The sequence below is a fragment of the Pseudomonas sp. GL-RE-26 genome, from assembly GCF_019956275.1.
In the GTDB taxonomy this organism is placed as follows: Bacteria; Pseudomonadota; Gammaproteobacteria; order Pseudomonadales; family Pseudomonadaceae; genus Aquipseudomonas; species Aquipseudomonas grandcourensis.
This window is the reverse complement of sequence record NZ_JAHBDI010000066.1, coordinates 1-230,686: the sequence shown is the minus strand read 5'-3', so window position 1 is coordinate 230,686 and position 230,686 is coordinate 1. Positions and strand designations below refer to the sequence as shown.

The window sequence follows — 230,686 nt, the reverse complement described above, 5'->3', positions numbered from 1 at the left end:
CCATGGTACTCAGCATTATTGCTGGATAAGTCGAAGACACCATTGACCTGCAAGATGACATCCTGCAGTTGCTTGTAGATCGCCAGGGAGCGATTGCTGCGGCCCTGAGAGGCCACCAGGAAGATCGGGATATCGAAGCCGGTGCGCTTGATGGCATCCAGCACTCCGGCGGCCAAGTCATCAACGCAGAGCACGGCGACAGCGACATCGGTAAAGTCCGTCTGATCGAATCGGACGATTTCGCGGGTATTACGAAAACACTCCCGGACCGCATCGCTGGCAGCGATTTTCAAAGCGTTCATATCCAGAGTCTCTCGGTCTGCTTGACGTTGAAGTTCCTGGGACGAGCACCTTCAGTGGCATCATGTCCCGGAGTCCGGAGCGATTGCCCTATTGGGTATAGTTCATTTTTACAATCTGTTACCCCTTGTCGAAATTTTATCGGTGAATGAAACACCCCATCGGTTGCCTCCAACCTTTGGGGTGCTGCTCATCCAGCCATCAGCTGCGCCCGACGGAACCTGTCACGGGCAGGTTCCCGAGCAGCTTGAGCCCGGTGCTCTTCACGAACGTCTCATAGTCCATCGGCTTCTCGATCCGGGTTTCTGCGTTAGGCAGCACGTAGGCCCAGGCACGTTGGGACGATGCGTCGTACACCAGTTTGAACAGCCGGGTCGGCACCCAGACCTGGTTGTCGCCGATGGTGGAGTGGCCCGGGTCAAAGAGCGGACCGGTAAAGACAAACACGTTGCCATCGGCGCGCTTGGCAAACTTGCGGACGTCAGACTCGACCTTGCTCCAGATCTTCCGGTTGTTGGTCGGGTCTTGCGGCACCATGTTCGACAGCGCAAAGGATTGGGCCATCGCATTGGGGCTCGGGGCATCGGCTGCCGGGGATTGATGGCCACGGTCCACCGCCGGGTGCTGGCTGCGGTAGTCGCTCAACTCGGCGCGCCCACTCTTGGGAATGCGTGGGTCCGGGTAGAACTGGTTGGTGCGCTCCTCCCCTTTGGCATCCTGCAACTGGGCCGCGTTCAGGCGTTCGACCACCACCAGCGGGGTCCTGCTGGTTTGCGAGTACAGCACCGCGAAGTTGTCGGAACACAGCGCCAGGGGTTTCATGGAGGCAGGTACTGTGGCCGTGTTGATCGGTTTCGCTGCCGGGAACAGGTCTGCGCAGCCGTCAAACGATGCCTGTTTCTGTTTGCTTGAATAAAGGTCCAGGGCCGCGTTCTGGCTGATCGAGCCCGAGCGGGACGCTTGTTCATGTTGCGCGGTGGGCGGCTTGAGGAGGTCCAGTAGACTACGGGCTTGTGCCCCGGTCGAGAGCAAAACAAGGGCCAACAGCCCAACTGCAATTTTGCGTAGGTACATGGGTTAAATCTTCGAATGGGATTGAGGGGTAAACGTACGGCGAGGCCCGATTCACGGAACCGGGTGGGGGGCGTTGCCTGTTATGTGGCGGCGATCATGCTTTCGCTGTCCTTGATCAAGTTACCGATCCGGGGCCGGTCGGTTCGACCGCTGAGGGTCGTGCGGGGTGTATGGACCACGACAAGATCGGTTAGTGCAATGCCGTACTCAGCAGCCATATTATTGTGACGCTGTGGTGGATGACTTATCCAGCACCGCTCGATACCCTTTCGCACCCTGGTGCCTGACGGCCGTTCAGGCCAAACCACACTTCATCCAGACGAACCAAAAATGAAATCCTCCGCAGGTTTGCTGTTGTCAGGTATCGAGCTGGACCGTGCCAGTTCCATCCCCTTGTACCGCCAACTCTACTTGCAGATTCGCAAACAGATTCTCAGTGGCAGAATTCAGGGAGGCGTGCGCCTGCCGTCCACCCGGACCCTGAGCAAGGAACTGCAGCTGTCGCGAATCAGCATTCTCAATGCGTTCGATCAACTGATTGCCGAAGGTTTTCTGACGTCGCGGACCGGGGCCGGAACCTTTGTCGGCCATGAGTGGGAAAGCCGCGGTATCGATGACGATGAGCACAAGCGCCAGCCCCCTCGCCTGTCCGACCTGAGCCAGTCCATGCTGTCGTTGCGCAGCGATCATTTCCGCGGTGTTTCCTATGCCGACTGGGCGACCGGGAGCCCGACCTCGTTCCTGCCCAGCCACAGCGCCTACGATGCATTCCCGCAATCGGTCTGGAAGCGCCTGTTGAACCGTCACCTGCACAAGCCGACCAAGGCCATGCTCGGCTATGGCGAACTACAGGGATTGCTGGCCCTGCGCGAGGCGATTGCCGAGTACGTCTTCGATGCCCGTGGCATTGATTGCAGTGCCGAGCAGGTGGTCATCGTGTCCGGCGCCCAGCAAGCCTTCAACCTGCTGGGCATGCTGCTGCTCAATCCGCAGGACAGTTTCTGGATGGAGGATCCGGGGCATATCGCGGCACGCATTGCGCTCCAGGCCCAAGGTGGTCAGGTCGTGCCGTTGCGTATCGACGAACAGGGGATCGATGTCCAGCAAGGCCTGACCCTGTGTCCTGACGCCCGCCTGGTGTTTACCACACCTTCCCGCCAGCACCCCCTGGGCGTCACCATGAGTTATGGGCGACGCCAGGAACTCATCGACTGGGCCGCCCAGAATCAAAGCTGGATCATCGAGGACGACTGCGACAGTGAGTTTCGCTACAACGGCCGCCCCCTGCCGGCACTCTATGCCATGGACCAATGGGCCCGGGTCATCTACGCCGGCACCTTCAGCAAAGTGCTGTTCCCCTCGCTACGACTGGGTTACGTGATACTGCCGAACGCCTTGATCGAACCCTTCTGCACCCTGCGGGCGGTCATGGATCGCAGCCCGCCCACACTGCTGCAGGCCGTCACGGCGGACTTCATGCGCGAGGGCCACTTTCTCGGCCATATTCGTCGAATGCGCGCGCTGTACCAGGTTCGCCAGCAGGCACTGGTCGAACACCTGCAGAAACGGCTGGGGACTTTCTTCAGGATCACGCCGGTGGAAGCCGGCATGCACCTGATCGCCTGGCTACCCGCGCATCTCGATGACGACGCCCTGGCCAGAGAACTCGGCCAGCATGGCATTCATACCTATCCCCTAAGCGACTACTGCGTCGAACATGTGTTGCCGCCGGCGCTGTTGATCGGCTTTGCCAGCACCCCTGAGGACCAGGCCGAAGCGCGCGTCGAAGCGCTGGCCCAGGCCCTGGACAAGATGGGCTATCTGCAGCCGGCCACTTGACGCAAGGCAAGTGGTCTTATGATTTAACTGATAATGGATCTATCGAGAGTTCCTGACTGGCGCGATAAAGGCTGCGCCGGTAGACCCGGTGTCTGAACCAGGAACGACTCGAATGAACAATAAGATCCAGGAACGATTCAACGCCCTGCTCAGCCATAAGGCTGTCGAGGCCGAGGCTCCCCCCCTACTGACCGAGGCATTGGCCCGCCAGTTGCTCGACCGACTGGCGCAACTGCGCCTGTTTGCCCATGCCTACCCCTTGCTGACCAACCTGACCCACGGCCGTGTCACACCTGCCGACCTGCTGGACTTCGCCTATCGCCACGAACTGCAGGGCCTGAGCCTGCACTTGCTCGACGGTGAGGAAAACAGCCTGAGCCAAATGACAGCCGCGCAGCTTCAGGCGTTCGCTGCCAAGGCCAATGCCTTGGGGCTCGATGTGCATCTGGAAATCAGCAGCACCCTGAAAAAGGATGTCGATCAAGTGATCGCCATAGCCAGGGCGCTGGGCACCCGCAACATCCGTGTCTACTCACGCTACGAAGGGGCGCTGTCCCAGGTCATGGACGTGATCGAGTCAGACCTGCACTACCTCGCGCAACAGGCAGACGAGCACGACCTGTTCTTCGACTTCGAGCAACATGAAGAACTCAAGAGCGGCGAGATCGCGCAACTGCTGAGCCGGCTGAACCACCCTCGCCTGCACGCCCTGTTCGATTTCGGCAACATGATCAATGCCTGCGAACAGCCCCTGGCGGCACTGCGCGCCCTGGCCCCGCACATACGCCAGACCCACCTCAAGGGTGTGCGCATCGTGCCTGAGCAAAACGGCTTCGGGCATTACGGCGTGCTGCAAGGCAGTGACGAAGACGACCTGCCCAGCGCACGCATGTTGTTCGAACTGCTGATGCTCGGCCAATCAACCCCGCAAGTGATCGCCTTCATTCTCGAGCAGGAAAACCACTACGTCGCCCCGGCGTTCCGCCAGGTCGACGAAGCCGCCGACCCGTTCATTGCATACCGGGAAATGAGTGAAACAGCGCTGCCGGAGGGCTTCTCGCTGGAGCGAATGCTGGCCGATGAGCACCGCTGGGCAAACAACCAGGTCGCCTACGTACGCGGTCTGCTGGCCGAGTTCCGCACCCTGGCCGAGTTGACCCTGGCCCATTGCGCTAACGCCTGAACCTGACGTGCCCATCGGCACTGCCTACCCAATCAAGCCTGGAGAACAATAATGACATCCCACGACAAGGCCAAATGGCTCAGATTCCTGATTCTCATCCTCGGTGGCGGCACCATCTACAAGCTGGCGAATCTCAAAGACGCCTTCTATATCCCCATGCAAGAGTTCATGGGGCTGTCCCACACTGAAATCGGCGTGCTGCTGAGCGCCAACGCCATCATCGCCACCGCGCTGTTCGTGGTGGGCGGCATGCTCGCCGACCGGTACGACACGCGCAAGCTGATCCCCCTCGGCCTGATCGGTACCGGCGGCCTCGGGCTCTACCTTGCGACCTTTCCGCCCTTCAGCAATCTGCTGGTTGTGTTCTGCCTGCTGGCCGTGTGTGCCGACTGCCTCTTTTGGCCTTCGCTGCTCAAAGCCATCCGCAACCTGGGTGACGACAAAGAACAGGGGCGCCTGTTCGGCTTGCTCGAAGGTGGGCGTGGCGTCATCGATACCCTGGTCGCCTTCTCTGCGCTGGGCGTCTTCGTCGCCATGGGCTCCGGTGAAAACGGCCTGAAATCGGCGATCTTCTTCTACTCGGTCATCGACATTCTTGCCGGCACCCTGACCTGGCTGCTGCTCAAGAGCGGCAAAACCCAGTCGACCGTCAAGCCGAAGAACGGGTTGTCCAACCTGCTCGAAGCCATCAAGGTGCCGGGCATCTGGCTGGTCAGCCTCAACGTGTTCATGGTCTACATCGTGTACTGCGGCCTGACCTATTTCATTCCCTACCTCAAGGAAATGTACGAACTGCCCGTGGCCCTGGTAGGCGCCTACGGCATCATCAACCAGTACTTCCTCAAAATCCTGGGCGGCCCTGCCGGTGGCTTCATTGCCGACAAACAGTTCAAGAGTTCCAGCCGCTATCTGAAGTGGGCATTCCTGGCGTTGCTGCCGCTGATGGGCGCCATCATGCTCATCCCGAAAAGCCCGGATTACATCTACGCAGGCATGGCGGCCACCCTCTCCTTCGCGCTGATTGTCTTTTCCATGCGCGGCGTGTTCTGGGCCCCCATGGGTGAAGTCGGCATTCCCCAGCACATCACCGGTTCAGCCTTCGGCATCGGTTGCCTGATCGGCTATGCGCCGGGCATGTTCGCCTACGTCATCTATGGCGCAATCCTTGACCACTTCCCGGGTCAACAGGGCTACAACTACGTGTTCTCGTTGATGAGCGTATTGGCCATTGTCGGGTTCATGGTGTCCAGCCTGCTGTATCAAGCGGTCCGCAAGAATGCCACGATCACTGGCAAGGTCAGCGCCGCGCAAGCCTGAACATAGGCCGGGTGTATACGCTGCGGCGGTAACCGAATCCCCTCGGTTACCGCCGCACGGTGCCGCCATCAAAAGGCGAAATCGGCCTCGTCCATGGCCATCAGGCAATGGGCTCCGCCTCGCAGGCTTTCGCGGTGGCCACTGGCACGGGGCAGCACCCGGCGCCAGTAAAAATCCGCCGCTTGCAGCTTGGCCCGGTAGAACCCAGGTTCGTCGGTGCCTGCATCCAGTGCGGCTTGGGCACGCACAGCCGCCTGCAACCACAGCCCGCCCACCAGCACGTAAGCGCTGTACGCCAGGAAGTCCACCGACATGGCGCCGATTTCCTGCACATCACGTCGACACGCCTCGACCACTTCGTTACCCAGTTCACGCCACTCGGCGAGACGCTGCTGCATTGCCTCGGCCATTTCCCTCAGCGCTGCTTGCGAGCCGGCCGCATCGACATGCACGGTCAGTTCATCGATCAAGGCACCCAACTCGGTGGCGCCATCGCCCAGCACCTTGCGCCGAAGCAGATCCAGCGCCTGGATACCGTTCGTCCCCTCGTATAGCTGGGTGATGCGGCTGTCGCGCATCAGCTGCTCCATGCCCCACTCGCGGATGTAACCGTGGCCACCGTACAACTGAACGCCCAGGCTGGCGACTTCCTGGCCGACGTCGGTGAAGAAGGCCTTGACGATCGGAATCAGCAGCGCCGCCCGACGACTCGCCTTCTGGCGAGCCTCAGGTTGCGGGTCGCCGTGTTCGAGGTCCAGTTGCAGGGCGGTGTAGGCCGCGAGCAAGCGGCAGCCTTCGCTCAAGGTTTTTTGCGTCAGCAGCATGCGCCGGACATCGGGGTGCACGATGATCGGGTCGGCACTCTTGTCCGGCGCCACCGGACCGCTGATGGCCCGCGATTGCAGACGCTCGCGGGCATAAGCGAGGCCACCCTGGAAGGCGGCCTCGGCGATGCCCAGTCCCTGCAGGCCAACCTGGAAGCGTGCATCGTTCATCATGGTGAACATGCACGCCAGCCCCTGATTCGCTTCACCGATCAACCAGCCTTGTGCGCCGTCGAAGTTCATCACACAGGTGGAAGCACCCTTGATGCCCATCTTGTGTTCCAGTGCGCCACAGCTCAGCGAATTGCGCGGCCCCGGTGTTCCATCGGCCGCGGCAATGAACTTGGGCACCAGGAACAGACTGATGCCCTTCACCCCAGCCGGAGCATCCGGCAAACGGGCAAGGACCAGGTGAATGATGTTGGCGGTCAGGTCCTGTTCGCCGCCGCTGATGAAGATCTTGCTGCCGCTGACCTGATAACTGCCATCGGCTTGAGGCTGGGCGCGGGTGCGCAGCAGGGCAAGGTCGGTACCGGCCTGGGGCTCGGTGAGGCACATGGTGCCGGACCATTCACCACTGACCATTTTTTCCAGATAAGCCTGTTTGAGCGACTCGCTGCCATGACGATGCAGAGCGAGCACCGCGCCTTCGGTGAGGCCGGAATAAATGCGAAAGGACAATGAGGCGGCCATCAGCATCTCGTGAAAGCTGGCCGAAACCAGCTGCGGGAAACCCTGGCCGGCGAACTCCTGCGGCCCGGTCATGCTGGCCCAGCCGTTATCGACGTACTGCCGGTAGGCGTCGCGAAATCCCTGGGACGTGGTGACATGGCCGTCGATCAGCTGACAACCCTGCTCGTCACTGTTGCGGTTCAGCGGTGCGACCACTTCGCCGGCGAAGCGGGCGGCTTCTTCGAGGACGCCGTCGATGGTTTCCCGGTCCAGGCCGTTGTTCAAGCGCTCACAATGCCCGCTGACATCGAACAGTTCGTGCAGCACAAATCGCATGTCGCGCAGGGGAGCTTGATACTTCATGGCAGGCCTCGTGGGTTGGCAGAGTGGAAAAGATTGCCGTCACCCTAAGCAGGCGCCTACTATTTTTGAAATTTCATTTTCATATGCCTGGTATTTGTAATTTGAATTTAAAAAGCTTCGATCTGAATTTGCTCCGGGTGCTCGATATGTTGCTGCGCGAACAGAACGTGTCGCGAGCGGCCGAGCGCCTGGCCCTCAGCCAGCCCACCGTCAGCAATGCCCTCGCCCGCCTGCGCTCACTGTTCGACGATCCCTTGCTGGTGCGGGTTGGCCGTCACATGCAGCCCACTTCCCGGGCGCTGGCGCTGGAGGGGCCGATTCGCGCGGCCTTGCAACAGATCGAACAGACACTCAATGCCGGGGAAACCTTCGACCCACGCCTGAGCCAACAGCAGGTGCGCATCGCCCTGACCGACTTTGTCGAACAGCTGTGCATGCCGCCCTTGTTGGCGCGCCTGGGAGAACTGGCGCCAAACCTGCGAATCGACGTTGCTCACCTCGCCCCCAGCCTTCCTGCCGAGCTGCTGGACCGGGGTGAACTGGACATGGTTCTGGGACGCTTCGAAGAAGTGCCGGCGCGTTTCACCCGCCGGGCCTGGCACAGCGAAACCCTGCGGCTGGCGGTGCGCAAGCAGCATCCGCTGGCACATCACACACTCACACTGGATGACTTCCTGGGGCTGCGCCATCTCTGGGTGAGTGGCGGCCAGTCGCGCGGCATGGTCGATCAATGGCTGGGCAAGCAAGGCCTGTCGAGGAAAATCGTCTACACCACACCCAACTACCTGCAGGCGGCGCACCTGGTCGCCCATTCAGACTTGAGCGTCGTCCTGCCGACCCAGTTGGCCAATCAATTCGCGCAGCTGTTACCGCTGCAGGTGTTCGAATTGCCGTTCGACGTCGGCTCGTTCCACCTCGAACTGGTGTATCTGGCGCAACGCCAACATGAGCCGGCGCTGGCGTGGCTGATCGAGCAAATCCTGGCAGTGCGGCCGACTTGAACGGACGATGGTCTGGCTGATCATCGGTGGTGTCTGGTACACCCGTGAAACTGTCGGATCGCTATGCAGTGAACTACTGTCAGTCATGGGCGTGGCGCCCACAGCCAATCTCCAGATATCCGTTTAGTTGCAGGGTTTCCAACCGACTTATCACGATGATCACGGAACCAGGCCGATGGAAAAAGATGCAAGAGTCGAATCAAAAAACCAGACGTTTACCCCGCCGGAAACTGAGGCCCCGGGCGAGCCAGCCCCTGTTCCCGGTGTGGCTGGCAATGGCATCTGGCGCATACGCCTGGGGGGCCAGGCGCGCAACCTGAGCCACTCGACCCAGTTTGTCATTGCCGCCGCGGTGATCCTGGGGCTGACCATGTTCTTCGTCGGCAATCTGGTGAGCGAACGGATAGAAAACGCCGCCGTACATAGCGCAGCAGAAGCAGCCGCCCAGTACATGGATACGTTTCTGGAGCCCTATGTGCAGGAGATGAGCCGGGACAACGCCCTCTCGGCTGCAAGTGTCCAGTCCCTGGACCGTCTCGCGGAAAACCGTTCGCTCAAACAGCACATTGTCTCGATCAAGATCTGGCGAGCGGATGGCACGGTGATCTACGGCACGAACAAAGCCATCACCGACCGAAAATTCCCACTCGATGAGATCACCGAGGCACTCAAGGGCAATGTGGTTACCGACCTCAAAGACCTGGACGAGGATGAAAACGAGTTCGAGCGCAAGCTCAACGTGCCGCTCTATGAGATCTACGCACCCCTGCGGGACTCACGTACCGGAGAGATCATCGCGGTGGGCGAATTTTATGAAAAGGCCGACAGCCTCAAGCGCGAGATCGATCGCGTCCGGCAGCAGGTATGGGTGGACGTAGGCACCGCGACACTGGCGATGCTGACGCTGCTCTTCTTCATCGTGCGACGCAGTGACAAGATTATCCAGCGACAGCAAGTGGCATTGCGCTTGCGGCTGCAGGAGCAAACCCGCTTGCACATCAGCAATGCCGAACTCCAGCACAAGATGGCGACGGCTACCCAGGAGTTTTCCCGGGTCAACGAACTCACCTTGCGGCGCATTGGTGCAGACCTGCACGATGGGCCTGCGCAGTTGTTGACCTTGATTCTGATCCGCCTCGACGACCTGGCCGAAAACTGCTCCACTGTCGATCAGGAGTCTCTGGAAACCATTCGTGGCGCCGCCACCGACGCATTGAGTGAGGTCCGCGATTTATCACGAGGCCTGGCACTTCCGGAAATCAACGACTTGAGTCTGGAGGAAGAGTTGCAACTGGTCGCGCAACGGCACGAGCAACGCACTGGCACCAGGGTCACATTAACCATGGATCAGCTACCGGAGGCCGCGCCACTGCCGCTCAAACTCTGTTTGTACCGTTTTGTGCAAGAAACCCTCAACAACGCTTACCGTCATGCCAACGGCGAGGGTCAGGTCATCCGGGCGCAATACGTTGATGAGGTACTGAACATCAGCGTCAGGGACGGTGGTCCGGGCATGACGGAGGACGCCATGCTGCTCGAGACATCCGGCAGAACCCGATTGGGGCTCGCCGGCTTGCGTTATCGCGTTGAATCCCTTGGCGGGTTGTTCAGCATCGACTCCAGCGCCTCGGGTACGTCGGTCAATGCACAGTTCAAACTCTAGTCAGAGCCGCTGCGGGCATCCATTTGTGTTTTCCCTTCGCCGTTGTGAAGGCGCCCGACGGCTTCGCGCTCCCAATGACGCCGTAGAGCCGTGACCGCTTCGACGCGATTTCGGGCGTGCAGTTTGTGCATCACGCAGCCCATGTGGTGCTTGACGGTTTTTTCGCTGATCAACAGCCTTGTCGCGACTTCCCTGTTGGTCAGTCCCTTTGAAACTTCTCGAATGACCTCCTCCTCGCGGTGGGTCAGATCAAAATTGGGTGTTTGCGCTTCGTGCTTCTTGCTGTTACTCAGCAGTTTGTCTGCAAACTCGGGGGTGATATAGGTCTCACCCTTGGCAACCGCCCTGATTGCCAGGATCAGTTCCGGTCCGCTGACGCCTTTCAACACATACCCGCGCGCGCCGGCATCCAGTGCCAGAAGGGCGTCATCTTCGGATTCCGAAACCGTCAGCATCAGCACCTTCACATCCGACAGTTCAGAGGAAATGAACCGTACCGCGGCAAAAACATCCCCCGGCATATTGACGTCCATCAGCATCACGTCCGGGCGCACCCTCTGGGCAATATCCCTGGCATCCTGCGCATTGGCGCCCTGCTCCACGACTTGAAGATCCGCCCGTTTCCTCAACGTATTGGCAACGCCCTCACGCAACATCGGATGATCGTCGGCTATGCCGATGCGAATGGATGGACTCATGACCCGCTCCCGAAAGGATAAGCACTCGAACATTAATTGATTAATAGCAGGGAACCGGGGGTCACGCCGCTCACCAATCGTATGTCCCAGGTGCCAGGCGTTCGAAAGTCAGACTTAGGTCGGATGAAACCGGATCTTCATCCAGCAATTAACCTTACAAAACACTTTACCTTTAGAGTTCAACTATTTGTTTTAAAAGGTTATTAAACAGATAAACAAACAAAGGGCTTGATAAAGCCCGGATCTGCCTTTCATCCGACCAACAGTCGCTCTTCTGCCCTCAGGCACAGCCCTGGATCGCCACTGTTTTACAAAACCGGTGGCGCGGACGTTCCGCTAATCCTCGAGGAGCCAATAATAGATCCGCCCCTTTATGCCCCTTCAAGTTGATCGCGCAAAAACTCGATGAACCGCTGGGTTTTCGCCGGCAACAGACGCGTCTCGGTCAGCGCATACACTGAAACCGCAGTGGCGTGCCATTCAGGCAAGACCTTGAGCAGCTTTCCATTGATCAGGTCTTGTTCAGCGATGCCTTCAGGCAGCAAAACGATACCCAGGTCCAGTGATGCCAGGCGTCTGAGCATACCGACGCTGTTGAGTTCGAATCGTCCGCCCACATCGACCTCCACGCGCCCTGCGTCGCCGGACAACGTCCAGCGGTCTGCACCTGGACCGCGCAATCGCAAACACTCGTGGCGGCTCAAATCCAGAGGCTGCTGCGGGGCACCGGACATTTCCAGATACTTGGGCGAGGCATACAGGCCGCGCCGCAAGCTGGCGAGTTTGCGGGCAATCAGATTTGAGTTCGGCGGTTCTCCCATTCGGATCACCACGTCCACCGGATCACTGATCAGATCCACCTGGCGCGGGCTCAGATCGAACTCAAAACTGATACCGGGATAAAGCCGGGCAAACTCCGCGATCAATGGCGCCAGGTAGACAGTGGCGAAGTCCACCGGCAACGAAGCCCGGAGCAACCCGCTTGGCCGGGCCAGCATCTCCCCCAACTGTTCGTGCGCCAAACGGGCTTCATCGACGATCCGTTTGCAGCGCTCAAAGTACAACTGGCCAGCCTCGGTCGGTTCGATCTTGCGTGTGGTGCGGTGCAACAGCCGCAAGCCGATGCCTTTCTCCAGCTCGCTTATACGCCGGGACAGGGTCGAGTTGGGGATCCCCAGGGTTTCTGCCGCACGACTGAAACTGCGCGCCTTTACCACCTCGACAAACAGCGCCATATCGTTGAGATATTCCACGGCATTATCCCATTAGTGGATTAGTCATTTCGTTTTTCGCGGATTTATCCCGAATTCGAATTGATCAATCATAAACACATCACCTAACTTGCTGTCAGGAGAGTCATCATGAGCTACGAAAAATTCAGTGCAGACAATGCCGCCCTGCTGTTGATCGATCACCATGTGGGGACAATGGGCTGGGTCAAATCCATTCCGTTCCAAGAGTTGAAACGCAATGCCCTGATGCTCGCCAAAGCGGCCAGTATCCTGAAACTGCCGGTGGTGCTGACCTCCAGCATGGAGGAGTACGCACAAGGCCCGCTACTCAGTGAACTGGAGCAGATCCTGCCTGCCGAGTTCGCTACGCGAGTCAAACGCCTGGGTATCGTCAATGCCATGGACGATGAAAACTTCGCCGCCGCCGTCAAGGCTACCGGGCGCAAAAAACTGATCATTGCCGGTGTCACCAATGACGTCTGCACCGTTTACCCGGCCCTTAGCCTGGTACGTGACGGCTTCGACGTTCAGGTAGTCGCTGATGGCGGTGGTTCACCCAGCGTCATGGCCGATGACATCGCCCTGCGCCGGATGGACAAGGGCGGCGTGACATTGACCACCACCAACCAACTGATTGCCGAACTGGCTGGCAGCTGGGCGACTCCAGAAGGTGGGCAGTTGGTACAAGTGCTGATGGAAGCGCTTCAAGGTTAAGACGTTTACGCGGTGTACCCGCAACAGTTACATCTGTCAGCCCGTGTGCGCAGCCTGATCGATTTCCTGGTTGAGCGTTTCAGGCACATTGACCACCTGGATGAAACGGCAGGCCTGCACGACTGAACAGCCTGGCCCGCAGTCACTTCGGCCAACCGCGGGCAGCGATGAAGCCGGGGTGAATGACAGCATTCGGCCATCGATACATTCAGAAAGCGGCCACTTCTTTTGGCCCGGACACCCCGCACAATCGCACCCTGTATTGGGGGATATTCCCCGCCATCGGGGGCCTTCACCCTGGCTGCCCATACGCCAGTTTAAAGCCGGCAGGCAAGGGAGCGAGGCGTAGAGCCATTAGTCACTTGCTGTCACTTTTGGCGGGAAATATGCATCACTCCCATCCCGGCTCGACATCAGACATTTCGCCAGCCGGGCTGGAGGCAGTGGCTCGATGCCCATGCATTGCCACGCTCCGAGGAACCCGTCAGAGGTGTTTGCGATGAAACTAGATACCGGAAGGTCGAAACCTAGTGCATTGTCCAAAACCAGACTGGCGCTGAGCATCTCTGCTGCCGTGATCATGTTGGGGCTGGGCTTGTCCCAGACCCAGGCAGTCCCCCTCGACAACACCGATCCACCGCCTCCTACCGACCCATCGGCGTTCACCAACCCGCCCGCCGACCCCGATGCCGCATCGCGGGACTTGCTCAAGCTGCCTCCCGCAAACGTCGGCGCCTTCGACTTACCCAATGGTGTGACCGGTAACCGCAAGACCCCCTTGGTCGACAATGTGCTACCACCCGATCAGCAAACCAGCTTCAATATCCCCACTAACGGTAATCCCAGCCCGGTGTTCGGGGTTCAACCGTTCACACAGAAGCTTGAACTGTTCGAGGAATTCGGCTCGAACAAACTGGATGCGACCGACCCGCCATCACCTGTTCCATTTCCGGTTCCGACGGTGGGCCCCGCACCGGCGCAAGATCCATTGAAGGTGGCGCGTAGCGGCCCGTCGCCGGATGCGCTGGACGCTTTTCTCAGGCAGCCGGCATTGACGCCCTTCCCGACAGAGTTCTCCAATGTACTGGACCGCAATCCCTGGAAGGCGCAGATCGAGGATTTCCTCAATCGCCGAGTCGATTCGCCCGCAGAGGGCCGGCCGCCGGGAAAAGGCTGGTCGCACCAGCGTTTCAATGAGTTTTTCCCGCGCGACGCCTTCAAGACGGTGCAAGCAGGCGCGCACGTCAACAGCGGCTTGCGTGATCGTATGCAACGGCATAACTACGCCGTGGGGGAATTTGCGCCAGGCGGGCTCTATCACAACACCAACGGCAACCCGGCCAACGAGGGCACGACCAAGGGCATTCAAGTGCAGTTTCACGAAAACTTTCCTGTCCAGGACCATAATGCGGTGTGGACATTCGATGGCACCTTTCCGCCCAAACTGCTTCTAGTACGCTATGGCCAAGCGATGCTGATGCGTCATTACGATGCCTTGCCCATTGACCCATCGGCCAACCGGGGCTTTGGCCTGCACACCCTCACCACCCATGAACACAACGGCCACTCGCCCGCCGAAAGCGACGGCTTTACCAACGCGTTCTTCTTCCCGGGCCAGTACTACGACTATCGCTGGCCGATCCAGTTGGCCGGTTACGACACCATCAATACCAGCGCTGAGGATCCGCGTGCGGCATTCCCCTGCGACCCCGGTGAAATCCTGTTCGTCAACGACGCCAGCCCCGGCTTCAAGACCTGCAACAACGGCACCATCAAGATCCGTGGCGACTGGCGCGAAACCATGAGCACCCACTGGTTCCACGACCACATGCTCGATTTCACCGCGCAGAATGTCTACAAGGGCAATGCGACGATGATGAACTACTACAGCGCCGTGGACCGTGGCAACGAGTCGGTCGACGACGGGGTCAACCTGCGCCTGGCCAGCGGTTCGGGGCTGGGGTGGGGTAACCGCGACTATGACGTCAACTTGACGATCGCCGACAAGGCCTGGGACCAGGCCGGCCAGTTGTGGTTCAACCCCTTCAACACCGACGGTTTTCTCGGTGACCAGGTGCTGACCAACTGGGAGTACAAACCCTTCCTGGACGTACGTGCCCGCCGCTACCGTTTGCGCATTCTCGACGGATCGGTTTCTCGCTACTTCAAGCTGGCGCTGGTGCGTCAGGTCAATGGTAATGGTGGCGAGTTTCCTGGCCCGAACAACTCCGGGATTTCCTATAACCGGGTGCCGTTCCACATGATTGCCAACGACGGCAATATCATGGAGCACGCGGTGCCGTTCGATGGCAGCCTGGACCTCGATGGCGACGGCGACACACAGGACAACAATGCCATTCTGCCGATGCTGGGCGTTGCCGAACGCTATGACATCGTCGTCGACTTCGCGAAAAACGGCATCAACCCGGGCGACAAGATTTTCTTCGTCAACATTGAGGAGCATGAAGACGGCAAGCGTCCAAAACGTGACATTCCATTGGCGGATGTACTCTCCGAGAAGTACCTGCCCGTTGTCAGGCAAACCAGCAACGGGCCACAGTGGGTCAACGGTGACCCGGGCGTGGGCCTGTTCCTGCAACTCAACGTCCAGCCTTACACCGGCCAGGATGTCAGCATGAATCCGGTCGACTTCGAGCCCGCCAAGCCTGGCAAGCCCGAGGGCAGGTTCATGATCCCCTTGCCCTTGCATCGTGATGACCCTGCCGATATCGCCCGGCTTGCCCAGGCGCGGCACCGCACCTTTATCTTTGGCCGCTCCAACGGCACGGACTTCAAGCCCTGGACGATCAAGACCGATGGCGGCAGAGGCTTCGGCATGGACCCGCGCCGGATTTCAGCCGCGCCACAACTGGCCACTGGCCCGACACCGGCAGGGTTCAAGGGTGAAGGCACGCTGGAAATCTGGAAGATCCAGAACGGCGGCAATGGCTGGACTCACCCGGTGCATGTGCACTTCGAGGAAGGGGTCATTCTCACTCGAGGTGGCAAACCGCCGCCAGAATGGGAAAAAGGCGCGCGCAAGGATATCTACCGTGTAGGCCGCGATTCCGACAGCCTCGACGATGTCGAAATGGCCATACACATCCGTGAGTTTGCCGGTACCTACATGGAGCACTGCCACAACACACAGCATGAGGACACGTCGATGCTGCTGCGCTGGGACTCTGAGCACCCGGGCCAGTTCCAATTGATGCCCACACCCTTGCCTAGCTGGGACGGCGTGAAATTCGTGGCCTCGGTTGCGTTACCGACATTCCGTACGGGAGATGGCGTCGGGCCACAGGCCGGGGTCAACAATGACCAGGAAGATAGCAGTGGTAGTGGTAGTGGCAGCAGCAGCGGCAGCGGCAGCAGCAGCAGCAGCGGCAGCGGCAGCGGCAGCGGCAGCAGCAGCAGCAGCGGCAGCAGCAGCAGCGGCAGCGGCAGCGGCAGCAGCAGCAGCAGCGGCAGCGGCAGCAGCAGCAGCAGCAGCAGCAGCAGCAGCGGCAGCGGCAGCAGCGGCAGCGGCAGCAGCAGCAGCAGCAGCAGCAGCGGCAGCAGCAGCGGCAGCGGCAGCGGCAGCGGAGGTAGCGGCAGTGGCCGTGTCAGCGGAGGCAAAGGCTAGCATCGTCTATCAAACGGCTGATTATGTCGTCAGTGAACTGCCGCAGTTATTTATTCAAGCAATAACCAAAGGTTCACAAATGCTGACTTAATGAACATTCAAGCGTGGGAATATCTGGAGCCATGAATTCGCTCCCGCGCTTGATCCGTCACCAGTTGCACCCTTCCCTCCCGAAGGTGCGGGCCCGTCCGTTGCCGCGCCTACCCACTTGAGGGCAGCGGCAGCGATTCTCGCCAGCATTCATCACGGGATCAGTGAAAACGTCGATCCGGGCGACCCGGTTGAAGGCAACGGCGACGTCCCAATATGCGAAGAAACTGTCCCGCTGCGCCCATGGCAACGCGCCCGCGATACCTACTATAGGACCGGCCTCTCTGCCCAATCGGCAGGGTCGGTTACCTATAACCGGATGCACATATTGCGCACCGCCGTACAAGCACGGACTGGAGACAACAATGACAAAAGTCGCCGCAACCCAAGACACTCCTACACCCCTCACCCCCTCGGCACCTGCCATTATCCGGTCGTCAGTGCGCCAGCATTCGATCAAGGTGCAGATTTGCTCCCCCGCCATCGGTGCCGAACTCAGCAACATCAACCTGGCCGATGCGGCCCAGGACCCCGAACTGATCGCGCAAATCCGGGCACTGTGGTTGAAGCACAAAGTGCTGTTCTTCCGCGACCAGGACATCACCCCCCTGGAGCAACAGCACTTCGCCGCACAATTCGGCGAACTGGAAGGTCATCCCCTGGCGCCGAGCCATCCGGAGGCGGACAAACTGCTGATGCTGTACCGCAACCTTGACCCGGGCAAGCCCAAGAGCTTTGTCGAAAAGGCCAGCCGCGAAAACCTCTGGCACACGGATGTCACCTTCAAGCAGGCACCGCCTCGCGGAGCGATATTGCGCTGCGAACAGGGTCCTGAATCCGGCGGCGATACCCTGTGGTCCAACATGGTGATGGCTTACGCGAACCTGCCCGAAAGCATCAAGCAAAGGATCGAAGGTCTGTACGCAAAGCACAGTGCTGATCAGACCTTTGGCGCCCAGTTGCCCCGTGAACAGCGTCACGCCATGGCCGCGAAGAATCCCGCCGCTGAACATCCTGTGGTGCTTGTTCATCCCGAAACCGGCGAAAAGGTGCTGTTCGTCAACTCCGCGTTCACCACCCATTTCTCGAACTTCTTCAACTTCGAGGACATCCGCTACGGCCAGGACTTCATGCCGGAGGCTCATCACCTGATGAACTACCTGACCTCTCAGGCCGCAATTCCGGAGTACCAGGTACGCCTGAAGTGGCGAACCAACACGATTGCCATGTGGGACAACCTGCAAGTCCAGCACTACGCCGTGGCCGACTACGGCAATGCGCCAAGAAAGATGCTGCGCGCCACCCTCGCAGGTACCGCGCTCAGCTGATTCGAACAGTCTCCCCAGATCCACCAGAGCACCCGACCATCAGCGATTGTCGGGTGGCCCTGGCTGCCGATGAATACTCGATCTGAACCGCATCAATGGAGATAGACATGCTCTACGAACACGTCGACACCGCCGTCATCGATGGTCAATCGCTGCCGTGGGTACCCTTTACGCCCTATGCGCAAAACGTCCTGCTGAAGTACTTCAAGCTCGACCCGATCCGTGGTGAATGGATCGTCATGATGAAGGCGCCACTGGACATGCAACTGCCCAGGCACCATCACACGGGGACTGTCATGGTCTACACGATCGAAGGCCAGTGGAAATACAAGGAGCATGACTGGGTCGCAGGCCCCGGCAGCATCGTCTACGAGACGGCGGCATCGGCTCACACGCCTGAAGTCGTCAGCACGGGTAGCACTGACGGATACGTGCTCACGCTGGTTCATGTGACGGGCGATCTCGCGTTCCTGGACGGCAACGACAACATCGTCGCGCTCGAAAACTGGAAGTCTGGATTGCATCGCTATCTTGCTTATTGCGAGCAGCATGACATCGCACCGAAAGACCTGACGGCATTCAACTGAGTAACAGTCATTGCTGCGAAAGGAGCGAATGGGGGGGCGAGCACTCAAGCGCGCCCCCATCGTCAGAACTGCTCGAGAAACGTCAGGAGCAGTTCATTGACATGATCGGCGCTTTCTTCCGCGGCGCTATGACCTACGCCGGGTAGCAGTACCTTCTTCTGTAACCCGGGTAGATAGGTGTCGAGTTGTTCGTAGAGCGCGCGGATTTCGACCGGCTCCAGTGACGGGTCGGCGGCACCACCAATGAACAGGCTCGGCTGGCGTACCACCGCACCGTCGAGAAACGCGGTGATCTCCCAGTTCCGGTCGCGACAGCGGTAGTAGTTCAGGGCACCGGTAAACCCTGTGCGCGTGTACTCAGCGACGTAGTAGTCGAGCGCCCGTGCGCTCAACCACGACGGGAACTCGCCCTTCGGTTCAGTGAAGGCGTTGAGAATCGGCTCACCAGGCTCGACGAACAATCGCCAGCGTTCAGCGCCGACAGCGCTGCCGGAAATCGAGTAGAAGACGCTGCGCAAAGTCTTGCGCGGATCGCTGGCCAACTCGCGGTCCGGCTTGTCGAGCTGCTGGAAATACAGGTGGTGATACACCCTGCCCTTTGCCATTGCCTGCAAACCTGTGGTCGGCTTGACCTTGCCGCGCGGAGGCACCGGCGTATTGAGCATCACCAGGCCACGGAACAGATCCGGTCGCAACATGGCCGCCGCCTGGGCCACCCAGGCGCCCAGGTCGTGCCCGATGATCACCGCGCACGTTTCGCCCAGAGTCGCCATCAAGCCCACCATGTCGCCGACGGCCTGACTCATGTCATAGGCTTCAATGGCATCGGGTCGATCGGTTTGGCCAAAACCCCGTTGATCGGGGACCACCACCCGATAACCGGCCTCGGCCAACGCCACGATCTGGCGCCGCCACATGTACCAAAGGTAGGGAAATCCGTGCAGCAGGATGACGAGCGGGCCCTGTCCCTCGTCGATGTAATGCATGTGTATGCCGTTGAGTTCGGCAAAGCGGTGGTTGAATGCATCAGGGTCGTCGGCATCCACCTGCTCCATTGCAGCGAGCGGCTGACCGACGCGCATTGCAGTGTGCGTATCCATTATCTACCTCCGTCGTTTTGTAGTTGTCGACTTGAAGGTAGCCCTGGGAGGCTGTCATGCACTAAGCTCCTCAGGACACAATCTTGTGAAATTGGGACACGGGGACGCATGTATACCCTGACGCGAAGTGCCAGCCTTACCGCCTATGAGCAGGTTGCCCGCTCAGTGGGGCTCGATCCATTTCGCATGCTGCGGCTGGCCAGGTTGCCGGCCAGTGTCCTCGACGATCCGAACATCATGATCAGCATCGATTCGGTGGGTTGGCTGCTGGAGGAGTCAGCCCGCCTGTCCGGGCAAGAATCCTTCGGATTGTTGCTCGCGCAAACGCGGCAACTGTCCAACTTCGGCATGCTCGCGCTGCTCATCCGCGAAGAACCGACACTTCGCGCCGCCTTGCAATCCTGCGCGCGCTACATGCGGTTGCATAACGCCGGAGTGGAGTTGCGACTTGAAGATGCAGGCGACCTGGTGCTGCTGCATGTGGGTGTGAATATGCAGGGTGGTCACGGTGTCTGGCGCCAGGCCATCGAACAGTCGACGGGCATTGGATTGCGGACCTTGAGCGTGCTCACGGGCAATACGTTCCGCCCGGTAAGGGTCAGTTTTACCCACGAACGTCCTTCCAGCCTTGAAGTGCACCACCGCGTGTTGGGAACAGCGATCGAGTTTTCCCAGGAATTCAATGCCATCGTTTGTCGGGCCCGCGATCTGGACATGCCAATCCCTGCGGCTGACCCTGCGTTGCATCGTGAGGTGAAGCGATCGCTGGACCTGCAGTTGGCTAACCTGCGCGACGAACCGACGCAGCGGGTACGCCAGATCGTCAAGATGCTGCTGCCAGGCGGACTGTGTTCTGTCGATGGGGTGGCCCAGCATCTTGGCATGCATCGACGCACCCTTAACCGACACCTGGCGGCCGAGGGAGAGAGTGTCACAACGATCATCAATGCTGTTCGTGCTGAACTCGCCGAAGAGTATCTGGCCAACAGCAAACGCCGACTGTATGAGGTGGCCGAACTCCTTGGCTTTTCCTCGGCCGGTGACTTTTCACGCTGGTTCCGCAGCCAGTTTGGCAAGACACCCTCGGCTTGGGCCGCCTCCTGCCGGGAGAGCAAGGCGACACCTGCGCATTAACCCACCTGCCATGCTCCAATCCGAGACGCGTTACCTGTTCGACGATGGCAATGACGTGTTCATTCTTTGTAGTAAGCGCTAGCGTCGTCGAGTTTCAACTTCGCGGGTACCGCCTGCTTCGCCGTTTCGGATCCGGTCGACAGGGGTACGCTCTGCGTGACGTTGGACATCCGGGTGATTTCCACCTGCACTTTATCCTTGCCGAGCAGGTAGTCGGCCAGTTTCTGGGAAAACGGCCAGTAGTTCAGATCGGCTGTCAGGGTCAGCGGCCCGACGGCGTCGGCCGGCACCAGGAAGGAGAACTCCCCGATATCGTAGCCCTTGGGCAGAATGCGGTTGTCCGAGAGAATCTGCGTGGCGTTCCAGACCTCGACGTCCAGCGGATTGCCGTCCTTGTCGCCTATGTGCACCTTGAAATTTCGTGTGTTGACCTCGGTCTTGCCGTCCTTGATCGAACCCAGGCGATAGATCTCGCGACCACTGGCATCCTGCACCCGAAAATCGATCCACATCTCCCGACCCTCTGGAAAGCCGGTCGGCAGCTTGTGCCCGGCGCCGACGTTGGTCACTTTGACGGCTACCGAGGTGTATTGCCCGGGCGTCATGGCTGTCGGCACTTGCTCGAACTTTATGTCCCCGGCGCGCGTGAGCATGTCGCGTGCGCGTTGCGCGCCCTCCTCCTGACCGAGATGCTTGAGCATCATCGCGTTGGCCCCGCTGAACCAATGCGAGGCGACCTCCTCGCGGTCAGGCCCCATGATCGCGGCCTTGCCCGCAAACCCCGGCATGTGGCAACTCTGGCAAGTCACATTGTTCAGGCTGTAGGTGCTCTCCTGCCATTCATCGTAGGTGCGCTCCACCGCCACGCTGCTGAAGGGGTGCGTGACGTTGTGGCAGGTGCCGCAAAAGTCCGAGCGGGTGTGCAGAGCGGAATACACGGTGTCGTGATAAGGCGAAACGGCATCCCGGCGCGGGCCGAACTTGGTCGGTTTGCCGTGTGCTCGCGGGCTCAGGACATAGGCGCCGTTGTCGAGGCCCGTGCGGGCACTGATGTTGTGGCAGGTCTCGCAATCGACCCCGGGCATCGGATGGTTCTTCGCACTGTCTTCAATCGAGGAGCGGTTGACTTGCGAAGTGATCTGCCCGGTCGTGAGACCGATCGGGGTATGGCAGCCGGTGCAGAAGTTATCGACCTTGCCCTCGGTGGCTGAACTCGCACGTTTGAGCAAGGCCCGATAGATGGGTTCATCCCAGGCCTGGGACATCATCGACGAGCGCCACTGCTTGTAGATCTCCGTGTGACAAGCACCACAGACCTGGGCATTGTCAAAGTCCTTCACATTCAAGATCAGGTTGCCGGTGGTGTTGGCCCGATGGGGAAAGAACGGCATCCCGCCAATCACATGCATGAGCCTGGAGCGTGCCGGCTCCACCCACTTATCGTTACTTTGATTGTCATTGCCCTGAGGTTCGTCGGCCGCCACCAGCGTTACCGTGAGCAGGCAAACCATCGTCCATGGAATGATCAAGGCCGAAAACGGGTGCAGCGCTGGCTTGGAGTGCTTCATAACAACTTCCCCTGGACAGTTGCAGAGGATGACTGCGGCACTTCCATTGAGTAGCCAGGGGTATTTCGTGATGCAACCCAACGGTTACATCAATCACTCAATGGGGGGTACTTACAGCTCCACGGCGTCCCGACACCTTTCATGAACGGGATACCCTCGCTCAGCAATTACCCTGCCATCGATGTAACAATACTTGTCGGCACGCCTGAACGCCCCGCAAACATTGCTCGAAATTAGAAATTCCCGAGCTGATGGAGACGCGAATCCTGCTGGGGAATCGCGCCCATTAGCGGGGGGAATTCACGCCGAAATCGGGGGGATTCAGATCAATGGCCAGTCCTGCGGTACAACCGCCGCACAACATCCGATAGCCGTATTACCCTGCGCAAAGGGTTTCTGCGCACAGTGCACCTCGCAAATCCGGGGCCACTCACTTTACTGGATACGACTTACTCTCTGTCCTTGGTCGACCGGATGAGACTGCCCCGTAACTTCACAATCGCCTTCTGCATCTGCACGAAGTCGTCGGGGTCAAGTCCGGTTTGCGGGAAGCCGTCTTCGGTGAGGCCTTCACGTAGTTTTCGCCCCTCTTTGGTGAGACTGATCCGCACCTGGCGTTCGTCTTCCGGGTCGCGCTGGCGCAGCAGATAACCCATCGCTTCCAGCTTCTTCAGGATCGGCGTGAGGGTATTGGATTCGAGAAACAGCTTTTCGCCGAGGCTGCCAACGGTCTGGTTGTCTTCCTCCCACAGCGCAACCAGGGTGATGTATTGCGTATAGGTCAGGCCGAGCCGTTCGAGCATCGGCTTGTAGGCCTTGCCGAAGGCCAGGTTGGTGGAATAGACCGCAAAACACAGGAACTCGGAGAGTTTGAGATCCAGGGCGGATGTCTTGTCGGTGTTTTTCATGGGCGTTCTCTTGGTTCAATCTGGCGAGGCTGAAACTATACGTCGTACGCGATGGTATCGGTAGTGCGTATAAACACCGACGGCCGGCTCACCGGGAAGATCCCCGGTGAGCCGGCCGTGCAGTGGGTTATGCCGTCAGGACGTTGATGTCGACATCAATGTTGCCGCGTGTGGCCTTGGAGTAAGGGCAGATGGAATCGGCGTTGTGGGCCAGTTCAGTCGCCACCCCTTGGTCAAGCCCCGGCACTCGCAGGGTCAGTCGGGCCTGGAGGAAGTAAGCCGCGCCGGTCTGGCCCAGATCGACTTCAATGTCGACGGCGGTGTCGGTCGGCAGTGTCACTTTCATCTGCTGGGCGGCCAGCCCCACCGCTGCGATATAGCAGGCCGACCACGCTCCGGCGAACAGTTGCTCGGCTTTCGGGTGTGGCTGGACGGCAGTGAGCACATGTGCCGGTGTGTCGCTGCCGGGGGACGACAGCACGATGTCGAGGTTGCCGTTATGGCCGCGCGAGGTGTTGCCTGCGCTGTTTCGAGTGGTGTGGGTTTTGCCGCTGGCCAGTACTTTTTCGATCTTGCTCATGGGGACTTCCTCAGGGCTTTATATTTCGTGCGATTATATCGCATGCGTCGTTTGTGATAATTAAAAGACAACGTTCATCAATTGGCGTGTGCAATGATCCAGTTGTTGCCGTTTTGGCCATGGGAAGCGTGAGCGGTCGAGATAAACATTGTGCGGCTGCTTCCGGTGTTCATGGCTGAATCTCCAAACGGTCAGGGTTGTCGTTATCTTTTATCGCTTTCGATCAGATCGCATGCGATGCATTAATACTCAACCAAAGCCCCAATGATGTCAAAGCCTATTTTATGCCTTGGCGATGAGCGGTAGACGCGAGACCAACCCCGCTGCCCTCCTCCTTGTCGAAAGGATGAGGGGCTTCTCAGCGTTTGGGCCGTTGGTTAAGCGCTTCGGATCGCTTTCACGCGCGACGATCAACGCGTTGGCGCTGAAATGAAATGGACGTATTTCACACGAAAAAAACCGGCCATTCGAGCCGGTTTTCTTTGAACTCTGATATCCACACGCACAAAAAACCCCTCACGAGGAGGGGGTCTGATGTTTGAGCGGTTCAGACGGTTTCACCCGCCTCTTCCCGGAATTTCGTCAGCTCAGCGCAGCGCAGGAATACCCGCAAACAGCCACGAAGACTCTTGAACCGGAGTCGCTTCGTTGCGTTTACGCGCCCACTCGGTCAGCGCCACCATCATCGCAAAGCCGAGCACGATCAACACCGGATAGGCCATCAGCAACTCGGTGAGCGAATACTTCCAGGCCAGCGGTCGACCGACACCGAGCATGGCGGCATACAACCAGGACACGCCCGACAGTGCGCCAGAGAACAGGGCAAACATTCGTACATTGACCTTAAGATCAAGCAACGAACTGGCCTTCAACATTGCAGGCAATACGTAGCGGTGCAACAACATGCCGTTGAACGTCAGCAACAATACAATAATAACTTTGGCTTGAAGTTTCGGATTGGCAAAATAGGTCATGCCTTTATCAAGGTAATCAATGCCTATAATCGCAGCTCCGGTGACCCACAAGAATATCAACGCATTGGCAACAGACTTCTGAAGACTGGCCATATGTTCATTATCGTGCCCCGACGACACACGACCTTTCAGTAAGTCCTTGACCATTGCGGCATCGCTGGCGAACACCAGGCCAATCGCTACGCAGCAAGCCAACAGATGAACGTACACAACGCCTAAACGCAAAAACTCCATGGATTCTTTCTGGCCGATCAGGCCGATCATTGTATTAATATCCAAGACTACATCTCCACTTATAGCAGCAGTGCAAATTGACCATGCCCCAGGCATGCGGATTATTGATTCGCACCTGCAAGGTCAAGTTGGCAAAGATTGAAGCAACTAAATAATTTGGTATTACAAGAGAGAGCGACTCGCCCAGCGAGTCAGTGATGACGGCATACTATCACTCCAGGTCTCAGGTAAAAAAAATCCCCATGTGCATTCCATTCAATGCAGATGAGGTATACGTCCATTTTTCTAGTGAGTGCAGCGGGAACCTAAGGATCCGCCTGCTGGGAAATCAGAGCCCAGCATATCCCGATCGTTCATTTTTTGAGCAAAAACATCGACAAACGGTACTGTTTCCAGCACCTGGGAACGCCTGCCTCTTCGGCTGAAACCCGCGTCGCTACGCAGCTGAATCGTTTCCTGTTCCATGCGGGAAAAAAAACCGCTATTGCGCTGAACTTTCGTCGCCAGACCCGACCAGTGGCTCAATTTCCTACCGGTTACCGGCAAGTTCGAGTCGCCTGCAGTCATCCGCAAACCACTTCGAATTGAGCGCTCATTCAGTACTGGCAATACAGCATCCAGAATCGGAGCTGCTACGCTTGAAAAACAGCTTCGACACTTTCCAGGATGCCAGTGCACGCGCGCCCTGGGGGCTGATGGAACAGTCGCATTACCAGATCCTGTGCCCGAGCGAGTCAGACTTCGTTGAGCAAAGGAGTGGACATGCCCCCCCGCAAAAGCAAATCTGCCGACGGCCTGGCCAAGCCATCGGACGACACCGGTGACGATTCGGTCTTTCTCTCGCGCAAGGAGCGTCTGTTCGCAGGCGAGCAACTACGCGAACGCCTGCCGCATTCGGTTCACGCCGAATGGAAACCACCCGGCAAGCGCCGCGACCCTATCGAACTGCTCGAAGAGTCCAACCGCTTTCGACTGCCCAACCTGGTGCCACTGCGCTACGGGCGTATGCTGCGCAGTCCATTCACCTTTTTACGCGGCTCCGCGGGGTTGATGGCGCATGACCTGGCCACGACCCCAACCACTGGCGTAAAGGTGCAAGCCTGCGGGGATTGCCACCTGATGAATTTCGGGTTGTTCGCGACACCTGAGCGCAACCTGATATTTGACATCAACGATTTCGACGAAACGCTCCCGGCCCCCTGGGAATGGGATGTCAAACGCCTGGCGATCAGTTTTACCGTGGCCGCGCGCGATAACCGACTCAACGATAAAGACGCACGGGACATTGCCGTCAAATGCGCTTGCGCTTACCGCGAGGGCCTGCGCAAATTTTCGAAAATGGGCCCGCTGGATATCTGGTATGACCGCCTGGATGCCCAAACGATCATCGATATGGCGCCCAATGCCGAGATCAAGAAAATTCGCGAGCAAGTGATCGCAAAGGCCAGGTTGCGTCTGGGTGATTACCTCTACCCCAAGATCAGCAGCGAAGTTGGCGGGCGGCGGCGACTGATCGATCAGCCGCCTTTGCTTTTTCATGTGTATGAAAAGGGCTTCAAGCAGCGAGTCCGTAGCGCATTGCATGATTATCGCTTGTCGCTGCCCCATGAACGACGCGTGCTCTTTGATCGTTACCGTCTCGAAGACATTGCCGTCAAAGCGGTCGGGATCGGGAGCGTGGGGACCTATTGTTTCGTCGGGCTGTTCTTTTCCGCGGAAAACCACCCCTTGCTCCTGCAATTCAAGGAGGCCTGTCCCTCGGTATTGGCACCCTATGCAGGCAACAGCGACTACGAAAACCAGGGGCAGCGCGTTGTCACGGGGCAGCGGCTGATGCAGTCCTCCAGCGACATCTTTCTGGGCTGGACACGCGGACAAAATGGCCGGCATTTCTTTGTACGCCAGCTGCGGGACATGAAAATGTCAGCGCCCATCGAAGGCGTTTCCGCCGCACGGATGAAGATGTACGCCGAGTGGTGTGGTCATACCCTCGCCCGTGCCCATGCCAAATCCGGGGATGCGGCGCTCATCAGTGGTTACTTGGGCAAGCTGGACTCTTTCGACCAGGCCATCGGCAAATTTTCCATCGCTTATGCCAATCAAAATGCGAAAGATCATGCTGCGTTGATAGCTGCAGAAAAATCAGGGCGGATCCATGCGCTCAGGGAAGAAGAGTAATGAGGCCGACCCAAGAGCCTATCCATGGCCCTGCGAGCAGCAGAGCCATGGATGGGCCGGATCAGCCGCGAATGAACTTCAGCAGATCCTGTGCGGGTACTCCCCTGTCTGGTCATGTCCAAGGTCAGCGCCCTTCCAGCTTTTTCACGACCTCATCGGTCGTCATCAGGCCGTTGGCGATGTAGCGGAAATTGACCAGCGCGCTCCCGTATCCATCGCCGTCAGGCAGCTTCGGGCCGGCGACGGCGTCACGTACGACAACCACCTCGAAACCGCGCTCCAGAAACTCGCGAAGGTGCGATTCGACGCACAGGTTGGAGGCCATGCCCGCCAGGATGATTTTGTCGACCCGCTGCTTGCGCAGCTGCAGCATCAGGTCGTTGCTTTGCGGGCCATACAACTTGTGCGGTGAGGCGACGAGGGTCTTGCCGTCTTCGATGAAGGGTTTGAACTCCTTCATGAAGTCGGCACCCGAATTGCGGAATCCATCGAGCGTCAGAGCGCCCTTGCGGTCGAACATACCCAGCTTGTGCTGAACGGTCTCCGCTGGCGCCTCAAACTTCCACTGATGATCTTGGGGATAGTAGTAGTGTGGCGAGATGGCGACGGTCGCTCCGGCCTGCTTGAACGCCGTGAAAAGCCGGGTCAGATTTGGCACCAGATTCTGCTCGGTAACGCTCTGGCCGAAGACCGACCAGCCCGCTCCCTCAGGGCTCATGAAGTCGATCTGCGGGTCGATCACGACCAGCGCAGTTCGACTGGAATCCCATTGAAAAGTGGAAGCTGGCAGCGCCGGTTTGGCTGGATCGGCGTAGGGGTTCTCGGCGGCGAAACCGATGCCGGGCGCCATCAGGATCGCCCCCAGCAAGGTGGCGCAGGAGATGAGTCTGGCAGGATGAATTCGGTTGAAGGTCATGTTGCACGTCCGCAATGTGGGGGTGGTGCAATTACGGTACGGCGAGAAGACGGCACGAAATGGACATATATCCCTGGATTTCGGCCGACAAGCCCAGGCACCTTGCATGAGGCGGTTGGGTTCAATGCCCCCCCGTGACCTTCCCGACAGCAAGCGCGTACCATGACCCCATTCAGACTGTGGATGTTCCGTGCATGCAGCGTCACATATGTTTCCTGGTCTATCCGGGCTTCGTATTGCTCGATCTGAGTGGCCCGCTCGAAGCCTTCTCCAACGCCAATCGCGCACGCCCTCCCGGCTATCGATTCACTGTCGCGTCCCTTGAGGGCGGATTGATCAGCGCTTCGAGTGGACTGCAAGTCGCGACCGAGGCCTTGCAGGTGGTCGACCAACTGGAGCGCCTGCGTATCGAGTCGGCGCGGCCACTGGTCGAGGACGGCCTGCAGACATTCGAAGAGATCGCCAGGTGCTTCGGATTCGGCGATGCCGACCACATGCTTCGCAGCTTCGTGCGAGTCGTGGGGCGCACGCCACAGGAACTGCGGCGCAGCGCCCGTCAGGCCAAAGGCAATGGTTCCGGGAAAAACGCCGATCCATCGCCCGCGTAATCGAAGACGTTTACAAGTCCCGGACCTGGCTCAAGCCAGCAACTCTGTGATCCACCGGGCCTGCCGCGCGATGTCCTGCACCGTTTCCTCGGGCACGGCCTGCTGCGCCCGGGCAACGTGGCTCAGGGTCTTCTGTTTCTGGCGTAACTTGCGCTGCCACTTGAGCAGGAACGCCGGAGTACGGGCCTGCATCTGCAACGGACCGAAGTACAGCTCTTGGGCGGTGTAGATCACCGGTCCGGAGTGCTCGGCGACGATGATTTCATAGTCGAAACGATTTTCTCGCAGCACTTCCTCGCAGAGGATGCGGTAACCATTGTCCATCAGCCACTGGCGCAGTGGCTGCTCGCCACCGTTGGGTTGCAGGATCAGGCGCTCCTGACCGCTCAGGTACGCCTTGCCGCTGTCGAGGATGTCGCGGATGGTTTCGCCGCCCATGCCGCAGAGGCTGACCGCCGTAATCCCGTCTTCCGGCTCGATTGCCGCCAGGCCATTGGCCAGGCGCACTGTAACTTGCAAATCCAGGCCGTTCTCGCGCACGGTGCGGTTGGCCGCGTGGAACGGCGTCAACGCCACTTCGCCGGCCACCGCCGCCGCGATGGCGCCACGGCGCATCAATGCCACCGGCAGGTAACCGTGATCCGAGCCGATATCGGCCAGGCGCGCACCGGCTGGCACATATGCCGCCACGCGCTCCAGGCGCATGGACAATGTCTGTTCGTTCAACTGCGGCCCCTATTCACCACGAACGTCCGGCGCCTTTGGCCGGATCGGGGCGTGATTCTGCGGAGCAATGCCGTGCATTTCAAATTTATGTGACAAGGGCCATGGCCCCTTTCACGCAATCACTCGTGCATACACCGATCTGTCGACGTTGCCACCGGACAGAATCACCCCCACCCTTCTTCCCGACATGGCTTCACGTTCCGAGATCAGCGCTGCCAGCGCTGACGCACCGGCTCCTTCGGCAAGGTTATGGGTATCGGTGTAATACACGCGCATGGCTTCGGCGATCTGGTCATCGCTGACCGATACGATCCGCGCCGCACCTGCCGCGTAGACGGCAAAGGCTTCGGGAATCGGCTTGCGCACGGCCAGGCCGTCGGCAAAGGTATTGGCCGAGGCGGTTTCGCGAATCGCGCCAGCGTCAAACGACAACTGTGCGGCCGCCGCCTCCGTGGAAACCACGCCAACCACCTCTGTTTCCAGTCCCAGCGCATCTCGGGCGGCGATCACCCCGCAAATCCCCGATCCACAACCAATCGGCACATAAACGGTGTCCAGGTCCGGCGCTGCGGTGAACAGCTCCAGCGCATAAGTGGCGACGCCTTTGACCAATTCGGTGTGAAACGGCGGAACCAGGAACAGGTCATGCGCTTGCGCCAGGCGGGCAGCCTCCTCACGGGCATCATCGAAATCGCGGCCATACTCGACCACTTCAGCACCAAAACCGCGCATGGCGTTGTTCTTTTCTACCGAGTTACCTTGCGGCACGACGATCAACGCCTGCAACCCCAGTGTGCGAGCCGCCAGTGCCAGGCTCTGCCCATGGTTGCCGCGGGTAGCGCTGACAATGCCCTTCGCGCCCGGGTGCTCGCGTTTGAGCCAGTGCATGAACGTGATACCGCCGCGCACTTTGAAAGCACCGGTAGGCGTGTGATTTTCGTGTTTGACCCACACCGTGCAACCCAACCGCTGAGCCAGCAAGGGCCAAGGGTACTGGGCGGTGGCGGGCATGACCTGGTAAACCTGGCGAGCGGCCTGTTCGATATCGTCGCGAGTCAGTCTGTGCATGAGGGGTCCCCCTGAGATTTTGCCCAGTTTGAACAACGGCGCCGTATACCGGCTTTCAAAAAACTGACCTGACTTTTGTCCCCTCTCTTCACTACTATGGTGTCCATGAGTCATCGAAATCGCCCGCCGCCGCCACTGCTGTCCGAACCGGTCCGTCGTATCGAGGCCGGCCCATGGGCGATCGAATTGCTCCCCGGTAGCGCCTACGCGACCCGCTATGTCGCGACCCAGGCGGGAATCGGCTTCGCCTTCGACAGCCAGCGAGGCCTGCACGCCATCGGCAGTGACCGAATACGCCCCTTCGATGCCGTACCCAACGGCCTGGCGTTCGTTCCCGCCGGGTGTGACGTGTTGTCCGAATCCCCCCAGGGCGGTGAATATCTGCGGGTGATACGCACCGACGGTATGGCGTTGGTCGGGGATCGTGCCTTCAACAATCGCATCGACCGGCAGGCCTCTGCCCTCGCGTGGCGAATGCGCGCCGCGCTGTTGCTGGCCTCTGTGGAGGACGATTGGGAAGCCTGGGCACTGGCGTTGTCCGAGCGGGCGACGGGTAGCGAAGCGGTGGCGACAGCACCCCATGGCGCGATAACCGGTAGCCGGATGCGCTTGCTCGATGAGTTCATAGATACAGGCCTCGATGGCCCGTTGAGCGTACCGGCGATGGCGGGCCTGCTCGAATTGTCCGAAGGATATTTCATGCGGGCCTTCAAAAACGCCACCGGCAAAAGCCCGCACAGTTACCTGATCGACCGACGCCTAGCCAAGGCCCGCGCCCTGATGCGCGATTCCACCGCCACCCTGACGGAGATCGCCTACGCCTGTGGTTTCAACTCCCAGGCGCACATGGCGACCACCTTCAAGCAACGCCTTGGAGTGAGTCCGGCGCAGTTGCGTCAGTCTTTGGGGTTACGTTAGCGCCAGGTTATCAGCCGGTTTTTACCGATTGGCGACTCAACCGTGCTGCTTTCGGCCAGGCAGGGCCTTACAGGCATTGAGGGAAACGCCCAAAAGAAACTGTGGAACCCAGGGAATCGAACAGTGTCGCAGCGGTCCAACACGCGGCAGGACAATGGGTGCAAGATGCCCAACGTATCGCCTGCCGACCGCCATTGCCCATGGGAGAACCCATTGTCAGCTGTATTTTTGCGTCAAGTTTTCCGGTTAGCGATCGTGCTCTTTTGCGCAGGCACCTCGTCCTCGGTTTTCGCCTGCCCGGCCGGGCAGTCCCAGGTCTGCATGGTCGCTTGTTTTTGTGCTCCAGGTTCCGAAGAGGAAGCGGGATCAATCTTCGACGACATGAACCAGATGGCGGCCTCTGGGTTGCAGAGCTGGATTGTGCAATCGCGCGACTCTGCGGCAACGGGCGATATCCGGCCAATTCCGCTGAATATTCGGGCCCAGCTCGAACCCTGGTACGACATTCAAGTGCTCGATTCGGCGCGCTACAAGGTCGGCGATGATGTGGAACTGAACGCCGCAAACACCATGCTGCAGAATCCCGATATCCGTGCGGTCACCCTTATCGACATCATCGTCTTTAGACGTGCCGAAGATGCACTGAACGATGTCGCGCTGTGGGCGCATGAATTGAAGCACGTGCAGCAGTATCAGCAATGGGGTAATCGCGAGTTTGCCACTCGCTATACCCGTGATTACGAAGCCGTCGAGGCGCCTGCCTACGAGATCCAAGCCCAGGTCTCCAAAACGCTGCGAGCCAGCCAGGCTCGGGCAGAATCGCCTCGGCTTCCTTGAGTTCAAAGGGTCAAGCCTGGCCAGGTAACCATGCAGAGCTGGCACCGGCCCCACTCATGCGGATTGTCTGCGCCAGGTGCCGGGGGATGTGCCGAACTGACGTTTGAATGCGCGACTGAACGCGGCTTCGGAATCGTAGCCAACGGCAAAGCCGATTTGCGCCACATTGCCGCGACCTTCGCGCAGCTGTTGAGCCGCCACGTGCATGCGCCACAGCGTCAGGTATTGCATCGGCGGCTGTCCGACCAATGCCGTGAAGCGCTCGGCGAACACCGAGCGCGACATGCCCACCTCGAGCGCCAGTGCTTCTGCGGTCCAGCCTTCGGTTGGGCGAGCATGCAGTAGCGCCAGGGCGCGCCCGATATGCGGATCGCGCAAACCCGCCAGCCACCCGCGCCGCTCAGCGGGAAGGCTGGCGACATACTGGCCGACAGCCTCGACGAATAGCAGTTCGGATAGTTTGGCGATGACCGTTGTCGAGCCAACGCGTCCCGCCGCGATTTCACTGACAGCAAAACGGAAGGAGCTTTCGATCCAGGTGCCTGAAGCCGTCGCCCGCAGGTCCAGCTTCAATAAGGAAGGCAGCGACGAAAGCAGCGGGCTGAAGGGAGTTTCCGAACCGAGGAACCCGCACAACAACTGCGTGGCCTCGCCGCCCCCGCCGTACTTGATCCTCGAAATGCCGCCGACTTCTGGCGGCTGGATGACTTCTCTGGCCGGCATGGGCGCAATGCCCAGGTCACTGCCAAAGGAATGAGCGTCGTTGCGAGGAAGCAGAACGAGTTCGCCAGCTCTTACCTCGATGGCGGCACCACCGTCGATTTGAATTTGCATGCACCCCGCGGCGACAAAGTGCGACGCAATGATGTGTCGAGGTGCCGCCAGGAACGGTTTGCAATCATCCGCCGAGATTCTGCCGTTGATGCACCAGGGCGCAGTGAGTTCCGCCTCGAGGAAGACCCCTCCAGACAACCGAATCACGCGCAAGACATCAGAAAGCGCATCCAACACTTGACCGCCCTCCTTTCCGGAGTCCGGAGCAGGTATTCAGGCGCACCGGTCATTCACCGCCTGAACTGCGACGCCTAGATTAGCACCAACGCGGACTCAGCGATCGAGATTGTCCCCAGAGGTTTCACCTGAGGTCATTGGCTCCGACGTCACCCGAAATTGCCCCATTCCAACTCAACCAGGGCAGCAGGAGATCCATATGAACAGCGTCGTTACCCTAGCCGGCTCAGCGTCAGGCACCACCGCCCGTTATGCGCAAATTGTCAGGTCTTCGAAAAAGTCCGAATGGCAGATCGATCGCGATCTGCTCCAGGACCGGAGCTTCGACTTCTCGCGCAAATTCCTCCCCGACGGTCTGTCGCAGGTCGACCGCCTGACCTTTCTCGATGGGGCCGAGGCGCGCCTGCTCGGCCAGATTCAGGGCCGGACCTATGCGTACATCTTTGGCCTGGTCGAGCGCTTCATCAGTGCCAAGATGATCGATCAGGGTCGGGCCCATGTATTTGACAATCAACTGGCGCTTGAAGCGCTGGTGCGTTTTTCCAACGACGAGATCAAGCATCAGGAACTGTTCCGGCGCATGGAGACGATGATGAGTTCGCATTTGCCAGCAGGATATCGTCAGGTTGCCGATCCAAACGAGGTGGCGCGCGCGGTACTGGCGGCCAGCACCTGGTCGGTGCTGGCGCTGACCTGTCATATCGAGCTGTTCGTTCAGGCGCACTACGTGCAAAGCATCGCCCCGCGCGAGGAGTTGTGCCCGCTGTTCAAGGATGTCTTCAAATTCCACTGGAAGGATGAAAGCCGCCACGTCGTACTCGATGAACTGGAGTGGCGGGACGAACACGCGAAACTCTCGCCCGCCGAGCGCGACCTGGCAGTGACTGATCTGATTGCGCTGGTGGCGGCCGTGGACGCAATCCTGCAGGCACAATCGGCAACCGATGCCGACTATTTCATCAGCAATGTTTCACGATCGTTCAGTGTCGATGAGACGGCGCAAATCAAAGCCTGCGTGCTGAGCGCCTACCGCTGGCAATACATTATCTCGGGCGTACGGCATCCACACTTCGGCCGACTGCTGACGCAGATGACAACGCCCGCACAGATGTCCCGGATTCAGACTGCACTGGCACCCATCATGAGCAATTGACCGACAGCGTGCGACCGACTGCGAGTCGGTCGCGCTGCGGGATGACGTGCTGATAATGATTGATTGAGGATGGCGGCCATGACGATACCGATGTGGATGCTGCTCGGGTTTGCGACCTGGACCTTGCTGCTGTTGATGGCAACCGTCGGGGTCTATCGCTGGGTCGGGATCCTGTTCTCCAGTGTTCCGATCGCCTCTTTCCGCAGCGATCGGCTCGAAGGCGAGGATTGGTATCGGCGCGGGACCAGGGCACACGCCAACTGTGTGGAAAACCTGCCTGTCTTTGGCGTCATCGTATTCGTGATTACAGCCCTTGATGTCAATGGCTCAGCAGTGAACTACTTGTCCACGCTCGTCCTGATCGCTCGCGTGTGCCAGTCACTGGTTCACGTATCCCATGAGCAAACCAATGCGTTCGTGGCGGTTCGGTTTACCTTCTTCAGCGTTCAACTGGTGTGTTTTCTTGCGCTCATTGTCATAGCCGCTTGTTATGGAATATGAGTATCTGCCCGCTAGTCCTCAAAACGCCCCGTACTGTCTCGATCGCGTTCGTAATGTCGAGTGAGCGCAAACGCCGGCAACCAAGCCTCGCGCCGTACAGTCCAGCTCTCGTAGGTTGGCGTCAACTGGTCAGGGGCATCCAGGGATCCCAGGTTCACTTCGATTTCGTCTGCGCTGCGCGAGAACACCGACGAACCGCACTGCGGACAGAAATGCCACCCGGCGTAGTCACGGGTTTCGCCCTCGATCGTCACAGCATCCTGATGAAATATCGCGGACGCGTGGAACAGCGCCCCATGATGCTTGCGGCAGTCGAGACAGTGACAAACGCCAACCCGGAACGGACGCCCCGACGCAACAAGGCGCACCTTGCCGCACAAACAACCGCCGGTGAATCGGTCCATGGGGTGTCTCCTCCAGGCCGTCCGAAACGGCGTATCAGCGTGGAAACAGGAGCGTCACGGCGGCGCGAAAGCCCCAGCCTTGCGGGCCGTCTTCCGGGCTGTCGAGCCAGTAGCGCGGGCCGGCCTGCACCGTCAATGGTTGACCGCCGATCTTCAACAGTTGGGTGACTGTGAGGTTGACCGGTACCGACCATTCGCGCGATTGCCAATTGTAGGTCGACTCGGTGTTCACCCCGTAGGTTGTGAGCGTATGGGTGGTGTACGAGAGGAAGGGTTGCAGGAAGGTCTGGTTGACCTTTTCCTTGTTGTCCGGCGGGCTGTCGTCCAGGCCCCAGATATGGTTGGCCAGAATGCCTCGGGTCCAGCCATTGGACTGCTTCAACGCCACCGCCGTCGGGCCGAGGCCCCATTGCTCGCTGCCGAGCAATTCATCACTGCCGGTCGGTATCAATAACGCCGGGCCACCACCGAGTATCCAGCCACTTTCCGTGGGCTTGGTTGGTGAAAAGAAAAAACTCTGGGTGATATCGCCGCTGCCGGATTTGTCCGCCGCGCCATTGGGGGCCAGGCCGTGCTGGTCGATGATCGGCAGAATGGTCCGGGAAATGAGGTTCCAGTCTTCGTTCAAGGCAAACGGCAGCACAGGCTGGATATTGGTGACGCTGTGCATGCCCTCCCCGGTCAGCCCCATCTTCTGGTCCCAGTTGTACTGCACCGGCAGGCTGTACATCGCGGCGACCGGGTTAAGGGCTTTCTTGGCCAACTCTGCCGAATCTTCGGCCTGAGCCATCGGGATGAAGCCCAACGCAACGACGAGTGTCGACGCGGTACACATCCATCCTTCTTTCAAATCCATCTCACTCACCTGTAGACGCCAAAACCGGCGTTGCAAAGGGTTAGCGTAGGCGACTGTGATCGATGTGCAATTTTTCCCGGCTCCGTGTTTAACAGTTTTTGAGAGTTATTGATTCGGATTATCCCGCCGCTACGGGCAGCATTCGGCCCGCATTGACCGGCGTGCAAGCACCTGCTTTGCGTAACCGACCGGCGAGTATCAGTGCCTGAATACAAGGCACCCGGACCAATGCCCGGGGCCAGGCCGGAACACGAATGACAACTTTTATCACTTGAGAACCAAACACATGGGCATGTCGAACAAATGGATTGCGGGTATTGCTTTGAGCTGTGTATTTCAGGTCGGCTGTGTCTCGAAAGTCGCGCAGCAAGAGCAATACTCGGGCTTCCTGGGCAATTACCAGGGCCTGGAGGAGCAAACTACGCCGAGTGAGCAGAAAGTATTGCGCTGGGTATCGCCCGGGTTCGATCCTCGTGCGTACTCCACTGTGGTGTTCAGGCAGATGGAACTGTACCCATCGCCGCAGCCGACCGCGCGCGTCAGCCTGAAGACCCTGCAAGACCTGCAATTGATGGCCAGCGACAGCGTCAAGCTCGCCTTTGCCCGCCGCTATACGATCGTCCCTTATCCGCAGCTGGCGCCGACCGATTCGCGGTCGCTGATCCTGCAAGCGGCGATCACTCACGTCAGCGCCAATAATGAAGGCATGCACTGGTATGAGGCTGTTCCGATCGGCGCCATTGTCGGGGCGACACAAGCAGCCACCGGACATCGGGACCAGACCGCCGAGATGTACATCGAAGCCAACCTGATCGACGCCAAAACCGGTATGCCGGTCGCGAAGATCGTGCGCAAGGTATTCGGCGAGACCGTCAAGAATGCCGAGCAGCCGATTGTTGCCAATGACTTCAAGGTTGCACTCAAAGGCATGACAGACGATATGCAGGCCCTCCTCCTCAAGCGTTGACGCTCAGGCAGACCCCATCGCAAGCAGACCGGCATGGGGTTTCAATGTGATACCCCGCCGCGTTTTCCCTCTGACAAACCGTTAGCCGTGCCAACGCCTGACGCGAGACTCATGATGAAAATACCGGCCCATACCCTGGCGATCCTGATGCTGTTGCTGAGCACCAGCGCCCTGGCGGCGACAGTGATTCCCCTCAAAGGTCAGACCTCCCAGACCATCCAGCAGGACACCAGTGCCTGCCAGTCCCAGGCCAACGCGCAACATCCGGTGCAAAGCACCGTGCCCTCCGGTGGCCGGGTCAAGGGCGCCGCAACCGCAGCGGTAGCCGGTGCGACGGCGGCAGAAGTTCGCGGTCGTCAACATGAAAACCTCTATGACCAGATCGACGACGATACCAAGCAAGACTATCGCCAGAACCGGGCACACAGTGCCGCAGTTGCCGGCGCCGTCGTGGGGGGCTCCAGGCAACGCCAGGAGCGCCGGCAGAATCTGAGTGAGAGCGAACAAAGCGTTACCGCCAACAACTCCGTCTACAGCAGCTGCCTGCAACAACGTGGCTACGATGTCTTGCCTTGATCGGCGACGACAATGGCGTGAAGCGTTTGTCTCCCTGTAGTCATGCTCTCTTCCTGGTTTCTGGCCGCCTGCGCCTTCTTAAAAAAAAACCCCGGGCCCTTTATGAAAGGACCCGGGGCAAAGCCGTAGAACGAGAGGTGAGGATCGTTTACGCCGCGACAAACAAACCAAGACCGCGATGTGCGTCAACGCTCCTCGAGATCCATTTAAATCGGTAACGTCCCTGGTTCAAAGCTAATAAGAATCAAAAATAATCCTTAACAAGCCACGCACACAAAAACACAATCATTTATTTGTATCCTGATAGTTCAGGCTGCAATTGAAGCCTGTCGAAACAGCCAAGTTAGTTCATTCAGGCGTGGCTGCGCGCAAACCCACCTGCCCCAGCTTGCAGTTTTCGGATAGCGCAGTTAATCCATTCCAAGCATTATTCGCGGTGTCCAAATCGAAAACCATGGGTCAACCAGCAATGCTTTTCCTTTGTATGATTGAACTGATACCTCTGACAGGCAGGGCTGTTTGCCGAACCGCACGCCTCTGAAACGAGACATTCCAGCATTGTAAATGCAACACACAGTGCTCCTTCCGCCTGGCCCTCATCTTCGTTCACTTCCCAGACCAGAATGTACCGAGCCAAATCCGGCCCCTATACTCAGGCCAGCACCGCCTGAACGGAAGATTTCTATGAGCTACACCTTCAAGTTGAAAAATGGCGCCGTGGCGGTATTCGACCCCGACAACGCCATGCTTTCCATTACAACACCCCATGGAGATGTACAGAATTCCACGCTAGGTAGAGCTGAGTCGCGTCTGTTGGACCTGCTGCTCATGGAGCCAGGTGTCACCAAAAGCCGCGATGAAATCATCGACTACACCTGGAATGACCGCGTGGTTGCCTCCGGCAGTTTGAACCAAACGGTTTTCTCACTACGCAATATTCTCAATGACAGTCGGGATCACGAGATCTTGATGACTGTTCCTCGACGAGGATATTGCTTCAACCGGCAGTGTGTCGTCGATGCACAAGCAGATGTACCAGCACCCGGAGCGGAAACAGCGCAGCCACCCGCGCCCATCACTGAGCAACTACCGCCACCGGGTGGTGATGAAATACTGGCACCTTCAGGTAAAATCAGTAAATCCACCCGCATTACAAAGGCCCAACTGATCGCTTATGTCGTTACGTTGGCAGTCGTTGCCTTTACTATTTTTCAATTCGACTTCGACGCGCCAAAAATTGAAATTTCCAGTATCGACAAGAATGGACTGGTCATACACGCCGTGGGCAGCGATCTTGCCGAGGCTCAAACGCTGATGGATCTGTCGGTCAAACAAACTGAACAGCTACCGCCAAACCTGAAGGGCCAGGTCTGGATCAACCTGTATAAAGCCAATTATTCCGTTTCGTGCATCCGCCAGGATCAAAGCACTGCAAATCTGCAATTGAACAGCAGTGAAAGAGACCTCGCCTTGATGATTCGTCAATGTTTGGAAGTCACCTTATGAAGTTTGAATTTCCGCAAGCCGTTCACTGGCCTCTTATAGGCTTGATCAATGCGATCTGCATTTTTTTTCTTGTCTACTCTCCTTCGCACTACATGGAAAATATCAGCTACCAGACAAAATCCCGACAATGGCTGGAGGATCTCAACCAACTCAACACCGAAGAGTACCTCACTATCGGGCATGGCCGGCTCACTGGAACCACGCTGGAAAGCCTGAATGGAAAAATCCGCAATGCGACCATCTCGGCCAATATAATCGGAGAAAGCAATACACACGTCGAGATCAAAGTCAGCAATATCAAACTCAGCCAGGACAATGAACTTTTTGCCATTGAAAAGACCCCCGACCTGTTCTTCAGGCGTCAATACGTCTTGCAGGAAGGCGCCATTCTAAACTACGAATTGATCCCGACCCAGGATAAAAGCGCCGTGTGTTTTTACATCCATGAACTTGGCCGCTTGCGCTGCATGAACCATTAATTGGCCTCCCGAACCGACTCGACACCCGCCTGGCACAGGTTCTCATCAAAGATTCTTCAAACAAAAATAATACTTATTGATTTGAATCAAACGTCTCTCCTGCCAAAAATCCCTCGCCGATAATCCTTGGAATCGAGCCTGCTTGACTCTCGCCCGGGACAATGCCCTATACAGGAGAATCAAGTGAAAACCATGCATTTCCTGCGTACCCGCAAATCGACGACTTTCGGATTCCTGGCGGTCTTTTTTCTGTCTGCCATGCCACTTTATTCGTTGGCACACGACGAGCGTTCCGTCGAAAGCACGACCATTGAATATTATGAAATTGAAACAAGCCCGGATGACAGCCAGAAACTGTCGCATCTGAAAATCCACAGTGATAATGAGTATCAAACGGACGAACAGAACAGTGATTCTGCTCTCCCTGCCCCGCCACAAAGTGATGCCGGCATGAGCTACGCCAACAGGCTCATACTACTCTGAGCAGCGTTGTATTCGCAGGGGCAAGCAGTGACTGACCTCTTCCGGCGACCTGGCAAATATGAGTTATTGACTTTGGCAGGCACCATCGAAGTGAGATTATTTGCAGCCCAAGTCGTGGCAGAGATGCAGCTGACATTCTGCTCTGCCTGAATCAACTGTTAATAAGGAATCGCCTCGATGCTACTGAAAAATTTCGTCACCGTATCGTTTGGTTTATTGCTTTCCCTCAAGGCCATGGCCGACGACAAGGGCGTCTACAGTGCCAAATTGACGAGTGTCGAAACCAACAAGAAGGCCCCAAGTACCGTGAAAACTGGCTATCAGGTAAAAACCGGTTATCGTATTGACGACTTTTACTCCTTTACCGTTGCAGCCATTGACCCGATGAAACCCCAATCGCAGATCTTCAGTTCGAAAATCGATCCGCGCAACGTTCAACACATGGACGACTCACCGTTGGACTGCAAGTACGCATTTTCGGCGGAGCTGGAACTGATCCGGGGACTCTGACAACCCGATCAAAGCCGATGGAAACGGGGTCGAACTTACCGACAGAAAGAACGCCCAATCGCGTATCTTCTCCATGACTGCCCGTCAGGCTTGACCCTAATCATTTAACAGATGAGCCTTAAAATTCATGAGTATCGCACCGCCCGACGAGATATTTCATTTGTCTTCTGCCTTGCCGAGCCAACTGAATAGAACAATAGGCAATTGGGAAATGAGCCTTATCCCGATTGAGCATGAGGCGCGCATTCGGCAACACAAACTCTTTCACAGCCCCGAACTGCAGTGCAGTCGCCTTGAGTTCGACTCATCCGTGACCCTGGTCAGTTCTGTTCCTGCCGGATTCGTGACATTCGCCATCTCCCAGGCCCCGATTGGTCGCCCCGTCGTAAACGATCACAAACTACGGCCTGACGAAGTCATCGTATTGCACAGCGATGAATCAGTGCATTACACCTGCGAACCGAATGAAACACTTTTCACCATCACCACGACACTGGGGCACTATGACCGATGCCGCCAAGATCACTCTGTCATAGATATCCTTGCAAACCGGACAAACCACAGCTATCAGGCTGAAAACTTTCAATTCATTCAATCGGCCATTCAAGCCATCAGTGCTTGCTGTGTCGATATCAACGACACGGCTTCAGCAGAACGCGATGAAGCACAATGCTCTGCGATTGGAAGTGCGGTGCTTGCTTCACTATTGCAATCGTTGACACCCGCAGGCGGTGTCAGGCGCAAAGTCCCGACAAGAAGAAAGGTGGCGATAGAAGCCATACAGTACATTCATGAAAACACAAAAAAAACGCTCACTATAAAGTCGCTCGTAAGGCAACTTGAAACCACCACACGCACTCTGCATTTTGGCTTCATTGAAACGTTCGGGATGTCGCCAATCGCATACATCAGAAACTTGAGACTCGCCAGTGCCCGTCGCGACCTGATCAATAAAACCTGGCCCACCGTGACAGAAACCGCGATGTTCTGGAACTTTCACCATCTTGGCCGGTTTTCCAAGGCGTATCAGATCGCTTACGGAGAGACGCCGTCGGAAACGGCCAGGCGCAACACCGCCAGGCCCAGGAACACGACCTCACCCGTTTACAATCAGGTCGCCGGGGTTAGAAATTATCGTTAACAGGCATTTATCAAATGCTCCGCAAATGATGATTAATGATTTTCCTTGATTAACCGCAGGTATCCAGAATTGCTTATTTGCCTATTCAAGGAGATAAGCATGCAACATCGAATAAACACGCTGCCACTCAAGCAGAAAATCGCACTGTGCATTACCGTCTATGCAGGTGGCATCTTATTGGCCTGGGTCATTGACTGGTACTGAAGTCGTTTAATCCGCGACTACAGGATGCACAGTGAAATAATGATACCTCGGGGTTTTTCGATGGTTGCCGCATATAAAGCGTTACTTGGAAGGCACGCAGTCACTGTCTGTCTGATTGCTGCAGCAGGCTGGGCCGCATGGTTCTGTGCTGGAGGGCTCGCGGAACAATTCATTTCACGGAAGTTGAATAACGTTTATGCCGATCTACGTGCTGCTCAAGTGGAGCCCAATGCGCAGATCGACAAAGTACTGGAAACCCTCGACGATCTTGATCGCTCGGGTCAGGAATGCTCCGCCGAGCAATACTCGCAACTGGCTGACCTGGTCAAAAACCTGCGATTTGTTGATCAAGCGGCAATCCAGTTGCCCAATGGCAAGATCTGTTCCTCCTACGGACAAGAACTCCCGTCGATACTGGCCGGTAGCGAGAAACGCAAGTTCTCCGTTGGAAAGCGAACCTACTGGGTGGACTCTGCTCACACGGATTCTGCGGACACCGACTTTATCATTGTGTCGGAACAGTCAACCTACGTCTGGGCAAACAAGAAGATCCTGCTCGACAATTTGAAGTTTCCCGAGGACCTGCAACTGGACCTCATAGGCCCCGGCGGTGCAGTGCCCATTGCCTCTACGGGCCCCAGGCCGCTGACGGTGCAGAAGCCATTCCACCTGGAAGAACTGGTTACCTCGGCAGACAAGGTCCTCATCGCCTTTGCGGGCAACCGAAATGAACTGATCGCTGTCATTTCTCTTCCGCTGAGCTACCTGACGGTCCTCAAATTCAAATTATTCATTGGTCTTGCGTGCGTGTTCGTAGCGCTGCTCTTGCTCGCAAGGTGTGCCCAACGGCATTACACCTCGACCGCCGTACGGCTTCGCAATGCCCTGAAAGCCAACACGCTGGGTGTTCACTACCAGCCAATCGTCAACTTGAAGACGGGCTATCTGGTGGGCGCCGAATCACTTTCCCACTGGAACGACAACGGCACCCAAGTGCCTGCGGATGTTTTCATTGCGGTGGCGGAGAAGTCTGACCTGATCCGCAAACTTACGCGTTCGGTGATTCGACAAGTGGCCGAGGATTACAGCACCTACCTTTGGGCCTGCAAGGACTTTTACATTACGGTCAATCTTTGCGCCCAGGATATTCAGGACCCGAGCTTCCCCGACTATGTGGCCAGCGTGCTCGCAACCTACAACATGCCCGCGTCCGCCATGACGTTTGAAATCACCGAAAGGACCTTGCTCGATCAGAAGCCTGCCGCCATGCAATTGCGACGGCTTCGTGCGTGTGGACATCGCATTGCCGTGGACGACTTCGGTATCGGCTATTCCAACCTCTCGCTTCTGGATTCGGTGCCTTTCGACATTCTGAAAATAGATCGCTCGTTCATCGCAGACGACAAGATCGCGGCCAAGGATGCCCTGTGGCGCCACATTGCCCATCTGGCCAAGTCGCTGAGACTCAAGGTCGTAGCCGAAGGTGTAGAGACTCAGGAGCAACTGCCGCATCTGGTTTCGGAGGGGGTTCTACTGGCGCAAGGCTGGTTGTTCTCCAAAGCGCTGCCAATCCAGGCGTTGGCAAGACGCTACTTTCAATGCCCGGCAAACATCCCGCCCTACGACCCCAAAATATCAATCAATGACTTCTATTAACCCCTGATGGCCCCTCAAATGCTCGCCGAACCCTAACACCAGACAACCCTGTACAAGGACTCCACCACACATGCTACTTCGAAACCTTGGCTTCGCTTCACTGCTATCGCTGCTGTCTTTTCAGGCGCTCGCTGATGACAAAGGTTTATACCTTGGAGCGGGCGTAAGCAGCATACAGACCGACGAATCCAGACTGGACGACGACGACACCAGCTACAAGGTTTATGCCGGGTATCGCGTCAATAGCTACCTGGCCTTCGAGGGCGCCTACGTCGATCTCGGTCAATTCAAGGACAAGAATGTCGATTTCGAAGGCAAATCGGCTCAGGCTGCCGCCCATGTCGGCTTTCCGCTGGGTGATCGGATGCGGGTGTTCGGCAGTGTCGGTGCTCACGCCTGGGACGCCGACGGCAATGCCACCGACGACGATACCGGGGTTGATCTGACCTACGGTGTCGGCCTGGAGGTCGATGTCTTTCGTAACATCGGCCTGCGCGCTGAATACGAAGTCCTGGAGGTCGGAGAGATCGACCTGAACCAGACGACCGCATCCGCCTACATGCTTTTCTGACACCGCTACAACTGAGCGGCCTTGCCGGTCGCTCAACGCACTTTGCGCAACATCCCCCCGCCCTGGAACCGGGCCCGATAACCGGTACTCAAGTAAGCCTCCCCTCCCGCAATACGCCCTCCCTCGCCACAACAGTCACTACGGTTGCAAAATCGCTACCCCGCCACCACAAACACAATGATCGGCCCACATACCGCCAGCAATACATTGGAAATCGCATAACACACGGTAAAACCAATCACCGGGGTGTTGCTGCCGGACTGTTCGATGATCTTGTTCATCGACGCGGCTTCGGTCTGCGCACCGGCCAGGGCGCCGAACAGGATCATCGGGTGCAGGCGCAGCACATAGCGGCCGAAGTACAGCGCCACCAACGGCGGCACTATGGTGACCACGGCGCCGGACAGCAGCAATGCCAGGCCTTGTTCCTTCATCGCGGCAAATGCTGCCGGGCCCGCCAGCAGGCCGACCACCGCGCCGAACGCGGTCAAGCCGAATTCGGAAAACGCCCATTGCGCGGCGGGCGGCAACGCGCCGATTTCCGGGTGGCGCGAGTTGTACCAGCCGATCACCAGCGCGGCGACCAACACCCCGCCACCGATGCCCAGCTCCACGGGGATCATCCCGACATGGGTCGACAACAGCCCCAGCAACGAGCCCAGCACCATGCCAAGGGTGTGCACGGCGATGTCACTCTTGTAGTTGTTCTCGCGAATCCGCCCTAACCGCTTGGCCACCGCCTCGACACTGGCGGTGCGGCCGGTCAGGGTGATCACGTCGCCTCGACGCAGCACGGTGTTGGGCAGCAAGGGCAACTCGTAGCCCTGGCGGGTGATGGTATTGATGAAGCAGCCCAGACGCCTGGCGCTTTCCAGGCGGCTTTTTGCCTGATGGATTGTCTTGCCGGCGAACTCAGGCGAAGTCACGACAATGTCCACCTCGCGGGTGGGGAAAGACAAGGATTCGGCATGGTCGATTTCCGGCCCGATCCACTGGGTGAGCGTGCCCACGGCTTCGCGCAAGGCGTAGACCCCGACGATATCCCCGGCCATCAGCGTGAAAGCCTCGTCACGCTCGAAGACTTTGCCTGCACGCACCACGCGCTCGACAGTCAGCGACTCGTACTGTTTCTCCACATCGGCAATGCGCTGCCCATTCGCCGAACCGTTGGCGGCCACCTGATGGGCACGCACGACAATGCGGGTGTAAGGCACGGTGATCGCGTCTTCTTCCTTGGCGATACCCAGCTCCAGTTCCAGCTCCCGTGCCGACGCCTTGAGGTCCACACCCAGCAGCTTCGGAGCAATGCTGCCGACGAAGACGATCAGGCCGATGGTGCCGAACAGGTACGTGATCGCGTAGGCAATCGCCATGTGGCTGTTGAGTTGGGCCCTGGCCGCGGTGTCGATCGACAGTTGATTGATGGCGCTGGTGGCGGTACCCATGATCGCCGTATCGGTCAGTGCGCCGGCGCCGAGCCCGGCGGTGAAACCGGCGTCGAAATCGAACACCGCATTCATCAGCAGGATTGCCGCCAGCGCCGTCCCGCACAGCACCACGCTCAACACCACCAGTTTCAGCGTCCCGCGATTGAGGCTGCCGAAAAACTCCGGCCCGCTCTTGAAGCCGACCGCGTAGATGAACATCACGAAAAACACCGACTTCAATCCGGTCGGCACTTCCAGCCCGATCTGGCCGATCAGCAGCCCCATCAGCAGCGCACCGGCCACGGAACCGAGGTGAAAACTGCCGATGTGGATGCTCCCGATGAACACGCCCAGGGCAATGGCCAGGAACACCGCGATTTCCGGGTCGGTCCGCAGGGCGTGGAGAATGAACTCAAGCATGGTGCGAACTCCCTTTCAGGCGAAATCAGGATTCCTTCGGTTCTTGTGCCGGGGCCGGGTACCACTTGTCCCTGGGCACCCATTTCTCTTGTTGCGGATCGCCCAGGTAGTGCGGCGACATGATCTGCACGCCGTACTCGTTGAACACATCCTGGATGTTAGCGTGCAGCATGCTCAGCAGCACGGCGCGCGGCCGAGGCTGACTGGGAATGGCCTGGGCCACCAGCCGGTATTCCGGGTAGAAGTCCGACAATGCCGTCTGGAACACCTGGGCCGGCGGTACTTCGAGAATCCCCGGCGTGCGTTTCGCGGCCTCCAGCAACATCGCCTCCACCTGCCGCCACGGCGTGTCGTAGCCGATGGTCACGATGGTGTCGACCACGTAGCCGGGGCCTTGTACCACCCGCGAGTAGTTCTTGGTGACGGTGCCGGTGATCATCGAGTTGGGCAGGGTCAGCACCTCGCCCAGGCCGGTGCGAATGCTGGTGGTGAACATGCCCAGTTCGGTCACCGTGCCTTCGTAGTCGCCGATGCGCACAAATTCGCCGGGGCGCAGGGTTCGGGTGTAGGTCAGGATCAACCCCGCCGCCGCCTGGCCCACCACGCTGGTGGCGCCCAGGGAAATCATCAGGCCGATCAACACCGACAAGCCTTTGAAGGCATCGGTGCCGGCGCCCGGCAGGTACGGATAGGCCATGGCCAGGGCAAACAGCCAGATCGCCAGGGACGTCAGGCGCTGGGTCGGTTGCAGAGTTTCATGGTTGAGCCAGCTGAGGGTTCCCGGTGCCGTCATGCGCCGCAGTATCCGCCGCATGAACGCGGTTGCGCCGCGGGCGATGAAGAAGATCGCCAGCGCCACGCCCAGCCCGGGTATGGCACCGACGATGCCTTGCAGCAGATAGTCGCCGAGCTCCAGCAGATAGTTGTTGAGGCTCTCGCCCCAGGGACGGGTATAGGGAAAGCGCGACAGGACGAAGCCCAGCCATTCGTACGTCAGCAGCAACACGACGATCCAGCGCACCAGTTCCAGCAGGCGGCTGGCCAGCGGATACAGGTAATTGGCGTCGACCAGCGGCACCCGTCCGACTTTCAGGGCCTGGGTGTGCCGATGCATCAGCTCGGGCAGTTTCTTCAGCACTCTGCGCCGCAGGTACGACATGCCGAACAGCAGCGCGATGTAAATGCCGGTGGCGATCAACGCGGCGACTACGGAGCGTAGGATCAACTGCAGGCTACGGGCCTCCCGGGTTTCGGCCACAACCTGGCGCAGCCGGTCGGCCGCGGCTTCGGCGGCCTGCTGTACCGTGTCGTACTCGGTCTCGTCGAAATCCTTGGGCGAAACGATAAAAGCGCGCCGGCTACCCAGCAGCACCATGTAGCTTTTCATGATCGGGTCGATGGTGACATTGAGGTCGTCGGCGTCGTCCAGCTCTTCACCGATCACCGCTTTCGCCCGTTTGACCCGGGAGGCCGGGGCCTCACCGAGGATGGTCGCGCGAAACACCATGATGCTGCGGTTGGCCACTTTCAATTCAACGGGAGCATCAACCACTTTCGGCGCGTCTTCGGCCCACAGCTGCACCGACCAAAACATCCCGAAAACAGTAAACATTACAGCGAGCAGCCTGCTCCGCATGTGTCGGATCCTTACTTCACAAAATTCAAATCGAGGGTACGTACCGCAGCGTAGTTCACCGATGAACGGTTGTCAGATTTGAGCTACAGGCAGTTTCCCCATGGGTCTTTTCCCTTGAAACAATGCCCCGACACCCGCCCATGAAAGTGGCTCAAGCAGCAGAAAGTGCGTTCCTGGCTCGATCCCGAAAACACTGAAGATCCCTGCGGGAGCGAGCTTGCTCGCGATAGCTGTGGGTCAGGCACCGGGATGTCGAATGTGCCGACGCCATCGCGAGCAAGCTCGCTCCCACAGTGTGTTTCGTACCTGACTCAAGGATTGACCTGATAACCCTTGCCCTGCAAACAACTGCTGTAGGCCGAAGCGGTATTCGCCTGGGTGGTTTTCTCGTCCGCCCGGCGCTCCTGACGCTGGCGCGAACCACCGACAACCATACCGGCCGCGGCGGTTTCCTTGGCGCGGTCCTGGCGGACGTTCTGTTTCACGTCACTGTCGACACGATCATCATACGCATCGTGCTGATTACTGCGCACACCAGACGCCACGGCGCCGGCTGCAGCCCCCACCGCCGCCCCTTTGACCCGCCCGCCGGATGGCTGCGAAGACGTCGATGAGGCCTGACTGTTGGCAATGCTGTTGCATTCGTTGATGTCGGCCTGGGTTTGTTGCGAACTTTGCCCTTTCATCGGCACTACCGATTGTGCCCATCCCGGGCTACTCAAAACCGACAATGCGATGCACAGGCTGACCGGTGAAAACCTATTCATGATGACCTCCGACAGGCTTGCCACAACGGGCAAGCCTTGGGGCGACTGGCGGATGGCAAGCGACGTCATGCGTCGCCCTGCTGATCGGGTGGAACAACTGAAAAGTGTAGTTCAACGGTCCCGCCGAGAAGGACTTCCGAACAAGCGGTGGGTGTTGTGTGGGAGCGAGCCTGCTCGCGAAGGCGGTCGACCAGCCAGCATCTATGTCGGGAGTACTGGCGCCTTCGCGAGCAGGCTCGCTCCTACAGGCTTACTGGTGATCTGCGGATATGCGGTTACTCAGGCGGATCAAGCTGATCCAGCGCCCGGTTCACCGCCAGTTCGCCGAGCATGATCACTTGCGCAATGCCCAGTAGCGCATTGCGACTGGTGCCTTGCAGATGATCCACCAGATCGTTGGCCATGACATGGGCCGACGCCAGCGATTCACAGGCATGCACCAGTAAGGTCTCGACATTGAGTTCGGGATTGACGATGAACATGGAACTGGGTTTACGCGGCGTGGCCATGATGCCGGGACCGGGGTTGAGGTAATGATCGAGGGCGCGCTCGGCGGCTTCGTGGAGCTTTTGGGAGTCGAGGCTTTCGTACGGGGAAGTGGGATCGGTGTCCGGCGGGTTGGGTGTGACTTTGAACATAGTGAAACTCCTTATGCGAAGAACAAAGGAGCCATCACCATCGCTACCAAACGAAGGGTGGTGGCCATACGAAGGTTGGTAGACCGGTCGCACAAGAACCCGGCGCTCCCGAAGGAGCCCTGCGCATGGCCACCATAAATAAAGTCCAATGAAAGCGACTGAATAAGGCGGCGCTACGCTTGTTCGAGACGGGCTACCAAACCCGATCGCTGCTGTTTTGCAGCGACCGGCCAACGATAAATCCCACCCCCAAGACGCACAAGCCGGCGGATTCTGGCGTAGCTGTAGGCAATGACGCAAGCCGTCGTAGCTTGCGGGAAGTAACGCTGACAGCCGCTAAACAGCCCCTTAAACACACACCAATAGGACAGCCAATACAAAGAACTGTAGGAGCGAGCCTGCTCGCGATGAGGGTATCAGCTTCAACATCCATGTTGGCTGAGCCACCATCGCGAGCAGGCTCGCTCCTACAGGGTATGTGGTGTTAGTCAGGCATTGGTGGTCAGTGGATACAGCTGCTCATCAAACTGCGACAGCTTCGGAAATACCAGTGGTTGGTCGTCGCTCAAGTGCTGCAAACGCTGGCTGTAATCAACCAGAAATTGCTGGCGCGCCTCTTCACTGATGTACGGCACATGCCAAGCCACGAAGGGTTCCAGCACATCGAACCCGACATAGGCCAACGTGCCACGCAGGATCGGCCGCAGCATGTCCTCCAATGGCCCATGAATCGCACCGTCGCCAAACATGTGTTCACGACCGCCGAGGGTCACGGTCACCAGCGCCTTCTTCCCGGCCAGACCACCCTGATCATAGAAGCGCTTGCCGCCATAGCAAATGCCGGACACCAGCACCCGGTCGATCCAGCCCTTGAGCATGGCCGGGGCGGAGAACCAGAAGATCGGGAAGTTGAGGATCAGCAGGTCGGCCCACAGCAGTTTGTCCAGTTCCGCCTGGATGTCCGGTGCCAGCGACTGGCTCTTCACGCCCAGGCGTTGTTCCAGGGCATAGACCAGGTACTCGGGGTCTTCCCTATTGGAGAAGTCCGCGTCGCTGGCCACCGGGTTCCAGTTCATTTTGTACAGGTCGCTGACCTGCACTTCATGGCCCTGGGCTTCGAGGGTGGCGACAGCCTGGTCACGCAGGGCGGCGGTGAAGGATTGCGGCTCCGGGTGAGCGTGGACGATCAGTACTTTCATGGTGGTTCCTTAGACTTGTTCCAGCGTATCGGTTGAAGGTGTGGAGTAGCAAAATCGTGGGTGATATACAGTTTGAGTCGCCAACCGTCACACCTGGATCGCCTTCACTTCGACGAACTCGTTCAGTCCCTCCTCACCCCATTCGCGACCGTTACCCGATTGTTTGTAGCCACCGAACGGCGCCTGATAATTGAACGCCGCGCCATTGAGAAAGCACTGACCGGCGCGCATCTGCCGCCCCAGGTGCAAGGCACGCTCGGCACTGCCGGCCCAGACGCCGCTGGACAGGCCGAACGGCGAGTCGTTGGCGATCTGGATCGCTTGCGCCTCATCGGCATAGGGAATCAGGCACAGCACCGGGCCGAAGATTTCTTCCTGGGCGATGCGCATGCGGTTGTCGACATCGGCGAACAGCGTCGGGCTGACATAGAAGCCGCGTTCGAAAGTCGACGGCGTGTCACCGCCGCATAGCAGTCGTGCGCCTTCCTGTTGACCGACCTTGATGTAGTCGAGCACGGTGCGTTTTTGCCCGGCCGAACACATCGGACCGAGGAAGCTTTGCGGGTCGAGGGGATCGCCCATGCGCAGGCTCAGGGTTTCCGCCAGAGCCAGTTCCACGGCCTCGGCGTAGCGGCTGGCCGGCAGCAGCATGCGGGTCAGCGCGGTGCAGGTCTGGCCGGAGTTGATCATCACGTCCTGCACGCCGTAGCGCACGGCTGCGGCCAGGTCGGCATCCTCGGCGATCAGCAACGGTGACTTGCCGCCCAGTTCCAGGCACACGCGCTTGACCGATGGCGCCGCCGCCTGCGTGACGCGAACGCCGGCGCCGGTGGAGCCGGTGAACGACACCATGTCCACGTCCGGGTGTTTAGCGAGAGCTTCACCGACTTTCGAACCCGGCCCGCTGACCAGGTTGAACACCCCGGCCGGCAGACCGATGTCCTCGATCATTTGCGCCAGCAGGAAGGCATGCAGCGGGGTTTCCTGACTCGGCTTGACCACCACCGTGCAACCGGCGGCCAGTGCTGGAGCGAGTTTGCCGATCAGCTGGTGCAGCGGGTAATTCCACGGGTTGATGAACGCGCAGACACCCACGGCCTCGCGGATCACCAGCGAGTTGCCGACTTCGCGCACCTCGTCCATGAGATGAGCCAGTTCGACGTACTGCTCAAGGCCAGTGATCGGCCCATCGACCTGCACCGAGCGGCACCATTGCACCGGCATGCCCAGTTCCGTGGTGATGACCGCGGCCATTTCATCGGCACGATTGCGCAGTTGATCGGCCAGTGCGCGGATGTAGCCGGCACGCACGCTGGACGGTGTGCGCGACCATGAAGAGAAGGCCCTGCGTGCAGCCGCCACGACGTTTTCGACATCGAGTTCATCACCCAGCGGAACGCTGCCGCAGACTTCTTCGGTGGCCGGGTTGATCACCTCGGCGATGCCCTGCCCCGACGGAGTTTGCCAGCGACCATCAATAAACAGTGTCTTGTGATTAAGCATGAACCTGGGCCTCCATCAATTCTTGAGCACAACGAGCAATGCGCTGGCAGGCATCGCGCAGCGGTTCGGCGCCGACCACCAGACCGACGCGAATATGCCCCGCCGCGCTCGGACCAAAGGCCTCGCCCGCCAGGACCGACACGCCGTGGCGATCCAGCAACCGGTCGGCAAACGCCTGGGCGCTGAGCCCGGTCCGGCGGATATCGAGCATCACGAACATCCCGCCATCAGGTTTCAACGCCCGCACGCCGGGGCAATCGGCCAGGCTGTCGCACACCAGATCGCGACGCTGGCGATAGGCTTCGCGCATGGCTTCGAGTTCCGGCAGGTTGCTTTCCAGGGCGACCACGGCAGCGTCCTGAATGAAATCCGGCGAGCCGTAGAGCATGCACAACGCGAGGTTTTCCAGGTGCGCGGCCAAGGATGGCGGCGCCACCACCCAGCCGACGCGCCAGCCGGTCATGGCGTGGGATTTCGACAGGCTGTTGAGGGTCGCGGTGCGCTCGGCCATGCCCGGCAGGCTCGCCGGGCTGACGTGCTCGCCTTCGAACAGCAATTCGCTGTAGACCTCATCGGAAATCAGCCAAAGGTCGTGGGCGATGCACAGTTCAGCCAAGGCAGTCCAGGTGCTGCGCGGCAGACTCGCGCCCGACGGGTTGTGAGGGCTGTTCAGTGCCAGCGCCCGGGTGCGCGGGGTGATGCGCGCGGCAACGTCTTCGGGCAGCACACGGAAGCCGTTTTCCGAGCGCACAGGCACCGGCACCACCACGGCACCACAAGCACCGAACACCGCTTCATAGGTGACGTACATCGGTTCGGCGACGATCACTTCGTCACCCGGATTGAGCACGCATTGGGCCACGCTGAACAGCGCACATTGCGCCCCGGCCAGCACGGTGACTTGATCCGCCGAAACGGATTGGCCGCTGCGCTGCTGATGACGCCTGGCGATGGCTTCACGCAGGGCACGCTTGCCGCGCACCTCGGCATAGTGAGTGTTGCCGCTCAGCAGGCTGTCGATGGCGCCCTGCACGATAGGCTGTGGCGTGTCGAAATCCGGATCGCCCACGGACAACAGCAGAATGTCTTCACCCTGCTCGCGCAGTGCCAGGGCGCGGTAGTGGATGTCCCACGCGGCGGCGCCGTCACCGGAGATACGTTGAGTCAGATCGGAAAAGCGCATGGCTTCATCCCCTTGAAATGCAGATCAATGTGCACAGGCATGTTTGAGTTCGATCAAAGTCACGCCGTTACGCTTGAAGCCTTGGCGCAGGTCGGTCTGCAACTCGGCCAGGCTTTGCGGCTGAGTCACGGTGCAGCCAAAGGCACGAGCGAGGGCGGCGAAATCCGGGTTGCGCGGCAGCACGCCGATGGGTTCGATATCCAGGCCGATCATGTCGTCGCGAATCTGCCCCAGGGCGTCGTTGTTCCACAGCAGCACCACCAGCGGGCTGTCCAGTTCCTCGACAGCCGTGGCCAGTTCCTGGGCGGTGTAGAGGAAACCACCATCGCCCACCAGCACCAGGCCCGGCCGCTGTGGCGCGCCGAACTTGGCGCCGATGCCAGCCGGCAGGCCATAACCCAAAGTGCCGTAGCCGGTGGGATGCAGCCAGCTGCGGATGGCCAGGCTGTCGAAGGCGTAGTTGCCGGTGTAGGCCAGTTGGGTCATGTCGGTGCTGATGAAGGCGTTGTCCGGAAGCTCCGCAGCGATACGGTCGAGAATCGATTGATGGATCGACTGCAACGGGCCATGGCTGGCCTTGACCGCTTCACGCAGGGCGGCGACCGAGGCAATCGCAGCGCCGGCGTCGCGCACATCAGACGGCAGACGCTCAAGCAAACCACTGAGGGTTTGTTGTGCATCGCCATGCAACGCCACGGCGCATGGGTAGAAGTCGTTGAACTTGCGCGGGTCGATGTCGACGCGCAGCAGTTCGCCATTGAGCGGCAGGCGTTCGCGCCAGAAGTCGGTATCGGCCATTTCGGTGCCGACCGCCAGTACCACGTCGGCCTCGGCGATCAGCTTCCAGCCCGGCTCCACACACAGGGATGAGCCAGCGTTGAGCGGCGCATCCGGCGGCAGCAAGCCCTTGCCGGCGACGCTGGTGAACAGCGGCGCAGCGAGCCGGGTGCTGATCTCTTGCAGCTGCGAAACGGCATTGAGCGCACCACCACCGGCGATGATCATCGGTCGCTTGGCAGCCTTGAGCCTGGCCACGGCTTGACCGATGACGATGGCGGATGCCGGGCCACGACCCGGACGACGCACCACCTCATTGCTCCAGTCACGGGCAATCGGTGCCGATAGCACGTCCAGCGGCACCGAGATGTGCACCGGACGCGGGCGCTCGCTGTCGAACACCGCGTAGGCGCGGGCGATCAGTTCCGGCAGGTCTTCAGCAGTCAACGCCACTGCGGAGAACGCCGTGATCGGCGCGGTCATCGCCCGCTGATCCTGGCACTCGTGCAGGCTGCCCCAGCCCTTGCCGAGGCTGGCGCTGTGGTTGACGCTGGAAATCACCAGCATCGGAATCGAGTCGGCGTAGGCCTGGCCGATGCCGGTGGCGGCGTTGGTCACGCCGGGGCCGGTGATGACGAAGCACACGCCGGGTTTGCCGCTGACCCGGGCATAACCGTCGGCCATGAAACTGGCGCCCTGCTCATGGCGGGTCAGCACGTGGCGGATGCCGCTGCCGGGCAGGCCGCGATACAGCTCCAGGGTATGTACGCCGGGGATGCCGAACACAGTATCGACGCCGTAGTTGGCCAACAGGCGCACCAGGGCCTGGCCACCGGTCAATGTTTTGCTTTGCATTTTCATGTCCTCACTCCTGACCGAGGCGAATCAACGCATCGACCGCCGTCGTGCCATGGGCACCAACCAACAATGGGTTCACATCGAGTTCCAGCAGGTGTGCGGCGCTCTCGCAGGCGTAGTCGGCCACGGCGCGGATGGCGATCACCAAGGCGTCCAGGTCCGCAGACTCGCGACCACGGAAACCTTGCAGCAACGGCGCGCTGCGCAGGCTGAGCAAGGCATTGCGGATCGCGCCGTCGGTGGTCGGCAGCAACAGGCTGCGACTGTCCTTGAGCAACTCCACCAGAATGCCGCCGGCACCGATCACCAGCGCGAGGCCGAAATCGTTTTCGCGCTTGATGCCGACAATCAGCTCAGCCAGTGGCGGTTTGGCCATGGGTTCGAGCAGCAGTTGATCGAAGGGTACGCCCGGGGCGTAAGCGGCGATGCTGCTGCGCATCTTCTCCAACGCAGCGCTCAATGCCGCGCCGTCCTTGAGGTTCAGCGCCACGGCGCCAGCCTCGGTCTTGTGTGGCAGTTGAGCGCTGACCGCTTTGAGTACCAGCGGATAGCCCAACGCTTCGGCGTCCTTCAGGGCCTTGTCCGGGGTGCTCAATACGCCGTTGGGCGTCGGCAAGCCAAAGGCTTTTAACGCCTGTTTGGAATCCCACTCATTGAGCAAACGCCCCTCGCCTTCCAGCGCATGCGGGCACAACGGCACCAGCGCCGATTCCCCCAGCGCCAGCAAGGCATGGCGGTTGCGCTGATAACCGGCGATGCGCCCCCACGCGGCCAACCCGTCTTCAACGCCCTGCAAGGCCGCGACGCCTTGGGCGTGCAGACGCTCACGGGCATGGGCCGGCAGCAGCTCAGGGAAGGCCGAGGTGACAAAACCGGTCTTGCCGTGACGTTGCAGTGCCGCGCAGTACAACTCCAGCAGCAGGTCGCATTCCTTGCGCTCGCCGGTGAACTCCGACGGGTAGTCGAGCACCAGCATCGCCGCGTCGGCTTCGGTGCGTAGCGCGCTGTCGAGCATGCGGTTCAAGGCTTCGCCGTCGCCCCAGATCGCCGTGGTGAAATCCAGCGGGTTGACCAGGTTGGCGTAGGTCGGCAGCACTTGCGCGAGTTCGCCGACCTGCCCTTGATCGAGTTTCGGCAGGCCCAGGTCGTTGCGTTCGGCGTAGTCGGCAATCAGCCCGGCATCGCCACCGGAACAGGCCAGCGCGATCAGGCTGTTGCCCGCCGGCAGGTTGCCGCAGGCGGCGGCCTTGAGGGTTTCGACAAAACTCACCGGGCCGCTGACGCGAATCACCCCGAGACGGTCGAACAATGCGTCATACAGCGCATCGGAGCCGGACAGCGAACTGGTGTGACTCAAGGCCAGTTCGGCACCGATCTGCGACACACCGGTTTTCAGGGCGATGATCGGGATGCCCTTCTCCAGCGCCTTGTGCGCGGCGCGGGCAAAACCCGGCACGTTCTTCAGGCCTTCCAGGTGCAGGCCGATGGCTGTGACGCGCGGCTCGTCGAGCAACACGTCCATCAGTTCAGCCACGCCCAGTTGCGCCTGATTGCCCACCGACGCCATGTAGGCCACCGGCAGCGAGCGGTCGCTCATGGACAGGTTGTAGGCGAAGTTGCCGCTCTGGGTCAGCACCGCCACGCCCTTCTCCACCGCTTTGCCGCCATGGGCCACCGGCCACAGCGCGGAACTGTGCAGGTAGTCGAGCAGGCCGTAGCAGTTGGGGCCGAGCAAGGCCATGTCGCCAGCGGCCTTGAGCAGTTGCTGTTGCAGGGCCTGGCCTTCGGCGCCGGTCTCGGCGAAGCCGGAGGCGTAGCAGATGGCCCCGCCCGCGCCGATGGCGGCCAGTTCGGCGACGCAGGTCAGCGTCAGTTCGCGGTTGGTGGCGATGAATACCGCGTCCGGGCCGCAAGGCAGCTCGGCAACGCTGCGCACGCACGGCACGCCCTCAAGGCTGTCGTGCTGCGGATTGACCAGCCACATTTGCCCTTGGTAGCCGCCTTCGGCACAGCGCTTGAGGGCGCGGGCCATGCTGCGGCCGCCGACGAACGCCACATGTTGCGGCGCGAGCATGCGTTTGAGGTTGTCACGAATGGTTTGGGACATGGGAATTCTCCGGGCCGATCAGCGCAGCAGCGGCCGCAGCAGCTCGCGGGAAATGATGTGGCGCTGGATTTCCGAAGTACCTTCCCAGATCCGTTCGATCCGCGCGTTGCGCCAGATGCGCTCCACCGGACCTTCGTCCATCAGGCCCATGCCGCCGAAGATCTGTACCGCCTCATCGGCAGTACGCCCGAGCACTTCACTGGCGAACAGCTTGGCCATGCCGGCCTCGCCATCGGTCATGGTGCCCTGGTCCATTTTCCAGGCGGTGTGCAGGGTCAGCAGTTCAGCTGCACGAATCTGTGTGGCCATGTCGGCCAATTTGAACGACACGCCCTGGTAGGTGCCGATCGGCTGGCCGAACTGCTTGCGATCCGCCGCCCATTGCAGCGACACGTCCAGTGCGCGCTGGGCCTGACCGACGCAGTTGGCCGCGACCATCACCCGGCCGGCGGTCAGCCAGGCGTTGGCCACCTCCCAACCCTTGCCGACTTCGCCCAGCACTTTGCTGGCCGGCACACGGCAGTCGTCGAAGAACATTTCAAAGGTGTGGTAACCACGGTTGCTCACGCACTTCGGTCCACGGCGAATGGTCATGCCCGGGGTGTTGCGGTCGACCAGGAACGAGGTCACGGCGTTACGCTTTTTGCCGTTGTGTTCATAGGTGTCGGTCACGGCGAAGACAATGGCGAAATCGGCATGGCCAGCGTGGCTGATGAAATGCTTGCTGCCGTTGAGAATGAAGTCGTCGCCTTCACGCACGGCGCGGGTCTTGATCGCATTGGCGTCGGAGCCGGCACCCGGCTCGGTCAGGGCGAAGCAATCGATTTTTTCGCCCTGGATGCTCGGCAACAGGTAGTCGTTGATCTGGTCGCCGGTGCAGGCCATGAGGATCTTCGACGGCCGCGCGACGAACACGTGCAGCGCCCAGGACACCTTGGACAGCTCACGTTCGATCAGCGCCTGGGACAGGTAGTCCAGGCCGCCACCGCCCACTTCTTCGGGCATGTTGAAGGCGTAGAAGCCGGCGGCAATCGCCTTGCCGCGAATCTGCGCCGCCAGTTCCGGGGAGACCTCGTCGGCGCGGTCGACTTGCTCTTCATAGGGCAGCAGTTCCTTCTCGACGAAGCTGCGTACCGAGTCCACCAACATTTCTTGTTCTTGGGTCAGTTGGAAATTCATGCTGCTACCTGTTGTTCGTGTTCTGGGAGATGGAGAGGAATCAACGACCGATGTAGCGTGCCGGGCGTTTTTCCATGGCGGCGCGCAGGGCTTCGGTGCCGTCTTCGCTGCGACCGCAGAGCAGGCCGGCGGCGAGTTCGGCTTGCAGTTGTTCGGCCAAGCTGCGCTCGGCGCCTTCGCGCATGAGTTTTTTGGTCTGGGCGAAGGCGAAGGTCGGGCCCGCGGCCAGGCGTGCGGCCAATTCGCTGGTGACCGTCAGCAGTTGATCGTCGGCGCAGACATCGCCAACCAGACCGGCGTCGAGGGCACGGTCAGCGCCCCACAATTCATCGAGGAACAGCAGGCGCTTGGCCTGTTCGCTGCCGATCAGACGCGGCAGGTGCCAACTGGCGCCGGCATCCGGCGAGTACGCCATGCTGGTGTAGCCGGCCTTGAAGCGTGCCGATTGCCCGGCGATGCGCAGGTCGCAGCACAGGGTCAGGTCCATCCCGGCGCCGACGGCGGTGCCGTTGATGGCGGCGATGGTGGGTTTTTCCAGGCTGTGCAGACGGGTCATCAAGGCGTGGGCGGTTTCGGTCCAGCCGTAGGTTTCCAGCGCGCCACGGGCTTCGGCGTCGGCCCATTCATCGAGGTCAGCGCCGGCGCAGAAGCTGCGGCCGCTGCCGGTAAGCACCACCACGCGCACCGCTGGATCGGCGTTGAAAGCGTCGAGCAAGCCGTGCAGGTTTTTCAGCGTCGGAATGTCCAGCGCATTGCGCTGGGCAGTGCGATTGAGGGTGATCCAGGCAACGCCTGCTTCGACCTGGCTGAGCAGCGACGATTGAGTGGTCATGGGAATCCTCGAATTATTGTGATTGGTCTGAGGTGATGCGATTTGAGGCCATACTAAACGAGTGTTCAGCAAGGCGGCAATCGGCTTGGAAATTGGCTGTAACAAGCCAAAAAACTTCGCAACACATTGGTTTTATTGAATTATTTCAAGAATGGCGAGCAACGGCTGTTGGCGCTGTTACAACTTCGAACAACTGCCTACGCCCAGCACAAAACAACTGTAGGAGCGAGCCTGCTCGCGATGAGGGAATCACATTCAACATTTCTGTTGACTGATCCACCGCTATCGCGAGCAGGCTCGCTCCTACAGGGGAAACGGTTAGCTGGAGGTGTTATGCAGTCGGCAAGCTCGGCGCCAACACGCCCTGGCGCTTGCGATGAATCAGGAAGTACGCGCCATAGCACAGCGCAATGAATCCAAAACCCCAATACAGCGACGGACGCTGGGTTTCATCCAGGGCCAGGAATACGAACAGCGAGCAGCACAGCGCGATGCACATCAGCGGCAATACCGGAAACCACGGCGCGCGGTATTTCAGGTCGCTGAGTTTGCCGCCGTCACGCAAGTACGCCTTGCGGAACTTGTACTGAGCCAGCGCGATGACAATCCAGGTCACGGTGCCGGACATGCCGCTCACCGCCATCAGCACCATGAACAAGGTGTCGGCGGCGACGAAGCTGGTCATCAGCGACACCAGGGCGAAGCACAGGGTGATGCTCAAGGCGCGCAATGGCACGCCACGCTTGCTCAATGGCGACAGGCTTTTCGGCGCCATGCCGGTTTTCGACATCGCCCACAGGATGCGCGTCGAGGCATACAGGCCGGAGTTGCCCACCGACAGGATCGCGGTAAGGATCACGAAGTTCATAAGGTCAGCGGCGTAGGGAATGCCGACCATGTCGAACACCTGCACGAACGGGCTTTCCATCAGGCCGGCCTGCTGCCACGGCACGATCGCCGACAGCACGATGATCGCCAGCACGTAGAAGATCAGCACGCGGAACACCACGTTGCGTACGGCGCGGGGAATGCTTTTTTCCGGCTGATCGGTTTCACCGGCGGCCACGCCCATGATCTCGCAACCCTGGAACGCGTAGACCACGGTCATCATCACCGCGAACACCGCCGACAGGCCGTTGGGGAACAACGAATCGCCGATCAGGTTGGTTGCCATCGGTGCCGGTGCGCCGCTGCTCAGGGGCATCACGCCGAAGATCACCAGTACGCCGACCACGATGAAACCGAGAATCGCCGCGACCTTGATCCCCGAGAACCAGTACTCGGCTTCACCAAAGGCGCGGGTCGCCATGGCATTGATACCGAACAGCACCACCACGAACAGCGCCGACCAGTACCAGATTGGCACAGCCGGGAACCAGCGGGTCATCAGCATGCCGGCGGCGGTGAACTCCAGGCCCACGGTGGTGGCCCAGCTCATCCAATACACCCAGCCGATCATGAACCCGGTGGCCGGGCCAATGAATTTGGTGGCGTGGGTCTGGAACGAACCGGACACCGGCATCTGCACTGACAGTTCACCCAGGCAGACCATCACCAGGTACATCAGGAAACCGGCGAACAGGTAAGCCAGGATCGCCCCCACCGGGCCACCTTGATTGATGGTCACGCCGGAGCCCATGAACAGCCCGGTGCCGATGACGCCGCCCAGGGACAGCATGAAAATGTGCCGGCTCTTCAGGGCGCGGGTCAGCTGTATGCCTTTACGATCAGTATTTTCGTTCATGTCGACACCTCAGCAGTCAGTGAGGTGTGCAGCGCGCGACAGGACGTCACGGCGCAGGGAGGGATCAGCTTTACGGCAATTCATTATTATTATCTCCAATAAGCTTCGAAGACCGCGCTGCGGCGGTTGCGTCGATTATTGGAAAGCCATGTAAGTTCGCGTTGACCGTAAAGATCGAAGTTGTACAAAGTCGTAACAAACTTGTACGTCAGCTCTGCAACAGGCCTTCGAGGGTATCGAGCGAGTGCTGCAATTGCTCATCCAGCACCGGCCCCATGCGCTGGATCGCCGATTCATCGTTTGCCAGCGCCAAGGTCTCCAGCGCCCTCAACGTGCTGGCCAAGGCCCGAAAACCCAGGGAATCACAGCTACCGGCCAGGCGGTGAGCCAGTTGCGCGACCTCTGTGCAGTCGTCGGCGGCCATGGCTTCATGCAGCGCGTCGCGGTGTTGAAGGATCGAGTCACGCAGCACCGCCAGCAGGCCCTGGACCTTTTGCACGCCGAGCAGGCTGCGATGGGTCTGCAACAGCGGCCAGTCCATTGCCTCATCGCTCGGCAGCGACTCGGCCACAGGTGCATGCCCTTCCAGCACCTGGCGCAGGTTTTCCAGCTTCAAGGGCTTGGCCAGGACACCGTCCATCCCGGCCTCCAGATAACCGCGCAACAGTGCCGGTTGCACGCTGGCGGTCAGGGCGAAAATGCGCGTATGGCGGTTCGGCCCGTCGCTGTGGCGGATCTGCCGGCACAGCTCGACACCGCTGATGCCCGGCAGATGCACGTCCAGCAGCATCAGGTCGAACACCTGCGCCGCGCATTGTTGCAGCGCCTGATCCGCTTCTTCGGCCAGCCACACCCGGTGGCCGTCCCGTTGCAGCAATCCTTTGGCCACTTCGCGATTGAGCTCCACGTCTTCGACCACCAGGATGTTCAGTGCCGGCCCCGCCGTGCGAACCGGCGGGGCCTCAGCCACGCCGCTGGCCGGCTGAAGGCAAAGCTCGAACCAGAAGCAACTGCCGCGCCCCTCTTCACTGTCCACGCCGATGCAACCGCCCATCTGCTCCACCAGATGTTTGCAGATCGCCAACCCCAACCCCGTACCGCCAAAACGTTGCGCGACTTCTTCGCTGGCCTGGGTGAACCGCTCGAAAATCTTCGCCTGCATCAAAGGGGCAATGCCGATGCCGTCGTCCGTGACACTGACCCGCAGGCGCTGCCCGGTCTGTTCTCCGGTTTCGCTGAGCAGCGCCACCTCGACGCTGACTTCGCCGCCTTCAGTGAACTTGATCGCGTTGGCCAGCAGGTTGCTCAGCACCTGACGCAGGAACTGCTCGGCGCCGTGGTGATGCTCGGCAATCCGCTGATCGATGCGGCAACTGAGGATCGTGTCGTTGTTCAGCGCTCTCGGTTCCAACAGTGTCAGCACCTCATCGAGCAACTGGCGCAGCGAGAAATCCACCGGTTCGGGATGACTGACGCCCTCCTCCAGCTTGGCGAAATACAGCACTTCGTTGAGGATCGTCAGCAAGCCTTCGCCAGCCTTGTGCAAAGCATCCAGGCGTTTACCGTCCTGGGCATCCAGACGCGCGCCGCGCAGCAATTCGGCCATGCCGAGGATGCCATTGAGGGGCGTGCGCAGTTCGTGGCTCATGGTCGCCAGGAAGCGCGACTTGGCAAGGTTGGCCGCTTCCGCCTCGTCTTTGGCGCGCATCAGGCTGGCGGTGCGGCGCTCAACCATTTTCAGCAGCTCGTCACGGTTGTCCTGCAAGGCCAGGCGATCGGTTTCCCGGCGCTCGATGTCCCGCAGGATCGCCCGGCGCATGTCGTCCAGCGCATGGGCCACGGTGTCGATTTCGTCGCTGCCACGACGCTTGTCCAGATGCAGGGGCTCGTGCCATTCACCGGCGGCGATGCGCCGGGCAAACTCGGCCATGACCTTCAAATGCCGGGTTACCAGTCGATAAAACAAGCCCGACAAGGCAACGGCCAGACCGCAGAGGAACACCGCCATCCACAACAGGCTGGTCAAACCGGTGGCGTAGAGACGCTGGTACACCGCCCCCAGATCCGTACTGACCTCCAGCTCGCCAAGGTTGCGCAAAGGGCCGGACGGCGGCTGATAGTCCAGGGCAAAGCGCTCGATGCGCAGCGGTCCCGCGGGGTGCGGATTGCCCTGGACCAAATCGAAATCGGCGCTGGCCAAGTGCACCCGCGCGACGTCGGAGAAGTCCACCAGCCCGCGCAACTGCACGTTCAACTGTTCCTGGTTCAAGTCCCAGAGGCTGCGTTCCAGGCTGGCCAGGTAGCCGGCGCGGATCAGTTCCATGCGCGACTCGATGTCGCGCATTTCCCGTCGATATTCGATGTACAGTTGCACGCTGCTGGCCAGCACGGTGAAGCACAGGCTGAACAACAGGATGAACAGCAACAAGCGCCGTAACAGTCCACCGGGACGGGCGCCAATCATTGCGCATCCGCCGGCAGGTTGATCATGTCGCGGTAGGTCACTTCGCTTTCGTTGAGCCAGCGCTCAATGTCACCGGCATCGACCATGCGCTGCAACTGCGCATTGATCTCGGGCATGCGAGCGGCCAAGGGCGAGCGCCGCGATACGGCAACCCGCAGATAATCCACGCTCAAGGCTTTGGGCAAGGCAACAATGTCCTGGCCGCCGGGCAGGTTTTCCACGTACAGCTGGCCGGTGCGTCGCTCCTGGGTGATGAAATCGATGCGCCCGCGAATCAGCTTGCCGAAGTTCTGGTGGCTGTCGGAAACCCATTCGATATTGTTATTGCGCGCGACCATGCGATCGAACTCCACGCCGTAGCTCTCGCCGAACAACAGGCCGCCACGGTAACGGGCCAAGTCGTCCAGCTGTTCGAATTTCACCGGATGTTGGCGGTTGATGAACAACGCCACCTCTTCACGCAAGACCGGCACCGTCGAGAACAGCATGCTTTGCTCCCGCTGCGCAGTGCTGTAGGCCAGCACCACATCGACCCGGCCTTCGGCGGCGTCCAGCAGGCAGCGTTTCCAGTTGCCCAGCACCACCATCTCGACCTCGTAACCCAACTGGCCAAACAGGTTTTTCACCACGTTCGGCGCCAGGCCGCGCACCTGCTTGCCATCGCTCCAGGACACCGGCGGATACACCGGGTAATCGCAATAGCGAACCTTGTCCGCCGCGACGGCATGGCCGGCCACCAGCAGCGCCAGCAGGCAAAGCCATCGCGCCATCAGTTTCAGGCCGCCACGCTGGCGGTGAACAGGTAACCGGCGCCGTGAATGGTGATGATCAACTGCGGTTCGGCCGGATCGTCATGCAACTTGCGGCGCAGGCGCCCGACCAGCACGTCGATGGAGCGGTCGTTGGGCACCCATTCGCGGTTGCGGATCTGGTCCATCAACTGGTCGCGGCTGAGGGTGTGGCCGCTGTTGCGCAGGAATACGCTGAGCAACTGGTATTCGCCGTGGGTCAGCAGGGTTTCGCTGCCGGACGGATCGATCAGGCGACGACGGTCGGTGTCCAGTGACCAGTCGGCGAACTGCTTGACCGGCTTGGCCACCGCGACCGCAGGCGCTGGCGTTTGCGCATGACGTACCCGGCGAATCAGGTTTTTCGCCCGGGACACCAGTTCCCGTGGATTGAGGGGTTTGATCACGTAGTCATCGGCGCCGCATTCGAGGCCGACGATGCGGTCGATTTCGTCGTTGCGCCCGGTGATCAGGATGATCCCGACTTCCGAACGCACCCGCAGCTCGCGGGTCAGGGTCAGGCCGTCCTTGCCCGGCAGGCGGATGTCGAGCATCACCAGGTCGACGCTCCGGCTGGCCAGGAAGGTTTCCGCCAGTTCCGCCGTGGCGGCGCAATGGACGTCGTAGCCTTCCTGGGACAGGTAGGCGTGCAGCAGATCGCGAATCAGCGGATCGTCATCGACGATCAATACCCGAGGAGTCATCGCTTGGTGTCCGGCATAGGCCCGAAGGCCAGTTTCTTATTAGAGTGTTTTCCTGCATCGGCGCCAGAGAGTATCGATTGCTGAACGACTGATCAACAGTCGCTCGTCTGCACGCAGAAACGCCGTCTTCCGCCGGCCTGCAAACCGTCGACCCAGGCCTCGCAAATCTGGATGCCCTGCTCCGGGGTGAAGGTGCCGGGGTTCAGCCCGGACTCCAGCCACAAGCCGTCGAGCAAGGCGCTGAGGCTGATGGCGGCCAGGTCGGCGTCGAAGTTTTCCCAGCCTTCCTCCCGGGCCAGTTCCGCCAGCACCTTGCGCAGGATGCCGCGATACTCGCCATAGGAATGATCGTGGGCCTGGTTGATGGCCTCGGCGGTTTTCACCGCGCCCCAGAACGCCAGCCACGCATCGATCAGTTGCGGATCGAGCAGTTCGGCGGAAAACGATCCGCGGAAAAACGCCGACAAACGCTCCCGGGCATTCGGCGCGGCTTGCTCCATGGCGTCGCGCAGCAAGGTCATGACCCGCCCGGTGATCGCCATGTAGGCCTCGGCCACCAGTTCGTCCTTGCCGGAATAGTGATGGCTGATCAGCCCCACCGAGACTCCGGCCTCGGCGGAAATCTTGCGGATTGACGCGCCCTGAAAGCCGTGACGTTTGAGGCACACCAGCGTCGCCTCGATCAGGTTGGCTTTGCGCAACTCCGGTTCCATGCGGGAAAAACGGGCTTCCTGATTCATGGGCGACACGCTCCTTGGTTCAAACGTTTAGACCTGCGCGGGTTGGCGGCGGGCTGAACGACTGTACAGCAAGAGCGGGCCAAGTCTCTAGTCACTCGCCGGTCTGATAGACCGCGGCGGGCCCATCGCGAGCAGGCTCACTCCTACAGTATTTGGGTAGTTCACAGATTTTGCGTACACCCTCTTCTCCTGTAGGAGTGAGCCTGCTCGCGATGACGGTAGCCCAAACAACCGAGAGCCTGGATCAGTCCCGATACCCCGGCGCCACTCGATCCAGCATTCGCAACAACGCCGCCCAGGCCAGTTGCATGGCATCCGGGTCACTCAGTTCCCCCTCCTCCAACGGTCGCCCCGGATCATTGAATTGCCGTTCGGTGTGCGCGCAGACCTCGTGCGACGGCAGCACAACTTCACCGGCGGCTTGGGCGGCCAACTGGATTTCACAGGCCTTTTCCAGGTAGTACATGCGCAGGAACGCCTGGCTCACCGTCTCGCCCACCGTCAGCAGGCCATGGTTGCGCAGCATCAGTACCGATTTGTCGCCCAGGTCCGCCACCAAGCGTTGTTGCTCGCTCAGGTCCAGCGCCACGCCCTCGTAGTCGTGGTACGCGACCCGGCCATAAAATTCCATGGAAATTTGGTTCACTGGCAACAACCCGCACCTCAACGCCGCCACCGCGCACCCGGATTTGGTATGGGTATGCAGCACGCATTGCGCATCTTCACGGGCGCCGTGGATGGCGCTGTGGATCACGAAACCGGCCGGGTTGACCGGGTACGGCGACGGCTCCACGGCATGGCCATCGAGGTCGATCTTCACCAGATTGGACGCTGTGATTTCATCGAACATCAACCCGTAAGGGTTGATCAGAAAGTGATGCTCCGGCCCCGGAATGCGCACCGAGATGTGGGTGAAGATCAGATCGGTCATGCGAAAGTGCGCAATCAAGCGGTAGCAGGCCGCCAATTCCTCACGCAGGCGCTGCTCGGTGGCGCTGCGTTCGGGTGCCAGGTGGCAGGCGATGTTGTTCATTCTTGTGGTTCTCCAGGCTGATCGGCTGGGGCAGACAGTAAGGCTGGTCGCTGCGAACGTCCAGCCGCCCGTTGCTTTAAAGTAAAATTATCTGTTGATTTTTTACTGAAGGTAAATTTCTATAGCACAATAATAACAACGCCAAAACTCGGCCTTTCGGCCTCAGCCTGCCAGGAGTACCCGCCCCATGCCGACCTCGACACCCGCCTTCGCGCACCTGTTCGAGCCTCTGGAGATCCGTGGCAAGCGCCTGAAGAATCGCATCATGTCCAGCGGACACGACACCTCGATGCCCACCGACAACCTGGTCAATGAACAATTGATCGCCTATCACCGAGCGCGTGCCGAAGGCGGTGCCGGACTGATCGTGCTGCAAGTGGCCGGCGTGCACGACAGTGCGCGCTACACCTCCCACGTGCTGATGGCCACCGACGATGCTTGCATCGAGGGCTACCGCAAACTGGCGCAAACCTGCCATGCCCACGGCACCGTGGTGTTGTCCCAGGTGTTCCATCCGGGGCGGGAAATCATGGAGTCCAGCGATGGCCTGCTGGCGGTGGCCTACTCCGCATCCTCGGTGCCCAACGAACGCTTCCGGGTGATGCCCCGCGCGCTGGACCAGGCCATGATCGACGAAATCGTCGCCGGTTACGCCGCTGCCGCCCGCCGCCTGCACCAGGCAGGCATCGACGGCGTTGAGGTCGTGGCCAGCCATGGTTACTTGCCGGCGCAATTCATCAATCCGCGGGTCAACCGGCGTACCGATGGCTACAACGGTGAGCTGGAACAGCGTTTGCGTTTTCTACGCGAAGTCATTGCCGCCGTGCGCGCGGCGACCGACGAGCAGTTCATCGTCGGCCTGCGCATCTCCGCCGACGAGCGCGACCCGGAAGGCCTGACCGAGGACGAATCCCTGGCCGCCGTGCAGTCACTGCAAGCGCAGCTCGATTACGTGCATATCGTCGCCGGCACTTCGGCGTCCCTGGGTGGCGCGGTGCATATCGTGCCGCCCATGGCGATCGAAGCGGCGTACCTGGCCAAAGAAGCCGGAACGTTCAAAGCCGGTTTGAACATTCCGCTGTTCGTCACCGGGCGCATCAACCAGCCTCAGGAAGCCGAGCTGATCCTGGCTCGCGGCCAGGCCGATGTGTGCGGCATGACCCGGGCACTGATCTGCGATCCGCAAATGCCCAACAAGACCGACACCGGCCGCGTCGAAGATGTGCGGGCATGCATTGCCTGCAATCAGGCGTGCATTGGCCACTTCCACAAGGGCTTGCCGATTTCCTGCATCCAGCACCCGGAAACCGGGCGCGAACTGATCTTCGGCGAACGCCGACAAGCGCCACAGCGCAAACGCATCATGATCGCCGGCGGTGGTCCGGCCGGGATGAAAGCCGCCACCGTCGCGGCCCAACGCGGGCATGAGGTGACGTTGTACGAAGCCAGTTCGCAACTGGGCGGTCAGGTGTTGCTCGCGCAACTGCTGCCACGACGCAGCGAATTCGGCGGTGCGAGCACCAACCTGCAGCGGGAAATGGAACTGGCTGGCGTGCGCGTGGTGCGCAATACCCGAGTCGACCGGGCACTGGTGGAGCAGGAAAAACCGCACATGGTGATCGTCGCTACCGGTGCCGAGCCGTACTGGCCGGCCTTCGAGCGTGGCGGTGAGTTGCAGGTGGTGGACGCCTGGCAAGTGCTGCGCGATGAAGTACAGGTCGGCCGTTCGGTGGTGGTGGTCGACTGGCGTTGCGACTGGATCGGCCCCGGCATCGCCGAACGTCTGGTCCGTGCCGGGCACCAGGTGCAACTGGCGGTCAACGGCACCCATTGCGGGGAAAACCTGCCGCTGTACGTGCGCGATCAACTGGCCGGCGAACTGCATAAGCTGGGCGTGCCGATCACGCCGTATGCGCGGCTGTATGGCTGCGATGACAACACGGTGTACCTGCAGCACACCGCCAGTGGCGAACCGATGCTGATGGAAAACATCGATACGCTGGTGCTGTGCCAGGGCCATCAACCGGTGGATACCCTGGGTGCCGAGCTGCAAGGGCTGGTGGAGTTTCGCAGGATCGGTGACTGCCTGGCGCCGCGCACCGCCGAAGAAGCGATTTATGAAGGCCTGAAAGTCGCGTGGGAGCTTTAAGGCTGTTTATACTCCGGGGCTTTAACGGCTCACACCGCCCCTGTAGGAGTGAGCCTGCTCGCGATAGCGTCACATTCAACATCAATGTTGGCTGACCCACCGCATCGCGAGCAGGCTCGCTCCTACAGGGGATGCGATCCTCTTCCCGGTTCGGAATTTTCCATGAGCAACAACAGCAAGACCCCGCCCGCATCAGGCAGCGCCGAACCGCATTTTCTCGGCACGCGCATTCGCGGCCTGCGCAAGCGCCGGGGCATGACCCTGGCGGAACTGGCGCAACAGAGCGAACTCACCGCCGGCTACATCAGCCAGCTGGAACGCAACCTCGCCTACCCGTCGATTCCGGCGCTGTTCAACATTGCCCGCAGCCTCGGCGTCACCATCCAGTGGTTCTTCGCCAGTGAAGCGGTCACCGCGCCCGAAGACGATGGTGTCGTGGTGCGCAAGAACAGCCGCCTGAACGTGCATTACGAAGACGGCATCGTCGACCAGTTGCTGACGCCGCAGGCCAACCGCCAACTGGAAATGCTCCACTCGCGTTTCCCGCCCGGCACCTACAGCCAGCAGAGCTACAGCCACGACGGTGAAGAAGCCGGCTACTTGCTCTCGGGGAGTTTCGAGTTGTGGGTCGGCGAACGCCATTTCCAGCTCAATGAAGGCGACAGCTTCAGTTTTTCCAGCCAGGAACCGCACCGCTACGGCAACCCCGGCGATGTCGATGCAGTGGTGATCTGGGTGATTACACCGCCGACGTTCTAACGTCGGCGGCGACCGCTTGCCTGACTGGTACTCGCACGCTTGAGCGTGTCACTCGGCAGCTCGTTGAACAACGCGCGGTAGCTGCTGGAAAACCGCCCCAGATGCCAGAACGACCAATGCATCGCCACCTCGGCCACGGTGGTTTGAGTGGGCGTGCGGCTGAGCAGTTCGCGTCGGGCGCTATTAAGGCGGCGCAGGCGCAGCCACTGGGTTGGCGACATGCCGGTGTAGGTCTTGAACGCATGCTGCAACTGGCGCAGTGAAACCCCCGCGACCTGGGACAACTCCAGCAGATTGAGGTGTTCTTCCGGGGTGTCCGCGGCCCATTCCCCTACCCGCTTCATGATCGACCGCTCCCCGGCCCGACGCTGCAGGGACCCCTGGTCGAGGCCGACACAGGCGTTGTCGAGGATGAACAGGCAATCTTCCAGCAGTTGCTGGGTCAGCGCTTCGCGGCTCGGTGGATCGAAGGTCTGCGACAGCCGCGTCAGGGTCCCGCTGAGCCAACGGCAGAACAGCGCGTTCTGCTGGGAGTTGAGCGGTGCCATGAACAGCCCTTCGAGCCTGGCGATGTCGAGGCTGTGGCGCTTTACAAACTCCGGCCCGAACACCACGGCGATTTCCTGATAGTTCTCCGGGGTGATCCAGATGTTGCGGCTTTCGCCATTCAACACGTACAGCGCGTTGTCGCCGCGATCGAAACAGAACGACAACGAACCCTGGGGCGCGCTGAAATTCTGCTCGACCCGGGTGTTCATCGACTCTTCGTAAATCTCCACGCCCTGCAGATCCAGATAGCGCACCAAGCCCGCGAAATGCCCCGGCGACATCTGCTGGTATTGCTGCACCCAGCCCGGCGTGGCGCGGATTTGCTCGGCGACATCGGCGGTGTTGAACGCTTGGACCTGGAGGGAATTGGAACCTGTCATGGGGCGACCTTACGCACTCTTTTGGTGCGCTTTGTGCTGCTTAAAGTGGATAGATGGAACTGCAAGGCTCGCACAAGATAGTCGTCAACGCGCTACAGGGGAAGTGTCCGGCGGATGAAACCGGTCTCTCCTGGCGTTAATAAAACCAATAACGAGGTCTTTATGAATGTCCCTTTCGATCAGCTGTTCACTTGGCTGAAAGATCACAAGATTACCGAAGTCGAGTGCGTCGTCAGCGATCTGACCGGCATTGCACGCGGCAAAATTGCACCGACCAACAAGTTCCTGCATGAGCGAGGCATGCGCCTGCCGGAAAGTGTCCTTCTGCAAACGGTAACCGGGGACTTTGTCGACGACGACATCTACTACGACCTGCTCGACCCGGCCGATATCGACATGGTCTGCAAGCCGGACGCCGACGCCGTCTACGTGGTGCCATGGGCCATCGAGCCGACCGCCATCGTGATCCACGACACCTTCGACAAGTTCGGCAACCCGATCGAACTGTCGCCGCGCAACGTGCTGAAGAAAGTGCTGCAGTTGTACACCGACAAAGGCTGGCGGCCGATTGTCGCGCCGGAAATGGAGTTCTACCTGACCCAGCGCTGCGAAGACCCGGACCTGCCACTCAAGGCGCCGATGGGCCGTTCGGGCCGCGCCGAAAGCGGTCGTCAGTCGTTCTCCATCGACGCGGCCAACGAATTCGACCCGCTGTTCGAAGACGTCTACGACTGGTGCGAACTGCAAGGTCTGGACCTCGACACGCTGATCCACGAAGACGGCCCGGCGCAGATGGAAATCAACTTCCGTCACGGCAACGCCCTGGACCTGGCCGACCAGATCACCGTGTTCAAACGCACCATGCGTGAAGCGGCGCTCAAGCACAACGTGGCAGCAACCTTCATGGCCAAGCCGGTCGGCGACGAGCCTGGCAGCGCCATGCACATTCACCAGAGCGTGGTGGACATCGCCACCGGCCAGCCGATCTTTGCCGATGCCGATGGCAACATGAGCGAGTTGTTCCTGCACCACATTGGCGGCCTGCAGAAGTACATCCCGAAAGTGCTGCCGATGTTCGCGCCGAACGTCAACTCGTTCCGCCGCTTCCTGCCGGACACCTCGGCACCGGTGAACGTCGAATGGGGCGAAGAAAACCGCACCGTCGGTCTGCGCGTGCCGACCTCCAGCCCCGACGCCATGCGCGTCGAGAACCGTCTGCCGGGCGCCGACGCCAACCCGTACCTGGCCATCGCCGCCAGCCTGCTGTGTGGTTACCTGGGCATGGTCGAGCGTACCGAGCCGAGCGCTGCGGTACAGGGCCGCGCCTATGAGCGTCGCAACCTTCGCCTGCCGATCACCATCGAGGACGCCCTGACCCAGATGGAAGAGTGCGACACCATCAGCCGCTACCTGGGCAGCAAGTTCGTGCGGGGCTATGTCGCGGTCAAACGCGCCGAGCACGAGAACTTCAAACGGGTGATCAGTTCGTGGGAGCGTGAGTTCCTGATGCTCAGCGTCTGAAATCTTCGCTGCCCATAACGACCTCATCGCGAGCAGGCTCGCTCCTACAGGGGAATGCATGTAGGAGTGAGCCTGCTCGCGATGACGGCCGCCAGAACACCAAAGAAACATCGGTATAACCCAATAATTCCAAGAGGTATCGACATGCGTCTTTTGAAATCCGTGGTCCCGGCCGCACTGGCGGTTCTGTTCAGTGCCGTTGCCCAGGCTCAGCCACAGGTCAGTGTCTACAACTGGACTGACTACATCGGCGAAACCACCCTCGTCGACTTCCAGGCCAAAACCGGGATCAAGGTGATCTACGACGTATTCGATTCCAACGAAACCCTGGAAGGCAAACTGCTTGCCGGTCGTACCGGGTATGACGTGGTGGTGCCGTCCAACCACTTCCTCGCCCGCCAGGTAAAGGCCGGCGCGTTCCTCAAGCTCGATCGCGAGCAACTGCCGAACTTCAAGAACCTCGACCCGAAACTGCTGGCGCTACTGGAGAAAAACGATCCGGGCAACTCGCACTCGGTGCCGTACCTGTGGGGAACCAACGGCATCGGCTATAACGTCGACAAGGTCAAGCAAGTGCTGGGCATCGATCACATCGACTCCTGGGCCGTGCTGTTCGAACCGGAAAACATCAAGAAGCTCAGCGCCTGCGGCGTGTCGATGATGGACTCGGCGGACGAAGTGTTCCCGGCGATGCTCAATTACATGGGCATGGACCCGCGCAGCGAAAGTGTCGAGGACTACAAAAAGGCCGAAGCCAAGCTGCTGCAGATCCGCCCCTACATCACTTACTTCCACTCCTCCAAGTACGTCTCGGACCTGGCCAACGGCGACATCTGCGTGGCGTTCGGTTACTCGGGCGACGTGTTTCAGGCCGCCAACCGCGCCAAGGAAGCCAAGAACGGCGTGAACATCGCCTACGCCATTCCCAAGGAAGGCGCCAACCTGTGGTTCGACCTGCTGGCCATCCCCGCCGACGCCAGCAACCCGAAAGAAGCCCACGCCTTCGTCAACTACCTGTTGGACCCGCAAGTGATTGCCAAGGTCAGCGCTTCGGTCGGCTACGCCAACCCGAACCCGGCCGCCAAGCAGTACATGGACCCTGAGCTGGTCAGCAACCCCGAGGTTTATCCGTCCCAGGAAGTCCTCGACAAACTCTACATCTCCACCACGCCGCCGCAGTCGATCATGCGCCTGATGACCCGTTCGTGGAGCAAAGTGAAGTCCAACAAATGAATCAGTACACCAAGGAACACACCCACTCCTATTACGCGGCGTCCGCCAAGGGCATGAGGCAGCGTCCCGCGCTGGCCTCGGACCTTACGGCCGATGTCTGCGTGGTCGGCGCGGGTTTCACCGGCATCAACACCGCCATCGAGCTGGCCCAGCGTGGGCTCTCGGTGGTCCTGCTGGAAGCCCGGCGAATTGGCTGGGGCGCCAGCGGGCGCAACGGTGGCCAGTTGATTCGTGGTATCGGCCATGACGTCAGTGGGTTCGCCAAGCACATCGGCGCCGATGGCGTGCAATACCTGGAACACGCCGGGAACGAGTCGGTGCAAGTCGTGGCCAATCGCATCCGCGAGCACGGCATCGATTGCGACCTGAGCTGGGGCTTTTGCGAACTGGCCAATACCCCGGCCCAGTTCAAAGCGTTCAAGGCCGAGCAGGCGGAACTGATCGACTCCGGTTATGCCTTTGAAACCCGACTGGTCGCGCCGCAGCAAATCCGCGAACAGGTGGTGAACTCCGGTGTGTATGCCGGTGGCCTGGTGGACATGGGCTCGGGGCATTTGCATCCGCTGAACCTGGTCCTTGGCGAGGCGCAAGTTGCCGAGTCCCTAGGGGTGCAAATTTTCGAGCAGAGCCCGGTGCTGGAGTTGATCCATGGCAGTACGGTGCAAGTGCGCTGTGCCGGTGGCACTGTGAATGCAGGCACGCTGGTGCTGGCTTGCAATGCCCATCTGGAAGAGCTCGAACCGAAGCTCAGTGGCAAGGTGCTCCCGGCAGGCAGCTACATCATCGCCACCGAACCGTTGTCGGAAGACGCCGCTGCAAAACTGATCCCGCACAACGTCGCGCTGTGCGACCAGAAGGTCGGCCTGGATTACTACCGGCTCTCGGCTGACCGGCGTTTGCTGTTCGGCGGTGCCTGCCATTACTCCGGGCGCGATCCTTCGGACATCAGCGCCTACATGCGTCCGCAAATGCTCAAGGTGTTCCCGCAACTGGCCGATGTGCGCATCGACTATCAGTGGGGCGGCAAGATCGGCATTTCGGCCAACCGCTTCCCCCAGGTCGGGCGCCTGAGCCAGCACCCGAACGTGTTCTACGCCCAGGGCTATTCCGGCCATGGCCTGAACGTGACCCACTGGTGCGCGAAGTTGTTGGGCGAAGCGATCCATGCTGGCCACAGCAAAGGCTTCGACGTGTTCAGTGCCGTGCCGCACATGACCTTCCCCGGCGGACGCGCCCTGCGTTCACCGTTGCTGGCCCTTGGCATGTTCTGGTATCGGATGCGGGAAGTGCTGGGTTGACCATCGGGCGCCTGAGACGAGTTGTCTCTCGATTCAGGCATCCCGGCAGGTCAGGTGGGGTGGCGGCGACCTCAAGAGATCGCCGCGGCACCTCTATTGAGGCATCTGAATGTTAATGCCTTCCTTCTGCAGATCCTCCCGTACCGACTGGAATTTCTGGTACTTGGACAACTCGATCGGCCCGTCATAGCCCATGCTTTGCAGCTTGCGTGGCGGGTATTTGATGTAGGTCTGCATCAGCTTGTTGATCGCCTGGCTGATCGGCACCATGGTCCAGGTGCGCTCGGTGACGTTACTCATGAAGATGTCGTAGCGCTCCTGTGGATCTTGCAGCAAGTCAAAGACTTGCGGTACGACCGCCACGTACTTCGACTCCCCTTTCCAGCCCAGGTTGGTGTCCACGGCCAGGCCGCCGGTCGGCACACCGTTGTCGCCACGCAGGTTGAACACGGCCTTGTAGTTGCCTACGCGGGCGGCCCCCGGCGACAACTCGTTTTCGGTGAAGTAGAACCACTCTTTACGTGGGTCGGGACCAGTGCCGGTTATCACCGGGGTCATGTCGTAGCTGTCGAAATAGATCGGCTGACCTTCGCGATCCTTCTCCGGCAACTTGATACCGGCCACCGAGGCGAAGGTCGCCATCAGGTCGAGCCCGCCGAGAATGTCGTGGTTCTTGGCATTGGGCTTGATTTTGCCGGGCCAGGTCATGATCGCAGGGACCCGGTTACCGCCCTCGCGCACGGTGCCCTTGGTGCCACGAAATGGCGTATAGCCGGCGTCCGGGTAAACGTCCTGCCAGGCGCCGTTGTCGGTGGTGTAGACCACCAGCGTGTTCTTATCCAGGCCCAGCGCCTTGAGCTTGTCCATGATATGGCCGATGCGCGTATCCAGTTCGACCACCGAGTCGGCGTACTTGGACTTGGAGATCGACTTGTGAACGAACTCCGGTGCCGGCAGGTTCGGCTGGTGCACTTTCATGAAGTTGACGTTGATGAAGAACGGCTTGTCGGATTTGGCGGCAGTGTCGAGGAATTCCAGTGCGGCTTTTTCCACATAACCGTCAAAGTAGGGAATTCCGACTACACCGGGTTTGCCATCGATGACCGGCGTATCAACATACTGGCCGTTGATCTTGAACTCTTCGACGGCCTTTTCTCCCGCCTTGCCCGAGAGTGCGCCCTTGGTCACCTGGGCAAACATCGCCCGGGTTTCCGGGTCCATGTCGGGGAACCATGTCGGGTCAGCGTAGGTGTAGGCATTGAGGTGATAGAGGCCGACGTATTTCATCACGTCATAACCCTGGGCATTGGGCAGCGCATAGTCGGCTTCACCCAGGTGCCACTTGCCGGTGAAGTAGGTCTCGTAACCGCCGGTCTTGAGCACCGAGGCCAGCGTCCACTCGGCGGCGGGCAAACCACCGCCCTGGCCCTGGAAGGCCACAGTGGTCATGCCGCTGCGATTGGGGATGCGCCCGGTCTGCATGGCGGCTCGCCCGGGCGTGCAGCTCGGTTGCGCGTAGAACGAGTAAAAAGTTGTGCCCTCAGCGGCCAGTTCGTCGATGCTGGGTGTCGGCATGCCGCGGCCGACGCCGCCACCATACGGACCCAGATCGCCGTATCCGGTATCGTCGGACACGATGAACAGAATATTGGGCTTTTCTGTTTGTGCAGCCTGGGCCATACCGTTAAGCGCTATCAGTAATGAACCTGCAATGTAGAACCTTGAGCGATGCGAGAGTCTTTTCATGGCGACCTTCCTTTTTCGGGACGGATCCTTGTGGCCGGCACTTGTTTTCAAGTAATCCGTGACCGGACCCTGGTGAGTTACCCCCAAACCATGCCCTCTTGTTAGTTCCAGGTGTTCAACTGACCAGGCAATTGAATTCCTGTAGCTACTCAAGGCACCCGAGTCAGCCTAGTACGGTTATTTTAAAAACGCGCATTACAGGAAGTGGAATTCGAAGTCGTTCGTCGCTTGCTTCCCGTGAAATACCTGGGTCGAGTCATCCCCCGGCGGCGGATAGTGTTCAGGTTGCGACTTTCGATTTGCTCAATTGCGAGTCACTTCTATATTGAGGGGGTGCTCTGAACTTCCTGCCTTCTGTTGAGCTTGACCCATGGCAACTACTGATCAGCTGATCATCTGCGAGCACTGCGACAGCGTGTACCAAAAAGTAACGCTCGCCAAACATCAAAAAACCCTGTGTACGCGCTGTGGCGGCGTGCTTCAGCGCTATAACGGCCTCACGGTGGAACAGCGTCTTGCGTTGACCTTCACCGCGTTGATGCTCTGGATATTCGCCAATTTCTATCCGGTGATGAGCATCAGCCTCAAAGGCGTGAAGAACAGCGCAACGCTCTGGGACTCGGTGCTGGCCCTGAGCCTTGGGCCTATCACCTTCATCGCCATGGTGGCGGCAATCGCCATGATCATCGCGCCGATTTTCCAGTTAATGCTGCTGATCTGGGTACTGGGCTTCGCCCTCAGCGGGCGACGCTCGCCCGGATTCAAATTCTGCATGCGCTGGCTGGAAACCCTGAGGCCCTGGAGCATGCTCGAAGTCTGCCTGCTGGGTGCCATGGTCGCGGTGATCAAGCTCGCCGGACTGCTCGATGTGCTGCCCGGCATCGGGTTGTTCGCCCTGGCTGCGCTGAGCCTGATGATGATCCGCATCGCCGGGCGCGACATCCGCGAACTATGGGACCTTGTATGAGCACGCCTCCTTACGCCGACGAGCTCAACCTGTGCCTGTGCCACACCTGCGGGCTGGCCTGCGACATGACCTTCAAGCCCCACGAATGCGAGCGTTGCGGTGCGCCGCTGCACCGGCGCAAAACCAATTCGCTGACCCGCACCTGGGCCTTCATGATCGCGTCCCTGGTGTTCTACATCCCGGCCAACCTGTTGCCGGTAATGAACACCGAAATGGTCGGCCATGGCGCCGACAGCACGATCATGAGCGGCGTGCTGGAGTTCTGGGAAGCCGGGGCCTGGGACATCGCCCTGATCATTTTCATTGCCAGTATCGCGGTGCCGGGCATCAAGTTCGTGGCCATCACATTGCTGCTGGTCACCGTGCAACGCGACAGCGAGTGGGCACGTAAAGAACGGTCGACGCTGTACCGCTTCGTCGAGGTCATCGGTTACTGGTCGATGCTCGATGTGATCGTGGTCGCCCTGGTGGCCTCGCTGGTCAAGTTCCAGGCCCTGGCCGATATCGAACCGCGCCCGGGCATTCTGTTTTTTGGACTGGTGGTGGTGTTCACCATGCTGTCGGCAATGAGTTTCGATCCACGCATGATCTGGGATAAAGAACGGGAAAACCCACACAATGAGGAGGTCACGGATGAAGTCACAAGCCACTGACGGGCCGCAAGCCCCCGGGCCGGCGCCGATCAAGACCCGCCGCTTCAGCGTTTCGCTGGTCTGGATCGTCCCGATCGTAGCGGTGCTGGTGGGTATTTCGCTGGTGGTTCACAGCATTCTGCAGCAAGGTCCGACCATCATTATCACGTTCAAGACCGGGGACGGCCTGACCGCGAACAAGACCGAGGTCAAATACCGCAATGTCGTGATTGGCCATGTCTCCGATGTGGAGCTGGCCAATGACCAGAAGAGCGTCAACGCCACCATCAAGCTGGCCAAGCAGGCCGAAAGCTTTACCCGCGAAGATTCGCAGTTCTGGGTCGTGCGGCCGCGCATTGGCGCGGGCGGTGTATCCGGTATCGATACGTTGCTGTCGGGCGATTACATCGGTGCCGATATCGGCCAGGCCAACGGCCGGGCAAAGCACTTCACGGGGCTGGAGAACCCGCCGCCCATCACCTACGGCGAGCCGGGCAAGCGTTTCACCCTGTTCACCCAGGACCTGGGATCGCTGGATATCGGCTCGCCCGTCTACTACCGCAAGATCCCCGTAGGCCAGGTAGTGGCCTACGCGCTGGACCCGGATGGCAAGGGCGTGAACATAGAACTGTTCATCCATGCCCCCAATGACAAGTACGTCACCGAAAACACCCGTTTCTGGAACGCCAGCGGCATTGACGTGAACGTCGGCGCCAATGGTTTTGCGGTCAAGACCGAATCCTTGTCTGCTTTGCTCGTGGGCGGCATTGCCTTCCGTGCGCCCGACTACAGCCCCAACGATAAGCCTGCTGCCGCGGAGTACGCCTACGAACTGTTCGAAGACCAACAAACCGCCCTCGCCCCGCCAAACGGCAAGCCGCAGTACCTGGCCATGCGCTTCGACCAGGCACTGCGCGGGCTCAAGGTCGACGCCCCGGTGGAATTCCTCGGTGTTGAAATCGGCAAGGTGGTGGCGGTCAATCTGGATTACGACGAGAAAAAACGCTCCTTTCCAATCAACGTCGGTATCGTGATTTACCCGCAGCGCCTGGGCCAGGCCCACATCAAAATGCTCAAGGCGCTCAATCATGACCCTAATAACGAAGCCGCTGGCGTACGCTTGATCGGCACCTTCATCGAAAACGGCCTGCGTGCCCAGGCCCGCACCGGCAACTTCCTGACCGGCCAGTTGTACATTGCCCTGGACTTCTACCCCAAGGCCGACAAAGTCGCCTTCGATGCAAACGCACGCCCGGTCGTGATTCCGACCATTCCCGGCAGCCTCGAGCAATTGCAGGAAAAACTCGAATCCATGGTCGACAAGATCAACAAGCTGCCGATCGAGCGTATCGCCGGCAATCTCGATGGCAACCTCGTCGAACTGCGCAAAGGCATGATGCAATTCAACGGCAAGATCCTGCCTGGCGTGCAAACCACCCTGTCGGATGTCAGCAAGACCCTGGAAACCGCCAATTCGACCCTGCAATCGGCCAGTTCGACCTTGGCCGAGGATTCGCCGCAACGGGAAAAACTGGGGCAAACCCTGGATGAACTGGGACGCACGTCGAGATCCTTGCGTGATCTTTCGGATTACCTGGGACGGCATCCGGAATCGCTGCTTCGCGGTCGTCCGAACAATGCCGCGCCCGTGGATCTGCAAGGGCCACCGCGCAATTGAACACAGGAGCAACACCCATGGCTTTACCGCTGAAGTTCACCCTGGTCACCGCGATGTTGCTGCTCGCCGCCTGCCGCAGCGATCCGATTCAATTCCATACCCTGACCCCGACCCAGCAGGGCAATCACTCAAGGACCACCATCGGGGTGATCCAGATCGAGACGATCAGTGTGCCGCCCCAGGTCGATCGTGCGCAGATCGTCATTCGCGAAGGCAACAGTGGCCTGGCGATCCTGGAAACCCAATGGTGGGGCGCCACCCTCGTGGACGAATTGCGCAGTGCGCTGGTCGATCAACTGAGCAACAGTCCTGTACAAGGCCGACATTCGGTGCGTATCGATGTGCAGCGTTTTGACTCGGTGCCCGGCCAGTACGCCTTGATGGACGTGGAATGGCGCCTGCGCAGTGCCAGCAGCGGCGACACAGCACGGTTGATTTGCCGCAGCACCTTGCAAACGCCCTCTGGCGCGAGCATCGATGACCTGGTGCTTGCCCAGCAAAACAACGTCAAACGCCTGGCCGCGCTGATCAGCCAGGCTGCCGTCAGACCACAGGCGAGTTGCCCTGCGCCTTGAAGGCTTTCCCCCGGATTAACGGCGACAAGTTCGCCGTTAATCCGGCCCTTCTGTTTTTCGCTGTAATTCTCAGCAACAGAAAAGGATAACAATTCCCAGTTACCGACTAATGACCAGGGGTACCCTCTCCTGCAATTTTTTCACATTCCTTTCACTGCTCTGACACTTGCAGAGATGTAGCTTTCGCTGCAGTTAATTCGCCGCACTTAGTCTCGGTGGATTTTTTTGTGCTGTTTCCGGCTTTGTCGACAGCACTTCCCTGGCGCTCCAATGGTGGAAAAACTTGGTCAACTCTGTCTCGCGTAAACCGTCTTCGCGCCTGTCCAGATCGGTCGTGGCCATTGGTGCACTGACCATCGCCGTGCTGGCCACAGGTTTTTTCCTGTGGCCCAAATCCCCGACCAACCTGGCCCAGGAGGACGCACAAGCCCGGGCTCGATTGCTGCAACACTGGAGTGCCGGCGAGATCGCGGTGCTGGTTCGTCATGCCGAACGTTGCGACCGTTCCAGCAACCCATGCCTGGGCCCGGCTGACGGCATTACCCGTGTCGGCAGTGAAGCGGCGGCCGGTGTTGGCCAGGGCCTGGCGCGCCTGGGCCTGGCACAGACCGATATCCTGACCAGCCCCGTTACACGCACGGTACAAACCGCGCATTACATGTTCAATAGCGACCCACGGACCCAGGAGTGGCTGGCGACCTGCGGCACGACTCTGCGTAACGATGTCGTGGCACACAAGGTGGCCCATCGCAACCTGGTGCTGGTGACCCACAGCGGTTGCATCGCTGACTTTGAAAAGCAGACCGGCCTCAAGCATTCGGCGAAGGACGCCGAGTACGGCAGCGCGTTGTTTGTCCAAATCGATGGCAATGGTCAATTGCAAGTACTCGGCATTGTGAATGCCGAAGACTGGAACACTCTGTTACAAGAAAAAAACTGAAGTCACTACCGATCGAGAACTTTGGTTCTAAGGTATTTCAAGCCGGACTGAATGAAACCTGAACAGAACAGCGAGAAGTCTGTTTGAACTTCTCGCCGTTCAATATCATTCCGGTTTTCTCTCTGACAAGTTGCATACCACTCTTCAAGCAGCCTTTCTCAGCGCAAGGTCGAGTCATGACGTCAAATCAGCCATTGCCAGATTTTGTTGGCCATTCTTCCCGCCTGCACGCCCCAACGGCGCCTGCCAACGAGCGCTGGATGCTGTTCGCCCTGGTACTGGCGTTCATCGTGTTCTACTTGCTGCCGCTGATGAGCCACGGCCTGTGGATTCCCGATGAAACCCGTTATGCCCAGATCAGCCAGGAAATGCTGCAGGGCGGGAACTGGGTCTCGCCGCACTTCATGGGCCTTCGTTACTTCGAGAAACCGATTGCCGGGTACTGGATGATTGCCATCGGCCAAGCGGTGTTTGGTGACAATCTGTTCGGGGTGCGCATCGCGTCAGCGCTGAGTACCGGGCTGAGCGTGTGGCTGACCTACCTGATTGCCCGCCGGTTCTGGGGCGACCCACGTAAAAGCTTCGCCTGCGCGCTGCTCTACATGAGCTTCGGGTTGATTGCCGGTCAGGCCGGGTACGCCAACCTCGATCCGCAGTTCACCCTCTGGGTCAACCTGAGCCTGGTTTCCCTGTGGTTTGCCATCGACAGCCGCACCACGCGTGCCCGCCTCGGTGCCTGGGCGGTCCTGGGCATCGCCTGCGGCATGGGCTTCATGACCAAGGGCTTTCTGGCCTGGCTGCTGCCGGCGGTGATCGCCCTGCCCTACATGGTCTGGCAGCGCCGCATTGGCGAGCTGTTGCGTTACGGGCCATTGGCTGTTGTGGTCGCCGCGGCCGTCTGCCTGCCCTGGGCGCTGGCCATCCATCATCAGGAACCGGATTTCTGGAATTTCTTCTTCTGGAACGAGCACGTACGCCGCTTTGCCGCCGACAATGCGCAACACGCCCGTCCGTGGTGGTTCTACTTGCCGATGCTGGTGGTTTGCGCCCTGCCCTGGACTGTGTTGTTGCCGACGACGTTCATCCAGGCCTGGAAAAACAAGCGCCAACCCGTCAGCGGTTTTCTCCTGCTCTGGTTGTTGCTGCCGCTGGCGATTTTCAGCATGAGCAGCGGCAAGCTGCCGACCTACATCATGCCTTGCCTGTTGCCCCTGGCGCTGCTGATGGGTCACGCGCTGACCGGTCTTTTGGAACAATCCAAATCACGGACAATTCGTTTCAACGGTTGGCTCAACGTCATCATTGCCACGACGACCATGATTGCGTTGCTTTACCTGCAATTGAGCAAAGAGATTTTCGAAAATACCGAGATGTTCAGCCTGTCCCTGGCGTTCATCGTGCTGCTGGGCTGGATCATCGCCAACGCCCTGCAAATCCTGCGGCCATTGACGTTATGGGCGATGCCGGCCCTCGGCATCTGGCTGCTGGTGGCGCTGCTTCCTGCCGCTATGCCGGGCCAGATCGTCGACAGCAAGATGCCCGACCGGTTTATCTCCGAACACCTGGACAGCCTGAACCAGACCACCACGCTGCTGAGCAACGACCTGGGGGCGGCCTCGGCCCTGTCGTGGCTGACCAGGCGACCGGAAGTAACGCTCTACAACGTCATCGGCGAGATGAAGTACGGCCTTTCGGATCCGGCTGCGGCCTCGCGCAAAGTGACACAGCACGATGTCGGCCAATGGATGACCGAGGCGCGTAAGAAGGGCTCGGTCGGGGTGGTGATGAGGGTCAACAGCGTCGCCGAGATTCAGGAAGTCGAGGCGCTGCCCACCGACGGCAAACGCTATCAGCGCGGCGATATGCAGGTCCTGATCTTCCCGCCAATCCAGCCCTGACTGGCAGGACACAAAAAATCGCCGGCAAGGCATCCGCTATATCTCCCCCGGTTGGGCCGTTGACGACGAGCTGAACTGGGTGGACCAGTTCCTCCGCGCACCGGCAATCGCCGAGTTGTCCTTTCGCAACCCTGGTGAACCCAGCGGGGGCCAGCAGCAACTGGCACCGTCAGGTGCGTCGAAGACACGACAAAAGGCAGCCGGGGCAGCGCCATATTCAGATCGACGACATCGTTTTATGGACGAGTCGATCCACTGTGGGCACAGTGCTGCTAATCTGAATGAAAATTACATGTATTAACGGTTTTTTTGACGTTATTTTCTCATTTGGATCTCTACATTCCCTGCCATTCAAAACATGCAAATGATTCGCATTGGTTTACAAGCGTTTCAATGCGTATGACTTTCAAAAAAATGCACCAGGAGCAGCCCGCAGAATGATTCCCCACATCCCTTCGTTCTTGAAAAAAGCCCTGCTGGCCACCGCTTTGCTGAGCGCTGGTCAGATCTATGCCGCTGACTCCGTCGGCATCGTGGTGTACAACGCGCAACACGAAGGCCTGACCAAGGCCTGGGTCGAGGGTTTTACCCAGGAGACCGGTATTCCTGTCACCCTGCGCAACGGTGATGACACCGAGATGGGCAACCAGATCGTGCAGGAAGGCGCGGCTTCTCCGGCGGACGTGTTCCTGACCGAAAACTCCCCGGCCATGGTCCTGGTCGACAACGCCGGGCTGTTTACGCCAGTCGACAAAAACACTCTGGAACAGATTGACTCCGCCTACCGCCCGGCCCACGGCAAATGGGTCGGGATTGCCGCGCGCTCCACGGTATTTGTTTACAACCCAAGCAAACTGTCGGAAGCCAATCTGCCGAAATCGATCATGGACCTGGCCGATCCAAGCTGGAAAGGACGCTGGGCCGCGTCGCCAGGCGGTGCTGACTTCCAGGCCATCGTCGCTGCCATCCTGGAACAAAAGGGTGAAGCCGCCACGCTGGAATGGCTGAAAGCGATGAAAACCAATTACGCCAACTACCGTGGCAACAGTTCGGTACTCAAAGCGGTGAATGCCGGGCAGATCGACAGCGGCGTGATCTACCACTATTACAGCCTGGTCGATCAGTCCAAGACCGGCGAAAACAGCAAGAACACTGCCCTGTACTATTTCAAGCACAAAGACCCGGGCGCTTTTGTTAGCATCTCCGGCGGCGGCGTCCTCGCTTCCAGCAAACACAAAGAACAAGCCCAGGCGTTCCTCAAATACATTACCGGCAAGGATGGCCAGGCTGTCCTGAAGAACGGCAAGTCGTTTGAGTACGCCGTGGGCAAGAACGCTGAATCCAACCCTAAACTGGTGCCTCTGAATCAACTCGATGCGCCGACTGTCGATGCTTCCAAGCTCGACAGCAAAAAAGCCGTAGAGCTGATGACACAGGCCGGACTGCTCTAAATTGATGCCAGAAACCCTGCCTGCGGAGGTCGCTGAGGCGACACCCGCACATTTGCGTCGACGATCCCGCGGAGTCTTTGCGGGACGTGGCGGTGTATGGGTGATCGGTTTGTCGGTGCTGGTTTCATTACTGGCACTGCTACCGATCGCTTACGTTATTGGCGTGTCCCTGCAGACAGGCTGGTCAACCGTTGTGGCCCTGGTGTTCCGCCCTCGTGTCGGTGAACTGCTGGTCAACACCGTGTTGCTGGTGCTGCTGACGATTCCCTTGTGCGTCGCACTGGGGGTGACGCTGGCGTGGCTCACGGAACGCACGAATCTGCCGGGGCGGCGCTGGTGGTCGTTGCTGGCCACCGCGCCGCTGGCGGTGCCTGCGTTCGTTCACAGCTACGCCTGGGTCAGCCTGGTGCCACCGATTCACGGCTTGTTTGCCGGTGTCCTGGTCTCGGTCATCGCCTACTTCCCCTTCCTGTATTTGCCGGTGGCGGCCACTTTGCGTCGGCTCGATCCGGCCATCGAAGACGTCGCCGAATCCATGGGGCTCAAGCCCTGGAAAGTGTTTTTCCGTGTGGTATTGCCGCAATTGCGCCTGGCGATCTGCGGCGGCGCCTTGCTGGTCGGCCTGCACCTGCTGGCCGAATATGGCCTGTACGCGATGATCCGCTTTGACACCTTTACCACCGCGATCTTCGATCAGTTCAAATCGACCTTCAACGGTGCGGCTGCACACATGCTGGCCAGTGTGCTGGCGCTGTGTTGCCTCGCAATGCTGACGGCCGAATCCGCCGCACGGGGCTCCGCGCGTTACGCTCGGGTCGGTTCCGGAAGCGCCCGGGAGCAACGGGTCGTGTACCTGAAACCGGTATCCACCCTGTTCTCGCTGACGCTGCAAATCGTGACCTGCGCCCTGGCCCTGGGCGTACCCTTGATCACTCTGGGTAAATGGCTCATTGCCGGCGGTGTGGAAGTCTGGGACATGGCCGAATTGTTGCCCGCGCTGGAGCAAACCCTGTTGCTCGGCATCGCGGGCGCGGCGCTGACCACCTGCGCGGCGATCCCGATTGCCTGGCTGTCGATCCGTTACCCGGGCCGAATGCAACGGGTACTGGAAAGCTGCAACTACATCACCAGTTCCTTGCCGGGCATTATCGTGGCGCTGGCACTGGTGACCGTCACGATCCATTTTGCCCGGCCAATCTACCAGACCACCTTCACCGTCCTGCTGGCGTACCTGTTGATGTTCCTGCCCCGCGCCCTGGTGAGCCTGCGCGCAGGCATTGCCCAGGCCCCGGTGGAACTGGAAAACATTGCCCGCAGCCTTGGCCGCTCGCCGGCCCGGGCACTGTGGCTGATCACCTTGCGCCTGGCCGCACCGGGGGCAGCCGCCGGCGCGGCGCTGGTGTTCCTGGCGATCACCAACGAATTGACTGCCACCCTGCTACTGGCCCCGAATGGTACGCGCACCCTGGCGACCGGATTCTGGGCCATGACCAGCGAAATCGATTACGCGGCCGCTGCGCCATACGCCGTATTGATGGTTGTGCTGTCGCTGCCGTTGACCGGACTTCTTTATCACCAATCGAAAAAAACGGCTGGCCGATGAACACTCTTGAATTGAATGCCCTCTACAAGTCCTATGGCGCCCATTGCGCCCTGGACAACGTCAGCCTGTCGGTGCCCAGTGGCAGTCGCACGGTCATTGTCGGCCCCTCAGGCTCGGGCAAGACCACATTGCTGCGGATGATCGCCGGCTTCGAGTTCCCCGATGCCGGGCGTCTTTCGCTCAATGGCCAGACCCTGGTCGACAGCACCCACGAAGTGCCGGCCCATCAACGCCTGATCGGCTACGTGCCACAGGACGGCGCACTGTTCCCGCACATGACCGTGGCGGCGAACATCGGCTTCGGCCTGGCGACCAAGGGCACTGAAAAACAGCAACGCGTCGCCGAACTGATGGACAGCGTGGCCCTGGACGCGAAGATGGCCGGGCGCTGGCCCCATGAATTGTCCGGCGGCCAGCAACAGCGCGTGGCCCTGGCCCGGGCGTTGGCGCAACAGCCACGACTGATGCTGCTGGACGAACCTTTTTCGGCGCTCGATACCGGATTGCGTGCGGCGATGCGCAAGATGGTTGCGCGACTGCTGGAAGACGCGGGCGTCACCACCATCCTGGTCACCCATGACCAGAGTGAAGCCCTGTCGTTCGCCGACCAGCTGGCGGTGATGCGTCATGGCCGACTGGTACAGTCTGGACATCCGCTGGACCTTTACCGTTATCCAGAAGACGAACAGACTGCGCTGTTCCTGGGGGATGCCGTGGTCATGCCCGCACGCATCGAGGCCGGTTGGGCCCATTGCGACCTGGGGCGGATCCCGGTCAACAACCACCGCAACAACCGCTCGGCGCAGATCATGCTGCGACCCGAACAGCTGCAACTGGCAAGCGTCCACCCCAGCGACCCGGAAGCCAGCGGTTGCCGGGCCCTGGTCACCGATCGGGATTTCAGCGGCAACACCTGCACGCTGACGGTGGAGCTCCAGCCGTTGGCCCATAGCGAGCAACCGGGTCGATCCATGCTGGTGCGCAGTTCAGGCATGTATGCGCCACCGGCCGGTAGCTCGGTTCAGGTCTCGACCATCGGCCATGCCCATGTACTGAGCGAAATGTGATCGTTCACAGGTCGAATCGATCCACTGCCCGACGCCGCTCGTTGTCATCGCGTACATCGTAGTTGGCCGTGGTCTGGATGTTGCTGTGGTGCGCCAGCTTCTGCGCAATCGACAAGTCATGCTCTTCGATTACCCGGGTGATAAATGAACGCCGGAAGTCGTGGGGCATGATTTTCACCCCGACCTGCGCGCCCCGTTGCCGGGCGATGTAGTAAATCGCGTGTTTGGTGATGCGCTCACGGGTGATATGGCTGCCGCGGCGGATGCGGTTGAACAGGAACGTGTCGTCCGACTCCCCTTCCTTGAGCAGCGAGCGGCGCAGCTCAAGCCAGGCTTCAAGCTTGGCGAAGGCCCAGGCCGGGGCATACTTGATCAACTGCTTGTTGCCCTTGGCCGTCACCCGCAGGCTGCGCTCGGTGAAATCGACCTGGTTCAGCTCCAGGTTCACCGATTCGGACTTGCGCATTCCCGAACCGTACAAAATCCCGATGATCGCCGCATCCCGCAGACCTTGCGGCCGTGGATCGGCGGCGCAGACCGCCATCAGCTCCTGGATCAGCGTGCGCCTGAGATTGCGCCCCTGGGACAGCCGTGTACCGGCCATGCCCTTCACCGAACGCATCTTCAACAGGTGATCCTGAGAGATCAGGCTCATGCGCCACGCTTCGTTCATCACCCCGCGCACCGCGTTGACATAGAGCGAAGACGTGTTCGGCGCATAGCCGTCCGAACGCAAGGTGGCCACCAGCGCAATGACGTCCTCGGGCTGCAGGTTGTGCCAGGGGATTTCCTCGATATCGTGGTCTTCGAAGCCCAGGCGGTCGGCGGCATCCTGCAGCACATAGCGCATGGTCAGTTGGCTGGATGGCGCCAGTCGCGCCAGATACAGGGTCAGCGGATTGGTGAGGGGTGAGCGTGAGTCAGTAACAGGTAAGTCAATCAAACGAAACGGCCTTGAATGTAAACAGTTCAATGAAACAACTAAGAAGTGAAATAACCATCAAATAAATGACAATACTTCTGTAGGACTTTTCCTAAAAAACGCGATAACCGGAAGAAGTCTGAACAGCGGCTTAATAGCCTTCAGATAAAACGATTCCCCAACCGTTTTTTCATGTTCCTTTCACAAAATCGGGCATAACCTTCTATAAACTCGGCGCTGCCCATACGGATGCCCAACCTGCCGGCCATCGCGAAAAAAGTCAACTGACGCAGTTTTTTGCTTCCATCCAGTAACTAGTTGATTTGATGCAGATTCTGATTTAGCGTCTATGATGATTTTTGGATCCCTTTTAGCCTCAAAGGCTATTTACGTTTTCAGCCCCTGAGGTGCCCATGAGTCAGGCGTTTCTCCCTTTCTCCCGTCCCAGTATCGGCGACGAAGAAATCGCAGCCGTAGAGCAAGTATTGCGCTCCGGATGGATCACTACCGGGCCGAAGAACCAGGCACTGGAAGAACACTTCGCCAACTACGTCGGTTGTCGACATGCCGTGGCACTTTCCTCGGCCACCGGCGGGATGCATATCACCCTGCTGGCCTTGGGTGTCGGTCCCGGCGATGAAGTCATTACCCCGTCGCAGACCTGGGTTTCCACTGCCAACATGATCACCCTGCTGGGTGCCACACCGGTGTTCGTCGACGTCGACCGCGACACGCTGATGACCGACGTGGCCTCTATCGAAGCCGCGATCACGCCGCGCACCAAAGCCATCATCCCGGTGCATTACGCCGGTGCGGCATTCGACCTCGATCCGCTCTACGCCCTGGCCGACAAACACGGCATTGCCGTGATCGAAGACGCCGCCCATGCCGCTGGCACGCTCTACAAAGGTCGCCATGTCGGTTCCAAAGGCACGGCGATCTTCTCGTTCCACGCGATCAAGAACATGACCTGCGCCGAAGGCGCCATGTTCGTCAGTGACGATGAAGCCCTGGCCTCGCGAGTACGCATGCTCAAGTTTCACGGGCTCGGGGTTGATGCCTACGATCGCCTGACCCACGGCCGCAAGCCCCAGGCCCAAGTGATCGAGCCAGGCTTCAAGTACAACCTGGCCGACATCAACGCGGCCATCGCGCTGGTGCAACTGGAACGCCTGGACGAGATCAACGCCAAGCGCACTCAACTGGCACAGACCTACTTGCAGCGCCTGGAAGGCTTGCCAGTGCAGCCGCTGGCCGTCCCCGCTTACTCGCAAAAGCACGCCTGGCACCTGTTCATCCTGCGTATCGATGCCGAGCGCTGCGGGCTGGATCGCGAAGCGTTCATGAAAGCCCTCCAGGAACAGAATGTCGGCACAGGTATTCACTTCATTGCAACGCACCTGCACACTTACTACCGCCAGCGTTACCCCAACCTGTACCTGCCCAACACCGAATGGAATTCGGCGCGGCTGTGTTCGATCCCGTTGTTCCCCGACATGACCACCGATGATGTCGAGCGTGTCGTCGGCGCCATTGAAAACTGCATGGACAGAAGCCTTTGAGACCTTACCCAATCAACTTCGTGTCGATCGTCATTCCGGTCTACAACGAACAGGAAAGCCTGCCCGAGTTGCTTCGCCGCACCGAAGCAGCGTGTCAGCAACTGACCCATCCCTACGAGATCGTTCTGGTCGACGACGGCAGCCGAGATGACTCCGCACAGATTCTGGAAGATGCCGCCTCCCGCGAAGGCAGCCCTGTGGTGGCGGTCATCCTCAACCGCAACTACGGCCAGCACGCAGCGATCATGGCCGGTTTCGAGCAGTGCAAGGGCGATGTCGTCATCACCCTCGATGCCGACCTGCAAAACCCGCCCGAAGAAATCCCGCGGCTGGTAGCGCAGGCCGAACTTGGCTATGACGTCGTCGCGACCGTGCGCAACAACCGCCAGGACTCGGCCTTGCGCCGCTGGCCATCGAAGCTGATCAACCTCGCCGTGCAACGTTCCACCGGTGTGGCCATGAGCGACTACGGCTGCATGCTGCGGGCCTACCGTCGCACCATTGTCGACGCCATGCTTGCCTGCCGTGAACGCAGCACCTTCATTCCGATCCTGGCCAACAGCTTTGCCCGCCACACCACGGAAATCCTCGTGACCCACGCCGAGCGTGAACACGGCGATTCCAAGTACAGCCCCATGCGCCTGATCAACCTGATGTTCGACCTGGTCACCTGCATGACCACCACGCCCCTGCGACTGCTGAGCATCGTCGGCGTCGGCATGGCGGCCCTGGGCATGCTGTTCGCCATAGCCTTGGTCCTGCTGCGCCTGGTGTTCGGCGCCGGCTGGGCCGGTGGCGGCACCTTCGTACTGTTCGCCGTGCTGTTCGTCTTTACCGGCGGGCAATTCATCGGCATGGGCCTGCTGGGTGAATACCTGGGCCGCATGTACAGCGACGTGCGCGCACGCCCGCGCTTCTTCATTGAAAAGGTGCTGCGTAGCCAGCCCGCCTCCCCAACTTCCGCTGTTACTGTCGACGGCCTAACTTCCACTTCTTCAGATCAGGTTCCTTCATGAGTGCAAAAGCTGTTGTCTTCGCCTATCACGATATTGGCTGCGCCGGCATCGAATCCCTGCTTTCCTCCGGTTTCGAGATCGCTGCGGTGTTCACCCACGCCGACGATCCGAAGGAGAACGCGTTCTACGGCTCCGTCGCGCAACTGTGCGCCCGCCACGGTATTGCCGTGCATGCACCGGAAGATGCCAACCATCCGCTGTGGATCGAGCGTATCGCCAAGCTCGACCCCGACTACATTTTCTCCTTCTACTACCGCAACCTGCTGAGCGAACCACTACTGGCCACGGCGCGTAAAGGCGCGTTCAACCTGCACGGCTCCCTGCTGCCACGCTACCGTGGTCGCGCACCGGCCAACTGGGTGCTGGTCAACGGCGAAACCGAAACCGGTGTGACCCTGCACCGCATGGTCAAGCGTGCCGACGCGGGTGCCATCGTCGCCCAGCAGAAAGTCGCGATCGAGCGTAACGACACGGCGCTGAGCCTGCACGGTAAATTGCGCACAGCGGCCTCTGACCTGCTGCGCGACACTTTGCCAGCGCTGCTGCAAGGCAAAGCCAGTGAAACACCGCAAGACGAATCCAAAGCCACGGTGTTCGGCCGTCGCACCCCGGCCGACGGCAAACTGGTCTGGGCCAAGCCGGCCGAAGAACTGTTCAACCTGGTCCGCGCGGTTACCCAGCCGTACCCGGGCGCCTTCTGCGCGGTGGGTGAGCACAAGCTGATTGTCTGGAGCGCCGAAATCGCCAAGGGCAACGAAGGCCTGGCGCCAGGCCGCGTCATCAGCGTCGACCCGCTGCGCATCGCCTGCGGTCAAGACTCGCTGATCATCAACGCCGGCCAGCGCAACGACAACGGTCTGTACCTGAGCGGCCCGCAACTGGCCAACGAACTCGGCCTGGTGGATGGTTCCGTGCTGCGCGGCGCCGAATCCGGTCGTGCCCCGCGTCGCACCCGCGTACTGATCCTCGGTGTCAACGGCTTCATCGGCAACCACTTGTCCGAGCGCCTGCTGCGCGACGACCGCTACGAAGTCTACGGCCTGGATATCGGTTCGGACGCCATCGAGCGCCTGCGCAGCCACCCGAATTTCCACTTCGTCGAAGGTGACATCAGCATCCACTCCGAGTGGATCGAGTACCACATCAAGAAGTGCGACGTGGTGCTGCCGCTGGTGGCCATCGCCACGCCAATCGAATACACCCGTAACCCGCTGCGTGTATTCGAACTGGACTTCGAAGAGAACCTGAAACTGGTTCGCTACTGCGTCAAGTACAACAAGCGCGTGATCTTCCCTTCGACCTCGGAAGTCTATGGCATGTGCCAGGACAATAATTTCGACGAAGACAACTCCAACCTGGTGGTCGGCCCGATCAACAAGCAGCGCTGGATCTACTCGGTTTCCAAGCAATTGCTGGACCGTGTGATCTGGGCCTACGGCCAGAAGGGTCTGAACTTCACCCTGTTCCGTCCATTCAACTGGATGGGCCCGCGCCTGGACCGTCTGGATTCGGCCCGTATCGGCAGCTCCCGTGCGATTACCCAGCTGATCCTGAACCTGGTGGAAGGTACGCCGATTCGCCTGTTCGACGGTGGCGAGCAAAAACGCTGCTTCACCGACATCGCCGACGGTGTGGAAGCACTGGCGCGAATCATCGACAACGACAACGATGTCTGCAACGGCCAGATCATCAACATCGGCAACCCGGAAAACGAGGCCAGCATCCGTCAGTTGGGCGAAGAGCTGCTGCGTCAGTTCGAAGCTCACCCGCTGCGCGCCAACTTCCCTCCGTTCGCCGGTTTCCGCGACATCGAGAGCAAGGCCTTCTACGGCACCGGCTACCAGGACGTGTCGCACCGCAAGCCAAGCATCGCCAACGCCAAGCGCCTGCTGGACTGGACGCCAACCGTTGAGATGAGCGAAACCATCGGCAACACCCTGGACTTCTTCCTGCGCGAGGCCATGCTCGAAATCGCGGACAAGCGCTGATGCAGGCGGGACTGCGGATCGATGTCGACACCTACCGGGGCACCCGTGAAGGGGTGCCCCGGCTGCTGGAAATCCTTGATGAGGCACAGGTCAAGGCGACGTTCTTCTTCAGTGTCGGGCCGGACAACATGGGGCGCCATTTGTGGCGCCTCATCCGTCCGCAGTTTCTCTGGAAAATGCTCCGTTCCAACGCAGCCGGCCTGTATGGCTGGGACATCCTGCTGGCCGGCACCGCATGGCCCGGAAAACCGATCGGCCGCGACCTGGGGCATTTGATGCGCCAGGCCCGGGATGCCGGGCATGAGGTGGGTTTGCACGCCTGGGATCACCATGGCTGGCAGGCCAATGCCGGGCGTTGGAGCGATGCACAACTGGTCGAACAGATACGCCGTGGCGTGGACACCCTCAGCGACATTCTCGGGGAAAAGATCACCTGCTCGGCGTCCGCCGGCTGGCGTGCCGACGAGCGTGTGATCGAAGCCAAGCAAGGGTTCGGCTTTCGCTACAACAGCGATTGTCGTGGCCAGAGCCTGTTCCAGCCGCAATTGGCCGATGGTCGCCTGGGCGCACCGCAAATCCCGGTGGACCTGCCGACCTTCGACGAAGTGGTCGGGCCGACCGTTGCAGCCAAGGATTTCAACACGTTCATCCTGGACCGGTTCACCCCGGAAAAACTCAATGTCTACACGATCCATGCCGAGGTGGAAGGGATTCTGATGGCCAACGATTTCCGTCAACTGCTGAGCGACGCACATCAGCGGGATATCCGTTTTAAACCCTTGGGCGACTTGTTGCCCCAGACCCCTGACAGCTTGCCGATCGGTCGCGTGGTACGCGGTGCGCTCGAAGGTCGCGAAGGCTGGCTGGGAGTGCAAGGCGCATGAGCAAACGCTGGGCTTTGCCGTTATTGCTGGCCTTGATGGCGCTGGCGTACCTGCTGCCGCTGGGCAGTCATGGCTTATGGATTCCCGACGAAACCCGCTACGCCCAGATCAGCCAGGGCATGCTCCTGAGCGGCAACTGGGTGTCGCCGCATTTCATGGACGTGCGCTATTTCGAAAAACCCGCGGCCGGCTACTGGATGATTGCCATCGGGCAGGCGCTGTTCGGCCAGAACCTCTTCGGAGTGCGCTTCGCCTCGGCACTGAGCACCGGTTTGAGCGTGCTGCTGTGCTACCTGGTCGCCCGCCGGATGTGGAACGAACCACGCAAAAGTTTCGCCTGCGCGCTGCTGTACATGAGCTTCACGGTCATTGCGGCTTCGGCGGGGTATGCCAACCTCGATCCGCAATTCACCTTCTGGGTCAGTCTGAGCCTGGTGGCGCTATGGTTCGCGCTCGACAGCACGAGCCGTGGGCAACGCCTGATCGCGTGGGCGGTGCTGGGTCTGGCTTGCGGCATGGGCTTCATGACCAAGGGCTTCCTGGCCTGGTTGCTGCCGGTGCTGATCGCCCTGCCCTGGATGATCTGGCAAAAACGCTGGCGTGAACTGCTGGTCTACGGCCCCGTAGCGGTGGTGGTCGCCATCGTCGTGAGCCTGCCGTGGGCACTGGCAGTGCACGCCCAGGAGCCCGACTATTGGCGGTTTTTCTTCTGGCACGAACACATTCGCCGTTTTGCCGGGGACGATGCCCAGCATGACGCACCATGGTGGTACTACCTGCCGTTGCTGGTGGCTTTCAGCATGCCGTGGGTTGCATTGTTGCCGCCCGCGCTCAAGCAAGCCTGGCAGACCCGACGCCAGTCCAATATCGCGTTCCTGCTGCTGTGGCTGTGGATGCCGTTGTTTTTCTTCAGCCTGAGCAAGGGCAAGTTGCCGGCCTACATCCTGCCGTGCCTGTTACCCCTGGCATTGTTGCTCGGCCATGCACTGGCTGACCGATTGAAGCTGGAGCAAGGTCGCGTCCCGGGCATCAACGGCCTGCTGAACCTGGTGGTGGGTGTAGTCATCCTGCTGGCCCTGGTTTATCTGCAACTGAAAAAGCCGATTTACGATCATGAACTGCACAACCTGGTGCTGGTGTTCATCGGCTTGATCGGCTGGATCATGGCCAACCTGCTGCAAGCCTTCCGCCCGTTGCAGTGCTGGGCCGCCCCGGCTTTTGGCAGTTTGTTGCTCGTCGGTTTGTTGCCTGCCGGACTGCCCAACTCCGTAGTCGCCAATAAGACGCCTGACCAATTCATCCTCGATCACGCCCAGGAGCTCGGCCAAAGTGCCAAGTTGTTGAGCAACGACCTGGGGGCCGCGTCGGCGTTGTCCTGGCGGGTGAAACGGCCGGAAGTGGCTTTTTTCAACACGATAGGCGAATTGAAATATGGCCTCGCCTATCCTGATTCGCTTAAGCAGCGCGTCAACACCGATCAGGTGCAACAGTGGATGCACGACGCCCGCCAGCAAGGCTCGGTCGGTGTGGTCATGCGGGTCAAGGGCGAAGAAGAGCTGCGCGAACTTGAACAGTTGCCCAAAGAGGGCAAGCGGTATGAACAAGGCAATCTGGTGATTTTGATTATTCCTCAGGCGGCACCATGAGCCTGCTATTGCTACTGGTGGCCTGCCTGCTCACCTGCCTGGGGCAAATCGCCCAGAAATATGCGGTAGAAAGCTGGCGCGGCCAACCTTCCGGGTGGACGGACAAACTGCGTTCGCCCTGGCTTTGGCTGGCCCTGGCTTCTCTAGGGCTGGGCCTGCTGGTGTGGTTGCTGGTGCTGCAACGCCTGGAAGTCGGGATTGCCTATCCGATGCTGAGCCTGAACTTCGTGCTGATCACTCTGGTGGCGCGTTTCGTGTTCCACGAAACCATCGACCGCCGCCACTGGTTGGGTGTGGCGTTGGTGATCGGCGGCGTGGCATTGCTGGGGCAACACGCATGAACCTGAGTCGCGGTATCACCTTCGCTCTGGGCAGCGTGTTACTGGTCAGCGCCGCCCAACTGGGCATGCGCTGGAGCATGAGTCACCTGCCACAACCCGAACAATGGCTCAGCGCTCACATCGACCTGACAGCGATTGCCGTGGTGCTCCTGGCCATCTTCGCCTACGCCCTGTCGATGCTCTGCTGGCTCGTCGCCCTGCGGGACCTGCCCCTGGGCCGCGCCTATTCGTTGCTGAGTATCAGCTACGCGCTGGTGTACCTGCTGGCCGCCAGCCTGCCGCTGTTCAACGAAACGTTCAGCCTTTCAAAAAGCCTTGGCGTGGCATTTGTCATCCTCGGCGTCATTACCATCAATTCTCGACCTGCTCGTGCGCCCGAATCAAGGAGTGCCCCATGAAAATCAGTGTGTTTGGTAGCGGTTATGTTGGCCTGGTGCAGGCAGCGGTATTGGCGGAAGTCGGCCACGATGTGGTCTGCATGGACGTTGACGAGAAAAAGGTCGAACTGCTCAAGCAGGGCCACGTGAGTATCTTCGAACCCGGGCTGGCCAGCCTGGTACGCGAAGGCCTGGATGCCAAGCGGTTGCAGTTCACCAGCGACGAAAAATTCGCCGTTCAGCATGGTGAGGTGCTGTTCATCGCAGTGGGTACGCCGTCCCGGGAAGATGGATCGGCAGATCTGCGTTACGTCATGTCGGTGGGCGAGGCCGTGGCACGTCATCGCGAAAAACCGGCCATCCTGGTGGAAAAATCCACCGTGCCAGTCGGTACCGGCGACGCCCTGCGCGCGCACATGGACAAATACCTGGCCGAGGCCGGACGCGCGTTGCAGTTCGACATCGTCTCCAACCCGGAATTCTTGAAAGAAGGCTCGGCCGTCTCCGATTGCCGTCGCCCGGACCGTATCGTCGTGGGCTGCGAGCGCGAAGAAGTGCGTGAGGTGATGCGTGACCTGTACTCGCCCTTCAACCGCAACCATGAACGCATCATGTTCATGGACCTGCGCAGCGCCGAGCTGACCAAGTACGCTGCCAACTGCATGCTGGCGACCAAGATCAGCTTCATCAACCAGATCGCCGAACTGGCCGAACACCTGGGTGCCGATATCGAGTCGGTACGCCTGGGCATCGGCGCCGACTCCCGCATCGGTTACCACTTCATCTACCCCGGTTGCGGCTACGGTGGCTCGTGCTTCCCCAAGGACATGCGCGCCCTGATCCACAGCGCCGAAGAGGCCCATTGCTCCAGTGACCTGCTGCAAGCGGTGGAAGCCATCAACGAGCGGCAGAAACACAAGCTGTTCGAGCGCATCAACGCGTTCTACAAGGGCGACTTGCGTGGCAGGACCTTTGCCTTGTGGGGCCTGGCGTTCAAGCCAAACACCGACGACATGCGCGATGCGCCGAGCCGGGTGTTGCTCGAATCCTTGTGGGCCGCCGGGGCGAATGTCCGTGCGTTCGATCCGGAAGCCATGCAGGAAACCCAGAAGCTGTATCCCGATGAATCGAAACTGATGCTCATGGGTACGCCCGAGTCGGTCTTGTCCGGTGCCGATGCACTGATCATCTGCACCGAATGGCAACAGTTCAAGGCGCCGGACTTCGAACTGATCCAGCAGCGGCTCAATGCACCGGTAATCTTCGACGGCCGCAACCTGTACGACGCGGACCGCCTGGCACGCATCGGTTTCACCTACTTCCCGATCGGCCGTGGCGAATCGCGCAAATTGCCGATTCCTTACCAGCAATGGTCAACCGAAACCGTGGTCGCCTGAACCCCATGATCCATCACATCCGCCAACAGTCCCTCGCGCTGGGTCTGTTGGCGCTGTTGTTGTTCTGCGCCGGGATGTACCAGCAGTCGGCCATCGGCTTCGATTCGCGCTTCGTGCTGTTCGCCCAGGAGATGCTGCGTAACGGGCCGTCGTTTTTTCCGACGACCTACGGCCAGCCCTACGCAGACTACTCGGGACTTTCAACGCTATTCATCTGGCTGCTTTCACTGCCGTTCGGCCAGGTCACCAGCCTGACCGCATGGCTGCCGAGCGCCATCGCCGCAGCGGTCATAGTCACCTTGATGTACCGCCTGCTGGCACCCTACTCCACGCGTTGGGCGCTGTTGAGCATCGCCTTGATGCTGTTGACCAACACCTTCATCACGGAAACCCGCGCCGTTTCCCTCGACCTGATGCTGGCGGCCGTCGCGTTCAGCGTGTTCTACCTGGGCTATGCGGCCGATCACTTCGCGGCGCCGCGCCGCTGGGTTCTGATCTTTGCCTTGCTGATGCTGGGTTTCTGGATTCGTGGGCCAATCGGCCTGGTCATTCCTACGGGGATGCTGTGCAGCTATTTCCTGGTCAATTGCCAATGGCGACGGCTGATCGTCTTCGGATTGCTGGCAGCGATGCTGCTGGCGGTGTGCGTCGGGCTTTTGTTGTGGCTGGCGGACGTCAGTGGCGGCGCGGCCTTCTTGCAGGACGTGATTCGCATGCAGTTCATGGGGCGCATGGACGGCAGCGAAGGCTCCAACGAGGTGTTGTATTACTTCACCAGTTCGGTAGGCAACTACGCACTGGCCTGGCCACTGGCAGTGCTGGCGCTGGTGGCGGTCGCCGCTTCTGGCCGACAACAGTCAGGCCCGGCATTGCGTCTGACGCTGTACTGCGCAGTTGCTGGATTGATCGTGATGGTGGGCCTTTCCGTCCCGCAGGCGAAAAAGGCCCGTTACCTGCTGCCGATGCTGCCCATGGCGGCGATCATGGCGGCTTATCCGTTTTACGCCGTGCAAGGTCGACTGTTCGGTTGGCTGCGCGTCTTGATGCAAGGCTTATGGCTGCTGATTCCGGGGCTGCTGATCGTGACCTTGCTGGTGATACAGCGAAGATTCCCCGAAGACGTGGCCCATCTCACGTCGTTGTTCATCATTCTAGGCGCGCTGCAAGCGGTCGCCGTCGTAGCGCTCAGGCAGCCCCGCTGGCGCGCGCAGACTCTCGCCCTTTGCGCGGTCCTGGCGCTGTGGTCGGTATATATCCTGCAGTTCGAGCCGATCCAGCGACAGCTTTACGACACCCGGACCTTCAGCCACGAAGCGTTTGAACTCGTGCAAAAAGCCCCCGCACCACTGGTGATGCACGCGATGGGCAAGGATGCCAAAGCCATCAAGTTCATGGTCAACATCAATCAAGGCCTGCAACCGGAGTTCACCGATTCACCCCAGGAGCTTGAGGCCCTCAAGGGCCCGGCGTGGCTGATGATGGACCTGAACGTCTACAAGACTCTGCAAGGCACGGCTATAGGTGCATTGCCACCCGTGCTGAGCGGGCGGTTCGACAAGAATGATTTCGTGCTGCTGCACCTCGATTAAATCCCGTTGCAACGACCGAGTGTCCGACTGCTAGAGTAGCGCTCACGATCGGGCTGATGCCGGCCCGATCGAATAAGGATATTCGCGCCGTGACCCGCTACTCCCCCCTCATTCGCCGCCTGCTGATCTGCTCGCTGACCATCGTCGTCAGCCGCGCCATCACCAGCCCGTTGCTCACACTGTTCGTCAGCGACAAGCTTGGCCTCAACCAACAGGACGTTGGCTTGCTGCTGGGCATTGCGGTGTTCATCGCCACCCTGCTCTCCCTCTACGGCGGCTACATCATCGATCGCTTCGAAAAACGCCGGTTGCTGATTCTCTCGATGGCATCCAGCGCTGTCGGCCTGGTGTTGCTGACCTTTGCTGAAAACCTCTACCTGACCACCATCACCCTGATCGTCACCGAAACCGCCTCATCGCTGTTCCTGATCGGTTCGAAAGCGATCCTCAGCGACAACCTGGCGGTGGGCCAGCGCGCCAAGGCGTTTTCCCTGAGCTATACGCTGACCAACATTGGCTACGCCGTCGGGCCGATGCTCGGTGTGCTGATTGCCGGGGCCTTTGCCAGTGCACCCTTCCTGATCGCTGCGGCCATCGCTTTTTTCAGTATTTTCCTGATGACCGGGATCGCGAAGGACCCGGCGCGCTCGCCTGTCAGTGGCCAGGCGCAGAGTTTTCTCAAGACCCTGATCACCCTGAAAAACGACCGCACCCTGATCCTGTTCACCGGCGGTTGCCTGCTCAGCACCGTGGTGCACGGGCGATTTACCTTTTACCTGTCGCAGTACCTGCTGGTGACCAGCAATCCCCGGCACACCATGGAAATCATGGCCGCCCTGCTCGCCTGCAACGCCATCAGTGTGATCTTGCTGCAATACCAGATCGGGCGTTTTCTCAAGCGTGAGCAACTGCGCCAATGGATCGTTGCCGGCACTGGCCTGTTCATCCTCGGGCTGATCGGCTTCAGCCTGGCGGACAGCCTGGTGAGTTGGTGCGTGGCGATGTTCATCTTCACCCTCGGTGAAATCATCATTTACCCGGCCGAGTTTCTTTTCGTCGACACTCTGGCGCCGGAAGAACTGCGGGGCAGCTACTACGGCGCGCAAAACCTTGCTGCACTTGGCGGTGCGCTGAGCCCGGTGATTTGCGGCTTCATGTTGATGCACACCCCGGCGCCGACGATGTTTTATGCCTTGAGTACACTCGCGGCCCTGGGCGGTTTGCTGTGCTACACAAGCGGCCGACGGGGCAACTTAAAGCAAAATTAATGCACTGAAAGCTCATTAATATGAATTTGTCAGTAGCTGGATTGAACGGCACACTGTGCGCGTTCTTCCCCAACAGTTGGAACACCTTCAAGGGCTTTCTGGGTTCCCCAGTTAAGCCCTTTTTTTACCTCGATTTTTTCTGCCGGAGTTTTCTCGGAATGCTTGCTCGCTGGTTGCCCGCCGCCATCAACACTCGCCCCACCGAATGGAGCCGCGCCGCCATCGGCATGGCCTTGGGGACACTGATGAGCGTGTGGCTCTGTAGCCAGGTATTCGGCATCGAGGTGGCCCAGCACCTGATCGGCCCGCTGGGGGCATCGGCGGTGCTGTTGTTTGCGGTGTCATCGGGCGCGCTCGCCCAACCCTGGTCGATTCTCGGCGGTTACTTGAGCGCCGGGGTGGTTGCCTTGCTGGTGGCCCATGTGTTGGGCCGAACCCTCGGTAGCGCTTGCCTGGCGGCGGGCATGGCGTTGATCCTGATGTGCTGGCTGCGATGCCTGCATCCACCGGCCGGTGCATTGGCCCTGACCCTGGTGCTGGCCGATCCGGCAACCATCGCCATGGACTGGAAAGCCATCGGACCGGTGATGCTCAGCGCGGCGACGATGCTGCTCTGCGCCCTGGCCTACAACAACCTGACCCGCGTTCGTTACCCCAAGAGTGCCAGCGAACCGGTGGCCAGGATTCATGCCGATCACCCGCCGGTCGACCGTCAGGCCATCACCGCCGAAGACCTGAAACTGGCGTTGGCCGACATGGAAGCGTTCTACGACGTCACGCCTGAAGACCTCGAACAGTTGATCCAGGCCAGCCAACTGCACGCCAAACGCCGCAGCGTGGGCGAGGTGCTCGCCCCACGACTGTAAGTCGCTGTTTTGGAGGTTCTTTTGCCGTGGCCGGGCGGTTCTGGCATCCTGCGCCTCCATTTTCTGACCCGGCCCGCCTTCTGGCACGCAAACCACCATGACCGCCTCCGAAAAAGTCCCCGCTCCACGCCACAGCGACCTGATCTACGGCCTCGATGACCGCCCGCATCTGACCGCCACCGTCTTCGCCGCCCTGCAACATGTGCTGGCAAGTTTCGTCGGCATCATCACCCCGACGCTGATCATGGGCAGCGCCCTGGGCCTGCAAAGCGAAATTCCCTACCTGATCAGCATGGCGCTGTTCGTCTCCGGCCTGGGCACCTTCGTGCAGGCGCGGCGCTTCGGTCCGGTGGGCTCTGGCCTGTTGTGCCTGCAAGGCACCAGTTTCTCGTTCATCAGTGTGATTCTCAGCGCCGGCTTCATGGTCAAGGCCCGGGGTGGCGGCACCGATGAAATTCTCTCAACCATCTTCGGCGTGTGCTTTTTTGCCGCATTCATTGAAGTGGTGTTGAGCCAGTTCATCGGCAAACTGCGCATGCTGATCACCCCGGTGGTGACCGGGACGATCATCACGCTGATGGGTTTGTCGCTGATCAAGGTGGCGATGACCGACATCGCCGGCGGCTTCGGCGCCCCGGATCTGGGGGCGGCCAGTCACTTGGCCCTGGCGGCGCTGGTGCTGGGCACCATCGTGGTGTTGAACCGGGTGGACGTACCGTTTCTGCGCCTGGGGGCGATTGTCATCGGCCTGACCCTGGGCTACGGGGTGGCATGGCTCCTGGGCCAGGTGGATTTCAACAGCCTGCCCGAAGTGCCGCTGATGAGCGTACCGGTACCCTTCAAGTACGGGTTCTCCTTCGATTGGGTGGCGTTCATTCCGGTGGCGGTGATTTTCCTCGTGTCGCCACTTGAGGCCGCCGGCGACCTCACGGCCAACTCGATGATCTCCCGGCAACCGGTCAAAGGCCCGGTGTACATTCGCCGGATCAAGTCCGGCCTGCTCGCCGATGGCCTCAACTCGGCCATGGCCGCGGTGTTCAACAGCATGCCGATGGTGACCTTCGCCCAGAACAACGGGGTGATCCAGCTCACCGGCGTGGCCAGCCGCTACGTGGCGTTTTTCATTGCCGGATTGCTGGTGGTGCTTGGCCTGTTCCCGATGATCGGCGCGGTACTGCAACTGATGCCGAAACCGGTGCTCGGTGGCGCCGAACTGGTGATGTTCGGCACCGTCGCCGTGGCCGGGATCAAGATTCTCGCCGAGGCCGGCCTGCATCGGCGCAACATGCTGATCGTGGCAATCTCCGTCGGCATGGGCCTGGGCGTGGCCGCCGTGCCGGAAGTCTTGCGTGAGCTGCCCAAGGCATTGCACAACATTTTCGAATCGCCCATCACCGTCGGCGCGCTGTGCGCTATCGTTCTTAATATCTTCCTGCCCGAGGAATTCATCGAACTGGAAGAGGACGAATTCGATCCGGAGGCCTCCGTGCTTCAGGTGATGCAGAACCCCGATGTGACCGCCAGGGATGAACCCGCAAAGCCTGCGATGGTCGCACAGTCGAACCACTAGACGGACTCAAGGGCTGAGCCGCTGGCGGTTCAGCCCTATTCAGATGAGAGCACGTCCATGCGCAGCCTCCACGCAGTCCTGATTTCCCTCCTGCTCTGCCTGAGCGCCTGTTCCTCGCTGCCCAATCGAGACCCGTTGAAAATCAACGTCGTGGGTGTCGAGCCCCTCCAAGGCGAAGGCATGGAAGTGCGCTTTGCCGTGAGAATCCGCGTGCAGAACCCCAATGACACCACCGTCACCTACAGCGGTGTTGCGCTGGACCTGGACATCAACGGCCAGCCCTTCGCCTCTGGCGTCACCGATGAGCGGGGTACGATCGGGCGTTTTTCCGACACCGTCGTCAGCGTGCCGGTCAGCGTTTCGGCGTTTTCGGTGATCCGCCAGACCTATGGCATCAGCCAGATGAAAACCCTCAACAACATGCCTTATGTCCTGCACGGCAAGCTATCGGGTGGGGTGTTCAACACGATGCGTTTCGTGGACAGTGGCACACTCAATCTGCCAGGGCCGATCACTGGCAGCCGTTAAACGCCTGGGAAGAAAGGGTCATTGCGCCGCTGAACTTACTCGGTGTCATTGAGAATCAGGCTGCGGTAATGCCCCGGATTTGACCCCGACCACTTGCGAAATGCCTTGTAGAACGAACTGACGTCAGCGAACCCCAGCCGCGTGGCGATTTCGCTGAAGCTGATCGCCGGCTCGGCCAGCCAGACAATCGCCAGTTCCTTGCGCACGCCGTCCTTGAGGCCTTGGTAGGTTTGCCCTTCTTCGGCCAGTCGGCGGCGCAAGGTTGAAGCCGACATGCACAGGCGTTGCGCCAGGGCTTCGGTTTCCGGCCAGTGTTCGGCCGGCAGGTGGCGCAGGTCGTGTTTGATCCGGCTGGCCAGGCTCTGCGGATCGCGGTACTTCACCAGAATGTTCGCCGGCGCACGGGCCAGGAATCGCTCGAGTTCTTCAGGGCTGCGCTTGATGGGCAGGTCCAGGCAATCGGCGGAGAAAATCATCCGCGTGCGTGGACGGTCGAAACGCAGGTTCTCGGAAAACATCACCTGATAGTCATCGCAGAAATCCGGCTTCGAACAGCGCAGTTCGATGGCCAGGATCGGAATTCGCCGTCCTGCCAGCCAGCAGGCAACACCGTGCACGATCATCCAGTAGGTGAAATAGGTGAAGGCCCGGCGCGGATCCTTGTCGTCCTCCAGCAGGACGATTTCCGCCAGGCTTTGCTGACGCACCAACTGCGCTGGCAGGTGTTCGAGGATCAACGACAGGAACCCCAGGCCGCCGGCCACTCCCGCCGCCACGTTGGGCTGGAGCATGGCGCTGCGACACAGGAACGCAAAGCTGCCGGATTTGAGTTTGCGTGGGTCCATGCCAAAGAACTCATCATCGCCGCGTCGTGCCAGCAACCGCCACAGGCGCGCATAAGCCGTGGCCGGAACACGGGCGTCGGTGCTGCCCAATAGCAGCGGGTCGATGCCGACCTTGCTCAACACCTCATCCGTGGCGGTTCCTGGCGCGCAGCTTTGCAACAGTGCTTCACGCACCAGTTGGATGGAGATGGTGTCTTTTTCCGACATGGATCGCGGCAAGCCCTGTTCTTGTTCGAGTGGGGGCATATTAGCTGAAACCACCCGCTCAACGCTGATCGAATAACCCTGTGGGAGCGAGCTTGCTCGCGATGGCTTTCCTGAGATCCACCGACTTTACAGAATGCGATAGAGCAGCCGCTCGATACGCACACGACTCACGCGCTTGAGGAACTTGGCCACGCCCGCCGGGTACTCGGCCAGGGTTTCCAGGTTCTGGAAGTGCTCGATGCGACGGGTGTGCTGAAAGATCTCTGCCAGCTCTTTGCGACGCGGCTCCAGCAGTTCGCCATGGGGATCATCGATCAACAAGGCGTTTTCCAGATCGAGTCGAAATGCCCGCGGGTTGAGGTTGTTGCCGGTCAGCAAGGTGTAACGCCGGTCGATCCACATGCCCTTGAGGTGATAGGTGTTGTCACCATCACGCCACAGGCGCAGGTTCAACTGCCCGCTGTCGATGTTGCGCTGATGACGCTTGGCAAACCGGCGCAAGCTGATTTCGTACAGGTACGGCAGCGCCGAAATGACCCGAAACGGTTCGCTCGGCGGAATGTAGAAGTCGTTGGCCGTCTTGTCGCCGACCACAATGTCGATCTTCACCCCACGGGCCAGCGCGCGGTTGATCTCGCGGATGATCGCCAGCGGCAGGTTGAAGTACGGGGTGCAAATGGTCAGTTGCTGCTGGGCGCTGGCGATCAGTTCGCAGATCACCCGGTTCAGCGGATTGTTCTTGCCTACGCCGAGCAGCGGGCTGACGGACAAACCGGTCCTGTCGGTGGTGCCCCGCGTGGTGTCGTACGCCGCGTGCTTGAGGCGGCTGCGCAGGTCACCGATGTCATTGCGCAGGCTGCGGGTGGTCGGCAGGTTCGGCAGGTCGAGGCGGTGCACCGCCTTGGACGCCACCAGGCCGTGCTGCACCAGGTGCTGCATCGAATCGGCCAGTTCACGATTGTGCAGCACGTGATAGCGGTCGTAACGGTACTTGTCGAACTTGTGCAGATAGACGTTGTTCAGGCTCGCGCCGCTGTAGATCACGCAGTCATCGATCACGAAGCCTTTAAGGTGCAACACACCGAACAGTTCGCGGGTTTGTACCGGGACGCCGTAGATCGGCACTTCGCTGGCATGGGTGCGGGTCATTTCCTGATACCAGGCGGAGTTGCCCGGTTGCTTGCCGGCACCGATCAGGCCGCGCTGGGCGCGCAGCCAGTCTACGACCACCACCACATCCAGTTCCGGACGCGCCAGTTTGGCCGCGTGCAAGGCATCGAGAATTTCCTGGCCGGCTTCATCCTGTTGCAGGTACAGCGCAACGATGTAAATGCGCCGGGTCGCGCTGGCGATTTTCTCCAGCAGGCAATGACGGAATTCTGCAGCGCCGGAGAGGACGCCAACGGCATCGGCCGCCAGCGGAAAACTGCGCAACTTGGGCAGCAGGGAGCGTTTGAAAAGCGACGGCATAGGGCTCGCAATGGGTCGAATCCGAAGAACCCGAGAGCTTACACCATGCAAAGGTTCGGGTCTTGTTACCGTCTGTAATGTCCCCTTCGCGAGCAGGCTCGCTCCCACAGGAGAATGCATTTAAATGTGGGAGCGAGCCTGCTCGCGAAGACCTTTTGTCAAACACCACAAAAACCGTTTGACCAAGGAGAACGCTCGTTCTACTGTTTGCCACATGAACGAAATCACCAGCAATGACACACGCGACATTATTCTGGGTGTCACCGAAAAGTTGATCTACAAAAGTGGCATAGCCGCCACTGGCATGGATCTTCTGGTGAAAACCGCCGGCGTCTCCAGAAAAAGCATCTACCGCTACTTCGCCAACAAGGACGAACTGGTGGTGGCGGCCCTGCAACGCCGCGACCAGCGCTGGATGGACTGGTACAGAGGCGCAGTCGGCCAGGCAGAAACCCCGGCCGAGCGACTGCTCAACCTGTTTACCGTACTCAAGTCGTGGTTCGCCTCCGATGGCTTCCGCGGCTGCGCCTTCATCAATACCAGCGGTGAAACCGGCGACCCGCAGGACCCGGTGCGCCTGGTCGCCAAAGAGCATAAACAGAAGCTGCTCGACTACGTGTGCGAGCTGTGTACCGAACATGGCGCCGAGGATCCGCAGCTGCTGGCCAGACAGCTGCTGATCCTGATCGACGGTGCCATTACCGTGGCGCTTGTAATGGGTGATCACAGTGCCGCCGATAATGCGCAATGCATGGCGCGAAAGTTATTGGACCTGTAGCAACTCAATCAAGCTCGACAGTTGTTTAAACATTAACTTGATACGGAGACTTGAAATGTCTAATGCCGAAGTTCGTCCGCCATTACCCCCTTTCACCCGTGAATCGGCCATTGAAAAAGTTCGCCTGGCCGAAGACGGCTGGAACTCCCGCGACCCCGAGCGTGTGTCCCTGGCCTATACCCTGGACACCCAATGGCGCAACCGCGCCGAGTTCGCCCACAACCGCGAAGAAGCCAAGGGTTTCCTGACCCGCAAATGGGCCAAGGAACTGGATTATCGGTTGATCAAGGAACTCTGGGCGTTCACCGGCAACCGCATTGCCGTGCGTTATGCCTATGAATGGCACGACGATTCGGGCAACTGGTTCCGCTCCTACGGCAACGAAAACTGGGAGTTCAACGAGGACGGCCTGATGGCCCACCGCTTCGCCAGCATCAACGACATGCCGATCAAGGAAAGCGAGCGCAAGTTCCACTGGCCGCTGGGGCGTCGGCCTGATGATCATCCGGGGCTGTCGGATCTGGGCCTGTAGTTTGAATTCGCACTAATCCCTGTGGGAGCGAGCTTGCTCGCGATGACGACGGCACATTCAACATTGATGTGGCTGACACACCGCCATCGCGAGCAAGCCCGCTCCCACAATGGTTTTGTGTTGTGCAGGTGGTTAAGATGCAGCCCTTCCCCGCAGCCTCTTTCTGCACCCGCCGAATAAGCCGATCCCATGCCTTTCGAACTCAGTGTTGACCTTTCCACCCTGGCCATCCTGGCCCTTGTCGCTTTTGTTGCCGGTTTCATCGACGCCATCGCTGGCGGAGGCGGCCTGTTGACCACCCCGGCCTTGCTGACCGCCGGCCTGCCGCCGCACCTGGTGCTGGGCACCAACAAGCTCAGTTCGACCTTCGGCTCGGCCATTGCCAGCTACACCTTCTATCGCCGCAAGCTGTTCCACCCCGAGCAATGGGTGCACGCCATCGTCGGCACCCTGGTCGGCGCGCTGACCGGTGCCGTGGTCGCCCATTACCTGCCAGCGGAATGGCTGAACAAAATGCTGCCGGTGATCGTTTTCGCTTGCGGTGTCTATCTATTGTTTGGCGGCACGCCGAAAGCGCCACTGGACAGCAACGCACCGATCAAGAAAAAGTGGCAGTCGACCCAAGGCTTCAGCCTCGGCTTCTATGACGGCGTGGCCGGTCCGGGCACGGGCGCGTTCTGGACCGTGAGCAGCCTGCTGCTCTACCCCATCGACCTGGTGAAAGCCAGCGGTGTGGCGCGCAGCATGAACTTTGTCAGCAACGTGGCGGCGCTGTCGATCTTCATCTTTTCCGGTCAGGTGGACTGGATCATCGGCCTGTGCATGGGCTCGTCGTTGATGGTCGGCGCCTTCTTCGGCGCCCGCACCGCCATCAGCGGCGGCGCGAAATTCATTCGTCCGGTGTTCATCACCGTGGTGCTGGGCCTGACCGTGCGCCTAGCCTGGCAGCACTGGTTCAGCGTGGCCTAAACGCCGGGCCACATAGACGTCGATCAGGTAACGGGCAATCGAGCGTGACGCCGGCAACGGCGGCAGCTCGTGCACGTTGAACCACTGGGCGTCCTCGATCTCGTCTTCCTGACAGACAATCTCGCCACCGGCATATTCGGCGTGAAAGCCGAGCATCATCGAGTGCGGGAACGGCCAGCACTGGCTACCCATGTACTGGATATTCCTGACCTCGATGCTCACCTCTTCACGAACCTCGCGAATCAGGCAGTCCTCGGCTGATTCACCCGGCTCGGCAAACCCCGCCAACGTGCTGTAGACACCGCTGACAAAACGCGGTGAGCGTGCCAACAGCACTTCATCACCTCGGGTCACCAGTACGATCATGCTCGGCGAAATCCGTGGATAGCTGCGCAGATCGCACGGCTGGCAATACATCGCCCGTTCGCGTGGCACCTGGGTCATGGCCTGACCGCAGTTACCGCAAAAACGGTGCTCGCGGGCCCAGGTGCCGATCTGTGCGGCGTAACCGAGCACTTTGTAGAGCGTGTGATCGCCTTCGAGCATGAACGCCCGCAGGCCTTTCCAGTTGCAACCCGGCACTTCGCTGTGACTGCGCAGCTCCAGCAGATAGACCGGCTCGCCATCGAGATGACCGATGCCATGTTCGGCAAGAATCGACAGGTCCTGACGTTTTAGCCATTCGCGAGCGAACAGTGCGCCATTGTCATCGAACAGAAAGCCTTCGGGGCTGCGCGCGATAGCCCAGCCGCCGGGTTGATCGGTGTCCAGTACTGCGGTGGTCCAGCGAGGAATCATGGTTAATCAATCCAGAAATTCGGGTTTCTGTTTGCTCATATGGGCGGCCATGGCCACGCGCAGATCGGTGGATTGCAGCATGGCGGCGTTCCAGGTGGCGATGTATTCGAGGCCGTCATCGATGCGATGGTCACGCATGTAGCTGATCATCTCCTTGGTGCCGGTGACGGCAATCGGCGACTTGCTGGCGATTGTGTAGGCAATGCCCATGACGCCGTCGAGCAGGCTGGCGTTGTCGCTGTAGACGCGATTGACCAGGCCCATGCTCCGCGCTTCGTCGGCGCCAAACGTGCGACCAGTGTAAGCCAGTTCACGCAGCATGCCGTCACCGATGATTCGCGGCAAGCGTTGCAGCGTGCCGACGTCGGCGGCCATGCCGATGTCGATTTCCTTGATCGAGAACTGTGCATCCTCGGCGGCATAACGCATGTCGCAGGCTGCAATCAGGTCGATGGCGCCCCCCAGGCAGTAACCCTGAATGGCCGCAAGCACCGGTTTTCGGCAGTTATCGACGGCATTGAACGACGCTTGCAGGGTGAGGATCTTGCGCCGCAACAGGCGCGCATTGCGGCCCACGTCCTTGCCCAGTTCATTGGCCACACCGGCCAGCATCATCAGGTCGATCCCCGAGGAGAAATGCTTGCCTGCGCCGCTGAGGACTACCACGCGCACTTCATCCGTGTCGTCGATCCACTGGAAGATCTCGACGATCTCGCTCCAGAACGCCGCGTTCATCGAGTTGATCTTCTCCGGGCGGTTGATCTGCACATGGGCGATTTTATCGGCCAGTTCGACGTTGAACGCAGTGTACTGAGACATGCCAGTGATCCTTTAGCGGGCAAAAATGAGGCCCGAACTATAACAAGGCACCAAGGTGGGCAGTAAGGCAGCGGTTCGGCCAAATGCGGGACTCAATGATGCGCACCATAACAGTGCGCACCTGATAAATCACGTCGCACATTTATGTGACTGCCCAGTGACTTTTTGAGGCCAAAACGCAAAAAAACATGCACTTCGTCGGGGCGTTTGCACCTCGATCAGGCACGTCCGTACCGCTACAAACCGATTGTCGAACAATTTTGCCATCTGCCCTTTACCGCTCTAAGTTCTGGCCTAGACTCATTTTCTCAAAGCGAAACCGGTCGGTCACAAAATGGAAAAATAGTCGAAACTTTTTCCAATCCCGATCGGTCCTCTGACAAGAAGGTGCGTTGCGACTGGTGCAATCTTTGCAACGGCTGATTCAACCCTTTTGCTTCGACGCATTGGGCAGCGCTTGCTCACTGATGCGCAGCGCGTTTGCGCCGGCCACGGGAATTGGCCATGGAACACCGTTTGCCAGACCTAAGAATTAGATCAACAACACGGGAGATTCATATGATCAGTACGGCTTTGGAAATACAGGGAGAGCGTGCTCATCAGGTCGGCGAATCGAGCGCCGTTACTGCCGCAAACACCCAACCCGTCAGCGTTCCAGGCACCAGGACCCTGACCCCGGCAGCCAACCAGAATCCGAACCGTAAAAAAGTCCTGTTCGTCACCTCGGAAATTGCCGACCTGGTGAAAACCGGTGGCCTGGGCGACGTTTCCGCAGCGCTGCCACGGGCCATGGCCCATCTGCACGATGTACGGGTGTTGATCCCCGGCTACCCGCAGGTGCTGCACAGCGAGAACCCGATTCATATCATCGGCGAGCTTGGCGGTCATGCTGCGCTGCCACCGTGCAAGATCGGGCGCATGGACATGCCCGATGGCCTGGTCATTTACGTACTGATCTGCCCCGAACTCTACGAGCGCGAAGGTTCGCCCTACGGCGCCAACAACGGCCGCGACTGGCCGGACAACCATATCCGTTTTGCCCGCCTGGGCCTGGCGGCTGCCGATATTGCCGCCAACCTCGCGCAGATCCACTGGTGCCCGGACCTGGTGCACGCCCACGACTGGCCCGCCGGACTGGCCCCCGCCTACATGCACTGGCGCGGGCAGCGCACGCCGACGCTGTTCACCATTCACAACCTGGCGTATCAAGGCGTGACCAGCCTGGGCTCGTGCCCCGAACTGGGCATTCCCCATCACGCGCTGCAACAGGAAGGCATGGAGTTCTACGGCAAGATGTCGTTCCTCAAGGCCGGCATGGCCTATTCGAGCCACATCACCACGGTCAGCGCGACCTACGCCCAGGAAATCACCACCCCGGATTTCGGCTGCGGTCTCGACGGTTTTCTTGCAGCCAAGACCCAGCAAGGCCTGCTCAGCGGCATTCCCAACGGCATCGATGAAAGCTGGGATGCAGCGACCGATCCGCACCTGTTCTGCCCGTTCAACATCGGCGACTGGGATGGCAAGGCCGTGAACGCCACCCATGTCCGCGAGCTGTTCGGCCTGGAAGACTCCGAAGGTCCCCTGTTTGCGGTGGTCTCGCGGCTGGTTTATCAGAAAGGCCTGGACCTCACCGAGGCGGTGTCCGAGTACATCGTCAAAAACGGCGGCCAGATCGCGATCATCGGCCGTGGCGAGCCGGAAGAAGAACAGTCGATGCGCGAACTGGCCCTGCGTTTCCCCGGGCAGATCGGCGTGCGCATCGGCTTCAACGAAACCGACGCCCGGCGCATGTTCGCCGGCAGCGACTTCCTGCTGATGCCTTCGCGTTACGAGCCATGCGGCTTGAGCCAGATGTACGCCCAGCGCTTCGGCTCGTTGCCGGTGGCCCGCAACACCGGCGGCCTGGCCGACACCATCGAAAACGGCTTGACCGGTTTCCTGTTCGATGAATCCACGGTGCAGAGCTACCAGGAAGCCCTGAGCCGCGCGTTCAAGGTGTTCGCCTTTCCCGACCTGCTGCACGCCATGCGCTGCCGGGCCATGGCGGCGCCATTCAACTGGTGCAAGGCGGTCGAACCCTACGCCGAGCTCTACGAACAGCTTGTGGCGAAAGCATTGGGGAAATCGAACAAACAGTAAGAGGCTTTCAAGATGCCGTTACGGACCCTTGAGACCTGGCCCCACGGCGCAATCATGCTGGACGCAGAGCACACGCGATTCGCGTTGTGGGCGCCAGATGCGTTCTACGTCAGTGTCGAACTGGAAAATGGACAGTCCTTGCCGTTGCTGCCCCAGGCCGACGGCTGGTTCGTGAGCAACATCCGATGCGCGGCGGGCACGCGTTACCGCTACAGCATCGACGGCGAACTGGAAGTGCCCGACCCGGCCTCCCGTGCTCAGGCCGGCGACATCGACCGACACAGCGTGGTGGTCGATCCGCTGGCCTATGCCTGGCAAAACTGTGCCTGGCTGGGACGGCCGTGGAACGAGGCGGTGATCTACGAATTGCATGTCGGTGCGCTCGGCGGCTTCAGCGCCGTCGAGCAGCATCTGGCGCGGCTGGTCGAACTGGGTGTCACCGCCATCGAACTGATGCCCGTCGCGCAGTTTCCCGGTGAGCGTAATTGGGGTTATGACGGCGTCCTGCCCTACGCGCCACAGGCGTCATACGGCTCCCCCGAGCAGCTCAAGCACTTGATCGACACCGCCCACGGCCACGGCCTGGCGGTAATTCTCGACGTGGTCTACAACCACTTCGGCCCGGACGGCAATTACCTGCATCGTTATGCCAAGGGCTTTTTTCGCGAAGACAAGCACACGCCGTGGGGCGCGGCCATCGACTTGCGCCGTCGCGAAGTGCGGGACTTCTTCATCGAAAACGCCTTGATGTGGCTGCTCGAATACCGCTTCGACGGTTTGCGCCTGGACGCGGTACACGCGATCGAAGACCCGGATTTCCTCCAGGAACTGGCGCGACGGGTGCGCCAGCAGACCGGACCGGCGCGGCATGTCTGGCTGATGGTGGAGAACGAACACAACCAGGCCAGCCTGCTCGAACAGGGTTACGACGCGCAGTGGAACGATGACGGCCACAACGCCCTGCATGTGTTGCTGACCGGCGAAACCGAGGCTTATTACGCCGATTACGCGCAAAACCCCACCGAACAACTGGCGCGCTGCCTGAGCCAGGGCTTCGTGTTCCAGGGCCATCTCAACCGCCATGGTGTGGCGCGGGGTGAACCCAGCGGGCATCTGCCGCCCAGTGCATTCATCCTGTTTTTGCAGAACCACGACCAGATCGGCAACCGGGCCTTCGGCGAGCGCCTGCATCAACTCGCCCACCCGCAAGCGCTGCGGGCCGCCACGGTGTTGCTGCTGTTGTCACCGATGATTCCGCTGCTGTTCATGGGCGACGAGTTTGCCGTCGAGCAGCCCTTTCTGTTTTTCACCAGCCATCACGGTGAACTGGCTAAACAGGTTCGCGACGGCCGGCGCAACGAGTTCGCGGCGTTCAGCGCCTTTACCGATCCGCTGCAGCGTGAATACATTCCGGACCCGAACGATCCGCAGACGTTTGCAGCATCCCGCCCGGTCCTGCCATCGACCGGTCATTGTGAGATGCACGACCTGTATCGCCGACTGTTGCAGATCCGTCACCGGCACATCATCCCGCGCCTGCCGGGCGCCCAGGCACTGGGCACCGACGTGCTGGGCGAAGCCGCGATCAGTGCCTCCTGGCGCTTGGGCGATGGCAGCCAACTGCGCATTGACCTGAACCTCGGCGCCAGGCCCGTAGTCCACACCTCACAGACCGGTGCCATGCCCTTGTTCGAATACCCGCCACAGAATCCCGACCTGCCGGCCCCGAACACCCTTGCCCCGTATTGCGCGCTCGTCAGCCTCGCCGCCGCAGCCCCCTTTGCTACCTCGTTTGGAGAGCGTCCATGAGTGATGCGCAACTGGAAATCCTGGCCAGCCGTGCCGGCCTCGCCGTCGACTGGATCGACGCCAACGGCCGCCCGCAAAAAGTCGCGCCGTCCGTGTTGCGCAACGTGCTGACCGGCCTTGGCCACCCGGCCGGCGGCGCTCAGGAAATCGATGCCAGCCTGCTGGAATTGCAAGAGACGCAACAGACCCATCACTTGCCGCCATTGATCACCGCCGATGTTGGGAAGGGCCTGGACCTGGCGCGTTTTTTCGAGCCCGGGACCCCTTGCGAAATCCACCTCGAAGACGGTTCGCGGCTCAACCTGAAACTGGACGCCAACTCGGTGCTGCCAGGGCTGGTACCGGTCGGCTATCAACAGGTCAGCATCGACGGACAAAACTTCACCCTGGCCGTGGCCCCGGCTCGTTGCTACAGCGTGGCCGATGCCGTGAACAACCCCATCCCGCGTGCCTGGGGCCTGAGCGTGCAGTTATATGGATTGCGCCGCGCCGGCGATGGCGGCTTTGGTGACACCCAGGCGCTGGAGGACCTTGCCCGGGTGGCCGGCGAGCGTGGCGCCGAGGCACTGGCGATCAGCCCCTTGCACGCGATGTTTTCCAGTGACACTCAACGCTACAGCCCGTATTCGCCGTCCAGCCGTTTGTTTCTCAACAGCCTTTACTGCGCCCCCGGCACCATTCTTGGCGAGCGCGCGCTGCGTACCGCCATCGATGCAACCGGACTGGCCATTGAACTCCAGGCACTGGAAGAGCGTCCGCTGATTGACTGGCCGGCCGCCGCCGAAGCCAAGCATCGGCTGTTGCAGTCGCTGTACGAAGGTTTCGTCCAGGGCGAACACCCGTTGCACGAAGACTTCAGCAGCTTTCGTCACGCCGCCGGCGAAGCGCTGGAAAATCATTGTCGCTTCGAAGCCATCCAGGAGGCGCGCGCCGCCCGGGGTGAACACCTCGACTGGCGGCAGTGGCCCGAACCCTGGCGCAATCCGCGCAGCGCCGAACTGGCGGCATTCGCCGAAGAGAATGCCGGGCGCATCGGCTTCTTCGCCTTCTGTCAGTGGCTGATCACTCGCTGTCTGGAGCGCGCGCAAACCGCCGCCCGCGCCAGCGGCATGAGTATCGGCCTGATCGCCGACCTGGCCGTTGGCGCCGATGGCGGCGGCAGCCAGGCCTGGAGCCGTCAGGACGAACTGCTCGCCTCCCTCACCGTCGGTGCGCCGCCGGATATTCTCAACCGCACGGGCCAGGGCTGGGGGATTTCCGCGTTCTCCCCTGAAGGCCTGGTGCGCAATGGTTTCCGGGCCTTCATCGAAATGTTGCGGGCCAACTTCGCCCACTCCGGTGGCTTGCGCATCGATCACGTCATGGGCTTGCAACGTTTGTGGGTAATCCCCAATGGCTCGCCGCCGGCCGACGGCGCCTACCTGTACTACCCGGTGGACGATCTGCTGCGTTTGCTGACCCTGGAATCCCATCGTCACCAGGCCATCGTCCTCGGCGAAGACCTCGGCACCGTGCAGGATGGCCTGCGGGAAAAACTCATCGCCCGTTCGATACTCGGCATGCGGGTGTTGCTGTTCGAACAGGACAACACGCACTTCAAGCCAATCCTCGACTGGCCGGACAACGCCCTGGCCACCACCAGCACCCATGACCTGCCCACCCTCAACGGCTGGTGGCATGGTCGCGATATAGACTGGAACGCCCGGCTCGGCATGGTCGATGCCAGCGGTGAAATCGAATGGCGCCAGCACCGCGAACGCGAGCGTGAAGGCCTGCGCCGGGCGTTGAGCCAGGACCCGCAGAACTTTCGCGAAGAGTCCCACGAAACCGACCAGGTGCTCGATGCCAGCGTGCGCTTCCTCGGTCATACCCGGGCCCCCTTGGTGCTGCTGCCGCTGGAGGATGCCCTGGGTGTGGAACAACAGGCCAACCTGCCCGGCACCATCGACACCCACCCCAACTGGTCGCGGCGCTTGCCCGGTTACAGTGAAGCCCTGCTCGACGGAGCGGATGCCGCGCGACGCCTGGAATTGCTCGCCTGTGCGCGACTCCAGGCGGCCGAGCGTGATCGATGACCCAGGTGCCGCCCCGTCCACTGCGCGCCACCTTGCGCCTGCAATTTCACAAAGGCTTCACGCTGGAAGATGCGGTGCCACTGGTGCCGTATTTCGCCCGTCTCGGCATCAGCCATGTCTATGCCTCCCCGCTGCTTCGCGCCCGCGCCGGATCGATGCATGGCTACGACGTGGTGGACCCGACCAGGGTCAACCCGGAGCTGGGCGGTGAGGCGGCGCTGCGCAGCCTGGTCAGTGCCTTGCACGAGCACGACATGGGGCTGATCCTCGACGTCGTCTCCAACCACATGGCGGTCGGCGGCAGTGACAATCCCTGGTGGCTGGATTTGCTGGAGTGGGGACGCCTGAGCCCTTACGGCGAGTTTTTCGATATCCAGTGGCACTCTCCCGATCCGTTGATGGAAGGCCAGCTGCTCCTGCCGTTTCTGGGCAGCGACTACGGCGTCGCGTTGCAGGACGGCACCCTGCCCCTGCGGTTCGATGCCTGGCACGGCGCCTTCCATGTCGAGCACTACGACCACCGCTTTCCGATTTGCCCCAGCGATTACGGGGAACTGCTCAGGACCGATGCGCCGCTCGATACGCAACAGGCCGAGCAACTGAAAAGCCTGGCCGATCGCTTCAGCACCCTGAGCTACCAGACCGACGCCCACAGCCTGGCCCTACCGCTGAAAGCGGAACTTCGCGATCTGGTCAGCGATCCGGCCCTTGCCCAGGCCATTGAGCAGCACCTGAACAACTACGACTCACTGACCGACGAAGGCTTCCAGCGCCTGCACAACCTACTGGAGCGCCAGAGCTATCGTCTCGCCAGTTGGCGCACCGCCGCCGATGACATCAACTGGCGGCGCTTCTTCGATATCAATGAACTCGGCGGACTGCGGGTCGAACGTCCCGCCGTGTTCGAAGCCACCCACGCGAAGATCTTCCAACTGGTGGCTGAAGGGCTGATCGACGGGTTGCGCATCGACCACATCGACGGCCTCGCCGACCCGCGAGGTTACTGCCGCAAGCTGCGCCGCCGGGTCGACAGCCTTTCGGCGGGCCGCCACTTGCCCATTTATGTGGAAAAGATCCTCGGCGAAGGCGAAACACTGCATCGCGACTGGTCGGTGGACGGCACCACCGGCTACGAGTTCATGAACCAGTTGTCACTGCTGCAACACGACCCACGGGGTGCGCAGACACTGGCCGAACTCTGGCACCGTCACAGCGAGCGGCCTGCCGACTTCGGCCAGGAAGCCCAACTGGCCCGCCAGCAAATCCTCAGCGGTTCCCTGGCCGGAGATTTCGAAAGCGTTGCCCAGGCCTTGCTGCAAGTGGCCCGGGACAACCTCATGACCCGCGACCTGACCCTCGGCGCCATTCGCCGGGCCTTGCAGGCATTGATCGTGCATTTCCCGGTGTACCGCACCTACATCAGCCCCCTTGGCCGCTCGGCTCAGGACGAGGTGTTTTTCCGCCAGGCCATGGACGGCGCCCGCCAAACCCTCGGCGAAGCGGACTGGCCGGTACTCGACTGCCTGGCCGGCTGGCTCGGCGGTGAACCCTGGCGGCAGCGTCCGGCCGGTCGCGAACGCAAACGCCTCAAGCACGCCTGCGTACGTTTCCAGCAACTGACCTCGCCAGCAGCGGCGAAAGCGGTGGAAGACACCGCGCTCTATCGTTCGGCCGTGCTGCTCTCGCGCAATGACGTTGGCTTCAATACCGAACAGTTCAGCGCACCGCCCGCCGACTTTCATCAGGCCTGCATCGAACGCCTCGAGACCTTCCCGGACAATCTGCTGGCCAGCGCCACCCACGACCACAAACGCGGCGAAGATTCACGGGCGCGGCTGGCGGTACTCAGCGAGCGCAGTAGCTGGCACGCCGACCAGATCGGCCTGTGGCGCGCCCTCGCCCGGCCCTTGCGCAACGACGATCAGATGCCATCGACGGGGGATGAATTGATTCTGTACCAGGCGATCCTCGGCAGTTGGCCGTTGGAGTTGTCTATCGATCATCCGCCGGCCCTCGAGGACTACGCACAACGCCTCTGGCAGTGGCAACACAAGGCCCTGCGCGAAGCCAAATTGCAAAGCAGCTGGAGCGCGCCAAATGACCCTTACGAGCAAGCGACAGAGGACTTCATCCAGCGCCTTTTGCTGAGCCCCGAAGGCGAGCTGTTGCGTACGGCCCTGGCCAAGGCGGCCCGCTCGATTGCCGCCCCCGGAGCACTCAACGGTTTGGCGCAAACCTTGCTGCGCATGACCGTGCCCGGCGTGCCGGACTTGTATCAGGGCAACGATTTCTGGGACTTCAGCCTGGTCGACCCGGACAACCGTCGCCCGGTGGAATACGCCAGCCGTCAGCAGGCATTGCAGCAAACGGTGAACCTGCCGGACTTGTTGCTGAACTGGCGTAACGGGCGCATCAAGCAAGCCTTGATTGCGCGCACCCTGAGCCTGCGCGCCGAACATGCCGAGCTGTTTCGGCGTGGCACCTACCAGGCTCTGGAAGTGGTGGGCAGCGAGGCCCATCGAGTGCTGGGTTTTGTCCGTGAACAGGAGGGAAACCGCGCCATCGTGATTGTGCCGATACGTTGTGCCGAATTGCTGGAAAACGGTGCTGTACCACAGGTCCACGCGCCGCTGTGGGGCGATACCCGGATCAAACTGCCGTTCACCGTCCCTGACGAACATCTGGAGGGACTTTTTTCCGGCATCACAGTCACAAAACACAGGGAGCTGCTGATCAGCGCCGCGCTGGGGGATTTCCCGGTCAATCTCATTTTTCAAACTGCCCACACTTGAGTTCAGTTCAGGAGCATTACGATGAGTACCGACGATAAACGCATCCGCGAATTCGCCTATCAGATCTGGGAATCCGAAGGAAAACCCGAAGGCCAGGAAGCCCGCCATTGGGAGATGGCGTGCAAACTGGCGGAAGCCGAAGCCCTGGCCCCGAAAAAACCGGCCAAGGCAGCCACTAGCAAAACCCCGGTCAGCAAAACGGCCAATGGCAAGGCTGGCGATGCCAAGGTCGCCGCACCAAAAACCAAGGGCAAACCGGCGGCGGCTTCGAAGGTGATCCCGCCGGGGGAAAAGGCCGTCGTGAAAAAGCCCCGGGCGCCGCGAAAACCGCCAGCGGTTTGAATATGTCTTGAGGCCCCTTCGCGGGCAAGTCGGACCGCCGCACCGCCGCTCCCACAGTGTTTGGTGGTGTAACAGCAATCTGTGGCAACTCACAGGTCCCTGTGGGAGCGGGCTTGCCCGCGAAGAGGCCATCACTTCCAGCATTGATGTTGCCTGACACACCGTTTTCGTCGGAACGCCGCCCGGAGCAAGCTGGCTCCTACAGGTTGCCGCCGCTTAAAGGAATACCTATGACCAGTCCAAAGAAAGCCGCCGCGCCAACCCCTCGTGCCGAAACAACACGAATCCGCGAAGGCCTGCCCTTTCCGCTGGGGGCCACCTGGGATGGCCTGGGCGTCAACTTCGCCCTGTTTTCCGCCCACGCCACCAGGGTTGAACTGTGCCTGTTCGACGACGCCGGCGAAGTGGAACTCGAACGCATTGAACTGCCTGAGTACACCGACGAGATCTACCACGGCTACTTGCCCGACGCCCATCCCGGGTTGATCTACGGCTATCGCGTCTACGGTCCGTACGACCCGGCCAACGGCCATCGCTTCAATCCCAACAAACTGCTGATCGACCCCTACGCCAAACAACTGGTCGGCAAACTGAAATGGTCCGAAGCCCTGTTCGGCTACACCATCGGCCACCCCGACGCCGACCTCAGCTTCGATGAACGGGACAGCGCGCCCTTCGTGCCCAAATGCAAGGTTATCGACCCGGCGCACACCTGGGGCCACGATCATCGTGTCAGCGTGCCGTGGGACAAGACGATCATCTACGAAACCCACGTGCGCGGCTTCAGCATGCGTCACCCTGCCGTCCCCGAAAACCTGCGCGGCACCTTTGCCGGGTTGATGGTCGATGATGTGGTGGAGCACATCCGCAAACTCGGCGTGTCGACCGTGGAGCTGCTGCCGATCCACGCTTTCGTCAACGACCAGCATTTGCTGCACAAGGGCATGACCAATTATTGGGGCTACAACAGCATTGCGTTCTTCGCCCCCGACCCGCGTTACCTGGCCAGCGGCAAGATTGCCGAATTCAAGGAAATGGTCGCGCACCTGCACGAAGCCAATCTGGAGGTGATCCTCGACGTGGTCTACAACCACACCGCCGAGGGCAACGAGCAAGGCCCGACCCTATCCATGCGCGGCATCGACAACGCGTCCTACTACCGCCTCAAGCCCGATGACAAGCGCTTCTATATCAACGATTCCGGCACTGGCAACACACTGGACCTGAGCCACCCGTGCGTGCTGCAAATGGTCACCGACTCCCTGCGCTACTGGGCCTCGGAAATGCACGTGGACGGCTTCCGCTTCGACCTGGCGACCATTCTGGGGCGTTATCACGACGGATTCGACGAACGCCACAGCTTCCTCGTGGCCTGCCGCCAGGACCCGGTGCTGCGCCAGGTCAAACTGATCGCCGAACCCTGGGACTGCGGCCCCGGCGGTTATCAGGTCGGCAACTTTCCGCCGGGCTGGGTCGAGTGGAACGACAAGTTTCGCGACACCGTGCGCGCCTTCTGGAAAGGCGACGACGGCCAACTGGCGGACTTTGCCAGCCGCCTGACCGCTTCGGGGGAGATGTTCAATCAACGTGGTCGGCGGCCTTACTCATCGGTCAATTTCGTCACCGCCCATGACGGTTTCACCCTCAACGACCTGGTGTCGTACAACGACAAGCACAACGAGGCCAACGACGAAGACAATCAGGACGGCAGCAACAACAACCTGTCCTGGAACCACGGCGTCGAAGGCCCCACCGACGATCCCGAGATCAATGCGCTGCGCCATCGGCAGATGCGCAATTTCTTCGCCACCCTGCTGCTGGCCCAAGGCACGCCGATGCTGGTGGCCGGCGACGAGTTCGCCCGCACCCAGGACGGCAACAACAATGCGTACTGCCAGGACAGCGAGATCGGCTGGGTCAACTGGGACTTGAGCGAAGACGGCAAGGCCCTGCTCAAGTTCGTCAAACGCCTGATCAAGTTGCGCCTGACCTACCCAGTCCTGCGGCGAGGGCGTTTCCTGGTGGGTAATTACAACGAGGACATCGGCGTCAAGGACGTGACCTGGTTGGCGCCGGACGGCACGCAAATGACCACCAAGCATTGGCACGATGCGCACAATCGTTGCCTGGGCATGCTGCTCGATGGCCGCGCCCAGGAAACCGGCATTCGCCGCAAAGGCATCGACGCGACGTTGATGCTGGTGGTCAACGCGCATCACGACATCGTCAATTTCCGGCTGCCGGAAGTGCCTGACGGCGGTTTCTGGACGTGCATGATCGACACCAACCAGCCATCGATCCACGGCCAGGAACGCTTCGAGTTTGGCCACGAGTACTCGGTCACCGGCCGCTCATTGCTGCTGTTCGAGTTGCAGCATGAGGAAGAAGAGTAAAAAAACCTACAACCAGTTTTGGCCGCAACACCGCAGAGCGGAAAAATCATTCCGGGCAGGTTCGCGACGCGACGAATAGCGTTACATGAGCAATACTCGATTCGCGGCAATCCAGGGTTTGGCTTGTCGCACCGCTATCAACGAGCCCTCACGGGTCTGCCGGGCTTGTCCGATGCACGACTGAAGGCGACGCAGAACAAGGACGTATCCACCATGAAACCCGTTTCCCTGAGCGAAGCCAATCTGCCATCACAGATCTGGAACAGCGCCCCGCAACTGGACAGCATTCCGGTCATCAGTACCCAGTCGCTTGTGCCCATCGGCGCACGCGCAGTGCTCATTGCCCCACACCCCGGCGATGAAGTCGTGACCTGCGGTGGCCTGCTGCAGTTGCTCAGCAATCTCGGCCACCCGCTGCAATTGATCTCGATCACCGACGGCAGCGCCAGCCATCCGGGCTCTCGGCAGTGGTCGGAAAAGCGCCTCAGCGTATTTCGTCCCCAGGAAAGCGTCGAAGCCATCCGCCGGCTCGGTTTGCCAATGCACAGCCTGAAGTGGATTCGTGGCGGGTTTACCGACAACGCGCTGGTGGAGCACGAAGATCAGATCGCCCAATTCATCTCTCGCTACCTGCGCCCCGGTGATGTGGTGTTCAGCACCTGGCGCGAGGACGGCAACGTCGACCACGACACCGTTGGCCGCGCCAGCGCCAGGGCGGCGGCCAATGTAGGGGCAACCTACAACGACGTACCGTTCTGGGCCTGGCACTGGCCGGCACGGGACCGGGAGCTGATTCCCTGGCACCGTGCCCGTAAGGTGCGCCTCGATACCTGGACCGTCGCCCGCAAGAGCCACGCCACCCATGCCTACGCCAGCCAACTGGACGGCGAACCGGCCATCGGCCTCGCGCCGTTGCTGCCCCGGCCGTTGCTGGAGCGTATCCGTTTGCCTTATGAAATCGTGTTGGTATGAAATCATCGATTATCGGTTCGGCTCAGCCCATCGGACTGAACTGACTGCCGTCACATCAGTCGCATACATAAGCAGCCCTGAGTCAGAGGAGTGCAAGTGGCCAGTCATTCAAAACGGCAGGCAGCCGAATCGACACCCTTGAACACGCCCCCGGCGATTCATCGGCTTCGCGTGCTGACGGTTAACACCCATAAGGGTTTTACCGCTCTCAACCGGCGCTTCATCCTTCCTGAATTGCGTGAAGCGGTGCGCAGTACGTCGGCAGACCTGGTGTTTCTGCAAGAAGTCGTCGGCGAGCACGATCGCCACTCCTCCCGCCACAACGATTGGCCACAAACCTCGCAATATGAATTCCTTGCCGACAGTATGTGGAGCGATTTCGCCTATGGGCGCAATGCCGTCTATCCCGACGGTCACCATGGCAATGCCCTGCTGTCGAAATACCCGATCCGCGAGTATCGAAACCTGGATGTTTCCATTACCGGCCCGGAACGCCGCGGCTTGCTGCACTGCGTGCTGGACGTGCCGGGGCATCGCGAAGTGCATGCGATCTGCGTTCACCTCAGCCTGCTGGAAAGTCATCGTCAGCTGCAGTTGCAGTTGCTCTGTCAGCTCCTCGAATCCTTGCCGGATGATGCGCCGGTGATCATTGCCGGCGACTTCAACGACTGGCAGATGCAGGGCAATGCCACCCTTGCCCGCCGCGACTACTTGCACGAAGCCTTCGAACGCCACCTTGGCCGTCCGGCCAAAACCTACCCCGCACGGTTTCCCTTGCTGCGCCTGGACCGCGTCTACCTGCGCAACGCCAGCAGCCACAAACCGCAAATACTGGGAAACAAGCCTTGGACGCACCTGTCTGACCATTTGCCGCTGGCGGTGGAAGTGCATCTCTGAGCCACGGCCATTCATTGCCAGGCGCCAAATGTCGGCGTCGACCGCACCGGCCCCTTCGCGAGCAGGCTCGCTCCCACACGGGTTTTGAGTACGACATCAATCCAATGTAGGAGCGAGCCTGCTCGCGAATAGCAGCGCCGCCGACTTCGGATCAGCCCTGCGGCCTTAACATCAACACCGCCAACGGCGGCAAATTCAGCACCAGCGACAACGCCTGGCCATGGCTCGGCGTTTCCTCGGCAACCGCCCCGCCACTGTTGCCGTAGTTGGAACCGGCATAGATCGACGAATCGCTGTTGAGCACCTCGTTCCACTGCCCGGCAAACGGCACCCCGACGCGATAAGCCTCCCGTGGCACCGGTGTAAAGTTGGCCACCACCAGCACCGGTTCACCATCCTTGCTCCAGCGCAACCACGCATAAACGCTATTGATCGCGTCATCGCCGATCAGCCATTGGAAACCCTGCGGCACATCGTCCTGCTCATGCAGCGCCGGCGCTTCGCGGTACAAGCGGTTCAGGTCGGCCACCAGTTTCTGCACCCCCTTGTGCTCGGGGTATTGCAACAGGTACCAGTCCAGTTGCTGGTCATGGTTCCACTCGCGCCACTGGCCGAATTCGCAGCCCATGAACAACAGCTTCTTGCCCGGATGCGCCCACATGAAACTCAGGTAGGCCCGCAGGTTGGCGAATTTCTGCCAGCGGTCACCGGGCATCTTGTCGATCAGCGAGTGTTTGCCGTGTACCACTTCATCGTGGGAGATCGGCAGGATGAAGCGTTCGGACCACGCATACACCAGGCCGAAGCTCAGCTCGTTGTGGTGATGGGCGCGGTACACCGGGTCCTGCTGGATGTAATGCAGCGAATCGTGCATCCAGCCCATGTTCCATTTGTAGGCAAAGCCCAGGCCGCCCTGTTGCGTACCCTGGCTGACACCCGGCCATGCGGTGGATTCCTCGGCGATCACCAGCGCACCGGGCGCTTCGAGGGCCACCACGTCATTGAGGTGACGCAGGAAGTCGATGGCTTCCAGATTCTCCCGCCCGCCATGGCGGTTCGGCACCCACTCGCCGGCCTTGCGCGAATAGTCGCGGTACAGCATCGAGGCCACCGCATCGACCCGCAGGCCGTCGACATGGAAATGCTTGAGCCAGTGCAGCGCCGACGCCAGCATGTAGCCGTGCACTTCGGTGCGCCCCAGGTTGTAGATCAGCGTGTCCCAGTCCTGGTGGAAACCTTCCTGGGGGTTGCCGTACTCGTACAGCGCCGTGCCGTCGAACTGGGCCAGGCCGTGGGTATCGGTGGGGAAATGCGCCGGCACCCAATCGAGAATCACCCCGAGTTCGGCCTGGTGGCAGGCGTTGATGAACGCGGCGAACTGGTCCGGCGTGCCATAGCGCGCACTCGGCGCGAATTGCGACAGCAACTGATAGCCCCACGAACCGCCGAACGGATGCTCCATGATCGGCATCAGTTCGATGTGGGTGAAGCCCAGGTCTTTGACATAGGGAATCAGCCGCTCGGTCAATTCGGGCCAGGTGTACTGGCGGGCCACTTCACCCAAGTCGTCCAGCTCGCATTGCCACGAGCCGGCGTGCAATTCGTAGATCGACAACGGCGCCGTCACCCGATGGCGGTCACCCCGGGACATCATCCAGTCCTGGTCCTGCCAGTCGATGTTCAAGGGTGAGGCGACTTTCGAGGCGGTGTCCGGTGGCAGGCTGGTGGCCAGCGCCACGGGATCGGCCTTCAACGGCAGGATGCCGTGGGCGCCGAGAATCTCGTATTTGTAGGTGTCCCCGGCTTGCAGGCCCGGGATGAACAATTCCCAGACTCCGGTGGGATGACGCAGGCGCATCGGATGCCGGCGCCCGTCCCAGACGTTGAAATCACCGACCACCGACACTCGCCGGGCATTCGGTGCCCACACCGCGAAACGCACGCCGTCGACGCCGTCCACGGTTTTCAGTTGCGCCCCCAGGCACCCGCTGAGGTCGCGGTGATTGCCTTCGGCAAACAGGTACAAATCCATTTCGCCCAACAACGGGCCGAAGCTGTAAGGGTCTTCTGCGGTTTGCTCACCGCCGGCCCAACGGGTGCGTAGCAGGTACGCTTGTGCACGCTGGAAATGGCCGACGAACAAACCCGGGGTCTCCGTGGCTTCAAGATGACCCAGCTCTTCGCCGGAGTCCCTGGCCAGTACCTGCACACTCAGGGCGCCCGGCAGATACGCGCGAATGAATTGCCCGCCGGCACCATCAGCGTGGGGACCGAGAATGGCGAAAGGATCAATATGCTCGGCGCGCACCAATGCATCGATATCCCGCGCCCTGGGCAGCAGCGCTTCTTTGTGATGACCCTGTTCCTTGTTCGAGACACTCATGACTACTCTCCACCAAGATCGGAAAAGGGTTTAAGCCCACTCAATAATCCATATAAACCGTGCAACGGCACGGGCAACCAGGTGGGGCGATTTTCCGCCTCATAGGCCACTTCATATGCCGCCTTCTCCAGACCGAACAACGCCAACGCGGCATCCTCGCCTTCGGGATCTTGCCATGCATGGGCAAGACTAGCTGCCGCCAGCCGATAAGCGTCGACAAATGCTTGCCGCGCCTCGCTCAAGTAGCGATCGGTGACCCGCAAGCGCGCGGCATCGGCCGTCGCTGTGTTGTCGACGCTTTGCACATTGATCGCCATCGCCGCCGCGTAATCGAAAGAGCGCAGCACGCCGCTCACATCCTTATAGGGGCTGTGTTTGCCCCGTCGTTCATGCAATGGCCGGGCCGGTTCGCCTTCGAAGTCGATCAGGTAGGCATCGCCCTTGATCACCAGCACCTGCCCCAGATGCAGGTCGCCGTGCACACGAATGCGCAAGCCGCCCGCGGTCTTTTTGCCCAACGCTTGTACATGGCCGAGGATGGCTTTCCTGTTGTCCAGTAAACGGCCGACCAGGGTCTGGTCCGCCGGGTTCAGTTGATTCTTATGCTGCTTGAGCAAGTTCAGCGCGTGCTCGATTTGCGCCGCGACGTCCCTGGCCGAGGCCAGCGCCTCTTTCTGCGTGGTGACCTGGGGCAAGAAGTCCGGGTTGACACTCGGCGCCGCCAGCACCCGGTGCATTTCCCCCAGGCGCTGACCGAGCATAGCGGCGAAATCTTTCAGTTCGCCTAGCGCGTTGTAATGTTGTTCTTGCTCGGACACGGCGTCGGCCAGCTCATCGCGAAGCGCCCGTTCGAGGTTGTTCTGGGTCCATTCCCAAGCATCGCCCTGATTGCTCAGATAGCCTTGGGCGATCATCAGCAAATTGTCTTCACCCGCCCCGTCCCGGCGCACCACGGCCCCCAGCAATGGCGAAATATTGCTGAACCCGGCCGCGGTCAGGTACGCGCTCATTTCAAGCTCAGGGTGCACACCGCAGGCGACCTTGCGGATCAGCTTCAGCACCAGGCTGTTGCCGATCACCACCGAGCTGTTGGACTGTTCGGCGGACAGGTAACGTACCGGCGACTCGGCATTGAGGCCGAGTTTTTCCAGCTCCGCGGTGGACTCGAAGCGAATGTCGCCGTCGCTGGAGGCCAATACGGTACCGGCCTGAATGCCCTGCAATACGGCATGCACAAAGGTGTCCAGGCTGAAGGCATCGGTGATCAGGCCGACCTGGCGTCCGCGCCGTACCCGCGACAATGCCAATTGCTGCGGCAACGGAGTACCGACCTGATCCTCCGAGATAAAGCCGAACGGCAACTGATAGCGGCTGCTCTGGCCAGCGCTGGTGACATTGATCTCGCTGAACAACACCGGGTGTTGCGGATCGCCGAACCGCACGCCATAGACCAGATCGACCTGTTCAATGGCGGCGTCCTTGCCGGCGAACCAGCGGCGGTTCTGCAGCCAGTTGGGCAGGATGCTTTGCTCCAGCGTGGTGCGTGACGGCGCTTCAAGCAGTTCTTCCATGCGTTTTTTCAGCACCAGCGTGGTGAAGTCCGGCAGACTCTGTGCGGGCTCCACGTGCCAGCTCGGCATCTGGTTTTCCGCGGCGAGGCCGAACCAGTAGAAGCCGAAAGGCGCCAGCGTCAGGAGGAAATTCAGCTGGCCGATGGGCGGGAACGCGTTACCCCCGAGCATTTCCACCGGCACCATGCCGACGTAGGACGACAGGTCCAGCTCGGCGGCCTGGGCACTGCGCGACACGTTGGCCACGCACAGAATGACTTCGTGCTTGCCGTCCACCCCGGTGAATTCGCGGGTGTAGGCCAGAATCCGCCGATTGCTCGGCGACAGCATCTTCAACGTACCGCGCCCGAAGGCCTTGGATTGCTTGCGCACGGCGAGCAGGCGCCGGGTCCAGTTGAGCAGCGAATGCGGGTCGCCGGCCTGGGTTTCGACGTTGACCGACAGGTAGCCATATTGCGGGTCCATGATCGGCGGCAGCACCAGGCTCGCCGGGTCGGCGCGGGAGAAACCGCCGTTGCGGTCGATGGACCATTGCATCGGCGTACGCACACCGTCGCGGTCGCCGAGGTAGATGTTGTCGCCCATGCCGATCTCATCGCCGTAGTACAGGGTTGGCGTGCCGGGCATGGACAGCAGCAGGCTGTTGAGCAGCTCGACCCGGCGGCGGTCGCGCTCCATCAGCGGCGCCAGACGTCGACGAATCCCCAGGTTGATCCGCGCGCGGCGGTCGGCGGCGTAGTAATTCCATAGGTAGTCGCGTTCCTTGTCGGTGACCATCTCCAGGGTCAGCTCATCGTGGTTGCGCAGGAAGATTGCCCATTGGCAGTTGGCGGGTATATCCGGGGTTTGGCGCAGAATGTCGGTAATCGGGAAGCGATCTTCCTGGGCCAGCGCCATGTACATGCGCGGCATCAACGGGAAGTGAAAGGCCATGTGGCATTCGTCGCCGTTCAGGCCTTTCTTGTCGGTGTCGCCGAAGTACAACTGGGTGTCTTCCGGCCACTGATTGGCCTCGGCCAGCAGCATGCGGTCGGGGTAGTTGGCGTCGATTTCGGCGCGTATCTTTTTCAGGACGTCGTGGGTTTCCGGCAGGTTCTCGTTGTTGGTGCCGTCGCGCTCGATCAGGTAGGGAATAGCGTCCAGGCGCAAGCCGTCGATGCCCATGTCGAGCCAGTAACGCATCACCGACAGCACCGCTTTCATGACCTGCGGGTTATCGAAGTTCAGGTCCGGCTGGTGGGAGTAGAAACGGTGCCAGAAGTATTGGCCGGCGACCGGGTCCCAGGTCCAGTTGGACTTCTCTGTATCGAGGAAAATGATGCGGGTGCCGTCGTATTTCTGATCGTCATCGGACCACACGTAGAAGTCCCGTGCCGCCGATCCGGGTTTGGCCTTGCGCGCCCGCTGGAACCACGGGTGCTGGTCGGATGTGTGGTTGATGACCAGCTCGGTGATCACCCGCAGGCCGCGTTTGTGCGCCTCGGCAATGAAACGCCTGGCATCGGCCATGGTGCCGTAGTCACTGTGTACGCCGCGGTACTCGGCGATGTCATAACCGTCGTCACGCCGTGGCGAGGGATAGAACGGCAATAGCCAGATGGTGTTGACGCCCAGGTCGGCGATGTAGTCGAGCTTGGCGATGAGGCCGGGAAAGTCGCCAATCCCGTCGTTGTTGGAGTCGAAATACGATTTGACGTGAACTTGATAGATCACCGCGTCCTTGTACCAGAGCGGGTCCTTGATGAACGTGGCTGCCTTGGGTTTCTTCGCCATGTGAAACTCCTGGTGAATTCATCTTGGCCACAGGCTGAGAATCCCCTGCGGTGTTCTCAAGAGGCGGTAATTCTCCAAATCCCGAACGGCTGATACGCCGGGTCGATCCGCATGAATTGCTGCTTGCCATGCCAGGTCCAGCGATGGCCATTCATCAAGTCTTCGCCCAGGGTGCTGGCGTAGTCCGGCAAGCCCATTTCCCACAACGGCAACTCGAAGTTCGCCTCCTGCACGTTGTGCGGATCGAGACTGACCGCCACCAGAATGAAATTACCTCCATCGGCGCTGCGCTTGCCGAAGTACAGAATGTTGTCGTTCCAGGCGTTGTAGACCTTCAGGCCCAGATGCGTGTGCAACGCCGGGTTCTGCCGACGGATACGGTTGAGTTGGGCGATCTCGGCAATGATGTTGCCCGGCGCATTGAAGTCCCTGGAGCGGATTTCGTACTTCTCGGAATCGAGGTATTCCTCCTTGCCTGGCACTGGTGCTGACTCGCACAACTCGAAACCTGAGTACATGCCCCACAGGCCCGAGCCCATGGTCGCCAGCACGGCGCGGATGAGAAACCCGGGGCGCCCGGATTCGTGGAGGAACGCCGGGTTGATGTCCGGTGTATTGACGAAAAAATTCGGCCGGTAGCATTCGCGCCACGGCGACTCGTTGAGTTCAGTGAAGTAGGTCGCCAGCTCGGCCTTGGTGTTGCGCCAGGTGAAATAGGTATAGCTCTGGGAATAACCGACTTTGCCAAGGCGCGCCATCATGGCTGGGGTGGTAAAGGCTTCGGCGAGGAAGATCACCTCGGGGTACAACGCCCGTACATCGGCGATCAACCATTGCCAGAACGGCAACGGCTTGGTGTGCGGGTTATCGACGCGAAAGATCTTCACGCCCTCTTCTACCCAGCCGACCACGATGTCCCGCAGTTCCACCCACAGGCTCGGAATCGCCTCAGGGGTATAGAAGTCGACGTTGACGATGTCCTGGTATTTCTTCGGTGGGTTCTCCGCGTATTTGATCGTGCCGTCCGGCCGCCAGTTGAACCAGCCCGGGTGTTGCTTGAGCCATGGATGGTCCTGGGAGCACTGGATGGCAAAATCCAGAGCGATTTCCAGGCCATGGGCCGCGGCGGCCGCCACCAGTCGGCGGAAGTCTTCGCGGGTGCCCAATTGCGAGTGAATCGCCTCGTGCCCGCCCTCCTCGCTGCCAATCGCATAGGGGCTGCCCGGATCATCGGGGCCCGCCGTCAGTGAGTTGTTCGGGCCCTTGCGGTAGCTGCGCCCGATCGGGTGGATCGGCGGGAAATACAGCACGTCGAAGCCCAGGTCATGGATCATCGCCAGCCGCGAATGCACGTCATTGAAGGTGCCGTGGCGGGCCGGACTGTCGGTGATCGAACGCGGGAACAATTCATACCAACTGGCGAACTGCGCCAGCTCGCGCTCCACATCCACCGGGTACTCCGGGCTCAGACTCAGGTAGGCACGATGATCGACTTGGGCCATGAGGTCGGCGCTACGCGGGTGCAAAAACAGTGCAACCTGCTCGGTTTCAAGCAACCCTGACAGTTCATGGTGCAAGGCTGCCAGTTGCTCGCTGAGTTGCCCTTCGCTGCGTTCGGCGGCTTGTTGCACATGAATCCGCCCTTCCTGCAATTCCAGGCTGACGGGCACCGCCGCCGCATGCTTCTTTTCCAGCTCATGGCAAAAACTGGCGAACTGATCGATCCAGGCTTCGATACAGAACAGATAAGGGCCCTGGCTGTCGACACGGAACTGCCCTTGCCAACCGTTGTTGCCCAGGTCGTTCATGCCCGCGCTTTGCCAGACGTCCTGGTCTTCGGCCCGCCAGCGCACACGAACCGCCAGCTTGTCATGCCCGTCGGCGAAGACTTTGGCCGTCACCACCACGTCCTGTCCCACCACGGCCTTGACCGCGAACTGTCCGCCTTCAAGGGTCGGCATGATGTTTTCAATGACGATACGCGGCAGCAACAACGCCTGCGACAGCGGCATGTGCGGGTTGTAGCTCAACTCAGTCGGTTTTTCAGCCGTCATCGAGCCTCTCTCCTTACGCCCCATGGACGCGCTTGTGTCTGGTCGCCACCCCGCCGGGCGATCCGCCCCGGGATGCACTCACTTAGGTTCCGAGCGACAGCCGCCGGGAAAGTTTCATCGACAGTTACCGGAATCAAGTCCTACGCGCTGCGGTCAACCAACCAGTCCACCTACTTAAGCACGACTCACGCCATGTGCCACCGCAGGCTTGAACAATGAACAATCCATTCCCTGCACGACCCAGCCGCCAAGGGAAGAACCGCCAACGACAATGCCTCCGGTGATTGTGAATCCGCAATGAAGACAGTTGATCGTTCCCGCGTCGAAAGCAGGGACGATTATGAAAAATGAATGACTCTTCCCAAGAACGCGTAGTACCGATCCTAAAGCAGCAATCCTGCCCGTCCGACACTTTACGAAACTTACACCCTCCGCCTTATATAGCCATCACTCCGTCAGCCTTGAGCGTGGCCAGCCATGAAAACGATTTTTCCCAGCGTCAACGAATTCGCAGACCGAGCTGGCGCACAGCACCACGCGCTCTACCGTGAACGACCAATCGACGGCTGGCCTTCCTTTGAAAATATTCAACTACGAATTTCTTTGCTTCGAAGCCGAACGCAACCCCTCAAAACAATCAACCAGAAGCTCAATCATCAGGGATCTGGAGAATCATCTGCTGCACGGTGAAATTGACTACAGCCAGCACGAACTCTCGGAAACAAAGAGCAACGAGCCGGAATCAGGCTGTGAAACAACCTCCGCGGACAGGGTGAATACCTGACAGGCAGGCGCGGTGGATGGACGCCGGCATTTGAAAGCCACCGACAGTGGTTCGGTGATTTGACCGGGATTGATCCGCACTTGCCGCCGCTGTTTTGGAAAGGCCCATGGGCCCGGCAGCGGCGGCTGCTTCAAGTTGTCGCAGGCTGAGCAAACACAGCCATCTGATCCGCTTTTTAATGCAATACCTGAGTCTGTTATGCAAACAGATCGCCGCTCATAGTGCTCATGCCTGATGGAGGCTGATGAGCGAAAGACCATGAGCGAGAGAATCCCCGTCCGAACCGTAGAAACATTCGAGCCTTCGCGTCCAAAGATGAAGGTCAAAGCCAGCGACAACCAGATCCACACCCGCAGCTTCACCGGGCTGTTCCGCAACCTGCGCATCAGCGGCGCCGGTTTTCTGTTTGTGCTGTTTTTCGGCACCGTGTGGTTGAACTGGGGCGGCCGCCAGGCGGTGCTCTGGGACCTGTCCGAAAGCAAGTTCCATATCTTCGGCGCGACCTTCTGGCCGCAGGATTTCATCCTGCTCTCGGCGTTGTTGATCATTGCCGCGTTCGGTCTGTTTGCGATCACCGTGTTCGCGGGACGGGTCTGGTGCGGCTACACCTGCCCACAAAGTTCGTGGACCTGGATCTTCATGTGGTGCGAGAAGATCACCGAAGGCGAACGCAACCAGCGGATCAAGTTGCAAGCCGCGCCGTGGGGCCTGAACAAGCTGATGCGTCGCTCGGCCAAGCACACCTTATGGCTGGCCATCAGCCTGATGACCGGCCTGACGTTCGTCGGCTACTTCACGCCGATCCGGCCATTGGCCGAAGAGCTGCTGACCTTCCAGATGAGTGGCGTCAGCCTGTTCTGGGTGCTGTTTTTTACCGGTGCCACGTACATCAATGCCGGTTGGCTGCGTGAAGCGGTGTGCATGCACATGTGCCCCTACGCGCGGTTCCAGAGCGTGATGTTCGACAAGGACACCCTGACCATTTCCTACGACGTGGCCCGAGGCGAAAACCGTGGCCCGCGCAAACGCGAGGTCAAACCCGTCGAGGTCGGTTTGGGCGACTGCATCGATTGCCAACTGTGCGTACAGGTCTGCCCGACCGGCATCGACATTCGCGATGGCCTGCAGATGGAATGCATCGGTTGCGCCGCCTGCATCGACGCCTGCGATTCGATCATGGACAAAATGGGCTACGCCCCAGGATTGATCAGCTACACGTCCGAGCATCAGTTGCAGGGTGGCAAGACACACCTGTTGCGTCCGCGCCTTATCGGCTACACCGCCGTGCTGCTGGTAATGATCGCAGCCCTGGTGATGGCGCTGGTGGAACGGCCGATGGTGTCCCTCGACGTCAGCAAGGACCGGGGCCTGTTCCGCGAGAACAGCCAGGGGCAGATCGAAAACATCTACAGTCTGAAGGTGATCAACAAAACCCAGCAGCGTCAGGACTATCAATTGAGCCTGGTGGATGCCGATGATTTCCAGTTGCAGGGCAGGACCGAATTCAGCCTGGCGCCGGGCGAGATTGTCGATGTGCCGGTGTCGGTGGCGATGCTCACGGAGCGTCCAGCCAGCAGTTCGCAGAGCATCGGTTTCAAGGTGGCCGACAGCGATGAGCCCGGCGTCTACAGCGTAGCGAAGAGCCGGTTTGTTGCGCCGATGAATCGCTGAGCCTTTAAGATGCTGACCTTTGTGAGTTGTGGTCCCCCTCACCACAATTAATCGAACCGACTCCATTGCGGGACACCGATGAAACGCTACGAAAAATTCGCCGACGACATCGCAGAACTGATCCGCTCCGGCGTCCTGGGTCCCGGCCAGCGGGTGCCGTCGGTGCGCTATGCCAGCCAGACCTACGGCGTCAGCCCGTCCACGGTGTTCCAGGCCTACTACCTGCTGGAACGTCGTGGACTGATCCGCGCACGTCCGCGCTCTGGCTATTTCGTCAACGCCCATGCACCCCGACCGTTTTCCGAGCCGGTGATCAGCAATGAGGTCAACGAGTCCACGGAAGTCGACGTCAGCGAACTGGTGTTCTCGGTGCTCGACTCGATCAAGGATCCGAACACCGTGCCCTTCGGCTCGGCGTTCCCCAGCCCGATGCTGTTTCCCCTGCAACGCTTGTCCCGTTCCCTGGCCAGCGCCAGCCGCGAGATGGACCCGCGCATGGTGGTCACCGACATGTCGCCGGGTAACCCGCAACTGCGTCGGCAAATCGCCCTGCGTTACATGGTCGGCGGGCTGATGTTGCCCATGGAAGAGTTGCTGATCACCAACGGTGCCCTGGAGGCCCTCAACCTGTGTCTGCAGGCGGTGACGGAGCCTGGCGATCTGGTGGCCATCGAAGCCCCGGCGTTCTACGCCTGCCTGCAAGTGCTCGAACGCCTGAAACTCAAGGCCGTGGAAATTCCCGTGCACCCGCGAGACGGCATCGACCTCGGCGTGCTCGAACAAACCCTGGAGCGCCATCCGATCAAGGCCTGCTGGTGCATGACCAGTTTCCAGAATCCCATGGGCGCGACCCTGCCCGAGGCCAAGAAACAGCAGCTTGTGGAATTGTTGCGGCGCCATCAGGTGCCGCTGATCGAGGACGATGTCTACGCCGAACTCTATTACGGCCAACAAGCACCGAAACCGGCCAAGGCCTTTGATACCGAAGGCCTGGTGATGCACTGCGGCTCGTTCGCCAAGAGCCTGGCCCCCGGCTACCGCATCGGCTGGGTCGCCGCCGGGCGTTACGCACAGAAAATCGAACGGCTGAAACTCATGACTTCGCTGTGCGCCTCGATGCCGGCCCAGGCCGCCATCGCCGATTACCTGCAACACGGTGGTTACGACCGGCACCTGCGCAAGTTGCGTCACGCGCTGGAAGATCAGCAAAGCGCCATGCTCGCCGCCATCGCCCGGTATTTCCCGGCGCAAACGCGGGTCAGCCAACCGGCGGGCGGGTACTTTCTGTGGCTGGAATTACCGGAGCAGATGGATTCGTTGAAGTTGTTCCAGATGGCATTGGCGCAAGGCATCAGCATTGCACCGGGGCCGATCTTTTCACCGACCCAGCGCTTCAGAAATTGCATTCGGCTGAATTACGGCAGCCCGTGGACCGAGGATTCGGAGAAGGCGATGGAGACGTTGGGGCGGATTGTGCGGTCGTTCTGATGGTTGGATGTTGCCTGCACTATCGCCTTCGCGAGCAAGCCCGCTCCCACAAGGGTTTATTGGTGTACACAATATCTGTGAACACTGGAGATCCACTGTGGGAGCGAGCTTGCTCGCGATGAGGCCAGCGCAAACAACACCTGTCTCAGGAGTTAACGCCCACCACCAAGATCAACAAAAGTCCCGGTCGCATAAGAAGCCTTGTCCGACAGCAACCAGACAATCGCCTCCGCCACTTCATCCGGGCGCCCGCCCCGAGCCATCGGAATCGCCGATTCCAGCTTGCTGACCCGATCCGGATCGCCGCTCAAGGCATGGAAATCGGTATAGATGAAGCCGGGGCGCACGGCGTTGACGCGAATCCCCTCACCCGCCACTTCCTTGGACAGGCCGATGGTGAAGGTGTCCAGCGCGCCTTTGGACGCTGCGTAATCCACGTACTCGTTGGGTGATCCCAAGCGCGAGGCGACCGATGATACGTTGACGATGCTGCCGCCCTGCCCGCCGTGCCTGGGCGACATGCGCAAGATCGCGTGCTTGGCACAGAGGATCGGCGCCAGGACGTTGGTTTTCATGATTTTGAGAATGCGGAACTCGGACATTTCGTCGACCCGGGACTTCTGCCCGACGGTGCCGGCGTTGTTCACCAGTGCGGTGACCCGGCCCAGTTCACTGTCGACCCGATTGAACAGCGCGATGACTTCGTCTTCGATGCTGACATCGGCCCGTACCGCAATGGCTTGCGCACCGAGAGCGCGGACTTGCTCCAGCACGGCGAGTGCAGACTGTTCGTCCGCCTGATAGTTGATGCAGATCCGATAGCCCTGCGCGGCGGCCAACAGAGCGGTGGCGGCACCAATGCCGCGGCTACCGCCGGTGATGACGATGACTTTGTCCATGCGAGCTTTCCCCCAATCAAAGCTTAAGCGGTCGGGGGCAAGAATAACCGCCATTGACGGTTTTTGCATGGCTTCACATCAGCTGTCATGTCATCGACATCTCGAACTCTGTACTGGCTTTCAACTGCTCGACCAATTGCTCCCCGCGATGGATTTCCACCATGAACCCTGCGGCGGGCAGAGGATGCCCCAGCAGGTAACCCTGCAACGAATCGCAGCCGAGTTGAGTCAGGAAGTCCTGCTGCACTCCCGTCTCCACACCTTCGGCGACAATGCGCAGCCCCAGCGCCTGGCCAAGGGCGACGATGGCCGAAACGATGGCCGCGTCGTCGCTGTCGTGCTCCAGGTCCCGGACAAAACCACGGTCGATCTTAAGCTCGTTGGCCGGCAGGCGCTTGAGGTACATCAAACTCGAATAGCCAGTGCCAAAATCGTCGATGGACAGGTCGACGCCCATTTCCGACAGTTCCTGCAGCACCGTCATGCTCGCGTCGGCATCGCTCATGGCGGTGGTTTCGGTGATTTCCAGGGTCAGGCTGTTGGCCGGCAGATGGTGCGTCGCCAGCGCCTTGGCAACGCTCTGGACCAGCCCGGCATGGCAAAACTGAATGGCCGACAGGTTCACCGCGATGCGCCACTCGGTGTAGCCCAGCACGTACCACTCGCGCATCTGGCGGCACGCTTCGTTGAGCACCCACTCGCCGATCGGAATGATCAGTCCGGTCTTTTCCGCCATTTCGATGAATTTATCCGGCAACAGCATCCCTTGCGTCGGGTGCTCCCAGCGCAACAAAGCCTCGGCGCCCACTGGCCGGCCATTGGCGGCGTCGAACTTGGGCTGGTAATGCAGGCTGAATTCCTGCTGTTCCACGGCATTGCGCAGGTCCTGCAGCAATTGCAGCTGTTTGCGGGCGTTGCTGTTCATCGAGGCATCGAAAAAGCTGTAGCCGTTTTTACCCGCGCCTTTGGCGTGATACATCGCCGCGTCGGCGTTCATCAGCAATTCGTGGGCGGACTGCCCGTTACCCGGGTAGAGCGCGATGCCGACGCTGGCGGAAATGTGCAAATCATGTTCGGCAACCCGGAACGCGCGCGCGATCAACCCGACCTGACGGGCCGCGAGGTTCAAGGCGTCGTTCTGTTCGCTCAATTGCACCAGCAACACGAACTCATCGCCGCCGATCCGCGCCAGGGTGTCCTGGCTGCGCAATTCTTCGCGCAGGCGCACGGCCACTTCGCGCAACAGCAGATCACCCATGTGGTGGCCGAAGGCATCGTTGACCGGTTTGAAGCCGTCCAGGTCGATGAACATCAGGGCAAAGCACCCCCCCTGTTCCCGGACCCGCGACATGGCCTGATCGATTCGATCGGCGAGCAACGTCCGGTTCGGCAACCCGGTGAGGGTGTCGTGCAGGGCCAGTTGGGTCAGCTCACGGTTGGCCTCAGTCAGCGACCGGGCCAGGTTCGCGGTACGAGCCTCCAGGCGTGCATCGAGGATCGAGGTCAGCAAGGCGATGCTCAGCACCGCCAACGTGGTGATCAGCACCAGGTTGTCCAGGCCATTGCCGCTCAATCCATTGACCGCTGCGCCACAAAAACTGCCGTCGGCAAAGCGTGCGGCGGCCATCCCGGTGTAGTGCATACCGACGATGGCGATGCCCATGATCACCGCGGCACCGCCACGAATCAGACGGACATAAGGCGTGTGCCGGCGTAGATGGAAAGCGATCCACAATGCCGCGCCCGAAGCACCGACAGCGATCAGCAGCGAGGCGCCGAACAGAGTCGGGTCGTAGTCGATGCCCGGCTGCATGCGCATGGCGGCCATGCCGGTGTAGTGCATCGCGCTGATGCCGGCGCCCATGACCAACGCGCCAAAGGCCAGCTGCCAGGCCGGCAATTGCGGCTGGCTGACCAGCCACAGCGCAAAACCGCTGGAGAGCACGCCGATCAGCAGCGACAACAGGGTGATGGCGCCGTCGTACCCCAGGCCGATCGGCAACTTGAACGCGAGCATGCCGATAAAGTGCATCGACCAGATGCCGATGCCCATGGCAACGGCCCCGCCCGCGGTCCACAAATGCACGGCGCGGCCTTTGGCGGTGGCAATGCGTCCGGTAAGGTCGAGTGCGGTGTATGAGGCAAGAATCGCTACACAGAGCGAAATGATGACCAGGGTGGGGGAATAGCTGCCGATGAGCATGGAGACTTCTCGCGAACGCCCCCCTTATTGGTATTGATTCTCGCTGGGGGGCAAATGCGGCGATTGTACTGATTCCAAATGAGAACGCACTCACAAAATGAGCAAAGGGCCATCAGTCCGATGAAACGCTTGTTTTAAGGTTTTACATTAACTGGCCTCATGGCCTGAAAATGCCGAGCTAAAGCCTTTGTGGGAGTTGTTACACCGCCAATTGTGGCGAGGGGGCTTGCCCCCGCTCGAGCGCGAAGCGGTCGCAAAAAAGGCGACCATGATCATTCTGCAGGAATGTGGGTGCCAGAATTCAGGGCCGCTTCGCGACCCAACGGGGGCAAGCCCCCTCGCCACAAGCAAGCTCCCTCGCCACAGTTGCCGCTGTGTTCCTCTGATCCGGGTTACTGGCTATCACTCACCTCAAGCTGCCCATCCCAGCCACCCCCCAACGCGGCAATCAACTGCACGCTGGCTAATAATCGGCTTTGCAGCAGGTCCAGATTACTGCGCTCATTGCTCAGCGCCGCCGCCTGAGTCACCACCACATCGATGTACGCAATCAAGCCGGCCTTGTACTGGTTCTGGGTCAGGCGCAACGATTCCCGGGCGGCGTCCAGTGCCTGTTGGCGCACAACGGCTTCGTCCTGAAGCACCTTGAGCTGTACCAGGAAGTTTTCCACCTCGCGGAAACCGTCCAGCACGGTCTGGCGGTACCTGGCCACCGTTTCGTCATAGGCCGCTTCACTGCGGTCGACTTCCGCCGAGCGCTGGCCGCCGTCGAACAAGGTCATGGCCAATTGCGGTCCGACCGACCAGAAGCGGTTCGGCAGGCTGATCCAGTTGGAATAGGTGCTGCTGCTGTAGCCGCCGTTCATGTTCAATGTCAGGTCGGGGTAATAGGCGGCCTTGGCCACACCAATGTTGGCGTTGGCGGCCATCACCGAGCGCTCGGCCGAAGCAATGTCCGGGCGACGCTCCAGCAACTGCGAAGGCAGCGCCGGCGGCACTTGCGGCAACTGCGGGATGTCCTGGCTTTCCGCCAGGCTGAACTCAGCCGGCGGCAGGCCGATCAGCACGGCGATGGCGTTCTCGAACTGGGCGCGTTGCCAGATCAGGTCGACCATATCGGCTTCGGTGCCTTTGAGCTGTGTCTGGGCCTGGGCCACTGCGTCCTTGCCCGATACGCCTGCGCGGTACTGGTTCTCGGTCATCTTCAACGAACGCTGATAAGCCTCGACCGTGTCCTGGAGCAAGCGCTTCTGGCCATCGATCACTCGCAGTTGCAGGTAATTCTGCACCAGCTCCGACTGTTGACTCAGGCGCATGGCCGCCAAGTCGGCAAAGCTTGCCTGGGCGTTGGCGGTGTCGGCTTCGAGGCCTCGGCGCAGCTTGCCCCACACGTCCGCTTCCCAACTGACGCCCGCCTGGGCCGAATACGTGTCGCGAATACCGCTGGACGAACTGCTCAGGCTGGAGTTGCTGCTGCCGGTGCCCTGGCTAGAACGGTTCTTGCTGACGTTCAGGTCCACCGTCGGGAAAAACGCCCCCCGTGCGCTGCGCACCAAGGCCTGGGCCTGGCGGTACTGCGCTTCGGACTGGGCGACGGTCTGGTTGGCGCTGTTGAGTTTTTCGATCAGGTCGTTGAGCTGCCGGTCGCCATACAACTCCCACCACGCGCCGCGCGCCAGGGCATCGCTGGGGTTGGCCTGACGCCAGCCCTCTGCCGCCTTGTACTGCGCAGGTTCGGCGGTTTGCGGGCGCTGGTAATCCGGGCCGACGGCGCAGGCACTGAGCATCGCCACGCACAGTGACAGGCTCAACAGGCGCGAGCCTCGGGCCATGAGCAGCGGTGCAGCCAGGTTGAAAAGCGAACGGTCAGTCATAGCGGAGTTTCCAGAGCAGCATCGGTACGCACCCCACGCCATTTATTGAAGCGATGGCGCAGTTTGTCGAGATAGAGGTAAACCACCGGGGTGGTGTAAAGCGTCAGCACCTGGCTGAAGATCAGCCCGCCAATAATGGTCAGGCCCAGCGGCTGGCGCATTTCCGCCCCTTCGGCGCGGCTCAGCAGCAACGGCAAGGCACCGAGGATCGCCGCCAGGGTGGTCATCAGGATAGGTCGCAAACGTTGCAGGCAGGCGCTGCGAATCGATTCCAGCGGGGCCATGCCCTGGTTTCGTTCCAGCTGCAACGCCAGGTCAATCATCAGAATCGCGTTTTTCTTCACCACGCCGATCAGCAGAAACAGTCCCAGCAACGAAATCAGGCTGAATTCGCCGCCCAGCGCATAGATCGACAGCAACGCGCCGACCCCGGCCGACGGCAAGGTCGAGAGAATCGTCAGCGGGTGAATGTAGCTTTCATACAACACACCCAAGACCAGATACACCGCCACCAGCGCCCCCAGAATCATCCACGGCTGACTTTTCTGAGTCGCCGCGAAAGCGTCGGCTGTGCCGGCCATTTTCGCGATCACGTCTTCCGGCAGGCCAACCTTGGCAATCGCCCGCTCGATGGCGGCACCGCCCTGCTCCACGGTCACGCCTTCAGCCATGTCGAAGGCAATGCTTTCCGAAGCAAACTGGCCTTCGTGGCTGACCCGGTCATTTTCCAGGCTGTTTTCGTAATGGGCGATGGTCGACAGCGGGATCCGCGCGCCGTCAGCGGTGATCACCTGGACCTGCTTGAGGGTGATCGGGTCCTGGGCGTACTTCGGATTGACCTCCATCACCACCTGATACTGGTTGAGGCTGTCGTAGATGGTCGATATCTGCCGCTGGCTGTAGGCGTTGTTCAGCACCGCCGTGACCATGTCCATGTCGACCCCCAGGCGCTTGGCCTGGTCACGGTCGACGATCAGGGTCACTTGCCGGGCGCCGCGGCCTTCCCGCGCATCGATCGCCGTCAGCTCCGGCAAGGCCTTGAGCGCGGTGACGACTTTCGGATACCACTCGCGCAATGCCCCCAGATCCCCGCTCTGCAGGATGTACGAGTACTGCGAGGTGGTCTGCTCACGACCGCCACCAAATTGCAGGTCCTGGTCCGCCATGAGCATCAGTTGTGCCCCGGGCACCTTGGGCATTTCCTTGCGCAGTCGTTCGATGACTTTCTGCGCGGAAATGCTCCGTTCCTTGATCGGCTTGAGGCGCACCAGCATGAAGGCGTTGTTGGTGCCGTTGTTGCCGCCAATGAACCCGGCGACGCTTTCTACCGCTTCATCCTTCAACACAGCCCGGCGGAAAATCTCCATCTTCGGCTGCATCACACTGAAGGACAGGCCGTCGTCACCGCGCACGAAACCGATCAGCTGACCGGTATCCTGCTGCGGTAAAAATGTTTTAGGAACAATCACATATAGCGCAATGTTAACGCCAATTGTCACGAACAGACTGAGCAGGGTCAGGCGCTTGTGACGCAGCACCCAGTCGAGACTGGTGGCGTATTTGCCGACCATCCAGTCGTTGGTCCGCCGACTCCAGCGTTGCAGGCGGTTCTCCTGCCCCGGCGTGTGCGGCTTGAGCCAGCGGGCGCAGAGCATCGGGGTCAGAGTCAACGACACTACCAGCGAGACCACGATGGCTGCCGCCAGGGTGATGGAGAATTCGCGGAACAGGCTTTCAATGATCCCGCCCATGAACAGGATCGACAGGAACACCGCCACCAGCGATACGTTCATCGACAGCAAGGTAAAACCGACTTCCTGGGCACCCAGGTACGCGGCACGCATCGGCCGCACGCCTTCGTCGATGTGCCGGGAAATGTTCTCCAGCACCACAATGGCATCGTCCACCACCAGCCCGGTGGCCAGGATCAGCGCCATCAGCGACAGGTTGTTCAGCGAAAAGCCGTAGAGGTACATCACGGCAAAGGTGCCGACCAGCGACACCGGCACCGCCAGGGTCGGGATCAGCGAAGCGCGGAAGTTACCGAGGAACAGGAACACCACCAGGATCACCAGCGCCACGGCGATCAGCAAGGTCATTTCCGCTTCGTGCAACGTGGCCTTGATCACCGGCGAGCGGTCCATGGCCAGGTTCAGCTTGACGCTGGCCGGCAGCACCGCCTGCAACGCCGGCAACTGGGCCTTGATCTCGTTGACCGTCTCGATGATGTTGGCGCCGGCCTGCCGGTTGATCACCAGCAGTACCGCCGCGTCGTCGTTGAAGAAACCGCTGTTGTAGCGGTCCTCGACGCCATCGCTGACCTTGGCCACATCCTTCAGGCGCAGGGCCGCGCCGCCGTTGTAGTGGATGATCAGCGACTCGTAGTCCTTGGCTTTTTCCAGCTGGTCGTTGGCCTGGACCTGCCACAGCCGCTGATCGTCTTCCACCGAGCCCTTGGGCCGGCGCACGTTGGCATTGGCGATGGTGTTGCGCACATCGTCCAGGGCCACGCCGTACTGGTTCAGCGACTGCGGTTCGAGCTCGATACGTACCGCCGGCAGCGAGCTGCCGCCGATCTGCACCTCGCCAACGCCCTGCACCTGGGACAGGCTCTGGGACAGAATCGTCGAGGCCAGGTCATAGAGCTGGCCTTTTTCCAGCACATCGGACGTCAGCGACAGCACCATGATCGGCGCCTGGGACGGGTTGACCTTCTTGTAGGTCGGCATGCTGCGCATCCCGCTGGGCAGCAGGGTGCGCGAGGCGTTGATGGCCGCCTGCACTTCCCGCGCCGCGCCGTTGATGTCGCGGTCCAGGTCGAATTGCAGGATTACCCGGGTCGAGCCCTGGCTGGAGCGGCTGCTCATGGTGTTGACCCCGGCAATGCTGCCGAAGGAACGCTCCAGAGGCGTGGCCACGGTCGACGCCATCACCTCGGGGCTGGCCCCGGGCAGGCTGGCCTGGACCACGATCACCGGAAAGTCCATTTGCGGCAGCGGCGACACCGGCAGCAAACCGAAGCTGACGCCGCCCAGCAGCATGATCGCCAGGCTCAGCAGCATGGTCGCGACCGGGCGCTTGATGAAAGGTCCGGAAAGGTTCATGGCTGCTCTACCGCTTCCACGGACTCAGGCTTGCGCCCCCAGCGCCGACCGAGACGGTCGAAATACAGGTAAATCACAGGCGTAGTGAACAGGGTCAGAATCTGGCTCAGCAACAGGCCGCCAACCATCACCAGACCCAGCGGCTGGCGCAGCTCTGCGCCGGAACCGGTGGCCAGCATCAACGGCACGGCACCGAACAGCGCGGCCAGAGTGGTCATCAGGATTGGCCGGAAACGCAGCAAGGCGGCCTGATAGATCGCCGTTTGCGGGTCCATGCCCTGGTTGCGCTCGGCATCGAGGGCGAAGTCGATCATCATGATCGCGTTCTTCTTCACGATGCCGATCAGCAGAATGATGCCGATGATCGCGATCATGCCCAGGTCGTTGCCGCTGAGGATCAACGCCAGCAAGGCGCCCACCGCCGCCGACGGCAGGGTCGAGAGAATGGTGATCGGGTGGATGTAGCTCTCGTAGAGCACGCCCAGCACGATGTACATGGTCACCACCGCCGCCAGAATCAGCAGCAAGGTGCTCGACAGCGAGGCCTGAAAAGCCTCCGCCGCGCCCTGGAACTGGGTCTGCACGCCAATCGGCATGCCGATGTCCTTCTGCACTTGGTCGATGATCTCGACCGCATGCCCCAGCGCCACGCCGGGCGCCAGGTTGAAGGACATCATCACTGCCGGGAACTGACCGATATGGGTGATGGCCAGTTGCGCCTGGCGCTCTTCGATGCGCGCCAGGCTGGACAGGCGCACCTGCCCGCCATCGGTGGTCTTGACGTGAATCTGCTCCAGCGCCTGCGGGCCGATCTTCTCGCCGGACTGCGATTGCAGCACCACGCGGTACTGGCTTGCCTGGGTGTAGATCGTGGAAATCTGCCGCTGACCGAAGGCGTCGTACAGCGCATCGGTGATGTTCGACACCGATACACCGACCCGTGATGCCGCATCGCGGTCGATCACCAGGTAGACCTGCAAGCCCTTGTCCTGCAAATCGCTGGCGACGTCGGTCAATTCCGGCCGGTCGGCCAGGGCCTCCACCAGACGCCCGCTCCACAGGCTGAGCAACTCCGAATCCGGTGACGACATGCTGAACTGGTACTGCGTGCGGCTGACCCGGTCTTCGATGGTCAGGTCCTGCACCGGCTGCATGAACAGGCGGATGCCGACCAGTTTGTCCAGTTCCGGTTGCAAGCGGGCAATCACTTGCGTGGCGCTCAGGTCGCGGTCTTGGTGCGACTTGAGGTTGATCAACAACCGACCGCTGTTGAGGGTCGAGTTATCGCCATCCACGCCAATGTAGGAAGACAGGCTCTCGACCGCCGGGTCGGCCAGGATGACCTTGGCCAGTTCCTGCTGGCGCTCGCTCATGGCGGCGAAGGAAATCGATTGCGGCGCTTCGGAAATGCCCTGGATGACGCCGGTGTCCTGCACTGGGAAGAAGCCCTTGGGCACCACCATGTACAGGAATACCGTCAGCGCCAAAGTGCCAATGGCCACCATCAGGGTCAGCGGCTGGTGCTTGAGCACCCACTGCAATTTGCGTCCGTAGGCGGCGATCATCCAGTCGATGAATGCGCCGCTGGCACGGTAGAAGCGACCCTGCTCTGCTTCCTTGGGTTCGCGCTTGAGCAACCGCGCGCACATCATCGGCGTCAGGGTCAGGGAAACGACAAGGGAAATCAGGATCGCCACTGCCAGAGTGATGGCGAACTCGCGGAACAACCGCCCGACCACGTCCGCCATGAACAGCAGCGGAATCAGCACGGCGATCAGCGACAATGTCAGGGAGATCAGGGTGAAACCGATCTGTTTGGCGCCTTTGAGCGCGGCGTTCAGCGGGCTGTCGCCTTCTTCGATGAATCGGGAAATGTTCTCCAGCATGACGATCGCATCGTCCACCACGAAACCGGTGGCGATGGTCAGGGCCATCAGGGTCAGGTTGTTGACCGAGAAGCCTGCCAGGTACATCACGCCGAACGTACCGATCAGCGACAGCGGCACGGCCACCGACGGAATGATCGTGGCACTGGCGCGACGCAGGAACAGGAAGGTGACCATGACCACCAGGGCGATCGCGATCAGCAATTCATGCTGCACGTCCTTGACCGAGGCGCGGATGGTCTGGGTGCGGTCGGTCAGCACTATCACGTCGAGGCCGGCCGGCAGGTTGTCGGTGATGCTCGGCAGCAGGGCCTTGATCCGGTCCACTACCTCGATCACGTTGGCGCCGGGCTGACGCTGGATGTTCAGCAGCACGGCCTGGTTCTCGTTGGCCCACGCAGCCAGTCGCTCATTCTCGGCGCCGTCGACGATTTCCGCCACGTCCTTGAGTCGCAGCGGTGCGCCATTGGCGTAGGCCAGGATCAGGTTGGCGTAGTCCTTGGGCGACGTCAGTTGATCGTTTGCATCGAGCATCGAGACCCGGGTCGGGCCGTCGAAGTTGCCCTTGGGCTGGTTGACGTTGGAGGCGCCGATCAGGGTGCGCACATCCGACAGGTTCAGGCCATTGGCGGCCAGGGCCTCGGGGTTGACCTTGATCCGCACGGCCTGACGCTGGCCGCCGGCAATGCTGACCATGCCGACGCCGCTGATCTGGGCGATTTTCTGCGCCATGCGCGTATCGACCAGATCGTTGAGCTTGGGCAGCAGCATGGTCTTGGAGGTGATGGCCAAGGTCAGCACCGGCGTATCGGCCGGGTTGACCTTGTTGTACACCGGCGGTGCCGGCAGGTCCTTGGGCAACAGGTTGGTCGCGGCGTTGATCGCTGCCTGCACTTGTTGCTCAGCCACGTCCATGTTGATGTCGAGGCTGAAACGCAGGGTCAGCACCGACGCCCCGCCGGAACTGGTAGAGGCCATTTGCGTCAGGCCGGGCATTTGCCCGAATTGCCGCTCAAGCGGCGCGGTCACCGCGCTGGTCATGACATCCGGGCTGGCGCCGGGGTACAGGGTCATGACGCGAATGGTCGGGTAATCGACCTGGGGCAATGCCGACACCGGCAGCAGCCGATAGGCGATGACGCCGGCCAGGATAATGGCCAGCATGCTCAGCGTGGTGGCTACCGGGCGAAGGATGAACAGCCGCGAGAGATTCATGCGCCGCCCTTTTTCGCCTTGTCGGTGGTCGCAGGCTCAGCCGCATTGACCGCCGACTTGCCTTGCAGGTGTTCGGTTGGCGTGGTCGGCACGTCCTGGCTGTCATTGACCACCTCCACGTCGCTGCCTTCCTTCAGGCGGTCAGTGCCTTCCAGCACGACCCGGTCGCCCGCCGACAGGCCTTCTGTGATCACTGTGTTCACGCCGTCACTGGCGCCGACTTTCAACTGACGGATCTTGACTTTCTTGTCACCGTCCAGGGCATAGGCGAACGTGCCATTGGTGCCGAACTGGATTGCGGCAGAGGGCGCCAGTACGATGTCTTTGAGGGTGTCGGCCAGCAGGCGCACGTTGACGAACTGGTTGGGGAACAGCAACTGATCGCGGTTCTCGAAACGGGCCTTGAATTTCAGGGTGCCGGTGGTGACGTCGATCTGGTTGTCCAGGCTCTGCAATACGCCAGTGGCTTGCAGTTTGGTATCACCGCGATCCCAGGCTTCAGCCGACAGTTTGGCGCCGCTGCGATAACGGGTCAGCACCGTGTCGAGGCTGTTTTCCGGGAGGGTGAAGGCCACGCTGATCGGTTGGGTCTGGGTGATGATCGCCAATGCGGTAGTGTCGTTGGCCGCGACCAGGTTGCCGACGTCCAGTTGACGCAGGCCGACGCGTCCGGTGATCGGTGCGCGGATCCGGGTGAATTCGAGGTTAAGTTTGGCGTCGTTGACCGCCGCCTGATTGGTCTTGACCGTGCCCTGGAATTGACCGACCAGCGCTTCGGCGGTGTCCAGGGTCTGCTTGGCAATACTGTCTTCACGGTACAGACCGCGATAGCGCTCGACGTCGACCTGGGCATTTTTCAGCTGCGCCTGATTCTGCAGCAAGGTGCCCTCGGCCTGAAGCAAGGCATTCTGGTACGGGCGCGGGTCGATTTCGGCCAGCAGGTCGCCGGCCTTGACCATCTGCCCTTCTTCGAAATAGATCTTGACCAGCTCACCGCCGACGCGACTGCGGACATTGATGGTGTTCAGCGCCGTGACCGTGCCCAGCGCCTTGAAATACAGCGGGAAATCCCCCTTGACCGCGGGCGCCACTCGCACCGGTACCGGCCCGGACGCGCCACCGAATCCAGGGCGCATCCCGCCTGACCTGCCGGTATGCCCGGCGACGGCTTTCTGCCCCGTAGCCTCTTTGGGTGCAGCGCTGCCGGGCCAGAATTTCCAGCACAGGCCAGCGATGACCAACAGGACAAGCAGGCCGAACAGCCAGCGACGAGGACTACGGGAAGCGGAGGATTGCATTGAGTGATCAACCATTGGGCGCGTGGGCTTTTTTACATGAGGCTGAACGATAAGCACTGGCGGGTTTTAAGCAAAGCGCCTTTACCGGCAATTTACCTTCGGCTTACGTAACAGGAGTTTTGTGTAAGACACTGAAGCACAAATGAAAACGGCCTGGACAGAGCCAGGCCGTTAACAATTGTAATGGAGCTAACTTACTTGAGAACGGCAAGTGCCGCTTCGTAGTTCGGCTCGTCAGCGATTTCACCAACCAGTTCGCTGTGCAGCACGTTGTCGTTTTCGTCCAGAACCACCACGGCACGGGCAGTCAGGCCTTTGAGCGGGCCGTCGGCAATGGCAACGCCGTAGTTCTGGATGAACTCGGCGCCACGCAGGGTCGACAGGTTCTGTACGTTTTCCAGACCTTCGGCGCCGCAGAAACGGGCTTGGGCGAATGGCAGGTCAGCGGAGATGCACAGAACAACGGTGTTGGCCACGTCGCTGGCCTGGGCGTTGAACTTGCGCACCGAGGTAGCGCAGGTCGGGGTATCAACGCTTGGGAAGATGTTCAGCACTTTGCGCTTGCCGGCAAAGTCTTTCAGGGTGACGTCGGACAGATTGCCGGCAACCAGAGAAAAGGCTGGTGCCTTGGAACCGGCTTGTGGCAGTTGGCCGTTGACTTGAACCGGGTTGCCTTTAAGGGTGACTTGAGCCATGAACGGAGTCCTTCTGAACGTTGTGGTGGAGAATTTTGACGAGGCCGAAGTTAACCATGAAATTGTCCTACGACCTATGGCCAAACATAAATTGTCATGTAACAGGGCACAAAACTGGATACAACCTACAAATTTGTGGGAGCGAGCCTGCTCGCGAAAGCGAAATATCATTCAACATCGCCAGTGTCTGATCTGACGCCATCGCGAGCAGGCTCGCTCCTACAGGGTTCGTGTGTGAGCCGAACAAGTCGTCAAAAGTACAGAGTACGCCCTCACCCGCCGCTAGCCGATGTTCATGACGAAAGGCACGCGACACGCCATCGACGAAAACTTTTGTTAACACTCTGTCGAATTGCTCCACCGTCGTTCGACTATAAATCGAGCCACTCAACTGCAACGGAGACGAGACCATGCGATTCATGATCATCATCAAGGCCAGCCAGGATTCCGAAGCCGGCGTCATGCCCAGCCAGGAACTGTTGACGGCCATGGGCAACTACAACGAAGAACTGGTCAAGGCCGGTATCATGCTCGCGGGCGAAGGCTTGCACCCGAGCAGCAAAGGCGCACGGGTAAAGTTTTCCGGTGACAGACACACGGTGATCGACGGCCCCTTCATCGAAACCAAGGAGCTGATCGCCGGTTTCTGGTTGTGGAAAGTGAAGTCCAAGGAAGAAGCCATCGAATGGGTCAAACGCTGCCCCAACCCGATGCCGGGCACCGAGGCCGAGATCGAGATTCGTCAGGTGTTTGAAGCCGAAGATTTTGGTGCCGAGTTCACGCCGGAACTGCGCGAGCAGGAAGAGCGGGTTTGGGAGCAAGCGAAGAAGAACTGAGGTTGACTGAACCGGCTATCGCTTCAGTTTCCTGTGGGAGCGAACCTGCTCGCGAAGTGGTCGTCACATTCAACACCAATATTGACTGACAGACCGCCTTCGCGAGCAGGCTCGCTCCTACATTGGCTAGATGACCACTTAACTTATTCGGGCAAGCCCTTGATCCGTATTAACTTTTTAGTACACGAAATTAACGAGAAACCGCACACAAAACCAAAGAATTAATCCATTCAACTGGATAACCCGTGGTTAACTGCTAACTTAATCCGACGAGTCCTACAGGCTTGATCGGAAAGGGATTACGCAGTTATGGCTGAACATAAGGGGCCGCAGGCCCAGTCAGCCACCAGGGAACCGGGGGATTAATGTCTAAGAATTTGGGGAAGTACGCCTTTGTCTGGGTGACTTCACTCGCGCCTGCTTTTTGTGCTCACGCGGATAACGCCGAGACGGCCAACAAAAGCAACAACCCGCTGAACCTGGCACCAGGTGTCAACCTGCAGGATTACTACACCCCCAAGCTGTTCGATACCAACGCTCACACCAACGATGCGCTGCTGCGCGGCGCCCTTCCGATGGCAGCCAATGACGTCATAGGCGTCCCGCAGTTGCTGCGCGTCACGCTCCCCGTCAGCACTCGTCCCGATCCGCATAACGGCTACAGCACCGGCATCGGCGACCTCAACGTGTTTGATATTTTCCTGCTCAAGACTGAAGGCGTGCAGTTGGGCGTCGGCCCGCAAATCACTGCGCCGACCGCCGAGCAGGATGAGTTGGGAACCGGCAAATGGCAGGCCGGACTGTCCGCCATCGCCATCGACTCCTCACCGCGTGGGCTGCTTGGCGCACTGGTGCAGTACCAGAGTTCGTTCGCCGGTGATCACGACCGCCCTCACGTGGAATCCGCCACCTTCCAGCCGTTCATCATCCACAACCTGGAAAAAGGCTGGTACCTGCGTTCCACAGGCACCTGGACGTTCGACCTGAAGAACAACACCCATTACATCCCACTCGGTTTGGGTGGCGGCAAAGCCTGGAAATCCGGGTCCAATATCCTCAACGCCTTTATCGAGCCGCAGTGGACCGTCGACCGCAAAGGCGACGGCTTGCCACAGTTCACGCTGTACGCCGGGATCAACGTCACCTTCGGTAAATAAGGACTTATATATGCACGGTGCAATTCGCACTGCCGGTTTCAGCCTGTTGGCCCTGTTCGCCAGTTGCGGCGTGGGCGCCCAGGAACTTGATACCCGCATCGGCAAAATTGCCATGGACGGCGAACTGCCGGCCCATGAGTCGATTGCCAGGCTTTATGCCGAACTGGACTTCCAGCAGGCCACACAGAGTTATCTGTGGGCCTTGCCACTGGTGTCCTATGCGCAATGGCAGGAAGAGTTTCGCGACAAACTGGGCGCCCACAGCGGCGACCTGATGGTGCTCAACAGTTACGAAGACAAGCTTGGGGTGATCACGGCCAACGCCACCACGCCGTACATCCTCGGGTTTGTCGATCTCAACGAAACCGGGCCGCTGGTGATTGAACTACCACCTGGCCCGACTGCCGGTGGCGTAGGCGATTTCTGGCAGCGGGCGATCATCGACATGGGCCAGACCGGTCCGGACAAAGGCAAGGGCGGCAAGTACCTGGTATTGCCACCGGGTGCCGAGCTGCCGGCGGATGCCCATAAATACTACCTGGCCAAATCCGAAACCATGAACGTGCTGGTGGGCTTTCGCGTGCTGGACCCAGACCCGGCCAAGGGCAAGGCGCTGGTCGAGCAGTTCAAGATGTACCCGTATGCGAAGCGAGCGGAACCTGCCAAAACCAGACTGCTGTCTCCCGGTGGTAAAGCCTGGTCCGGCACCCAGCCTCGTGGCCTGGCGTACTGGGAGCGTTTGCACCAGATCATCCAGAAAGAACCGGTCAATGAACGCGACCGTTTCTACATGGCCATGCTGGCCAGCCTGGGCATCGAGAAGGACAAGCCTTTCAACCCCAACGACAAGCAACGCGCGGCCCTGGAACAGGGTGCGCAGGTCGGTGAACTGATCGCCAAGGCCAACACCTTCGCCAAGCGTTTCCCCAATGCCCGATTCTGGCCGGACCGGCAATGGGACAGCGTGCTGAACATCGCCGATCCGTCCCAGCGCGTGGCCTATTACGACCAGTTGTGGGAACGCAGCGCCTGGTTCTACGAGGCGGTGACCAACACCAAAGGCATGGTCTCGAAAACCCCGGGGCTGGGCCAGACCTACCTCGGCGCCTACACCGACAACAAGGGCAACTGGCTCGACGGCGGCAAAAGCTATCGCCTGCACGTCGGCGCCAACCCGCCTGCCAGGCAGTTCTGGTCGATGACCGTATACGACATCGACAGCCGCTGCCTGATCGATAACCCGCAGCGCAAGGCCGACCTGTCATCCCGTCAGGACTTGAAGAAAAACGCCGACGGCTCGGTGGACCTGTACTTCGGCCCGACCGCGCCAAAAGGTTTCGAAGACAACTGGGTGCAAACCCTGCCGGGCAAACACTGGTTCAGCTATTTCCGCCTGTATGCGCCGACAGAAGCCTATTTCGACAAGAGCTGGAAACTCGACGACATCACGGCTGTGCAATGACGCCGGAAGTTCAATAAGGGATGTATATGAATCACCGCATTTTGTTCACCGGCCTTGCACTGACCCTCAGCACCAGCGCCTGGGCCGACTTCACCGCCACCCCGGAGGAAGCCCGGGCCATCGCCAGGGAAGCCTACCTGTACGGCTTTCCGGTAGTAGAGATGTACAAGACGCTCTATACCCAGGCCGTGGACAAGAAGAGCCCGAACTTCAAGGCGCCGTTCAACCAGATCGGCAACACCGCCAAGGCCTTCACCGCCAGGGACACTGCGTTTGTCACGCCGAACGCCGACACGCCCTACTCCTTCGTCTGGATGGATTTGCGCGCCGAGCCACTGGTACTGACCCTGCCGCCCATCGAAGAGCATCGTTACTACTCGGTGCAACTGATCGATGCCTATACGCAGAACTTTGCCTACCTGGGCACCCGCAGCACCGGCAACAACGGCGGGCATTTCATGATCGCCGGGCCCAACTGGCAGGGCCAGCAACCGCTGAACATCGACCGCTTGCTGCGCAGTGAAAGCAACATCGCCTACGCGCTGTATCGCACACAACTGTTCGATGAGAAAGATCTGGCCAAGGTCAAGCAGATCCAGAAGGGCTACAAGGTTGAACCCCTGAGTCATTACGACAAACATAAGGCGCCGACGGCCGCACCGAAGATCGACTGGCCAAAACCCACGCCGACCATGAGCGAAACCCCGGACCTGTTCCGCTACCTGAATTTCATGCTGGCGTTCGCCCCGGCCCAGGACGTGGAAAAGGAACTGTTGGCACGCTTCGCCAAGATCGGTATCGAGGCAGGCAAGCCTTTCAACGTGAATACACTCAGCGCCGAGCAGCGCAAGGCGCTTGAAGACGGCATCAGCGACGCCAAGGCCGGGTTTGCCGAGTTCAAGAAAACCAAAGTCGATACCCACGAGGTCACCAGCGGTGATTTCTTCGGCACCCGCGATCACCTCAAGGGCAACTACCTGTACCGCTATGCCGGCGCCAACATGGGGATCTTCGGCAATTCCGCCGAAGAGGCGAACTACATCGGTTATTTCGTCGACAAGGACGGCAAACCGGTCGATGCCTCGAAAAATGACTACACCCTGCATTTCGACAAGGGTGCCCTGCCCCCGGCCGATGCGTTCTGGTCCCTGACCATGTACGACGGCAAGAACAAACTGCTGGTGGCCAACCCGCTCAATCGCTACCTGATCAACTCGCGCATGCTGCCTGACCTCAAACTCGATGCCGATGGCGGCCTGACGCTGTACGTGCAGCACAAGGCGCCGGCCAAAGACCTGCAAAGCAATTGGCTGCCGGCACCGAACGGACCGTTCTACGGGATATTGCGCCTGTATTTGCCAAAACCGGAAGTCAGCAACGGCGAATGGAAAATGCCGCTGTTGAACCCCGTCACTCAAAAACAATAAGTGGAGTCAGTCATGATCAGGCCTTTCGTAGTGCGCCCCCTGTTATTGGCGCTGTGCATGGTCAGCGGCAGCCCGTTGGTACTGGCGGCTGAAGGTGGTGTCGGACGGCCGATTACCGGCCAGCAAGTGTTCTCCAATGCCGGGGTCGTGCCGCCGGAGCCCGGCTGGGTCATGTCCCTGACCAGCATCTGGTACGACGGCGATCTCAAGGGCAACGCCCAAATTCCGTTGGTGGGTGCCGCCAGTACCGCGCTGGACATGAAGGTTTCTTACACCATGGCCAACTTCACCCATGTCTGGGACACCGGCAAGGGTCGCTGGAACTATGCATCGGCCGTCGGCGTTCCGGTGCAGTACACCGACATCTCGGCCAACATCACCGGGCCCCGCGGCCGAACGCTGGGCTCCTCGGACACCGGCACCCAGTTCGCCGACATGCTGGTGACACCGATTGCCGCCGGCTATCACTTCGACGAACTCAACCACATTGCGTTCTCGCTGCCGATCTACGTGCCCACCGGCGCCTACAACGACGATCGCCTGGCCAACCCCGGGCAGAACAACTACACCTTCATGCCGACCGTGGCCTTCACTCATCTGGACGGCAAGGGCGGCGAATTCACGCTGTCGAGCGGCCTGGAGTTCTACACCGAGAACGACGCCACCGATTATCGCAACGGCAACATCTACACCCTCGATGCGTTGTGGACCCACGGCTTTGGCAACGGTTGGAACGCCGGTATCGCCGCCGGTTACATCCAGCAGATCACCGATGACTCGGGGTCCGGCGCCGACAGCGGCTTCCGCGGACGTTCCGTGGGTGCCGGCCCGACAGTGGGCTGGACCGGCAAGTTCGCCGACGCCCAGGCCAACTTCAATGCGCGCTGGGTGCCGGAGTTCGACACCAAGAACCGCCCTGAAGGTAATGGCATCAGCGTCAACATGACCCTGGCGTTTTTCTAGGAGACCCCATGAGCACACTCGACGACCTCAATGCCCTGCAAGCCAGCATCGCCGAAGCGGTGCTCGGCCAGGACCAGGTGATCCGGCAGATGCTCGTCGGTTTGCTGGCCAACGGGCATTTGCTCCTCGAAAGCCTGCCCGGCCTGGCCAAGACTCGCACGGTCAAGTCACTGGCCAGACACCTGGACGCGAAGATGAGCCGCATTCAGTTCACCCCGGACTTGCTGCCGTCGGACATTACCGGCGCCGAGGTGCTGCATCAGGTCGAAGGCAAGAACGAAATCCGCTTCCAGCCAGGTCCCCTGTTCGGCAACCTGATCCTCGCCGACGAAATCAACCGTGCGCCGGCCAAGGTCCAGGCGGCGTTGCTCGAAGCCATGGAAGAGCGCCAGATCACCGTGGCCGGCAACAGCCATGCGCTGCCGGACCTGTTCATCGTGGTCGCTACCCAGAACCCGATCGAACAGGAAGGCACCTATCCGCTGCCGGAAGCGCAGATGGACCGCTTCCTGATGAAAGTGCTGCTCGATTACCCGAGCGCGGAAAACGAAAGCCAGGTGCTGCGTCTGCTGCGCGAAGAAGAACAGGCCCTCGGCGCCAAGACCGCTGCCGTGCAGGGCTTCTCCCTGTCTCAGGACGTGGTGTTCGCCGCGCGCCGTGAAGTCAGTGCCGTGCACGTCTCCCCGGCCATCGACCGCTACCTGATCGACCTGATCAACGCCACTCGCCACCCGGCCGATTACGACGCCGACCTCGGGCGCTGGATCAGCATCGGCGCCAGCCCCCGCGGCGGCATTGGCCTGGACCGTTGTGCCCGGGCCGACGCCTGGTTGCAGGGCCAGGATTTCGTTTCTCCGGACAACGTCCGCGCCGTGGTGCACCCGGTGCTGCGCCATCGCCTGCAACTGAGCTACGACGCAGTGGCCGATGGCGTCAGCGCCGATCAGGTGCTCGACCGTCTACTCGATAAAGTGGCGATTCCTGCCTGATGTCCATGAACAGCGCCGACGGCCTGGTGTATGTCTCTCTGGCGCAGTTGATGGCCCTGGAGTTCAAGGCCCGTGACCTGAGTTTTCTGGCGCGTCAGCCCCAGGGCAGCATCCTGGCCGGCAACCACGCTTCGCGCTTGCGTGGCCGTGGCTTGAACTTCGATGAACTACGCCGTTATCAGCCGGGAGACGATTTGCGTCACCTCGACTGGCGCGCGTCCCTGCGCACCGGCAAACCGGTGGTACGGACTTTCACCGAAGAGCGCGACCGCCCGGCCCTGATCCTCGTTGATCAGCGCATGTCGATGTTCTTTGGCTCGCAACGCTGCTTCAAATCCGCCATCGCCGCCGAACTCGGCGCCCTGGCGGCGTGGATGGTGTTCAACGCTGGCGACCGCGTCGGTGGACTGGTCTTCAACGATCAACGCATCGATAGCATCGCCCCGCTGCGCAGCCGCAAACGGATCGAAGCGCTGTGCAGCCGCATCGCCCAGCAGAACCAGGCACTCAATGCCGCCAACCCGGACGCCGAAGGCGAAGACCAGCTCGACAAGGTCCTGCAGCACTGCCTGGCCGTGGCCGGTCACGATCACCTGATCTGCATCGTCAGCGACTTCGCCGGGGCCGGCGAACGCACCTTGCAACTGATGCGACAACTGGCGGCCCATAACGATGTGATTGCCATGCAGGTCTACGACCCGCTGGCGCTGAACCTGCCGAAAAACGGACGCGTGCTGGTCACCCAAGGCCAATTGCAGGTGGAGCTGGCGGTGGATCGGCAACAGGTGCATCAGCCGCTCGGGGATTTCCTCAGCGGACGGCTCAAGGACGTCGCGACCTTGCTGCGCCGCAGCCAGGTGCCGTTGATGATGTTCAGCACGGCTACAGAAGCCCACGAACAACTGCGTGCCGAACTGGGCAAGTTTGCCGGAGGGCGCCGATGAACCCCGCTATCCCGAGCATCGACCAACTCAAGGAAATGGCACTGCCAGCACCGGTCAGTTATGCACCGCAAACCTGGGGTTGGTGGGCGTTGCTCGCACTGTTGATCGTTACGCTGCTGGTGCTGGGTGCGCGGCGATACTGGCAATGGCGGCGCGATCGCTATCGGCGCGAGGCGTTGGTACGGCTGGAGGAGTTGCAGCAGCGCAGTAATGACCTGAGCGCGTTGCGCGAGCTTCCCGAATTGCTCAAGCGGGTCGCGATCTCTATGCCGAACGCGAAACCTGTGGGATCTCCTGCGGCGTTGGGGAAAGAGGACTGGCAGGTGTTTTTGCAGCGGCACAGTAAACAGCCCCTACCCGCCGACTTCAGCCAACAACTCTCGCTACTGGCCTACGCCCCCGACGCCGCATTGCGGGCCATGCCCACTGAACAGCGCCAACAGCTGTTCAGCACCTGCAAAACCTGGGTGGAGCGTCATCATGTGGCAGCTTGATTACCCTTGGCTGCTGATCCTGCTGCCGCTGCCGTGGTTCGGCTATCGCTTCCTGCCCGATTACCGTGAGGCGCGCAGCGCCGTGCGTGTACCGTTTTTTGCGGCGATGAGCCGTGCTGTCGGCCAGACACCGAGCCAGGCCGGCACCCGCAGCAACCGCTGGCAATTGCTCCTGAACCTGCTGGTCTGGACGCTGCTGCTGGTAGCGGCGAGCCGGCCGGTGCTGGTGGAAAAACCCATCGAACGCCAGCAGCCGGTGCGCGACCTGATGCTGGCCATCGACATTTCCCAGTCGATGGAAACCACCGATTTCACCGACGCCAATGGCCAGAAAATCAATCGCCTGGCCGCGGTCAAGGAAGTGGTGCACGGGTTCATCGACAAACGTAAAGACGATCGAATCGGACTGATTGTGTTCGGCACCGGTGCCTATCCGCAGGCGCCGTTGACCCTCGACCACGCCAGCCTGTCACTGCTGCTGGACGACACCGGCATCGGCATGGCCGGCCCCAACACGGCCATCGGCGACGCCATCGGCCTGAGCCTGAAACTGCTGGACCAGGCCCACGAGCAGGAAAAAGTGCTGATCCTGCTCACCGACGGCAACGACACCAGCAGCGCCATCACCCCGGATCACGCGGCCGCCATGGCCGCGGCCAAAGGCGTGGTGATTCACACCATCGGCATCGGCGACCCGAATGCCGAGGGCGAAGCCAAGGTCAACCTGCAAGGCTTGCAGGACATTGCCCACGCCACGGGCGGACGCTTCTTCCGCGCCGAAGACCGCAACGCCCTGGATCAGGTCTACAGCACCCTCGACAAACTCACCCCGCATCAGGTGAAAACCCTCAGCCACCAGCCCAAACGCGATCTGTTCTGGTGGCCGCTGGGCGCTGCCATTGCCCTATTGGCGATTTATCACCTGGGCGCCCTGCTGCTTCCACGGCTGATGCTTGCCCGTCAACGGCAGGAGGCCTGACATGGACATCAACCTCAGCGACTTCCATTTCCTGCGCCCCCTGTGGCTGTTGCTCGCGGTGTTCGGCGCCTTGCTGCCACTGCTGTGGCGGCGCAACCAGGACCTGCAACGACGCCTGCGCAGCAACATCGCCGCGCACCTGCTGCCGCATCTGCTGATCACCCCGCAAGACCGGCAACGCCTGCGTCCGGTGCATCTGGTGTGTGCGCTGCTGGTAATGGGCGCCATCGCCGCCGCAGGACCGACCTGGGAACAGGATCGGCCGGACTTTCTGGAAAACCGTGCGCCGCTGATCATCGCCGTCGACCTGTCGCCCTCCATGGACGCCAGCGACGTTCCCCCCAGTCGCCTGGAAGCGGTCAAGCACAAGCTCCACGACTTGATCCAGCGCCGCGCCGGTTCGCGCAATGCCCTGATTGCCTACGCTGGCAGCGCGCATCTAGTGTTGCCCGCCACCGACGATCCGGCGCTGCTCGATACATTCATTCAGGCCCTGAGCACCGACCTGATCAACAAACCGGGGAAAAACGTCAGCGCGGTCATCGATCAGGCCAAACGTCTGCTCGCCGCCGAGAAAACACCCGGCACCCTGCTGCTGATCACCGATGGCGCCGACACCTCGGCACTGGCCGGGCTAGGCAAGCAACTGGCGGACAGTGCGCTGCAAGTGCTGATACTGGCGGCTGGCAGCACCGACGGCGGGATCATCCGCGATGCCAGCGGCCAGCCACGCACCGACAGCAACGGTCGCCCGCAAATGGGCAGCTTCGATCAGGACGCCCTCAAACAGCTTGCCTCAACGCTGGATGCCCCGCTGGGCAGCCTGACCCTCAACGATGACGATCTGGACTGGATCGAACTGCACGCCGAGCAGCACTTCCAGGCAGCCAGTGACGAACAGCGTGAACTGCACTGGAAGGACGCCGGTTACTGGCTGTGCTGGCCGCTGTTGCTGATCGCCTTCTTCTGCGTACGCAAGGGCTGGAGCCTGAACTGGATGGCCGGCCTACTGCTGGCGGTGGACCTGAGCCTGCAACCGGCGCCGGCACAGGCCAACGCGCTGACCGATGCTTTCTTCACCCGCGACCAGCAAGGTCGCTGGGCCTTCGAACATGAGCACTACCCTCAGGCCGCGGCGCTGTTTGTCGATCCGTACTGGAAAGGCGTGGCCGCCTACAACGCGGCCGAATTCGACCTGGCACTGGCCAGCTTCGCGCGGCTCGACACACCGCAGGCGTATTTCTACCTGGGCAACATTTATGTACGGCGCTTCAAGTTCGATCAGGCCATCGCTGCGTATAACCAGGCGCTGAAGTTGCAACCGCAGTTCCCGGAAACCACGGCCAATCTGGCCCTGGCCATTGCCTTGCAGAAAGACACCGAAAGCGCCGAGAAAAACACGCCAGAGGTCAAACCCGACGAAATCAAGATGGACAAGGCGCCGGGTAAAGGACAAAGCAAAAAGGTGGAGACCCAGCAAGCGGCCTCGGATAAGCAATGGTTGCAGAACCTCACCACATCGCCGGCGAAATTCCTCAAGCAGAAATTCAGCTTGCAGGATCAGGCGGGGGCTAAACCATGATCAGCCTGAAAGTCCGAGTCGCGGCCATCGCGAGCAGGTCAATCACCACAACGCTCGGCGCCCTGCTCATCGGCCTGATCAGCCTCAACACATTCGCCGCCGACCCTCAGCTGAAAGTCCAGGCCACCCTGCAACCCGCCGGCCCCGTCATGGTCGGCAGCCTGGTCGAGTTGCAACTCGATGTCTTCACCGACTCCTGGTTCACCAGTGCCCCCACCCTGCCCGACCTGAAACTGCCCGGCGCATTGGTGATGCCACCGGACGGCCATGCCGAGCACATCAACCAGACCTTCGACGGCCAATCCTTCAGCGGCATGCGCTACAGCTACCTGATCACCCCGAACCTGGCCCAGGGCTTCGACATTCCGGCACTGACGGTACAAGCCACACCGGGTCAGGCCAGCCACGCACTCAGCGCCCAGAGCCAGCCTTTGCATTTCAACGCCGCGCAACCTCCGGGGTTCAAGCCCGGTGAGGCGGTGCTGGTAGCCCAAGGGCTGCGGTTTACCCAGAAGACCGTCATTTCAGCCACGCCACTGAAGGTCGGTGACAGCATCACCCGGGAGCTGACCTTGCAGGCCGACGGTGCCCTGGCCATGTCACTGCCGACACCGACGCTGGACGACATCAAGGGCCTGAGCCGCTACCCGAAAGCACCGCAAATCCGCAATCTGGATGACGGTCGCGGCAACTTCAATGGCGGCCAGCGCATCGACAGCGTGACCTACCGGATCGACCAGGAAGGTAACTACTCCCTGCCCTCCGTCGAACTGAAATGGTGGGATGCCGGCACCCAGCAAACCCGCACGGCCACGGTGCCTGCCGTGACCTTCGACGCGGCCGCCAACAGCGCCTACAAGCCGGTGTTTTCAATCACCGAGGACCTGAAGAAGCTCGGCCAGCAGAATCGCCTGCACCTTTCCGGGCACTGGTTCGGACTATTGGCACTGGTATTGGCGGTGGTGGCACTCGGCTGGTTCAGTCGCCCGCTCGTACACCGCACGCACCTCAACTGGCAAGCCCGACGCCGCGCCCGGCACGCCGCCTGGCTCTTGTCCGCCGACTACGCGTGGCGGCAGATCCCGGCACAAATCGAAGGCAAACCGGCGCAACTCAGTGCCCTGTACCTGTGGACCCGGCGCAGCCGCCACGGCCTGAAACTGACCGGTCTCGGCCCGCGCCTGCAAACCTTCCTGCGCGCCTGTTATGGCCGCGATCCGGACAAAGAACAGGCGCTGCGCCAAATCGGGGAATCCTTGTCTACGCTGCATAGTCAGGCCGAGCGCAACAGAGAATCAGTCTCTTCTGCACTGCATCCGCTCAACCCCGTTCACGAGAAGGATTTCCCATGACGAATTCGATATCGCTACGCCATCATCGCGGATTCAGTTTCCTGCTGACCCTGGCCTTGAGCCTGCCGCTGCTGGTGCAGGCTGCCGAACCGCTGCCCTCGTGGAACGACGGGCCGTCGAAAAAGCAGATCATCGAATTCGTGCAGACGGTCACCGATCAAAGCAGCAAAGACTTCGTCAAGCCCGAGGAGCGCATTGCCGTGTTCGACAACGACGGCACCTTGTGGAGCGAGCAGCCGATGTACTTCGAGTTGCTGTTCGCCCTGGAGGAAGTCAAACGCACCGCTCCGCAGCACCCTGAATGGAAAACCACCCAGCCGTTCCAGGCAGTGCTGGAAAACGATCACAAGGCCCTGGCTGCCAGTGGCCTTGAGGGCATGATGAAAATTTTCGGTGCCACCCACACCGGGATGACCACCGAAGCCTTCGATGACTACGCCAAGACCTGGCTGAGCCAGGCCCGCCATCCGAAAACCGGCAAGCCGTACACCGAAATGATCTTCCAGCCGATGCTGGAAATGCTCGACTACCTGCGCGGCAAGGACTTCAAGACCTACATCGTCTCCGGCGGCGACACCGGGTTCATGCGCGCCTTCGCCGAGAAGGTCTACGGCATTCCACCCGAGCAGGTTATCGGCACCACATTCGTCACAACGTTTGACTACAAGGATGGCAAGGCGTCGATCCTGCGCACGCCAAAACTGGCCCACAACGACGATGGCCCGGGCAAACCGGTCAGCATCGACGCGGTGATCGGTCGTCGGCCAATCCTCGCTTTCGGCAATTCCGACGGCGACCTGCAAATGCTCCAGTGGACCGCCGCAGGTCCCGGCAAACGCTTCATGGGCCTGGTGCATCACACCGACGCCAAACGCGAATGGGCTTACGACCGGCAGTCGCAGATCGGTCGCCTGGACAAGGCCCTGGACGAAGCACACAAACGTGGCTGGACAGTCGTCGACATGGCGTCCGAGTGGCGTCGGATCTACCCGTTCGATGCCGCCACACCCGAGCAAGTGCAATAAAAAGACGTAACGCAGGACCGCAATAAACGTTTGTCGCAGTACGCGACGCAAGTGAGCATAAGGAGCCAGTCAGATGACTCGCATACGTAAGTGGATACCGAAACTCGCCCTGGTGGCGACTACGGTCATGGCGTTTTCGGCAACCGCCGGGGCCGCTGAAAAACCCAACATTCTCGTGATCTTCGGCGACGATATCGGCCAGACCAACATCAGCGCCTATTCCATGGGCGTGGTCGGCTACAAGACTCCGAACATCGACCGCATCGCCAAAGAAGGCATGATGTTCACCGACTACTATGCGGAGAACAGCTGCACGGCCGGACGGTCATCGTTTATCACTGGCCAGACACCATTGCGCACCGGTTTGTCGAAAGTCGGCATCCCGGGTGCTCCGGTGGGCTTGCAAAAGCGTGACATCACCATTGCCCAGGCGCTGAAGTCCCAGGGCTATGCGACCGGCCAGTTCGGCAAAAACCACTTGGGCGACAAGGATGAATACCTGCCGACCAACCACGGTTTCGACGAGTTTTTCGGCAACCTGTACCACCTCAACGCTGAAGAAGAACCCGAGCGCCCTTACTGGCCCAAGGACGACGCTGCCTTCGTCAAGGCCAACACCCCGCGTGGCGTGATCCACAGCTTCGCCGACGGCAAGATCGAAGACACCGGCCCGCTGAACACCAAGCGCATGGAAACCATCGACGACGAAACCACCGCCGCCGCGCAGGCGTTCATCGAGAAACAGGCCAAGGCGGACAAACCGTTCTTCGTCTGGATGAACACCACCCGCATGCACTTGTTCACCCACGTGCGCGAGTCGATGAAGGGCCAGAGCGGCATGCCCGGCAACGATTACGCCGATGGCATGATCGAGCACGACGGTGACGTCGGCAAACTGCTGAAAACCCTCGACGACCTGAAAATTACCGACAACACGATCGTCGTCTACACCACCGACAACGGCCCGAACCAGTTCTCCTGGCCGGACGCAGCAACCACGCCGTTCCGTAACGAGAAGAACTCCAACTGGGAAGGTGCCTACCGGGTTCCGGCGATGATTCGCTGGCCTGGCAAGATCAAGCCGGGGGAAGTCTCGAACGAGATGTTCTCGGGCCTGGACTGGTTCCCGACCTTGCTTGCAGCGGCAGGTGATGCCGAGGTGAAGGAAAAACTGCTCAAGGGCTGGGCTCCAACGTCTGGCGGCAACAATTTCAAGGTTCACCTGGACGGCTACAACCAAATGCCTTACCTGACCGGCCAACAGCCTAAAGGCGAGCGTAAGGAGTTCTACTACTTCAACGACGACGGCATGCTGGTTTCCATGCGTTTCGACAACTGGAAAGCGGTGTTCTGCGAGCAGCGTGCGCCGGGTGGTTTCAAGGTCTGGAGCGAACCGTTCGTATGCCTGCGCGTACCGAAGATCTTCAACCTGCGCATGGACCCGTATGAACGTGCCGACGTGGTTTCCGATCAGTATTACGATTGGCAAACCAAGAACGTCTACCTGGCTGCGGTTGCCGTGGGCAAGTCGGCGGCATTCCTGCAAACCTTCATCGACTATCCACCTAGCCAGAGACCGGCCAGCTTCAGCATCGACCAGATCCGTGCTGCGGTAGACGCCAAAATCGCTGAAAAAATGAAAGCTGCACAGTAAGACCGCTGGACTGCCGCTCGCCCTCACCGGCGAGCGGACTTATTCATGGCGAACACTGGACTCTGTGGCGAGGGGGCTTGTCGGAATGCCCCCTCGCCACAATAGGTTTGTAAGGTTTGAAATTATCTGACTGACTCAGACCCAGCAGTCATTGTTTTTACGTACCGGAACAAGGCAATCCGCAATGACCTCACGTGTCGCCAGCAAGTCGTCGGCCATACCTACCCAACAAGTCGCCTCACCGGCGCTGTTGATCCCCGCCCTGTTGCTGTTTGTCTCCGGCGCCGCCGCGCTGGTGTACCAGGTGCTGTGGATCAAGCAGCTGTCGCTGGTCGTTGGCGTCGAGGTCTATGCCATCACCACCGGGATCAGCGCGTTCTTTGCCGGGCTGGCCTTGGGTGGCTTGCTGTTCGGGCGCTGGGCGGATCGGATGCAACAACCGGTTGTGCTGTACGCCGGGCTGGAAGTGCTGGTGGCGATACTCGGTGTCGGCGCGACGTTCGCCATGAGCCTGGCGGCCAGCCCGTTTGCCTGGCTGGAAGAACAGGTCGGATTGCTGGCCTGGGTGCTACCGTTCGCGCTGGTGGGGATTCCCGCGCTGTTGATGGGCGGCACCCTGCCGGTGCTGGTTCGCTCCCTGGCCACTGACCCGCAACACTTGGGCAAGGCCGGCGGGCAACTGTATGCGGCGAACACCGCCGGGGCCATCGCCGGCACTCTGCTCGCCGCGTTCGTGCTGATTGCCACCCTCGGCGTGCGCGGCAGCGCGCTGGCTGCCGCCATGCTGAACCTGCTGGCCGCCGCAGGGGCCTTGTGGTTCCAGCGCCAGCGCGTGGCACCCATCGATGCCCCGGTGAAACATCACACCGACAAAGCCCCCGACCGCCTGGCCCTGTGGCTGTATTCCATCGCCGGCGGTGTGGCCCTGGGCTACGAAGTGGTGTGGTCGCAATCGATCGTGCAATTCATGAGCACCCGCACCTACGCCTTTGCCGTGGTGCTGGCGACCTACCTCACCGGGTTGTTCCTGGGCAGCATGCTGCTGGCACGTCGGGTCGATCGTCTGCGCGATCCCTGGGGGGTATTCGGTTTGCTGATCGCCGCAGCCGGTGCCATTGCCTTGCTGGAAGTGGCGTTGCTCGGACGCTGGCTGGTGCTTGCACAAACCCTGGCGGAAAGCTGGGTATTGTCACTGGGCGGCAGTGAACTGGCGGGCATGAGCACACGGTTTGCCGTGGCCGCCTTGAGCATCGTGTTTGTACCGACCCTGTTGCTGGGGGCGGCGTTCCCGTTGGCCCTGCGCTTGAGCGTCGGCGGCGAACAGGTGGGGCGCAACGTCGGCGAAGTCGTCGCGTTCAATACCCTTGGCGGGATTGTCGGCGTGATGCTCTGTGGCTTTGTCCTGATCCCGATGCTGGGTCTGGTGCGGACCCTGGGTCTGCTGGCAATGATTGCCGCCGGTATCGCGTACCTCGCCGTGGGCAAGGGCCATGGCGTGAAGAAAGGCCGGCGCCAGGCGGTGGTTGCCATCGGCCTGGTGTCCCTGGCACTCGCCGTGTTCACGCCGGTCAACAAGCTCGCCAGCCTGCTGCCAGGTGCGCGCAACGGCACGCTGACGTTCTACGAAGAAGGCCGTGGCGGGACCGTCGCCGTGGTCACCCAGGGCAAAGGCGACAGAGCCTTCCAGCGTTTGTACATCCAGGGCGTGTCCAATACCGGCGACGCCATGCCGTCCCTGCGCTACATGCGGATCCAGGCGCTGCTGCCCCTGTTGATCCACAACGGTGAGCCGCGCTCTGCCCTCGTGATCGGTTTCGGTACCGGCATCACCGCGGGCGCCCTGACCCGCTACCCCGGCCTGGAACATCGCGTGGTCGCAGAACTGCTGCCTTCGGTGGTCAAGGCGGCCCCCTTGTTCAAGGGCAACTTCAATGCCGCGGCCGATCCAGGTGTCGATGTGCGCTTGCGTGACGGTCGCCAGGAACTGCTGCGCAATCCGCAGCGCTACGACCTGATCACCCTCGAACCACCACCGCCCTCCGCTGCCGGCGTGGTCAACCTGTATTCCCGGGACTTCTATCAACTGGCCGCCAGCCGTTTGCACAAACAAGGCCTGGTCGCCCAATGGCTGCCGCTGCCAACGCAGAACATCGACGACTCGCGCTCATTGGTGCGCAGCTTCCTCGACGTGTTCCCGTACGCGACCCTGTGGACCAGTGAATTCCACGAGATGCTGCTGGTAGGCTCGATGGAGCCGATTGAACTGGATGCGGCGAAGATCAACGTGCGCTTCCAGCAAGACAGCGTTCGCAGCACCTTGCAGGATGTCGGTGTCGGTTCGGCCGCCGCGTTGCTCGCCACCTGGGTGACTGACCGTGCGGGGCTTGAACGCTTCGCTGGCGATGCGCAACCGGTGACGGACGACCAGCCGAAGATCGAATACGCACCCTGGGTTCGCTCGAAAGAGATCAGCCGCGTGTTGCCTGCCCTGCTCGACTTGCACCAGCCGCCAGCCGTGTTGAACGCCGACGCCGGGTTCATCGAACGCATGAACATCCAGCAACAACGCCTGATGCAGTTCTATCGGGCGAGCTTGTATGCCTACGACGGAAACCGTGACGCCTGGGCCCGGGATATGCGCGAGGTGATGCGCGGGGATTCCGGGAATCCGTATTACCGGTGGTTTGTCGGGGAGTGATTGGGTGCCTGATAGATCGCCTTCGCGGGCAAGCCCGCTTCCACAAGGTGTTGTGTCGTACTCAATTGCTGTGAACAACACCAAGCCCTGTGGGAGCGGGCTTGCCCGCGAAGGGGCCATCCGCTTCACAGCATCTGCCATTTGACAGACGCCGACCATCCGACAAAGCTGCATCAAGCTTCATCGCGCGCCGCAAGGCAAACGCACCTGGACCATGGAAGTCGTAATGCCGAAACATAAAAATAAAGCTGCAACCCCAAACCCTGATTCGCAACCGACCCTGATCAACCGCTACCTGTTCCCTGTCACCATCGGCATCCTGCTGCTGGCCGTGGCGGGCATCGGCTGGTTTTTGCTGGGCAGCACACCGACGACGCCCAAGCCAGTCCCCGTCAGCGCCCCTGCCGTGCAACCGGCCAAACCGCAACAGGTCGCTGTCGCGCCTGCGAAAATGGTCGATGAGCAACAATGCCAGGGCTGCCACGGCGAGCAGGTCAAGGACTGGCAAGGCTCCCATCACCAACTGGCGATGCAGCAAGCCAACGCGGACACCCTGCTCGGCGACTTCAACAACGTCACCTTCAAGGCCGAGAAAGAGACCACGGTGTTCTCGCGCAAAGGCGACGAATTCTGGGTCAACACGCCCGGAATCGATGGCAAGAACGCCGATTTCAAGGTCGCCTACACCTTTGGCATCGCCCCCTTGCAGCAATACCTGATCGAGGTCGGCGAAGGCCGCTTGCAGGCCCTCGCCGTGGCCTGGGATACCGAGAAGCACCGCTGGTTTCACCTCTATCCGGGCCAGGGCGTGACCTTCAAGAACCCGCTGCACTGGAGCAAGCCGAGCCAGAACGCCAACTTCATGTGCGTCGAGTGCCACACCACCGGTTACAAGCGCAATTTCGATGCGGCGAAAAACACCTTTGACAGTCACTGGAACAGCCTCGGTGTCGGCTGCCAGGCCTGCCATGGTCCGGCGTCCAATCACCTGGAGTGGACCGCGAAGAAAACCGACCTGATCCATGCCGGCTTTGCCGTCGACCTCAAGGACAAGAACGCCACCGTCGAAATCGAAACCTGCGCCCGCTGCCACTCGCGCCGCGCGCCCCTGGACGATGGCTACACGGTCGGCAAGCGGCTGATGGACGACTACCTGCCGAGCGTCCTGACCCGCGAACTGTACGCGCTGGACGGCAAGATCAAGGATGAAGTGTTCGAACACGGCTCCTTTGCCCAGAGCAAAATGTTCGACAAGGGCGTGCGTTGCAGCAACTGCCACAACCCCCATAGCACTCAGTTGAAGGCCCCCGGTAACGGCGTTTGCCTGCAATGCCACAACACCGCCGGCAAAACCACTGTGGAAGGTGTCGACGGTAAAGGCCTGCAAGCGAAAAACTACGATTCCGTCGAACACACTCGCCACACCATGGGCCAACCGGGCTCGCAGTGCGTGGATTGCCACATGCCCGGCAAGTTCTACATGGGCAACGACTTCCGCCATGACCACAGCTTCAGCATCCCCAACCCCGAGCGGGCGAAAAAACTGGGGACGCCTGACGCCTGCCTGACCTGCCACCAGGGCAAGGCCGGCGACAAGGTCACCGAGCAGTTCAAGCTGTGGAACACCGCCAACGCCAGCGCGGTACAAGCCCCGCGCTACGACGAAAGCCTGTGGCTGATTCGCAACGGTCAGGCCGGCGCCGCCGAGGCCTTGTTCGAGCAATTGCAACGCAGCAACCTGCCGGCGATTCAACGGGCGACGCTGCTGGCCGAACTGCCGGCGTACCCAAGCGAACAGGCATTGAAACTGGCCACCAAGGACCTGGGCAACCCGGCGCCGCAGGTCCGCGAGAGCGCGGTACGAGCGGTCAGTGCGTTCCTGCCGCCAGCGGAGCGTGCGCCATTGCTCACGCCATTGCTGAGCGACCCGGTGCGGGCCGTGCGCATCGCCGTCGCCCGGGACTTGCTCAGCGTGGCACGCAATGGTCTGGGTAGCGCCCAGGACAACTGGAATGCCGCCATCGCCGAATACGAGGCGGTGCAAAAGAACCTGGCCGAGCGCGCCGAGGCCAACCTGAACCTGGCCATGCTCTATCAGGCCAATGGCCGCAGCGCAGAAGTCGAAGCTTTGCTGCGTACCTCCCTGCAGCGCGATCCGGACTTCTACCCGGCGCTGGTCACCCTGGTGCAATGGCTGGAGGCCAACGGTCGCAGCCAGGAAGCCCATGCCCTGCTGGCGCAAAGCCTCAAGGACCACCCCGACTCGGGCCTGCTGCAACACACCCAAGGCCTGGCACTGATTCGTGCGGGCCAGGCCGCCCAAGCCATGCCGTACCTGCGCAAGGCTGCGCAACTGGAGCCACAGAGCGGACAGTTCGGTTATGTGCTGGCGGTGGCCCTGCATGACAGCGGCAAGATTGACCAGGCGTGCGCAGAGCTGGAACGGCTATTGAAAGAACAGCCAGCCAACCGCAATGCCCGCTTGTCGTTGATCCAGTACTACCTGGACAACGGCCAGGAGCCCAAGGCGCAAGTGCTGTTGCAGGGCTGGAAGAAAATGAACATGGGGGATCCGGCGTTGAAATGATCGGGGCTGAACCGGACGCCCCTTCACGGTCAATCCTGCTCGCACAGGGTTAGCGTCGTCGACAGAATCTGTGTACGACGCTAACCCTGTGCGAGCGGGCGTGCCCGCGATGACGGCCGTGTGAGCAACGCCCATCCCAGGCATGCCCCTTCCCCGTTTGCCCTGTATCGGTCAGCAAACAATGCGAACCCCTTATATTCTTGGTGATATCACTACGCCACTAGTGATAAGGTTCGCGGCGCTTGAAAAACCTCTCCCCCATTACATTTCGAGGCGACATGAAGCACGCCTCGGCCAATGACGGCAATGACCGGTCGCAAGGATCAACCATGGAAGCTCTCCGCAAGCTGTTCACCGTTACAGCCCTGACCACAGCACTCCTGACTTCGGGCTGTGCAAGCATCGTCGGTGACAGCAAATACCCGGTGAACGTATCGAGCACGCCTAGCGGCGCCAACTTCACCATTACCAACAAAGCCGGTGTCGTCGTACATAACGGCTCCACGCCCAACACCGTGACACTGCCTTCCGGTCGTGGTTACTTCAAGGGCGAGACCTACACCGTCACCTTCAAAAAAGAAGGATATGCCGATAGCAGCACCACGCTGGAAACCAGCATGAGCGGCTGGTACTGGGGCAACATCCTGCTTGGCGGGTTGATCGGCATGCTGGTAGTCGATCCACTGACCGGCGCAATGTACAAACTTCCTGAAGGCGCCGAGGGTAACCTCGGCAGTCCGGTGGCCGGCGAAGCACCAAAAAACCTGACACTGCTGGAAATCGATCAGCTGTCGCCAATCGAGCGCGCGACGCTGGTTCGCATCAACTGACAGCACCCGGCGCATTCCGCCGTTCGGGATGCGCCCTTTTGCTGGTCAGCTAGCCTCTGCGACGAAACAACGGCCGCGGCTCAATCACCGAACGCCCGTACAACACGCTCATCCCCGCCAATCCCTTCAATGCATCTTCTGCGGATTTGTCTTCACGCACGGCAAAGCTGTCGAAACCGCATTGGCGCATGTGGCTGAGTTGATCGCGCAAAACATCGCCGATGGCGCGCAACTCGCCGGCCCAGCCCAATCGCGTGCGCAGCAGATACGCCTGACTGTACCCGCGGCCATCGCGAAAGCTCGGAAAATCCAGGGCGATCAAAGGCAGTTGGGCAAACCATGGCTGAAGGCTTTCCACTTCATCGTCCGGCCCCAGCCACACGCCGCTTTGCGACGGGTTTTCCAGCCAGCGGCTCAGCGGCAGAATCGCGGCACCCACGGGCAGCGGTGCTTGCGGGTCGCGCACGAGCTTCCACGGATCATCCGCGACAATCCGCGCCATGCCCTCTTCCAACCGCAACAGATTGTTCATGCCGACACCTCCAGCACTTTCGCATATACCGCCTCCTTGAACGGCTCTAGCCCGATCCGTTGGAAAGCGTCGACGAACAGTTCTTCGCTCTCGCGATAACGCACGAAGGTGTCGATGATGCGCTCGATCACCTCGGGCACTTCGGCGGCGCTGAAGGACGGGCCAATGACCTTGCCCAACGCGCTGTGCTTGCCCTGGGCGCCGCCGAGGGTGATCTGGTACCACTCGGCACCGTTCTTATCGACCCCCAGAATGCCGATGTTGCCGATGTGATGGTGACCGCAGGCATTCATGCAGCCGGAGATATTGAGGCTGATGTCGCCCAGGTCGTGCAGGTAGTCGAGGTCTTCGAAGCGTGCGGCAATAGCCTTGGCGATGGGGATCGACTTGGCATTGGCCAGCGCGCAGAAGTCGCCACCGGGGCAGGCGATGATGTCGGTGAGCAATCCGGCGTTGGCACTGCCCAGATTGTGTCCGCAGGCCAGGCGCCACAGGGTGAACAGATCGGCCTTGGACACGTCAGGAAGGACGATATTCTGCTCATGGGCAATGCGGATTTCACCGAAGCCGAAGCGTTCGGACCACTCGGCCACCGCCTCCATCTGTCCGGTAGTGACATCGCCCGGTGGCGCAGCGCTGCCGGGCTTGGTCGACAACACCACGCTGGCATAGCCCGATATTTTGTGCGGCTGCACGTTACGCTGCACCCAACGAGCGAACGCCGGGTTTTCGGCCAGGTGCGTGCCGAAATCGAGATGGGTGTCGGACAGATCACGATATGGCGGTGCGACGAACGCACTGGCCACACGCTCGAACTCGTCAAGGGTCAGTTGCGCCGGGCCGTCCTTGAGGAACTGCCACTCTTGCTCCACTTCCCGGGCGAAGGCCTCGATGCCCAAGGCTTTGACCAGGATCTTGATTCGCGCCTTGTACTTGTTGTCCCGCCGGCCATGGCGGTTATACACCCGCAGCACCGCCTCTACGTAAGACAGCAGGTGCTGCCACGGCAAGCCTTCGCGGATCTGCAAGCCGAGGATCGGCGTGCGCCCCAGACCGCCACCCACCATGACTCGCAGGAGCATGTGTCCTTCGGAGCCTGGGTAAAGATAAAGGCCGATGTCATGCATCATGATCGCCGCGCGGTCCTGCTCGGCCGAGCAGATGGCGATCTTGAACTTGCGCGGCAGGAACAGGAATTCCGGGTTGATGGTCGACCACTGCCGCAGAATTTCCGCCAACGGTCGCGGGTCAATCATTTCGTCGGCCGCAACCCCGGCAAAGGCTTCGGTGGTGATGTTGCGCACGCAGTTGCCGGAGGTCTGGATCGCATGCATTTCCACCTCGGCCAGGCGTTCGAGGATGTCCGGCACCTGAGCCAGTTCGATCCAGTTGAACTGCATGTTCTGCCGGGTGGTGAAATGGCCGTAGCCGCGATCGTAATCCCGGGCGATGCTCGCCAACGTACGCATCTGCCGGGCACTCAGCGTGCCGTAGGGAATCGCCACCCGCAGCATGTAGGCGTGCTTTTGCATGTACAGGCCGTTCTGCAGGCGCAACGGCAGGAACTCTTCTTCGTTCAGCTCACCGGCCATGAAGCGCTCGACCTGATCGCGAAACTGCGCAACCCGTTCGAGCACCAGTGCCCGATCGTAATCATCGTATTGATACATAGCTACCTCATCAGGATTGCGGGGCATCGGGCTCTGTGGCTCGTTCACAAGAGCGACTATGCGCCAGCGGTGCAGCGTGTTACAGATTCACCTGAATCGTTAAAAACCGTATCAGAGCGCGCAAGATCGCCGCAGCATTGCAACTTATCTGATCCGCATAAATGAAATATTCCTGAGCCTGTTTTGTTTTCGCCACGGTTTTTACAGTGCACGTCATTGCAACCGTGGAAGCATCGATCATGAGCACAACAACTATCGGACAGGCCTATAACTACAAGGTCGTCCGCCAATTCATCGTGGCAACCGTGATCTGGGGCGTCGTGGGAATGGCGATGGGCGTGTGGATCGCCTCGCAACTGGTGTGGCCGCAGATGAACCTGGACCTGCCGTGGACCACCTTCGGCCGCTTGCGCCCGCTGCACACCAGCCTGGTGATTTTCGGTTTCGCCGGCAGCGCACAATTCGCCGCCAGCTATTACGCGGTGCAGCGTACCTGCCAGGTGCGGCTGTTCTCGGACACACTCGCCGGCTTCACGTTCTGGGGCTGGCAGTCGGTGATTGTGGTGATGCTGATCACCCTGCCGCTGGGCTACACCACCACCAAGGAGTACGCCGAAATCGAATTCACCGGCGCGGTGTGGATGACCGTGGTCTGGATTGCATACGCCGTGGTGTTTTTCACTACCGTAGTGCAACGCAAGACCAGACACATCTACGTCGGCAACTGGTTCTTCGGTGCATTCATCGTGGTCATCGCCATGCTGCACGTGGTCAATCACCTGTCGATTCCAGTCGGCTGGTTCAAGTCCTATCCGGTGTATTCCGGGGCCACCGACGCCATGGTGCAATGGTGGTACGGGCACAACGCCGTGGGCTTTTTCCTCACCACCGGTTTCCTCGGGATGATGTATTACTTCGTGCCGAAACAGGCGGGCCGGCCGGTGTATTCCTATCGCCTGTCAATTGTGCACTTCTGGGCGCTGATCACCCTGTACATCTGGGCCGGCCCGCACCACTTGCACTACACCGCGCTGCCGGACTGGGCGCAGTCGCTGGGCATGGCCATGTCGCTGATCCTGCTGGCGCCGAGTTGGGGCGGGATGATCAACGGTATGATGACCCTGTCCGGTGCCTGGCATAAGTTGCGCACCGACCCGATCCTGCGTTTCCTGGTGCTGTCCCTGGCCTTCTACGGCATGTCGACCTTCGAAGGGCCGATGATGGCGATCAAGACCGTCAACGCCCTCTCCCACTATACCGACTGGACCATCGGCCACGTGCACGCCGGGGCGCTGGGCTGGGTGGCGATGATTACCTTCGGTGCGACCTATCACATGGTGCCGAAGGTATTCGGACGCGATCAGATGCACAGCACGCCGCTGATCAACCTGCACTTTTGGCTGGCGACCATCGGCACCGTGCTGTACATCGCCTCGATGTGGGTCAACGGCATCACCCAGGGTCTGATGTGGCGCGCGATCAACGATGACGGCACGCTGACCTACTCCTTCGTCGAAGCCTTGCAGGCCAGCCATCCGGGATTCGTCGTGCGCTTTGCCGGCGGGGTGTTCTTCCTCAGCGGCATGCTGCTGATGGCCTACAACGTGTGGCGCACGGTGCAGGTAACGGACGTGGCGATGGCCGAACGCGAGGCGCGGTTAGCCTGATGATTGAAGTCATATTGAACATTCTGGGTGTGGCATTTTTGTGGTTCGCCATCGAGTATTGTCTGCACCACCAGACCGCCGAGAGCCTGGACGATGCGAGCCTGATCCCGTTTGCGGATGACCCGGAAGTGGCGCGACGGGTGGAATTGGCGACCGGGAAAACCGTTAGAACACTGCCGCCGGAAGAGGCGAATCCGGATTGGGGAACCCTCGATATTTGATGTAGCACCGATGACTGTGGGAGCAAGCTCGCTCCCACAGGGTTGTATGTCGAGATTTCAGGTACGCTCCCGGGGAATCAGGCTTTGCAGTTGTTGCGCCAGGAAGTTTGCATCGAACTCAAAAGTGTCCGGGTCTTTCAAGCCATTGGTCTTGCGCCACTGCCAGCTAGTGGATGGCGGCAGGCACACCAGTGACACGCTGCCATAACGTGCTGCTGTAAAGCCCATCACCGACACGGAAATCTGCCCGCCGACACCCATCACCTCCGGCACGAACTCCACCGGTTTGCCAGCGATCAGGATGCTGAGCTTTTCGGTCTTGAATGGAGAGGTCTCCACCGGAACACTCGGCCCCAACGCGACATACACTTCGCGGTTCACTTCGAGCAGGTTAGGCGCCTTGACCGGTTCCAGCCACTGCTGGATTTGATCGAACAGTCCAGCGATGCGCGCTACCCATTGTGCCGATTGCGACTCGAACAGCTGTTTCTTGTGCGCTTCGCTTTCTGCGTAGTGACGAAGCATCTCGCCCAGTTGCTGTACGTCGTCCATTGCGGTGGTCCTTTGGTTGAAGCAGTACTGCGGAGTTTCAGAATGGCAGATGCGCGTTGCCAGCGTACGACTAAAAGCGCGAACGGTACTGGCTGGGGGTCAGAGAGATGCATTCGACATTTTCTGAGAGATCGAAATGCGGATCCACGGGACACTCGCCTGATCACAGCACCCTGCCCTTGGGCGGGCGACGCAGGCGCGCCATGCTCAAGGTGTCCACCAATACGCCGTCACGCACGGCGTAATCACGGAACAGGCCCTCGGTTTCGAAGCCGAACTTGCGGTACAGGGCAATGGCCGCTTCGTTGTCGGCATACACCGACAGCTCGATGCGCTGCAGATTCATCCAGTTGTCGGCGATATCCAGCGCCGTCGCAAGCAACTTCGAGCCCACGCCCTTACCCTGCCACGCCACCGCAACGCCCATGCCGAAACTGCCGGCATGGCTGCGACGAATGCGTGAGAACTGCTCCAGGCCAATATTGCCGACGACCGTGCCTTGATGCAGGGCCACCACTTTCACCAGGCGTTCGTTATCCAGCGCCAGGCGATTTCGCCAGAGTTCGGTGGACTGAAACGGCATTTGCAGGGTTTGACGGGCGATTGCGGGATCGTTGTACAGCGCCGTAATGCCTTCGATGTGGGATTCGTTGAAGCGTTCGAGGGTGATAACGGGTTCGGTGGCTGGCATGGGTGAATCATCCTTGAAGCAGACATGGCCGTTCACTCTATAACGCTACCTTCCAGTGTGGCGAGAACCACATTTTGATCGCGCTCAGCTTTCGAACCATTCCCGGCGCTCGCTGAAGGTGTTTTCAATCAACTCGACGATCATCCGTACCTGCACGTCGTCCCCGGAATGGGCGTTGACCGCCATCCACACCTGACGCCGCATTGGCTGTTCAAACAGCCCCGGCAAGGCAATCAGCCCACGGTCGAAATGGCTCATGTAGTGCGGCAACAGGCCGATGCAGGCACTGCATCGGATCATCTCCAGCATCAGCCCGTAGGATTGCAGTTGCACCGCCCCGGCCAAGCGTTGATCCACCAGTGCATTCCATGGCCGGAAGCTCTCAACCTGACAGTCCTGCCGCCATTGCACCAGGAGAAAATCGGCCAGTTCGTCCAGGCATTCCGGCCTGGAAGCAACCCGCGAGTAGCGCTTGGCAATATGCGGCAGGTATTCCAGCTGCGCCAGACACAGGGGTTCTGTGGTGACAAAGCTCGGCCCCGGTAACGGCGATCCGCTCTCGCCCAGCCACACCACCACGTCGGCGCTGACCGCCTGCAATGCCAATTCGCTGTCGAGGGTCATGATGTCCAGGCGCACGCTGGCGTTGCGCCGCAGCAATGCAACCAGGTCACGTCCGAGAATGTCATGCAGGATCGAATCCGCCACGGCCAGGCGAATCAACGGCTGCTGGATCACCGGAAAATTGCGCTCATGGGCCAGGGCGATCAATTGGGCGTGCAAGCGCAAGCCGTCGCGGCTGAGGCTGAAACCATTGTCAGAATGGTTGAACAGCGAACACTGGAGTTGCGTTTCAAGCAGTACCAGTTGCCTGCGCAGGCGGGTGGCCTTGATGTTGAGACTGCGGGCGGCCTGCATGAAGCAACCGCAACGGGCGCTGACGGTGAAACACAGCGCCAGTTCGGGGTCGATAGCCGCCGCCAACTGGCGCCAGGACGCGTTTTTATCGAAAGCGACACGATACTCCGCAGCCCCCTGGTGGGTGCTGGCTTCCATGAATGACATTGAGGACTCCCTGTCGATCTGACACTGACAGGTGCATCCTGCGGATCGTTCATGAAGCTGCTGTGACAATGACTCAGGCGCTGGGTGTCTGCCGGAAGCTCACGGCCAGGCGATTCCAGCTGTTGATGGTGGTGACGGCGATGGTCAGGTCGACCATTTCGCTTGCGTTGAACTGCTCCCGGGTTTGCGCGTAGACATCGTCCGGCACATGGCCTTCGGAGAGCAACGTGACCGCCTCGGTCCAGGCCAGCGCTGCTCTTTCCCGGGGATTGAAAAAGTTGCTGTCGCGCCAAACCACAATGGAATACAGACGCCGGTCGCTTTCGCCCAGGCGCCGTGCATCCACCGAGTGCATGTCGGTGCAAAAGGCGCAGCCATTGAGCTGCGAAGCACGAATCTTGATCAGGTGCAGCAGGCCCTGCTCGATGCTCAGGCTGCTGGTCAGGGCCTCCATGGCGATCATGGCTTTCATCGCCTTGGGGGACGCGCTGTAGTAATCCAGACGGGGGTTCATGGATCGATCTCGTGCAACCGTTAGGTGAACTTCACGGTAGTCGCTGGCGCGCAGGCATGACAGATCCAATCGGGCGATTTCCCCGGGGACCACCGCCACCAGACCAATCGACGGTTTTTCCACTGCACAACTTCTGTACCACGAGCGGATAAGGGTAATCTTGCGCGACGCACACGCGCCTCAACAACCCCGGAGCCTCGCCGGTATGGAACTACATGTTGTCATCAACGGCCGCAAGGACCTGGCCGGCCAGCTGTACAACCAACTGCGCAGCGCCATCGAGTCCGGTCGCCTGACCGCCGGAACGCAACTGCCGCCCAGCCGCTTGCTGGCCGAACAACTGGGTATTTCGCGCAAGACCATTTCCGACACCTACGCCCAGCTGACCTACGAAAACTTCCTCACCGGGGTGGTCGGCAAAGGTACCTACGTCAACGCGCGCTCGTCGAAGGTGCAGCGTAAACAGAGCCATACCGAGCTGGGCGGCTTCGAGGTGATCGAGTCCTGGCGCAACCTTCCGGTGTTTCTGCGTCATCCGACCCTGGAAGGCTCGCTGCGCTACGACTTCATTGGTGGCGCCACCAGCAAGGGCCAGTTTCCCCAGGATGACTGGCGGCGCTGCACCTCCCATGCACTGCGCCAGATTTCCAGTTCCAAGGGCTTATACAGCTTGCCCGAGGGCTTGCCGGCGCTGCGTAACGCCATTGCGCAGCACATCGCGTTCTCCCGCGGGGTCAATTGTCAGGATGAGGATGTGGTGGTGTGCAACGGCGCGCAACAGGCGCTGGACCTGATTGCCCGGGTGCTGATCAGTCCGGGCAGCCTGGTCGCCATGGAAGACCCCGGCTACCCGCCGGCGCGCCTGCTGTTCGGCACCCACGGCGCCACGGTGATTGGCGTGCCAGTGGACGCCGAAGGCATTGTGGTGGACCAGATTCCTCGCGGCACTCGCCTGATCTATGTCACCCCGTCGCACCAGTTCCCGCTGGGCATGCCCATGAGCCAGGCGCGCCGGGAAGCGCTGCTGGCCAAGGCCCATGAGCTGGGTGCGATCATCATCGAGGACGACTACGACAGCGAGTTCCGCTATGAAGGCCGCCCCACCGATTCCCTGCAGAGCATGGATGAACGGGGGATCGTTGCCTACGTCGGGACGTTCTCCAAAACCCTGTTGCCGGAACTGCGGCTCGGCTATGGGATCCTGCCGCCAGCGATCCTCGAGGCCGTGGTACGCGCCAAACAGCTCACCGACCTGCACACTTCGACCCTGCCACAATGGGCGCTGGCCAAGTTCATCGCCGAAGGCTGCCTGCTCAAGCACATCCGGCGCTGCCATACGGTCTATGCCGGGCGCCGCGAACGGATCCTGATGCGGATGGCGGGCGATCTTTCGCCCTGGCTGGAGGCGGTGCCGTCCACCGCCGGATTCCACATGGTGGTGATGTGCAAAGTGCCGATGGATATTCCATTGGTGATCGAACTGGCGAAAAAAGTCGAAGTCGGGCTCTATGCCATCGACAGCTTTTTCTATCAGCAAGCGCCAAAGGCCGGGCTTTTCTTCGGTTTTGGCGCCATCGAAACCCTCGACATCGACATCGCCCTGGACCGTTTGCGCGACATCCTGCAGCAGGTGGCCTGACGGATTGGCCTGCGGTTTTATCTGGCAATTGGCTATTGGCGGTCCCGGGGGCCGGGCCTATCCTGCATAGGCGTTATCCCTCAATGAGCAGGATTCGTCCGACCTGATTCAGGAGTGTGAGCAATGTCCCATGAAGTGATCAATACCGTACAGGTGCAGGCCGCCGCCGGCCGCTCGGATGAACTGGGTAAGCAACTGCAGAAGATTGTCGAAACCCTGCGTGAACTTCCTGGCTGTGAATCCTATATGGTCGACCGCTGCCCCGAGGACACCAATCGCTGGACCGTCAGCGCCCACTGGCAATCGGAAGCGGCCATGCGATCGCATTTCAACTGCCCGGAAGTCCAGGGCTTTATCAGCCTGATCGATAGCCAGTTGGCCAATGCCGTGGACTTCAACAGTTTTCCGATCGTTTAACCATTTCCTGTGGCGAGGGAGCTTGCTCCCTCACCATCTTTTTTTCTCCATTGGCCCTTCTGCAATTGGTCCCCTCGCCTTCCAGAATATTGGCTGTTTAACCTCTACTGCTTGCGGACTACTGTTGTTTTCGACAACTAACCCACCGCAGGTAAAGAACCATGAACGTGTTGCGTTTCTGTGCTGCCCCCCTCGCTGCCCTGGCCCTGACTGTGTCGGCATCGGCCTTTGCCCATGATCCTTCGGAAAAGGTCACCGTTTTGCAGGACGAAATGCTGAAGAACGTCCCTGGCCAAAAAGCGATGATGATCGAAGTCGATTACCAACCCGGTCAGTCTTCCATCGCCCACAAACACGACGGCACCACCATGGCCTATGTCCTTTCCGGAGAAATCACCTCCCAGGTGAAGGGCCAGCCAGCGAAAACCTACAAGCCCGGAGAGTTCTGGTATGAGCCGGCGGGTTCGGAACACATGGTGTCGAAAAACGCCAGCGCAACCCAGCCGGCCAAGTTGCTGGTGTTCATGGTATTGGCCCCCGACCAGAAGGTGTTGATCCCACTGGAACACTGATGGCTGAACGTACAGCTATAAATAAAAAGGCTCGAATCGCGAATTCGGGCCTTTTTATTTCCTCACGCAATTAACCGAAGACGTTTAAACCAAACAAAACTATTGGTCGCCTGACAAGTGCGGACATTGGCTATTTAAATTAATCATCCAGGGTTTAGTCTTGAGTCTCCGTCGGCACATCGCCGGCAACTTCAACTTTCGACCAAGTTGTTTCACTGGAGAAACACCATGAAACTTGCGCTTGTCAGTACGTTGACGATGACCGCTCTCCTGGCTGGCTGTTCGATTCCTACCGCACCTACCGCGGTGTCTTCACTGGACGGAGTCTTCACCGAACCGGTGGGCCGCAGCAACGCGACCCGCATCCCCAACGGCAGCCAGGTGTCGCTGGGCGTCGTGTACAGCCGCAACACCCAGGCCAACCGTGCCTATCTTCAGGACTACCAGGCCAACGCCGGCACCGGTTTCGGCCAGAGCCTGCTGGTACAACCGATTCACGATGCCTATGTCGCCACCTCGAAACCCGACCTGGCGGTGGACTGGGTCAAGGCCTCGCTGCAACGCCAGTTTGGTTCAGTGACGGTTTACCCGGACATGCAAAGCCTCAAGGCCGCGAAACCGGATGTGGTGGCCATCGTCGACAGCCGCAGCCAATTGATCACCTCACGCAGTTCGGATGTCGAGTCCAAAGTCAGCGCGGACTTCTATGATCGCAACTTCAACTACATCGGGACTGCACAAGGTCATGACGGCAAAGCGCTGAGTCCGGTATGGGCCGACTACAAGCGCAGCGAAGAGATCGTTGCCGATATCAACGAGCAACAGAATGTGCAGGTACGGGCATTGCAGAAGTTTGACCAGTCGCTCAACAGTATGATGACCCACCCGACAAACAACCTTTCGTCAACCGAAACCGCAACAAACCGCAAGACCTTCTGAGCGCACATTTATGGTGATCAGCCTTGTTCTTCAAACGACGGGGCTGACCACATCAATGTAATTGCAGGTTCACGAAATAGCGCTGCGAAAACACACGAAACAATTAACTACAGCGCGATCGATCTGACTGGCGATATTCTGGGCGTCCACCTAGGGAATGCAACACATTAAATAAAGGACTATTTATGAACACAGGTGAAAAACGCTCATTTATCGCACGCCTTACTTGCGGTGGCAGCCCCATTACTTTTCTTCAGGAATTCAAGCCACACAAGCTTTTCAATAGAGAACCGATACTGAAACAAATCCTTACAGCTCAAAGCGACTATCGTCCACCCGTATTCGTTCTTGACCCATCCACTAACAAAATGGTTCGCGTTGCGTATTCCATCCGAACCAAAAACACCGTGGTTGTACATTTCGAGTGCTACGACGACCATTACAATATGAAAATAGTCAGCAACCCTTATTATCAACAATACATCAGCAGAAACGACGAGGGTTGTCTGCTTGCCCTTCCGCCCGCTGGAGCGAACACCGCGTCATTCAACTTGCTGGATGCTGATCACAACATCATCACCCTCGATGATTTGAGCTCTGACACATCGACTGTTTACTTGAAAGCTCGCAATGCAGGAATAATCAGGAAACAAATAAACGGGGGCACGGACAGCTACACCCACCGCTACTCTACTTTTACTGACCGTGCAGGAGACATTGTGAAATTCCAGTTAAATATCCTCGAGAGGCATACAGTCTCACCGAGACTCTCGACACCTTATCCTTGATGTATCGACGTGTATTCAAACCAATCGCTACCTCTTGAACAAAAAAAAGCCCCGCATCTTTCAATGCGGGGCTTTTTCATTCAACGCCTGATCAGGCAGCTGGTTCCAGCTCGACGGCGACAGCGGCAGGCACTACCGATTGACCGCTCAACGCCAGGTCAAGCAGTTCGCGGTTGGCCACCGCGTACATGGCGTAGTCAGTGCCGCTGGCGGCACGGATTTCCACCAGCATGGCACGCCAGCGCTCGATCATGCTTTCGTTCTGCGCCATCCACAGGGAGAGCCGTGCTTCCACGTCCTGGGTGCCGTCGCCCTGTTGCAGGACCGAGATGGTGATCGCGCGTTGCTGCCAGTCGACGTCATCGCGGAACGCTTCACGGGCCAGGGCCTGCCAGTTGTTTTCAACCGGCAGAGCGCTGATCTGCGCCAGGTACCAGGTGATGTCCAGCGCGCTGCCCACGGCGAAGTACGCCTTGGCCACGTCCGCCGGGTCCTGGCCGGTCACGTCGGAGGCCTCGATGATCGGCAACAGGGTGTACAGGTGCGAGGTGCCAGCCACCATGCGCGCCAGCAGCTCCGGAACACCGGCTGCGACGTATGCCTGGTAACGGGCCTGCCAGTTTTCGCGGATCTCGCCACTGAGCAGCTCGTCGAGCTTGAGGCCCAACTCCTTCAGATGCGGACCGAAGTGCGCGACGTCACGGGCAGCGTTCTGCTCGTTGCGACGGGCACGCAGGAACCAGCGCGTAGCGCGACGCCCCAGACGCATCAGCTCATCCATCAGCTCCAGTTGCACGTCGGCGGAGACCTGGTAGTCCAGGTTCTCGATCTGACGGAACCAGTGCGGGAGATGGAAAATGTCACGCACGATCACATAAGCGCCGGCTACGTTCGCCGGGCTCATGCCGGTCGACTCTTTGAGTCGCTGAACGAAAGTGATGCCCATGTGGTTGACCAGATCGTTGGCGATCTGGGTGCTGACGATTTCGCGCTTCAGACGGTGACGACGCATGGCCGCGGAGAACTTGCTCACCAGCGTTGGCGGGAAAGCGGTTTCCATGTCGCGGGTCAGGTAGTCGTCGTCCGGCACCAGGGAGCCCAGCAGTTGCTCCTTGAGGTCGATCTTGCTGTACGAGATCAGCACCGACAGCTCGGCACGGGTCAGGCCATGGCCTGCCGCGATGCGCTCGTTGATTGCATCTTCGGCCGGCAGGAACTCGATGGCGCGATCCAGCTTGCCACGGCCTTCCAGGTCGTTCATCAGGCGCTTGTATTCGGCAATCCGCGGCAAGGCGCGACGGGCTGCCAGGGACAGGGCCTGAGTCTGCTTGTAGTTGTTGCCCAGCACCAGACCACCGACTTCGTCGGTCATGCTCGCCAGCAACTGGTTACGTTGCTTGTCAGTCATGTCGCCGGCCTGAACCACTTCGTTCAGCAGGATCTTGATGTTCACTTCGTGGTCGGAACAGTCAACGCCGCCGGCGTTGTCGATGAAGTCGGTGTTGGAACCACCGCCATTGAGACCGAACTCGACGCGACCCAGTTGGGTCATGCCCAGGTTACCGCCCTCGCCCACGACTTTGCAGCGCAGTTCGTTGCCGTTCACGCGCAGTGCATCGTTGGCCTTGTCGCCGACATCGGCGTGGCTTTCAGTGCTGGCCTTGACGTAAGTACCGATACCGCCGTTCCACAGCAGATCCACCGGTGCCTTGAGCAAGGCGTTCAGCAGTTCGGTCGGGGTCAGCTTGTCGGCCGAGATGTCGAAGCGTTCCTGCATTTGCGGGGAAATCGCAATGCTTTTCGCGCTACGGGAGAAGATGCCGCCACCTTCGGACATCAGGCTGGTGTCGTAGTCCGACCAGGCTGAACGCGGCAGGTCGAACAGGCGCTGACGCTCGGCGAAGCTCGACGCCGGCTCAGGGTTCGGGTCGATGAAGATGTGCAGGTGGTTGAACGCTGCGACCAGTTGCAGCTTGTCGGACATCAGCAAGCCGTTACCGAACACGTCACCGGCCATGTCGCCGACACCCACCACAGTGATGTTGTCTTCCTGGACATTGATGCCGCGCTCGCGGAAGTGGCGCTGTACGCCGACCCACGCGCCCTTGGCGGTGATGCCCATCTTCTTGTGGTCGTAACCGGCCGAACCACCGGACGCAAACGCGTCACCCAGCCAGAAGCCGTACTCGATGGCGATGCCGTTGGCGATGTCGGAGAAGGTCGCAGTGCCCTTGTCCGCGGCCACTACCAGGTACGGGTCATCGTGGTCATGACGCACGACGTTGGCCGGTGGCACCAGGGCGCCGTCTTTCAGGTTGTCGGTGATGTCCAACAGGCCCGAAATGAAGATGCGGTAGCAAGCGATGCCCTCGGCCGCGATCTCGTCACGACTGCCGCCCAGTGGCAGGCGGCGCGGCAGGAAACCGCCCTTCGCACCCACCGGCACGATCACCGAGTTCTTCACTTGCTGGGCTTTTACCAGGCCCAGGACTTCGGTACGGAAGTCTTCTTCACGGTCGGACCAGCGCAGGCCGCCACGAGCCACGTTGCCGAAACGCAGGTGCACACCTTCGACGCGCGGCGAGTAAACGAAGATTTCGAACTTCGGTACCGGCTTCGGCAGTTCAGGGATCAAGTGCGGGTTGAACTTGAAGCTGAAGTACGACTTGTTATGGCCGTTGGCGTCGGTCTGGTAGAAGTTGGTGCGCAGGGTGGCCTTGATCAGGTCCAGGTAGCGACGCAGGATGCGGTCTTCGTTCAGTACCTGGACGTCGTCCAGGGCGCTGAGGATCGCGTGTTCCAGGCGTTGCTGCATGTCGTCCAGATCGTCGCCGGTCAGCTTGCGCGCCAGGTAGAAGCGAGTCTTGAACAACCGGGTCAACTCGCGAGCGATGTCGGTGTGGTTGTTCAGGGTGCTGGCGATGTAGCCCAGATCGAAGCCCAGACGAATCTGCTTCATGTAGCGGGCGTAGGCACGCAGCAGTGCAACGTCGCGCCATGGCAGACCGGCGGTCAGTACCAGACGGTTGAACGCGTCGTTCTCGGCTTCGCCACGCACGATGTGGACAAAGGCGTCCTGCAGCGTGTCGTTGAGTTGCTGGATGTCGAGCTCCAGGCCTTCGGCAGCGGTGAACGCGAAATCGTGAATCCAGAACTCGCGGCCACTGTTGTGGCGCAGGCGATACGGGAACTCACCCAGCACACGCAGGCCGAGGTTTTCCAGGATCGGCAGGACGTCGGACAGCGCCAGCGGGGTGTCAGCGTGGTACAGCTTGCAATGCAGCATGCGCTGGCCGGACACCTGGCCCAGCGGCTGATAGAAGCTCATCACCAGCGGATTTTTTTCGTTGAGGCTCAGCAGGTGCTGCATGTCGACCACAGCCGAGTGGGCTGCGAAACGCTCGCGGTAACCGGCCGGGAAGCCTTTCGGGAAATCGGCCAGCACGTTGGTGCCGTGGGCTTCACCGAAGCTTTCAACGGTCAGCGCGGCGTAGTCGTCCTGCCAGCTGCGGCAGGCCTGCACCACTTCTTTTTCCAGCAGCAGCGGGTCGATGTCGAGGCGGTTTTTCGGGTCGACGCGCAGGATCAGCTGCACGCGGGCCAGCACGGACTCGGAGAAGAAGGTCCAGAACTCGCAGTCCGAGGCTTTCAGGCGATCCATCAGCACTTGCTGGATCTTCTGGCGCACTTCGGTGGAATAGATGTCACGCGGCACGTAGGCCAGGCAGTAGCAGAAACGGCCGTACGGGTCTTTGCGCAGGAACACGCGAATCTTGTTGCGTTCCTGGATCTGCACGATCGACATCACGGTGCTGAACAGCTCGTCCACCGGGGTCTGGAACAGATCGTCGCGCGGCAGCACTTCGAGCACCTGTGCCAGTTCCTTGCCCAAGTGAGCCTTGGCCTGGAAGCCTGAACGGTGTTCGATTTCCTCGACCTTGCGGCGGATGTACGGGATCACCCGCACGCTCTCGCCATACACCGACGAGGTGTACAGGCCCATGAAACGGCATTCCTTGACGACCTTGCCGTCGGCGTCAACTTCACGGATCGACACGAAATCCGGGTAAGCCGGACGGTGGACACGGCTTGGGTGCGAAGCCTTGGCAAACGACAGCAGGGTCGGTTCGCGCAGGTAGTTCACGGCGTAGTCTTCGATGCGCAGGTCATCGTAGGTCAGGCCGGCACGCAGCAGCTTGGTCAGGCCGAGGAAGGAGTCCTTGTCGTAGACGATATGGCCGCCATCGGCTTCATCGCTGACCACGAACTCTTCATAACCGAGGAAGGTGAAGTGGTTGCCCACCAGCCATTCCAGGAAGCTCTTGATTTCGCTCTTCTCGTCGCCATCGACGGCGAACTGGCTGTTGTCCAGCTTGGTCAGGATTTCCTGGACCTTGGCCTTCATCGGCTCGAAATCGCCGACGGCCACACGGACTTCACCGAGCACCTGCTCCAGCTCTTTGCTCAGCACATTGAGCTCGGCGGTGTTGGCGCAGCGGTCGATTTCCAGGTACATCAGCGACTCTTGCAGAATGTCGTCGCCCTGGGAGCCTTTAGGCAGGATTTCCAGCAACTCGCCCTTGCTGCCACGACGAACGCTCAGCACGGTGGTTTGCAGGGTATGGATGCTATAGCCGCGGCGGTTCAGCTCGGTACGCACCGAGTCCACCAGGAAAGGCAAGTCGTGGTGCAGCACTTCGACCGCGGTGTGGGTCGACTGCCAGCCGTGGCGTTCGTAATCGGGGTTGTAGACGCGCACTTGCGGCTGCGCGTGATCAAAGCGCTCAAGCAAGCGCCATGCAGAAAGGGTGCAGCCAGCGAGGTCGGACAACCGACGCTGGGTCAGCTCGTCAAGGGAAATGATGCCGAAGAATTGTTCAGCGAACAGCGCCACTTGTGGCAGTGCCTGTTCACTGATGTGCTGCGCCAGTGCCGCTTGCAGTTGGTGCTGGAAGTCGGCTTTGCTGGCTGCGGTGAAGAACGCCATCTGTGGTACTCCGCTTGGGCTTGTTATTGATGGAAGCGTCGCGTGCAAAACCCCTGTTCGGGGCTACCCGTCACCCCGTTCCTGATTCTCGGGCAGAGGAAACAGGGTGACAGGTGGGTGAAGCTGGACGGGACACTCGGGTCACATTCACCTTCCGTGAATGGGCATCTGCAAAAACGACTGGACTGCGTGCAGCGCAATGTCTTTACGGGTGCTCATCCGTTGCGCAGCTTAACCAGTGCGGCAAGGCCCGTGCTTGCGATGCTGCGACATATTCGGTCAACGGTACGCAGTTCAAGGCATGCGCATCGAACAACACTAGCAGTCGCTCGAAAAATTTGGCGATTTTTGTCCGTCTTATGGCACGGATGTGCCAGAAATCCAGACCTGGGTTTATACAGTTCTTGGGCTGGCGAATTCTTAGGGAAATTCTGAAGAAGACTTCCTGATTTTGGCAAAATACCAGGACTCCACCCGCCGAGTTTTCCGATGAAACAGATGACCTTCGCTGACGCCGAGTACGCAGGCAAGCGTAAGCAGACCCGCAAAGAGTTGTTCTTGATCGAGATGGATCAGGTGGTGCCGTGGAACGGCTTGATCAAACTGATCGAGCCGTTCCACCCGAAGGGTGAAGGCGGTCGTCCGGCTTATCCGTTGATGACGATGCTGCGTGTACATTTGATGCAGAATTGGTTCGGTTACAGCGATCCAGCGATGGAGGAAGCGCTGTACGAGACCACCATCCTGCGGCAGTTCGCCGGGCTGAATCTGGAGCGTATTCCCGACGAAACCACCATCCTCAACTTCCGCCGACTGCTGGAGAAACACGAGCTAGCTGCCGGCATCCTGGCCGTGATCAATGGCTATTTGGGTGACCGAGGGTTGTCGTTGCGCCAAGGCACCATTGTCGATGCCACGCTGATCAATGCGCCCAGCTCGACCAAGAACAAGGACGGTAAACGCGATCCAGAAATGCACCAAACCAAGAAGGGCAACCAGTACTATTTCGGCATGAAAGCGCACATCGGTGTGGATGACGAGTCAGGTCTGGTGCACAGCGTGGTGGGCACAGCCGCCAACGTGGCGGATGTCACTCAGGTCGACAAACTGCTACACGGTGCGGAGAACGTGGTCTGCGCCGATGCCGGTTATACCGGCGTCGAGAAACGTACCGAGCATGATGGGCGCGAGGTGATCTGGCAGATCGCGGCACGCCGCAGTACTTACAAGAAGCTGGGTAAGCGTAGCGCTCTATACAAAGCCAAGCGCAAGATCGAGAAGGCCAAGGCCCAGGTACGCGCCAAAGTCGAGCACCCGTTTCGGGTGGTCAAGCGCCAGTTCGGTTTTGTGAAAACGCGCTTCCGTGGCCTGGCCAAAAACACCGCGCAACTGGTGACGCTATTCGCTCTGTCGAATCTGTGGATGGCACGCCGACATTTACTGACCAGTACAGGAGAGGTGCGCCTGTAATGTGGGAAATGACCGTTGCGAGGTGCTCGCGGCGGCTAAAAGCTCAGAAATAAGCGGATGATCTGATCGTTTTGGTCGATTCGCCGTTTTCAAAATCAGCGGAGGCTGAAGTCAGCCAGAAAAGCGTGACTACTTCAGACCTTCCTTAGCGGGAGCTGCATCAACATCCCACGACTCGACGACGATCCGAGTTGCATCGTTAAAATCATTTAGTTCGAAGATTTTGTTTGTGTTTTGTAGGTTGAAAGCTGACGGGATCGTAAACCACATCAAACAATTTAGATGGCTTGGATTCAGGGTTCTTATCGATTCTGAAATACTCGATACGGGCAGAGGTCTCACCGACTTTTAATTGATGAATCCGAGACGTGACCCCTCCCCCTAAAAACGTCCCCTTATAGGCTTTTACGGGGAGCCCTGAATAGTCAGAGAACAGTTGGCCGAATGGTGCTGCCGACGGATTCAGTTCATGTATAAACCCGTTGCCTGAATGACAGGTCAACAGGCGAGCACTATCAAACGACTCAAACTGAAAACCGGTACTTTTTATATGATCAGAAAGGCCTTTGGGACCTAAGAGGATGTTTTTCTCCTTCAGAACTCCTCCTATTTCTGCCCCGTGACCATAGATATTGAGCCTAGGGCCACCCTTGTATCTATCTACAAAAACAACCAACCCTTCGGAAATCCTTGTGAAATTTTTTACCGGCTTTACATGTTCACCGGATACAAACGATAGATATCGGGCTTTAACTTTAGTGAATGCAGTCGCGACCGCTGAAAAAAAATGCCCCGTAGAATCGTTCCTATTAACCGGATCTCCTGCGCAATACGCATACGCATTCAACCCGCCTTTATCAAAAGGGCTTAAATTATCTGGACTGTTAAATCGCATCAGTACAGGGTTAAAAGATCGATAGCCATTTCCCAACAAATAATGCCCGGTCACTGGATCCAGTTTTTGACCATTGAAACCCAATAAACTGAGCAATCCATTTGCGGAGGAGCGATGACCGTAGGGCGAGTAGGCGGTGGTTTGCTGTAAGCTCGCTTGAAGCGCATTAAAGACAGAGCGCTGCAGATCGGTGGCCAGTAACGTGCTAGAGATGTCACTGCTCTGACGTTGTTGCTGCGCCAACAGTTGATCGCCGTGCTGAACAATCGAAAGTCGCTCACTCCCTTCTATTTCGGTGACCAGACGGCTGTCGCAGTAGAAGCGCTGACACTCTGGATTATTCAGTTCAACATGACTGGCCAAGCGATCCAGTGCGTCGTATCGATAATGGATCAAATGCGTTTTCCACGTATTGGACATGGCGAGCCTCCGAAACCGGGATCAGCAAACGCCCACTACTGTCGATCGTTGTGACGAAAACAACAACTAGCAGAACTGCTAGGTTTAACTCAGTCCAGCAAAATTTCGTCGAGACTGGCAAAATCACGTTTCGCCCGCCAACTCCGCTCCCAGCGCCAGGACTTCTCATATGCAAATGACCACCGCCCTCTTGATCGTCAACCCTTGCGACGACGAAGAAGACAACATGGCCATGCTCTGCTGCCATAGCGACCAGGGCGAAATGTTCCTGATGAGCCGCTACCCGGATGAAGACGAGCTGGAAATCACCCTCGACGGCGAACCCTCGACCCTGGACGGTGTGAAAGTCACCCTGAGCCCTTCCCTGCTGAAGATCGAAATTGCGGCGGCGGATGCCGATGCGCTGAATGGGGATGATGTGCTGGAGATCACTTTTGATCCGGACATGGTGGATCTGGCCGAAGTGGAAGAAACCTTGCAGAACATTCTGAAAGGCACTGGCACCTTTATCAGCCAGATTTGAGATGGTTGATCGGCCCTCATCGCGAGCAGGCTCACTCCTACAATTGATCGTCGTACCCCGTCAATGTAGGAGCGAGCCTGCTCGCGATGGGGCCAGCAAAGCTACCCAATCACACCCCCGCTATAAAAAACCGCCAATTGCCCCAATCATTTCCCGCACTTTGCGCAAAATGCCGTTAGTCGGCGGCGCCCGCGATGGATTAAAGTAACGCCCCCAGCCCTGGCGTATTTCAAACGTTCTCGGCCACCCTTTTGCAGGAACAGTCATCGATGGAACATCGTGAAGCGCTGCTGGCGCTGCGAACCTTTCTTTCAACGCAGATTCTCGGCCAGGAAAAACTCATCGAGCGGTTGCTCATCGCCCTGCTCGCCGACGGCCACATGCTGGTCGAGGGGGCTCCTGGCCTGGCCAAGACCAAGGCCATCAAAGAACTTGCCGAAGGCATCGAGGCCCAGTTCCACCGCATCCAGTTCACCCCCGACCTGTTGCCGGCCGACATTACCGGTACGGAAATCTACCGCCCGGAAACCGGCAGTTTCGTGTTCCAGCAAGGTCCGATCTTCCACAACCTGGTACTGGCGGACGAAATCAACCGCGCCCCGGCCAAGGTCCAGTCGGCCTTGCTCGAAGCCATGGGCGAGCGGCAAGTCAGTGTCGGGCGCAGCACCTATGAGCTGTCGCCGCTGTTCCTGGTGATGGCCACGCAAAACCCCATCGAGCAGGAAGGTACCTATCCGCTGCCGGAAGCCCAACTCGACCGGTTCCTGATGCACGTGAAAATCGGCTTTCCCGATGCCACCGTTGAGCGCCGGATTCTGCAGCAAGCCCGTGGAGAAGCCCTGAACGGTGAAACGAAGCCTGAGCGTCGGGTGACTCAACAGACGATATTTGTCGCACGCAAGGAAATCCTCGGTCTGTACATGGCCGACGCCGTGGAGGAATACCTGGTGCAACTGGTCATGGCCACCCGCACCCCGGCCAAGTTCGATCCGGAGATGGCCGAGTGGATCGCCTACGGCGCCAGCCCGCGTGGCTCGATTGCCTTGGACCGCTGCGCCCGCGCCCACGCCTGGCTGGCCGGGCGTGATTTCGTCAGCCCGGAAGATATCCAGGCCGTGCTGTTCGACGTGCTGCGCCATCGCATCATTCTTTCCTTTGAAGCCGAAGCCGCTGGCATCGATCAGGACCGTGTGGTCCAGCGGATTCTCGACGTCGTAGCCGTCGCTTGACCCTGATGAACGCCAGCCTGCCGCCCGAACCGGGCATCCGTGTCAGCCTCGCCGACCTGATCGAGATGCGCCATCGCGTGCGCGAAGTACAGCTGTTTTCCACGCCGAGCCAACGCAGCCCGCTGATCGGCCTGCACCATTCCAAATTGCGCGGGCGTGGCGTCGACTTCGATCAGGTGCGGGTCTATCAGGCCGGCGACGATGTGCGCACCATTGACTGGCGTGTCACCGCGCGCACCCAGGAGCCTCACACCAAGCTGTTCCACGAAGAACGTGAGCGGCCGATTTTCATCATGGTCGAACAAAGCCGCCGGCTGTTTTTCGGCTCGGGCCTGATGTTCAAGTCGGTGCTCGCCGCCCAGGCCGCGAGCCTGATCGGTTGGGCAGCCCTGGGGCACAACGACCGGGTCGGCGGCCTGGTGTATGGCGACAATGTGCACTACGAAATCAAGCCTCGGCGCAGCAAGCAAAGCCTGCTGCAGTTACTCAACCGGCTGGTGCGGGTCAACCAGTCGCTGACCACCGAAGGCGAGCCGGACCGCGACGCCTTTGGCATTGCCTTGCGCCGAGCGCGGGAAGTGTCACGTCCGGGCAGCCTTGTCATTGTGATTTGCGATGAACGCGCGCTATCGGAAAGCGCCGAGCAACAGTTGAGCCTGTTGTCGCGCCATTGCGACCTGTTGCTGCTGCCGGTGTCCGATCCGCTGGATCATGCCCTGCCCGCTGCTGGCCTTTTACGTTTCGCCGAGCGTGGAGCGAAATTGGAACTCGATACGCTGAATTTCGACCTGCGCCAGGCTTACCGGGCCCAGGCCGAGGCACGCATCGCGCGCTGGGAGTTGCTCGCGCAGAAACTGCGGGTGCTGATGATGCCGTTGAGCACCCAGAGCGAGATGGTAGAGCAATTGCGCGAATACCTGAACCCACAGAAACCGGGGAAAGGTCGATGAGCGGCATTGATCAACTGCAACCACTGATATCTCCGCCACCGGTGGAATTCTGGCCTCCGGCACCGGGCTGGTGGTTGCTGGTTCTGTTGGTGCCACTGATCGGTTTGGGCCTGTGGAAGCTGCGGCGCTTCATTCCACGCAAACGCCCCGTGGTACGTGCGGAACAGCCGCTTGACCCGGTGCGACTGGCCGCACTGGCCGAATTGGCAATGATGCCCAAACCCTACGACGGCGCGCCGGCCGGTGCCTGGCTGCAGCAACTCAACGGCTTGCTCAAGCGCCTGTGCCGCAACCATTACCCCTACAGCCAGAGCCATACCCTCAACGGTCGCAAGTGGCTGGCGTTCCTCGACAACCGCTGTCCGGCCGCCGGGCTGACCCGCTGGATGGTGCTGGTCGAAGGCGCCTACAAACCCGAATGCAAACTCGACGACAAGGCCATCGCCGGCCTGACCCAGGCCGTCGACACATGGATTCGCAAGCATGTTTGAGTTCGCCTGGCCGTGGATTTTTGCCCTTCTGCCGCTGCCGTGGCTGATGCGCATCGTATTGCCGGTGGCCGACAGTGGTGAACCGGCACTCAAGGTCAGTTTCCTCAGCGATCTGGAAGGCCTCGCCGGGCGTCGCGCCCGGGCCAACCTGCCGGCATGGCGCCAGCAGGCACCCTTCATACTGCTATGGCTGTTGCTGCTGGTCGCGGCGGCGCGCCCGCAGTGGCTCGGCGAACCCTTGCCGATTGCCGCCAGTGGCCGCGACTTGCTGGTGGCGGTGGACGTTTCCGGCTCCATGGACTTCCCTGACATGCAGTGGCAGGACGAAGATGTCAGCCGGCTGGCGTTGGTCCAGCACCTGCTCGGCGATTTCCTCGAAAGCCGCGAAGGTGACCGGGTCGGCCTGATCCTGTTCGGTAGCCAGGCCTACCTGCAAGCCCCGCTGACCTTCGACCGCCACACCGTGCGCGTCTGGCTCGACGAAGCGCGCATCGGTATTGCCGGCAAAAACACCGCCATCGGCGATGCCATCGGCCTGGCCCTCAAGCGCCTGCGCTTGCGTCCGGCAACAAGCCGCGTGCTGATTCTGGTCACCGACGGCGCCAACAATGGCGGTGAGATCGACCCGCTCACCGCTGCACGGCTGGCGGCCAAGGAAGGCGTGAAAATCTACCCGATCGGCATCGGCGCCGATCCGGAGCAAAGTGGCACGGTCGGCTTTCTCGGCCTCAATCCGAGCCTGGACCTCGACGAACCGTCCCTCAAAGCCATCGCCGAAGCCACCGGCGGCCAATATTTCCGCGCCCACGATGGCAAGGAACTGCAATCGATCAAGGACACCCTTGACCAACTGGAGCCCGTGGCCCAGCAACCGACGCAGGCCCGCCCGGTCCAAGCGCTGTACCACTGGCCACTGGCCCTGGCGCTGTGGTTGAGCATGCTGCTGCTGGCCCCCGTACTCTGGCCGGACAACCCGTTGCAGCGTCTGTTTACCAAGGATCTGTTTTTGCAAACGCAATTGCTGCCCGACTGGCGCCAGCGCCTCAAACGCCTGCGTCTGCGGAGACGCCGATGAGCGCGCTGTGGCCTTACTGGTTCCGCCCCTGGTGGCTGTTGTTGCTGCCGGTGCTTGGCTGGCTGCTCTGGCAACTCTGGCACCGCAAGAAGCGCGCCGGGCGCTGGCAGATGATCCTGCCTCCAGCCTTTCATACGGCACTGCTCAGCGGTGGCAGTGGTCGCGACAGTAAATTGCCCTGGATCGCCCTCGGCCTCGCTTGGCTGTTGACCGTGCTCGCCCTGCTGGGACCGAGCTGGCAGCGTGTCGAGCAGACCAGTCAAAAGCCCGCCGACCCGCTGGTGGTGATACTTGAGCTGACCCCGGAAATGCTCGCCACCGACGTCACGCCCAACCGACTGGAACAGGCACGACGCAAGCTGCTTGATCTGCTGCAGATTCGCAGCGACGCGCAAACCGCCATCGTCGTCTACGCCGGCAGTGCCCACACGCTGGTACCGCTATCAGATGATCTTTCCACCAGCCGCAATCTGTTGGATGCACTGAAACCGTCGTTGATGCCAGAGGCCGGTCACCGCGCCGATCTGGCGGTGCTCAAGGCCCTGGTGTTGCTCGAACAGGCTGCTTTGGGCGACGGCCGGATCCTGCTGATTGGTTCGTCCCTGACCGACCAGGAGCGGCTTGGCATTCGTCGCGCGCTGAGCGGCAAATCGACTCAATTCCTGATGCTCGGCATCGGCACCGCCGAAGGCTCGCCCATCACCCAGGAAGATGGCAGCTTCCTCAAGGATGAACAAGGCGCCATTCTCGTGCCGCGCCTCGACGAGCCTGGTTTGAAAAGTTTTGCCAACGACCTGGATGGCCACTATCGCCAGGCGCGCCTGGACGATAGCGACCTGCACGCCCTTGGCCTGCTCGACGGTCCACGCAACTTGCGCAACGACGGTCAGACCTTGCGCCTGGACACCTGGGCCGATCAGGGTTACTGGCTGCTGCTGCCACTGTTACTGCTCGCGGCCTGCGCGGGACGTCGCGGTTGGCTGCTATGCCTGCCGCTGCTATTGGCGCTGCCTCAACCGAGCTACGCCTTCGACCTCGCAGACCTATGGCTGCGCCCTGATCAACAAGGCGTGCATTTACTCAAGCAGAAGCGCCCTGCGGAGGCCTCCCGACGCTTCGAAAACCACCAGTGGCAAGGCGTGGCGCTCTATGAGGCCGGCGACTACGCAGGCGCCGCCGAGCGGTTTGCCGAAGGCGACGACGCCCACGCCCACTACAATCGAGGCAATGCCCTGGCAAAAAGCGGTGAGCTGGAGGCAGCCCTGGACGCTTACGAACAGGCTCTGGAACGTCAACCGGATTTGCGTCCGGCACTGACCAACAAAGCGCTGGTCGAACGTCTGCTCAAGGAGAAAAATACGCCACCCGCTCCCGAGCCAGACGAAGCCGACAACGCCCGGCCCGAAACCGAATCCCAGGAGCCACCGCCCGGTGCCGCCGCCCAGCCCTCGAGCAGCGGCGAACCGAAAACCGAAGGGCAACCGCCTCGCCCGGGTGAGGAACAATCGCCCACCACACGGCCGAAACCGGGGACCAACGAGGTACCAGGCAGCGAACTGGGTGACGAACAACACACCACACCGCCCTTGCGCCCGGCCACCGACAGCATCGAAGGTGAACAGCGCCAGGCACTGGAGCAGTGGCTGCGGCAGATCCCGGATGACCCCGGTGAACTGCTCAGGCGCAAATTCTGGTACGAACAGCAACAACATCAGGATCAGGAAGAAACTCGATGACCCGCTTCACCGTATTATTGCTCGCGCTGCTGCATGGCCTGTTGTTCTGCACGGTTCAGGCACAGGCAGCAGAACTGGTCGCCAGTGTTGATCGCAGTCGCCTGAGCTCGGGCGAGACGGTCGAGCTCACCCTGGAATCCAGCGATGTCACTCAGTTCGGCAAACCTGACCTGACAGCGCTGGAGCCCTTGTTCGAAGTGCGCGGCACACGCCAGGTCAACCAGTTGAACACCCTGAGCGGTGAAAACCAGGCCACCACCCGCTGGATCGTCACCCTTCTGCCCCGGCAAAACGGCAGCGTGGTGATTCCGTCACTGCAACTGGGCGAACTGCAGAGCCAGCCGATCACCCTGCAAGTGGTCGAGAGCGAAACACCGGACAACCCGAACAAGCGGGCCGCAGTGTTCATTGATGCCAGCCTCGATCAAACCAGCGTGTACGTACAGGCTCAGGCGGTCCTGACCCTGCGCATCTACCATTCGGTGTCGCTGTACGACGACAGCAGCCTGCCACCCTTGCAGATACCTGACGCACGCATCGAACAATTGGGCGACTCACGCACCTACGAAAAGGACATCGACGGCCTGCGCCATGGCGTGATCGAAATGCGCTACGCGATCTACCCGCAACACAGCGGCGAACTGATCATTCCGGCGCAGGTTTTCAACGCCGCGCTGGTCGACCCGCAACCCGTACAGGACGCCGCCCAGGGGCCGAAAGCCGGCAAGCTGATGCGCGTCACCTCGGCCGAACTGCTGTTGACGGTCAAGGCCAAGCCCATCACTTATCCAGCCGATGCCCCCTGGCTGCCTGCACGCAGCCTGACCCTGAGCGAAAGCTGGAACCCGGAGCCGGATCACTCCCAGGTCGGCGATTCACTGACCCGCAGCCTGACGGTGAACGCCGAAGGCTTGTCCAGCACTCAACTGCCACCGCTGCCCGGCACCGATGTCGGCGGCCTGCGTCGCTACCCGGATCAACCGGTACTCGGTAACCAGAACAGCGAACGCGGCCTGGTCGGCAGCCGTGAAGACCGCGAAGCCCTGGTGCCGACACGGACCGGCGCCATCGAATTGCCTACTGTCGACGTGATCTGGTGGAACACCTTCGAGGACCATCTGGAACACAGCAGCCTGCCCGCTCGCACGCTGCACGTGGCGGCCAATCCGAGCCTGGTGGTCGACACCCCGTCCGGCGCCTCACCGATCGATGCCAATGCCGACAGCGAAGCACTCTGGCGCTGGAAGATCAGCACCTTGATTCTGGCCTGCACCACCCTGCTCGGCTTCGGCCTCTGGTGGCGTGGCCGCTGGCAACCGGCGGTGGCGCGTGTCGCTCAAACCGGCCCCAGCCCGCGCACCGTGCTCGACGACCTCAAGCGCGCCTGCCAGGCCAACGACTCCCACGCCACCCGCCAGGCCCTCGACGCCTGGGCCCGCCAGCAGCCGGAGACCCTGGCCGACATGGCCGCCCGCTTCGTGCCACTGTCCAACGCTCTCGACGGCCTGAACGGCGCGCTGTACAGCGAAACCGGCCAGCACTGGCAAGGTGACGAGTTGTGGCGCGCGATCAAGGCGATCCCGATGGCCGAACGGGTCCAGGACCCGGTTGGTGACAGTGGGCTGCCGCCGCTTTATCCCAAGTAAACACCGACCTAGAGACAAAGATGCATTTGTGGCGAGGGGGCTTGCCCCCGTTGGGCCGCGAAGCGGTCCCCTAATTCCTTCAGGCATACCGAGCTGTCAGGATTTACGGCCGCTTCGCAACCGAACGGGGGCAAGCCCCCTCGCCACAGGCAAGCTCCCTCGCCACAAAACATTCCATCGCGCGATCGGCCATTTAAACCAGTAAACTCTCTCCCCTTTCGCCGCCTTCATTTTTCCCGCGGCCATTACCTATTTCGTAGCGGAGTCCGCCTTGCGCTTGTTTCACACCTCCGACTGGCACCTCGGGCAGAACCTGCACGGCCAGGATCGCGATTTCGAACACGGCTGTTTTCTCGACTGGCTGTTGCGCCAGCTGAAACTGGATCAACCGGATGTGCTGTTGATCGCCGGCGATATCTTCGACACGGTCAATCCGCCGGTCAAAGCCCAGGAACGCCTCTACGACTTCATCGTCAGTGCCCACGAACAGCAGCCGATGCTGACCATCGTGATGATCGCCGGCAACCACGATTCCGGCTCGCGGATTGAACTGCCCGCGCCGTTGATGCGGCGCTTGCGCACCCATGCCCTCGGTCGTGTGTTGTGGCTGGATGACGGGCAACTGGATGCCGAACGCTTGTTGCTGCCCTTGCCCGATGCCAGCGGTGAAATCGCCGGCTGGTGCCTGGCGCTGCCATTCTTGCGCCCGGCGGAAGTCACCGGCGCGCATCTGGGTGACAACTACCTGCGCGGGATCGGTCAGGTGCACGAGTGGCTGATCGAAGCGGCCAACGCCAAGCGCCAGCCGGGTCAGGCACTGATCGCCATCAGCCACGCGCACATGGCCGGCGGCTCGGTGTCGGAAGACTCCGAGCGCAGCCTGATCATCGGCAATGCCGAAGCTCTGCCCGCCAGCCTGTTCGGGCCGAGCATCAGCTACGTCGCTCTCGGCCACTTGCACAAGCCGCAGAAGGTCAATGGCGAGGAGCGCATTCGCTACAGCGGCTCGCCGATTCCGCTGTCGTTCTCCGAGATCAGCTATCAGCACCAGATTCTCGACATCAAGCTCGACGGCGAGACCCTGGTCAGCGTCGAGCCGAAACTGATCCCCCGCGCGGTCAACCTGCAACGCATCGGCCCGGCGCCATTGAGCGAGATCCTGCTGCAACTGGCGGACCTGCCGAACATCGACCTGTTGGCCGACATCCAGCGCCAGCCATGGCTGGAGGTACGGGTGCGCCTCGACGAACCGCAGCCCGACCTGCGCAATCAAGTGGAAACCGCCCTGCAAGGCAAGGCCGTGCGCCTGGTGCGCATCGCCGCCGAGTATGCCGGCAACGGCGGCCGTGACGGAGCCGACGAAGGCAGCACGCTGATCGAACTGGACCAGCTCACGCCTCAGGAACTGTTCAGCCGCGCCTGGCAGGACAACTACGGCAGCGAGGTCGACGAGCAGACCCTCAAGGACTTTGCCGAGCTGTTGCAGGATGTGCAGATGGAGAGCGAACAGCCATGAAAATCCTCGCGATCCGCCTGAAAAACCTCGCCTCGCTGGCCGGGCCGTTTGAAATCGACTTCACCGCTGAACCCCTGGCCAGTGCCGGACTGTTCGCCATCACCGGGCCCACCGGCGCCGGCAAAAGCACCTTGCTCGATGCCCTGTGCCTGGCGCTGTTTGGCGCCGTACCGCGCCTGAACAACACCGGCCGCGACGCCAAGGTGCCCGACGCCGACGGCGAAATCGCTACCGGCGACCCGCGTACCCTGCTGCGTCGCGGCACGGGTGAAGGCTATGCGGAAGTGGATTTCGTCGGTGTCGACGGTCGCCGCTACCGCGCCCGTTGGGAAGCCAATCGCGCCCGGGACAAGGCCGCCGGCAAGCTGCAGGCCAGCCGCCAGAGCTTGCGTGACATCGATCAGGATCAATTGCTCGCCAGCCAGAAAGGCGAATACAAGACTCAGCTCGAAGCCGCGCTGGGGCTGAATTTCGAACAGTTCACCCGCGCGGTGATGTTGGCGCAAAGCGAGTTCAGCGCATTCCTCAAGGCCGATGACAACGACCGCAGCGAACTGCTGGAAAAACTCACCGACACGGCGCTCTACACCCGCCTCGGTCGTCGCGCCTTCGACAAGACCAAAGAGGCTCGCGAGGCGCACAAGCTGCTGCAGGATCAGGCCAGCGGTGTGACGCCGCTGTCACCCGAAGCCCGCGCGGAACTGGATGAGCGCTTCAACCAGGCGCAGCAGCAACTCAAGACCCAACAAGCGCAGCTCAAACAGCTTGAACTGCAGGACACCTGGCTCAAGGACCTGCGTCGCTTGCAGGACGAACATCTGGCCGCCAGCGAACAACTGCAATCGGCACAGACCCACTGGGAGGCCTTGGCCAGTGAGCGCTTGAGGCTCACCCGCCTCGAACAGCTGGCCCCACAACGGCACCAGTTCGCTCGTAAGGCCGAGGTCGATGCGCTTCTGACACCCCTGGCGGCGCAAATTGCCTTGCACACGCAGCAGCATGGCGAACTCGGTGAGCGTCAGACGCAGCTTGAGCAACAGCTCGGCAGCGCCCGGATCGCCTTGAGCGAAACCCAACAACGGCAAGCCGACAGCACGCCGTTGCTGCGTCAGGCCTTCGAAGCACAAAGCACCCTCGCCCGCCTGGCCAAGGACACCGCCCTCAGCGCCGAAGCCAGGCAACAGGCGCAACAGGCCTGCACCCAGGGCCAGGGCACGATTCAGACCTTGCTCGATCAGCAAGCCCGTGGCGCCGGGGACTTACAGCGCATCGCCAGCGGGCTGGAGCAAAGCACGCATCTGGCACCGTTAAGCGATGCCTGGAATGCCTACCGTGATCGCCTGCAACAGTTGATGTTGATCGGCAACCGGTTGAATCAGGGCCAGGCCGAACTGGCCAGCCTCGAACAAAACGCCGCGAACACTGAACAAGCGCTCACCGCGCAGAAGCAACAACTTGAAGTGCTGTTCAAGGAGGCCGGCGCCGAACCGGATGCCGTCGCCGAGCAGATCGGCATCCTGGGCAGCCTGTTGCAGGACAACCGCAAGCAACTGCGCGCCGTCGAAGACCTTGCACGCCTGTGGGCCAGCCAGCAGGACCTGGACAAGCGCAGCGCCGAGCTGCAACAACGCCAGCTCACCGCGCAGCAGGAACGTGAACGTTTGACCCAGGACGGGGTCAAGGCCAAGGCTGATCTGAGCGTTGCCGAACAGACCCTCAACGTCACGCGCGAACTGCTGGAGCGTCAGCGTCTGGCGCGCAGTGCCAGTGTCGAAGAGCTGCGTGCGCAGTTGCAGGACGATCAGCCTTGCCCGGTCTGCGGCAGTAACGAGCATCCCTATCATCAGCCGGAAGCCCTGCTGCAGAGCCTCGGTCGCTTTGATGAAAGCGAACAGGCCAACGCGCAGAAGGCCGTCGACCTGCTCAAGGAAAAACTCACTGATCTGCGTGCCGAGGTCGGCGGGCTGATCGCCCAGCAAAAGGAACTGCTGCAACAGCAAGAGCAACTGGCAACCCAGCAAAAGGCCCTCGCCCCAAGTCTGGAAGCGCATCCGCTGGCGACCCAACTGCTGAACCAGGATGCCGCCAAACGCGATGCCTGGCTCATCCAACAAAACAGCCAGCTTAACCAGAGCATCAGCCAGGACGAGCAACGGCAGAGCGCGCTGCTCACCCTGCAACAGGATGCCGCGCGCCTGACCCAGCAACTGCGCCATGCTGAAACCGCGCACCAGCAAGCAGCCCAGCACCTGAGCAATCAACAGCGCGAACTGGGCAACGACCGCCAGCGCCTGGACGAAGAACTCAGCGCATTCGCCAACCTGCTGCCGGCCGAAACCCTGCAAGCACTGCGCGTCGAACCGGCCGCGACCTTCATGCATCTCGACCGGCAGATCGTCGAGCGCCTGGCGCAACTCGAGCAACAAAAGGAAGAACTGGCCGAGCAGCAACAGCGCCAGCAAAACCTGGAGAAAGAACAGGATCGCCAGCACAGCCGCGTGCAGCAATTGCACGCCGCCGAACAGCAGTTCACTGGACTGGCCGAGCAGCAACAGGCGAGCCAGCACACGCTCGGGCAATTACTCGGCGAACACAGCAGCGCCGAGCATTGGCAGCAGCAACTGGAACAGGCCGTGGAACAGGCGCGCAGCGCCGAAACCAGCACCGCGCAGTCGCTGCAAAGCGTCCTCACGCAGTCTGTGCAACTCGCCGCCGAGCTCAAGGCACAGCAGGAACGCCTGCACGCACTGGAAGGCGAAGAACGTGAGCTCGCCGGCAAGATCGGCGACTGGCGTGCCCGTCATCCCGAACTGGATGACGGTGGCCTCGAAGTCCTGCTGCGCGTCGACGACACTCAGGTCAGCGAACTGCGCCAGCGCTTGCAGCACAGCGAAAAAGCCATCGAACAGGCCAGCGTCCTGGTGCAGGAGCGCAACAAACACCTGCTCAATCATCAGGCTCAACAAAACGGCAACCTCGATGCCGAGCAGTTAGCCAGTGCGCTGATCGACCTGCAAAACCTCGCCGCCACCAGCGAGCAACACTGCGCCGAACTGCGCGCCGAACAGGCCGAGGACCAGCGCCGACAGAACGCCAATCAGGCCCTGGCGCAGCAGATTGCCGATGCCTATAGCGAGTACCAACGCTGGGCACGCCTGAACGCGTTGATCGGCTCCGCCACCGGCGACACCTTCCGCAAGATCGCCCAGGCCTATAACCTCGACCTGCTGGTGCATCACGCCAACGTGCAACTGCGCCAACTGGTGCGCCGCTATCGCCTCAAGCGCGGCGGCAGCATGCTCGGCTTACTGGTGATGGACACCGAAATGGGCGACGAACTGCGCTCGGTGCATTCGCTGTCCGGTGGCGAGACCTTCCTGGTCTCGCTGGCGCTGGCCCTCGGCCTGGCGTCGATGGCGTCGAGCACGTTGAAAATCGAGTCGTTGTTCATCGACGAAGGCTTCGGCAGCCTCGATCCGGAATCCCTGCAACTGGCCATGGACGCACTCGACGGATTGCAGGCCCAGGGCCGCAAGGTCGCGGTGATTTCCCACGTACAGGAAATGCATGAACGGATTCCGGTGCAGATTCAGGTCCAGCGCCAGGGCAACGGCCTGAGCACCCTGGAGGTGAAATGAACACCCTGTATTCCTTCCGCCGCTGCCCGTACGCCATGCGCGCACGCATGGCCCTGCGCTACTCGGGCGTGGCCGTGGACATTGTCGAAGTCAGCCTGAAGGCCAAGCCCGCCGAAATGCTCGCGCTATCGGGCAAAGGCACGGTGCCGGTGCTGAGCGCCGATGGCCGGGTGATCGACGAAAGCCTGGACATCATGCGCTGGGCCCTGGCACAGAACGATCCGCAGGACTGGTTGCTCAAGGACGATCCTGTGGCAGCGGCGCAAATCGCCCCGTTGATCGAACACAACGATCTGGTGTTCAAGGTGCACTTGAATCGCTACAAGTACGCCGAGCGTTATCCCGAGCAACCGATGGAGGTTTATCGCGGTGAAGGCGAGGTGTTTTTGCAAAGGCTGGAGGCGTTGCTGGAGGGACGCGACTACTTGCTCGCCAGCCATCCAAGCCTGGCCGATGTGGCGCTGATGCCCTTCGTGCGCCAGTTCGCCCACGTCGACCGCGACTGGTTCGCGCAAACGCCCTATCGGCGTTTGCAGGACTGGTTGCAGCGGTTTCTGGAGTCGGATTTGTTTACCGGTGTGATGCGCAAGTAAGCCACCGCACACTGTGGCGAAGGGCTTGCCCTAATGCCAGTCAGTCAAGGAGCAAAACCTGTGGGAGCGAGCTTGCTCGCGATAGCGGACTGTCAGGCAACGCAGATGTTGACTATGCGATCGTCATCGTCGGAACGCCGCCCGGAGCAAGCTCGCTCCCACAGGGGGTGTGGTGTTCGAAACGTTAACTGATCGGCATTAGGGCAAACCCCCTCACCACAAAAGCCCTTCATCGACAGCAGGCTTCAGGCCAACACCTCACACATCCCGATCGCCGAGCAATCAACCTGGAACGGGCCGAAAGCCACGTTTTCATTCCTGATCGGTGGATTGCCGGCCAGCATGCCCTGGGCACTGGCGTTTTCGCAATTCTGACGCGTGGCTTTCAGTCGATTCTTGTATCGCCAGACGTGTACTCTCTCCAGCTTCTTTTCAGATCAAGACGAATTCCGGGCACAGGCTCTCGGGTCCGCACGATAACTCAACACTCGGTCGACCCCAAGGAAACGGGACGCCTCTGCCCCAGAGTCGGCCACGAATCTAACGACGTCCAATCGATGCCTTTTTTTAGTTCAAATCGACAGACGGGGCGGCTCATCAAAATCTGCGTCTGGATGGCCTGCTCAGCGTCAGCGGTACATCCCCACGGAACAGTGTCCAAGTCCCGTAGGAGTCCCGTCAATATATCCTGATCAAGGCAGTCGCCGAATCGAGCGACCAAAAGGTGTTTCGCGCGGCGAAATCGCATTCCGGTGCCGACCAGTTGCGCAGCCAAGTGCAATGCGCCATGGGCCGCCATAGCAATTTCGGGTGCATGCCGCACGATCATCCCCGGCATTCCCGATAGCATTGATCCCGCCGCCGCGACTTGCCGCAAGTCATCCGCCAGGTCCGAGCGTTTGAATAGGCAGGCTGCGATCAGGTCATCGCCGACATTGAAGACGCCCCGCCCGGCGAGTTCCGAAAGCGCCTCCTTTGGCCACTTGGCCGCCAGGAAAAGGGTGGCCTGCCGGAGCGATTCATAGCGACCGAACCACCGTCCGTTGTCCTCGGCCTCCTCATTCAGCCAGTGCGCATACCCGTCAATCAAGGTCCGACAATAATCGAATCCCCTGCGCAGACAACGTAACAGCAGACCGCGAACGATTCGGCTGCACGCCATCGCGGCGACCGTCGACGACATTGGCAGGGCGTGCAAGGCGACGTACTGCGCCCTGTCCTCGATCACCGCTCGATACCGTATCAGTGTGGTAAATATCTCCTTCCATTCCAATCCGTCGAAACGTTCGGCGAAGCCGTCCACGGCTTCGTTGGCGACATACGAAAAATCGTAAGAGGCGTCGAATAGAAAGCGCGTAGCGACCACAAAGTGCCAGAGATGCTCGTAATCCCAGGGATCTGATCCTTGCGCGTTAAGGCGGATGAACAGTGTCCAGGTACCCAGCACTTGCTCGCGCCGGACCGTCAGTGCCGGGAACATCCAAATTTGGAAACGATCCAGAAATACCTCAAACGCCAGGATCCTCGCGATTTCGCCCCCGGGGCAATCAGGCGGCTCCGTCCACTCTACCGAGATCTGCCGCGGCGTGAACACGTAGCTCGCCTTGTGCGTTCCCATCGGAATCTGAATCTCGAGCAACTCTCGCTCGAAACGCAGAACCTTCGTCGAGCGACTGCTGAACGTCGAACAGAAGTGTTCTAGCGCTTGTACGCGCCGTGGTAGCCCCTGCGCGTCAAGCCGCAGCCCCGCCAGGGAGTATTGATGAAGGAGATTGTGAAGAACGTGCGGATTCTCGTACCGCAGCGGTGTTTCATGGGAAACCACAATGGCGTCAAACTCGAATCGCCAATTGCGGTCCTGTATCTCGAATGACTCGGGCATCTCGTCATCAGCCCATTGACGCAGCCAAATTTGAAAGCGCTGAAGCACTGCGGCATCGCGCTCAGACAGCGATCCTATGTTCAGGAATTCGATCCACCATTGCATCACTATGAGGTAGCGGCGGTAGCTGCCAGCGTCGCCCTCCTCCACCGAGCGCCATAGCAGCCCTTTCAATGAGGCGTCATACGCTTCGACCAGCGATCCTCTAATCTGCTCAGCGACGTTTTCCAGACCGGCTTCGTACAGCGCACCCCGGAGTGTCAAGTAAGTATCGTTGAGCTGCAGAGGAAGCCGCGCGGTCGTGCTGCCACCCGACACCATAGCTCTAAACAACGCTACTGACTGTCGGAATGCGTCCACTGGTTCGAGGACGGCGGGATTAACGAGAGCCTGCCGCGCAAGCAGGATCCCACTTGCGATCGGCAACTCCAAAGAGCGGATGGATACCATCGATTCGACAAACAAGCCATCTTCAAGATCGTGTGCCAGTGCATCGAGGTAGGAGACGGCGTCGTCCGGCTCATAAACCGGCAGTCGCTTACATTCCGTCCTGACGAAGGCCACGCTTTCAAGAATCAACACGGCGTTATCGCGCTGAAGCGCCTTCAAATGCACGGCAGCCGAATCGACCAGGCGCCGCAACGTTTGCGACGGTAGCCAGGACGTCGCCGCCTCACAGTCGAGCAGTGCCAGGACAATTCGAAGGTCACCACTCGCGACCAACGTGCGTGTCACGGACGACAGCGCGAACAGCGTGCGCAGTTCGCCCTGCGGCTCATTCCGTGACACCCGGAACGCACGTTCGTAGTCCCTCGCGAATTCAGTGAGCGCGCAGCATTCGCCGGCATACCCTGGATTCTTTGACCGCCAGATTGCCGCGAGCAGTGAGGGTGACTCCACTACTCCGTCGTCGCGTTGCATCCACCTCGCCGACATCGGCTGCTCGCTACGTGCGAACAGCCGCTCCTTGACTTCGCGTGCGACCGGTAAACGACGCAGCTGGGAAAGGACTTCGACGCAGTCTCGCGCCAGCTCGCCGCCAGGTGCCAGCACCTCATCGGTGAAAACAAGAGCGCAGTCGTCGGGCAACACCAACTCTCGGCGACGCTCACTCTGAATTGATCGCAGCAGCGTCGAGTCGCCGAGAATACAGGTGCCACGGTCAAATACAACGCAGTCTGCTCCGGCTGGCATGCGTCGAGTATCCATCCTGACGCAGGAAGTTTTCTGCTGGCGGAACATGATACCCGCGTGTTCCTCCGCACTGCCTTCGTCCACTAATACCACCGCTACGTCGGCCTGCTCTCGCGCGTTGAGCGCAAGATATCGGCGCCAAGCGCTCATGAGATCAGGTGCCACCAATGCGCGGCCCGAGGATTGTGCACCCAGCATCAACAAGCCGGCTTCCACGACATCGTAGCGACTGATCAATGTTTCACGGCATGCATCGGTCAACACATCACGATCGCGAAAGGCATCATCAGAATACGCCGGCCGCGCCTGCAGCAGATGCAACCGTTGCACCGTCGTCGCGCGCAGATGGCGTGCGCGCCATAACCTCAGGTCTGAGCAAGCAGGACGCAGCACCAAGGCCGTCGCCTGCGAGCCGGTATTCTGAGCGCTGGCGAAACCGAAACCGATCGTATGCGCGACGTTCATCAGTTGTGGGTTTCGCGGCATGACGGTGGTCACGGACACGAAGCCAAGTGTCGTCTCCAGGCCCCATTCGCAATCGATCGCAATGAAGTCGAACGTCTGCATCAGTTCATTACATACCGCCTCCATGTGATCAAGAACAGCTGTGTCCAGATACGGCGAATGATCGCGACCGACATCGCCACAGACATCGATCTTCAGTAGCTGTTGCACAAAGCATGGAATTGCCTCGACATGATCGTAACGCCCCGAGAGCGCAAGTTGGCGTCGTGCATGCTCGGTCGATCCACTCATGGCCACAGTGGCAATACACCGTATCAGCGCTTGTGGCTCGGGACATATCAGGCTTTCGTAGCCGCCGGCATTGACGTGATCCGTCAGGTCCTCGTTACCTGCACTACGCACGATCCAGGGCGCTGAACCACAAACGTCCTCCACGCTTCGCGCCAGCAGCGGAAAAGCCTCCTCCAAAGCGGCTGCGTAGATCGCTACCGCTTCATCCGCCTGTGCCAGGCCGCCCGCCACTGCGGTTGGCAATGGGGCAATCGGAAAGATAGGCAGGACAAGATTCCCCAGGGATTCGATCTTCCGGATGCGCAGGAGCCGATCCGCCTTGGGTCCGTAGAGTTGTTCTTCGTCTGTAGTCATGGTTTAGCACGCAAGATCCGATGATTGTGGTGGTGCGGCATGCAGCTGGGCCAGCAGAAGGCATATATCAACCTCGCTGACTTTCGGCGCAGGCGCGTCTTCAAAGGGCCGCGCATTTTCATTTAGGGTCGCCCAGGTATCCGCCGCTCTGGTGAGCCCACAACCTCGCGTAAAGCCCCCCTTGCGCAAGCAGCGTTGTGTGATCGCCCTCTTCGACAACACGTCCCTCATCAAGCACGATCAAACGGTCCATCGCTGCGATGGTGGACAGCCGGTGTGCGATCGCAATCACAGTCTTGCCCTCCATTAATCGGTAAAGGCTTCGCTGAATTACGGCTTCGACTTCGGAATCAAGTGCACTGGTCGCCTCGTCGAGCAGCAGGATCGGTGCGTCCTTCAGCATCGCGCGCGCAATGGCGATACGCTGACGCTGTCCGCCCGAGAGCTTGACGCCGCGCTCGCCCACATGCACCTCGTAACCGCAGCGCTTGCCCGCATCGCTGAGATTCCGGATAAAAGTGTGTGCCTCTGCGCGCCGGGCCGCCGCCTCGATCTCCACCAACGTCGCATTAGGTCTGCCGTAGGAAATGTTGTCGGCTACTGACCGATGCAGCAGTGAAATATCTTGCGTGACCATGCCGATTTGGCTGCGCAACGAATCCTGCGTAGCGTGTGCGATGTTCTGCCCGTCGATCAGGATGCGACCACTTTCCAGATCATGAAAGCGCAGCAGCAAGTTCAATAGCGTCGACTTGCCGGCACCCGAGCGGCCGACCAGACCAATTTTTTCACCAGGCCTGACCGTGAGGTCCAGATCGTCGATTACGCGGAGACCGCTTTCAGCGTAGCGGAAGCTCACTCGTTCGAAGCAAACCTCGCCACGGGTTGCTGCGAGATCGACGGCGTCAGGCGCATCGAGAACGGTAGGTCGGATCGACAGCGTCTTCATGCCGTCCTGCACTATGCCGACATTCTCAAATAGACTGGTCATCTCCCACATGAGCCATTGCGAAATGCCCTGCAGCCGCAACGCCATAGCGGTGCCGGCGGCAACGGCGCCCACTCCCACTGCACCTTGCGACCACAGCCACAACGCAGTACCCGTCGTGCCAATCGTGAGCCCAATGCTCAAGAGATGGTTGACGATCTCAAAGGCGCTCACTAGCCGCATCTCGCCGTAACCGGTGCGCATGAATTCGCGCATGGCCTCGCGCGCGAACCCTGCCTCGCGCTGCGAGTGCGAGAACAGTTTGACGGTGGCGATGTTTGTATAGGCGTCGGTCACACGTCCAGTCAACAACGCACGCGCGTCAGCCTGCTCCTTGCCGAACTTGCCAAGGCGAGGCACAAAATAAAACAACGCAGTGACGTAGAGGACGAACCAGCCTACAAAGGGCCATACCAATTGCGTATCAAGTACGCCAACCAGGATGATCATGGACGTCACGTAGATACTCATAGCGACCATGACGTCGGCCAGTACGAAAATGGTTTCGCGCACTGCAAGTGAGGTTTGCATCACCTTGGCCGTGATGCGACCCGCGAACTCGTCCTGATAAAAGGCCATGCTTTGTCCCAGCATCAGCCTGTGGAAGTTCCACCGCAGCCGCATGGGCAAGTTCACGGTGAGTGTCTGATGCTTTACGACGGTCTGCAGGGCCACTACTGCGATGCTGGCCACCATCACGGCGACCAGCCATAATAGTATCTCGCCGCGCTCCGCCCACAGGCGCGACGGCACTTGGACGCTGAGCCAGTCGACGATGTGTCCGAGCATGGCTATTAGCATCACATCTAACGCCGACATTATCATTGTGAGTACCGCCATGGCTGCGATCTTGCCACGTACGCCCTGCGTGCAAGCCCAAAGAAAGGCGAAGAATCCCCGGGGCGGCGGCGATGGCTCGGAGGCAGGGAACGGGTAGAGCAGTTTTTCAAAGAAGCCGAGCAAAATGTAGCCTCACTGACAGTACACGACTGATGTAACCGCCCAACCAGATGTCGGGCAATGCTTCGACATACCAAGACAATGCGATAAATACGCCGTTTGCGCGTCCGCTTAAGCTCGCTGGTTGTCGATCAACCTGGCTAACTTTTCGAAGGCGGCGGCCACACGTTCCATTGCGCTCGTATCGGCCAACAGCATGCGGTGAGGCAAAGCGATGCAGGACCTGGAAAACTCTTGCGCTCTGGGCAATTGATAACGGGATGGATCAATCGCATTGGTAAATACCTTGCTCAACTCGAACCGGTTTCGCGAGAACGGCTTGTAGAGAGGATTCTGGTTAAGCGCGCTGTACATCGTCTTGCAGGGCAACTGGATTTCCGCAGACAGCGCCGCAGCGAACCATTCAGCGCCCTGCGTCTCCACAATCGACTGCGGCAACCGCACCACGTAGGTGTAGTGCGCCCTCTCCGTGGTGCGAGAGGAGGTAGCCTGTGGCAAGAAACCAAGAGGAACCAGAAAGCTATCCAGAGCGGCGGCATTACGACGCCGATGTGCCAGCTGCTCGTCCAACACCTCTAGTTGCGCCACCAAGATGGCGGCATGAAATTCCGAGAGACAATGGTTGTTACCCATGATCTCCGCAGTCTCAACCAGCGCCATCTCGTCTATTACAGGCGGCTGCGCGGAGAGCGTTCGGCCGTCGGCCCGCAGATGCGCCAGGCGGCGTGCGAGGCTCGCGTTGTTGGTAATCACCGCCCCACCTTCGCCGCTCGTCAGCAGCTTGCTATGCTGCATCGAAAAGGTACCTGCCGCGCCGAAGCAACCAACATGCCGACCGGCGTAGCGGGCGCCATGTGCCTGGGCGCAATCTTCGATTAATGGAATGGAGTGCGCTTGAGCGATCGTCACCAAGCGATCCATGTCGGCGACCGCCGATCCAAGGTGGACCACAGTGATGGCTCGGGTACGCGACGTGATTGCGCGTTCAAGTGCCACTGGATCAAGGCAACCGGTCTCGGACTCCACGTCGGTCAGGACGGGAATAGCATTGATCCCGAGTACCGCGGACGCTGATGCGACCCAGCTCACGCCTGGCACGATCACCTCGTCGTACGCCCCGACCTCGCAGGCCTCCAAGGCCATGCTCAAGCTGGCGGTGCCCGTCGAGGACGGTACGCAATACCCGGCGCCAGTGTAAACGGCAAATGCCTGTGCGAAGCGCTCTTCCCAAGACGGCCGCCCACGGTATTGACCACTGATGGACCATCGGTGGCTACCCAGCACGGCATCAACATTACGTCGAGTGTTGTCAGTGCTCTGGGGCCAATTGGGCCAATTCCCGTCGTGGACCGTAGCCCCTCCGTAAATTGCTAGTTTTTCCAACATGGATGCCTCCGTCAATCAGGGTTAATTCGGTCCGCCCATGACAGCCACGGGATCAGGCCAGCGGTTGTTTCGGATCACTTCTTTCGCTTAAACGGATTCAACTCGTGCGGCGCCACAGGCGCTCCGCATATCGTGCGGTGCCGGTCCCGACACGGCCGGCATGTAGCAACATCTCAGCGATGGTGGATGCACTGGTCTGAGAGCGGTATCCCCACATGTCCTCGCACTTGCTTTCCAACACAACTTCGATGTCGGCCGTCAGGGCGGGTGTTAGGCCTTGAACGGCAAGCTGTCTTTCGAGTTGCGAGAGCGGCAAGCTGGAACTGTAGGGAACGTCTTCGTAGTAAAGGACTTCAACGTGATCCAGCGCATCTGCGGCAATTCGTACGATCTGATGATCGACATGCCCGCCAAGACCGCACGGAGCAAGCACAATCTGAGGCACCCGACACGCCACGGCGTTACGGATCAAGTTCACGACGCCCTCGGTCCTGGGGTCATCGGTAGCGGCAATGCCAAGTTCTGTCGCTTCGTCATATCCCATTACAAAGCTGTCCGGACAGGGCAGGAGTTCGTAGTCGATCCACCGTCGTGCGCAATACGCACGATCCTCCCGCTCCCGTTCTGCCGATATCGCATCTGCGGATGTCGCGCACGAAGCCTGCGGCAGTGCCCATCCGCTGTGGCCGAAAATTGTCATCAGATGGAGATCCGCTCGCATGGAAAGCCGTACTACAATGCCGCCTATGGAGTAGGCAACATCATCCGCGTGCGGTGAAAGCAGCAGGATTCGCTGGCCCATCATTGACTCCAGGGATGGCGGGATCATCGCTCCTCCTTGATCCAACGAATCGCTTCCTCAACAGGACCGACATCGTTGGCTCCGTCTATCATGCGAAAGGCAGCCTGGAAGCGCCGCTGCCGGCTGATCGACGCGGGGTCGCCTCGTCCGAACCATAGCGAAGTGACAGTGAGCCCTTTCTCGAAACGTTCGAGTAATTCGTCAAGCACGTCGCCGGTCGCGAGCGAGACAGCTTGATTGTCACCTTCGTACAGAAGTAGGCCCGCCATGGCGCAATTCGCGTACAGGGCCTGATCCAAAGCCTCGGTGGCACTCACGATTTGCAGCAATGGACCATCGCCGTATATCTCTATCGGCAGCTCCCTGCGTTGCACGATGTTACGCATTTCGGCAGCTAGGGTCGCTCCGCACTGGACCAATCGCTGGTAACCGTCGTGGCTGTCCATGTAGTCCAGTGTGGCCAACGCCGCCACTATCGGGATCGTGTCAAAATAGGCGGTATAGGTAAATTCCTTCGCCGCGGCCATTACATCTGAACGGCCTACCAGGCACGATATTCGATGGCCATTCGCCAATCCTTTAGCGAAGGTGTACAGATCTGCGTGGAAGCCGACCGTCCTTGGAAATTGGGAGGCAGGTACCGAGCGGTAGCCTTGCTTGACGTCATCGCAGCACAGCAGCACCCCCTCACGCACAGCGATCTGCGCCAGTCGACGAAGTGTGTCCGGTTGCAGGTGGACGTAGTCGGGAGACAAAATCACCAAGGCTGTTTGTCCGCGATACCGCTTGAGCACCTCTTCCAGCAGTTCCGGCACGAAGTAGAAGTCAATGACTCCACTCGCATTGGCTTCCAGTAGGTAGTCGCTGCTGGCCCAGTAGTCGCCCCAGCCGTGATAACCCGCACTCGCGATGACGTGCCGGCCCGTGAATTGCCGCGCGACCTGAACGGCAGCCCGGCAGGCTTCCGTCCCCGTGCTGAACAGGGCAAGCCGTGCTTCGTCCATTCCGACATCGTCGATAATCCGGTTTGTGAGCTCCTCATGCAGGTTGCTCCAGCAGGTTCCCGATGCCAGCCCGCGGTATAAATGGCGCGTAATCGCTGAATTTACTGCGGGGTGGTGGTGCCCGAGCGTGACGCTGCCTTTGCCATTCATCAGATCGATATACTGCTTACCGTCCGAGAGCGTAACCGTGGCGCCACTGGAACTGACGGCGCGCAGCCTAGGTTGTGCGGTATAGATGTCGGTAACGATGTGGTGAGGTCTGTCCATGTCACCTCCATGAAGGTGTGTCGATCTCGGCCAACTCGGAAGTTGTCCTGATCAATTGATGAAAATCTTCGCAGAGGGTGATGCGACCACTGTCGCTGGTTATTCTCACGCTGCGCAGCCTAGATTCGGCGATCATCAGCGCAGCTAGTGACAAGCCCCCCCGGACGCTCGACCAGGCGAGACCGCACAATGATGCGAGCTGCCCAGCGTCTTCGATCGCCAAGCGATTTTCGAGAATGAAAGCTGCCACCTCCAGCTCGGGAAAGCTGATATCGCCCCAGTTCGCTTCCAATTGAAAACGATGAAGCCTTCCGTGTCGGTCAACCTGCCAATGCCAACCACCGCAGGCATAGCGCAGTGACGAACGGAACGCTCTGCCCGCCCGCCCCGGCCACGGTACTGGCTCCGCTAGAAACGCGCGCAGTGGCTCAGATATCTCCTGCAGCGGATCGCAATCGCAGCACACTCGCATGCTATCTGCGATTGCCGACCAGCGCGGATCAAGTGCCATTACCACGGGGCTGTGATAAGTATGAGCAATGGTTTGCCATGCAGGGACGTCCAGCCATTTCGCCGCTTGATGCAATAAGTCGGCTCGCCTCGGCTGGCTCGGGGCATGGAACTGCTCCTGGAAGGTTCGCGTAGCCCCGACGTCGACCGTAATGGCATAACCGTCAACTAGCCAGGCGGTACCCGTAGATCTCATCTCTCGCACGCGCTCGAACTCCGCACGACCGAACACACCTTCACCAATGAAGCGCAGATGTAATAGTGCATCACCATCCGGCCCAAGAATTTCGATCGGCGTCTTGCGTGGGTTTACCAAAGGCCGATGCCCGGACAAGACCTGCGGGTCGTTCCACGGAAGCCAGGCCCGACTGAACCCGTAACGCACCTCACCTTGTGGGCACCGGAAGTGCAGTCGCGCCTGGGTCGGGAGTGAAGGTATGTCTGCTGTATCCCGCAGTCGTGCGATAAATTCAGGTTGTTCACCAGGTAGCAAGCATTCCCAAAGCCGTGGTGCACGTGAGTTGCGCACCATGTGCGCCGGTGGGTGTGTCGGCTTCGGATGACCCGCAGGACCACGCCAAAGCTTTCCGACGCTCGAGAACCATAGATCGACGCCGGGCTCGCGCAACCGTGCCGCTACGCGTTCCATGGTGGCCCCGGTATCCGGACGATCGTCCACCACCACGATCACAGGGGAGATTCGGTGCTCCAACCAGGCCCGAGCTGTTTCCAAGCCATCAGACGTTGCGCTTCCCTCTTGCGGTCGCACCGTACACCAGTGCACATCGGCAACGCCCAATCCGGTCAGCACTGCCTTCCATAGCGGAGCAAGATATGCTCCACCGGTGCGGATCCCGACAATCAGGAAGGCCCGATCAAGGTGCACCTGCGCGGTCAGTCGATCAGCGTCGCCAGCAATCAATGCCAGATTAGCAATGTCGTAGCCGCAACACTCCGGCATCGGCAGGTGGAGCACCTTTGCGAGGGAATCGGGCGATGAATTTACATGGAGGCCGACACTCACAGAGGCGAGATGATCGATGCTTTCGGATGCGACCACAATCCCCCCCAGCATCACCTGTGCAGCGCAATCGGCTTCGCGTTCGGCGTGCCGAAGCTGCTCTTCGAGTCCTTCCGTCGTTGTATCGTCGAGCACGCCGTTCAGTTTTCCCACAGCGAGCAGATCGGCCCAGAATTGCACGCTGGCGCAGGTCACCAGATATCGATCCAGGGTTCCTGGGGCGGCTGCTGCACGTAGGTGACTCAGTACTCGCCCAATATCGATGCGCATCAGTCCAATAGGTGCCGCTTGGGCAGACGGGTCAACAAGAAGATCGTTCATAGTCATCGCTCGTATCGAGATCCATAGGCGCGTTGATCGCGAAACCTCGACATAGTTAGAGATCGGCTGGCCCGCCATAGGCCAGGGCATAAAAAGCGCACTTGTCACTGAGGACTTTCCTCGACGGCAACATCCTTGATCCCTATTAAGCAATCCTCAATGCAAGACTGAACTAGCGAAGCGTCGACCAGTATCAAGGGTTTGCCGACCGGTCCGGCTGGAACCCCCAAGCTATCAAGAAGGATCATGGCAACCTGGTCAGGACGAGCGCACACGTAACCTCGCTTGTTGTCCGTGCGCAGCAGCGACATCACTGCGGCAACAGTAACTCCTGCCGGCAACCTAACTGTAAGTCCGTTACGTCTAAGCAGCCGATGATGAAGACTCTGATCTGCTTCACTCAGTCGCCCTAGGCGACTGGAAACTTCCGCCGCCACGATCATTCCGAGGCCGACAGCTTCACCATGCGGTACACGACCCTCCGCCGCCAGTTCGATTGCGTGGCCGACCGTATGGCCATACTCGAATATCAGTGCCTCTTTGCGTTCGCATTTGTCGGCCTTCATCACCTTTTGCTTTGCAAGCAAACCTGCCTCGACAATGACCGTGAGTTCCGTATCGGAATAATTTGCGTCCGACTTCAATCCACTTTCGAGCAGCGGAATGTTTTCGGTGGCCACGGTCAATGCGTTCTTGATGATCTCGTACATACCGGACCGAATTTGCGCCGCCGGCAATGTTCGCAGGAAGTTGAGATCAATAAGAACAGCTGTGGGCTTGTGAAAACAACCCATCAAATTTTTGCCTACAGAAAGATTCACTGCCTGTTTTAGCGAGGCAACTGAATCCGCCGCCGCAATCAACGTCGTAGGTACATGTACAAGACGAATGCCGCGAAACAGTAATGCTGCTGTTAATCCCGCGAGATTTCCTACTACCCCGCCACCCACGGCGACAATCACACTACCCCGGTCGATGCCAGCCTCTACCATTTGTTGTGCAAGATGCTCGACAGTCTCCAAGGATTTGAAAGATTCGCCGTTGCCGATAACCCATAGGCTGGCAAGAGCTTGAGTCGAAAGCTGCTCGTACAATACGCCCGCATGCAATTGACTGACTGTTCTATCGCTAATCAAGTGATAGTTTGAGGCCCTGATCTCACACAAATTCGAAATGATTTCATCCAGGCATCGAACACCAATCAAAACCGGATAGTGTTCATCTTCGAACTGCAGTTGCAAGTTACGCATAAGGGCCTCTCAAGGTATGCAATAGCGTTGCTAGCAAGATGACGCTTATCGATACTCCCCCAGTTAACACGGCTACGGGATACTGCGTTCTCCCTTGTGCGTCGTACCGAACAGAGTGTGAGCACTGCGAATATAAATGCGACTAAGGCTGCCGCTCCGTCAACAATTTTTTTATGCAATATGCAATATCTGAAAAGCACTACAGAGTCCTAGGACGCGTACTACACCCAACTCCCACATAAATAAATTTTGAAATTTTTAATTTTCAGAGCTCAGTTTCTCTGCTACGGTAATTCAACTTGGGTGAACTGGGACAACTCTTATCAATGGCAATTGATTGCTCATCAGCAATCAGCCAAGTGCAATATTTGCCAAGCCCGTACTACTCCCATGGGTGGGCAACTACGCGACTACAGTTGACTTGATGTAAAGCGCGGATTATTTACTCAATAGAAAATCGAGATAACTTCATTGCACGCCTCCGTGTAAACACGTCAGAGGATGACATATGACAATGACTTCTTCCTTAGAGCAGCATGTCGAAGACCGCCCGCTCGGTAAGTCCCATGTGCATGGGCTGCGCTCAAACACCCTGTTGGATGATCCTTTCGACGTGGTCATCATTGGTAGTGGAGCAGCTGGTGCGGTTGCTGCAGACACCTTTGTTCGAGCCGGACTCCGTACCCTCTTGGTGGAGGAAGGAGCGAGACTCAAGACCAGTGCAATAAATTCTGATGTTGACGCACAGGCCGAGCACGCATTGGCTGGCAACGCCGCGCAAGGATGGAGTTCGCAGGGATGGCCATGGAGCACACGCAATCTTGGTGGCGGCACGGTGTTCTACGGCGGAGCCTCGTTTAGGTATACCGAATTCGATTTCGACCCCAGCGAGCGCATTCGTGTCGAGGGATTACCGGTTAAATGGCCAATCGCCGCTACCGATCTCGTTCCTTTTTACAACGAGATAGAGTCGATTCTTTCCATCGACCAGGCTGGGTTCGAGTGTAGTCGAAGACAGGCACCTAATACCTTGAGCCTACCCGCGGAGCATCTTTGGGAAGGTGCGCTCCGACTCGGTCTGTCCCCCCGCCCAACTCCTGTAGCGATAGATCGCAGCCGGTGCGACCACTGCTCTTTATGTATCACGGTACAGTGCACACGCGGCGCCAAGCGCGATGTGGTCAACTCCCTGCTCCGCCCCTTGGCCGATATGCCCGACCTGCTGCTGCTAACCGGCGTGAAGGCCATGGCATTAACACAGGAACAGTGCAATCGTGCCAGCGCGTTGCAGTGCCTGGACGTCGCAACTGGTCAGACTCGTTTCATCCGTGGGCACCGTTTTGTGCTGGCCTGCAATGCAATTCAAACGGCCGCGTTACTGCTGCGTTCGGTCACACCTCATGCACCAATGGGGCTTGGCAATGAGCACGATATAGTCGGTCGAGGTCTTTGCATGAAACTTAGCGAGTATTCGCAGGGTGTGGTGCATGCAGACCGGCAACAAATCGACGATCATCCAATAGGTTATCGGGGGCCGTTCTCGACGGTCTGCACGCTTGACCATTACCTGGACGAACGCTGTCCGACTGGTGTCGGTGGGCTGATCTACGAAGCCAAGCACGACAACTGGAGCCGTCTACAGGGTGATGGTCTGGTATTACGTGTGGAAACCATCATTTCTGACCACCCGTCGCTAGGGAATCGGATCCGCCTCTCCAGTAGTACGGATTCATGGGGCCTGCCGCGATTGATGATCGACTACACGACAAATCCACAGGATCTGGCACGCCTCGCTTATATGGTGAAGCGATCAGCCGACTGGCTCAAAGCGGCTGGCGCGAGGGATATCCGACATGAAGCCTCAAACTTCGCAATGGGCAGTACTCACCTACACGGCACCTGCCGCGCGGGTGATGACCCGCGAACTTCCGTGGTGGATCGGGATGGCAAGCTCCATTCGCTGGATAACGTCTACGTTGCAGACGGTAGTTACATGCCCTACCCCGGTGGAGTGAATCCCACTCTGACGATCCAGGCCAATGCCTTGAGAATCGCTCGCCAAATCGCCCGCGACGCAACGGGTCATGCAAGCACTGCAGCCTTTCGATAACTGATGATCAATTAAAAAGTGACCACACTCATGACACCCCACTTCATTCGCCAACTTGTCATTCACACAATCTGCAATGTGATTGGCGCGCCGCCTGAAGAGGTTACGGCCCTCGACAGGGTTGAATTGAATACACGCGATTGGGAGCAGGTCTTCAGCCGGCTGGAGGCAACGCTCGACATCCAGACCGGTATGTTGACCTCGGCCGAGCGATCGTTTTCCATCTACGCGTTGACGTGTGTGCTGCACGCCAAGCTGACAGACGACATGATTACCTGACCGATACGTGATCGGAATCGTCGTGAGTCCTGACGCGCGACGTGACCTCATCCGGCCGGATCGCTGAGGACGTCGCATGATGTATTGCTTAAGCGTCTCACTGGGCATTGCGACGGGCGCACTTATCGCTCACCCGCCTCTGCACTCTTGAACTGCCATCGGCCCTAATTCATTTACCAAAGGCCTAATTCGTATGAAAGTCTTGAAGCTGACGCCCTTTTTCCATCATCCAGATGCTGACTCCTGGCCAGTCGCCTACGACTCGGTAGGCGGCATGCAGGTTCAGACCTGGCGACAGGCAGTTTGGCTCGCTCAGGAAGGTGTCCATCAACATGTCATGACCATCGGCTTTCCCGGACTGCCTAAGCTGCGACAGTTGCATCCGTTTCTCTGGGTAGAGCGCATGCTACTACCCATGCCGCGGATACGGTCCGAATTCAGCGGTTTGATAGGGCTGACGCAGTCGTGGGCGGTGGCAACACTGTCTGCGCTGCTCCAAAAAGGGCATAAGCATGATTTCGATGTCGTCCATACGCACCTCGACGGGCAAATTCCGGCGCTGCTGGTCGCTTGTTTAGCGCCTCGATTGCTACGACGTCCGTTGATCCTGACGGTGCACTGCTCTCGTCTCGCGGTCTACACGCCGCATTCTTGGCTGGACATACTTCAGCACCGACTGGCCCGGTGGCTGGAACGCAAGGCCGTGGGCACGGCCTTCGCGGTAGTCGCCCTGACCCAACGAACCGCCTCCCACCTCACAAGCGATGCTCGTCGTATCGAGATCGTTCACGACTTGGTCGACACCACTCAATTCGCGCCGCCCCAGCAAGAAGCAGTAACTGCGTTCCGCGAACGTCATAATCTGCGGCGGCAATCGGTGGGCTTTGTCGGCCGTATCGCGAAAGAAAAGGGATGGCAACATCTCATCCCGCTCGCTCAGGCCCTTCGCGAGCAAGAGTGCGGGCTGTTGATCGTCGGCGACGGGACGCAACGGGACCGGCTGCGGCACGCCATTGATAAGGCTGGACTGCAGGACTGGGTGACGGTTACGGGCTTCATCCCCAATCATGAAGTGCCCTTGGCGATGGCGGCCTGCCGTCTGATCGTGATGCCTTCTGCGTATGAAGAGTTCGGGGGAGCCAGCATTGAAGCGCTGGCTACCGGCGTCCCTGTAGTGGCTTTTGCTGTTGGTGGCCTTACGGAAATTCTGTGCGGCATTACACCCGAACTGCTGATTGCACCGGAAGATACGCCCGCGCTGATCGCACGAGTCAAGGAAGTGCTGGCCGGGCACCATTCGCAGAGTATTGATCCAGCCAGGTTACGTGCCTACGTTGAGCAACGTTTTGCCCCATCCGCAATGGGCGCCCGAATCCTGAATCTATACCGACTGGCGCTAATCAACTCTACAAAACCTGTCTGACCGTGAGTGCTGCGGCGCAGCAACTGCGCGGAATCGACAAAGGCTTGCCCAACGGAAAAAACGACCCGCCACGGAGGTTTCTCGATGTCACTTATTCACCTTCCCAACTCCGTTTCAGCATCGGAAGTGGTTCGGTGCCTGCGCGAGCACGGCTATGCCATCATTGATAAACTCGTGCCCGGCACCGCTATGGATCAAATCGCCGAAGAGCTTGAACCCTACACGGCAGTCACGCCTTTCGGGCCCGACGACATTCTCGGCAGGCGGACCAAACGCACCGGTGGCCTAATTGCGCGATCTATAGGGGCGCGTAATTTGATCCTCAATCCTACTATTCTCGAGACAACACGGCGTTTTCTCTCTCACGCTACGACGTTTCAGATCCATTGCACGCAGGTCGTGTCGATTCACCCAGGTGCAAGAGCGCAGACGCTGCATCAAGACGAGGTGGCTTGGGACATGTTCCCCTTTCCCAACGACTATCACGTGCAATGCAACACACTATGGGCCATGACCGACTATTCCGAGAAGATGGGCGCTACGCGCATCGTACCTGGCAGCCACCGAGCGGGACGCAGTGTCGAGTTTGAGATTGAGGCCAGCTTTCCTGCAGAGATGGAAAAGGGATCGGTGCTCGTTTACGACGGAAAGGTTTACCACGGCGGCGGAGCCAATCACTCCGACCGAGTCCGATCAGCCATCAACTTGACTTATGCGCTCGGCTGGCTTCGACAAGAGGAGAACCAGTTTCTGTCCTGTCCGCTCGAAATTGCCAGTACGCTGCCGGAAGAATTGCTGCGTCTTATGGGCTACCAGTGCGGAGCGTTTGCCCTGGGCTACGTACATGGGTTCGAGGATCCGATGACTGTGCTGGGGCGGAGTCAACCGGGCAAACTCATGGGCGCGGAGTTGATGCTGAAGGCCGAGCAGAACGACGATCGCAAGTCTTTCCTGCGGGAAGCAAAATTCGATTGAGAACGGGGCGCTGCGGCGTTCCGACAAGCTCCCTCGCCACAAAAGCCCTTTATCCGCAGCAGGCTTCAGGCCAACACCTCACACATCCCGATCGCCGAGCAATCCACCTGGAACGGCCCGAAAACCACGCCTTCATTCCTGATCGGCGGATTGCCGGCCAGCATGCCTTGGGCATTGGCGTTTTCGATGCTGCGGGCAATGTTGTGATTGGCTTCGATGGCCCGTGCCACCGAGCCCGCCGAGCCCTGGCCGATTCCCAACAGGGAGGATCCGTTGGTCATGAACGCCAGGAAGGCGATGACCCAGAGTCTGTGCCCTTTCATGCGCCGATGACTCCCGCGAGTTCCGCCTGATCAACTCGCGCGTTTTGCCCACTGTGTTCAAACTGGATGCCGGGATGAGCGACCTGGATCGGTGCTTCGAAGGTGACTTGCGACTGGGCTGAAAGGCTGACCAGCAGCACCATGGCAAGGTAAAGACTGATCGCCACATAGGCGCCGTGTTTGGCAGAAGTGAGAATTGCGCTGGCCATGATGTTCTCCGCGGGCACGTTTCAATGCCTACAGAATCGATCAAAAAATCCTGGGTAACCACTCAGGGTTATCCATAGTGACCATCAGCTTCATTGATCATTAAGCCAGACTATTTCAGTCTTCAATAAAACTTATCAAACGCTCGCGCGCAGCCTCCGGCTCACCCGGAACAGGGTCGGCTGCCGACAGAATGGGGGTGGAATAGAGAAACAGAAGAACCAATGCCAGACGCGTCACCATGCTGCCGATCCTTGCCGTGAGGAGGGGTCAAAAAATCAGCGTCAATTTAAACGTATGGCCATGTGATATCAAGCGCGACATTGATGGCAAAATGATGCTGTCGCAAAAGCGTTATGCAGGAGCGACATCACTCTGATCATTTTCAACACCCGTGTTTCAACATCAGGGTCTTCGATCATCAGTGACTTCGCTCCTGCATAAAGGCAGGGGTTGGCGTTCAGGCCTGGGTTTTGTGATCCAGCGCGGCGTAGAAGTTGGCGCTCTGTTGCAGGTATTTCTGGGTGTAGCTCTGGGTGTGGGCTTTTTTGTCGCTGATTTCAACGTTGGCGCTGGCTGGCAACGCAACGGTGGCGGAAATGGCGGAAGCGGCGATGACAGAGAAGATGTTGAAGTTCATGGCGGTATTCCTCGGATTCAGTTGGCTTGCTTGCCCGGTGGGGCCGTGAAGCAAACTTAACCCTCGATGGTTCGTGCCTTGAAATGCTTTGTAGCAGTACCAGATATCAGCGTCATTGATAAAAGCGGGCAGGCCCCATCAACCGGGGCCTGCGGCTTATTGACGCAGCAGAAACCTGAGGTCGCTCGGGGCGTCCATCGGTAGTTTTTGCACGGTCTTGCCCAGCAGACCGGTCCTGGCGTCGCGTTCGACGACGACAATCTGGTTGCTCTTCTGATTGGCGATCAACAGGAATTTGCCGCTCGGATCGAGGCTGAATTCCCGCGGATGATCGCCCTCCACCGCCCGGCGTTGCAGTTCACTGAGGTGACCGGTCGCCGGATCGATGGCAAACACCAACAGTTGATTGGCGGTGCCACGGTTGCTGACGTAGAGGAACTTGCCGTCAGCCGAGGCATGCAACGCCGCCGCAGCCTTGTCTGAAACTGGCTGTCCGGCAGCCAGATCGACCATTTGCGTCTGTTCGAGTTGGCCTTCGTGGTAGTCGAACACCGCCACTTGCGCGCTCATTTCCATGGTCAGCCAGGCGTGTTTGCCATCGGCGCTGAACAGCAGGTGGCGCGGCCCGCTACCCGGCGGCAGCTGCACGAATGCCGGGGTGGCCGGGGTCAACGGCAGTTCCGGGTTGGCCCTGGGGTCGAAGCGGTAGGCAAACACCTTGTCGGCGCCCAGGTCATTGGCGAACACGTATTTGCCGTCCGGTGACGGGATGGTCGAATGCACATGGGCCGAGGCCTGGCGCTCAGGATTGACCCGGCTCGCCGGGTGGCTGCTCATCTGCACCACCGGTTTGAGCTTGCCGTCGGCCGTCACTGGCAATACCGCCAGGGTGCCGCCCGGGTCTTCGGCCACCGAGTAATTGCTGACAAACAGATGGCTGCCATCGATGCTGAGACTGGAATGGGTTGGCTCGCTGCCAAGGCTTTGCACCTGGCTGATCAGGCTCAGCGCGTGGGTCTTGGGATCAATCGCAAAACTGCTGACGCGCCCTACCGGATCGGTCTGGCCCGGGCCGTTTTCATTGACCACGAACAGGTGTCGCCGATCCTTCGACAGGGTCAGCCACGACGGGTTTTCGCTCTTGATCACTTGCAGTGGGCTGGCATCGATCTGCCCGGTGCCGCTGTCGAACACCAGGCGGTAGATGCCCTGGCTTTGACCCGCAGTGTAGGAGCCCACCAGCAGCTGATAGTCATCGGCGGATGCCACCTGGACGCCCATGGCGCCGATGCTGCCGGCCATCAACAATGGCCAGAGGTTACGCATCGCCTTGGTCGTCATCTTCGTTGTCACCGCTGACGACATCGCCCAGGCACACCAAACGGTGTTCACCCGAGTCACCGGTGATCAACCAGCTTTGCAGCGAGGTATCGAAGGTCGCGGCCTGAATCTGCGCCGGGGTGAACTCCCAGTGTTTGGCCGCACGGCCATCCATGCATTCAATGTGCAGGTTATCATCCTCGTCGAGGGCGAATTCGAAGGCATGCAGCCCGTCGATCTCCACCATTCCGCAGTGTTCGAGGGCATTGAGCAAGGTGTCGGTTGGGGCAGTCATGGCAATCAGTCTTTGAATGGGAAAGACGCAATGATAGCTCATGCACCACCTCCCCTGTAGGAGCTAGCTCGCTCCCACAGGGATTGTGACTGGCAGTTAAAGTGCCTCGCGGGACGACTGCCCATCCACCAGTCGCTGGATGCGCAACGGATTGCCGTTCTTCAGCGCATCCGGCAGCAAGCTGTCCGGGTAGTTCTGGAAGCACACCGGGCGCAGGAAACGATCGATGGCCAGTGTGCCCACCGACGTACCGCGCGCATCGGACGTGGCCGGGTAAGGCCCGCCGTGAACCATCGAATCGCAGACTTCCACGCCCGTCGGATAACCATTGAGCAGGATGCGTCCGACTTTCTGTTCCAGCAATGCCGTCAGCCCGGCGAACTGCTCGAAGTCTTCCGGCTCGCCAATGACGGTAGCGGTCAACTGGCCGTGCAGGCCATTCAAGGCCGCCATCAGTTGCGCAGGATCCGTCACTTCAACCACCACCGTGGTCGGGCCGAACACTTCCTCCTGCAACACTTCATCGCCATCGAGCAGCAGACTGACATCGGCCTTGAACAGCTGCGGTTGCGCCTGATTGCCCTGCTGCGGATTGCCGGCCAGGTGCTCGATCCCCGGATGCGCGAGCAGTTTTTGCAAGCCCTGGCCATAGCTGCTCAGGGTTCCGGCATTGAGCATGGTTTGCGCCGGCTGGTCACCCATCAACCCGGCCACTTGCTGCACAAAGGCACTGAATGGCGCTGAGCGAATGCCGATCACCAGACCCGGATTGGTGCAGAACTGGCCGCAGCCCTGGACCACCGACGCCGTGAGTTCCCGAGCAACGGTATCGGCCCGCGCCTGCAACGCCTGGGGCAAGACGATCACCGGGTTGATGCTCGACATTTCGGCGAACACCGGTATCGGTTGCGCACGGGCCGCGGCCATGTCGCACAAGGCACGACCGCCCTTGAGCGAACCGGTGAAGCCCACCGCCTGAATCGCCGGATGCTTGACCAGTGCCGCGCCGACGCCCCCGCCATGGATCATGTTGAACACGCCGGCCGGCATCCCGGTTTTCTCGGCGGCGCGGATGATCGCGTCAGCCACCCATTCAGCGGTGGCCATGTGACCGCTGTGGGCCTTGAACACCACCGGGCACCCGGCGGCCAGCGCCGAAGCGGTATCGCCGCCGGCGGTGGAGAACGCCAGCGGAAAGTTGCTGGCACCGAACACGGCCACAGGTCCCAGGCCGATACGGTATTGACGCAGGTCCGGACGCGGCAGCAGCTGACGCTCCGGCAATGCCCGGTCGATCCGTGCGCCGTAGAAATCACCGCGACGCAGGACTTTGGCAAACAGGCGCATCTGCCCGCTGGTACGTCCACGCTCGCCTTGGATTCGGCCTGCGGGCAACGCCGTTTCGCGACAGACCACAGCGACAAAATCATCACCGAGGGCATCCAGTTCATCGGCAATGGCCTCGAGAAACTGCGCCCGCCGCTCCGCACTCAAGCTGCGGAAGGCCGGATACGCGGCCGCCGCCGCGTTGGCCGCCGCATCGACTTCCTGCAGGGTCGCCTGATAAAAATCGTCGGGCAAGGCCTCGCCCGTCGTCGCATCGACACTCTGCAACTTGACGCTGCCGGCGGCGCTGCGTTGGCCGCCGATGTAGTTGTGTCCAAGAATCCGGGTCATGGGTAACTCCTCAAAGTGTGCCGACGGTGCCGGGTTCGAAAGCCGCTGCGACGGGTGCGATGCCGTTGATCAATGGCGCGCCGAATTCAGCCTGGGTGATCTCGAACACGTCACCCGGTTGCGTGCGAATACCGTCGGCAAAGGACAGGGTCGCCGTGCCGAAGAAGTGAATGTGCACGTCCCCCGGGCGCAGGAACTGGCTGTACTTGAAATGATGGAATTCGAGGTTGGCGAGGCTGTGGCACATGTTCGCCTCGCCACTGAGAAACTCGTTCTGCCACAGCACTTCGCCGTCGCGCAGGATGCGGCTGGTGCCCGCCAGATGCTGCGGCAGTTCGCCGACCCGCAGCTCCGGACCATAGCTGCAGCTGCGCAGTTTCGAGTGGGCCAGGTACAGGTAGTTCTTGCGCTCCATGACGTGGTCGGAGAACTCGTTGCCCACGGCAAAACCCAGGCGATACGGCTTGCCGTCGTGACCGATCACGTACAGGCCGGCGATCTCCGGCTCTTCACCGGCATCTTCGGCAAACGGCGGCAGGGGAAACGGCTGGCCGGGCCGGACGACGATGCTGCCATCGCCTTTATAGAACCATTCCGGCTGCACACCGGCTTCATCTGCCACCGGTTTACCGCCCTCCACACCCCACTTGAAGATGCGCATGGTGTCGGTCATCGCGGTTTCGTCGCCACTTTGCTGGTGCATCTTGTCCCGGGCCGACGCACTGCCCAGATGGGTCAGGCCCGTGCCGCTGACCAGCATGTGCGCCGGGTCCGCGTGGTCCAGCGGCGGCAGGATGCGTCGCTGCGTAAGCAGTTCGGTATAGTCGTGGCTGATGCCCAGCCCCAGGCTTTGTACCTGTTGCTCAAGGCTTGCGCCCGCCTCGATCGCCGCCAATGCCAGATCGCGAACGGTGCGCGCATCCTGCACTTCACGGACCAGCCCTGCCTCGACCACACCGACACGGCGTTCGCCGTTACTCAATTCGAACTGAACCAAACGCATGAATTTTCTCCTATTCCTTCAAAACACCGCAGATCCCTGTAGGAGTGAGCCTGCTCGCGATAGCGATGTATCAGTCACCGACAACATTGGATGTGCCGACGCTATCGCGAGCAGGCTCACTCCTACATTGGATTAGCGTGCACTTGCTGCAAATTGATCGGCTGGCAGGACGTGTTTGCGTTCCAGCAGGCGATAGACGACGCCAGTCAGAATCAGCCCGAACACCATCACCCCCGACAGGAAGTACAGGCCCGAAGCCAGATTGCCGGTGTATTCCTTGAGTGCACCGATCACGAATGGGCCAAGGTAGCCGCCGAGGTTGCCCACCGAGTTGATCAAGGCGATCCCCGCCGCCGCACTGGCGCCGGCGAAGAAGCGGCCCGGCAAGGTCCAGAACACCGCCGTGCAAGAGAACAATGCGAACGCCACCAGGCACAGCGCCGCCAGTTGCAGCACCGGCACCGACAGCCAGGCGCTGAGGAACAGGCCAATCGCACCCAGCACGTAAAGCACGGCGAGGTGGCCATAGCGGTCGTTCAAGCGGTCGGAACTGCGCGGAATGATCAGCAGGCCGATGATCCCGAAGATGTACGGCACCGCGGAAACGAAACCGGTCACCAGGTCGCTGCCACCGAACTGCTTGATCAGGGTCGGCAGCCACAAGCCCAGGCCATAGATACTCAGGGTTACCGGCAGGTAGAACAGCGCCAGCAGCAGGACACGCTTGTCCTTGAGGGCGTGCAACGGGTTGCCGTGACGGGTCTGGCCGTAGGCATCCAGATCCTTTTTCAGCTCTCCGCTCAGCCAGTCCTTTTCCGCCTGGTCCATCCACTTCACTTGCTGCGGGCCGTCCGGCAGGTAGCGCAGCACCGGCCATGTCAGCAGGATCGCCGGGCAGCCAATGACGATGAACAGCCACTGCCAGCCGTGCAGGCCCAACACGCCGTCCATGCCCAGCAAGCCACCGGACACCGGGCCGGTGATCATCATTGCGATGGGTTGCGACAGGATGAACAACCCGAGGATCTTGCCGCGATGGCGCACCGGGAACCATTGGGTGATGTAGTACAGAACGCCCGGGAAGAACCCGGCTTCGGCGGCGCCGAGCAGAAAGCGCATCACATAGAAGCTGTTCGGCCCCTGGACGAACGCCATGCCGATGGTGATGGCGCCCCAGGTGATCATGATCCGCGCGAACCAGCGGCGTGCGCCGAAGCGGTCGAGCATCAGGTTGCTGGGGATTTCCAGCAGGAAGTAGCCGATGAAGAACAGCCCGGCGCCAAGACCGTAGGCGGCATCGCCCAGGCCGATGTCGGCGCCCATGTGCAATTTGGCGAAGCCCACCGCGGAGCGGTCCACATAGGCGATCAGGTACAGCAGGATCAGGAAGGGAATCAGTTTCAGCGTGATGCGACGGATAAGCCGCAGTTCCTGGCTCATGAGATCGGTCTCCGATTGTTGTTGTTATAGAACCTCGGGGGACGCCTCTCGCGAAAAATTCGCCAGGGCCATTCCTCCGTTTGAGCGGACTATATAGTAATACTATTTACTCAACAACACTTCCAAAGCGCTCAATTTACGCCTATGTTACGCCTCACCTCGAACAATATAGTCATACAATAAGAGAACCGATCATGTCTGATAAGAAACCCACCCTGCGCTCCGCCCAATGGTTTGGCACGGCTGACAAGAACGGCTTCATGTACCGCAGCTGGATGAAGAATCAGGGCATCGCCGACCACCAGTTCCATGGCAAGCCGATCATCGGCATCTGCAACACCTGGTCGGAACTGACCCCGTGCAACGCGCATTTCCGCCAGATTGCCGAGCATGTCAAACGCGGGGTGATCGAGGCCGGCGGTTTTCCGGTGGAGTTTCCGGTGTTCTCCAACGGCGAATCGAACCTGCGCCCTACCGCCATGCTCACCCGCAACCTGGCGAGCATGGACGTCGAAGAAGCCATTCGCGGTAACCCGATTGACGGCGTGGTGCTGCTGACCGGTTGCGACAAAACCACCCCGGCCTTGCTGATGGGCGCCGCCAGTTGCGACGTGCCGGCCATCGTCGTCACCGGCGGGCCGATGCTCAACGGCAAGCACAAGGGCAAGGACATCGGCTCCGGCACGGTGGTCTGGCAGCTCAGCGAACAGGTCAAGGCCGGCACCATCAGCATCGACGATTTCCTCGCGGCCGAGGGCGGCATGTCCCGCTCGGCCGGCACCTGCAACACCATGGGCACCGCCTCGACCATGGCCTGCATGGCCGAAGCACTGGGCACTTCCCTGCCCCACAACGCGGCGATCCCGGCCGTGGATGCACGCCGCTATGTGCTGGCGCACATGTCCGGCATGCGTGCCGTGGAGATGGTGCGTGAAGACTTGAAGCTGTCGAAGATCCTGACCAAGGAAGCCTTCGAAAACGCCATTCGCGTCAATGCCGCTATCGGCGGTTCGACCAACGCCGTGATCCACCTGAAAGCCATCGCCGGGCGCATTGGCGTCGAGTTGGACCTGGATGACTGGACCCGTATCGGTCGCGGCATGCCGACCATCGTCGACCTGCAACCGTCCGGGCGCTTCCTGATGGAAGAGTTCTATTACGCCGGTGGCTTGCCGGCCGTGCTGCGTCGCCTCGGTGAAGCCAACCTGATCCCGAACCCGAATGCCTTGACCGTCAACGGCAAGTCCATCGGCGAGAACACCAGGGACGCGCCGATCTATGGCGAGGACGAAGTGATCCGCACCCTCGACAACCCGATCCGCGCCGACGGCGGCATCTGTGTATTGCGCGGCAACCTGGCACCGCTGGGCGCCGTGCTCAAGCCGTCCGCCGCCACGCCCGAACTGATGCAGCATCGCGGCCGCGCGGTGGTGTTCGAGAACTTCGACATGTACAAGGCGCGGATCAACGACCCGGAACTGGACGTGGATGCCGACTCGATCCTGGTGATGAAGAACTGCGGGCCGAAGGGTTATCCGGGCATGGCCGAAGTGGGCAACATGGGCCTGCCGGCCAAGCTGCTGGCCCAGGGTGTGACCGACATGGTGCGCATTTCCGATGCACGCATGAGTGGCACCGCGTACGGCACGGTTGTCCTGCACGTCGCCCCGGAAGCCGCTGCCGGCGGACCGCTGGCCGCAGTGAAAGAAGGCGACTGGATCGAACTCGATTGCGCCAGCGGCCGTTTGCACCTGGATATTCCGGACGCCGAACTGGCCGCGCGCATGGCTGACCTGCAACCGCCGCAGAACCTGATCGTCGGTGGGTATCGCCAGCTGTACATCGACCATGTGCTGCAAGCGGACCAGGGTTGCGACTTCGACTTCCTGGTCGGTTGCCGCGGGGCTGAGGTACCGCGTCACTCCCACTGACACCACCCTCGTGAAGGTGTGAATCAACTACTGTGGCGAGGGAGCTTGCTCCCGCTGGGCTGCGAAGCGGCCCCAAAACCGGAACATGCGCTTTTCCAGAAATACCGCATTCACCGATTTTTCGACTGCTGCGCAGCCGAGCGGGAGCAAGCTCCCTCGCCACAAAGTAATCCCTATCCTCAGGCCTGATGATTACCTCCCGCGCCTGCTATCATGCGCGACACCTATTCGCACAGGACCGCGCCGCTCCCCATGGATTACCGCAAACCCTCCGACCGCAAAAGCATGCACTCGCGCATCGTCCAGGAACTGGGCATGCAGATCGTCTCGGGACGTTTCCTGCCGGACGACAAACTGCCCGCCGAAGCGCTGTTGTGCGAAGAATATGCGGTCAGCCGGCCGGTGCTGCGTGAAGCCACCCGGGTCTTGGTCGCCAAGGGCCTGGTGTATTCCCGCCCACGGGTCGGCACCGTGGTCAAGCCGCGCAAGGACTGGCACATGCTCGATCCGGACGTGCTGCACTGGTTGATGCAGAGTAGTCCGCAGAATCAGTTCTTTGACCTGCTGACCAGCGTACGCAGCATCATCGAACCGGCCGCTGCCGCCCTCGCCGCGCAATTCGCCACGGAGGCGGACATTGCCTCCATCGGTGAGGCCTACCAGCGCATGGAAGCCGCGCCGACGCCAGAGGCTCTGTTGCAGCCAGACCTGGACTTCCACAGTCGCATCGCCGATGCCACGCACAACGACCTGCTGGCCAACCTGTGCAACATGCTCTCGGTGGCCATCGCCGAAGCCTTGAAGCATTCCAACCAGCGGCCGAACCTGCACGAACTGGCGCTGCCCCGGCACAAGGCAATCCTGACCGCCATCGAGAATCGTGATGCATTGGGTGCGCGGCATGCAACGCTGGTGCAACTGGACGATGCCCGCAGCGCGCTGAATGTCGTACTCGGCTCCGAGCTGCCCTGAGCGACACATCGGCCGATCGCCAGGCACGACCCGACACACTTTTCGAGTGCTCAGGTGGTAGCGGGATACCGCACTTTCCTGCGACGAACTCGCCATTCTGGTAGCGAAACCACACTTCTTTCGCTACAGAACGGTATCCGATATGCAGAATCAATCCGCCGTCCCGCCAGACGAGACTCAGGGACAACCCACACGCCCCACTACCAGCGATGCTCCCGCTCAAGCAGTCGCCCTTCGATTCGCCAGCCGACCGACATTGCGCCAGGTCGCCGGACAACTGCTTCACGCCAGTATCCTGGAGCACTACCCGCCTCTGGCCCTGGATCTGGATGTCACCCGGCTCGCCATACCCAACCAGACCGGGGGATGGGACCTCAAGCTATTGATCGACGTGGCCCTGGACTACCTGGGCAACAACACATCGCTGAATCTCACGGCAGAAATTGACGGACGCGTACACTTCCTCACCAACCGCGCGCCTTCGCGTCTGACCTACGAAGCGCAAGGGCCAAAGCGTCCCGACATGGGCGTTATCCAGGAAAAAATCCAGTCATTGGCGTTGACCCTGGGCACACAGTTTCAGGAAGCCCTGACGGCCTACTGGAACCAGGCGCACGACACCAAAGTCAGCCACTGGCAATGGCTGGGTGACCTGCTGGCAAGCGGCCTGAACAGTGCCGCGAGCCTTCTTCCCGCGGCTCAAAAAGATGACCGGGCAGCACTCTACGAACTGGCTCAATATCCCGACCGTCGTGAGCGCCTGGCCATCCCCCACCCTGACGGTTTTGTGCATGCCTATTGCCTGGAAACCTGTTTGATACGCAACGGCGAAAGCACGTCCTTCACCTCGCCGGACCTGCTCGTGGTGCAAGAAAGCAGGGTCTTTTTGTACCGTGTTTCAGGTCGTCTGGAGTCGTACCCGAGCATGGAGGCGTTCAATCAGGCATGGGGCCGTGAGGTGGAGCGCCAGTTCATCGCCGACAAAGTCGTCATCAAGCGTTCCGAGCCCGATGGCAATATCTTCGATACACAGGCCGCGCTGCTGCTGGAGCGCCAGTTGGAGAACCTGGACGCCATCCGGCTTCCCGCCGACCAGGGGGTTCGCGCACTGGAAGAACGCTTCGCGGCCAGTACCGACCCGACCCCTTACTTCAGCCATGCTCCGGCACCTGGCCAGCAATCTGTCGAAAAAATACGCGCGACCCTGCCCCAATGGCTCAAGGACGCCAGCGACAGCGAGCGTGCCGAATATCGTCAATTGCTGGTCGAGCAGGCACAGTTGCAACGACAGACCGGCGGCAAGTCCTTCCTCGACGGCATCGAAAACCTGCATGATTTCACCAACAACACCTTGCGTGACCAGATGCGCCTGGACCATCCAGATTCCGATTGCGAACCTGGCGATCTGCTGCTCGATTTTCATGTGGCGGCCGGTGATCTGGGCAGCGGTTTCATCACCCGCGTCCCCATGACGCTGACTGAACTGGCCATCCACAACCTCAGCGCCACGCCCTCGGGCAGCATGACCATCACGGACAAGACCGGCAAAGCCGTCCCGTCCTGGCTGAGCGCCGACTACATCCTGGGTGAAAAAGGTCTGTTCAGCAGCACCGAAGGGCTGATCAGCCGGGTGAACATCGGCGAACGTTACCCGCACACCCTCAAAACCCTGCTGCTCGAAGACAACAGCGAATCGCAACGTCGCGAAATCCGGTTTGGCCAGGCGCTCAAAGCACACCTGCCGCTTCAGGCGCTGGAACACACGATCCGCGGCGAGCACGGACTGAGCTTCGAGGGATACCGATATGTAAAGGCCGTCTTGCACCCCCATGCACCCGAGCGCGTCGTCGATGGTCAGTACATCGTCGTCCGCGCGCTTGCCTTTACCCGCAAGGCCGGCGCGACCGCCGATGTCGTCGACAACATGTTCATCATTGAGCCGCGCGACACCGACATCGGCCCGCACATCCTGTATCGGCCCGTGTACCAGGACGCCTTGCAGCAATTCTCCAGCCGTGAAGCATTGCTCAACGCCGTTGCACAAGTCGGCCCCCTGCAAGACAGTGTACTGAGTTGGCTGCCGGACAGGGCCCGGCCGATCTACAGCAATGACGGATTCAACAGCCCCCACATCCTTCGTTTCGGCCCGGGAGACGAAACCGTCCGTTGGGAAAAACCGGAGCCCGCACAGTTGGCTCAGGGCTCCAGCACCGATGAAGAACCTGGTTCGCTGGTACAGGCGCAGGCCACCGGGAATCTGATGCAGTACCTCTACGCCAGCAACGCACGGGCGCTCATTGACCTGGCTGACAGAGAGTCGGTTTCCAACGCTGAAAACCGCTGGGCCATCGTGCGCGAGGGCGGCTGGTTGCTGTTCAACGCCTTGCTCCTACCAGCGCTTCGTGGCCCGGCGATGCTGGCCGGCTGGATGCTGCAGCTGGCCGTCGCCCTGAAAAGCGATGTGACAGCGCTGCACAGCAACGACCCGACCACCAGGGAACTGGCCTGGGTCGATCTGCTGCTCAATGTCGGGTTAATCCTGTTGCATGTGTCGCCCCAACCCCACC

181 protein-coding genes and 1 pseudogene (1 of these 182 cut by a window edge) are annotated in these 230,686 nt (G+C 60.2%); 108 read left to right on the top strand and 74 right to left on the bottom strand.

The window, feature by feature from the left end:
* On the bottom strand, positions 1-302 hold part of the coding region annotated (locus KGB07_RS26475; RefSeq protein WP_317850415.1) for an Orn/Lys/Arg decarboxylase N-terminal domain-containing protein (this coding region is incomplete at its 3' end). The annotated region extends 227 nt beyond the left edge of the window; 302 of 529 annotated nt are visible.
* Positions 303-501: 199 nt separating this feature from the next.
* On the bottom strand, positions 502-1,374 hold the full coding sequence (locus KGB07_RS26470) for a DNA/RNA non-specific endonuclease (RefSeq protein WP_223467059.1): 873 nt from the start codon (positions 1,372-1,374) through the stop codon (positions 502-504).
* 330 nt (positions 1,375-1,704) lie between these two features.
* On the opposite strand from KGB07_RS26470, the gene KGB07_RS26465 reads away from it, so the two are divergent.
* From KGB07_RS26465 to KGB07_RS26455, 3 genes are all read left to right on the top strand, one after another.
* Positions 1,705-3,213 carry a PLP-dependent aminotransferase family protein gene (locus KGB07_RS26465; RefSeq protein ID WP_223467058.1) on the top strand — a complete coding sequence of 503 codons (1,509 nt, stop codon included), beginning with the start codon at positions 1,705-1,707 and terminating at the stop codon, positions 3,211-3,213.
* Positions 3,214-3,325: 112 nt separating this feature from the next.
* Positions 3,326-4,396 (top strand): sugar phosphate isomerase/epimerase family protein, encoded by a 1,071-nt coding sequence (locus KGB07_RS26460; RefSeq protein WP_046037016.1) that lies wholly within the window; start codon positions 3,326-3,328, stop codon positions 4,394-4,396.
* Between the two features lie 51 nt (positions 4,397-4,447).
* Positions 4,448-5,713: an MFS transporter gene (locus KGB07_RS26455; RefSeq protein WP_223467057.1), complete on the top strand. Its 1,266-nt coding sequence runs from the start codon at positions 4,448-4,450 to the stop codon at positions 5,711-5,713.
* 68 nt (positions 5,714-5,781) lie between these two features.
* Here KGB07_RS26455 and KGB07_RS26450 read toward each other — a convergent pair whose 3' ends face one another.
* Positions 5,782-7,572, bottom strand: a complete 1,791-nt coding sequence (locus KGB07_RS26450) for an acyl-CoA dehydrogenase C-terminal domain-containing protein (protein WP_223467055.1) — start codon at positions 7,570-7,572, stop codon at positions 5,782-5,784.
* A gap of 83 nt (positions 7,573-7,655) precedes the next feature.
* Here KGB07_RS26450 and KGB07_RS26445 point away from each other — a divergent pair, with 83 nt between their 5' ends.
* A complete protein-coding gene (locus KGB07_RS26445) occupies positions 7,656-8,573 on the top strand; it encodes a LysR family transcriptional regulator (RefSeq protein WP_223467054.1) in 918 nt (305 codons plus the stop codon).
* Between the two features lie 175 nt (positions 8,574-8,748).
* Entirely contained in the window at positions 8,749-10,236 is a 1,488-nt protein-coding gene (locus tag KGB07_RS26440) for a sensor histidine kinase (protein ID WP_223467050.1), read from the top strand.
* On the opposite strand, the gene KGB07_RS26435 is transcribed toward KGB07_RS26440, so the two are convergent.
* Together KGB07_RS26435 and KGB07_RS26430 are read right to left on the bottom strand one after the other, a co-directional pair.
* Complete coding sequence (locus tag KGB07_RS26435) at positions 10,233-10,934, bottom strand: response regulator (protein ID WP_046037023.1); 702 nt, start codon at positions 10,932-10,934, stop codon at positions 10,233-10,235. The two genes, KGB07_RS26440 and KGB07_RS26435, sit on opposite strands and share 4 nt — an antisense overlap.
* Positions 10,935-11,305: 371 nt before the next feature.
* A complete protein-coding gene (locus tag KGB07_RS26430) occupies positions 11,306-12,187 on the bottom strand; it encodes a LysR family transcriptional regulator (protein ID WP_046037024.1) in 882 nt (293 codons plus the stop codon).
* 108 nt (positions 12,188-12,295) lie between these two features.
* Here KGB07_RS26430 and KGB07_RS26425 point away from each other — a divergent pair, with 108 nt between their 5' ends.
* From KGB07_RS26425 to KGB07_RS26400, 5 genes and pseudogenes are all read left to right on the top strand, one after another.
* Complete coding sequence (locus KGB07_RS26425) at positions 12,296-12,880, top strand: isochorismatase family protein (RefSeq protein WP_223467048.1); 585 nt, start codon at positions 12,296-12,298, stop codon at positions 12,878-12,880.
* Positions 12,881-13,006: pseudogene (locus KGB07_RS26420) on the top strand (LysR family transcriptional regulator); the annotation flags it as partial.
* Positions 13,007-13,379: 373 nt separating this feature from the next.
* Positions 13,380-16,505, top strand: a complete 3,126-nt coding sequence (locus KGB07_RS26415) for a multicopper oxidase domain-containing protein (RefSeq protein WP_223467047.1) — start codon at positions 13,380-13,382, stop codon at positions 16,503-16,505.
* Positions 16,506-17,050: 545 nt separating this feature from the next.
* Entirely contained in the window at positions 17,051-17,923 is an 873-nt protein-coding gene (locus tag KGB07_RS26405) for a TauD/TfdA dioxygenase family protein (RefSeq protein WP_223467066.1), read from the top strand.
* 107 nt (positions 17,924-18,030) lie between these two features.
* Positions 18,031-18,510: a 2,4'-dihydroxyacetophenone dioxygenase family protein gene (locus KGB07_RS26400; protein ID WP_223467046.1), complete on the top strand. Its 480-nt coding sequence runs from the start codon at positions 18,031-18,033 to the stop codon at positions 18,508-18,510.
* Positions 18,511-18,572: 62 nt separating this feature from the next.
* Here the strand turns inward: KGB07_RS26400 and KGB07_RS26395 are convergent, their stop codons facing one another.
* Complete coding sequence (locus tag KGB07_RS26395) at positions 18,573-19,610, bottom strand: alpha/beta fold hydrolase (protein WP_223467044.1); 1,038 nt, start codon at positions 19,608-19,610, stop codon at positions 18,573-18,575.
* Between the two features lie 108 nt (positions 19,611-19,718).
* Between KGB07_RS26395 and KGB07_RS26390 the strand changes: the two genes are divergently transcribed.
* Positions 19,719-20,744: an AraC family transcriptional regulator gene (locus tag KGB07_RS26390; protein WP_223467037.1), complete on the top strand. Its 1,026-nt coding sequence runs from the start codon at positions 19,719-19,721 to the stop codon at positions 20,742-20,744.
* A gap of 59 nt (positions 20,745-20,803) precedes the next feature.
* Here KGB07_RS26390 and KGB07_RS26385 read toward each other — a convergent pair whose 3' ends face one another.
* The 4 genes from KGB07_RS26385 to KGB07_RS26370 form a co-directional block, all read right to left on the bottom strand.
* A complete protein-coding gene (locus KGB07_RS26385) occupies positions 20,804-22,312 on the bottom strand; it encodes a multiheme c-type cytochrome (protein ID WP_046037029.1) in 1,509 nt (502 codons plus the stop codon).
* Between the two features lie 449 nt (positions 22,313-22,761).
* Complete coding sequence (locus KGB07_RS26380; RefSeq protein WP_008051025.1) at positions 22,762-23,220, bottom strand: MarR family winged helix-turn-helix transcriptional regulator; 459 nt, start codon at positions 23,218-23,220, stop codon at positions 22,762-22,764.
* 127 nt (positions 23,221-23,347) lie between these two features.
* The gene (locus KGB07_RS26375; protein ID WP_046037030.1) at positions 23,348-23,800 is read right to left on the bottom strand and encodes an Ohr family peroxiredoxin; all 453 of its coding nucleotides are present in this window, start codon (positions 23,798-23,800) and stop codon (positions 23,348-23,350) included.
* Positions 23,801-24,387: 587 nt separating this feature from the next.
* Positions 24,388-25,038, bottom strand: coding sequence for a hypothetical protein (locus KGB07_RS26370; protein ID WP_080925219.1), 651 nt, complete (start codon positions 25,036-25,038; stop codon positions 24,388-24,390).
* A gap of 714 nt (positions 25,039-25,752) precedes the next feature.
* On the opposite strand from KGB07_RS26370, the gene KGB07_RS26365 reads away from it, so the two are divergent.
* Positions 25,753-27,186 carry a DUF2252 domain-containing protein gene (locus tag KGB07_RS26365; protein WP_223467036.1) on the top strand — a complete coding sequence of 478 codons (1,434 nt, stop codon included), beginning with the start codon at positions 25,753-25,755 and terminating at the stop codon, positions 27,184-27,186.
* A 124-nt stretch (positions 27,187-27,310) separates the two neighbouring features.
* On the opposite strand, the gene KGB07_RS26360 is transcribed toward KGB07_RS26365, so the two are convergent.
* The gene (locus KGB07_RS26360; protein WP_185754719.1) at positions 27,311-28,102 is read right to left on the bottom strand and encodes a cysteine hydrolase; all 792 of its coding nucleotides are present in this window, start codon (positions 28,100-28,102) and stop codon (positions 27,311-27,313) included.
* A 194-nt stretch (positions 28,103-28,296) separates the two neighbouring features.
* On the opposite strand from KGB07_RS26360, the gene KGB07_RS26355 reads away from it, so the two are divergent.
* Entirely contained in the window at positions 28,297-28,710 is a 414-nt protein-coding gene (locus KGB07_RS26355) for a helix-turn-helix domain-containing protein (RefSeq protein ID WP_046037032.1), read from the top strand.
* Between the two features lie 30 nt (positions 28,711-28,740).
* On the opposite strand, the gene KGB07_RS26350 is transcribed toward KGB07_RS26355, so the two are convergent.
* Positions 28,741-29,436 carry a tRNA (adenine(22)-N(1))-methyltransferase gene (locus KGB07_RS26350; RefSeq protein ID WP_317850342.1) on the bottom strand — a complete coding sequence of 232 codons (696 nt, stop codon included), beginning with the start codon at positions 29,434-29,436 and terminating at the stop codon, positions 28,741-28,743.
* Positions 29,437-29,547: 111 nt separating this feature from the next.
* Positions 29,548-30,504, bottom strand: coding sequence for a threonine dehydratase (locus KGB07_RS26345; protein ID WP_223467035.1), 957 nt, complete (start codon positions 30,502-30,504; stop codon positions 29,548-29,550).
* Positions 30,505-30,600: 96 nt separating this feature from the next.
* Between KGB07_RS26345 and KGB07_RS26340 the strand changes: the two genes are divergently transcribed.
* Together KGB07_RS26340 and KGB07_RS26335 are read left to right on the top strand one after the other, a co-directional pair.
* Complete coding sequence (locus tag KGB07_RS26340) at positions 30,601-31,422, top strand: helix-turn-helix transcriptional regulator (protein WP_046037035.1); 822 nt, start codon at positions 30,601-30,603, stop codon at positions 31,420-31,422.
* A gap of 165 nt (positions 31,423-31,587) precedes the next feature.
* Entirely contained in the window at positions 31,588-32,259 is a 672-nt protein-coding gene (locus KGB07_RS26335; RefSeq protein ID WP_223467034.1) for a DUF4157 domain-containing protein, read from the top strand.
* A gap of 54 nt (positions 32,260-32,313) precedes the next feature.
* Here the strand turns inward: KGB07_RS26335 and KGB07_RS26330 are convergent, their stop codons facing one another.
* The gene (locus tag KGB07_RS26330; protein ID WP_223467032.1) at positions 32,314-33,270 is read right to left on the bottom strand and encodes an AraC family transcriptional regulator; all 957 of its coding nucleotides are present in this window, start codon (positions 33,268-33,270) and stop codon (positions 32,314-32,316) included.
* 199 nt (positions 33,271-33,469) lie between these two features.
* On the opposite strand from KGB07_RS26330, the gene KGB07_RS26325 reads away from it, so the two are divergent.
* Both KGB07_RS26325 and KGB07_RS26320 read left to right on the top strand, forming a co-directional pair.
* Entirely contained in the window at positions 33,470-34,423 is a 954-nt protein-coding gene (locus KGB07_RS26325; RefSeq protein WP_223467030.1) for a diiron oxygenase, read from the top strand.
* A 78-nt stretch (positions 34,424-34,501) separates the two neighbouring features.
* On the top strand, positions 34,502-34,924 hold the full coding sequence (locus tag KGB07_RS26320) for an MAPEG family protein (protein ID WP_223467028.1): 423 nt from the start codon (positions 34,502-34,504) through the stop codon (positions 34,922-34,924).
* Positions 34,925-34,935: 11 nt separating this feature from the next.
* On the opposite strand, the gene KGB07_RS26315 is transcribed toward KGB07_RS26320, so the two are convergent.
* Together KGB07_RS26315 and KGB07_RS26310 are read right to left on the bottom strand one after the other, a co-directional pair.
* Positions 34,936-35,328, bottom strand: a complete 393-nt coding sequence (locus KGB07_RS26315; RefSeq protein ID WP_223467026.1) for a GFA family protein — start codon at positions 35,326-35,328, stop codon at positions 34,936-34,938.
* Between the two features lie 34 nt (positions 35,329-35,362).
* Positions 35,363-36,184, bottom strand: coding sequence for a transporter (locus KGB07_RS26310; RefSeq protein WP_223467025.1), 822 nt, complete (start codon positions 36,182-36,184; stop codon positions 35,363-35,365).
* Between the two features lie 286 nt (positions 36,185-36,470).
* Here KGB07_RS26310 and KGB07_RS26305 point away from each other — a divergent pair, with 286 nt between their 5' ends.
* The 9 genes from KGB07_RS26305 (at position 36,471) to KGB07_RS26265 (ending at position 44,277) form a co-directional block, all read left to right on the top strand.
* On the top strand, positions 36,471-37,151 hold the full coding sequence (locus KGB07_RS26305; protein ID WP_046037042.1) for a DUF3313 domain-containing protein: 681 nt from the start codon (positions 36,471-36,473) through the stop codon (positions 37,149-37,151).
* Positions 37,152-37,265: 114 nt separating this feature from the next.
* Positions 37,266-37,727 (top strand): YMGG-like glycine zipper-containing protein, encoded by a 462-nt coding sequence (locus tag KGB07_RS26300; protein WP_080925220.1) that lies wholly within the window; start codon positions 37,266-37,268, stop codon positions 37,725-37,727.
* A gap of 684 nt (positions 37,728-38,411) precedes the next feature.
* Entirely contained in the window at positions 38,412-39,233 is an 822-nt protein-coding gene (locus KGB07_RS26295) for a transcriptional regulator (RefSeq protein ID WP_046037044.1), read from the top strand.
* Positions 39,230-39,712 (top strand): hypothetical protein, encoded by a 483-nt coding sequence (locus tag KGB07_RS26290; RefSeq protein ID WP_046037045.1) that lies wholly within the window; start codon positions 39,230-39,232, stop codon positions 39,710-39,712. Before KGB07_RS26295 ends, KGB07_RS26290 begins: the two co-directional genes overlap by 4 nt.
* A 192-nt stretch (positions 39,713-39,904) precedes the next feature.
* The gene (locus KGB07_RS26285) at positions 39,905-40,195 is read left to right on the top strand and encodes a hypothetical protein (protein WP_046037418.1); all 291 of its coding nucleotides are present in this window, start codon (positions 39,905-39,907) and stop codon (positions 40,193-40,195) included.
* 177 nt (positions 40,196-40,372) lie between these two features.
* Entirely contained in the window at positions 40,373-40,705 is a 333-nt protein-coding gene (locus tag KGB07_RS26280) for a hypothetical protein (protein WP_046037046.1), read from the top strand.
* 127 nt (positions 40,706-40,832) lie between these two features.
* Positions 40,833-41,846, top strand: coding sequence for a helix-turn-helix domain-containing protein (locus KGB07_RS26275; protein WP_223467024.1), 1,014 nt, complete (start codon positions 40,833-40,835; stop codon positions 41,844-41,846).
* 264 nt (positions 41,847-42,110) lie between these two features.
* A complete protein-coding gene (locus KGB07_RS26270; protein ID WP_223467022.1) occupies positions 42,111-43,706 on the top strand; it encodes an EAL domain-containing protein in 1,596 nt (531 codons plus the stop codon).
* Between the two features lie 70 nt (positions 43,707-43,776).
* On the top strand, positions 43,777-44,277 hold the full coding sequence (locus KGB07_RS26265) for an outer membrane beta-barrel protein (protein ID WP_046037049.1): 501 nt from the start codon (positions 43,777-43,779) through the stop codon (positions 44,275-44,277).
* 155 nt (positions 44,278-44,432) lie between these two features.
* Here the strand turns inward: KGB07_RS26265 and aspT are convergent, their stop codons facing one another.
* From aspT to KGB07_RS26180, 17 genes are all read right to left on the bottom strand, one after another.
* Positions 44,433-46,124, bottom strand: a complete 1,692-nt coding sequence (aspT, locus tag KGB07_RS26260) for an aspartate-alanine antiporter (RefSeq protein WP_223467020.1) — start codon at positions 46,122-46,124, stop codon at positions 44,433-44,435.
* A gap of 25 nt (positions 46,125-46,149) precedes the next feature.
* Complete coding sequence (locus KGB07_RS26255; RefSeq protein WP_223467018.1) at positions 46,150-47,760, bottom strand: mechanosensitive ion channel family protein; 1,611 nt, start codon at positions 47,758-47,760, stop codon at positions 46,150-46,152.
* Positions 47,761-48,071: 311 nt separating this feature from the next.
* Entirely contained in the window at positions 48,072-48,527 is a 456-nt protein-coding gene (locus KGB07_RS26250) for a YMGG-like glycine zipper-containing protein (RefSeq protein WP_223467016.1), read from the bottom strand.
* 275 nt (positions 48,528-48,802) lie between these two features.
* Positions 48,803-49,165, bottom strand: a complete 363-nt coding sequence (locus tag KGB07_RS26245; RefSeq protein WP_223467015.1) for a DUF6124 family protein — start codon at positions 49,163-49,165, stop codon at positions 48,803-48,805.
* A 488-nt stretch (positions 49,166-49,653) separates the two neighbouring features.
* Positions 49,654-50,364: an NAD(P)H-dependent oxidoreductase gene (locus KGB07_RS26240; protein WP_223467014.1), complete on the bottom strand. Its 711-nt coding sequence runs from the start codon at positions 50,362-50,364 to the stop codon at positions 49,654-49,656.
* Between the two features lie 87 nt (positions 50,365-50,451).
* Positions 50,452-51,867: an aldehyde dehydrogenase family protein gene (locus KGB07_RS26235; RefSeq protein ID WP_223467013.1), complete on the bottom strand. Its 1,416-nt coding sequence runs from the start codon at positions 51,865-51,867 to the stop codon at positions 50,452-50,454.
* Positions 51,860-53,050 (bottom strand): pyridoxal phosphate-dependent aminotransferase, encoded by a 1,191-nt coding sequence (locus KGB07_RS26230; RefSeq protein WP_223467012.1) that lies wholly within the window; start codon positions 53,048-53,050, stop codon positions 51,860-51,862. The genes KGB07_RS26235 and KGB07_RS26230 overlap by 8 nt, the downstream gene beginning before the upstream one ends.
* Before the next feature lie 24 nt (positions 53,051-53,074).
* Complete coding sequence (locus KGB07_RS26225; RefSeq protein WP_223467063.1) at positions 53,075-54,682, bottom strand: 5-guanidino-2-oxopentanoate decarboxylase; 1,608 nt, start codon at positions 54,680-54,682, stop codon at positions 53,075-53,077.
* Between the two features lie 10 nt (positions 54,683-54,692).
* On the bottom strand, positions 54,693-56,792 hold the full coding sequence (locus KGB07_RS26220; RefSeq protein ID WP_223467011.1) for an acetate--CoA ligase family protein: 2,100 nt from the start codon (positions 56,790-56,792) through the stop codon (positions 54,693-54,695).
* A gap of 18 nt (positions 56,793-56,810) precedes the next feature.
* Positions 56,811-57,971 carry an acyl-CoA dehydrogenase family protein gene (locus tag KGB07_RS26215; RefSeq protein WP_046037060.1) on the bottom strand — a complete coding sequence of 387 codons (1,161 nt, stop codon included), beginning with the start codon at positions 57,969-57,971 and terminating at the stop codon, positions 56,811-56,813.
* Positions 57,972-58,011: 40 nt separating this feature from the next.
* Positions 58,012-58,803: an enoyl-CoA hydratase/isomerase family protein gene (locus KGB07_RS26210; protein ID WP_046037062.1), complete on the bottom strand. Its 792-nt coding sequence runs from the start codon at positions 58,801-58,803 to the stop codon at positions 58,012-58,014.
* Positions 58,804-59,134: 331 nt separating this feature from the next.
* On the bottom strand, positions 59,135-60,547 hold the full coding sequence (locus tag KGB07_RS26205) for an amino acid permease (RefSeq protein ID WP_223467010.1): 1,413 nt from the start codon (positions 60,545-60,547) through the stop codon (positions 59,135-59,137).
* A gap of 208 nt (positions 60,548-60,755) precedes the next feature.
* A complete protein-coding gene (locus tag KGB07_RS26200; RefSeq protein WP_223467009.1) occupies positions 60,756-63,011 on the bottom strand; it encodes an ATP-binding protein in 2,256 nt (751 codons plus the stop codon).
* Positions 63,008-63,781 (bottom strand): substrate-binding periplasmic protein, encoded by a 774-nt coding sequence (locus KGB07_RS26195; RefSeq protein WP_223467008.1) that lies wholly within the window; start codon positions 63,779-63,781, stop codon positions 63,008-63,010. Before KGB07_RS26195 ends, KGB07_RS26200 begins: the two co-directional genes overlap by 4 nt.
* Positions 63,782-63,786: 5 nt before the next feature.
* Entirely contained in the window at positions 63,787-64,503 is a 717-nt protein-coding gene (locus tag KGB07_RS26190) for a response regulator (protein WP_223467007.1), read from the bottom strand.
* 92 nt (positions 64,504-64,595) lie between these two features.
* Complete coding sequence (locus tag KGB07_RS26185) at positions 64,596-65,243, bottom strand: TetR family transcriptional regulator C-terminal domain-containing protein (RefSeq protein ID WP_046037068.1); 648 nt, start codon at positions 65,241-65,243, stop codon at positions 64,596-64,598.
* A gap of 244 nt (positions 65,244-65,487) precedes the next feature.
* Complete coding sequence (locus KGB07_RS26180) at positions 65,488-66,276, bottom strand: class II aldolase/adducin family protein (protein WP_223467005.1); 789 nt, start codon at positions 66,274-66,276, stop codon at positions 65,488-65,490.
* A 187-nt stretch (positions 66,277-66,463) separates the two neighbouring features.
* Between KGB07_RS26180 and KGB07_RS26175 the strand changes: the two genes are divergently transcribed.
* Both KGB07_RS26175 and KGB07_RS26170 read left to right on the top strand, forming a co-directional pair.
* Positions 66,464-68,425: an FAD-dependent oxidoreductase gene (locus KGB07_RS26175; RefSeq protein WP_223467004.1), complete on the top strand. Its 1,962-nt coding sequence runs from the start codon at positions 66,464-66,466 to the stop codon at positions 68,423-68,425.
* Positions 68,426-68,587: 162 nt separating this feature from the next.
* On the top strand, positions 68,588-69,184 hold the full coding sequence (locus tag KGB07_RS26170) for a cupin domain-containing protein (protein WP_056725067.1): 597 nt from the start codon (positions 68,588-68,590) through the stop codon (positions 69,182-69,184).
* Here KGB07_RS26170 and KGB07_RS26165 read toward each other — a convergent pair.
* Positions 69,181-70,113: a helix-turn-helix domain-containing protein gene (locus KGB07_RS26165; RefSeq protein WP_223467002.1), complete on the bottom strand. Its 933-nt coding sequence runs from the start codon at positions 70,111-70,113 to the stop codon at positions 69,181-69,183. The two genes, KGB07_RS26170 and KGB07_RS26165, sit on opposite strands and share 4 nt — an antisense overlap.
* Positions 70,114-70,275: 162 nt before the next feature.
* On the opposite strand from KGB07_RS26165, the gene KGB07_RS26160 reads away from it, so the two are divergent.
* From KGB07_RS26160 to KGB07_RS26150, 3 genes are all read left to right on the top strand, one after another.
* Complete coding sequence (locus KGB07_RS26160) at positions 70,276-71,634, top strand: glutamine synthetase family protein (RefSeq protein ID WP_223467000.1); 1,359 nt, start codon at positions 70,276-70,278, stop codon at positions 71,632-71,634.
* A 144-nt stretch (positions 71,635-71,778) separates the two neighbouring features.
* On the top strand, positions 71,779-72,867 hold the full coding sequence (locus KGB07_RS26155) for a polyamine ABC transporter substrate-binding protein (protein WP_046037074.1): 1,089 nt from the start codon (positions 71,779-71,781) through the stop codon (positions 72,865-72,867).
* Entirely contained in the window at positions 72,864-74,165 is a 1,302-nt protein-coding gene (locus tag KGB07_RS26150) for an NAD(P)/FAD-dependent oxidoreductase (protein ID WP_046037075.1), read from the top strand. The genes KGB07_RS26155 and KGB07_RS26150 overlap by 4 nt, the downstream gene beginning before the upstream one ends.
* Positions 74,166-74,258: 93 nt before the next feature.
* On the opposite strand, the gene KGB07_RS26145 is transcribed toward KGB07_RS26150, so the two are convergent.
* On the bottom strand, positions 74,259-75,911 hold the full coding sequence (locus KGB07_RS26145; RefSeq protein WP_046037076.1) for an arylsulfatase: 1,653 nt from the start codon (positions 75,909-75,911) through the stop codon (positions 74,259-74,261).
* A gap of 370 nt (positions 75,912-76,281) precedes the next feature.
* Between KGB07_RS26145 and KGB07_RS26140 the strand changes: the two genes are divergently transcribed.
* The 9 genes from KGB07_RS26140 to KGB07_RS26100 all read left to right on the top strand — a co-directional run bounded on the left by KGB07_RS26140 (position 76,282) and on the right by KGB07_RS26100 (position 86,722).
* Complete coding sequence (locus tag KGB07_RS26140; RefSeq protein WP_046037077.1) at positions 76,282-76,878, top strand: paraquat-inducible protein A; 597 nt, start codon at positions 76,282-76,284, stop codon at positions 76,876-76,878.
* A complete protein-coding gene (locus KGB07_RS26135; RefSeq protein WP_046037079.1) occupies positions 76,875-77,531 on the top strand; it encodes a paraquat-inducible protein A in 657 nt (218 codons plus the stop codon). Before KGB07_RS26140 ends, KGB07_RS26135 begins: the two co-directional genes overlap by 4 nt.
* Entirely contained in the window at positions 77,512-79,188 is a 1,677-nt protein-coding gene (locus KGB07_RS26130; RefSeq protein WP_046037080.1) for an intermembrane transport protein PqiB, read from the top strand. Before KGB07_RS26135 ends, KGB07_RS26130 begins: the two co-directional genes overlap by 20 nt.
* A 17-nt stretch (positions 79,189-79,205) precedes the next feature.
* Positions 79,206-79,763, top strand: a complete 558-nt coding sequence (locus KGB07_RS26125) for a membrane integrity-associated transporter subunit PqiC (protein ID WP_046037081.1) — start codon at positions 79,206-79,208, stop codon at positions 79,761-79,763.
* Between the two features lie 283 nt (positions 79,764-80,046).
* Positions 80,047-80,703, top strand: a complete 657-nt coding sequence (locus KGB07_RS26120) for a histidine phosphatase family protein (RefSeq protein ID WP_046037082.1) — start codon at positions 80,047-80,049, stop codon at positions 80,701-80,703.
* 176 nt (positions 80,704-80,879) lie between these two features.
* Entirely contained in the window at positions 80,880-82,601 is a 1,722-nt protein-coding gene (arnT, locus tag KGB07_RS26115; RefSeq protein ID WP_223466998.1) for a lipid IV(A) 4-amino-4-deoxy-L-arabinosyltransferase, read from the top strand.
* Positions 82,602-83,038: 437 nt separating this feature from the next.
* Positions 83,039-84,052, top strand: coding sequence for an iron ABC transporter substrate-binding protein (locus KGB07_RS26110; RefSeq protein WP_223466997.1), 1,014 nt, complete (start codon positions 83,039-83,041; stop codon positions 84,050-84,052).
* A gap of 4 nt (positions 84,053-84,056) precedes the next feature.
* Positions 84,057-85,655 (top strand): ABC transporter permease, encoded by a 1,599-nt coding sequence (locus tag KGB07_RS26105; protein ID WP_223466996.1) that lies wholly within the window; start codon positions 84,057-84,059, stop codon positions 85,653-85,655.
* Complete coding sequence (locus tag KGB07_RS26100; RefSeq protein WP_046037085.1) at positions 85,652-86,722, top strand: ABC transporter ATP-binding protein; 1,071 nt, start codon at positions 85,652-85,654, stop codon at positions 86,720-86,722. Before KGB07_RS26105 ends, KGB07_RS26100 begins: the two co-directional genes overlap by 4 nt.
* A gap of 4 nt (positions 86,723-86,726) precedes the next feature.
* Here the strand turns inward: KGB07_RS26100 and xerC are convergent, their stop codons facing one another.
* Positions 86,727-87,665 carry a tyrosine recombinase XerC gene (gene xerC / locus KGB07_RS26095; RefSeq protein WP_046037086.1) on the bottom strand — a complete coding sequence of 313 codons (939 nt, stop codon included), beginning with the start codon at positions 87,663-87,665 and terminating at the stop codon, positions 86,727-86,729.
* Between the two features lie 392 nt (positions 87,666-88,057).
* Here xerC and arnB point away from each other — a divergent pair, with 392 nt between their 5' ends.
* From arnB to KGB07_RS26030, 13 genes are all read left to right on the top strand, one after another.
* A complete protein-coding gene (gene arnB, locus KGB07_RS26090) occupies positions 88,058-89,206 on the top strand; it encodes a UDP-4-amino-4-deoxy-L-arabinose aminotransferase (RefSeq protein ID WP_046037087.1) in 1,149 nt (382 codons plus the stop codon).
* Positions 89,203-90,222, top strand: a complete 1,020-nt coding sequence (gene arnC, locus KGB07_RS26085; RefSeq protein ID WP_046037088.1) for an undecaprenyl-phosphate 4-deoxy-4-formamido-L-arabinose transferase — start codon at positions 89,203-89,205, stop codon at positions 90,220-90,222. Before arnB ends, arnC begins: the two co-directional genes overlap by 4 nt.
* Positions 90,219-92,210, top strand: coding sequence for a bifunctional UDP-4-amino-4-deoxy-L-arabinose formyltransferase/UDP-glucuronic acid oxidase ArnA (gene arnA, locus KGB07_RS26080; protein WP_046037089.1), 1,992 nt, complete (start codon positions 90,219-90,221; stop codon positions 92,208-92,210). Before arnC ends, arnA begins: the two co-directional genes overlap by 4 nt.
* On the top strand, positions 92,210-93,094 hold the full coding sequence (gene arnD / locus KGB07_RS26075; RefSeq protein ID WP_223466995.1) for a 4-deoxy-4-formamido-L-arabinose-phosphoundecaprenol deformylase: 885 nt from the start codon (positions 92,210-92,212) through the stop codon (positions 93,092-93,094). The genes arnA and arnD overlap by 1 nt, the downstream gene beginning before the upstream one ends.
* Positions 93,091-94,740, top strand: coding sequence for a lipid IV(A) 4-amino-4-deoxy-L-arabinosyltransferase (arnT, locus tag KGB07_RS26070; RefSeq protein WP_223466994.1), 1,650 nt, complete (start codon positions 93,091-93,093; stop codon positions 94,738-94,740). Before arnD ends, arnT (KGB07_RS26070) begins: the two co-directional genes overlap by 4 nt.
* A complete protein-coding gene (gene arnE, locus KGB07_RS26065; RefSeq protein ID WP_046037092.1) occupies positions 94,737-95,081 on the top strand; it encodes a 4-amino-4-deoxy-L-arabinose-phosphoundecaprenol flippase subunit ArnE in 345 nt (114 codons plus the stop codon). The genes arnT (KGB07_RS26070) and arnE overlap by 4 nt, the downstream gene beginning before the upstream one ends.
* Positions 95,078-95,479, top strand: coding sequence for a 4-amino-4-deoxy-L-arabinose-phosphoundecaprenol flippase subunit ArnF (arnF, locus tag KGB07_RS26060; RefSeq protein WP_046037093.1), 402 nt, complete (start codon positions 95,078-95,080; stop codon positions 95,477-95,479). Before arnE ends, arnF begins: the two co-directional genes overlap by 4 nt.
* Entirely contained in the window at positions 95,476-96,855 is a 1,380-nt protein-coding gene (locus KGB07_RS26055; protein ID WP_223466993.1) for a UDP-glucose dehydrogenase family protein, read from the top strand. The genes arnF and KGB07_RS26055 overlap by 4 nt, the downstream gene beginning before the upstream one ends.
* 5 nt (positions 96,856-96,860) lie before the next feature.
* Positions 96,861-98,444: an ArnT family glycosyltransferase gene (locus KGB07_RS26050; protein ID WP_185754720.1), complete on the top strand. Its 1,584-nt coding sequence runs from the start codon at positions 96,861-96,863 to the stop codon at positions 98,442-98,444.
* 89 nt (positions 98,445-98,533) lie between these two features.
* Positions 98,534-99,712 carry an MFS transporter gene (locus tag KGB07_RS26045; protein ID WP_185754721.1) on the top strand — a complete coding sequence of 393 codons (1,179 nt, stop codon included), beginning with the start codon at positions 98,534-98,536 and terminating at the stop codon, positions 99,710-99,712.
* A gap of 158 nt (positions 99,713-99,870) precedes the next feature.
* Positions 99,871-100,578, top strand: a complete 708-nt coding sequence (locus KGB07_RS26040; protein ID WP_223466992.1) for an HPP family protein — start codon at positions 99,871-99,873, stop codon at positions 100,576-100,578.
* Positions 100,579-100,675: 97 nt separating this feature from the next.
* Positions 100,676-102,148: a nucleobase:cation symporter-2 family protein gene (locus tag KGB07_RS26035; protein WP_223466991.1), complete on the top strand. Its 1,473-nt coding sequence runs from the start codon at positions 100,676-100,678 to the stop codon at positions 102,146-102,148.
* Between the two features lie 57 nt (positions 102,149-102,205).
* Positions 102,206-102,676 carry an LEA type 2 family protein gene (locus KGB07_RS26030; protein WP_046037101.1) on the top strand — a complete coding sequence of 157 codons (471 nt, stop codon included), beginning with the start codon at positions 102,206-102,208 and terminating at the stop codon, positions 102,674-102,676.
* 35 nt (positions 102,677-102,711) lie between these two features.
* Here KGB07_RS26030 and KGB07_RS26025 read toward each other — a convergent pair whose 3' ends face one another.
* Both KGB07_RS26025 and pssA read right to left on the bottom strand, forming a co-directional pair.
* Positions 102,712-103,728, bottom strand: a complete 1,017-nt coding sequence (locus KGB07_RS26025; RefSeq protein ID WP_046037102.1) for an AraC family transcriptional regulator — start codon at positions 103,726-103,728, stop codon at positions 102,712-102,714.
* 126 nt (positions 103,729-103,854) lie between these two features.
* On the bottom strand, positions 103,855-105,198 hold the full coding sequence (gene pssA, locus KGB07_RS26020) for a CDP-diacylglycerol--serine O-phosphatidyltransferase (protein WP_046037103.1): 1,344 nt from the start codon (positions 105,196-105,198) through the stop codon (positions 103,855-103,857).
* Positions 105,199-105,412: 214 nt separating this feature from the next.
* Between pssA and KGB07_RS26015 the strand changes: the two genes are divergently transcribed.
* The 3 genes from KGB07_RS26015 to KGB07_RS26005 all read left to right on the top strand — a co-directional run bounded on the left by KGB07_RS26015 (position 105,413) and on the right by KGB07_RS26005 (position 107,477).
* Complete coding sequence (locus KGB07_RS26015; protein ID WP_046037104.1) at positions 105,413-105,976, top strand: TetR/AcrR family transcriptional regulator; 564 nt, start codon at positions 105,413-105,415, stop codon at positions 105,974-105,976.
* 55 nt (positions 105,977-106,031) lie between these two features.
* Entirely contained in the window at positions 106,032-106,508 is a 477-nt protein-coding gene (locus KGB07_RS26010; RefSeq protein ID WP_046037105.1) for a DUF1348 family protein, read from the top strand.
* Between the two features lie 189 nt (positions 106,509-106,697).
* The gene (locus KGB07_RS26005; RefSeq protein WP_046037106.1) at positions 106,698-107,477 is read left to right on the top strand and encodes a TSUP family transporter; all 780 of its coding nucleotides are present in this window, start codon (positions 106,698-106,700) and stop codon (positions 107,475-107,477) included.
* Here KGB07_RS26005 and nudC read toward each other — a convergent pair.
* The gene (nudC, locus tag KGB07_RS26000; RefSeq protein ID WP_046037107.1) at positions 107,445-108,275 is read right to left on the bottom strand and encodes an NAD(+) diphosphatase; all 831 of its coding nucleotides are present in this window, start codon (positions 108,273-108,275) and stop codon (positions 107,445-107,447) included. The two genes, KGB07_RS26005 and nudC, sit on opposite strands and share 33 nt — an antisense overlap.
* A gap of 6 nt (positions 108,276-108,281) precedes the next feature.
* Complete coding sequence (locus KGB07_RS25995) at positions 108,282-109,094, bottom strand: crotonase/enoyl-CoA hydratase family protein (protein ID WP_223466990.1); 813 nt, start codon at positions 109,092-109,094, stop codon at positions 108,282-108,284.
* 558 nt (positions 109,095-109,652) lie between these two features.
* On the opposite strand from KGB07_RS25995, the gene glgA reads away from it, so the two are divergent.
* The 8 genes from glgA (at position 109,653) to KGB07_RS25955 (ending at position 122,516) form a co-directional block, all read left to right on the top strand.
* The gene (gene glgA, locus KGB07_RS25990) at positions 109,653-111,236 is read left to right on the top strand and encodes a glycogen synthase GlgA (protein WP_046037109.1); all 1,584 of its coding nucleotides are present in this window, start codon (positions 109,653-109,655) and stop codon (positions 111,234-111,236) included.
* Between the two features lie 12 nt (positions 111,237-111,248).
* The gene (gene treZ / locus KGB07_RS25985; protein WP_223466987.1) at positions 111,249-113,045 is read left to right on the top strand and encodes a malto-oligosyltrehalose trehalohydrolase; all 1,797 of its coding nucleotides are present in this window, start codon (positions 111,249-111,251) and stop codon (positions 113,043-113,045) included.
* A complete protein-coding gene (gene malQ, locus KGB07_RS25980) occupies positions 113,042-115,120 on the top strand; it encodes a 4-alpha-glucanotransferase (RefSeq protein ID WP_046037111.1) in 2,079 nt (692 codons plus the stop codon). Before treZ ends, malQ begins: the two co-directional genes overlap by 4 nt.
* Positions 115,117-117,912 (top strand): malto-oligosyltrehalose synthase, encoded by a 2,796-nt coding sequence (locus KGB07_RS25975; protein WP_223466985.1) that lies wholly within the window; start codon positions 115,117-115,119, stop codon positions 117,910-117,912. The genes malQ and KGB07_RS25975 overlap by 4 nt, the downstream gene beginning before the upstream one ends.
* A gap of 21 nt (positions 117,913-117,933) precedes the next feature.
* Positions 117,934-118,254, top strand: coding sequence for a DUF2934 domain-containing protein (locus KGB07_RS25970; RefSeq protein WP_223466983.1), 321 nt, complete (start codon positions 117,934-117,936; stop codon positions 118,252-118,254).
* A 230-nt stretch (positions 118,255-118,484) separates the two neighbouring features.
* Entirely contained in the window at positions 118,485-120,647 is a 2,163-nt protein-coding gene (gene glgX / locus KGB07_RS25965; protein WP_046037115.1) for a glycogen debranching protein GlgX, read from the top strand.
* 213 nt (positions 120,648-120,860) lie between these two features.
* Positions 120,861-121,619 (top strand): PIG-L deacetylase family protein, encoded by a 759-nt coding sequence (locus KGB07_RS25960; RefSeq protein WP_223466982.1) that lies wholly within the window; start codon positions 120,861-120,863, stop codon positions 121,617-121,619.
* A gap of 96 nt (positions 121,620-121,715) precedes the next feature.
* Entirely contained in the window at positions 121,716-122,516 is an 801-nt protein-coding gene (locus KGB07_RS25955; protein ID WP_223466981.1) for an endonuclease/exonuclease/phosphatase family protein, read from the top strand.
* A gap of 151 nt (positions 122,517-122,667) precedes the next feature.
* On the opposite strand, the gene glgB is transcribed toward KGB07_RS25955, so the two are convergent.
* From glgB to KGB07_RS25940, 3 genes are read right to left on the bottom strand one after another with little or no spacing between them, the layout of a single operon-like run.
* On the bottom strand, positions 122,668-124,899 hold the full coding sequence (gene glgB, locus KGB07_RS25950) for a 1,4-alpha-glucan branching protein GlgB (protein WP_223466979.1): 2,232 nt from the start codon (positions 124,897-124,899) through the stop codon (positions 122,668-122,670).
* Between the two features lie 2 nt (positions 124,900-124,901).
* Positions 124,902-128,243 (bottom strand): maltose alpha-D-glucosyltransferase, encoded by a 3,342-nt coding sequence (gene treS / locus KGB07_RS25945; RefSeq protein ID WP_223466978.1) that lies wholly within the window; start codon positions 128,241-128,243, stop codon positions 124,902-124,904.
* A gap of 56 nt (positions 128,244-128,299) precedes the next feature.
* Entirely contained in the window at positions 128,300-130,297 is a 1,998-nt protein-coding gene (locus KGB07_RS25940; RefSeq protein WP_223466977.1) for an alpha-1,4-glucan--maltose-1-phosphate maltosyltransferase, read from the bottom strand.
* A 547-nt stretch (positions 130,298-130,844) separates the two neighbouring features.
* Here KGB07_RS25940 and KGB07_RS25935 point away from each other — a divergent pair.
* The 3 genes from KGB07_RS25935 (at position 130,845) to mapR (ending at position 134,240) form a co-directional block, all read left to right on the top strand.
* Entirely contained in the window at positions 130,845-131,081 is a 237-nt protein-coding gene (locus KGB07_RS25935) for a hypothetical protein (protein WP_223466976.1), read from the top strand.
* 258 nt (positions 131,082-131,339) lie between these two features.
* On the top strand, positions 131,340-132,752 hold the full coding sequence (gene ccoG, locus KGB07_RS25930) for a cytochrome c oxidase accessory protein CcoG (protein ID WP_046037126.1): 1,413 nt from the start codon (positions 131,340-131,342) through the stop codon (positions 132,750-132,752).
* 78 nt (positions 132,753-132,830) lie between these two features.
* On the top strand, positions 132,831-134,240 hold the full coding sequence (gene mapR, locus KGB07_RS25925; protein ID WP_046037127.1) for a GntR family transcriptional regulator MpaR: 1,410 nt from the start codon (positions 132,831-132,833) through the stop codon (positions 134,238-134,240).
* Between the two features lie 152 nt (positions 134,241-134,392).
* Here the strand turns inward: mapR and KGB07_RS25920 are convergent, their stop codons facing one another.
* The 7 genes from KGB07_RS25920 to tpx all read right to left on the bottom strand — a co-directional run bounded on the left by KGB07_RS25920 (position 134,393) and on the right by tpx (position 147,414).
* A complete protein-coding gene (locus KGB07_RS25920; protein WP_223466975.1) occupies positions 134,393-135,139 on the bottom strand; it encodes an SDR family oxidoreductase in 747 nt (248 codons plus the stop codon).
* Positions 135,140-135,224: 85 nt separating this feature from the next.
* A complete protein-coding gene (locus tag KGB07_RS25915) occupies positions 135,225-137,342 on the bottom strand; it encodes a putative bifunctional diguanylate cyclase/phosphodiesterase (RefSeq protein ID WP_046037130.1) in 2,118 nt (705 codons plus the stop codon).
* A gap of 392 nt (positions 137,343-137,734) precedes the next feature.
* Positions 137,735-139,216, bottom strand: coding sequence for an efflux transporter outer membrane subunit (locus tag KGB07_RS25910; RefSeq protein WP_223466974.1), 1,482 nt, complete (start codon positions 139,214-139,216; stop codon positions 137,735-137,737).
* On the bottom strand, positions 139,213-142,320 hold the full coding sequence (locus KGB07_RS25905; protein ID WP_046037132.1) for an efflux RND transporter permease subunit: 3,108 nt from the start codon (positions 142,318-142,320) through the stop codon (positions 139,213-139,215). The genes KGB07_RS25910 and KGB07_RS25905 overlap by 4 nt, the downstream gene beginning before the upstream one ends.
* A complete protein-coding gene (locus tag KGB07_RS25900; protein ID WP_223466973.1) occupies positions 142,317-145,421 on the bottom strand; it encodes an MdtB/MuxB family multidrug efflux RND transporter permease subunit in 3,105 nt (1,034 codons plus the stop codon). Before KGB07_RS25900 ends, KGB07_RS25905 begins: the two co-directional genes overlap by 4 nt.
* Positions 145,418-146,734 carry an MdtA/MuxA family multidrug efflux RND transporter periplasmic adaptor subunit gene (locus tag KGB07_RS25895; RefSeq protein WP_223466972.1) on the bottom strand — a complete coding sequence of 439 codons (1,317 nt, stop codon included), beginning with the start codon at positions 146,732-146,734 and terminating at the stop codon, positions 145,418-145,420. Before KGB07_RS25895 ends, KGB07_RS25900 begins: the two co-directional genes overlap by 4 nt.
* A 179-nt stretch (positions 146,735-146,913) precedes the next feature.
* Positions 146,914-147,414, bottom strand: a complete 501-nt coding sequence (gene tpx, locus KGB07_RS25890) for a thiol peroxidase (RefSeq protein ID WP_007974363.1) — start codon at positions 147,412-147,414, stop codon at positions 146,914-146,916.
* A 410-nt stretch (positions 147,415-147,824) separates the two neighbouring features.
* On the opposite strand from tpx, the gene KGB07_RS25885 reads away from it, so the two are divergent.
* From KGB07_RS25885 to KGB07_RS25810, 16 genes are all read left to right on the top strand, one after another.
* Entirely contained in the window at positions 147,825-148,250 is a 426-nt protein-coding gene (locus KGB07_RS25885; RefSeq protein WP_046037136.1) for a YciI family protein, read from the top strand.
* 365 nt (positions 148,251-148,615) lie between these two features.
* Complete coding sequence (locus tag KGB07_RS25880; protein ID WP_223466970.1) at positions 148,616-149,407, top strand: hypothetical protein; 792 nt, start codon at positions 148,616-148,618, stop codon at positions 149,405-149,407.
* A 10-nt stretch (positions 149,408-149,417) separates the two neighbouring features.
* Entirely contained in the window at positions 149,418-150,869 is a 1,452-nt protein-coding gene (locus KGB07_RS25875; protein WP_223466969.1) for a DUF1254 domain-containing protein, read from the top strand.
* Positions 150,870-150,895: 26 nt separating this feature from the next.
* Positions 150,896-152,296, top strand: a complete 1,401-nt coding sequence (locus tag KGB07_RS25870) for a DUF1254 domain-containing protein (protein ID WP_223466967.1) — start codon at positions 150,896-150,898, stop codon at positions 152,294-152,296.
* Between the two features lie 12 nt (positions 152,297-152,308).
* A complete protein-coding gene (locus KGB07_RS25865) occupies positions 152,309-153,259 on the top strand; it encodes a transporter (RefSeq protein WP_046037139.1) in 951 nt (316 codons plus the stop codon).
* An 8-nt stretch (positions 153,260-153,267) separates the two neighbouring features.
* A complete protein-coding gene (locus KGB07_RS25860) occupies positions 153,268-154,248 on the top strand; it encodes an AAA family ATPase (protein WP_223466965.1) in 981 nt (326 codons plus the stop codon).
* A complete protein-coding gene (locus tag KGB07_RS25855; protein ID WP_411741545.1) occupies positions 154,248-155,192 on the top strand; it encodes a DUF58 domain-containing protein in 945 nt (314 codons plus the stop codon). Before KGB07_RS25860 ends, KGB07_RS25855 begins: the two co-directional genes overlap by 1 nt.
* Positions 155,189-155,686, top strand: coding sequence for a DUF4381 domain-containing protein (locus tag KGB07_RS25850; protein ID WP_046037143.1), 498 nt, complete (start codon positions 155,189-155,191; stop codon positions 155,684-155,686). The genes KGB07_RS25855 and KGB07_RS25850 overlap by 4 nt, the downstream gene beginning before the upstream one ends.
* Positions 155,673-156,665, top strand: a complete 993-nt coding sequence (locus KGB07_RS25845) for a vWA domain-containing protein (protein WP_223466963.1) — start codon at positions 155,673-155,675, stop codon at positions 156,663-156,665. Before KGB07_RS25850 ends, KGB07_RS25845 begins: the two co-directional genes overlap by 14 nt.
* Before the next feature lies 1 nt (position 156,666).
* A complete protein-coding gene (locus tag KGB07_RS25840; RefSeq protein WP_223466961.1) occupies positions 156,667-158,247 on the top strand; it encodes a VWA domain-containing protein in 1,581 nt (526 codons plus the stop codon).
* Complete coding sequence (locus tag KGB07_RS25835) at positions 158,244-159,599, top strand: hypothetical protein (RefSeq protein WP_223466959.1); 1,356 nt, start codon at positions 158,244-158,246, stop codon at positions 159,597-159,599. Before KGB07_RS25840 ends, KGB07_RS25835 begins: the two co-directional genes overlap by 4 nt.
* Complete coding sequence (locus tag KGB07_RS25830; protein ID WP_223466958.1) at positions 159,596-160,624, top strand: HAD family hydrolase; 1,029 nt, start codon at positions 159,596-159,598, stop codon at positions 160,622-160,624. The genes KGB07_RS25835 and KGB07_RS25830 overlap by 4 nt, the downstream gene beginning before the upstream one ends.
* 73 nt (positions 160,625-160,697) lie before the next feature.
* Positions 160,698-162,278, top strand: a complete 1,581-nt coding sequence (locus KGB07_RS25825) for an arylsulfatase (protein WP_046037148.1) — start codon at positions 160,698-160,700, stop codon at positions 162,276-162,278.
* A 184-nt stretch (positions 162,279-162,462) separates the two neighbouring features.
* Positions 162,463-164,976 (top strand): fused MFS/spermidine synthase, encoded by a 2,514-nt coding sequence (locus KGB07_RS25820; protein WP_223466956.1) that lies wholly within the window; start codon positions 162,463-162,465, stop codon positions 164,974-164,976.
* 226 nt (positions 164,977-165,202) lie between these two features.
* Positions 165,203-167,563, top strand: coding sequence for a tetratricopeptide repeat protein (locus KGB07_RS25815; protein WP_223466954.1), 2,361 nt, complete (start codon positions 165,203-165,205; stop codon positions 167,561-167,563).
* Positions 167,564-167,892: 329 nt separating this feature from the next.
* Positions 167,893-168,393 (top strand): hypothetical protein, encoded by a 501-nt coding sequence (locus tag KGB07_RS25810; RefSeq protein WP_223466953.1) that lies wholly within the window; start codon positions 167,893-167,895, stop codon positions 168,391-168,393.
* 49 nt (positions 168,394-168,442) lie between these two features.
* On the opposite strand, the gene KGB07_RS25805 is transcribed toward KGB07_RS25810, so the two are convergent.
* Both KGB07_RS25805 and KGB07_RS25800 read right to left on the bottom strand, forming a co-directional pair.
* A complete protein-coding gene (locus KGB07_RS25805) occupies positions 168,443-168,925 on the bottom strand; it encodes a DUF934 domain-containing protein (RefSeq protein WP_046037152.1) in 483 nt (160 codons plus the stop codon).
* Positions 168,922-170,595 carry a nitrite/sulfite reductase gene (locus tag KGB07_RS25800; RefSeq protein WP_046037153.1) on the bottom strand — a complete coding sequence of 558 codons (1,674 nt, stop codon included), beginning with the start codon at positions 170,593-170,595 and terminating at the stop codon, positions 168,922-168,924. The genes KGB07_RS25805 and KGB07_RS25800 overlap by 4 nt, the downstream gene beginning before the upstream one ends.
* Positions 170,596-170,834: 239 nt before the next feature.
* Here KGB07_RS25800 and ccoN point away from each other — a divergent pair, with 239 nt between their 5' ends.
* Together ccoN and KGB07_RS25790 are read left to right on the top strand one after the other, a co-directional pair.
* Complete coding sequence (gene ccoN, locus KGB07_RS25795) at positions 170,835-172,262, top strand: cytochrome-c oxidase, cbb3-type subunit I (protein ID WP_223466952.1); 1,428 nt, start codon at positions 170,835-170,837, stop codon at positions 172,260-172,262.
* On the top strand, positions 172,262-172,483 hold the full coding sequence (locus KGB07_RS25790) for a hypothetical protein (protein ID WP_046037155.1): 222 nt from the start codon (positions 172,262-172,264) through the stop codon (positions 172,481-172,483). Before ccoN ends, KGB07_RS25790 begins: the two co-directional genes overlap by 1 nt.
* A 57-nt stretch (positions 172,484-172,540) precedes the next feature.
* Here the strand turns inward: KGB07_RS25790 and KGB07_RS25785 are convergent, their stop codons facing one another.
* The 4 genes from KGB07_RS25785 to KGB07_RS25770 all read right to left on the bottom strand — a co-directional run bounded on the left by KGB07_RS25785 (position 172,541) and on the right by KGB07_RS25770 (position 175,305).
* Positions 172,541-173,035 carry a hypothetical protein gene (locus KGB07_RS25785; RefSeq protein ID WP_046037156.1) on the bottom strand — a complete coding sequence of 165 codons (495 nt, stop codon included), beginning with the start codon at positions 173,033-173,035 and terminating at the stop codon, positions 172,541-172,543.
* Positions 173,036-173,198: 163 nt separating this feature from the next.
* On the bottom strand, positions 173,199-173,726 hold the full coding sequence (locus tag KGB07_RS25780; protein WP_046037157.1) for a GNAT family N-acetyltransferase: 528 nt from the start codon (positions 173,724-173,726) through the stop codon (positions 173,199-173,201).
* Between the two features lie 84 nt (positions 173,727-173,810).
* Complete coding sequence (locus KGB07_RS25775; protein ID WP_223466951.1) at positions 173,811-174,791, bottom strand: LysR family transcriptional regulator; 981 nt, start codon at positions 174,789-174,791, stop codon at positions 173,811-173,813.
* A gap of 73 nt (positions 174,792-174,864) precedes the next feature.
* On the bottom strand, positions 174,865-175,305 hold the full coding sequence (locus KGB07_RS25770; RefSeq protein WP_223466950.1) for a carboxymuconolactone decarboxylase family protein: 441 nt from the start codon (positions 175,303-175,305) through the stop codon (positions 174,865-174,867).
* A gap of 205 nt (positions 175,306-175,510) precedes the next feature.
* Between KGB07_RS25770 and KGB07_RS25765 the strand changes: the two genes are divergently transcribed.
* From KGB07_RS25765 to KGB07_RS25745, 5 genes are all read left to right on the top strand, one after another.
* Complete coding sequence (locus KGB07_RS25765) at positions 175,511-176,944, top strand: PLP-dependent aminotransferase family protein (protein ID WP_223466949.1); 1,434 nt, start codon at positions 175,511-175,513, stop codon at positions 176,942-176,944.
* 123 nt (positions 176,945-177,067) lie between these two features.
* Positions 177,068-177,361 carry a putative quinol monooxygenase gene (locus KGB07_RS25760; RefSeq protein ID WP_046037161.1) on the top strand — a complete coding sequence of 98 codons (294 nt, stop codon included), beginning with the start codon at positions 177,068-177,070 and terminating at the stop codon, positions 177,359-177,361.
* A gap of 161 nt (positions 177,362-177,522) precedes the next feature.
* Positions 177,523-177,933 carry a cupin domain-containing protein gene (locus KGB07_RS25755; RefSeq protein WP_223466948.1) on the top strand — a complete coding sequence of 137 codons (411 nt, stop codon included), beginning with the start codon at positions 177,523-177,525 and terminating at the stop codon, positions 177,931-177,933.
* 228 nt (positions 177,934-178,161) lie between these two features.
* Positions 178,162-178,872, top strand: a complete 711-nt coding sequence (locus tag KGB07_RS25750; protein ID WP_046037163.1) for a hypothetical protein — start codon at positions 178,162-178,164, stop codon at positions 178,870-178,872.
* Positions 178,873-179,057: 185 nt separating this feature from the next.
* On the top strand, positions 179,058-179,660 hold the full coding sequence (locus KGB07_RS25745) for a hypothetical protein (RefSeq protein ID WP_223466947.1): 603 nt from the start codon (positions 179,058-179,060) through the stop codon (positions 179,658-179,660).
* Between the two features lie 91 nt (positions 179,661-179,751).
* Here KGB07_RS25745 and KGB07_RS25740 read toward each other — a convergent pair whose 3' ends face one another.
* The gene (locus KGB07_RS25740) at positions 179,752-184,647 is read right to left on the bottom strand and encodes an NAD-glutamate dehydrogenase (RefSeq protein ID WP_223466945.1); all 4,896 of its coding nucleotides are present in this window, start codon (positions 184,645-184,647) and stop codon (positions 179,752-179,754) included.
* 489 nt (positions 184,648-185,136) lie between these two features.
* Here KGB07_RS25740 and KGB07_RS25735 point away from each other — a divergent pair, with 489 nt between their 5' ends.
* Complete coding sequence (locus tag KGB07_RS25735) at positions 185,137-186,117, top strand: IS5 family transposase (RefSeq protein ID WP_223466943.1); 981 nt, start codon at positions 185,137-185,139, stop codon at positions 186,115-186,117.
* A 205-nt stretch (positions 186,118-186,322) separates the two neighbouring features.
* On the opposite strand, the gene KGB07_RS25730 is transcribed toward KGB07_RS25735, so the two are convergent.
* Positions 186,323-187,432 carry an RHS repeat-associated core domain-containing protein gene (locus tag KGB07_RS25730; RefSeq protein ID WP_223466942.1) on the bottom strand — a complete coding sequence of 370 codons (1,110 nt, stop codon included), beginning with the start codon at positions 187,430-187,432 and terminating at the stop codon, positions 186,323-186,325.
* A gap of 169 nt (positions 187,433-187,601) precedes the next feature.
* On the opposite strand from KGB07_RS25730, the gene KGB07_RS25725 reads away from it, so the two are divergent.
* The 10 genes from KGB07_RS25725 to KGB07_RS25680 all read left to right on the top strand — a co-directional run bounded on the left by KGB07_RS25725 (position 187,602) and on the right by KGB07_RS25680 (position 200,829).
* The gene (locus KGB07_RS25725; RefSeq protein ID WP_223466941.1) at positions 187,602-187,955 is read left to right on the top strand and encodes a hypothetical protein; all 354 of its coding nucleotides are present in this window, start codon (positions 187,602-187,604) and stop codon (positions 187,953-187,955) included.
* Positions 187,956-188,224: 269 nt separating this feature from the next.
* Positions 188,225-189,184: an AAA family ATPase gene (locus tag KGB07_RS25720; RefSeq protein WP_046037167.1), complete on the top strand. Its 960-nt coding sequence runs from the start codon at positions 188,225-188,227 to the stop codon at positions 189,182-189,184.
* A gap of 5 nt (positions 189,185-189,189) precedes the next feature.
* A complete protein-coding gene (locus KGB07_RS25715) occupies positions 189,190-190,134 on the top strand; it encodes a DUF58 domain-containing protein (protein WP_046037168.1) in 945 nt (314 codons plus the stop codon).
* Positions 190,131-190,625, top strand: coding sequence for a DUF4381 domain-containing protein (locus KGB07_RS25710; RefSeq protein WP_046037169.1), 495 nt, complete (start codon positions 190,131-190,133; stop codon positions 190,623-190,625). Before KGB07_RS25715 ends, KGB07_RS25710 begins: the two co-directional genes overlap by 4 nt.
* Positions 190,618-191,700 carry a vWA domain-containing protein gene (locus tag KGB07_RS25705; RefSeq protein WP_223466940.1) on the top strand — a complete coding sequence of 361 codons (1,083 nt, stop codon included), beginning with the start codon at positions 190,618-190,620 and terminating at the stop codon, positions 191,698-191,700. Before KGB07_RS25710 ends, KGB07_RS25705 begins: the two co-directional genes overlap by 8 nt.
* On the top strand, positions 191,697-193,436 hold the full coding sequence (locus tag KGB07_RS25700; RefSeq protein ID WP_046037171.1) for a tetratricopeptide repeat protein: 1,740 nt from the start codon (positions 191,697-191,699) through the stop codon (positions 193,434-193,436). The genes KGB07_RS25705 and KGB07_RS25700 overlap by 4 nt, the downstream gene beginning before the upstream one ends.
* The gene (locus KGB07_RS25695) at positions 193,433-195,082 is read left to right on the top strand and encodes a BatD family protein (RefSeq protein WP_223466939.1); all 1,650 of its coding nucleotides are present in this window, start codon (positions 193,433-193,435) and stop codon (positions 195,080-195,082) included. The genes KGB07_RS25700 and KGB07_RS25695 overlap by 4 nt, the downstream gene beginning before the upstream one ends.
* Before the next feature lie 271 nt (positions 195,083-195,353).
* Positions 195,354-196,598: an exonuclease SbcCD subunit D C-terminal domain-containing protein gene (locus tag KGB07_RS25690; protein ID WP_223466938.1), complete on the top strand. Its 1,245-nt coding sequence runs from the start codon at positions 195,354-195,356 to the stop codon at positions 196,596-196,598.
* Positions 196,595-200,236 (top strand): AAA family ATPase, encoded by a 3,642-nt coding sequence (locus KGB07_RS25685; RefSeq protein ID WP_223466937.1) that lies wholly within the window; start codon positions 196,595-196,597, stop codon positions 200,234-200,236. Before KGB07_RS25690 ends, KGB07_RS25685 begins: the two co-directional genes overlap by 4 nt.
* Positions 200,233-200,829: a glutathione S-transferase gene (locus tag KGB07_RS25680; RefSeq protein ID WP_223466935.1), complete on the top strand. Its 597-nt coding sequence runs from the start codon at positions 200,233-200,235 to the stop codon at positions 200,827-200,829. The genes KGB07_RS25685 and KGB07_RS25680 overlap by 4 nt, the downstream gene beginning before the upstream one ends.
* A gap of 481 nt (positions 200,830-201,310) precedes the next feature.
* On the opposite strand, the gene KGB07_RS25675 is transcribed toward KGB07_RS25680, so the two are convergent.
* From KGB07_RS25675 to KGB07_RS25645, 7 genes are all read right to left on the bottom strand, one after another.
* A complete protein-coding gene (locus tag KGB07_RS25675) occupies positions 201,311-205,015 on the bottom strand; it encodes a hypothetical protein (protein WP_223466933.1) in 3,705 nt (1,234 codons plus the stop codon).
* Between the two features lie 118 nt (positions 205,016-205,133).
* Positions 205,134-206,966 carry an ABC transporter ATP-binding protein gene (locus KGB07_RS25670; RefSeq protein ID WP_223466931.1) on the bottom strand — a complete coding sequence of 611 codons (1,833 nt, stop codon included), beginning with the start codon at positions 206,964-206,966 and terminating at the stop codon, positions 205,134-205,136.
* 108 nt (positions 206,967-207,074) lie between these two features.
* Positions 207,075-208,349 carry a DegT/DnrJ/EryC1/StrS family aminotransferase gene (locus tag KGB07_RS25665; protein WP_223466929.1) on the bottom strand — a complete coding sequence of 425 codons (1,275 nt, stop codon included), beginning with the start codon at positions 208,347-208,349 and terminating at the stop codon, positions 207,075-207,077.
* A gap of 97 nt (positions 208,350-208,446) precedes the next feature.
* Complete coding sequence (locus KGB07_RS25660) at positions 208,447-209,178, bottom strand: PIG-L deacetylase family protein (protein ID WP_223466927.1); 732 nt, start codon at positions 209,176-209,178, stop codon at positions 208,447-208,449.
* Positions 209,175-210,422, bottom strand: coding sequence for an aminotransferase class III-fold pyridoxal phosphate-dependent enzyme (locus KGB07_RS25655; protein ID WP_057398102.1), 1,248 nt, complete (start codon positions 210,420-210,422; stop codon positions 209,175-209,177). The genes KGB07_RS25660 and KGB07_RS25655 overlap by 4 nt, the downstream gene beginning before the upstream one ends.
* A 1-nt stretch (position 210,423) precedes the next feature.
* Positions 210,424-212,274, bottom strand: a complete 1,851-nt coding sequence (locus tag KGB07_RS25650) for a hypothetical protein (protein WP_223466926.1) — start codon at positions 212,272-212,274, stop codon at positions 210,424-210,426.
* A gap of 104 nt (positions 212,275-212,378) precedes the next feature.
* Complete coding sequence (locus KGB07_RS25645; RefSeq protein WP_223466924.1) at positions 212,379-213,524, bottom strand: iron-containing alcohol dehydrogenase; 1,146 nt, start codon at positions 213,522-213,524, stop codon at positions 212,379-212,381.
* Between the two features lie 508 nt (positions 213,525-214,032).
* Here KGB07_RS25645 and KGB07_RS25640 point away from each other — a divergent pair.
* The 4 genes from KGB07_RS25640 to KGB07_RS25625 all read left to right on the top strand — a co-directional run bounded on the left by KGB07_RS25640 (position 214,033) and on the right by KGB07_RS25625 (position 218,311).
* Positions 214,033-215,634 carry a GMC oxidoreductase gene (locus KGB07_RS25640; protein ID WP_223466922.1) on the top strand — a complete coding sequence of 534 codons (1,602 nt, stop codon included), beginning with the start codon at positions 214,033-214,035 and terminating at the stop codon, positions 215,632-215,634.
* 30 nt (positions 215,635-215,664) lie between these two features.
* The gene (locus KGB07_RS25635) at positions 215,665-215,913 is read left to right on the top strand and encodes a DUF6137 domain-containing protein (protein ID WP_223466921.1); all 249 of its coding nucleotides are present in this window, start codon (positions 215,665-215,667) and stop codon (positions 215,911-215,913) included.
* Positions 215,914-216,106: 193 nt separating this feature from the next.
* Complete coding sequence (locus KGB07_RS25630; RefSeq protein WP_223466919.1) at positions 216,107-217,336, top strand: glycosyltransferase; 1,230 nt, start codon at positions 216,107-216,109, stop codon at positions 217,334-217,336.
* Positions 217,337-217,420: 84 nt separating this feature from the next.
* Complete coding sequence (locus tag KGB07_RS25625; protein WP_223466917.1) at positions 217,421-218,311, top strand: phytanoyl-CoA dioxygenase family protein; 891 nt, start codon at positions 217,421-217,423, stop codon at positions 218,309-218,311.
* 65 nt (positions 218,312-218,376) lie between these two features.
* On the opposite strand, the gene KGB07_RS25620 is transcribed toward KGB07_RS25625, so the two are convergent.
* The 9 genes from KGB07_RS25620 to KGB07_RS25585 form a co-directional block, all read right to left on the bottom strand.
* Positions 218,377-218,634 carry a hypothetical protein gene (locus KGB07_RS25620; protein WP_046037176.1) on the bottom strand — a complete coding sequence of 86 codons (258 nt, stop codon included), beginning with the start codon at positions 218,632-218,634 and terminating at the stop codon, positions 218,377-218,379.
* A complete protein-coding gene (locus KGB07_RS25615) occupies positions 218,631-218,843 on the bottom strand; it encodes a hypothetical protein (RefSeq protein WP_223466915.1) in 213 nt (70 codons plus the stop codon). The genes KGB07_RS25620 and KGB07_RS25615 overlap by 4 nt, the downstream gene beginning before the upstream one ends.
* 115 nt (positions 218,844-218,958) lie before the next feature.
* Positions 218,959-219,084, bottom strand: a complete 126-nt coding sequence (locus KGB07_RS29535) for a hypothetical protein (RefSeq protein WP_259674415.1) — start codon at positions 219,082-219,084, stop codon at positions 218,959-218,961.
* A 217-nt stretch (positions 219,085-219,301) separates the two neighbouring features.
* Positions 219,302-219,481, bottom strand: a complete 180-nt coding sequence (locus tag KGB07_RS25610; RefSeq protein WP_007979950.1) for a hypothetical protein — start codon at positions 219,479-219,481, stop codon at positions 219,302-219,304.
* A gap of 156 nt (positions 219,482-219,637) precedes the next feature.
* Positions 219,638-220,807 carry a lactonase family protein gene (locus KGB07_RS25605; protein WP_056728090.1) on the bottom strand — a complete coding sequence of 390 codons (1,170 nt, stop codon included), beginning with the start codon at positions 220,805-220,807 and terminating at the stop codon, positions 219,638-219,640.
* Positions 220,800-221,138 (bottom strand): DUF5629 family protein, encoded by a 339-nt coding sequence (locus KGB07_RS25600; RefSeq protein ID WP_056727603.1) that lies wholly within the window; start codon positions 221,136-221,138, stop codon positions 220,800-220,802. The genes KGB07_RS25605 and KGB07_RS25600 overlap by 8 nt, the downstream gene beginning before the upstream one ends.
* Before the next feature lie 54 nt (positions 221,139-221,192).
* On the bottom strand, positions 221,193-222,773 hold the full coding sequence (locus KGB07_RS25595) for an aldehyde dehydrogenase (NADP(+)) (RefSeq protein ID WP_223466913.1): 1,581 nt from the start codon (positions 222,771-222,773) through the stop codon (positions 221,193-221,195).
* A gap of 10 nt (positions 222,774-222,783) precedes the next feature.
* The gene (araD1, locus tag KGB07_RS25590; protein ID WP_046037180.1) at positions 222,784-223,776 is read right to left on the bottom strand and encodes an AraD1 family protein; all 993 of its coding nucleotides are present in this window, start codon (positions 223,774-223,776) and stop codon (positions 222,784-222,786) included.
* A gap of 132 nt (positions 223,777-223,908) precedes the next feature.
* A complete protein-coding gene (locus KGB07_RS25585) occupies positions 223,909-225,216 on the bottom strand; it encodes an MFS transporter (RefSeq protein WP_046037181.1) in 1,308 nt (435 codons plus the stop codon).
* 194 nt (positions 225,217-225,410) lie between these two features.
* Between KGB07_RS25585 and KGB07_RS25580 the strand changes: the two genes are divergently transcribed.
* The 3 genes from KGB07_RS25580 to KGB07_RS25570 all read left to right on the top strand — a co-directional run.
* Positions 225,411-227,147, top strand: a complete 1,737-nt coding sequence (locus KGB07_RS25580) for an IlvD/Edd family dehydratase (protein WP_046037182.1) — start codon at positions 225,411-225,413, stop codon at positions 227,145-227,147.
* Positions 227,148-227,399: 252 nt separating this feature from the next.
* Positions 227,400-228,119 carry a FadR/GntR family transcriptional regulator gene (locus KGB07_RS25575; RefSeq protein WP_046037183.1) on the top strand — a complete coding sequence of 240 codons (720 nt, stop codon included), beginning with the start codon at positions 227,400-227,402 and terminating at the stop codon, positions 228,117-228,119.
* A gap of 142 nt (positions 228,120-228,261) precedes the next feature.
* A partial coding sequence (locus KGB07_RS25570; RefSeq protein WP_411741544.1) for a dermonecrotic toxin domain-containing protein occupies positions 228,262-230,686 on the top strand: 2,425 nt, incomplete at its 3' end.

Excerpts from the sequence above, each read along its gene's own strand:
- KGB07_RS26470 (WP_223467059.1), bottom strand. The coding sequence starts at position 1,374 with ATGTACCTACGCAAAATTGCAGTTGGGCTGTTGGCCCTTGTTTTGCTC.
- KGB07_RS26465 (WP_223467058.1), top strand. The coding sequence starts at position 1,705 with ATGAAATCCTCCGCAGGTTTGCTGTTGTCAGGTATCGAGCTGGACCGT.
- KGB07_RS26460 (WP_046037016.1), top strand. The coding sequence starts at position 3,326 with ATGAACAATAAGATCCAGGAACGATTCAACGCCCTGCTCAGCCATAAG.
- KGB07_RS26455 (WP_223467057.1), top strand. The coding sequence starts at position 4,448 with ATGACATCCCACGACAAGGCCAAATGGCTCAGATTCCTGATTCTCATC.
- KGB07_RS26450 (WP_223467055.1), bottom strand. The coding sequence starts at position 7,572 with ATGAAGTATCAAGCTCCCCTGCGCGACATGCGATTTGTGCTGCACGAA.
- KGB07_RS26445 (WP_223467054.1), top strand. The coding sequence starts at position 7,656 with ATGCCTGGTATTTGTAATTTGAATTTAAAAAGCTTCGATCTGAATTTG.
- KGB07_RS26440 (WP_223467050.1), top strand. The coding sequence starts at position 8,749 with ATGGAAAAAGATGCAAGAGTCGAATCAAAAAACCAGACGTTTACCCCG.
- KGB07_RS26435 (WP_046037023.1), bottom strand. The coding sequence starts at position 10,934 with ATGAGTCCATCCATTCGCATCGGCATAGCCGACGATCATCCGATGTTG.
- KGB07_RS26425 (WP_223467048.1), top strand. The coding sequence starts at position 12,296 with ATGAGCTACGAAAAATTCAGTGCAGACAATGCCGCCCTGCTGTTGATC.
- KGB07_RS26415 (WP_223467047.1), top strand. The coding sequence starts at position 13,380 with ATGAAACTAGATACCGGAAGGTCGAAACCTAGTGCATTGTCCAAAACC.
- KGB07_RS26400 (WP_223467046.1), top strand. The coding sequence starts at position 18,031 with ATGCTCTACGAACACGTCGACACCGCCGTCATCGATGGTCAATCGCTG.
- KGB07_RS26395 (WP_223467044.1), bottom strand. The coding sequence starts at position 19,610 with ATGGATACGCACACTGCAATGCGCGTCGGTCAGCCGCTCGCTGCAATG.
- KGB07_RS26390 (WP_223467037.1), top strand. The coding sequence starts at position 19,719 with ATGTATACCCTGACGCGAAGTGCCAGCCTTACCGCCTATGAGCAGGTT.
- KGB07_RS26385 (WP_046037029.1), bottom strand. The coding sequence starts at position 22,312 with ATGAAGCACTCCAAGCCAGCGCTGCACCCGTTTTCGGCCTTGATCATT.
- KGB07_RS26380 (WP_008051025.1), bottom strand. The coding sequence starts at position 23,220 with ATGAAAAACACCGACAAGACATCCGCCCTGGATCTCAAACTCTCCGAG.
- KGB07_RS26375 (WP_046037030.1), bottom strand. The coding sequence starts at position 23,800 with ATGAGCAAGATCGAAAAAGTACTGGCCAGCGGCAAAACCCACACCACT.
- KGB07_RS26370 (WP_080925219.1), bottom strand. The coding sequence starts at position 25,038 with ATGATCGGCCTGATCGGCCAGAAAGAATCCATGGAGTTTTTGCGTTTA.
- KGB07_RS26360 (WP_185754719.1), bottom strand. The coding sequence starts at position 28,102 with ATGACCTTCAACCGAATTCATCCTGCCAGACTCATCTCCTGCGCCACC.
- KGB07_RS26355 (WP_046037032.1), top strand. The coding sequence starts at position 28,297 with ATGCAGCGTCACATATGTTTCCTGGTCTATCCGGGCTTCGTATTGCTC.
- KGB07_RS26345 (WP_223467035.1), bottom strand. The coding sequence starts at position 30,504 with ATGCACAGACTGACTCGCGACGATATCGAACAGGCCGCTCGCCAGGTT.
- KGB07_RS26340 (WP_046037035.1), top strand. The coding sequence starts at position 30,601 with ATGGTGTCCATGAGTCATCGAAATCGCCCGCCGCCGCCACTGCTGTCC.
- KGB07_RS26335 (WP_223467034.1), top strand. The coding sequence starts at position 31,588 with ATGCCCAACGTATCGCCTGCCGACCGCCATTGCCCATGGGAGAACCCA.
- KGB07_RS26325 (WP_223467030.1), top strand. The coding sequence starts at position 33,470 with ATGAACAGCGTCGTTACCCTAGCCGGCTCAGCGTCAGGCACCACCGCC.
- KGB07_RS26320 (WP_223467028.1), top strand. The coding sequence starts at position 34,502 with ATGACGATACCGATGTGGATGCTGCTCGGGTTTGCGACCTGGACCTTG.
- KGB07_RS26315 (WP_223467026.1), bottom strand. The coding sequence starts at position 35,328 with ATGGACCGATTCACCGGCGGTTGTTTGTGCGGCAAGGTGCGCCTTGTT.
- KGB07_RS26310 (WP_223467025.1), bottom strand. The coding sequence starts at position 36,184 with ATGGATTTGAAAGAAGGATGGATGTGTACCGCGTCGACACTCGTCGTT.
- KGB07_RS26305 (WP_046037042.1), top strand. The coding sequence starts at position 36,471 with ATGGGCATGTCGAACAAATGGATTGCGGGTATTGCTTTGAGCTGTGTA.
- KGB07_RS26300 (WP_080925220.1), top strand. The coding sequence starts at position 37,266 with ATGAAAATACCGGCCCATACCCTGGCGATCCTGATGCTGTTGCTGAGC.
- KGB07_RS26295 (WP_046037044.1), top strand. The coding sequence starts at position 38,412 with ATGAGCTACACCTTCAAGTTGAAAAATGGCGCCGTGGCGGTATTCGAC.
- KGB07_RS26290 (WP_046037045.1), top strand. The coding sequence starts at position 39,230 with ATGAAGTTTGAATTTCCGCAAGCCGTTCACTGGCCTCTTATAGGCTTG.
- KGB07_RS26285 (WP_046037418.1), top strand. The coding sequence starts at position 39,905 with ATGCATTTCCTGCGTACCCGCAAATCGACGACTTTCGGATTCCTGGCG.
- KGB07_RS26280 (WP_046037046.1), top strand. The coding sequence starts at position 40,373 with ATGCTACTGAAAAATTTCGTCACCGTATCGTTTGGTTTATTGCTTTCC.
- KGB07_RS26275 (WP_223467024.1), top strand. The coding sequence starts at position 40,833 with ATGAGTATCGCACCGCCCGACGAGATATTTCATTTGTCTTCTGCCTTG.
- KGB07_RS26270 (WP_223467022.1), top strand. The coding sequence starts at position 42,111 with ATGGTTGCCGCATATAAAGCGTTACTTGGAAGGCACGCAGTCACTGTC.
- KGB07_RS26265 (WP_046037049.1), top strand. The coding sequence starts at position 43,777 with ATGCTACTTCGAAACCTTGGCTTCGCTTCACTGCTATCGCTGCTGTCT.
- aspT (WP_223467020.1), bottom strand. The coding sequence starts at position 46,124 with ATGCTTGAGTTCATTCTCCACGCCCTGCGGACCGACCCGGAAATCGCG.
- KGB07_RS26255 (WP_223467018.1), bottom strand. The coding sequence starts at position 47,760 with ATGCGGAGCAGGCTGCTCGCTGTAATGTTTACTGTTTTCGGGATGTTT.
- KGB07_RS26250 (WP_223467016.1), bottom strand. The coding sequence starts at position 48,527 with ATGAATAGGTTTTCACCGGTCAGCCTGTGCATCGCATTGTCGGTTTTG.
- KGB07_RS26245 (WP_223467015.1), bottom strand. The coding sequence starts at position 49,165 with ATGTTCAAAGTCACACCCAACCCGCCGGACACCGATCCCACTTCCCCG.
- KGB07_RS26240 (WP_223467014.1), bottom strand. The coding sequence starts at position 50,364 with ATGAAAGTACTGATCGTCCACGCTCACCCGGAGCCGCAATCCTTCACC.
- KGB07_RS26235 (WP_223467013.1), bottom strand. The coding sequence starts at position 51,867 with ATGCTTAATCACAAGACACTGTTTATTGATGGTCGCTGGCAAACTCCG.
- KGB07_RS26230 (WP_223467012.1), bottom strand. The coding sequence starts at position 53,050 with ATGCGCTTTTCCGATCTGACTCAACGTATCTCCGGTGACGGCGCCGCC.
- KGB07_RS26225 (WP_223467063.1), bottom strand. The coding sequence starts at position 54,682 with ATGCAAAGCAAAACATTGACCGGTGGCCAGGCCCTGGTGCGCCTGTTG.
- KGB07_RS26220 (WP_223467011.1), bottom strand. The coding sequence starts at position 56,792 with ATGTCCCAAACCATTCGTGACAACCTCAAACGCATGCTCGCGCCGCAA.
- KGB07_RS26215 (WP_046037060.1), bottom strand. The coding sequence starts at position 57,971 with ATGAATTTCCAACTGACCCAAGAACAAGAAATGTTGGTGGACTCGGTA.
- KGB07_RS26210 (WP_046037062.1), bottom strand. The coding sequence starts at position 58,803 with ATGACCACTCAATCGTCGCTGCTCAGCCAGGTCGAAGCAGGCGTTGCC.
- KGB07_RS26205 (WP_223467010.1), bottom strand. The coding sequence starts at position 60,547 with ATGAACGAAAATACTGATCGTAAAGGCATACAGCTGACCCGCGCCCTG.
- KGB07_RS26200 (WP_223467009.1), bottom strand. The coding sequence starts at position 63,011 with ATGATTGGCGCCCGTCCCGGTGGACTGTTACGGCGCTTGTTGCTGTTC.
- KGB07_RS26195 (WP_223467008.1), bottom strand. The coding sequence starts at position 63,781 with ATGGCGCGATGGCTTTGCCTGCTGGCGCTGCTGGTGGCCGGCCATGCC.
- KGB07_RS26190 (WP_223467007.1), bottom strand. The coding sequence starts at position 64,503 with ATGACTCCTCGGGTATTGATCGTCGATGACGATCCGCTGATTCGCGAT.
- KGB07_RS26185 (WP_046037068.1), bottom strand. The coding sequence starts at position 65,243 with ATGAATCAGGAAGCCCGTTTTTCCCGCATGGAACCGGAGTTGCGCAAA.
- KGB07_RS26180 (WP_223467005.1), bottom strand. The coding sequence starts at position 66,276 with ATGAACAACATCGCCTGCCACCTGGCACCCGAACGCAGCGCCACCGAG.
- KGB07_RS26175 (WP_223467004.1), top strand. The coding sequence starts at position 66,464 with ATGCCGACCTCGACACCCGCCTTCGCGCACCTGTTCGAGCCTCTGGAG.
- KGB07_RS26170 (WP_056725067.1), top strand. The coding sequence starts at position 68,588 with ATGAGCAACAACAGCAAGACCCCGCCCGCATCAGGCAGCGCCGAACCG.
- KGB07_RS26165 (WP_223467002.1), bottom strand. The coding sequence starts at position 70,113 with ATGACAGGTTCCAATTCCCTCCAGGTCCAAGCGTTCAACACCGCCGAT.
- KGB07_RS26160 (WP_223467000.1), top strand. The coding sequence starts at position 70,276 with ATGAATGTCCCTTTCGATCAGCTGTTCACTTGGCTGAAAGATCACAAG.
- KGB07_RS26155 (WP_046037074.1), top strand. The coding sequence starts at position 71,779 with ATGCGTCTTTTGAAATCCGTGGTCCCGGCCGCACTGGCGGTTCTGTTC.
- KGB07_RS26150 (WP_046037075.1), top strand. The coding sequence starts at position 72,864 with ATGAATCAGTACACCAAGGAACACACCCACTCCTATTACGCGGCGTCC.
- KGB07_RS26145 (WP_046037076.1), bottom strand. The coding sequence starts at position 75,911 with ATGAAAAGACTCTCGCATCGCTCAAGGTTCTACATTGCAGGTTCATTA.
- KGB07_RS26140 (WP_046037077.1), top strand. The coding sequence starts at position 76,282 with ATGGCAACTACTGATCAGCTGATCATCTGCGAGCACTGCGACAGCGTG.
- KGB07_RS26135 (WP_046037079.1), top strand. The coding sequence starts at position 76,875 with ATGAGCACGCCTCCTTACGCCGACGAGCTCAACCTGTGCCTGTGCCAC.
- KGB07_RS26130 (WP_046037080.1), top strand. The coding sequence starts at position 77,512 with ATGAAGTCACAAGCCACTGACGGGCCGCAAGCCCCCGGGCCGGCGCCG.
- KGB07_RS26125 (WP_046037081.1), top strand. The coding sequence starts at position 79,206 with ATGGCTTTACCGCTGAAGTTCACCCTGGTCACCGCGATGTTGCTGCTC.
- arnT (WP_223466998.1), top strand. The coding sequence starts at position 80,880 with ATGACGTCAAATCAGCCATTGCCAGATTTTGTTGGCCATTCTTCCCGC.
- KGB07_RS26110 (WP_223466997.1), top strand. The coding sequence starts at position 83,039 with ATGATTCCCCACATCCCTTCGTTCTTGAAAAAAGCCCTGCTGGCCACC.
- KGB07_RS26105 (WP_223466996.1), top strand. The coding sequence starts at position 84,057 with ATGCCAGAAACCCTGCCTGCGGAGGTCGCTGAGGCGACACCCGCACAT.
- KGB07_RS26100 (WP_046037085.1), top strand. The coding sequence starts at position 85,652 with ATGAACACTCTTGAATTGAATGCCCTCTACAAGTCCTATGGCGCCCAT.
- arnB (WP_046037087.1), top strand. The coding sequence starts at position 88,058 with ATGAGTCAGGCGTTTCTCCCTTTCTCCCGTCCCAGTATCGGCGACGAA.
- arnA (WP_046037089.1), top strand. The coding sequence starts at position 90,219 with ATGAGTGCAAAAGCTGTTGTCTTCGCCTATCACGATATTGGCTGCGCC.
- arnD (WP_223466995.1), top strand. The coding sequence starts at position 92,210 with ATGCAGGCGGGACTGCGGATCGATGTCGACACCTACCGGGGCACCCGT.
- arnT (WP_223466994.1), top strand. The coding sequence starts at position 93,091 with ATGAGCAAACGCTGGGCTTTGCCGTTATTGCTGGCCTTGATGGCGCTG.
- arnE (WP_046037092.1), top strand. The coding sequence starts at position 94,737 with ATGAGCCTGCTATTGCTACTGGTGGCCTGCCTGCTCACCTGCCTGGGG.
- arnF (WP_046037093.1), top strand. The coding sequence starts at position 95,078 with ATGAACCTGAGTCGCGGTATCACCTTCGCTCTGGGCAGCGTGTTACTG.
- KGB07_RS26055 (WP_223466993.1), top strand. The coding sequence starts at position 95,476 with ATGAAAATCAGTGTGTTTGGTAGCGGTTATGTTGGCCTGGTGCAGGCA.
- KGB07_RS26050 (WP_185754720.1), top strand. The coding sequence starts at position 96,861 with ATGATCCATCACATCCGCCAACAGTCCCTCGCGCTGGGTCTGTTGGCG.
- KGB07_RS26040 (WP_223466992.1), top strand. The coding sequence starts at position 99,871 with ATGCTTGCTCGCTGGTTGCCCGCCGCCATCAACACTCGCCCCACCGAA.
- KGB07_RS26035 (WP_223466991.1), top strand. The coding sequence starts at position 100,676 with ATGACCGCCTCCGAAAAAGTCCCCGCTCCACGCCACAGCGACCTGATC.
- KGB07_RS26030 (WP_046037101.1), top strand. The coding sequence starts at position 102,206 with ATGCGCAGCCTCCACGCAGTCCTGATTTCCCTCCTGCTCTGCCTGAGC.
- KGB07_RS26025 (WP_046037102.1), bottom strand. The coding sequence starts at position 103,728 with ATGTCGGAAAAAGACACCATCTCCATCCAACTGGTGCGTGAAGCACTG.
- pssA (WP_046037103.1), bottom strand. The coding sequence starts at position 105,198 with ATGCCGTCGCTTTTCAAACGCTCCCTGCTGCCCAAGTTGCGCAGTTTT.
- KGB07_RS26015 (WP_046037104.1), top strand. The coding sequence starts at position 105,413 with ATGAACGAAATCACCAGCAATGACACACGCGACATTATTCTGGGTGTC.
- KGB07_RS26010 (WP_046037105.1), top strand. The coding sequence starts at position 106,032 with ATGTCTAATGCCGAAGTTCGTCCGCCATTACCCCCTTTCACCCGTGAA.
- KGB07_RS26005 (WP_046037106.1), top strand. The coding sequence starts at position 106,698 with ATGCCTTTCGAACTCAGTGTTGACCTTTCCACCCTGGCCATCCTGGCC.
- nudC (WP_046037107.1), bottom strand. The coding sequence starts at position 108,275 with ATGATTCCTCGCTGGACCACCGCAGTACTGGACACCGATCAACCCGGC.
- KGB07_RS25995 (WP_223466990.1), bottom strand. The coding sequence starts at position 109,094 with ATGTCTCAGTACACTGCGTTCAACGTCGAACTGGCCGATAAAATCGCC.
- glgA (WP_046037109.1), top strand. The coding sequence starts at position 109,653 with ATGATCAGTACGGCTTTGGAAATACAGGGAGAGCGTGCTCATCAGGTC.
- treZ (WP_223466987.1), top strand. The coding sequence starts at position 111,249 with ATGCCGTTACGGACCCTTGAGACCTGGCCCCACGGCGCAATCATGCTG.
- malQ (WP_046037111.1), top strand. The coding sequence starts at position 113,042 with ATGAGTGATGCGCAACTGGAAATCCTGGCCAGCCGTGCCGGCCTCGCC.
- KGB07_RS25975 (WP_223466985.1), top strand. The coding sequence starts at position 115,117 with ATGACCCAGGTGCCGCCCCGTCCACTGCGCGCCACCTTGCGCCTGCAA.
- KGB07_RS25970 (WP_223466983.1), top strand. The coding sequence starts at position 117,934 with ATGAGTACCGACGATAAACGCATCCGCGAATTCGCCTATCAGATCTGG.
- glgX (WP_046037115.1), top strand. The coding sequence starts at position 118,485 with ATGACCAGTCCAAAGAAAGCCGCCGCGCCAACCCCTCGTGCCGAAACA.
- KGB07_RS25960 (WP_223466982.1), top strand. The coding sequence starts at position 120,861 with ATGAAACCCGTTTCCCTGAGCGAAGCCAATCTGCCATCACAGATCTGG.
- glgB (WP_223466979.1), bottom strand. The coding sequence starts at position 124,899 with ATGAGTGTCTCGAACAAGGAACAGGGTCATCACAAAGAAGCGCTGCTG.
- treS (WP_223466978.1), bottom strand. The coding sequence starts at position 128,243 with ATGGCGAAGAAACCCAAGGCAGCCACGTTCATCAAGGACCCGCTCTGG.
- KGB07_RS25940 (WP_223466977.1), bottom strand. The coding sequence starts at position 130,297 with ATGACGGCTGAAAAACCGACTGAGTTGAGCTACAACCCGCACATGCCG.
- ccoG (WP_046037126.1), top strand. The coding sequence starts at position 131,340 with ATGAGCGAGAGAATCCCCGTCCGAACCGTAGAAACATTCGAGCCTTCG.
- mapR (WP_046037127.1), top strand. The coding sequence starts at position 132,831 with ATGAAACGCTACGAAAAATTCGCCGACGACATCGCAGAACTGATCCGC.
- KGB07_RS25920 (WP_223466975.1), bottom strand. The coding sequence starts at position 135,139 with ATGGACAAAGTCATCGTCATCACCGGCGGTAGCCGCGGCATTGGTGCC.
- KGB07_RS25915 (WP_046037130.1), bottom strand. The coding sequence starts at position 137,342 with ATGCTCATCGGCAGCTATTCCCCCACCCTGGTCATCATTTCGCTCTGT.
- KGB07_RS25910 (WP_223466974.1), bottom strand. The coding sequence starts at position 139,216 with ATGACTGACCGTTCGCTTTTCAACCTGGCTGCACCGCTGCTCATGGCC.
- KGB07_RS25905 (WP_046037132.1), bottom strand. The coding sequence starts at position 142,320 with ATGAACCTTTCCGGACCTTTCATCAAGCGCCCGGTCGCGACCATGCTG.
- KGB07_RS25900 (WP_223466973.1), bottom strand. The coding sequence starts at position 145,421 with ATGAATCTCTCGCGGCTGTTCATCCTTCGCCCGGTAGCCACCACGCTG.
- KGB07_RS25895 (WP_223466972.1), bottom strand. The coding sequence starts at position 146,734 with ATGGTTGATCACTCAATGCAATCCTCCGCTTCCCGTAGTCCTCGTCGC.
- tpx (WP_007974363.1), bottom strand. The coding sequence starts at position 147,414 with ATGGCTCAAGTCACCCTTAAAGGCAACCCGGTTCAAGTCAACGGCCAA.
- KGB07_RS25885 (WP_046037136.1), top strand. The coding sequence starts at position 147,825 with ATGCGATTCATGATCATCATCAAGGCCAGCCAGGATTCCGAAGCCGGC.
- KGB07_RS25880 (WP_223466970.1), top strand. The coding sequence starts at position 148,616 with ATGTCTAAGAATTTGGGGAAGTACGCCTTTGTCTGGGTGACTTCACTC.
- KGB07_RS25875 (WP_223466969.1), top strand. The coding sequence starts at position 149,418 with ATGCACGGTGCAATTCGCACTGCCGGTTTCAGCCTGTTGGCCCTGTTC.
- KGB07_RS25870 (WP_223466967.1), top strand. The coding sequence starts at position 150,896 with ATGAATCACCGCATTTTGTTCACCGGCCTTGCACTGACCCTCAGCACC.
- KGB07_RS25865 (WP_046037139.1), top strand. The coding sequence starts at position 152,309 with ATGATCAGGCCTTTCGTAGTGCGCCCCCTGTTATTGGCGCTGTGCATG.
- KGB07_RS25860 (WP_223466965.1), top strand. The coding sequence starts at position 153,268 with ATGAGCACACTCGACGACCTCAATGCCCTGCAAGCCAGCATCGCCGAA.
- KGB07_RS25855 (WP_411741545.1), top strand. The coding sequence starts at position 154,248 with ATGTCCATGAACAGCGCCGACGGCCTGGTGTATGTCTCTCTGGCGCAG.
- KGB07_RS25850 (WP_046037143.1), top strand. The coding sequence starts at position 155,189 with ATGAACCCCGCTATCCCGAGCATCGACCAACTCAAGGAAATGGCACTG.
- KGB07_RS25845 (WP_223466963.1), top strand. The coding sequence starts at position 155,673 with ATGTGGCAGCTTGATTACCCTTGGCTGCTGATCCTGCTGCCGCTGCCG.
- KGB07_RS25840 (WP_223466961.1), top strand. The coding sequence starts at position 156,667 with ATGGACATCAACCTCAGCGACTTCCATTTCCTGCGCCCCCTGTGGCTG.
- KGB07_RS25835 (WP_223466959.1), top strand. The coding sequence starts at position 158,244 with ATGATCAGCCTGAAAGTCCGAGTCGCGGCCATCGCGAGCAGGTCAATC.
- KGB07_RS25830 (WP_223466958.1), top strand. The coding sequence starts at position 159,596 with ATGACGAATTCGATATCGCTACGCCATCATCGCGGATTCAGTTTCCTG.
- KGB07_RS25825 (WP_046037148.1), top strand. The coding sequence starts at position 160,698 with ATGACTCGCATACGTAAGTGGATACCGAAACTCGCCCTGGTGGCGACT.
- KGB07_RS25820 (WP_223466956.1), top strand. The coding sequence starts at position 162,463 with ATGACCTCACGTGTCGCCAGCAAGTCGTCGGCCATACCTACCCAACAA.
- KGB07_RS25815 (WP_223466954.1), top strand. The coding sequence starts at position 165,203 with ATGCCGAAACATAAAAATAAAGCTGCAACCCCAAACCCTGATTCGCAA.
- KGB07_RS25810 (WP_223466953.1), top strand. The coding sequence starts at position 167,893 with ATGGAAGCTCTCCGCAAGCTGTTCACCGTTACAGCCCTGACCACAGCA.
- KGB07_RS25805 (WP_046037152.1), bottom strand. The coding sequence starts at position 168,925 with ATGAACAATCTGTTGCGGTTGGAAGAGGGCATGGCGCGGATTGTCGCG.
- KGB07_RS25800 (WP_046037153.1), bottom strand. The coding sequence starts at position 170,595 with ATGTATCAATACGATGATTACGATCGGGCACTGGTGCTCGAACGGGTT.
- ccoN (WP_223466952.1), top strand. The coding sequence starts at position 170,835 with ATGAGCACAACAACTATCGGACAGGCCTATAACTACAAGGTCGTCCGC.
- KGB07_RS25790 (WP_046037155.1), top strand. The coding sequence starts at position 172,262 with ATGATTGAAGTCATATTGAACATTCTGGGTGTGGCATTTTTGTGGTTC.
- KGB07_RS25785 (WP_046037156.1), bottom strand. The coding sequence starts at position 173,035 with ATGGACGACGTACAGCAACTGGGCGAGATGCTTCGTCACTACGCAGAA.
- KGB07_RS25780 (WP_046037157.1), bottom strand. The coding sequence starts at position 173,726 with ATGCCAGCCACCGAACCCGTTATCACCCTCGAACGCTTCAACGAATCC.
- KGB07_RS25775 (WP_223466951.1), bottom strand. The coding sequence starts at position 174,791 with ATGTCATTCATGGAAGCCAGCACCCACCAGGGGGCTGCGGAGTATCGT.
- KGB07_RS25770 (WP_223466950.1), bottom strand. The coding sequence starts at position 175,305 with ATGAACCCCCGTCTGGATTACTACAGCGCGTCCCCCAAGGCGATGAAA.
- KGB07_RS25765 (WP_223466949.1), top strand. The coding sequence starts at position 175,511 with ATGGAACTACATGTTGTCATCAACGGCCGCAAGGACCTGGCCGGCCAG.
- KGB07_RS25760 (WP_046037161.1), top strand. The coding sequence starts at position 177,068 with ATGTCCCATGAAGTGATCAATACCGTACAGGTGCAGGCCGCCGCCGGC.
- KGB07_RS25755 (WP_223466948.1), top strand. The coding sequence starts at position 177,523 with ATGAACGTGTTGCGTTTCTGTGCTGCCCCCCTCGCTGCCCTGGCCCTG.
- KGB07_RS25750 (WP_046037163.1), top strand. The coding sequence starts at position 178,162 with ATGAAACTTGCGCTTGTCAGTACGTTGACGATGACCGCTCTCCTGGCT.
- KGB07_RS25745 (WP_223466947.1), top strand. The coding sequence starts at position 179,058 with ATGAACACAGGTGAAAAACGCTCATTTATCGCACGCCTTACTTGCGGT.
- KGB07_RS25740 (WP_223466945.1), bottom strand. The coding sequence starts at position 184,647 with ATGGCGTTCTTCACCGCAGCCAGCAAAGCCGACTTCCAGCACCAACTG.
- KGB07_RS25735 (WP_223466943.1), top strand. The coding sequence starts at position 185,137 with ATGAAACAGATGACCTTCGCTGACGCCGAGTACGCAGGCAAGCGTAAG.
- KGB07_RS25730 (WP_223466942.1), bottom strand. The coding sequence starts at position 187,432 with ATGTCCAATACGTGGAAAACGCATTTGATCCATTATCGATACGACGCA.
- KGB07_RS25725 (WP_223466941.1), top strand. The coding sequence starts at position 187,602 with ATGCAAATGACCACCGCCCTCTTGATCGTCAACCCTTGCGACGACGAA.
- KGB07_RS25720 (WP_046037167.1), top strand. The coding sequence starts at position 188,225 with ATGGAACATCGTGAAGCGCTGCTGGCGCTGCGAACCTTTCTTTCAACG.
- KGB07_RS25715 (WP_046037168.1), top strand. The coding sequence starts at position 189,190 with ATGAACGCCAGCCTGCCGCCCGAACCGGGCATCCGTGTCAGCCTCGCC.
- KGB07_RS25710 (WP_046037169.1), top strand. The coding sequence starts at position 190,131 with ATGAGCGGCATTGATCAACTGCAACCACTGATATCTCCGCCACCGGTG.
- KGB07_RS25705 (WP_223466940.1), top strand. The coding sequence starts at position 190,618 with ATGTTTGAGTTCGCCTGGCCGTGGATTTTTGCCCTTCTGCCGCTGCCG.
- KGB07_RS25700 (WP_046037171.1), top strand. The coding sequence starts at position 191,697 with ATGAGCGCGCTGTGGCCTTACTGGTTCCGCCCCTGGTGGCTGTTGTTG.
- KGB07_RS25695 (WP_223466939.1), top strand. The coding sequence starts at position 193,433 with ATGACCCGCTTCACCGTATTATTGCTCGCGCTGCTGCATGGCCTGTTG.
- KGB07_RS25685 (WP_223466937.1), top strand. The coding sequence starts at position 196,595 with ATGAAAATCCTCGCGATCCGCCTGAAAAACCTCGCCTCGCTGGCCGGG.
- KGB07_RS25680 (WP_223466935.1), top strand. The coding sequence starts at position 200,233 with ATGAACACCCTGTATTCCTTCCGCCGCTGCCCGTACGCCATGCGCGCA.
- KGB07_RS25675 (WP_223466933.1), bottom strand. The coding sequence starts at position 205,015 with ATGACTACAGACGAAGAACAACTCTACGGACCCAAGGCGGATCGGCTC.
- KGB07_RS25665 (WP_223466929.1), bottom strand. The coding sequence starts at position 208,349 with ATGTTGGAAAAACTAGCAATTTACGGAGGGGCTACGGTCCACGACGGG.
- KGB07_RS25660 (WP_223466927.1), bottom strand. The coding sequence starts at position 209,178 with ATGATCCCGCCATCCCTGGAGTCAATGATGGGCCAGCGAATCCTGCTG.
- KGB07_RS25655 (WP_057398102.1), bottom strand. The coding sequence starts at position 210,422 with ATGGACAGACCTCACCACATCGTTACCGACATCTATACCGCACAACCT.
- KGB07_RS25650 (WP_223466926.1), bottom strand. The coding sequence starts at position 212,274 with ATGAACGATCTTCTTGTTGACCCGTCTGCCCAAGCGGCACCTATTGGA.
- KGB07_RS25645 (WP_223466924.1), bottom strand. The coding sequence starts at position 213,524 with ATGCGTAACTTGCAACTGCAGTTCGAAGATGAACACTATCCGGTTTTG.
- KGB07_RS25640 (WP_223466922.1), top strand. The coding sequence starts at position 214,033 with ATGACAATGACTTCTTCCTTAGAGCAGCATGTCGAAGACCGCCCGCTC.
- KGB07_RS25635 (WP_223466921.1), top strand. The coding sequence starts at position 215,665 with ATGACACCCCACTTCATTCGCCAACTTGTCATTCACACAATCTGCAAT.
- KGB07_RS25630 (WP_223466919.1), top strand. The coding sequence starts at position 216,107 with ATGAAAGTCTTGAAGCTGACGCCCTTTTTCCATCATCCAGATGCTGAC.
- KGB07_RS25625 (WP_223466917.1), top strand. The coding sequence starts at position 217,421 with ATGTCACTTATTCACCTTCCCAACTCCGTTTCAGCATCGGAAGTGGTT.
- KGB07_RS25620 (WP_046037176.1), bottom strand. The coding sequence starts at position 218,634 with ATGAAAGGGCACAGACTCTGGGTCATCGCCTTCCTGGCGTTCATGACC.
- KGB07_RS25615 (WP_223466915.1), bottom strand. The coding sequence starts at position 218,843 with ATGGCCAGCGCAATTCTCACTTCTGCCAAACACGGCGCCTATGTGGCG.
- KGB07_RS29535 (WP_259674415.1), bottom strand. The coding sequence starts at position 219,084 with ATGGTGACGCGTCTGGCATTGGTTCTTCTGTTTCTCTATTCCACCCCC.
- KGB07_RS25610 (WP_007979950.1), bottom strand. The coding sequence starts at position 219,481 with ATGAACTTCAACATCTTCTCTGTCATCGCCGCTTCCGCCATTTCCGCC.
- KGB07_RS25605 (WP_056728090.1), bottom strand. The coding sequence starts at position 220,807 with ATGCGTAACCTCTGGCCATTGTTGATGGCCGGCAGCATCGGCGCCATG.
- KGB07_RS25600 (WP_056727603.1), bottom strand. The coding sequence starts at position 221,138 with ATGAGCTATCATTGCGTCTTTCCCATTCAAAGACTGATTGCCATGACT.
- KGB07_RS25595 (WP_223466913.1), bottom strand. The coding sequence starts at position 222,773 with ATGACCCGGATTCTTGGACACAACTACATCGGCGGCCAACGCAGCGCC.
- araD1 (WP_046037180.1), bottom strand. The coding sequence starts at position 223,776 with ATGCGTTTGGTTCAGTTCGAATTGAGTAACGGCGAACGCCGTGTCGGT.
- KGB07_RS25585 (WP_046037181.1), bottom strand. The coding sequence starts at position 225,216 with ATGAGCCAGGAACTGCGGCTTATCCGTCGCATCACGCTGAAACTGATT.
- KGB07_RS25580 (WP_046037182.1), top strand. The coding sequence starts at position 225,411 with ATGTCTGATAAGAAACCCACCCTGCGCTCCGCCCAATGGTTTGGCACG.
- KGB07_RS25575 (WP_046037183.1), top strand. The coding sequence starts at position 227,400 with ATGGATTACCGCAAACCCTCCGACCGCAAAAGCATGCACTCGCGCATC.